The following is a 229,994-nucleotide window of genomic DNA, read 5'->3' on the forward strand; positions in this document are numbered from 1 at the left end:
TCGCCCACACGCAGGCCGAGCACATCGGTGAAGGTCGCCGAGTAAGTGTCGGTACTGCCACTCACGGTGCGCGCCAACGTGTTCCAGATGACCGCCGTCACCAGAATCGACACGATGGCGAAGAAGCTGAAGCCGATCAGCGCCCGGTAGTTCATGCGCGCTGAATCTAGGGGCATATCGCCGGGGTGAGCGATGACCGCGGCGATCGTCCGATTGACCGAACCGCTCACGCCTGCACGGTCGCGCCGAGCGGAACGCCGGGACAGGAGATACGCTGCGCCGCGTGGGCGAGCGCTGCTGATCGGGTGCTGACCGACCGGCGATCGGCACCGGTACGATGCCGACGGCGGCGATATCGACCGCGGGAGAGAAAGAATGACCAAGCTTCTACAATCGCAGTCCGAGGTAATCCTGGATGCGAGCCAGGAGACGGTTTTCGACGTCGTCACCGGGCCGATACTGTTGCCACGCACCAGTTCGAGCGACTGGGCTCGAATGGAATTCGGCCCGCCGACCGCGGCCAGGGCGACCTTCGTCGAAACGATCGAGCTCGCCGGCGAACCGATGCGATTCGCCTGCCGGGTCGATACCTGCCGGCGTCCGTTCCTCTGGATGGCGAGCACGCGTTCGATACTCCCGGCGCAGTTCGGCGGTGTGCATATGACGCTGACCGCCATTCACACCGTGGATCCCTGGGAATCCGGCCGCACCCGGTTCCGCCGCTCCATGATCGCCGCGGTCCGGTTCGAAACCGCTGTACCACAGCAGGTTATCGATCTGTTCGGCAACGACGCCGTGCACGAAGGGTTCATCGCCCAAGTGCAGAGCCGGATCGGACTCAGCGGTAACCCTGCGCGATCCAGGTAATCGGGTCGTCAAACCGATTTTCGACACATAATCATTTACTGACGAGAGGGGTTTTCGCAGGTAGATGCCTGTCAGTGGCCAATCCCACGGCGGATTATGGATATGCACCGTTAACGAGACGGTGATTGACTTGCCGGTGAAATTCGGGGTGATGCTGGATTGTCCGGACGATCGGTCGATTTCTTCTCGAATCGGGGCTCGCTCCGGCCTCCTGCTTCTGTCAGGATGGCGATAGGCCGGCCCGGGGGCAGGCCGCACCGGAGTTCACCGCGAATCGATCGGAGAACTATGAGTCACGATCGCGCAGGCCTGCGCAACCGGAGTTCGGAACGGCAGCTGGATACCGACGGCCGATACCGGCTACTGGTCGAGCAAGTCAGCGACGCAGTCATCACCGTCGCCGCCGACGGTTCCGTGACCGACTGGAATCCCGCCGCCCGGACAATCTACGGACGATCGGCCGAGGCCGCGATCGGCAGGCCGGTTGCCGAAATACTGGGCGCACCGATCGATCTCGCGCGGCTCACCGCAGACTGCGGCGGCATCCATGCCACGCATCGTCGCAGCGACGGTTCCACTGTCGCCGTACGGGTTTCCGCGGTAGCCGTGGATGGCGAATACGTTCTGGTATGCCGCACCGTCACAGCGTTGCTCGCCGCCGAAAGGCATTATGCGGCCGTGGTGGCCGGTCTCGAGGACGGCGTGATCGTCATCGGCCGGGACGGGACCATCATCTCGGCCAATCCGGCCGCGACACGGTTGCTGGGCCTGCCCGAAAACTCCCCACCCTCCCTGTCCTACCTGGACTTTTCGCTCTTCGACGCCGAGGGCAACCCGGTTCCCGCACAAGAACGTCCGATCACTCGGATATTGCGCACCGGTGCTCCCATGGCAGGAGAGGTGTACAGCGTCGAACGCGCCGACGGACAGCGGCTGTGGCTCACCGGAAGTTGCACTCTCCTCGACCCCGGCAATCCTCGCTCCCCCATCCTCGCCTCCTTTTCCGATATCACCGCGCAACGCGCTGCCGAACAACGCCTCGAGTACGAAGCCACGCACGATCCGCTCACCCACCTCCCCAACCGCACCATGGTGCTGACCCGCCTGCAAGCGGCACTGTGCGCCCCCGACCCCGAACCACTGGCGATCGCATTCATCGACCTCGACGGATTCAAGGCCATCAACGACTCGCTGGGCCACCACGTCGGCGATACCGTGCTCCATGTCGCGGCCCAGCGGCTGCAGCAGGTGGTGCACTGCAACGACCTGGTCGGGCGACTCGGCGGCGACGAGTTCGTCGCACTGCTACTCGACGGCGCCGAGCAACACGACCCCGACACCCTGATTCGACACCTGCGCCGGGCGCTGCGGGAACCGATCGTCGTCGACGGCTGCGGACTGCGGATCGATGCCAGTTTCGGCTTCATCACCGTCCCCGCAGCCGACAACCGGACCGCGGAGGACCTGCTCCGCGCCGCGGACCTCGCCATGTACCAAGCCAAGAAGGCCGATCCCGGCCACACCGAATTCTTCCGCACCGACGATGCGGGCCGAGCGATCAAGTGATATCGAAAACCCTCTGGTAACACCGGATCTCGGCACCAACCGGGTACCCGAGAACAACACCCGCCGGATTCTTACACGTTTTTGCCGTCGCTCTGCGAAGCCTTTGCCGCAGAACGGGAATCGTGGCCGCTACCAGATTCGTAGCGGAGAAGAGAGGCGGTTCCCGATGGAAACCACCATGCACGTACTCGAGTCGATCCCGGAGCGTCCGGCATTGCCGTTCATCGGTCATGCGCTGCGCATTCCCAGTGGTGCGGACGGTCTGGCGTACATGCTTTCCGAGGCGAAGGAGCTCGGGCCGATATTCAAGATCCGGTTCTTCGGCACTGAGCTCACCGTGGTTTCGGGTCTGGACTTGGTCACCGAACTGTCCGACGAGACCCGTTTCCGCAAGAATGTGCACACCGATCTCCTCGCGCTGCGCGATATCGTCGGGGACGGGTTGTTCACCGCCTTCCCCGACGAGCCGAATTGGCGCAAGGCGCACGACATCCTGCTGCCGGCCTTCTCATTAGGGGCGATGCGCGGCTACCACGCGACCATGTTGACAGTCGCCAAAAGCCTGCTGGCGAAATGGGATGAAGCAGTGGGCGGTCCGGTGGATGTGGCAGCCGATATGACCCGGTTGACCTTCGACACCATCGGATTGTGCGGATTCGGTTACGACTTCGAGTCGTTCCGCCGCGAACAGTCGCATCCGTTCATCGGGGCGCTGTCCCGCACGCTGAGTTACGCCCAGGCCCGAAGTGAGTCACTGCCCGGACTGCACCTTTTCCAGCGTGGGCGCGCCGAACGCTACCGCGCTGATGCCGGATACATGAAGGATCTGGTCGACGAGGTGATCCGGCGCCGGCGCGGCCAGGCCGAAGCGGAGGCCGACGATCTGCTGGGGCGCATGGTGCGCACCGCGGATCCGTCGACCGGCGAACTGCTCGATGACGTCAATATCCGCTACCAGGTGCTCACCTTCCTGATCGCCGGCCACGAAACCACCAGCGGGGCACTGTCTTTCGCACTGCACTATCTGACCAAACATCCCGAGGTGCTGGCCGCGGCCCGCGCCGAGGTGGACGCGCTGTGGGGTGATGACCCCGATCCGGAACCGACCTATGAGGACATCGGCAAGCTGACCTACCTGCGTCAGGTTCTGAACGAGTCGCTACGGCTGTGGCCGACCGCGCCCGCCTACGCCGTCGAACCCTTGACCGATACGGTGATCGGCGGCAAGTACGCGGTGCGCGCGGGTGAGTCGCTGCTGGTGAATACCCCTGCGCTGCACCGTGATCCGGCCTGGGGCGAAAACCTCGAACTGTTCGACCCCCAACGGTTCACCGCCGAGCGCGAGGCCACCCGCCCGGTACATCTGTTCAAGCCGTTCGGCAGTGGCGAGCGGGCCTGCATCGGCCGCCAGTTCGCGCTGCACGAGGCGACATTGGTGCTGGGCCTGCTCGTGCACCGCTACCGGCTGATCGACCACGCCGACTACCAGTTGAAGGTCAAGCAGACCCTCACCATCAAACCGGAGGGGTTCACCCTCCGACTTGCCAAGCGGGGCAACGAGGAACGACTGCTGCCCATTGTCCCTGCGGGCACAGCATCCGCGACGGCCGAGGCCACCGCCCGCAAGGCCGCGGGCACCGCGCTGACTGTCCTGTATGGATCGAACTTGGGCACGTGTGCCGGGATCGCCCGCGATCTCGCGGCCGAGGGAGCCGAGCACGGCTTCACCACAACGGTGATGGCGCTCGACGATGTGGTCGGCACCCTTCCCGGCAGCGACGACCCGGTCGTGATCATCACCGCCTCGTACAACGGCAAGCCCACCGACGATGCCGCGAAGTTCTACTCCTGGCTCGAAGGACTCGACCCCGGTGCGCTCACCCGGGTCCGCTACGCCCTGCTCGGTGTAGGTGACCGCAACTGGGCCGCCACCTACCAGCACATCCCCTCAACCATCGAGCAACGGCTGGCCGCGGCCGGAGCCGACGCGCTGCTCGAACGCGGCGTGGCCGACGCGTCCGGCGATTTCGCGGGCGCCGTGGACCGCTGGACCGGCCGGCTGTGGTCGGCGCTGCTCGACCGTTTCGGCGTACCGGTCGCAGGCGGCGACCGACCAACCGCCGGCCCGGGCGATCCGATGTACACGCTCGAGGAGGTCGGCGCGTCGGTCACCGACGAACTCACCCGGCGGCACGGACTGGCCGCCATGGAGGTGCTCGACAGCCGCGAACTGGTCGACATGGCGCACCCACTCGGCAGGTCCAAGCGTTTCGTGCGGTTGCGCCTGCCCGCCGGCGTCACCTACCGCACCGGCGACCATCTGGCTGTGCTGCCGCACAATCCGGCCGAACTCGTCGACCGAGTCGCCGACCGGTTCGCCCTCGACCTCGACCGCACCATCCGGCTGCATGCGCACCGCCGCGGCCGCAACGTGCTGCCCGTGGACCGGCCGCTCACCCTGCGCCGGCTGCTCACCGAGTTCGTCGAATTACAGGACCCCGCAACACGAGAACAGGTCGCCACACTCGCCGCGCATACCGCCTGCCCACCCGAACGCCGCCCGCTCGACAATTTGGCCTCGGCGCCAGAACGATTCGACCACGAGGTGAACGCACTGCGGCGAAGCGTGCTGGACCTGCTGTGCCAATACCGCTCCTGCGCACTGCCTTTCGAACTCTTCCTGGAAATGCTGCCGCCCCTGCGGCCGCGCCACTACTCCATCTCTTCCTCCGCCCTGGCCACACCGGACACGGTGGATCTGATGGTCTCGTTGCTCGCCGCGCCACACCGCGGCGGCGACGGCACGTTCCGCGGGATCGGTTCGCATTACCTGGGTTCGGTCCACACGGGTGACGTCGTGCAAGCCCGAGTGAACCCGTGCCGCGAGGTATTCCGGCTGCCGGACACGCCGGATGTCCCGGTGATCCTGGTCAGCGCGGGCACCGGCCTGGCGCCGTTCCGCGGCGCGATCCTCGACCGTCTGCACACCGGCGCCTCCGGCACACTGCTGTGCTACTTCGGCTGCGACCACCCCGAAGTCGACTACCTCCACCGCACCGAACTCGAAGCCGCACAGCACGCCGGCGCCATCAGCCTCCGTCCCGCCTTCACCCACGCACCCGAGAACAACGCCCGCTTCGTCCAGCATCGTATGACCGGCGACAGCCACGAGATATGGACAGCGCTGCAAGCCGGTGCACACATCTATGTCTGCGGCGACGGTGCCCGCATGGCACCTGGCGTGCGACAAGGCTTGAAAGACATCTACCGCGAGCAGACCGGCGCCGACTCCACCGAAGCCGACTCCTGGCTGGCGGCACTCACCGAGACCGGGCACTACGTCGAGGACGTGTGGCAGTGAAGGCGGGAGCCGAGAGCTCGCGGCGGCCGCGAGCACCGATATCTCCGGACGCTGGACGGCCGCGATCAGCGGCGCCGCAGCCCTGGGAACCGGCGCCGGACCACTCGCCGTCGGCGCCGTCTCCGACATCGCCGGAGCCGCCGCCCTGGGAACCGTGGTCGCGATCGCTTCGATCATCGCTTCCCTTCCGGTGCTGCAGATAACCAGTGCCCCTGCGCCGACTGATTCAGCCTCTAGCGGAAGTGCCGACGCTAGCCAAGCGTGACAGGCATTTCCGTCATCCGGCGGAAGAAAATGCCGCGCCGCCACGGCAGCTCATCCGGGTCGGCTGCCAGAGCGATATCGGGGAAACGGGCAAGCAGCCGGCTGACGCCGATACGGGTCACCGTGCGAGCGAGCTGGGCGCCCAGGCAGGTGTGCACGCCGTAACCGAAAGGCAAGGAACGCCGCGGCTTACGAGTGGAGTCGAAGGCATAGGGGCATGCGTTGGCGTCGGGATCGTAGTGGGCGGCGAGCAGGGAGATCCAAATCCATTCCCCGGCACGAATTTCCTGTCCGGCCAGCGTGAGCGGTTCGGCCGCCACCCGTAAAGTGGCCACCGGCTGCGGTGCATACATCCGCAGGGTTTCATCGATGATCGCATCGAGAGCCTTCGGGTCGGCCTTGGCCCGCACCATTTCGTCGGGATTGGTCAGCAAGGCATAGACGGTGTTCAACAGCAGCGGCGTAACCGCCTCGTGTGCGGCAAGAAGAATCAGCGAAGCGGTCGAAGTGGCTTCCTTGAAACTGATTTCACCGCGGCGATGCGCCGCCGCGATAGTGCTGAGCACGTCGTCACGGGGTGCGAATCGGCGCCGAATCAGGTTCGGCACGATCATCCTCGCGAATCCGACTACCCCGTCCCGCAATTCGGGCAGGCTGGAGAGCATGAAATCGCCGAGCTCCGCGGAGCATCGAGCGATGGCGTCGGCATGCCGGACCGGCACGCCCGTCACCTCGGCGGCAATCCGAACCGGCAGCGGCACACCGAAAGCGCCCAATAGCTCGACCGGGCCCGAGTGGTCCATCCGGTCGAGCAGCTGGTCGGCAACCTCCGTGATCCGAGACGCGCGCCCCGCGACCCCACGAGGTGTGAACGGTTCCGCAACCACCCGCCGCAATCGACCATGCTCCGGCCCATCGGAGCCGAGCATGTGGGTGAGAACATACGAATTCGCCCAGCGATTGAACCGCTGACGGCGACTCAACCCCGCCGTATCCAACAGATACGACCCGTTGTTGGTCTCCGGCGTCTTGATCACACGGCCATCGACAAACACCTCCTTGGCCAGCTCATAACTGGTGACCATCCAGCCACTGAGCCCCTGCGGCGCGCTGAACCGGTGAATCGGCCCGCTCGCGGCGACGTCATGCATGAAATCCGCTGGCGCCAAGAAATATTCGTCATCGAACGTAATGTGCCGAACCGGTGTCGTTGCCACTTCACGGTTCTACCACGCGGTTTCCTTTTCGGAAGTGTCGACGACGTCCGGGCTCAGGTGTAGGTCTGTGCGATAGCGACAAGGGGCGCAAAGATGATCGCCGGGGCCGAATTGTAGTGTGTGTCAGTTGAATCCCCACATCCGGGTGACCTGGTCGGGGTCGTCGTTCGGGTTGTGGTCCTCGGGGGCGGTGCGTGGTTGTCCCGCGGTGACCCGCCGGCGCGCCTTCTCCCGTGCGACACCGATGTCGATGCGGCGTTGCGCCATCGCCTCGGCGGCCGAGCCTCCGCTGGTCAGCGCTCGGGTCAGGGCCAGGGCGTCTTCGAGGGCTTCGCCGGCGCCGATGGCCGCGGCCGGGCTGACCGCATGATCGGCGTCGCCACACAGGGTGACCGGCCCTCGCGGGGCGAGGGCGTTGTTCAGCGGCACCGCGCGGCAGTTGGCGGCGTGCACGGTGTCGGTGGCGGCCAGGATCGCGTCGATCAGCTCGCTCGCGGCGGGATCGGCCGCACGCAGGGCCGCCGCCCACACGCTGACCGGGTGAGTACCGATGTCGTCCAGCGCGATCGCGGGCCGGGTCAGGCGGGCGAACCAGTACGTGCCGTCGGGAGTGCTCAAATGCCCGAAGCTCGCGACCGGCAACGGCCGACCCTCGACGAGGCGGCCGTGGAAGTGCAAGATGTCCGGCTCGACGAATGCCGAGATCCGGCGCACGGTGGTGCCGTAGAACACCACCTGACCTGCGTAGACGGCGGGGCGCCCCGGCTCGATGCGGGCACGCGCGAGGGAGTCGATGCCGTCGGCGGCGATCACCACACCGTCCTCGGGGTCCAGCACAGTGGTGCCGGCAGTCATGATGCCGGTGGTCGGCTCGATATCGGTCACGGCTACACCCCGGCGGATATCCGCGCCCGCATCGGCGGCGAAGGCATCGAGCACCCGCATCAGGCCCTCGCGCGGATAGAGACGGTGCCCGCGTGATGGCCCGCTGTTGCCGCCCTCGGGTCGGTAGTGGAACTTGAAGCCACCACTCATGGGATACGAAACCTTGTGCAAGGCATCGACATCCGCACCCAGCTCGACGAGGGCGCGCTCTGCGTTCCCGTCCAAGACCATGAATGCACCGGTCCCCGAATCGGGCCGGCGTTCGTAGACGACAGCGGGATGACCGCGGTGCGCGAGCGCGGCGCCCAGGGCAGTGCCGGCGATACCGCCGCCCAAGATGGTGACCACAAAGCCTCCTCGAGTTGGGAACAGCTACGAGCCAAACCCTCGGTCGGAAACGGGCTCTCGGTGACCAGCTTGTCATGACATTCCAGGCCAGTGTTCACTCTGGCGGTGTGGGCGCATCAGCAGCGGCACCGCTCGGGTTTCGCGCTCGCTCTCGGCGAGTTTGACGCAACTGCGGGTCGAGGCGCTCTCTCATCGCCGGGTCGGCGCGCGAGCCGGCCAAGAATGTCGTGTTGATCTCGGATAGACGGCGGCCTGTGCGCTCGTCGGCGAAGACCGGCACGATCTCTTCCCCGGTGTCCTGATCGAGCAGGACGACCTGGCCGCTGCCTGCGGCCGAATGCTTTACGCCCCAGGCGTATAGAGCGACGATGACCACGGCCAGATCCTTGCCTCGGTCGGTGGGCATGTACTCGAAGCGTTTCGGGGTCGTCGAGTATTGCTCGCGGGACACCAAACCCGTTTCGACCAGGCTTTGCAGTCGGCGGGTGAGCATGGTCGGGGCGATGCCGAGGTTGCGTTGCAGCTCGTCGAATCGGGTGAACCCGTCCAGCACGTCGCGCATGATCACCAGCGTCCACCAGTCGCCGACCAGTTCCAGTGCTCCCGCGACCGGGCAGCCCATCGGTTCGAAACTGGTACGTCGCATCGACAATCCTTCCGTCTTAAACCCATCAAGCTTGTTCCTTGCATGATAGTAGTTACTACTCGTAAGGTTTGGCCCACTACGCGGAAACCACGACATGAGGTGTTTCATGGCTACATCCACGACCCGCTCGAACCAACGGACCCTGGTACTCGGCGCCACTGGCCGACACGGGCGGACCGGCGCCCGACTCGTCGAACGCCTACTCGCCCACGGTCATCTGGTCCGGGTGCTGGCGCGCGGCGAAGGTCCCGGCGTCGAGGAGCTGCGGCAACGTGGGGTCGAGGTGGTGATCGGCGATCTGCTCGATCGGCGATCACTGTCGGGGGCGGTCGATGAGGTTGACGCGGTGTATTTCGCCTACCCGATCGCACCGGGCGTCGTGTCCGCCGCGGCGAACCTGGCTTCGGTGCTGCGTGCGGTCACCCCGTCGCCGCGACTGGTCGTGATGTCGATGGCCGTTTCGGCCGCTGACAGCCCCAGCGGCTTGGGACGGGCACAGTGGTCGGCGGAGGAGATCTTCACGTGGGCCGGACTCGAACCGACGGTCTTGCGGGTGGCCGCGTTGTTCTACGAGAACATCCTGGTCCTGCACGGCCAATCCATCCGCGCCACACGCGGTTTCGCCAACAGCTTCGGCGCCAGCCAGGCGCCCTGGATGAGTGGGCATGACGCCGCAGACCTCGCGGCTACAGCGCTGATTCACCCCGATCGATTCGCCGGTGGCACAGTCGCCTACCCGCCCGCGGCAGAACTGCTCAGCCACACCGACATCGCCGGAATCATCAGCGCCGAGATCGGCCACGACGTCCGCTACACCCCCATCTCACAGCAGCAATGGCAGGACGAACTCACCAACTCGTCGGGATCGGTAATCAACCCGGATATGGCACAACATATTTCGACCATCGGAGCCAGGATGGCTACTTCGACCACAGGACTGCCCGTCGCGCCCGACTCACACGCGCTCGCCGAACTGATCGGCCACCCGCCGATGCCCTTCACCGAGTTCGTCCGCGAACACCGAAGCGAGTTCCAACCACACTGAATCGCCGGCTGTCAGCTCCGAGCGATCAGGAACGCGTCGGCGCATGCCTTCAGCGGCGGTCGAATTCCCCATCATTCACACCACCAGTGAAGGCGTCCCACTCCCCCGGCGCGAAGACCAGCGCCGGGCCGGTGGGATTCTTCGAGTCGCGGACGCCGATCCCGCCGCCCTCGAGGAAAGCGACCTCGACGCAGTCGGATCCGCCCTGGCTGTAGCTGGATTTGAACCACCGAGCGTTGGTCAATTCAACGTTCACTCTCGTGCCTCCTTGCTATCTCTCGCACCATGTCTCGGCTCGAGCGCGTGTCCAGGCTAGCCTGCTCGAGCTTCCTGAATGCGTGGCGGAATGTCAGTACATCCGTTCGCTTCTCGAGGTATGCGCTGCCCGCGTAGCCCTCGCAGTAGACCTGGGAAGGTTCCAAGATCCGCTTACTGCGCGTGTCACGCCCAAAATCCATGATCGTGAACGGTGGTACCGCCGCCCCCAGGGGGAGCCCTGCGCGGAACGGCATCACGCGAATCTCGATATTGTCGCGGGTGCTCATATCGGCGACGTGCCGACACTGCGCCGCCATCACCCGACTGTCCCCCACCACAGTCCGCAACACGTTCTCGTGCAGCACTACTGCCGCCTTCGTCGGCTGGCGCGCGCGGGTAAGGATGCGCTGGCGCTGAACACGAATCTGAACGCGACGCTCGATTTCATCGGCCGTGTCGTCTGGGAAGTACGTCCTATCGACGGCCCGTGCGTAATCGGTCGTCTGGAGCAAGCCATGCATGATCAATGGCTGAAATATCGTCAAAGACGTTGCGCCGGACTCCAACCCGACATAGAGGTTCGCCCACGCGGGGATGAGGTCGCCGTAGGCATGCCACCACGACTTAGCGGGAGTTTGCTCGGCCAGCCCCTTCGCGACGGCAGTTGCCTCCCCGCTCAGGCCGTATGCCTCGCAGAGCGCCGAAACATCGTTGACCCTTACTTTTTCGGTCTCGCCTCGTTCGAGGCGGCTCAAAGTAGGTCTGCTCCACTGCACCAGCGCGGCAGCTTCGTCGAGATTCATGCCGGTGGCTGCGCGCGCGTCTCGCAGTAGCCGGCCGAGCTGCCGCCGCGGCAACGTGGTGCCAGTGTCCTCCGGCAAGGCGTCCGTCATCTGTCTGCCCTCTCACCAGGTCGAATCGTTCCTCTCATTTTGAGAGAACGTTATGCCTCTCATGAGAGGAGAACTGGCGATTCGCGCCAATTCCGCAGGGTCGCCACGCACACCGTCCAACCGCCAGAGCTTGATTCATCGTTTCCCCATGACCACGACTACTCGGCTCGATCAAGCGCAGGTCGCTGTGCTGGCGTCCCTCGTACCCGGCGGGATTCTCGATGTGGAGTCCATCGCGCGGTCGGCGCGGCTGACCATGTGGCGCACCCGCAATGCGGTGTCGGAACTGTCCTCGCGTGGGCTGATCGTGGGGCGGCAACGGGGCGGGCGCGGCACCTGGGAGATCACCGATCGCGGGCGGCGGACGCTCTCGACGCGTGGCCGCTACTACCGATAGGAGATCCGCGTGATGCTCGTTCAGTTCATCGTCGTCGCTCTGTCGGGTATCGGCGTCATAGCTGTTGCAGGATGGGGGATCTCCGAGGATCGGTCGCACGCATCGTCCGCCCTGGATGAACGGTTGCTGGTCGCGGACGGACGCGCATTCCATCGTGTGCCGGTTCGCAATCGCCAGCGCCTACATGGCCGACATCGCGCCTAGTACCGCAACGACATCCTTCGAATGCACCGAGGCCAAGGGCTGCCTGCTCGCGCTGTATCCGGCGTCGGGGCCTACCCGGCCCGCACCGACGGGCCCAATGACATTCCGTGCCGAGTTATCTCGCGTGCGCGCCAGATGCTCCGGCGACACGCTCGGAGCCTTGAGGTCTCGGGAGTTACTGAGGCTCAATGTATGTGATGCCAACTACATACAGGAGGGGTCATGGCGAGTGAGGTATCGGACGAGCTCGTTCGGGCCAAGGCGGGAGAACTGGCGGACACCTTGGGGAGGTGGAAACTCGACGGGTTCGCGCCGGCGGCGGGGTTGGATCTGGCCGCGGCCGCCCGGCTGACGGTCGGGCGTGAGCCCCGGCTGGACACGGACGGCACCCGGTTGATCATCGCCGGTGGAGCCGGGAGATCGGAGTTCACCTACGCTATTCATCTCAGTGCCACGGCGGTATCCATGATCGGGAGCGCTGATTTCAAGGACGCGTTGGGGGCCGCCCTGGCCGACCTACCCGATCTCGCGGGAATCGTGCAGCCACTGTTGTCGTTCATCACGCTCCATTCCGGCGAGATCACCGCGCAGACCGGTGACGGGCCGATTCGACTCGAGGGGACCGTGCCCTCGCCGTTCGTCACCCCGGTCGCCGAGGACTCCTGGTTCTGGGACAACGAGCGCAAACACGTCCAGCAAGATGCTCGAGCAGCCGCCGACCAAGCCACCGACGCCGCGCAGGCGGAGCGGGACGCCGAGGTCGAGCAGTGGCTGCAGGACCAGGACGACGACAACGGCAAGTGGGACGAGAACCAGAAGAAGTATCCGTGGGACCGCAAGCGCCAGGACGGGGGGCTCTGATCATGGTGAGCGAACAGCAAGTCCGCGACAAGATTTCGGAGTACGAGGCCACCATCGCACGCCACCGGCTCGACGGCCTGGACCTGACGCGCATGTTCGACCTGGACACCACCGCGCGGCGCGCATTGCAAACCTCGCGGAACTACGACGACGACCAGCTGGTCCGCGCCAACACCCACGGCTTCCTCAACATGAGATTCACCGTCCACCTCAGCGCACAAGCCGTCGGACTGTTCAACACCGCCGCGGACACGCTCTCCAGTGCGCTGCGCTCCGTGATCGGCGAGATCCCCGAACTCGCCATCATCTGTGTCCCCTTGCTGGCCTTCATCATGGGCGAGTCCGGCGCCATCAAATCGGTGGCAGCAGCCTCCGAAAGCGGCGCCGTCGCACTGGAAGGCGTATTCCCCTCCCCCGTCATCGTCCCGTTCCCCGAAGGCCGCGGCTTCTGGCCCGACAAACCACCACCAGACCCCGGAACCGGCCACTCCGGCAGCGGCGATTCGCCCGGCGGTTCGGGTAACACCGACTCCGGCGATGACGACAGCGACGACGGCTGGGATATCGACGATGACGGCAGACGCAAGGGACCCGGCGACATCTGGGACCCGGGTGACGTCTGATCCGAACCCGATTGCACCACATGGCCGATAGCCGGGAACAGTTTTGCCGTACTCTGCGGAATGAGCGTCACACCCTCCGCCTCGGCCGCATCCAGTGGCTCGGCAGAATTCGAAGTGAAACTGAATCTCGTCGCGGCGACTCTTGATTCGAGCGGGGCGCCGATCGCCGACATTCGCTCGGCCTTCGGACTCGGTGGCAGGCCGCGGGAATTGTCCTACGGATTCTTCGATACCGATTCTCTGGAGTTGAAGGCTGCCGGGTGGAGTGTGCGGTTGCGGCACAAAGGGGCCGGCAGGCTCGAGCTGAACTACAAGAAGCGCTTCCCTGTTCGCGACGGCGATATCTACGCCGCGCTCGCCGACGCCCGAAGACAGGGCTTCGACTCCCCCTTCGCGGCCCAGGTGGACTGGACCTACGACCGGCAGACGCTGAGCCTGGCTGTCACGGCTTCGGAATCGGCGAAAGGCTTTCCGGGAAGTGCACTTCCGAGAGAGTCAGAAGCACGCACCATGCTGATCGGCCGGGTCCCGGGGCTGCTCGCTGATTGGACGGCCCCCGACTGGGGTAAGAACAAACTCCGGGCCGCCGTCCCGCACGGACCTGTGACCGCCACGGAATGGAGGGGCCGTTGGCAGGGCGTCGATCCGAGCATCGAAGTGCTCCCCGTACGCGACGCCGCGCGCACCGGGACCGAGATCATCATCGAGCTGTCGTTCAAGACCCGGAGCATCGACTCGGCGAAATCCCTTCGCAGCACCGCGATTTCCACGCTGGAACAGCGGGGATGGCTCGCACCGGTCGACATCCTCAAGACAGATCTGATCCTGGCCCGGTATTGAGCCACCGAGCTCGTGGAGACCCTCGAATGGTCGAGTTGGATCACGATCCCGTCGGTCGTGCTCGCGGGCGCGGTGGCGTTGGCGCTCACGGTGCGTCGCATGCATCTGTCGCAGCGCGCACTGAAGGTGGACGACGTGGCCGGGTAACCGCCGAGGAGCCGGCGCACGTCGGTGCGCCGGCCCGAGGTCGATGCCGTACCACGCACGCGGAAAGCTAGCGCGAGGCCAAGCTCGAGTGTTCGTCCGCGTTGTAGGCCGACCGATCGAAGCGGCCCGCGGGCTGGAAACGGGCGAGCAGTTCGGCCGGATCCTGGCCGGTGATCTCGGCAACGAATGTGCCTGCGGCATCGAGGGAATCGACGCCGAGGAACGACTGGGGGCGGTGCAGCAGGCCGACCAGGGCCGAGGCGAAACGATCGTCGACCGCCGCGGTGGCGAAGAGCTGCCCGCCGATCTCGGCGAGCTCGGGGTCACCGAGGAACAGACGGGTGACCCAGTTGGCCGCGTCCCCACGGGCGGACAGGAACTCCGCGTAGCGGCGGTTGATCCACTCCGCGTCGAACGGGCCATCGTGGACCGCGGCGGCCGCGACCAGGCGTTGCGCCTGGATCAGGCCGCTCTGCGCACCCTGACCCGCGATCGGGTCATAGGCGGTCGCGGTGTCGCCGAGTGCCGCCACCGCATGGCCGCTTGCGGTGTGGCCCACGCCGGCGCGGACCACCGGGCGCACCGCGCCCTTCAGCCACGAGTGCGGATCCTCGGCAATCGTCCGGGTGGACAGCACCTCGGGCAGATCCCAGTCGATGTGGTCGCGGTACAGCTGCTGCACGATGCTGTGCGCCGATTCGGCGGAATCGGCTGCGGCGAAACGCTTTTCCCATTCGCTGCCCGGCCGGGCCCAGCCGAGGAAGGCCCAGCTCGGGCCCGCGTCCTTGTGCAGATACGGACCCCACCAGGCCTCGCCCTGCTCGGCGAAGATCGAGAAGCCGCTGTGCGCACCGCCTGCGCGGCTGCGGTGCGCGAAAACATCCGGGCCGAAGCCGAGACCGGTCACGGTGACGGTCAGCAGTGACCGCTGCGGGCGGGCGTATACGGTGCGGGCTTCGTCGATCGGGAACAGGTCGGACAGGCCGCCGCGGCCGGTGGCGACGAGGGTGAGATCGGTTGCGGCGGCGATGGTGTCGAGTCGCTCGGGGGTCACCGGCTCGACGGCGAAACGGCCGCCGCGTTCGAGGAATGCGGTCAATCGCTCGTCCGCCTTCAGGCGGGTGTCCACCGCGACGCCGGCGTATCCGTCGAAATGGCCGTCGAATCCGATCAATTCCTCGCCCGCGGGTCCGGCGATGCGCACGCTCAGGCCGGTGTGCCGGGGTGCGCGTCCGGTGAAAGTGTCGAGGCCGAGGGCGGATTCGGCCTGCTGGGTCTCGCCGAATTCGAGGGCGGTGCCGGTGGCGGGGACGTCATCGCGCAGTGCGCGCTGATCGCGGTCGCTGTAGAGGGTGACGTCGAAGCCGGCGTCCAGCAGGCCCAGTGCGGCGGTGACGCCGGTCTGGCCGGCGCCGATCACTGCTGCCGTACGGGTGGAGCGGAGCGCGGAACTCTGTGATGTCATGCGAGATCTCCTGTCCGATAAATGATTTCAGGGTAAGGAAGTGTGTTCGGTGGATTCAGTGGCCGAGGACGGCCGCGCCCGGCCGGGACTCGCTCTCGGGCAAGGCGGTCGACGCGGGACCGCCGAGGCGATAACTCGCGCCCCGATGCTCCGGCGGCAGCCGGTCCCCTGCCTCGAACAGGGCATTGCGCAGCGTGCCCTCGACGTAGTCCGTCGCATAGGCGCCACGCTCGACCAGCGCCGGAACGACATGGTGGACAATGTCTTCGAAGCTGCCCGGAGTGATGGCGTATGCCAGATTGAAGCCGTCCAGGTCGGTGTCCTCGACCCAGTCCTGCAGCTGATCGGCGACCGTCTGCCCGGACCCGACGAACACCGGGCCCATACCGCCGATCCCCGCCCAGCGGCCGATATCGCGGACCGTCCATTCGCGGCCGTCATCGTCGAATTCCTGGAAGGCTGCCACCGCGGATTGGATGGCATTGCTCTCGACATCGCCGATGGGATCGTCGAGGTCGTAGGTGGACAGGTCGATGCCCATCCAGCCGGACATGAAGACCAGCCCGCCCTCGACGCTGGCGTAGGACAGGTACTCCTCGTGCTTGGCGCGGGCGGCTTCATCGGTCGCGTCGGTGATGATGGTGGCCAGCGCGTAGATGCGGGCGGCGTAACGATCCCGCCCGGCCGCTTCGAGCGCATCGCGCACCCGGGAAACAGTCTGTGCCAGTACTCGTTTCGACGGTCCGGCGATGAAGATCGCCTCCGCGTTCTCGGCAGCGAACCGCACCCCGCGCGGTGAGGCGCCCGCCTGATAGATCACCGGTGTGCGCTGCGGAGAGGGCTCGGACAGATGGATGCCCGGCACCGTGAAATGCTTGCCGCGATGCCCGATATGGTGCACCTTCGCCGGGTCCACGTAGACGCCCGCGGCGGCGTCACGAACTACCGCGTCATCCTCCCAGGAGCCCTCCCAGAGCTTGTAGAGCACCTCGAGGTATTCGTCGGCCTGGTCGTAGCGATCATCGTGGCCGAGCTGATCGTCGGCGCCGAAATTCCTTGCGGCCGAGGGCAGATAACCGGTGACCACATTCCAGCCGAGCCTGCCGCCGGTGAGATGATCCAGCGTGGACAGCCGGCGCGCGAACGGGTACGGATGCTCGAATCCCGTGCCGGTGGTGATCCCGAATCCGAGATGCTCGGTGACCGCGGCCATGGCCGAGACCAGCAGCAGCGGGTCCGCGACCGGGATCTGCGCGCCCTGCCGTAGCGCGGCGATGTCGTTGCCGCCGTACACGTCGTAGGTGCCGAGCACGTCGGCGATGAAGATGCCGTCGAATCGCCCGCGCTCCAGCAGTTTCGCGAGCTCGGTCCAGTAGCTCAGCTCCTTGTAGCGGTGCGACTGGTCCTCGGGATGCCGCCACAGGCCGGGAGACTGGTGGGCGACACAGTTCATGTCGAAGGCATTGAAGCGGATCCGGCGGGTCATCGCTGCCCCGCCCCCGCCTGCGCGCGCTCGCCGGCACTCCACGCGAACGGCAATTCCGCGTCATTGAGCAGATGGTCACCGATCGCGCGCGCCTTCTGGATGGCGGGATTGTGCACCGAAATGGTGCGGGCATTGCGCCAATGCCGATCCAGTCGCAACTTCTCCGAAACCGCCGACGCACCACCGACTTCGAACAGCAGCGTGGTCGCGGGCAGCACCAGATCGATCACCGCCAGTTGCGCCTGCGCGGCCGCGAGTTCGACCGCCACCAGCTGATCCGGGTCGCCGGCCCCCGCATCCAGCACCTCGTCCAGGACGTCGGCGACCGCGAGCACACTGGCTTCGGCGGCGAACGCGGCGGCCGACAGCCGCCCGATCACCTGCTGCACCAGTGGATCCTGTCGAGGCAGGTCCGCGGCGGAGTGGGTGTAGCCGCGGGTGCGGGCCGAAACCCATTCCCGCGCATCGTGTTCAGCGCGGCGGGCGATACCGGCGAGCACCGACAATTGCACCAGCTGCAGGTACGCCGTCGCGTAGGTGCGTCCGGGCGCACCGTATCCGGGTCCGAGGATGTGCTCCTCGCTGACCTCCACATCGGTGAACACGGTGGTGCCGCTGGCGGTGAGGCGCTGCCCGAACCCGTCCCAATCGTCCTGCTGCCGCACCCCCTCTGCCTGTGCATCGACGAGCACTCCGACCCGCTCACCGTCGCGATCGGCCGCGGCCAGAATGTAATCCGCGTACAGCGACCCCGTGCTGTAGAACTTCTCGCCGTTCAGCAGCCAGCGATCGCCGTCCCGCGTCAGCCGGGTCCGATACCGATCCACCGCCCCCACGCCCGGCTCGGTGATCGCATTTCCGACCAGCGTGCCCGCCGCCACCGCCCGCAGCCACTGCTCGCGCTGCGGGCCCGGCGCGGCCAGCAACTGATCCTCGACGAAGGAGAAATGCACCCGCAAGGCTTGCGGCAGATTCGATTCCGCCGCCGCCAGTTCGATGAGCAGCCGGAACAACTGCCGCACCGTCACCCCGTACCCGCCGTATTCGACCGGCACCCGCAGCGCCCCGAACTCGGCCTCCCGCAACCACCCCAGTTCGGTGAAGGGCAGCCGCCGATCGATCTCTCGTTCGACCGCACCGGGCGCGATGCGTTCGAAGATCGGCCCGAAGATCGCGTCCAGCTCGGCATCGCTGGTGGACCCGGTGCGCTGGTCTCTGGATTTCACAATATGGTTCGCGGATTCAGCGGCGATGGAAGTCATCGCCCCACGATCGCCCGGACGCTGCCCGCACTCACCGGTTACGCGCAGCGCGATCGAAACTGCAGCTAGCGGTCCCGGGGCGTATCCGTGCGGGCCTTCTCGGCGATGGACTCCTGATAGATGTCGGCGTAGGTGCGTGAGTCTTTCACCAGGTCATCGCAGAAGGCCGCGACGTCGTTGCCGATGAGTTCCATGACGCCCTTGCCGGCTATTACCCCTTCCTCGAAGAAGTCGAGGAGCCCCGGGAGCAGTCCCCCGTCGAGCAGATCGACCGGTCCGACCTTGAAGAAGTACTTCTGAATCTCCTTGTAGACGATCTGGTAGTCGGGCGGCAGCGCCTTGACTCGCGCCATATGCGCCCGCCACTCTCGCTTACCTTCGATAATGTCGCGGATGCCCACTTTATCCTCCTAGCCGGCCGAGTTTCTTTGCAACGTTCTTGTTCAATTGATTACGCCACTTGTCCTGAAAACCCTTCGCGCCTTCTCCGCCGGCGATCGCCGCGCAGAAGCCTTTGATGTCGTCGCCCAGTGCGTCATGGACGCTCTGGCCATCCGATGCGGTTTCCTCCAGCAATCCCAGAGCACCGTCGAGGATCGGCATCAGGTTGCGACCCGAGAGGTTCCCATAGGGCATCAGATTTGTCTTGATCTGCGCCCATGCCGCCTGATAATCGGCCGGGAGAGCCGCGGCCCGAACATCGAACGCTTGGTATTCCCTGGTCAGGTCGCTGCCGGTGATCTTCTCCCAGAAATTCATTACTCACTTCCCTTGAGCTCATTGATGCGCGATGAGACGTAATCCCATTTCGTCCAGAATGTCGCCAGTTCTTTGCGCCCTGCATCGTTGAGTGCATAAAACTTACGCGGCGGGCCAACTTCGGAAGGCCTCTTCGATACATCGACCAGCCCGTTCTTCTCCAATCGCAGAAGGATGGCATAGATCGTTCCTTCGATAACGTCCGCAAAACCCAGTTCATTGAGCCGACGCGTGATGGCATACCCGTAGGTCTCCTCGGTGCCGATGATCTCGAGGACGCACCCTTCGAGCGTGCCTTTCAGCATCTCCGTCAAGTTGTCCGTAGCAGCCTCCTTCGATCGGAGCAGCACTACTCAGTGCTACTGAGTACCAGTAGACTGTATCGCAGAGTAGATGTCAAGGCTCTCGACACGGCCGAGGACCCGTCAGGTGTCCAACCGCTCGGCAGTGTCGACGTGCAGGGCGACGAGTTCGGCGATCGGGCAGCCACGGCGGCTGGTCGCCGCGATGTCGGCCCGGCCCTCGGCACTCCACAGGGGCGGATAGATCGACAGACCCGTATCCGCCGGGAGTCCTTCGACCTCCTCGGCCCAGCCCGGCCACCGCACATCGGCGTAGAAATCGGCCGGCCCACCACCGACCGCCCAGGCGATGAAGGCGGAATGCCCGCCACCGATCGGCTCCCATCGCAGCGTGTCGGACCCGAAGAAACAGATCTCCCCCAACTTGCCCGGCAACGCACCGCCATTGACAGCGAATTGCCCACCCAGCACGTCCACCGCCACCGTCAACATCCCGCGGCCCTCACCGGGTTCGCCGATCCCGTTCACCGCAGCCAGATCCGGCAACCCCCCGTACCCGCCACCGAGAATTCGAAGCCACCCCCGATCGACCAGCAGCCCACCGGTATTCAACGCCAGCGCACCGAGTGTCGAATAGGCGCTCACCTGCAACCGGAACAACACCTCCCGGGCCCGCACCGGATCGACCGGCAGCACATCCACCGAAACCGCTGCCCTCGTGAACATCTCACGCAGCGAAGGCCACGCAGGATCCTCGACCTCGATAAGTTCTTCAACCGGGCGAACCACAACCATGCCGCCCGATCTTTCCAGAAGCCCCGCGATCGCCCCTGCGGCGACCGCCTCGCCCCGGTCCGTAAGCCGAAGCGTCCCTGCAGACGTCAGAGCATCGTCTCCGATGATGTCTCGACCGGTGGCGAGGAGGTCATGCGCTGCGATCAGGCGGAGTGCGCGAGCTGATTGCTCCAGGCCGCCAGGCGGGTGCGGGCACGCGAATTACGTACCAGCGCTGCGGCGTTCGCGGGTTCGGTGCCTTCGTAGTAGCCGCCGTTCATGACGGGGGTGGCGGGTGTCGCCAGCTGGACGAGCAGGGCGGCAGCGTTGTCGAGGGGCGCGGTGCGGTGGCTACGGACGCGCGGGAGGTCGATCTCGAAGTCGGTCGGTTGCACGCTGATCGAGATCAGTCCGGCCGGTCCGGTTTCGGCCAGGGAACGACTGAACATGGTCAGCGCCAGCTTGGACTGGGCGTAGATGGCGAGCGGGGTGTAGATGCCGCGCCGGCGATCCAGATCCGTGTAGTCGAGGTTTCCGGCGGCGTGCAGTTTCGACGTGACGGTGACGACCCGGCCGCGGGCCGCTTCGAGCGCGGGGAGCAGTGCCGTGGTCAGGCGGTGCGGCGCGAGATAGTTGACCTGGAGGGTCAATTCGTGACCGTCCTCGGTGTGGGTGCGCGCATCGGGCGCGGCGATCGAGGCGACATTGATCAGGGCATCCAGGCGGGGGTATTCCGCGGCCAGCGCGCGGCCGAGTTCGTCGACCTCGGTCAGACGCGCGAAATCGGCGTGCACCACACGCACTCGGCCGGGTTTCGCCAGGGCCTGCAGGCGCTGCGTCGTCTCGTCGGCGTGATTCTTGTCCAGGATGTGCGCGATGACGGTGTCGCCGTCGGCGATCACCCGCTGCGCCGTCGCGAAACCGAGGCGCGTATCGGCCCCGGTCACGAGGACGGTGCGGGTGCTGGACGGGCTTACGGACATAGCTCTCCGATCATGAGTGATGTGCCCCGGAGCCGAAGCACACGAGAAGTTCGCGATGACACACGCGAAGAAGGTGGAACGTCGCACGAACAATGGCGACACCGCGACGCGGATACCCTGCGCGGCAAAGGGATAGGACGGATCGACTACCCCCGACTCGGGGGCTCGTCCTCACTCTGGAAACCGAACAACTCCAGCGCGGACGGCATACGCTCGATCCGATGACGTGCAATACCGGCGACAGCGCGCATGGCGCAGCGAGGGCCGGAGAATGCAATCACAGTAGGGATACCACCCCACCGGACAACCCCGGGCAAGATCTCCGGCCCCGCTTTGACGAATCCTTGACGGCCACACGATCCGCCCCGAAGGGTCGATGATCGTGCGGGAGTGACCTATTGGGCCCAGGGCGGGCTGACGGGATCGCCGCCGGGGGCCTGGGCGTATGCGCCGACCGGCAGGACGGCGACTGCTTCGAACGGTTCGTCACCCGGCACGGAGACTTTGAACAGCGTGTGCGCGGGGATCACCAGGGCGTCGCCGGCGCTGAAGTCGAAGGTCTCGCCACCGATGGTGGCGCGGGCGCTGCCGGAGAGGGCGATGAAGATCTCCTCGCGGGAGACCATGTGCTCGTGGCCCGGATTGCCCGGGTGCATGGTGAAGCGCCAGACGCTGTTCTCGGTGGATCCGCGGCTCGGGGCGGCCAGGCCGACGGCGGTCATGAGCGGGCCTTCGAAGGTGGGTGCGGCGGCGGATTCGATGAGTGTCATGGCGGTTCTCCCAATGCTCAACTAAGGTGTTCAACTACGGTGTTCAACTAGAGTTGAACATATTGGCGAGAGGAGAGTCAAGGATGGATTTCGGCGTGCTGCTCGGGCAGGCATATCAGGCATTCGTTCAGGAACTGCACGCACGGCTGGCCGAGCGCGGCCATCGCATGATGGGCGCGTCCTACGGCTACGTCTTGCGAACGCTGGCCGAGAACGCGCTCACCGCAAGCCAATTGGGCGAGCGACTCGGCATCACCGCACAGGGCGCGGCCAAGGTGGTGGACGAGATGGTCAAGTACGGCTACGTCGAGCGGCGGCCGGATCCGGCGGACAAGCGGGCCAAACTGCTGCAGTTGACCGACCGGGGCCGCGACATGCTCGAGACCGTGCGGGAATTCCACGCCGACTACGAACGCCGCCTCGTCGCGCGGGTGGGCACGGACCAGGTCGCCGCCATGCGGGCCGTGCTCGACGAAATCGTCAGCGCGACACCGGATTCCGATACGGACCGGGCTTTCCGTCCACTTTGAGGACGTCACTCTCATATATCGCTTGCGGCCATTCCCGGAGGTGCCGCACAATGGCGGCCGATGCCAGGACCTGCGGAGATCCAGAATGGGTGGTTCATGTTCGATGTGATCATCGCCGGCTGCGGGCCGACCGGTGCGATGCTGGCCGCCGAACTGCGGCTGCACAATGTGCGGGTCCTCGTGCTGGAGCAGGAACCCGAGCCCGGATCGCACGTCCGCATAGTCAGCCTGCATATGCGCAGCCTCGACTCGAAGAACATGCGATCGAACTGGGCGCGCAGGTCCGGCATGGTTGCGCGGTAACCGGTTTCGAGCAGGACGACGAGGGTGTGACGGTCGAACTGGGCGACGGGGAGCGGCTGCGGACGCGTTACCTCGTCGGCTGTGACGGCGCGCGCAGTGCCTTGCGCAAACTGCTCGGCGTCGCCTTCCCCGGCGAGCCTGCACGGCACGACACGCTGCACGGTGAGATGGAAGTCGGTGTACCGCGAGAGGAGCTCGCCGCCAAGGTGACTGAGCTCCGCGCGACCGACAACCGATTCATGCTCCGGCCCGTCGGTGAAAAGGTCTACAGCGTGGTGCTTCCCGCCGCGGGAGTCAGCGATCGCACGGAGCCGCCCACCCTCGATGATTTCAAGCAGCAATTACGTGCCATCGCCGGAACCGATTTCGGTGTGCATTCCCCGCGCAGGACCTGAACGAGCACCTCGCCCGCTGGTTCGGCGATCCGACCGACTGATCTCACCCGGGCATAGCGGGCCGCCGAGCTTCGAATGCGCTGGGGCGGAGCGGATTACACGTCGCGAATGCCGGAGGACAGCAGGTGCAGGGCCGCGTCGACCGTGGCGATAACGAGGGTGTCGTCGAGCGGTCCGGTGGCCGGGAGCATCGCGTGTAGCAGCAGCGGTCCGGTCAAGATGTCGGAGACGAGGGTGGGGTGGGTGAAGGGCGGTATTTCGCCGCGGTCGACGGCACGCTGGAACATCGCCTCGGTCGATCGGCGGCGGGGCGCCATGAATGCCTCGTGGAACAGCGCACTCCACTGAGGGTCGCTGCCGAGGTCGCCGAGCAGACCGGCAATGCCTGCCGCGACAACCGGAGTGCGGAAGAACTCGACCTGCCGGCGTTGCAGCTCGATCAGGTCGCCGCGCAGGCTGCCGGTATCGGGCGCCGGGTCGGTGCCGAAATGCGCGACTATCGCGCTGGTGAGCAATGCGACCCGCCCCGAGAAGCGGCGATACAGCGCGCTGCGGGTGGTCCCGGCCAGGGCGGCGACCCGGTCGCAGGTGACCGCGTTGTAGCCCTCGCTCAGCAGCAACTGCTCGACCGCCGCGGTGATGGCGGTATCCAGGGCCGCATTGCGGGGGCGGCCCATCCCGGTGGATTTACCCTTCTCAGACATACGCTACGGAGTGTAGCGGATCAACCCTTGCCAGACATACGCTACAGACCGTAGCGTATGTGCATGGCAGAAATCTGGATCGTCGGCGCGACCGGCCGCGCCGGGCAGAGCATCAGCGCCGAGTTACGTGCCGGCGGGCATCAGATCGTGCTGGTCGGCCGGAACGCGCAACGGCTGACCGAGGCCGCCGCGGCGATCGAGGCACTCGGCGGACCGACACCACGCACCTTGGTCACCGACGACCCGGTCGCGCAGATCGCGACCGACAGGCCCGATGTCGTGGTAAACACGGTCGGCCCGTTCGGCACGACGACCGTCCCGACCGCGCGGGCCTGCGTGACCGCGGGCAGTCACTACGTGGATCTGGCCAACGAATTCCAGCCCGTGCGTTCACTATCGGAGCTGGATTCGGCAGCGCGGGCCGCGGGTTCGACGCTGGTCACCGGTGCGGGATTCGGTGTCTTGGCGACCGAGGCCCTGGTGTACGAGCTGTGCGCAGGACGCCCATCCCCCACCCGGGTCCGCGTCGCCGCGATGCCCGTCGTGGACGGCCTCGGACCGGCGGTGCTGGCCAGCGTGATCGATGCGGCGGCGACCGGCGGGCTCATCTACCGAAACGGCCGGCTCGAACGGACCCGGCTCGGCGCCCACCCGCAACACACTCCCCTGCCCGACGGCACGACGCGCGCCACGGTGGCAGTACCCACCGGCGAGCTGGAAGCCGCCCTGCGCGCCTCCGGCGCCGGCACGATAATCGCGACCTCCAGCGAGGTGCCCACCGGCCGCGCGGCGCGGGCCGCACTACCGATCATCGGCGCGGTGCTGCGAGTAGATGCCTTGCGCCGCACCGCAATCCGTCTGGTGGACCGCTGGCGACTGACACCACCGAGCACACCGGGCGAGACCTCGTGGGCGTACGCGTGCGCGGAATGGGACGGCGGCGAAACCCACCAGGCCTGGTTGCAGACCGGCGAGGGTTATGGATTCACCAGCCGCGTCGCCGCCACGGTCGCGGCCCGGATTGCCGACGGTGACGCCCGCGCCGGCGCGTTCACCCCCGCCGCATTGTTCGGCGCCGATCTCGCCCGTTCGGCCGGCGCAACGATCACCATCGATTCCACCGCGAAGGACCCCCGATGACCGACATCACCCGCGAGCAGGTGCGTATCCCGGCAGGTGCGGACACCGAACTGGACTGCTGGCTCTACCTCCCGTCGACACCCGCGCCACACCCGACGGTCGTGATGGCCCACGGCATCGGCGGAATCAAAGCCGCCGGCCTCGCCCCGTTCGCAGAGTTCTTCGCCGCCAACGGATTTGCCGCCCTCGTATTCGACTACCGCCACTGGGGACAATCCGGCGGCACACCCCGCGAACTCCTCTCGATCCGCCGCCAGCGCGAGGACTACCGCACCGCGCTGGCCTGGGCACGCCGCCACGACTCCCTCGACAACGATCGCCTCTTCATCTGGGGAACATCCTTCGCCGGCATGCACATCCTCGATATCGCGGCCACCGATCCGGGCCTGGCCGGAGCCATCGCACAATGCCCCCTCGTGGACGGCCTGGCCGGGATGAGCAAGGTGCCCCCGGCTCGCTCGCTGCGCCTGACCGCCACCGCGGTCGCCGACCTGTTCGGCAGCGTCACCGGCAAACCGCCGAAATACCTGCCGGTCAGCGTCGCACCCGACAGCCTCGGCGTGATCGCCACCGACGACGCACTCACCGGACTGCGGCGACTCACCCCGGCCGACGGCGAGCCCTGGCCCAACCGCGTCACCGCACGATCACTGCTCGACATCACCGTCCATCGCCCCGCCCGAGCAGCCCGCCGGATCGAATGCCCCTTGCTGATGGTCGTCGCCGAAACCGACACAATGGCCCCCACCGGCCCTGCCACCCAGGTCGCGGCGCGAGCCCCCAGGGGCGAGCTCTACCGCAGCCGCGGCGGGCACTACGACGTCTACTCCGGCGGACTCGACCACTCCGACGTGCTCCGCGTAGAGCTGGAATTCCTCACCAGACACGCCACCCACCACGCCTGATCGAAACTGGGTGTCGACCGGTCGACGCTGTTTCGCTGCATCCATCCGATGTCCGCACACGGACGATCCCGTCACCACCGCATCACTGGATGATCATCATCGGCTCTATCGGGAATCATCGGCGACATTTCCGGGCCGTAACCCATTCTAGGCTGGTCTCAATCGCTTTCGACCGCACCACTATTGCCGCACAAGCAGCGGAATTGCTTGAGAGACAGCATGTCTCGTGGGCAACAGTGGGGTGGGCGACCCTACGACGGATTGGGACATCGAATGGAATTCCGCAGCACCACCGCGGCGGCCGCGCTGGTCGTCGGCGCGCTGAGCGCCGGCGCGGGGACCGCCTACGCCGAGCCTGCCGCCCCGGCCGATCCGGGGATCCGGTACTCGCTCAAGGTGATCGACAAGACCGTGGTCGCCACACTGCGGGGTGCGCGGTTCGAGCTGCGCGAGCAGGAGGGTGCGACGCCCGACGCCGCGAAGATCCCGGTGGCCGATATCAAGGACGAGAGCGGCGCGACGGTGGTGTCGATGCCGCTCGATTACCGGATCGGGGACGTTCCGGTTCCGGTGACGGCCATCGCGAAGAACGATGACACCGTTCTCGAGATCACGCCGACCAAGCCGGAAGGACTGCAGCTCCCCGCCCAGCCGGGCGCGCTGAAATCGATTGCCTCGCCGGAAGAGGATCAGAAGGCGATGAACGAGTTCAGCGGCAAGCTCTCGGTCGCCAGTCAGGTCGGCGCATTGGTCGGCGGGATCATCGGTTTCGCCGTCGGGTGCGTCACCACCATCGCGCTCGGCTGCATTCCGGGCGGTATTGCCGGGGCTCCGGCCGGCGGAATCATCGGTGGCCTGGTCGCGGGCGGGCCGACATTGATCGCCGCGGGCATCGACCTGATGAATACCTGGCAGGCCGCGCCGGGCACCTCCAAGTGGGCAGCTCCGCAGCCACAGCCCGCGCCGCAGAACTGACCCGCCGGGCGAACTCATAGAGTGATGCCCGTGAAGATGCCCGAAGACCTCGTCGAACTGCTGCACCGGCCCGCGCTCTGCTACCTGGCCACCACCATGCCCGACGGGTCGCCGCAGCTGACCCAGACCTGGGTGGACACCGATGGTGAGCACGTACTGATCAACAGCGTGCTCACCCACGTGAAAACGCGGAACATCCAGCGTGATCCACGGGTGGCGCTGACGGTCACCGATCCCGACCAGCAGCGGCGCTACTTCCAGGTGCGCGGGCGCGTACTCGAGGTGCGGACCGAAGGCGCCACCGAGCACATCGAGCAACTCGCCCAGCGCTACCTGGGCGGGCCATACCCGTGGTACGGCGGCCGCGACCAGGTCCGGGTCATCTTCGTCATCGAGCCGGACCGCATCAGCGGAATCTGAACACCGCCCGACGCTGAGTGATCATGTGGGCCCGGACGAACCACGCCACAAATCGAGCACGCTACCGGTAAGTGGTGCCTTGGTGCAGGGTGGCGTGGATACGGTCGCGCAGGACGTTTGCGGCCTGGTCCGTGAGGGTCTTGTCGAGGCGGCGGAGGGTTATTCGGATCAGCAGGTTCTTTTGGGCGGGGTGGGCTCCCAGCCGGTGGAGGGCTTGGAGTGGGAGGGCGGAACAGGGGGTTTCGGTGAGGATTTCGACGGATTCGATGTCGTCGGCCTGGGCGCCCAGGGCTTCGCGGATTCGGTCGCCGAGGTCTTCGGCGAGGTCGTTGGGGGCGACTGCGATGGAGAGGTCGCGGCGGATGGCGGGCATGGAGGAGATGGGGCGATAGGGGGAGAGATCCTCGAGCTGGGCGGCTATGGCGGGGGTAGGGGAACGGAGAATGCGGATGTCGGGGATTCCCTTGAGGAGCATCAGCATTCGGTCGAGGCCCAGGCCGATGGCCAGACCACCGTGGGAGCTGTCGAGGCCCGAACGCCGGAGGACTTCGGGGCCAGCCAGGCCGCATTCGGCTATTTCGATCCACTCACCGTGCCGGGCCACGTCCACCTGGTGGCCGTGCTCGGTGTAGGGGTGGGCTCGGGGGTCCAGGCGGTATTGCACGCCGGGTAGCAGTGCGTCGAGGACGACCGCGATCATTTCCGTCAGATCGGCGGTCGTCCTGTGGTGCTGTCCGCGAGTGATGCGCCACAGGTCCAGTTGGTGGGGTGTGCCGCTGTGGAGGCGGTCGATGCTGTCGCGGCGGTAGACGATTCCGGGACATACGAGCAGCACATCGTCGGCGGGGTCGGTGGAAAGTGCCCGTAGCGCAGCGGGAATCATTGCGCTGGAGTGGCTGCGGAGCATGCGGTGGTCGTCGACGTAGCGGGTGTAGCGGGCAGCGCGGGTGACATCGCCGGGGTCGTAGCCGAGGTTGTCGTAGTTGTCGGCGATGGTGACTATGCGGTCGCCGCGGTGCCATCGCACTTCGCATCCCCATTGCCGTGCCAAGGCGTCGACGATGCGGTCGACGATCAACTGCAGGGCGTGGGTGCCGGCGGTGGGGTCGGTGAGATCGCGGATCGTCAGATCATGGGCGAGTTGGTCATCGGAGAGATACGGCAGCATGGCGAGCTCCTGATAGGAGGGCGGTGTGCGGGATTGCGGAAACCCCCGAGCCCTCGAAACAGATGCTCCTGCAGGTCAGCTCGCCGAACGTGGCGAGATACGGCCCCGGCGGCACCTCGGGAGGGCGCGGGGGCCGAGAAATCGGTGCGTACGCACGACGATGGCCACACCATGGATGTTAGCGACGCTGTCGAACGCCCTCCACCGAATTGTCCTGGCGCCGGCCGGCGATCACCGCCGGAGTGCCGGTTGCGGTGAGGAGCTCGCCTACGGCTTCGGGATCGGCGAGGGTGGTGCGGCGCAGGATCAGTTCACGGCCCGCCGTCAGCGCTCGACGGGAAGCCGCGACCGGATCGGGGAGGGTGTCCAGATCCGACAGGTGGGCGAAACCGATTATGCGGCGGATGATTTCGGCGCCCGCGTAGCCGAGGGCATCCGACCAGACGCGGCGGAGAAACCGGTCGAGGTACGCATCATCGAAGAAGGTGTCCAGCCGGTCGGGCCACAGGCGGCGGAATTCCGATTCGAAGGCGTGCCAGCTTCGCGCGAGTTCCGCGCCCGGCTCGATGCTGCGGCCCAGTGCGTGCGCGCGCGCCTCGGCGGCGATCGTATTGCCCCAGTACAGGCCCAGATCGAAGCCGATCGGGCCGACGAAGGAGAACTCCGGGTCGAAGATGCGGATCACCTCGGCGCCGTCGCGGACGCCGACCATGATGCTGCCGGTGTGCAGGTCGCCGTGCAACAGCGCTTGGGCGCCGGCCATGAAAGTGTGGCGTAGGTCGGCGATTTCGGTGCGCAGGGCGGTGTCGGCGCGGTAGGCGGCGACCAGGTCGGCGACGCCCTCGTGCCAGTGATTGTGCTCGTGTTCGAGGTACGGTTCGGCGAGCACCAGGTCCTCGGTGATCTTGCACAGTTCCGGGTTGACCGATTCCGCGAGCAGCGCCTTGCGTTCCGCCGAGGAGAGGCCGAAATCACTGGTGGCGAAGGACAATCGGGCCACGAACACACCGACCGCGGTGGACGCGCCGCCATAGCCGCCGCCCTCGTTCAGCACCCCGCGCAGCACCCGCAGATCCGACAGATCCTCCATGATGAGGGCAAAGTTCTGGGCATCGTAATCGTGCAGGGCCGGAACGGTTTCCGGCGCGACCGCGGTCACCCGGCGGTAGGCGCGCGCCTCGGCGGCGGCCCGCGTGGGACTCATCGGCCAGGACGGACCGGCCACCCGCACCCACGGCAATGCCTGCTTGACCGCGACGCTGCGACCGTCATCCCGGCGGGTGGCGACGAATACGCGGTTCAGGTTGCCGTCGGACACCTCGGCCACATCGACCGCGCCGGTCCCCCAGTAGCCGCGCTCGCGCAGATGCGCCGCCACCTCGGCGGCTTCCAGGATCCGATACTCGTACGTCATGACCGCTTACCTCCGGAAAGTGTGAAACTGCAGACCAGCGCCAGAATGAGCACTACACCCTCGACCACGTCCTGGGTGTAGTACGGCAGTCCGGCGATGGTGAGGCCGGAGGAAATAATGCCGATCAGCACCGCACCCAGCGCGGTGCCCCACACATTCGGGCGGCCCCGGCCCAGCACCGAAGTGCCGACCAACGCTACCGCGACGGCCTCCAGCAGCTGCGAATTGCCCGCCGACACATCACCCTGCCCGATGCGCGCGGCCAGAATGAGCCCGCCCGTCGCGGCGAGCAGACCCGACAGCACATAGGCCAGGCTGCGATACAGACCGACCCGCACGCCGGCCAGCCGCGCGGCCTCCCGATTCGCTCCGACCGCGAAAAGCACTCTGCCCCAGCGGGTCCGGGCCAGGAAAACCCAGGCCAGCACCGTCAGCACGGCGAAGATCAGCACCGACACCGGGATACCGAGCACACTGCCGCGATCGATGGACAGGAAGCCCGAGGTGAACTTCCCGGGCGCGCTGGACCCGTCCGGCAAGGTCATGCCGGGCGAAATGGATTGCCCGCTCACCAATACCAGCTTCAGACCCGAGAGGGCGAACATGGTGCCGAGCGTGGCGAGCATATCGGGCACCCGCAGCAGCACGATCAGCGCCGCGTTCACCAGGCCCGCGAGCGCACCCACCGCGAGCACCACCAGCACCGCGATGGTCCCGATCTGGTTGTGCACCACCATCGTCTCCGCCGCCACCGACACCGCCAGCCCGGCAACGGCTCCCACCGACATGTCCAGGCCGCCGACGGCCATGGTCAGGGTCACGCCCAGCCCGAGGATGGCCGCCACCGACACGTAGCGCAGCACATCCAGCAGGTTCGAACCACTCCGGAACGCCGGCTCGCTCACGCTGAACCAGGCGAACAGCGCGGCGGTGACAATGAGGAAGCCGTACTTGACGACGAGATCACCGGCGCGCCACACCCGCCGCGCAACGGGCGGCGCAACGGGCCGCTCGGTCAGAGTCATCGGAAAACCTTCTGATAGGGGAAAAGTGAGCAGGGGCGCGGCCTCACACCGCGGCCAGCGTCTGCACTATGCGATCGGGATCCGGATCGTAGGTGTCCGTGCGGATTTCACCGTCCACGAGCACGAGCACGCGATCGGCAACTTCAAGCACCTCATCGATATCCGCGGACAGCAGCAACACCGCGCCACCATCGGCCGCCAGTGCGCGAGCCCGCCCGCCGATATCGCGGCGCGCACCCAGATCCACCCCGCGGAACGGCTCGTCGAGGATCAGCAGCCGGGGTGTCTCGGCCAACCAGCGACCGACCACCACCTTCTGCTGATTCCCGCCGGACAACTCCTCGACGAGGCTGTCCTCGTCGCGAGCCACCACACCGAGCTCGCCGAGCACCCGACGGCCGAGCGCGGCCGCCCGGCCCCGGCTCAGCCCGCCCGAGCGGCCGGAAATCGAACGCAGGAACGGCAGTGAGACGTTCTGCGCAATCGACCAACCGGGGATCAGGGCATCGACATGCCGGTCCTCGGGCACCAAGTGCACACCGCGCCGGATCGCATCGGCGGGGTGGCGGGGGCGGAAAGCCACGCCGTCGAGGACCATTTCGCCGCCTCGGAGCGGTTCCGCACCGAAGATGCCCCGCGCCAGTTCGGTCTTGCCCGCGCCGAGCAAGCCGACCACACCGGTCACCTCGCCGCCGCGCAGATCGAGATCCAGCGGCCGCCGGTCGCGGCGCAGCGGCACCGCCCGCAGCGACAGCACCGGATCCGCGTGGCGGGGACCGGCATCGGCGGGGCGGCGGGTCGCGGCGGACTGCGCGGTGGCCAGCATGGCCCGCAGCGCCGCGTCCCAGTCGAAGGGCCGCCGCTGCAGGGCGGTCAGCCTGCCGTCGCGCAGCACCACCAGATCCTCTGCCAGCGCATCGATTTCACCGAGACGATGCGAGACGTACAGGATCGCGATGCCCGCGGCGCGCAGCCGGCCGATGATGGCGAACAAACGCCCGGCCTCCGCCGACGACAGCGCCGAGGTGGGCTCGTCCAGAATCAGCAGCCTGGGCCGATCCGTGAGCGCGCGAGCCAGAATCAGCAATTGCTGATCGGAGATACCGAGTTCGGCGACATCGCGGCGCAGCACTCGGTCATCCCAGCCCAGATCGAGCACGGATTGAATCTCCCTGGCCCGAGCCAGTATTCGCCCATTGCCGACCAGCGGCCCGCCCTGCGCGGCGGCCAGCTCCTCGAACACGAGGTTCTCCGCCACCGACAACCCCGGCACGATCGAGTCGGCAATGTGCTGGTGCACGGTGCGGATCCCCGCCCGTCGCGCCGCCTGCGGCGAATGCAATTCGGCGGCAACGCCATCGATCGACACCCGCCCCCGATAGCCCGGATACACACCCGAGAGCACCTTGATGAGCGTGGATTTCCCGGCGCCGTTCGCACCCAGCAGCGCCGTCACCCGGCCGGGGGCCAGCTCCAGCGAGATCTCGTCGAGCACACTGCGCCCGCCGAAAGACATCCCGACCGCACGCAAGGCGACCACCGGGGCCTCCGCGCCCCGGCCGGTATCGGCGGGATCTCCGGAATCAGTGGGCGACAACGGGAATCCAGTCCGCCGCGCTGACCTGGTTCAACGCCAGCGCGGGCAGCGCCGCGCGCAGCTGGTCCAGATTCTGAATCTGCTTGCTCACCAGCAGATCCCGGGTGACGGCCACGGCCGGGAACTGCACGGTCGACTTACTCAGCTGACCGGCCAGCTGCAGCGCGGCGGTCCGCACCACGGCCGCCCCGACCGCGGACGGGTCCGTCCCGGCGGTCGCCACCCACGGGCTGTTCGCGGCGGTGATGGCCTGGATATCGGCATTGGAGATATCCGCGCCCACCACCTTCACCGAACCCTCGAGATGCTTGTTCTGCACCGCAAGCGTCGCGCCCTTGGCCAGTTCGTCGTAGGGCGCGAAAATGCCCTTCACCTCACCGTGCTGGGTCAGCGCGGCACTGATCAGCGGCACATTGTCGGTGGTGGTGGAGTCGGTGACCTTGCCGACCTTGAACGCCTGCGTCCAGCCATTGTCCCCGACAGCCTTCTGCCACACCGCATCCCGCCTGTCCAGCGGCGCGTATCCCGCGACATTCACATACCCGACGGGCGCGTTCTTCCCGATGGCCGCGGACAGCGCGCCGATGGCGGCGGTGGCGATATCGGCGTCGTCCTGTTCGGTGGTGATCACCTTCGGATTGGTGGTGTCGACGTCATAGGTCACCACCGTGATGCCCTTGGCCACGGCCTGATCGATGAGCGGCGCCACCGTGGCGGGGAAGCCGTGATCGACGATGATGGCCCGCGCACCGGAGTTGATGGCGGAGTTGAGATCGGTGGCCTGCTTGGCATTGTCGGCCTGCGCGTCATAGACGGCCAGATCGATGCCCAGCGCCTTGGCCTGCGCCTTCGCGCCATTGCCCCACTGCTCGAAGTAGTCGCCCGCCCCGCTCTGCCGCACCAGCGCCACCTTGACCGTGCCCTGGTCGAAGGGTGCGGGCCGCTTCCCGGTCGCCTGCGCTACCGTCGAAGTCGCCTGTGGCCCAGCCGAATTGGTGGTGGATTGGGAGCAGGCGGTCGCCAGCAGGGCGAGGGCGAGGGCGGGCACGGCGAGGACCGGGGTCAAGCGGGGCACAGAGAGCTCCAGGAGTCGGACGGAAAGACAAGTCCGGGAACTTACCGATCGGAATTGATCCGCACACGGGATTGGCTCGCCGCGATCGAAACCCTGTCCGGCTCAGTGTGCGCCGCTTCGGGACTACTGGCTGGGCTGCGGTAGCTTCACATCACAATCGGTGACCTTGGGATTCGCCCCGGTGTAGTTGAGCGGACCGGCCAGGATGGTGACCGCGATAGTGCCCGCACCGGCGCAATTGGTGGGCGCATTGTCGTAGTAGTGGCGTTGCCCGGCAGCGACGGCGCCGATGATGAGCCACACCACGAACAGCAACGTCACCAGACCGCCGATCCGCACGCCGCCTCCCCGTACCCTGCTGCCTCCATAGACCATGTCGTTCACTCCGCCTGTCGATTCCAGCGATTCGGGTCATCCGGATCTGCGGTGGCGATACCCGCCCCGACCCCGACCAAACGGTTCCGACAGCACTCCCGCACCGGCAGTTCGTGATTCAGACCTGGTTGTTCCACATGCGGAACATGGTGCACCCGGCCCGCTTGTCGAAGGTCACCGTCCAGAGATTCGCGAAGGTGCCCAACTCCGCGTAGCGGCCGATGCCCTCGATCGCCGCGGTATCGCCGTTGATGGTCAGGAGCTTCCATTCGAATTCCCAGCCGCCCTGCTGCCACTGCCGGCGTCCGCGCCATCCGTCGACGATCGCCTCGCGCCCGACCCAGTCGGTCTCATAAGGCCATTCGTGATATTCGGCCGCCGGGGTGAACAACGCGGCGATGTCCTTCTTGCTGTTGCTGGTCCAGGCCCGCACGTACCCGTCGACCCAGTCCCCCACCTGCTGTTCGGTCACCATCGACAATTCCGCCCTTCGGAGTCGGTCCGGCGGCCGCGTGGTGTGCCGCTCGGTACCGGCCAGGATGTCCCGTGGCGCACGCGGGTGGCAGGGCGCGTCTTCCTGGGTGCACGGTTCCTAGGACCGGATGGCAGGCGATTACCAATCGGTGGTGCGGCGGCGGATCACGCGGCTCCAGTCGCGATCCCAGGCGGCGGAGCGGCGGCGGGCCAGGAGCCACTCGGCGGCGCGGAAGAGTATGAGGGCGCCGGTGCAGATGGCGGCGAGGATCAGCATTCCGATCTCGATGCCGTGGGTGCGGGCGTCGTGCACCGAGCGTGGCGGCCAGGTCTGACGGCCGGAGGGATCGACCCAGATCCGCAGGGTGTCGTCCTTTTTCGCGCCCGTGGGCACATCGATGGTCGCGGTGTTGGGGTGGCCGTTCGCCGTCCAGGTGACGGTGGTCGCGGGCTGGACCACCGGCACCCGCTGATCGACCGGGAGCACGATCGGATCGGCGGCGATCGTCGCGGTGACGGCCGACTTCCCACTGTTCTGCGCGGCTATCCGGGCAGCCGCGTGCGCGGCCGCGGCGCTGCCGCAGCCCACTCCGATCGGGATCGCCGCGACCAGCACCAGCAGCACGAACAGGCGTATGACGCCCTCGATGCGATCGGATCGCCGCATCAGCCGGTTCCGGCTCCACGGCGCCGTGCGCAGCACTCGCCGCACCCTCGACGGATATCCTGCCATCTCGATCGCCTCCCGCTCCGGCGCGCCGACCATCCCCCACCGGCCTACCCGCCGGGGCGGCAGTGAAACAAGTTTCCTGCCAGTATGATTCAGTAGCGCGCCGAGCGGGCCCCGAATCAGGCGACGATCGGGTCCTTCACCACCGACCACTGCGTCACGGGCAATTGCGGGCGCCACGAGGTGAAGCCGCCGAGGGGTTCGGCGCGATAGACCTGGAAGCGGCGCAGCTCGCCACCATGGGTGGCAGCCAGCCGCAGCAGCAGCGATTCCGATTCGGCCGTCACCGCATTCGCCACCAGACGCCCACCCACCGGCAGCCGCTCCCAGCAGGCCTCGAACATGCCGTCCTGGGTCAGCCCGCCGCCGATGAACACCGCATCCGGCGCGGACAGCTCGCCGAAGCCGGCCGGGGCGGGACCGCGGACCTCGAGTTGCGGGACGCCCAGCGCCGCGGCGTTCGCGGTGATCTGTTTGCGGCGGCTCTCCAGGCGCTCGAAAGCGACTGCGCGACAGCCGGGGTGCGTGCGGCACCATTCGATGGCGATGGTGCCCGAACCGCCGCCCACATCCCAGAGCAGTTCGCCGGGCGCGGGCGCCAGGGTCGCCAGCGTCAGGGTGCGGATCTCGGATTTGGTCAGCTGACCGTCGCCGCCGTACACCGAGTCCGGGAGACCCGGGAGCCGGCTCAGGCGCGGGGCATCCGCGTTGCGGACGCATTCGATGGCGACGATATTCAGCGGATCACCCGGAGCCGCATCCCAGTTCGCCGCCTGCCCGGACACTACGTGTTCCGCCGGTCCGCCCAGCTGCTCCAGCACCGTCAGCCGCGAATCACCGAAACCGTTGCGCGACAGCAGATCCGCCAGCCGGGCCGGAGTGTGCTCATCAGGGCTCAACAGCAACATCCGGCGGCCGTCGGATAGCTCGGGCAGCACCGTCTCCAGTCGCCGCGCCACCGCGCTGACCACCGGCGTCTCGGGCAGCGCCCACCCCATCCGCGCACACGCCAGGGCAGCCGAGGACGGCTGCGGCAACACCCGCAACCGCTGCGCCCCAACGATTCCGGTGAGCGTCACGCCGATACCGAAGAACATCGGATCACCGCTGGCGAGGACGCACAGCCGCTGCCCCGCATACTGTTCCAGCAGACCCGGTAGAGCCGGCACCAGCGGCGAAGGCCACGCCACCCGCACCGCAGCGCTCTCCCCCGCCGGAACCAGCGCCAACTGCCGCTCCGAACCGAAAAGCACCGCCGCCCCGGCGATCTCGCGCCGAGCGGGCCCGCCGAGGCCGTCCCAGCCGTCCGCCCCGATCCCCACCACGGCGATCGGGGCACTCTCGCCGCGCGACGGCCCGCTCATCGCGGCGCCCGGCGCCAGAGCGACGGCGGCACCAGATGCATGGTCAGGAACACCAGCCGCAGCGCGCGCGGCACCACGGCGGTGCGGGCGCGGCGATACAGGCCCGCGACCACGGCGTCGGCGACCTGATCCGGGGTGCTGGACAGCGGAGCCGGTTCCATGCCCGCGGTCATGCGGCCGATGACGAAACCGGACTGCACCAGCAGCAGGTGAACCCCGCTGCCGTACAACGCATCCTGCAGTCCGCGCGCGAAACCGTCGAGCCCGGCCTTGGCCGAACCGTAGACATAGTTGGCGCGCCGCACCCGGATTCCCGCGATCGAGCTGAAGACCACAATCTGCCCGTCGCCCTGCTCACGCAGCAAGTTAGCCAGACTGGTCAGCACGTTCACCTGCGCCACGAAATCGGTGTGCACCACCGCCACCGCATGCGCCGGATCCTGTTCCGCGCGCGCCTGATCCCCGAGGACGCCGAATGCCAGCACCGCCACGCCGATGCGCCCGTGCTCGACGATCACCTTCTCCAGCAGCGGCTGATGACTGCTCAGATCGTCGGCGTCGAATTCCATGCAGTGCACGGCCTTCGCCTCCGAGGTCACCAGCTCGCGAACCTGCTCCTGTAACTGATCACTGCGCCGCGCGGCGAGGATCACCACCCGGCCGGGCGAAAGCCGCCGCGCCACCTCGAGTCCGATTTCACTGCGCCCGCCCAGCAGCAGTACGACGCCCTGGTCGACGTCCCGCGATCCGAATGCCATGGCCCACAGTTTGCCATCCGATCGGGTCGGATAGCGTCGGGATATGACCAGTACCGCCGCGCGCCCGCGACTGTCGCCCGCCGCCGAGGAATTCCTCGCCGAACGCCACCTCGCCACGGTGTCCACATTGCGTGCGAACGGCACCCCGCACATGGTCGCGGTCGGCTTCAGCTGGGACCCCGAGGCCGGGATCGCCCGCATCATTACCGACCGATCCACGGTCAAGGTCAAGAACGTGCGCCGCTCCGGATACGCCGCGGTCAGCCAGGTCGACGGGGCGCGCTGGCTCACCCTGGAGGGTCCGGCCACCATCCTGGAGGACGCCGACGCGGTCGCCGAGGCCGAAGCGCGCTACACCGGGCGCTACAAGACGCCGCGCGAGAACCCGACCCGGGTGGTCATCGCCATCACCGTGACCCGCGCGCTCGTCAGCCAACGGCTCGAGATCGCCGACTGAATCCCGGCTACGTCACCGAATTTCGCGGCGACCGATCAATTCCCGGCGCGAGCCCCGTCTACCTTCTCGAATTCACCTGATCAGAGAAAGGATTCGGCCATGGACGGGCTGGACGATGTCATCGGCAAACACATCACGAGCGGCGCGCTGCCGGGCGCGGTAGCGCTTGTCGCGCAAGGCGATCGCTACGAGGTCGCCGCGGCCGGCGTGGCACACGCGGGCAGTACCGTACCCATGACCCCCGATTCCATCTTCCGGCTGGCCTCGCTGACCAAGATCGCCACCGCGGCCGCGGTCATGATGCTGGTCGACGACGAGAAGGTCGGGCTGCACGATCCGGTCGCCCTGTGGCTGCCGGAACTGGCCCACCCCATGGTCGTGCGCACCCCGTTCAGCCCGATCGACGATGTGGTCCCGGCACACCGGCCCATCACCGTCTTCGATCTGCTCAGCTCGCAGGCCGGTTACGGATTCGCCTCCGACTTCACGCTGCCGGCCATGCAGGCCCTGTTCCCGGTCCAGCTCGACGGGCGCGAACCGCAGCGCTTCCTGCCCGCCGACGAATGGCTGGCGGCGCTGGCCCGCGTTCCCATGCTGTGCCAGCCCGGCACCGCCTGGCTCTACGACGTCTGCTCGATGTTGCAGGGCATCCTGGTCAACCGCGTGTCCGGGCAGTCCTTGCCGGATTTCCTGGAAGAACGCCTCTTCGCACCGCTCGGCATGCGCGATACCGGATTCGTCGCGCCCGCCGCCACCCGCGACCGATTCACCAGCTACTACCGGGTGACCGACACCGGACTCGAACTCGCCGACGCGCCCGACGGCCAGTGGGCCACCCCGTCCCCACAACCGATGGGCAACGGCGGACTGGTCGGCACCGCCGGTGACTGGCTGCGGTTCTGCCGCCTGCTGCTCGCCGACGGCGTCACCGCGGACGGCCGACGACTGTTGTCCGACAAGGCCGTCCGGCTCATGACCACCGACCACACCACCCCGCACACCCGCGAGTTCGCCGACCTGTTCCTCGAGGGCCAGGGCTGGGGCTTCGGCGGATCGGTGGACATCGCGCCGCTGCAACCGTGGAATATCCCCGGCCGGTACGGCTGGGTGGGCGGCACCGGTACCGCCGCCCACCTCACGCCGGCCACCGGCGCCATCGGCATCCTGCTCACCCAGGTCGGTCAGCACAGCCCCGTACCGGACCCCTGGATGGTCGACTTCTGGCGCTACACAGCGGAATTCGCCGCCTGACCTACAGCCGGGTGAGGCCGTGCGGGCGCGTGTTCATGGACTCGCAGCCGTCCTCGGTGACCACCACGATGTCCTCGATCCGCGCACCCCACTGCCCCGGGAAGTAGATGCCCGGCTCGATGCTGAACGCCATGCCCGGCTCCAGCACCAGGTCGTTGCCGGCCACGATGTAGGGCTCCTCGTGCACCGACAGGCCGATGCCGTGACCGGTGCGGTGCACGAAGTACTCGGCCAGCCCGGCCGCGGCGAGCACATCGCGCGCGGCGGCATCCACCGATTCCGCGGTCACCCCCGGCCGGGCCTGCGCCACGGCGGCGGCCTGCGCGCGTTCCAGCTCCGCGAACTGCGCCGCTACCTCCTCGCTCGGTTCGCCCAGCACATAGGTGCGGGTGGAGTCGGAGTAGTAGCCGGGCGCGACCGGGCCACCGATATCGATGACCACCACATCACCGGACTCGATCACCCGCGGCGACACCAGGTGATGCGGGTCCGCGCCGTGCGGGCCGCTGCCCACGATCACGAAATCGGCCTCCAGATGGCCTTCCGCCACGATGGCGGCGGCGATATCGGCGCCCACCTCGGCCTCGGTGCGGCCCGCGCGCAGGAACTCGCCCATGCGGGCGTGCACCCGGTCGACGGCCGCGCCGGCGCGCCGCAGGGCCTCGATCTCGCTGGGGTCCTTGGTCATTCGCAGCTGCCGCAGTACCGGGGTCGCCGAAACCGGCAGCGCGCCCAGCTGATCCGCGATCGGCAGCAGGTGCAGGGCGGGCATCACATCCGTAACGGCCACGCGTGCACCGGCATTCAGCACGCTCTTGACGATCCGATACGGATCCACGCCGTCCACCCAGTCCAGGACCTGCAGTCCCAGTTCGCCGGTGGCCGAATCCTTCAACTGGGCCAGTTCCATCTTCGGGATGACCACCGACGGCGTCTCGCCGCTCGCCGGGATCACCAGGCAGGTCAGCCGTTCGAAGGACTGCGCCCCCGATCCGAGGAGAAACCGCAGGTCCGGACCGGGAGTGATGAGCAGGGCATCCAGATGCGCATTCCGCGCCAGCTCCGCCGCCCGCTCCAACCGCGTCCCGTAGACCTGCGCCGGAAACCGTGACTCGTCATGAGAGCTCATGCCCATCGACGTTACCCGGTCGGAGGGAGACGGTAGGGTCGAGGTCCATGAGCACCCCTGCCGCCGGTCCGCTGCTGCTGCTCGATGGAGCCAGCCTGTGGTTCCGCGCCTTCTACGCCATCCCGGAGAAGATCACCGCACCCGACGGGCGGCCCGTCAACGCGCTGCGCGGATTCACCGATATGGTTGCGGCACTGGTCAAACAGCATGCGCCGAGCCGGCTGGTGGTGTGCCTGGACCTGGATTGGCGACCGCAATACCGGGTGGATCTCATTCCCTCGTACAAGGCGCACCGGCTGGCCGAAGGATCCGAGGGCGCCCCGGCCGGCGGCGTCGAGGCCGAAGAGGTACCCGACACGCTCACCCCGCAGGTCGACATGATCATGGCGGTACTCGAGGCCGCGGGCATCGCCACGGCGGGCGCCGAGGGACTGGAAGCCGACGATGTGATCGGCACACTGGCCACCCGCGAGAATCAGGACGCGGTGATCGTCGTCAGCGGCGACCGCGATCTGCTGCAGCTGGTGCGCGATACGCCCGAACCGCCGGTGCGCGTCTTCTACGTGGGCCGCGGCCTGGCCAAGGCCGAGCTGTGGGGGCCGGCCGAGGTCTCCGCCAAATACGGTGTGCCGGAAGAGAATGCGGGCCCGGCGTACGCCGATATGGCCACCCTGCGCGGGGACGCGTCCGACGGCCTGCCCGGCGTCGCGGGGATCGGCGACAAGTCCGCGGCACAACTCATCTCGCGCTTCGGTTCGGTGGAGGCGCTGCGCGCGGCGGTCGTCGATCCGGAATCGGATCTCGCCAAGGGTGTACGTGCGAAACTCGCTGCGGCGGACGACTATCTGAAGGCCGCCGCCCCGGTGGTCCGGGTGGTCCGGGACGCCGAGGTCGAGTACTCCGGGCCGGATCTGCTCCCCCGCACTCCCGCGGATCCGGATCGGCTGGCCGAGCTGGCCGTCACCTACAACGCCGAAAACCCGGTCAAGCGGCTCATTTCGGCGCTGGCCAAGCGCTGAGCTGCTTTCGCCGGCCGGGCGCTGATCAGTTGTTGCGCGGCGGATTGAGCGGCCAGGTCTCCGGCTTGCCGTCGGCGCCGGTGATCAGCGCCTCCGTGTAATAGCCGTTGGCGAGCTTGTCCAGCGTGATGTGCGTCGGCGCGTTCACCTCGTGCCCGCCCGCGCAGCTGGGCACGCAGACGATGCTGTACACGGTGCCGTCGCCCTGCGCGGTGTCGGAGCCCCAACTGCTCCAGGTGATGTCCTTGACGGTCACGCCGCCGTCGCCACAGGCCAGCAGCATCCGATTCGGCTGTACCACGGGCTGATTCTTGGTGCAGTCGTTCACGACCGGCGCCGAATCCGCCTCGGCGGCACCGAGACTCGGCTGGGCAATGCTCGCGACCGTCGCGGCCACGGCGACCGCGACGCCCCAACTGGCCAGGTGTGCAAGGTTTCTCATACTTCCCCCGTAATACGGCAATGGGCGTCCGGATGACCCGCTGGGTTATCCGAACGCCCCTCCGAGACGTTAACTGGGACGACCGACCTCATAGGTCCCGTCATCCTTGGTGATCTTGATAGTGACCTTCTTGGCCTCGCCACCCACCTTGAGGGTGCAGTCGAAGGTGTGGTCCACCTCGACCTTCTGGCCCGACGGGCAACTCACGTTCTGCACGTCATCGATGCCGTAGGAATCCTTGAGCACCTTCGTGACACCGGTCTGCACGGCCGAATTATCCAGCTTGTCCTTGGCGGTCAGCGCGAACACACCGACGACGACCGCGGCGATCACGACCACGACACCGACGCCCGCACCGACGAACAACCAGGTCTTCTTCTTGCCGCCACCCGAAGCCGGCGGCTGCGGCTGCGGCCACGGCTGCCCCGGACCCGGCTGGCTCAGCTGCGGATTCCAGCCTTCCTGGCCCGGCTGCTGCGGCCACTGCGGCTGACTCTGCTGCCAGGGCTGACCCGGAACCTGCTGCTGCGGCGCACTCTGCTGCCACTCCGGACCGGGTGCCGGCTGCTGCCACTGCGGCTGACTCTGCCCCCACGGCTGACCCGGAACCTGCTGCTGCGGCTGACCCGGAATCGGTTGCTGCGGCTGACTCTGCCCCCACGGCTGCTGCGGCGGCGGCTGCTGTCCACCCCACTGCGTGGTCGGTTCCGCCGGAGGCTGCGCACCCCACTGCGGAGCCTGCCCGGCGCCGGGCGCGGGCTGGCCGCTACCCCACTGCTGCGTCGGATCGTTGCGTCCCTCCCCTGTGCCAGGGGCGTCGTTCGGTCCATAAGGGCCGCTCATTGGCTTGCCTCCACTCGCATCCGTCCTCACACACGCTACCCCCCGAGCGGGCGCACGCTCGTGAACCCACCGCGGTCGGTGTCCCTGGAATCAAATCACAGTCCCATGTCTCGCGCCCACACCTACTACGCCGCGTCGACGGCCACCACACCACGGCGAATCGCCCGCACCGCCTTGGATGCCGTCGCCGCCACCTCCACATCGTCGGCGGTGTTGTGGATCTGATCCAGCAGGTCGATGACCTGACGGCACCACCGCACGAAATCGCCCGCGGAGAGCGAATTTCCACGATCACCACTGGCCAGCAGGGCATCGGCGAGATCATCGCCGCGCGCCCAGGTGTAGATGCCGGTGACGAAACCGAGGTCGGGTTCCCGGGTGGGCTGCAGGCGATGCCGCGCCTCGTCGGCGCGCAGCTTCGTCCACAACGCGATGGTCGCGTCCACCGCGCGCCGGATGGGCGCGGTCGGGCCGGACGCACCGAGGTAACCGCCCTCCTGCCGGGATTCGAACACCAGGATCGACACCACCGCCGCGAGTTCGGCCGGGCCGAGGCCACGCCAAATGCCTTGGCGCAGGCTCTCGGCCACCACCAGATCCGCTTCCGCGTAGATGCGGGCCAGGCGGCGGCCGTCCGCGGTCACCTCGCCGTCCTCGACATAACCGCGTTCGTCGAGCAGTCCGAGGATGCGGTCGAAGGTGCGGGCCAGCGAGTTCGTCGTGGCCGCGACCTGCTGGCGCATGGACTCGGTCTCACGCTGCACGCGGTTGTAGCGTTCGCCGATGCGCGCCAGTTGTTCCCGATCGGGCCGATCGTGCCCGGGGTGATTGCGCAGCGCGCGGCGCAGCGCCAGCAGCTCGTGATCGTCGGCGGCCTTGGACTTTCCGCCGTGCCGGCCCCGGCTCGGCGCGATCAGTCCGGTGCCGCGCAGCGCCGACGCCAGATCCCGGCGCACCCGCGCGGTGCGGTGATCCACATGCTTGGGCAGCCGCAGCCGGCCCAAGGTCTGTGCGGGCGTGGGGAAATCGGCGGCCGAGACCCGACCCGCCCACTTGTCCTCGGTGAGCACCAGCGGACGCGGATCACCCGGTGTCGCATCGGGTTCCAGGATCACCGCGAGACCCTGACGGCGGCCGGACGGAATCGCCACCACATCGCCGCGCCGCAGCGTGGTGAGCGCGGCGACGGCGGCCTGGCGGCGATCGGTGCGGCCCTGGCGTTCGATATCGCGTTCCCGGCTCCGAATGCGTTCGCGCAGTTGGATGTACTCCAGGAAATCGTCATCGCCGAGCTGGGAACGCAGTTTGCGCAGTTGTGACTCGTTGCGTTCGATGCCGCGGACCAGGCCCACGACCGACCGGTCGGCCTGGAACTGGGCGAAGGACCGCTCCAGCAGCGCCCGCGAGTCCGCCGCGCCCATCCGGTCGATCAGATTGATCGACATGTTGTAGCCCGGCCGGAACGAACTGCGCAGCGGATAGGTCCGAGTCGAGGCCAGACCGGCCACCGCACTGGTGTCCACCTCCGGCTGCCACATGACCACCGCATGCCCCTCGACATCGATGCCACGCCGCCCCGCACGACCCGTGAGCTGCGTGTACTCCCCCGGCGTCAACTCGGCGTGGCTCTCGCCGTTGAACTTCACCAGCCGCTCCAACACCACCGTGCGGGCGGGCATATTGATACCCAGAGCCAGTGTCTCCGTGGCGAATACGGCCCGGACGAGGCCGTGCACGAACAGCTCCTCGACGGTATGGCGGAAGGCGGGCAGCATACCGGCGTGATGCGCCGCGAAACCGCGGTGCAGCGCCTCGCGCCACTCCCAGAACCCCAGCACCTCGAGATCATTGCGCGGCAGGTCACCGGTGTGCTTCTCGATGATCTCGTCGACCCGCGCCCGCTCGTCCGGGCGTGAGAGATCCAGTCGGGAGCGCACGCACTGCGCCAGTGCGCCATCGCAACCCGCGCGGCTGAAAATGAACGTGATGGCCGGCAGCAGCCCTTCCTCGTCGAGACGGGCGATCACCTCCGGGCGCGGCATGGGCCGGAACGAGCGCCGCTGCCCACCCCGATGACCGGGCACCGCCCAGTTGTCCATGCGATCGGTGGCCTCGCGATGCTTGATGTAGCGCTGCAGATCCTGATCCACCATCACCTTGGCGTCACTGGACTTGGGATCGAACAGGTCGAACAGCCTGCGGCTCACCATGACGTGCTGCCACAGCGGGACCGGCCGGGTCTCGTCCACGATCACCGCGGTATCACCGCGCACGGTCTCCATCCACGCGCCGAACTCCTCGGCATTGCTCACCGTGGCAGACAGGCTGACCAGCCGCACCTCCGGCGGCAGGTGCAGGATGACCTCCTCCCACACCGCGCCGCGGAACCGGTCGGCCAGATAGTGCACCTCGTCCATCACCACATACGAGAGCCCGTGCAGCGCATCGGATTCCGCGTACAGCATATTGCGCAGCACCTCGGTGGTCATGACCACGACCGAGGCATCCGGGTTGATGGACTGGTCACCGGTGAGCAAGCCGACCGTCTCGCGGCCGTATCTTTCGGTGAGATCCGCGAACTTCTGATTCGACAGCGCCTTGATCGGCGTGGTGTAGAAACACTTTCCGCCGGAGGCCAGTGCCAGATGCACCGCGAACTCGCCGACCACGGTTTTACCGGCGCCGGTGGGCGCGCAGACGAGCACACTGTGCCCGCCCTCCAGCGCCACACACGACTGCCGTTGGAACGGATCGAGATCGAATTTCAGTTCGGCGGCGAATGCCGCCAGTTCGCCAGCAAGCGACCTTGATGTCACTTGTCAGAGAGTATCCGAGTAATCCGACACGCCTCGAGTGGTTTTCTCCGGCGGTGTCGTGGCGACCGGTTCGGGTGCCTCGACGGGACTCGGCGCATCCAGGCCACCGGGCTCGTACAACGGTGACGCCTCGTCATCGGACAGCTCCGCCCATTCGGCGTTGCGTGCCTTGCGCTTGTCGTTGAAGCGCGCGATCTGCACCGCCACCTCGAACAACAGCGTCAGCGCGAGCGCCAGCGCCAGCATGGAGATCGGGTCCTGCGGGGTCACGATGGCCGCGAACACGAACAGGCCGAAGATCAGGCCGCGCCGCCATTTGGTGAGCCGCTCGTAGGTGAGGACCCCGAGGAAGTTCAATCCGACTATGAGCAAAGGAGTTTCGAAGCTCACACCGAAGATCACCAGCAGTTTGATGATGAACCCGAAGTACTGCGAACCACTCAGCGCGGTGATCTGCACATTGCTGCCGATGCCCATCAGGAACCGCAGCGCGTGCGCGACCACCCAATAGGCCAGCACCGCGCCGGTCACGAACAGCAGCGCGCCCGAGGTCACGAAGGACAGCGCGTACTTGCGTTCCTTCGAGTACAGGCCGGGGGTGATGAACCCCCACAGCTGATACAGCCAGATCGGGCAGGCCAGCACGATGCCCGCGGTCAGGCCGACCTTGAACCGCAGCATGAACTGCTCGAACGGCGCGGTCGCCAGCAGCCGGCACTGGCCGTCGGGGCTCAGATTCGCGCGCAGATGCGACGGCAGATCACAGTAGGGACCGGTCAATACGTCACCGAGGCTCTTGATGCCGAACAGCGACGCGTCGTACCAGATGAATCCCACGATGGTGGTGAGCGCGATGGCCGCCAAGGCGATCAGCAATCGGCGCCGGAGCTCCTCGAGGTGCTCCACCAACGACATGGTGCCGTCGGGGTTCGTGCGGCGCTTGCTGCGCCGGGGATCGAACGGAATGCGCATGGTGTGTGTTTATGCCTCGCTGCGAGTGAACGCCCCGGACCCGGACAACGACACACCCGGGATGAGCACGGCTCATCCCGGGTGGTGCGAGGGCTCAGGCCTTGTGCTGGTCGTTCGGCTGCGGTGCGGCCGCGGGAGCGGCCGGCGGCTGAGCCGGAGGCAACTGCTGCGGCTGCACGGGCGGCTGCGCCTGCGCCTCCGGAGCGGCCTGGCCCGCGCTGCTGTTCTCGCCCGACATCTGGCTGACTTCCGACTTGAAGATCCGCATGGAGCGACCCAGGCTACGGGCCGCATCGGGCATGCGCTTCGAACCGAAGAACAGCAAGAAGATCAGCACGACGATCAGCAAGTGCCACGGGCTGATGGCGCCTGTCATTCCAATTACCTCCAAAGACTGTGGTGGGTTCGATGCTACCGGACCCGCATAAAGCGAACGTTCTTGTCAACCTCTGTTTGCCGCGCCGCCACGGGCCGCGGCGCGCAGCTCGGCCAGCAATTCCGCGCCTGACCAGGTGCGGCGGTCACCGTTCTCCGCAGCTGTCACGAGTTGGACGAGCCTGCGGTTCACCGGTGTGGGCACATCGACCAAGGTGCCCAAGGTCACGATTTCGCCACAGAGCCAAGCGATTTCGGTCTTGCGGCCCGCGGCCAGGTCATCGGCCATGGACGAACGGGCCACCGGATCGATGGCCAGCACCTTGCCGGCAACCCGCTGAAACATACCGTCTGGAACGGTCAGCAGTCGCGTCATGAGCTCGGGCGGGACGGGTGTCAACCGCGCCGGGCGAATCCGGGCGTGCGCCATCACCGTCAGCGCCTCACGCTGGGTCAGGGCCAGGCAGCGGCGGTAATCCCGGGTGCCCAGCTCCTCGCGCAGCGGGCGGCCGGACAGGGCATTGATGGGATTGTTCAGATTCAGCAGGAGTTTCGCCCACTGGATCGACAGCAGATCCGCCCGCCGGTCGAAACCCAGCCCCGACGCCTTGAACACCGGCGCGAAACGGTTCAGCACCGGATCATCGGCGATCTCCACGCTGCCCGTGGTGCCGCGATGAAAGTGACCGCCGCCGTGCTGCACGACATTGAACATGACCATGCCGGCCAGCACCACGCAGGTGGGCAGGATCTCCCGGATCACCGCGTCATTGCCGATGCCGTTCTGCAGACTGATCACCACGGTCCCGGGCTTCAGCACGCCGACGAGCTCCTCGGCCGCCGCGGCCGTACCCGCGGACTTCACGGCGATGAGCACCAGATCGGCGTCCCCGGAAGGTTCGGTGGCGGTATGGAATGCGGTGGGCTGGACCCGCACATCGTGCCCGTCCAGATCGGTCAGGCGCAGACCGTGCGCGGTGATCTCGTCCAGGATGCGCGGACGGCCCACGAACGTGACATCCGCACCCGCCGCGGCCAGCTTGCCCCCGACGAACACTCCGATACTGCCGGCGCCGAGCACCGTCACGCGAAAACTCAAGCGGGACCGACCTCCTCGAATCCCGGCGTCTGTAAGACGCCGTCCGCCGCCAGCTCCGCGTACGCCGCCAAGGCGGTCCCGGAACGATCCCGCACCGCGGCCACCAGCTCCGGCGGGCCGAGCACGGTGACACCCGCACCGAAACCGAGCAGCAGCCGCGCCATCCAGTCCAGGGTGGCGAACCGCATGGTGGCCTCCACGCTGCCGTCCGGATGCGTGGTCACCCGATGCATCGGGTACTGATCCACCACCCAGGCGTAGTCCGGTCGAATCAGCAAGCGCGCCAACGGGACCGCCGGGTCGTCCACGAACAGGTCCAGGGCCGCGCTCTCATCGGTGGCGTCGGCGGGCGGCCGGGCGGGCTCGTCGAGCTCGGTGGCCTCCTCGATGCGGTCCAGCCGGAACAGGCGCACGCCCTCGGCCTGGCGGCACCACGCCTGCAGGTAGCTGTTGTTGTCCACCAGCACGATTCGGATGGGGTCCACCACGCGTTCGGAGACTTCGTCGCGGCTGGCCGAGTAATAGACCAGGCGCAGCGCGTGCACGTTCTCCAGCGCCGAGCGCACGGTCGCCACCGACGGGGCCGCCACCGGCACCGGCTGGGTCGGGCCCTCGAATTTCCTTCCGGAGATGGCGGATTCGATCTTCGCGATGGCCGCGTGCGCCGCGCTCGGATCGACCATGCCCGGCAGGTCCGCGATGGAACGCAACGCCACCAGCAGGGCCGTCGCCTCCGGGGAGGTGAGCCGCAGCGGGCGATCGATACCCGCGGAGAAGGTGACCTCGATGCTCTCCTCGGAGAACGACAGATCGATGAGATCGCCGGGACCGTAACCCGGAAGTCCGCACATCCACAGCTGATTCAGGTCGGTCATCAGCTGTTTGGTGGTGACGCCGAGCTCCACGGCGGCCTCCGCGGCGCTGATGCCCGGATTCGCCTGGAAGTACGGCACCATGTTCAGCAGGCGCGCCAAGCGCACCGAGAGGCGGCTACCGGCCGCGGCGGCCGCGCGGTTCTTGGCGCCGTCCGAGGGGCGGGTGACCCGTATCGGCTCGCTCATCGGGAGACCTCCGTCCGCTCCAGCACCGACTCCAGCCGGGCAATCACGTTGTCGCGCAACTCACGTGGCGCGATCACCAGCGCATCGGCGCCCAGACCGGTGATGAGCCGGGCCAGCCAGTCACGGGACCGGATGGGCACCTCCACGATCGAGCCGGGGCGGCCGCCGATCACGCGCTCCTCCATGGTCGCGCCCATGCGCCGGATCTCCTGACCGCGGCCCTTGGCGACCCACACCGTGGCCGAACCGGTGATCGGGGTCTGCGCGGTCACCTCGGAGACGAGGGCGCGCAGGTCGATGTCCTCGGGCTTGTGCACCGCATTGGCCGGGCCGTACTCGGCCACGTCCTCACCGATGCGGGAGATGCGGAACACACGGGTGGCATCGCGGGCATTGTCGTGGCCGACCAGATACCAGCGCCCGCCGTGGGTGACCACACCCCAGGGCTGCACATCACGTTCCACGGGTTCGCAGTGCGACTGGCGATGCTGGAACTTGACCGACCGCCCGGCATCGATGGCGGTGAGCAGCTTGCCCAGCACCGGTTCCGAACCACGCGTGCGCGCCGGCACCGCGGGCACCGCCGCGACACCCGCATCGGGTTCCAGATGGATCCCGGCCGCGCGGAGCTTCAGCAGGCCACCCTCGGCGGCCGCCGCCAGCTCCGGCGACTCCCACAGTTGCACCGCCACCGCGACCGCGGCCGCTTCCGCACTGGTCAGATCGATATCGGGCAATTCGTACGCATCCCGGTTGATGCGGTACCCCTCGACGCTCGAATATCGGCTCACCGGACCGATTTCCAGCGGAATCCCCAGATCGCGCAGCTCGTTCTTGTCGCGCTCGAACATTCGGCTGAACGCCTCGTCGCTCGCGGACTCCTCGTACCCGGCGACGCTGTCCCGGATCCGCTCCGCGGTCAGGAACTGCCGGGTGGAAAGCAGCGCGATAACCAGATTCATCAGCCGCTCAACCTTGGATATCGCCACGGGATAGAGAGTAATGTGCCCGCCCGACCCATGTGCCGGGGCGGTGCCCATTTCCCACAGTGTTCCCCCAGGAGCCAACAGAACGGTCCCCCAGGAGCCAACAGAACGGGCCGCGAACCACTTTGGGTTCGCGGCCCGCTGCCTGCCTGATCACATGGATGCGATGAGGCGATCCACGCGCTCGTCGACCGAGCGGAACGGGTCCTTGCAGAGCACCGTGCGCTGGGCCTGGTCATTGAGCTTGAGGTGAACCCAGTCGACCGTGAAGTCACGGCCGGCCTCCTGCGCGGCGGTGATGAAATCGCCACGCAGCTTGGCCCGGGTGGTCTGCGGCGGGGTGGTGACCGCCGCGTCCACTGCCTCGTCCTCGGTGATCCGCTTGGCCAGACCCTTGCGCGCCAGCAGGTCGAAGACGCCGCGGCCACGCTTGATGTCGTGGTAGGCGAGATCGAGCTGGGCGATCTTCGGGTCGGACAATTCCATGTTGTAGCGGTCCTGATAGCGCTGGAACAGCTTGCGCTTGATGATCCAGTCGATCTCGGTGTCCACCTTGGCGAAGTCCTGCGCCTCGACCGCGTCGAGCGTGCGGCCCCACAGATCCACCACCGCGTCCACCTGCGGATCGCGGTCGCGGTTGCGCAGGTGCTCGACGGCGCGGGCGTAGTACTCGCGCTGGATGTCGAGCGCCGAGGCCTGCCGGCCACCCGCCAGACGCACTGGACGCCGGCCCGTGAGATCGTGCGAGACCTCGCGGATCGCGCGAATCGGGTTGTCCAGGGCGAAGTCCCGGAACGTCACACCCGCCTCGATCATCTCCAGGACGAGCGAGGCCGTGCCCACCTTCAGCATGGTGGTCGGCTCGGCCATATTGGAGTCGCCGACGATCACGTGCAAGCGCCGGTACTTCTCGGCGTCGGCATGCGGCTCGTCACGCGTATTGATGATCGGCCGGGACCGGGTGGTCGCCGACGAGACGCCCTCCCAGATGTGCTCCGCGCGCTGCGAGAGGCAGAACGTGGCGGCCTTGGGCGTCTGCAGCACCTTACCGGCGCCACAGATGAGCTGACGGGTCACCAGGAACGGCAGCAGCACATCCGAGATGCGGGAGAATTCGCCGGCCCGCACGACCAGGAAGTTCTCGTGACATCCGTAGGAGTTGCCCGCGGAATCCGTGTTGTTCTTGAACAGGTAGATATCGCCGCCGATACCTTCCTCTGCGAGTCGCTGCTCGGCATCTATGAGTAGATCCTCGAGCACCCGCTCACCGGCCCGGTCGTGGGTTACCAACTGCACCAGGCTGTCGCATTCGGCCGTCGCGTACTCCGGATGCGAACCGACATCGAGGTAGAGCCGGGCACCGTTGCGGAGGAACACGTTCGAGCTACGGCCCCAAGACACCACCCGGCGGAACAGATACCGGGCCACCTCGTCAGGGCTCAACCGACGGTGGCCGTGGAACGTACACGTCACACCGAATTCGGTCTCGATCCCCATAATTCGTCGCTGCACCCTATCGACATTACAGCGATGAGCAGCGTCGAGAGGGTGGTCGAGCAGACATGATGCAAACGTCTTGGCAACGATTTCGCACGGGATGCCATACCGCACCCGGTGTAGCCAGCGAAAAAGCAAGGCCCCTTTGCACTCTGCTAGGCAGAGTGCAAAGGGGCCTCATCCCGGATATCGGGATTCGCTTCGGGCCTAGGAGGGGTCGCCCGCTCCGGGCTTGTCGGCCTCGGCGGCAGCCTTGGCCGTGGCCTTCTTACCGGTGATCAATTCCTGCAGCGCCGCACCCTGCACCCGGCGGAACGACCGCCGCGGCCGGGACTGCTCCAGCGTCGCCACCTCGAGCGAGGACGATCCGACGGTGCGCTTTTCCTTGTCGCCCTCGGGAACGGCCTTCTGCAGCGCCTGCATGGCGACGGTGACCGCCGAATGCAGATCCATGCCCGCCTTGTAGGAAGCCTTGAGCGCCGTGACGATCGGCTCGGTATTGCCGCCCATCACCACGAATTCCCGTTCGTCGACAATGGATCCGTCGAAGTTGATCCGGTAGAGCACCGAGTTCGATTCCTGCTCCGGATAACCCACCTCCGCGACACAGATCTCCACCTCGAACGGCTTGAGCTGATCGGTGAAAATCGTGCCGAGGCTCTGCGCGTAGAGATTCGCCAGGAAGCGGCCGGTGACATCGCGCCGGTCGAACTGGTAGCCGCGCAGATCCGCCTGCAGAATGCCGCCGCGGCGCAGGCTTTCGAACTCGTTGTACTTGCCGACCGCGGCGAAACCCACCCGGTCGTACAACTCACTCACCTTGTGCAGTGTGGCCGAAGGGTTCTCGGCCACGAACACCACACCTTTGTCGTACACCAGCACCACGACACTGCGGCCGCGTGCGATGCCCTTGCGCGCAAGTTCGGTCTTGTCGCGCATTATCTGTTCGGCCGATGCGTAATACGGCAGTGTCATGATTCGCCGCCCCCTTCCGCGGCCAGCGCGGACCGATCGGCCACGACCGTCCGCGTGATCTCCGCCAGCCGATCCTCGGTAACCTCAACGGAGCCTTCGGAATCGATGACGATCGCCGTCGGGTAGATGCCCCGCAAGGTGTCGGGGCCGCCGGTGGCGGTGTCGTCATCGGCGGCGTCGAACAGCGACTCGACGGCGATACTCAGCGCCTGGTCCTGATCGATGCCACGACGGTAGGTCTTCTTCAGCGAGGACTTGGCGAACAGGGAACCCGACCCCACCGCGGTGTAGCCGAAGCGCTCTTCGCTGCGGCCGCCGACCACGTCGTAGGACACGATGCGGCCCTGCTTGTCCACGTCCAGCGCGTCCGGATCGAAACCGACCAGCAGCGGCACCACCGCGAGGCCCTGCAGGGCCGCGGGGAGGTTGTCGCGCACCATCTTCGACAGCTTGTTGGACTTGCCGTCGAAGGTGAGGGGAATGCCCTCGATCTTCTCGTAGTACTCGAGCTCCACCGCGAACAGGCGGATCATCTCGATGGCCATGCCCGCGGTGCCCGCGATGCCGGCCGCGGAGAAGGTGTCGGTGATGTACACCTTCTCGATATCGCGGCTGGCGAGCAGGTTGCCCTGGGTAGCCCGGCGATCGCCGGCGATCAGCACGCCGCCGCGGAAGGAGACCGCGACGATGGTGGTGCCGTGCGGGGCGATATCCGCCGGTACACCCGAGGGTGCACCGGCGGTACGGAAATCATTGCCCGGCAACAGTTCCGGGGCGTGCATCCGCAGGTATTCCGAGAAGGAGGATTGGGCGAACCCCGTCTGGAGCCGCAGGGGGTCACCTTGGGTCACTGGCCGCCCTTCTGCACGTAGGCGCGGACGAAGTCCTCCGCGTTCTCTTCGAGGACATCGTCGATCTCATCGAGCAGGTCGTCGGTTTCCTCGGCCAGTTTCTCGCGACGCTCCTGACCAGCAGCACCGTCCGGGCCCGGGCCCTCGTCCTCGTCGCCACCACCGGTGCGCTTGGTCTGCTCTTGTGCCATAGCAGCCGACCTCCTCTGTGATCATCGGCGAGCACCGGTGATTACCCGATGCCCGTCCCCCAACACTACCCATCAGCGGGGACAACATGCCGGATTAAACCCGAATGTGGCTCCGCCGCGATCTTCCGTACGCAGGCCCTAGTGCGTGAGTTGGCGCACCAATTCGGCCGCGGTGTGCACTCCGTCCAGGAGTTTGCCGACGTGGTTCTTGGTGCCGCGGCGCGGTTCCAGGGTTGGAATCCGCACGAGTGAATCCCCGCCCAGGTCGAAGATGACCGAGTCCCAGCTGGCCGCCGCGATATCGGCGCCGAAGCGGCGCAGGCATTCACCGCGGAAGTAGGCGCGGGTATCGGTGGGCGGGTTGGTCATCGCCTCGAGCACGTCCTGCTCGTTGACCAGGCGCTGCATGGAGCCGCGCGCGACCAGGCGGTTGTAGAGGCCCTTGTCCAGGCGCACATCCGAGTACTGCAGGTCCATCAGGTGCAGCTTCGGGGCCGCCCAGGTGAGGCCCTCACGATTGCGCATGCCTTCCAGCAGGCGCAGTTTCGCGGTCCAGTCCAGCAGATCGGCGGTTTCCAGCGGATCGCGCTCGAGCAGATCGAGTACGTGCGCCCACTTCTCGACCACGTCCTGCACGCGCGGATCGTCATTGCCGATGCGGTCCATGTACTTCTCGACGCGGTCGAGGTAGATGCGTTGCAGCGCAAGGCCGGTCAGCTCGCGGCCGTCCGACAGCGCGACGGTGGCGCGCAGCGTGGGATCGTGGCTGATGGTGTGCACGGCCGTGACCGGGCGGGCCAGCTGCAGATCCGAGAGATCCTCGCCCGCTTCGATGAGATCGAGCACCAGTGCGGTGGTGCCGACCTTCAGGTAGGTGGACCATTCCGCCAGGTTGGCGTCGCCGATGATGACGTGCAGCCGGCGGTACTTGTCCGCATCGGCGTGTGGTTCGTCACGTGTGTTGATGATGCCGCGCTTGAGCGTGGTCTCCAGGCCGACCTCGACCTCGATGTAGTCGGCGCGCTGCGAGAGCTGGAAGCCGGGCGTATCGCCGGACTGCCCGATGCCGACGCGGCCCGAACCACACACCACCTGACGCGAGGCGAAGAACGGCGTGAGCCCCAGAATGATCTGGTTGAACGGCGTTTCACGGCTCATCAGATAGTTCTCGTGGGTGCCGTAGGAGGCGCCCTTGCCGTCGACATTGTTCTTGTACAGCTGCATGCGCGGGGCGCCCGGCACGCTGGAGGCGTAGCGGGCGGCGGCCTCCATGACCCGCTCGCCGGCCTTGTCCCAGATGACCGCGTCGATCGGGTCGGTGACCTCGGGCGCGGAGTATTCGGGGTGGGCGTGGTCGACGTAGAGGCGGGCCCCGTTGGTGAGGATCATGTTCGCGGCGCCGACCTCGTCGGCGTCGATGACCGGCGCGGGCCCGTTGAGCCTGCCGAGATCGAATCCGCGCGCGTCGCGCAGCGGGGATTCCACCTCGTAGTCCCAGCGAGTGCGCTTGGCGCGCGGCACGCCCTCGGCCGCGGCGTAGGCGAGCACCGCCTGGGTGGACGTGAGAATCGGGTTGGCCGACGGCTCGGAAGGCGTCGAAATGCCGTACTCGACCTCGATTCCGATGATGCGCTGCATGGTGACGAGCCTAGGCGACGCCGGCGCGAATCGGGCGCGCCCGGGTCAGGGTTACCCCGGAATCCCCGATCATTCCGGAGAGGGATGCGGCGTCGTCCTCACGAGCGATCCGCCCGCACCCACCCGCGCGGCACAATTGCCCGCATGGCCGAACCGCTACCCCCGATTCCCTCAGGCGGTTCGGCCATCTCGGCGATCACCACATCGAATTCCGTTCCCGCCCAGCCTGGTTCGTCCCGCCTGCCCGCGCTCGACGTGCTGCGCGGCATCGCCATCCTGGGCACCTTGGGCACCAATATCTGGATCTTCACCGAGGTGGACGGACTGCTCGGCTATGTGCGGCACGGCGATGAACCCACCGGGGCCTGGCTGTGGGCCGAAAAGATCCTCGAACAGCTGGCGCAGGGCAAGTTCCTGGGGCTGCTGACCATCATGTTCGGCATCGGGCTGGCAATTCAGCAGCAATCCGCGGTGCGCGGCGGGCGGCGCTGGCCGGGCGGCTACCCGGTGCGGGCAGGGCTGCTGTTCCTCGACGGTCTGGTGAACTTCCTGTTCGTCGCCGAATTCGATGTGCTCATGGGCTATGCGGTGACGGGGCTGGTGGTGGCGTTCATCCTGGCGCGCAGCCCGCGGGTGCAGCGCCGCTGGCTGATCGTGGCGGCGAGCATTCACATCACCATCCTGACCCTCCTCGGAGTGGGGATGGCGCTTGCGCCCCAGCGGGATTCGGGTCCGCCGTCGCGGCTGGATCCGAATCCCTATGCGGACGGGTCGTTCTGGGATCTCGTGGTATTCCGCGTGCAGCACGCCCTGGTGTTCCGGCTGGAGCCGATCTTCATCTTCCCGATGTCGATCGCGTTGTTCCTGCTGGGCGCGTTCCTGTTCCGGGCCGGTGTGTTCGAGGCGCGGGGTGCGCGGATCCGGAAGCGGCTCATGATCATCGGCTTCGGCATCGCCGCGCCGATCGATCTGATCGCGGGCGTGCTGGGCGGCGATCTCATCCTGCTGACCCGCTACGGCACCGCGCCGTTCGTATCGCTGGGCATCCTGGGGCTGGTCGCGGAGTTCTACACGCATCGCCCGGGGCCGGGTGTGCTCGCACGGCGTTTCGCCGAGGTCGGCCGGATGGCGCTGAGCTGCTACATACTCCAGAACCTGGTGTCCGGATTCCTGTGCTACGGCTGGGGTCTCGGCCTGACCTCGCTGGTGTCGCCGAACGCGCGGGTATCGTTCACCGTCGGCATCTATCTGCTGGTCTGCGCTTTCATGCTGACGTTCGCGCACTGCTGGTTGCGCCGCTTCGAGCGCGGCCCGGTGGAGTGGCTCTGGAATCGCGGCTACACCGTACTGACCCGCTGATTCAGGCCCGGGCGACCTCGGCGCGGGCGATCACGTCGGCGAGCACCGTATCGCGGGTGAGCGGGACGTCCAGGCTGCGCGCATTGCCCTCCAGCAGGGCCAGCACCGATTCGGTGAGGATGCCTTCGACCTGTTCCGAGGTGAGGGTCGGAGCGGCGCGCCAGCTGTTGACGACGCCGTCGACGAACCCGACCATGCCGAAGGCCATGGGGCGGGCGCGATTGCGGTCGATGCCGAAGCGGTTCAGGGATTCGGCGAACAGGTCGGCGAGCTGACCGCCGATGCGGTCGCGGGCGCCGGCCAGCGCGCCGGAGGATTCGCTGTGCGGGTCGGCGGCGGTGAGGAAGCGGTGCAGGTGGGGGTGGCGTTCGATCCAGCCGACGTAGGTGCTGATGGCGCCGCGCACAGCGTCTTTCATGGTGCCGTCGGGGCTCAGTCGCGGAAGCAGTTCGGCGAGCAGGGATTCCAGGATGTGGCGGCGGATGGCCTCGTCGAGGTCGGCGCGGCCGTCGAAGTGGCGGTAGACGACCGGGCGCGGGACGCGCAGGCGATCGGCGATCTGCTGCACGGAGATCTCGGTGCCGTGCTCTTCGATGACGGTGACGGCGGCGTCCAGCATGTCGGCGCGGCGGCGGGCCTTGTGGCCGTTCCAGCGGGTGCTGCGGCCGTCGGCGGCGGGCGGCGTGGGTGAGCTGGTACCGGTCATTCGCCTCACGATACCCACCTGTTCATTGACCGCTACAGCATGTAGCACTAATGTGAGTGTAACAGCCTGTATCAGTAAACGAGTCAGGAGCCGTCATGGGCGACGACGTTGTCACCAAGGACGCAGCGATCTCCCGCGAGTCCTTCGCACAGCGCCTGCTGATCGGATCGGTGAAGAAGTCCTACGATCCCGTGGTCGACATGGATTGGGACGCACCACTGGACCCCGGCAAATTCTTCCTGCCACCCGAGGTGGTCTCGCTCTACGGCACCCCATTGTGGGAGGCCATGACCCCCGAGCAGCGCCGCGAACTCTCCCGCCAGGAACTGGCCAATGTGCTGTCGGTGGGGATCTGGTTCGAGAACCTGCTCAACCGCCTGCTGCTGCGCGAACTCATGTCCGGCGACCCCACCTCGCGGCACTCGCACTACACGCTCACCGAAATGGGCGACGAATGCCGGCACATGATGATGTTCGGCAAACTCATCGACCGCATCGACGCGCGGCCCTACTGGCCCAGGCCCGCAGGACGACTCGTGATCAGCTCACTACAGGTGTTCCTGCGCGGATCCATGGTGTGGGTGGGCGCACTGGTCGGCGAGGAGATCTTCGACGCCCTGCAACGGCGCACCCTCGACGATCCGGAGCTACAGCCACTCGTGGCGCGCGCCATGCGGATTCACGTCACCGAGGAGGCGCGGCACATCGGGTTCGCGCGAGATGCCCTGGCGCGCCGCGCACCCGAGCTGTCGCGCTCCGAAATCGCCTACACGCGACTGTGTGTCGCGGTGGCGGCGCCACTGTTCGTCTACCTGCTCACGAACCAGCACATGTACCGCCGGGCCGGTCTCGAGCATCCGCGCGCCGCGCGCCGGGTGGCACGGCACAATCCGGCGGCCAAGCGGGCCTTGGGCATCGGGGCCGCGAGCCTGGGCGCCTTCCTGGAGAAGCAGGGGCTCATGGGTTCGATCGGCAAGCGGATCTGGCAGCAGCAGGGGCTGCTGTGAGGTTCGGGCGGCGCCGCAGCCGCCACCAGGACACACCCGAGGCGCCCGAACCCGAACCGACGCCCGAGTATTCGGGCCCGGCGCTGTTGGACGCACCCGGTATCGAGGTGGCCGTGACCGTCAGCCTCAACGGCCACCTGGACCCGATAGACGGCGTATTCCATTGGTACGGGCGCATTTCGGCAGCCGAGGGCGTCGAAATGCCGGATCCCGGGCGCGGGCAGGTGTTTCTGACCGTGCCCGGCAGCGCCCCGGCGCGGGGTGTGCTGCAGGAGCGCGATCCCTGGGGCAATCTGCGCATCACCGGCGTGGGCACGCCACCATTTCCATTGGAGGCGGCCTAGTTCCGGCTGGGCGGGTTCAGGCGGGCAGGCCGATGAGGTCGGCCATGGTGTCGATGGCGTAGTCGAAGAACGGTCCGGCCGGGTCCATGCTGTTGTTCAGCTGGCCGATCAGTTCGAAGGTCACCACGCCGAACATCTGCGTCAGCGCCAGGAAGGTCCGCGCCACAGTCGATTCCGGTAGTCCGGGCCCGATCATCGCTGCGATCGCGGCGGATTGGGCGGACAGGTCGGGGGCCAGGGACTCCGGCGTGGTCGCCAGGACACCGTGCTGCCACGCGCGATACACGAGGCCGAGGATCGCGACCCCGGTCCGGGACGCGGGCCCGATGGTTTCCTGCGGCGCCTCGTAGCCGGGCACCGGCGAGCCGTAGATCAACGCGTACTCGTGTGGATGCGCATGTGCCCACGCACGCACGGCGACGGCCGCAGCGCGCCACTGCGCGCGCGGCGCGGCCGCGCTCGCGACGGCCTGCTCGACGTCCTCGCCGATCGCGTTGTACGCATCGATGATCAGCGTGGTCAGCAACTCGTCGCGGCTCGGGAAGTACCGGTACAGCGCGGACGAGACCATGCCCAGTTCGCGGGCGATGGCGCGCAGGGAGAGTGCGGCGGCGCCGGATTCGGCGAGCTGGCGGCGGGCGGCGTCGGTGATCTCGCGGGTGATCTCGGCTCGGGCCCGGGCGCGGGCGGTGCGGGGGACGCTCATTCGGACAGTGTGCCACGTTCCGGATCGGCGTCATATTTCGAGAGCACCGCTCTTGACAGTGCGGCCCGAGTGCGTGGACACTGCCCTTATTAGAGAGCACCGCTCTCCAATCGAGCAGAAGGAAAACATCATGGACGCCCACACCGCCGCCACCCGCTACCTCGGCCCCACCGGCCTGGACCCGATCATGAACCGGATCCTCAACCTGGTGCCCAAGCTCGGCATCAGCGTCGCCGGCTCCCGCCTGCTGGCCGTGCGCGGCCGCAAGACCGGCGAATGGCGGACCACCCTGGTCAACCTGCTGACCACTCCCGACGGCACCCGCTACCTGGTCGCCCCGCGCGGGCACACCCAGTGGGTGCGCAACCTGCGCGTCGCCGGCACCGGCGAACTGCGCCTGGGCCGCAAGAGCGAAACCTTCACCGCCGTCGAACTCGCCGACGCCGACAAGATCCCCGTCCTGCGCGCCTACCTGGAGCGCTGGGGCTGGGAGGTCGGCAAGTTCTTCGAAGGTGTCACCAAGGACGCCACCGACGCCGAATTGGCCGAAATCGCACCGGGTTTCCCGGTCTTCGCCCTCGCCTGAGGACGCGGTCAGCGCAGCGCGTCGAGCGATTTCTCGTCACGGGCCACGTAGGCGCGGCCGTCGGCGGTGATCACTATGGGGCGCTGGATGAGTCGGGGGTGAGTCGCCAGGGCTTCGATCCAGCGGTCGCGGTCGGCCGGGGCCTTGCCCCACTTGGCGAGGCCCAGCTCTTTGGCCTGGGCTTCAGCGGTGCGGGTGATATCCCAGGGTTCGAGGCCCAGTTTGCCGAGGACGCCGCGGATTTCGGCGGCGGTGGGGGGATTGTCGAGATAGCGGCGTTCGACGTAGTCGGCGCCGGTCTGCTCCAGCACCGCCTTCGCGGTGCGGCTCTTCGAGCACTGGGGGTTGTGCCAGATTTCTGTCGCTGCCATGGCTGCAGCCTAAGCGGACTCCGGTCAATACCAATCCACGACCCAGCGGTACGGGCGCATCCAGTACAGGCTGGCATCGGGCGGAATCGGCGTGCCCCACCGCTGTTCGGCGGCGACGAGCAGGCCCTGATACTCGGGCGGCGGTTCGCCCTCGTGGATCTCTTCCAGATGCCGCCGCCAGGTATTGATCATCAGCGGCACGGCCTGCTGATCGCTCTCGTAGGCCCACTCGACCGACTCGAACATGAGGGTGTCGACCGCGGCATTGCTGGCATTGCGGTCACCGGTGCTGAGCGAGTGCAGGAAAGCGGAGATGAGCTTGTAGGCGATCGCATCGTGACGGGAGGTCTGGCCGTTCTCGAGCGCCCAGATACCGCCGTAGGTCGGGCCCTGCTCATCGATCCAGACCGCATGCGCCTCGGCGAACCGATCATCGAAGATGAGCGCCGTCAGCAGACTCAGCACCGACTTCCCGAGAATCAGCATGTCCGGATTACCGGTCGAGACAGCTTCGTCGATCAGCGCGCGGAAGGCCGCCGCGGCCACCCCGGGCCGCCCCGCCTCCAGCAGCGCATCCGCGGTCTCACCACCCGCAACCTGGTCTGCGGGCGGCTGTTTCGACCCGGGAATGAGGCTCACTCCCCCGGTGGTCGGCAACAGCTGCGTCGCAGTCGTATCGGCCGGAGACGACACCCCGATCATCGACAGCGACGGCACACCGGTCAGCGGATCCTCCGAAATCAGCGGCCGCTCACTCCCCGGCTGCACCAGCGGCCGGACCTCGGCAAGCACGTCCTGCGAGTTCAGCATCGTGGTCTGCGCGTCGGCCGACGCCGCGAATTCCGACGGCGGATAAAGGGGATCCGGTCCACCGGCGAACGGATTGCCCCCACCCGCAACTCCCCCCGGACCTGGGCCACCGGCCGGCGGGATTGCCCGTCCCGCGGGGCCCGACCTCGGATCGCCCGCATTCGGCCCGCCTGCCAGCGGATTCCGTGCACCCGGCGGCTGTGCGAAAGAAGCGATCCCGGTTGCGGACGAATTCGCCGCACCCGGAAACCCGGACAGCGGATCGGCCGCGTTCGCCCCACCGGCGAAGGAACCTGCCGGACCCGCGAATTCGGACTGCGGGGCGGGAGCACTCACACCACCAGCGAACGAACCCGCCGGGCCCGCAAACTCGGGCCGCGGCTCACCAGCACTCGAACCACCTGTGAAGGAACCTGCCGGACCCGCGATTTCCGACGGCGGGCCACCAGCACTCACACCACCAGCGAACGAACCTGCCGGACCTGGGAACTCGACCTGCAGCTCACCAGCGGCGAACGAACCTGGTGCGCCTGCGAATCCGGGCTGCGGATCACCGGCATTCGAGCCATCGGCCGGCGAGTTCGTGAGGCCCGGAGTTCCCGGCAGTTGATCCGCGCCGCTCAGGCGGGCTGCCAGCGGGTTTGCCCGGTCCGCGATTCCCGGCGATGGATCGACCAGGCTCGGTTCGGCTGTCGAAAAGGGTGGCGGGGCGGGAGTTCCCGGCAGCGGGCCGCCGGCGTTCGGACCATCGGCGAACGAACCTGCCGCGCCTGCGAAACCGGACCGCGGATCACCGGCACCCGGGCCGCCGACCGGCGGGTAGGCCGGACCGGGAGCCCCTACGGGATCGGTGGCGTCCGGGCCGGCGAGCGGCGCGCCGGGCATTCCGGGTGGGGTGTCCCGCATGACCGGGGAGTTCTGCAGGTATTCCAGTGCCACGCGCGCGAATTCATTGTCGTGGCTGGTCAGCCAGTCGTGGCCGGCGCGGAGGAGGTTGATCTGGCGGGGGCCGCCGCCGTTTTCGATGGCTGCACAGAGGGCGTAGTAGCCGTACGCGCGAGGTTCGTCGCGGCCTTCGCCCTCGACGACCAGGAGTTCGGCGTATCTGCTTGCCAGGTCGTGTCTTTCGATATCGCCGAGCAGGGTGCAGGCGGTCATGGCGGCCATCAGCACTTCGTCGTGGTCGCCGTGCGCGCGGCGCAGATCGATGCAGCGGTCGGCCATGATGACGGCGCTATCGGGGCGGTCGAGCTGGGTGGCGGCCTCGATGGCCATGGAGTACATGGTGGCGAGGGTGGCGGGCGGGATATCGGCGGGGAAGCGGGCGGGGCCGTGTTCGGCCAGCTGCAGGGTCTGGGCGAAATCGCCCGCGGCGAAAGCGGACCGGAAGCGGTAGGAGATGATCCAGCCGTAATCCTTGGGATCGGGCGCGGCGAGTAAGGCGTCGTCGAATGCGGTCAGGTGAGCGAGGGCAGCATCGGCCTGCCCGGCATCCAGCATGCCGCTCGCCTCGTTCATCACTTCGACGAACGCACTTCGATCCATGGCCATGTCGCCTTCCCGCATACTTCAGCCCCGGATCGTATGGCGCACCGCACGACTCGCGGGCGCAGTGAGGGCAACGTCATAGTTTGAAATCGCCCCGCATGACCGGCCTTGCGCCCCAGTCACATTCGTCACCCTAACCCGCTCCCCCGACAGTGGAGCAAAGACGCAGGCACTGCCGGTGTTTCACAGTGCCGCGCCTCGCTGTCCGACTTCTCCAGGCTAGCTCAGGCCGGAACCTTGTCCAGGAAGCCCTGTACGCGGCCGATCCGGCCGTCCTCGAGGGTGATCACATCGAAGCCGATCACCAGCGGCTCGGCGGCCCCGGGCGCACCGAGCGTCCAGGTGAACCGGGCGATATCGTGATGCCCGTCGACCGGTCCGAGCCCGAATTCCAGTCCCGCGAACTGTTCCTGCGCGCCGGCCACCATGGCGTCGACGGCCTCGGTGCCGCGGATGTCCACCAGCGGATCGGTGAATTCCACGTCGACCGCGTACAACTCGTCGATCAGGGCGCGGCGCTTGCCCGCATCCTTTTCGTTCCAGGTGTCGATGTAGCGCTGTGCAATGTTGTCGTATTCGCTCATGCACCAAGCTTCTCGGACTCGGTGCATGGAGTCGATTACGTGTCAGGTAATGCCGTGGCCTGCCACGATGGCCTTCTATACGTCGTAGTAGAGCTCGAATTCGTAGGGGTGCGGACGGATATTGATCTCCGCGATCTCGGTGTCGCGCTTGATACGGATCCAGGTGTCGATGAGGTCCTCGGTGAACACGCCGCCCTGGGTGAGGTATTCGTGATCGGATTCCAGGCGATCGATGACCTCCGACAGACTGCCGGGCGTCTGGGTGACCTCGGCGCTCTCCTCGGGAGTGAGTTCGTAGAGGTCCTTGTCGACCGGTATAGGCGGCTCGATCTTGTTGGTGATGCCGTCCAGACCCGCCATCATCATGGCGGCGAACGACAGATACGGGTTGCCGGAGGAGTCGGGACAACGGAATTCGAGGCGTTTGGCGGCCGCGCTGGTGCCGGTCACCGGAATTCGGACGGCGGCCGAACGATTGCGCTGGCTGTACACCAGATTCACCGGCGCCTCGAAACCGGGCACGAGGCGCTTGTAGGAGTTCACGGTCGGATTGGTGAAGGCCAGCAGGGACGGCGCGTGATGCAGCAGTCCGCCGATGTAGTGCCGGGCCAGATCCGAGAGCCCCGCGTAGCCGGCCTCGTCGTAGAACAGCGGTGAGCCGTCCTTCCACAGGGATTGGTGGACGTGCATGCCGGAGCCGTTGTCGCCGAACAGCGGTTTGGGCATGAAGGTGACGGTCTTGCCGCCCGCCCAGGCGGTGTTCTTGATGATGTATTTGTAGAGCATGAGGTCATCGGCGGCGGCGAGCAGCGTGTTGAACCGGTAGTTGATCTCGGCCTGGCCGGCGGTGCCGACCTCGTGGTGGCCCTTCTCCAGTTCGAAGCCCGCGTGCATCAGGTTGGTGCACATTTCATCGCGCAGGTCCACGTCGGCGTCGTAGGGGGCGACCGGGAAGTAGCCGCCCTTGGGCCGCACCTTGTAGCCGCGGTTGGGGCTGCCGTCGGGGTTGAATTTGGCCCCGGTGTTCCAGTCCGCGGAGACGGAATCGACTTCGTAGAACGCGCCGTTCATGGTGGTGTCGTAGCGGACGGAGTCGAAGATGTAGAACTCGGCCTCGGGCCCGAAGAAGGCGGTGTCGGCGATGGCGGTGGAGCGCAGGTATTCCTCGGCCTTGCGCGCCACATTGCGGGGGTCGCGGCTGTAGGCCGCGCGGGTGTGCGGGTCGTGCACGAAGCAGTTGATATTGAGTGTCCTGGCGGCGCGGAACGAATCCAGTTGCGCGGTGCGCAGGTCCGGTAGCAGCAACATGTCGGATTCGTGGATGGCCTGGAATCCGCGGACGGAGGATCCGTCGAAGGCGATGCCGTTCTCGACCAGATCCTCGCCGAACATGCTCGCGGGTACGGAGAAGTGCTGTTGCACGCCGGGGACATCACAGAAGCGGATGTCGACGTATTCGACTTCCTCGGCGTTGATGAATTCCTGCACTCCGCTGGTAGTAGGGGTGATCACCGGTGGCTCCTCACGGCCGCACCGCTACCCGATCGGACGGCTCCCGGTGGGTATCCGGCGGTCCTCATAGTGCTAACACGATACGTCGATCACGGTGCCGTCCGGACTCGAATCCGACTGCGTAACAAGATCATTCGTTAATTCTGGGATACGTCACCCACACGCGCGGTATGGCGGCGGTAAACCTTCCCCATAGACTTGTGCATCATGCACAAACTGAAAAGCGCAGTTCTTGTCCATTGCCACTGGTTCCGGGCGCCCTTTGTGCGGTCTGCTGGATAGCATCCCGAGGGCGCGCCTGCCCTCGTCGACGCTCGAGCCCTGAGGTAGGTCGTGAATTCATCAACGGTTGCCGGCCCCGCCCCGCGCACGCTGTGCGAGGCGTTCCAAGCCAATGTGACCCGCTATCCGGACGCGGTCGCACTGCGCACCATGGGCGGCGGCACCACCGTCACCTGGAAGCAGTACGGCGACCGAGTGCGCGCCATCGCCACCGGACTCGCGGCCCGCGGCATCGGCCACGGCGACACCGTCGCCCTGATGCTGACCAACCGGCCCGAATTCCATCTCATCGACACCGCCGTCCTGCATACCGGCGCGACACCGTTCTCGGTGTACAACACCAATCCGGTGGATCTGCTCGTCTACCAGTTCGGCAATGCCGGCAACAAAGTCGTGGTATGTGAACGCCAGTTCGCCCCGCAGATTTTGCAGGCCGTGGAAAAAGCGGCGGCCCAAGGCATTAACGTAGAACTCGTGATCTGCGTGGACGAGGACGTGACGGGGACGGTCTCACTCGCCGCGATCGAGGCCACCGAGAACGACGGCTTCGATTTCGATGCCGCCTGGCGCGCAGTCGATCCCGAGGATCTGCTCACCATCGTCTACACCTCCGGCACCACCGGCCCGCCCAAGGGCGTGGAGCTGACCCACACCAACTTCCTGGAGAACGCCCGCGTCGTCGAGGAATTCGGCGGCGGGTCGACCGAGGATCGGGTGGTCTCCTATCTGCCGGACGCGCATGCCGCCAATCGCTGGTTCGCGCACTATCTTTCGATGATCACCGGCGGGCAGATCACCACCTGCCCCGACCTCAAGCAGGTCGCGGAGGCACTGATCGAGGTGCATCCGACAGTGTTCCTGGGCGTGCCCCGCGTATGGGTGAAGGTCAAAGCGGCGCTGGAGGATCGGTTCACCACCGAACCCAGCCCCGCCAAGCGCCTGCTGGTGGACTTCGCCATTCGCACCGGCCGCGCCCGCGCCCGCGCGATCTCCGAGGGTCGCAACCGGAACCTGGTGGAGAAAGCGCAATTCCAGCTCGCCGACCGCCTCGTCCTGTCCGCCATCCGGGAGCGGCTGGGCCTGGACAAGGTGCGCATCGCGGTCACCGGGTCCGCACCGATCCCCAAGGACACCCACGAGTTCTTCCTGGGCCTGGGCCTGCCGCTGTGCGAGGGCTACGGCATGACCGAATGCACCGCCGGCGCCACGGTCGGCCGCCCCGAGCGCATCAAGATCGGCACCGTCGGCACCGCACTGCCCGGCGCCGAGGTCCGCATCGCCGACGACGGCGAGGTTCTGGTGCGCGGCAAGATGGTCATGCGCGGCTACCGCAATGCGCCCGACAAGACCGCCGAGACCATCGACGCGGACGGCTGGCTGCACACCGGCGATATCGGCGAACTCGACGCCGAGGGCTACCTGTCGATCGTCGATCGCAAGAAGGAACTCATCATCAATGCGGCCGGCAAGAACATGTCGCCGACCAATATCGAGAACACTGTGACCGAATCCACACCGCTGGCGGGCACGGTGGTGGCCATCGGTGAGGGCCGCTCCTACAACACCGCGCTCATCCTGCTGGACCCGGAGCTGGCCGCCGCCTTCGCGGAGCGCCACCAGCTACCCGACCGCACCATAACCGCCCTGGCCACGGATCCGACCGTGCTGGCGAGCCTGCAGGAGGGCATCGACGCGGCCAACGCCAAGCTCTCCCGGGTGGAACAGATCAAGAAGTTCGCAGTCGTCCCCGAGGTGTGGACACCGGGCAACGACTGCCTCACGGCGACCGGAAAACTCAGGCGCAAACCCATAGCTACCGCTTACGCGGCTACTATCGAAGCGCTGTACGCGTAGTAGGAGAGTTATGCAGACGCGAACCCGGGATCGAGCGCTGGAAGAGCTGTATCGGCGAGCGGTCGCGGCCAGGGAAGAATTCCCGACCGCGCTGCCGCCGTACCGAACCCTGCCGCAACCACTGGTGGCCAGCGGTTTCGAGCGCGGGGCCAAGCTGAATGTCGATCTGTTCTTCGACTTCCTGCGCAGCGGCATCACCCCGACCGAGGACGACACCCGAGAAATCGTGGAGATCGCGGTCGGGCGGGTTCGCGACGGAGAACCCCTGGAAGAGGTGCTCGGCCGCTATCGCGCCGGGGCCGAGCACATTTGGCAACGCCTGCGCGACGCCGCCTCGACCACCGAACGCGAACTGCTCGCCGATGCCGCACTCCCCCTGCTGCACTACGTGACCGTGGTGACCACCCGCATCGCCACGGCCTACGTGCAGCGCGTCCACGATCCGCGCTGGGAGCTGCTGGAACGCCGCCGGACCATCGCCGATGCACTGCTGACCGGCCACGATCCCATCGAATGGGCCGACGAACCGGCCATCGCCGTACCCGACGCCTTCCTCGTCGCAGTCTTCCGCCTGAGCTCGGCCCGCATCGCCGATACCAGCGAACTGCGGCACCGCATCGAAGCCATTCCGGGGGTGTTCCTGCGGCTGGACAGCGGCGGCTGGACTGCCCTGCTTCCCCTGCAGCCGGGCGATGACGGGACCGCTACCGCGGGCTCCCTGGCTTCGCGCCTGCCCATGCTGCCGTCTGGGCAGACTGCACAAATCGTGTCCCGCGCGAACCCGCCCGCGCCGTTCTGGGTGGGCGTGTCCATGGCGCGTACTCGCGCCGAGGTTCCCGAGGTCTTCGCCGAGGCCCGCCTGCTCGCGGAACTGGGCCGGTGCCTGGATCGCCCGCAGGTGGTGTGCCGGCGCGCGGATCTGATGTTCGAATACACGGTCGCCGCAGGGGGTTCGGCGCGGGCCGGGCTGGCCGCCGTGCTCGCGCCCCTCGATACTCAGCCGCTGCTCGCGGAAACGCTGGAAGTGTTCGTGGACACCGGTTTCAACCAGCTGGCCACGGCACGGCTGCTCAATATCCATCGCAATACGGTCACCTACCGACTGGCTCGCGTCCACGAGCTCACCGGCCTCGATCCGCACCGGCCCACCGATGCCATGACGCTGTCCGCGGCCCGGATTGCCCGGCGCCTCGAATCGGCCTCGTTCGCACCGTAATTCGGGTGCCGGTCGTCAGTGCACGGTGACACGGTGCAATCGGGGTAGGGCACGCAGCAGAATCCAGCGCTGCACCGGATTCGTGGCTTGCAGTCGGCGCAGTTGCTTCGATGCGTCAGCGACCGCTTCGAACGCGTACGGCACCATTTCGTCCTGGTAGGCCGCCAGCGCTTGTTCGAGTGATTCACCGTGCGCAACGGCATCTTCCAGTTTGCTTGCCAGCAGGGCTGCATCACGCAAAGCGGTATTGCCGCCGTGCCCACCCGCCGGAGGCATCGCATGGACTGCGTCCCCCATCAACGTGACTCGCGACAATTGCCACGTGCGCGGTCGTTGCGCGGTCACGAGCGGCACTCTCATCGTGAATTCGGGCTGAGATTCAGCGATGAGTTCCCTTACCGCAGGATGGAATTCGCCGACCAGGGCGGTGGCGAACGCGTGCAGTTGCACCGACGTGGGCTGTGTATCGGTGAACGGCTCGTCGCCGCCGGCAAAGACCAGACCCCACATCACATAGTCATCGTCCACGGGCGCGGTGGTGCCGGGCGCAAGTCGCTCGAACGCTGCCGACGGCCGCTCGCGGAATCGCATGGAAGTGAAGAACACCGATCGTCCGGGCCGGTCGCCGATGGCCAGCACGCCGCTCGAGGTGAGCGCCGGCGGCATCATGCAGCGGCCTCCGACCTGTAGCGGAGTGCGGCCGTACAGGGCGCGCATGCCGGAATCGATCGGTTCACAATCGGGTAGCACGGCGGTCCGCACCGCCGAGCCGATGCCGTCGGCGCCGACGATCACCTCGGCGCGGGCCGAGGTGCCATCGGCGAAGCGCAGTACCGCGCCGTCACTGTCCTGCTCGACGCCGATCGCTCCCTTGCCGAAGTGCACCCGATCCTCGAGTCCGTGCAGCAGGATGGTGCGCAGTGTCTGGCGATCCATCTGGCCGACTTGGCCGGTTTCGTTCTCGTCGAAGTGCAGGGCGAAGGCGTCGCGCAGGTCCTTGTTGGTGAACCGGAAGTAGCCGCCGGGCGCACTGGAGAAGGCGGTGATCAGCTCGAACAGTGCGGCCGGAACGCATTGCCGCAGGGCCGCTCTGCCGTTCTCGTCGACGGTGATGCGGTAGCCCTGGCGTCGTACGAACGGGCCGGAGTCACGTTCGTAGACGTGCACGTCGATCCCTGCCCGGTGCAGGGACTGCGCCAGGCAGAGACCGGCCAGGCCGGCGCCCGCGATGGCGATCGAAGGTCGGGAGTTGCTGGTATCCATGGTCTTTCCGCCTCCACGTCAGATTCGGCTCCAGCCGAATCGATTCGGGTTGCGCGCCCCCGCGCGCTGCTGTTGGCTGGCGCCCGCCGTAGCCCAGGATTCGATCAAGCGGTCGAGCAGCCCGGTGAGGGTGACGACGTCCTCGGCGGTCCAGTCGGCGATGACCGCGGCGAATACCTGGTCCCCCACGTCCAGGAACTGCCGGAGTTCGGCCCGGCCGGCCTCGGTGGCCTCGACCAGGACCGCGCGCCGGTCGACCGGATCCGGCGCGGACGTGGCCAGGCCCGAATCCGACAGCGCACGAACATGTCTGGTCACCGAAGAAGGCAATGCGTCCAGCCGCTCGGCGATCTCACCGGCGCGAAGTGGCCCCGATTCGGCCGCGAGCTGCAGCACTCCGACCCGGACCGGGTCGTACGCCCGCGAGGTGCCCTGCCGCATCGCCTCGGCGAAACGGGAGGTCGTGCGCGCCAGCTCCGAGATCTGGTCTTTACTTGCTTCCATGAAACAAATTTATCATTTGTTTCATGGAAGCAAAAGCCTGCTTCGTCTTCTGACCGCGCGATTCCGGAATGCGTAGACTTTCCCGGGTGACGGATCTGGGCGAATTCGAACGGCTCATCGGCGACGACCACGGCCTCTGCGTCGTCTCGACCCTACGCGCCGACAACACAATTCAGTCCTCCCTGGTGAACGCCGGCGTCCTGAAACACCCCCTGACAGGCGAACCCGTAGTAGGCATGGTCCTGCGCGGCGGCACCCGCAAACTCACCAACCTCCGCGCCCGCCCCCGCATGACGGTGGTCGCCCGCTCCGGCTGGCAATGGGCCGCCGCCGAAGGCCCGGTCTGGATCACCGGCCCCGACGACCCCACCCCCGGTATCGACCCCGAACGCCTCCGCCTCCTCCTCCGCGAAGTCTTCACCGCCGCCGGCGGCACCCACGACAACTGGCCCGAATACGACCGAGTAATGGCCGCCGACCGCCGCGCCGTAGTCCTCATAACCCCCGACCGCATCTACAGCAACGGCTGACGCATCGGTCAGGGAATCACGGGATTCGATCAGGGTCGGCTGAACCGAGCGCGGGGCCGTCGCCAGGACCGCACTCCAGGCCCAGCCACTCCGGCGTAACTTCCTGCGATTCACGGATATCCAATGACGCCATGATCCGCTCGGTCACTGCGGCCACGTCATCGATGCCCATCCTGTCGAACGGGTTCGCCATTGCGGTGCTCCCATCACTCACGGACTACCACAGGTCACAATACTGATCGAGGGCCTCGCCCAGCCCTTTTCACCCGAGGTCTGCGGCGCAGGCGTCCAGGATGCGGCCGAAGACGTGGGTGATGACGGGTTTGGCCAGGTGGCGGGTGATGAGGGTGGCGGCGATGGGGAGGGCGGCTTCGGTGGTGGTGGTCCAGGTGACGTGGGTGCCGGTGGGGACTTCGGTGAAGATCATGCGGCCGCCCTCGTGGCGTGAGGGTGGGAAGCTGCGGTCGACTATGTAGTCGTAGGAGTGGGGGGCGTCGTAGGCGGTGATGCGTTCGTGGAATCGGCCGAGGAGCCAGGTGTGTTTGCGGATGGCGCCTACTCCCCAGGGTGCGTCTTCGCCGGGGTGGCTGAGGGTGTCGCGGAGGACCCATGGGCTGCGCTCGTAGTTCGTTGTGACGGCGCACCATTCGAAGACTTTGTCGATCGGGGCGGGGATGGTGCGTTCGACGGTGATCGTTTCCATGCCCTTCGGACACCGCACGTTCCGGGACTGTGACAGCTTTGTCGGATCAGATGTGTTGGCCTGCGCGGTCGAGGATGTGGGTCTTGTCGGCGTGCTGGAGTTTTTCCGGGTTGCGGACGGCGTAGAGGGCGGTGATTCGGGTGCCGTCGGTTTCGATCATGAGGATGGAGTCGAGGGCGCCGGTTTCGGGGGAACGGGCCAGCAGGGCGGGGAGGGCGTTGAAGGTGGCTGGTTCGTAGTGCATGCCGGACATGGCGTTTCGGGAGAGGGCCAGGAGGAATTTGGCTACCGGTTCGGCGCCGGTGATGGGGTGGCGGGCGGCGGTGACGAGGCCGCCGCCGTCGGAGATCTGGACTACGTCGGGGGCCAGGAGGTCCATCAAGGGTTGGACTTCGCCGGTGCGGGCGGTTTGCAGGAAGCGGGTTATGACGGCGCGGCTGGTGTCGGTGTCGGGGGTGAAGCGTTTGCGGCGGGATTGGATGTGGGTGCGGGCGCGGTGGGCTATCTGACGGACGGCGGGGGCGGATTTGCCGATCATGTCGGCGATTTCGGCGTGGGTGTGGCCGAAGACTTCCGAGAGGACGAAGACGGCGCGTTCGGTGGGGGCGAGGGTTTCCAGGACGAGGAGCATGGCCATGGAGACCGATTCCGCGAGCAGGACATCGTGACTGGCGTCGTGTTCGGTGCGGATGGGTTCGGGGAGCCAGCTGCCGATGTACTCCTCGCGACGACGGCGCAGGGTGCGCAGGCGGTTGAGGGCCTGTCGGGTCACGATTTTGATCAGGTAGGCGCGGGGGTGCTCGACCTCGGCCGGATCGATATCGCGCCAGCGCAGGTAGCTGTCCTGCAGGACGTCCTCGGCGTCGGCGGCGCTGCCGAGGAGTTCGTACGCGATGGTGAACAACAATGGCCGTAAGGTATCGAAGGTTTCCGGCTCGCCCACCCCATGCTCGCTCACCTTTCGGATCTTCGTCGAAATGCCGGGGCAGTGCAATGGTCTCGGTGACGTGTCGGCATTGGTCGGGTGCACAAACGGGTGGCGCAGGGTTCTGGGGATTGCCGGTAGCGGCGGGCAGTGACTGTGCGGTGTGCTGAATTTCGACGACGGGGTCATGCGGCGGCGCCTGCCTGCCCGGTGACCTCCCGACCTAATCGCAGAGGTAGATCGTTGAAGATCATTCCCGGGGCGCGGCTCTGCCGGTTGGCCCCTCTCGCCGTGGCGGGCCTGTCCGCGCTGGCGGTGACCATTACGTTCACCACGCCCGCCGGGGCGGTGCCGGTCTCCGGTCCGGTGCCGAGCGCGCCCGCGAATTTCGGCCTGCCCGCCGATTATCAGCCGTCGCCGGAGAAGTTCGGCGTGGGTTATGAACTGGGACACGTGGTTCCGCTCTCGGACGGCACCCAGCTACAGGCGGAGGTGCGGTACCCGACCGATCCGGCGACCGGGCAGCGGGCGACCGGCGATTTCCCGGTGGTCGTCAACTTCACCACCTACGGCGCGGTGACCAGTGCGCTGACCGCCGCGATCACCGGGGTCATCGACGATCTGCACATTCAGCTGCCCGATAACCTGAAAGACGCCCGGCGCGTGATCAATCAGGCCACCTCCGCGCAGGACATGCTGGTCAAGCACGGCTATATCGAGGTGATCGCGGATGTGCGCGGCACCGGCGGTTCCACCGGCGCCTGGAATCCGGCGTCCAAGCAGGACGGCCAGGACGGTGTGGAGCTGGTGGACTGGGCGGCGAAGCTGCCGGGTTCCAATGGCAAGGTCGGCATGTTCGGCTACTCGTTCCCGGCGCTGGACGCCATGCGCACCGCGGAGGCGGTCGGCCCGGACTCACCGCTGAAAGCCATTGTGCCGATTGCGATGCCGAACAATATCTTCAACGAGGTGCTCAATCACGACGGCATGATGAGCCCGCTGCTGCTGACGGCGATCTGCTTCATGGTGCCGTATCTGAGCCTGATCGGGCCGTTCCTGACGGCGGTGGTGTCGCCGCAGACGTTCCTCACCTCGCTGATCGATCATCTGAAGGCGGTCATCGCCAATGACAGCCCTATCAAGCTGCTGCTCGAGGGTTACGCGGGCGGCCCGCTGGCGTACGACACCTCGTGGTGGCAGGAGCGCCGCTTCGAAACCGATATGCACAATCTGACCGATCGCGGCATCGCCATGTACCAGATCGGCGGCTTCTGGGACCTCTATCAGGAGGGTCCGATGCGCAATTACTCGCAGTTGCAGAATCTTTCGGCCGGGCGCGACCAGTTCGCGCCCATGGCGCCGGATCAGAAGGCGGACGGCCGCTATCAATTGCTCATGGGCCCTTGGTATCACGTGGCCATCGGTATGGGCCCGGGTTCACGGCTGGATACCGATCAGATCACCCTGGCGTGGTTCGACCGGTGGCTCAAGGACATCGACAACGGCGTGGACAAGACCGACACTCCGTTGCATGTGATCGACGCCAATAACAATGTCGCCGACACCGCCCGCTACCCGTTCCAGCAGGCGGCGGTGACGCAGCGGTGGTTCGACGGCGATCGTCTGACGGACAGGCCGCCGACGGTGGCCGATGCCTCGGACAGGCTCGACTACACCGGCATCGACAATCTCTGCAATCGCCAGACCCTCGGCCAGTACACGGCCGGCCTGCTGGACTTCGTGTTCCGGGTCTTCAATGCGTTCAACCCGTGTACCGAATGGGTGCAGCAGCCGACGGCGGGCATGAAGTACACGATGGATCCGGTGACCGAGCCGACCGTGCTGGCGGGCCCGTCGAGCGTCACCCTGTACGCCTCGTCCACCGGCACCGATGCCGCGTTCCAGGTGTGGCTGGACGATGTGGCGCCCGATGGTTCGTCGGTGAACATCACCGGTGGTTCGCAATTGGCGAGCCAGCGCACGCTGAACGACGACAAGACCTGGCGCTCCCCCGACGGCCTGGTCTACGCGCCCGAGCACGTGATCACCAAGGAGAACGAGCAGCTGCTCACCCCGGGTGATGTGGTGCAGATGGAGATCAAGTTGCGCCCGACCTGGTACCGCCTGGAACCGGGTCATGCCCTGCGGGTGCGCATCAGCACCGGCACGTTCCCGTCCACGATTCCGATTCCGACGGATCTGCCGCGCCTGCTGGGCACTTCACAGCAGATTCAGCGCAATGCGGCGTTCCCGTCGAGTCTGGTGGTGCCGCTGGCGCCCGCGAGCACTTTCTCGCACTGATTGAATCAGATTGTCCCAGACACTCGTTGACACGGGTACCCGGGACGATTCAAGCTGAACTCCACAACTGTCCGAGACAGAGGGAGAGCAGCAGTGGCGCCGCGAACCGACACCAGAGCCGAGACAGCCGACACCGGGAAACCCGGCACCCCCAAGAGACCCGCACGGCGGACGAAACGCACTCAGCCGCAGGTACTCACCGAACCCCGGCAGCGCACCGTACACAACGGCGATATCGAACTCGCAGTCTTCGAGCAAGGCCTGCTGGACGGCCCGACCATCGTCCTGGTACACGGCTGGCCCGATTCACACCATTTGTGGGACAACGTCGTTCCGCATCTGGTGGACCGGTTCTATGTCGTCACCTACGATTCCCGCGGGCACGGGCAGTCCACGAATCCGCCCGATTACCAGGCATTTCGAATTCCGGAGCTGGCCACCGACTTCTTCGCCGTGCTCGATGCGGTGAGCCCGGACGCGCCGGCGCACGTCCTCGCCCACGACTGGGGGTCGGTAACAGTCTGGGATGCCGTATGCGAACCCGACGCCGAAACCCGCATCGCCTCGTTCACTTCCGTCTCGGGCCCCAATCTCGATCACGCCGGACGCTGGGCCCGGAAGCGTTTCGCCCGCCCCACCCCGTTCAATCTCGCCGGACCGCTGGCGCAATTGGCCTCGGTGGCCTACCAATTCGCCTTCATGGCCCCGGTGACACCCGCGCTGGTGCGTTTCGGCCTGCGCGAGCAGACCTTCCGCCTCGGCCTGCGATTGGCGCAGGGCACACCGTTCGAGCAGGTCACCCTGGGTGACAGCTTCACCGCGGACGCCGCCAACGGCCTGAAGATCTATCGCGCGAACCTGGTGGTGGGCAAGGTGTTCTCGGCGCGCGACCGGCATACCAAGGTGCCCGTGCAGCTGATCGTCCCCGCCTACGATCCGGCGGTGCGGCCCGCGGTCTACGCCGACGAATCCGAGTGGACCGACCAGCTGTGGCGACGTGACCTGAAAGCGGGCCACTGGGTGCCGTATTCGCATCCGCAGGTGCTCGCCCGCGCCGCGATCCAGCTCATCGACGCGGTATCGGGCGCCGAGCCGTCGCGTGAACTGCGCCGCGCCGAGGTGGGCCGGCCGCGACCCCGGCCCTTCGACGATCACCTGGTGGTGGTCACGGGCGCGGGTTCGGGCATCGGCCGCGAGACCGCCCTCGCCTTCGCCCGCGCGGGCGCGGAACTGGTCATCTCCGATATCGACGAGGCGGCCGTGCGCGAAACCGCCACCCTCATCGCCGAATTCGACGGCCTCGCCTACCCGTATCGCCTCGACGTCGCCGACGAGGCCGCGGTGCAGGCGCACGCCGACGAGGTGGCCGCGGTGCACGGCGTTCCGGATGTGGTCGTCAACAATGCCGGTATCGGCCAGGCCGCACCGTTCCTGCGCACGCCGAGCGAGAGTTTCAAGCGCGTCATGGACATCAACTTCTTCGGGGTCGTGCACGGTTCGCGCGCTTTCGGCCGCTTGATGGCCGACCGCGGGACGGGCGGTCACATCGTGAACGTGTCCAGCATGGCGGCCTACACCCCGCAGCAGGGTTTCAGCGCCTACTCGACCAGTAAGTCGGCGGTGTTCACCTTCTCCGACTGCCTGCGCGCGGAATTGGCCAAGGACGGCATCGGCGTGAGCACCGTCTGCCCCGGCATCGTGCACACCAATATCGTTCGTACCACCGAGTTCTCGGGCGTCGACAGCGAGAAGGAGCAGGCCCGGCAGCAATTGTTCGACACGCTGTACCGCTGGCGCAGCTATCCCCCGTCCAAGGTGGCGAAGGCTATCGTCCGTGCCGTGCAACGCAACAGCGCCGTCGTCCCGGTGACTCCCGAGGCGTGGGCCGCCTACTACGGCACCCGCCTGACTCCGCCGTCCCTGCTGCGTTTCGGCGCGGCCCGTGCCGCCCTGGCCCGCTGACGACCGGAGCTTCCCACCGGTGGTCCCGGATCTACCGCAGCGAGCTCGGTAGATCCAGGACCAGCCGGGCACCGGGCGCCGCGCGTGAGACGCAGATCAGCATGTCCCCCTGCGACCGCTGCGCGTCATTGAGCACGGTGTCCCGGTGATCGGCCGCCCCCATCAGCACCCGCACCTTGCATGTAGTGCAGAAGCCCTGGCGGCAGGAGTAGGCGACCGATGGTTCGGCCTCGGCGACCACGGACAGCAGGGTGCGGTCGGCGGGTACGTCGAGAATCTTTCCGCCCCAGCCCAATTGCACGGTGAAGGGTTGCCCGTCGTGGATTGGTGGCGGTGAGAAGCGTTCGTGGTGGAATTCGATGTGCGGGGTGGTCACCACGCGGGCGGCCACGGCGTCCAGCAATGGCGGCGGACCGCACACATACACAGCCTGTTTCGCGTCGAGGTCGGGGACCAGGTCCGCACCGGTGGGCAGGCCGTGCAGGTCATCGGTGCGCACGGTCGCCCGGCTGCCGTACCGCAGGATCTCGTCGAGGAACGGCAGCGAATCCCGATGCCGGCCGGTGTAGATCATCGACCAGTCGGCGCCCGCGCGTTCGGCTGCCCGCAGCATGCCGAGGATCGGGGTGATGCCGATACCGCCGGCGATGAACCGGATCCGGCGGGCGCCGAAGTCGTGCCCGGTGAGGGTGAGCGGAAAGGCGTTGCGCGGTCCGCGGATTCCGATCCGGACACCGGGCCACACCTGGTCGTGCAGTTCGATCGATCCGCTACCACCGGGTATGCGCCGCACCGCGATCCGATAGTGGAACGGATCGTCCGGGTCGCCGCACAGCGAGTATTGCCGCACCGAACCCGACGGCAGCACCACGTCGAGGTGGGCGCCGGGCCGCCACGAGCGCAGTACCGCGCCTTGTGGATGCGCGAACACGAAGCTCACCACATCCTGATCGGCGGCGACCACCTCGCGTTCCACGAGCACGAGCTGCCGGGTGTGAATACCCGCAGGGGAGGCGATGGGTGTGCCGTGCGGTGAGAGCCATGCCAGCACCCGCGCGCCGGGTGCGATGAGCTTGTCCGCCAGCCGCAGCAGCGGATCGTGCCGCAGCGGCGCCCAGAACGCGGGTGGCACACCGCGCGCACGCATTTCGGCGATGCGGCCCTCGATGGTCTGGAGTTCGGGTGCCCGGGTCATGAAGCGTGCGCCATTTTCGCCGCGGGCGACTTCGCCAGGTAAGCGACGGCCTGGGCGGTGTCGCCGGTGTCCTCCGGGTTGTAGTCTGCGCGGATGAAGGAGGCGAAGCCGTCCCCGATCAGCCGCCAGCGCGGCAGTACCCCGCGCCGCATGGCGCTGTTGATCTCGCGGAAGACCTTGACCGGCCCCATGTTCCGCATGGTCCGGTCCTGCCGGACCAGCCACCAGGCGACGGCGATGAGCCCGAGCGGCAGGCCCGCGCTCGCCCCGAGGTAGATGGTGACCAGCCGGGGCCGTCCGGCCCCGAAGTAGCGGGCGACATCGAAGGCGACGCTGCGGTGTTCGACCTCTTCTGCGCCGTGCCAGCGGAACAGGTCGGTGATCGCGGGATCGGCTTCGAGGCTTTCGAAGTCCTGGTTGAGAATCCAGTCGCCGCCGAGTGCGGTGAAGTGTTCCACCCCGGCGATGGCGGCCAGCATCTGCACGACGACGCGGTGCCGCAGCTGTTCGGGCAGGGTGTCCAGACGCTGGATGGCGCGGTCGAACAGGTATTCCGCCTCGGTCAGGATGGGTTCGGGATCGATGCCGTGGCGCTGCAGGACTTCCCAGATGGCGCGGTTGTGGGATTCGGCGTGCTGAGCCTCCTGTCCCATGAAGCCGATCATCTGTTCGCGCAGTTCGGGATCGGTGACGTAGGGCAGGGCGCGGCGGAACATCTCCACGAAGCCGCGCTCGCCGAGCGGAAGGATCAGGTTGAGGCCGGAGATGGCGTGGGAGGCAACGGGTTCGCCCGGTATCCAGTGCAGCGGCGAGTGCGAGAAGTCGAAGTGCACCTCGCGCGGGCGCAGCGCCACCGGGCCCACGTGCTCGTTCATGATCATCACCTTTCGACTCGGACAGTCCGGGCAGCCCCGTTGCCGCCCGCACCATCCGGTCACCCTCCACTGTAATTGTCTGAGACACATCAGGCCATGAGTTGAGGCTATCCGAATAGATCAGCCGCATGACACACTGAGACACTCGATCTCGGAGGTCATCGATGCCCGAACCGCGCCAGGGATTCCGAAGACTGCGCCGCCGCACCGTTTCCGACACCGTCGGACAACCCCCCACCCGCACCGCCGTACGCAATGCCAAGATCGTCGCGCTCCCCGTCGCCTATGCCGCGCGCCGCGCGGGCGGGCCGGTACAGCGGGCCCTCGGCAAATCCGCCCGTGAGGTCGAACTCGACATCCAGGCACGCACCGCCCAGCACATGTTCGAGGTGCTCGGTGAACTCAAGGGCTGCGCAGCCAAATTCGGCCAGATCCTGGCGCTCTACGAACTCGCACTGCCGCCCGCGCTCGGCGAACCCTATCGGGAGGCGCTGAGCAAGCTGCAGGATTCCGCACCCGCCATGCTGCCGGCCACGGTGAGCGCCGCCATGGCCGCGAGCCTGGGCCCGGACTGGCGGGACCGCTTCGAGGAGTTCGATCTACGCGCGAGTGCGGCCGCCTCGGTGGGGCAGGTGCACCGGGCGCGCTGGCACGACGGCCGCACGGTCGCCGTGAAACTCATGTATCCGGGCGCCCGCGAGGCCGTGCACTCCGATCTGGAACAGCTGCGCCGCCTGGCCCCGATCGGCACGGTCTTCGCACCGGGCATGGATATGCGCGCCGCGGCCGAGGCCTTCTCCGAATGCATCAGCGCCGAACTCGATTACACCGCGGAGGCCGCCAACCAGCGGGCCTTCCACACCGAGTACGCCGACGATCCGGATTTCTTCGTCCCCGAGCTGATTCACCAGCAGGGCGATGTGCTGATCAGCGAATGGGTGGACGGTATCCCACTGACCCGGGTGATCGAGTCGGGCGCTCAGGAAGAGCGGAACCGGGTCGGAATCCTGGTGCTGCGCTTCGTGATGTCGAGTTTCGCGCGCACCGGCCTGCTCTACACGGATCCGCATCCGGGCAACTTCCGGGTCATGCGCGACGGCCGCATCGGCGTCGTCGACTACGGCGCCTGCTCGGCGATCCCGCCCGAATTTCCCGCGGTGGTCGGCGATATCGGTGAGGCCGCGCTCAACGGCACCGACGCGGATCTCGAGAGCAGCCTGCGCCGGCACGGATTCGTCGCGCCGGAACGGGATTTCGATATCGCGGCGCTGGTGGAGCTGATCGATCCGATTCGCGAGCTGTTCCTGGAGCCGGTGGTGCACATAACCATGCGCTGGCTGCGCGCCCGGGTCCTGCACGCGACGCAGCCGACCTTGTCGAATGTGGGCCGCCAGCTGAAGTCGCCACCGGAGTACACGCCGATCGGCCGGACCATCCTGTCCACCGCGGGCGTGCTGTGCCAGCTGGGCGTGCAGGGCCGGTTGCGCGACGAATTGACCGCTCCCCTACCGGATCTGGCGGCCGCGGTGGAGCGCTATCAGCTCGGCGAGGGCCCCTCGACGGTGGTCATGCTGCACGATCGGCGCCGCCGGACCGCGGTCAGAGGTGCATCCAGTTCGGCCACACCTGCGCCCACGGCTTCTTCTGGCCCGTACATCTCCAGATAGTGACGTTCTGCGTATTGCCGGAGAAGCCGAGCCGTGAATCGACCTTCCCGACCGCGTCGACGTGGTCGAACTGGGTGCGCAGCACGGCCTCGTAGCCGCCGACGGCGAGCACCGCGGTGGCATCGTCGGGCGGGGTGCCGAAGTAGCCGAAACCGCGGCTGGGACTGTAGATCGGGGGCAACTGCTTGCGGCCCAGCTGGTCCAGAGCGCTTGCCTGCCAATAGGTGTCGGCGATGATCACGGCGTGCGCCCGCTCCGGCGGTGGCAACGCGTCGTAGTCGTGCACGACCTCGGCGGTGAGTTCGTGCCAGCCGAAGGAGCCGTAGGTGCCGATATTGATGGCCGCCTCGGCATCGTCCTTGGGCGGATGGACGTCACCGGCCGACCGCCACGGGGTGGCATACAGGACGAAAACCGTTGCGGCGAGCGACAGCACCGCCGTGCCCGCCACCAGCACCCGCCGCCACACCGGTTTCACCCGTTCCGCCGTGGCCACCACCGCCACCGCGCCCGCGCCGATCATGACCCAGCGCAACAGCGCCCACAGCCCCCAGAGCAGCAGCACCGAGCCGAGATAGCCCGCCAGCATGACGGCCATCGGCACGAACAACACCTTGCCGCCGATGATCCCCTGTTCCCCGGCGATGACGCGGCCCATCTCCAGCTGCGGCCAATCGTGCCGGTGCTGCCAGAGCAATTCCGGCACCGTCGCCGCCACCACGATCACCCCGCCCAGCCACAACAGCGGCCGCCGGACCAGCTCACGCGGCCCGAACACCGGACCGGTCGCGGCCACCGCGAGCCAGAAGAACGGAATCAGCCCGGGCCGGCGACGGCGAGAATCGCGCCCCGGGACAGCGGCGGCCGTGCCTCGGGCGCGGCATGCCTGCCGGACGAACCTGGTCGAGCCGGAAGATCAACCACGTCGGTCACCGGTGTGCTCCTGGAGCGGCGGATACTGCTCCGGACATCGGTGAATGTACCCGGTCGGGCCGGGGGTCCGGCCGACCGGCGCGTACCGACCTATACTCGATCGGTATCACGATGCCGTGCAACGCATTTCAGCCAAGGAGGCCGGCATGTCCGATCAGACCCCCGAATCCAACCCCTACGGCACCCCGTCGACCAGCGGGCCGCAGCCGATCCACTCGTATCAAGGCGCCCTCAACCGGGTCATCCGCGTACTGCTGCGGATTCCGGTGGTCGGTGAGCAGGTGGGCAAGCGCCTGCTGGTGCTGTACGTGGTCGGGCGCAAGTCCGGCAAGGTGTACGAGGTGCCGGTCGCCTATACCCGGCACGAGGGCGATCTGCTGGTGGGCACCGCCCTGCGTCCGTGGGTGAAGAACATCCGCAAGGACGTTCCGGTGCAGGTGTCGCTGGGTGGCTCGCGCCGGCGTGCCGCCGATGCCGAGGTGGTCAGCGACAGCGAGTCGGTGGTGCGGCTGTCGGAGGTGCTCGCCCGCGACAACAAGCAGTGGGCGGGCTTCAACGGCGTGGGCCTCGACGCGGCGGGTAATCCGAACAAGGCCGACGCGTATCAGAGCTGGCAGCAGGGCGCGGTGATCATCCGCCTGCACCTGCACTGAGGCTCAGTTCTCCGGGCGGGCCTGCAGGTAGTACTCGGCAGACAGTGCGATAAGCACCTGCCGCACGCCCGGCGGCGCCCAGGACGCGGAGGCGTCGTGCCCGAGGACCGGGTCGGTGAGGGTGACGACGCGTCCGCGCGTCTCGAAATCGAAGCTGCCCGCGGCCCGAATGTTCTTGAGCCAGTCCACCTTCGGCCCGTAGGTGAGCGCGATGCGGTAGCCGCCGTCGCGCCGGAACACCATGACCGGGGCGCGGTATTCGCGGCCGGACTTGCGCCCGTGATGGATGACGATGCCGAATCCGGGTGCGAAGCGCGCGAACACGCCCAGCACCGGGTTGGACACCCGCCGATTGATCTTGGCCAGGGTCTGCGGCAGCGGCATGGCCTCGTCCTCTCCGATGAAAACGGTTGCGTCCCAGAGGCTACGCCGCCGTCGCCGCGGGTGCGCCCGGGATGGTCGGCGGAAACCCCGCATCGTTAGGGTGCAGAGGAGACCGCCTGTCCGGGCGGCGGGCCGGAAGGAGCGCTCACCACCATGTCGGAGCTGATCGCGGTGTACGACGCCGCGGGCCGGGAGATCGGCGCGGAGGAGCGTGCGGTGGTGTACGCGCGGGGCATCTGGCATGCCAGTGCGGGCGTGCTGGTGCGTTCCCGCGACGGGGACCGCGTCTATGTGCACAAACGCACCGACACCAAGGCCGTGTTCGCGGGCATGCACGACTGCCTGGCCGGTGGTGTGGTGGGCCCGGGCGAGGATCCGGCCGTGGCCGCGTTGCGGGAGCTCGGCGAGGAGCTGGGTATCGAGGTCGGCCCGCAGGACGAGCCGCCGCTGCCGCTGGTCAGCGCGGCCTGGGACGGGATGTGGGCGGGCAAGCCGATGCGCTGTCATCTGTTCGCGTACGAGGTGCGCTACGACGGTCCGATCCGGCATCAGCCGGAGGAGATCGTGGACGGCTGGTGGTGGACCGACGACGAGTTGCGCGCGCATCTGGCGGATCCGGATTGGCCGTTCGTCCCCGATACCCGTGAGATGATCCCGGACCTGCTGCGCTGAGCGACCCGCCACAACGGTCGGCCCATCGAGTCCCGCGCGAACTCGATGGGCCGAACATCTGAAGCATGCATGATTCACAAAGCTCTCGGGGCCGTTTTCCCTGTGAATCCGGCCGAGAGTCCGTGAGTCCTTACTTGCCGCCCTCGGTGAGAGTCACGGTCTTCGGCGTGTACCCCGCGCCGGTCACGTCCACGCCCTGGGCCTTCAGCAGCACCAACGCCTTGACGACGTAGTCGTTGGTGTAGGCATCGGCATCGGGATCCTTGGTCAGCACGGTCTGACCCTCCTGATTACGGGTGGTCTTCGCGATCTGGACGGTGTGATCCCACGCGGCCCTGTTGATCGTGCCGACCCCGTCGGGTGCGGGCCAGATCAGCTTGTTCACCTCGTTGATCTGCCACTCCTGATGACTGGCCCCGAGCGTGGACCCGGCCGCGACCGTGATGTCCCGGCACTTTTCGAGATTGTCGCGGCAGAACGCCCAGCCCTCGAGCGAGGCCGCAATGAATTTCACCGTCTGATCGGCATACTTGGCATCCTTCAGTTTCGCCGAATTGGCCCAGATGGCGTCCTGCAGCATGCCCACGCCATCGGACTCCCAGTCGATGAGATTGAAATCGTCCGGGCTGTACAGCTTTCCGGTGGCCGGATTCTTCACCTCCAGCACCTGCGCGTACTCGTTGTAGGACATGGCCTGCGCGGCATCGATATCGTGGTTCAGGAAGGCGTTCATATCGAACTGCTGCTGCACCAGGGTCACATCCTTGGCAGGGTCGAGACCCGCCTTGGTCATACCGGCGAAGAGTTCGAATTCATTGCCGTAGCCCCAGTTTCCGACCTTCTTGCCCTTGAGCTCCGCAGCCGCGGTGATGTTCTGCGATTTGAACGAGATCTGCTTGGTACCCGAACGCTGATAGATCTGCGCCACATCGGTGATGCCGGCGCCGGATTCGCGCGAGGCCAGCGCCTTGGGCACCCAGGCGACCGCGTAATCCGACTGCCCTTGGGCGAGCACCGTCTGCGGCACGATATCCGTTCCGCCGTCCAGGATCTGGACGTCCAGGCCCTGCTCCTTGTAGAAGCCCTGATCCAGCGCGGCCAGATACCCCGCGAACTGGCCCTGTTTGAACCATTGCAGTTGCAGCTTCACCTTGGTGAGACCGTTGGCGGTGGTCGTCGAGGAATTGTCGGTGGTGCTGCATCCGGTGAGGGCGGCCAGGCCCAGGGCGGCCGCCGCGAGACAGGCCCGGAAGCGGTAACGGCGTGCGGTGGATCTCATTTCGTTCTCCGAGAGGTAGTGCGGGGACGACGGGTGAGCTGCTCGAGCAGCAGCACGACGGCCAGGAACAGCAGACCGAGCACCATGGCGGCGGTGACATAGGCCCAGGCCCTGGGGTAGGCGGTAGCGGCGGCGGCCGAGGTGATGCGACTGCCCAGCCCGTGCTGCAGCCCACCGAAGTACTCGGCGATGAGGGCCGCGATCACCGCACCGGGCGCGGCGATCCGCAGACCGGTGAACAGGTGCGGCAGCGCGGCGGGCAGCCGCACGGTACGGGTGACCTGCCAGCCGCTCGCCGCATAAGCGGGTCATGAGATCGGCGTGCACCTGCGGTACCTGACGCAATCCCCGTGTGGTGCTGACGAAGACGGGAAAGAACACCACGATGGTGGCCACCATCCGGCGCGGCAGATCGGTGGTGGTGGAGTACATGGAGTTGAGCAGCGGGGCCAGCGCCACGATCGGCACCGCCGCCGCGCCCATGGCCAGCGCGCCGAGCACACCGTCGACGACCCGGAACCGCACGGCCAGGATCGCCGCGGCGATACCCAGAACCGCGCCGACCAGCAGCCCGATGAGCGCGTTCACACCCGTGGCCTGCGCGGCCCGGGTGACCGCATCGAAGTTGTCGGACAATGCCTTCCAGATCGAGGACGGCGAGGGCAGCAGGAACGACGGCACCTTGCCCACCACCGTCACGAACTGCCACAGCGCGACCAGTACGATGCCGAAAACCACCGGCGGCAGCCAGGTGTGGAGCAGTCTTCTCATCGCACGTCCCGGCCTGCCACGGATTCGGCTGCGCTGCTTTTTCCCTCGGACAACACGCTGTCGTGCCCTTCATGAAGCGCCGCGCGGACCGCGGCGACCGAGGCGAAGAACTCGTCACTGGAACGGACATCGTCCTCGCTGTCCCGTCCCCGGTCACCGGTCCCGAGCACCGCGGTGATGCGGCCGGGACGCGGCGATACGACCACCACCCGGTCCGACAGGAACACCGCCTCGGGAATGGAGTGGGTCACGAAAAGCACTGCGGCGCCGGTCTCCCCGGCAATGCGCAGCAGTTCGCCCTGCATGCGTTCGCGGGTCATCTCGTCGAGCGCGCCGAAGGGCTCGTCCATGAGCAGCAGTGGCGGTTTGCGCGCCAGCGCGCGGGCGATGGCCACGCGCTGCTGCATGCCGCCGGACAGTTCGGCCGGGAAACGCTGGGCGAAGTCGGTGAGGCCGGTGATGCTCAGCAGTTCGGCACTGCGTTGCCGCCGTTCCTTTCTGCCGACGCCGTGCAGTTGCAGCGGCAGTTCCACGTTCTCCTGCACGGTTCGCCAATCCAGCAGCCCGGCCTGCTGGAAGGCGATGCCGTAGTCCTGGTCCAGGCGCGCCTGCCGGGCGGTCTTGCCGTGCACCACAACGGTTCCCGTGGTGGGCTGTTCCAGATCGGCGACGATGCGCAGCAGCGTGGATTTACCGCAGCCCGACGGTCCGATGAGGGAGACGAATTCCCCGGCCGCCACCGTGAGCGACACGTCCTGTAGCGCGGTGACCCGGCCCGCGGTGAATACCTTGCCCAGCTCGCGCAGTTCGACCGCGGGCGTCGAATCCGCTGCTGCCACACCGTCTCCGGCGCGCGATGTCTCGACGGTCAACGGGAACCTCCTGAGGAAACGCCGGCGGGCCGGCTGTACCGGCGCAGGGCCAGCTCGGCCAGTGACACCAGCGTGGTGAGCACCAGCCCGAGCAGTGCGGCCGTCAGCACAGCGGCATACAACCGCGCGGCATTACCGGTGGACTGCTGGGCAAAGACTATGATCTGGCGGCCGATACCGCCCGCGGTGCCGGTGGATATCTCCGCCACCACCGAGCCGACCACCGCGGCCGCCGCGCCCAGCCGCAGCGCGGGCAGCAGATGCGGGACCGCCGCGGGCAATCGCAGGTGCAGCAGTGTCGCCCACCAGCCGGCGGCGCAGCTGTGCAGCAGTTCCACCGAGGCCTGCGACGGCGCCTGCAGTCCGCGCAGCATGCCGATGGCCACCGGGAAGAACACCAGGTACGAGGCGATCACCACGATGGACATCCATGGCTGCCACGGCTGCCCCGCGATCACGATCCGCCCGCCCCACCCGGCCACCAGCGGGGCCAGCGCGATGAGCGGAACGGTCTGGGAGACGATCACATACGGCAGCAGCCCGCGTTCCACCCAGGCGAACCTTTGCATGAGCACGGCCAGCGCCACCCCGACCACGGTGCCCACGGCCAGCGCGAGCAGGGCCAATTCCAGTGTGAACCAACCGGTCCGGACCAGTGTGGCGCCGACGGTGGTACGGCCGTCGGACTCCCCCAGCACGGTGAGGACATTCCAGACGTGCGGGAGCGCGCCGTCATCGGTGCGCGGCAGCACCCGCTGCTGCCCGATGCTGACGCCGTTCGCGGGCACCAGCAACTTCACCAGTTCCCACACGACCAGCAGCAGTACCAGCGCAGCGATCGGGTAGATCAATCCGCTCGCCCGGCGACCGGTGGTGAATGCCCGGCGCACAAGAGAAGCCGGTTCCGGCACAAGAGATTCCACGCCCGGCCCGCCGTCGGGGACCGGGCGCTGTACTGCGGCGGTCATGTCGTGCTCGCCGCCTCGGTGGAATTCGTCCCGGCCACGGGAGCCGCCGTGTGTTCGGTCGCGGTGACCGGATGCGCCAGCCGCGGCAGCACGGATTCGCCGTAGGCCTCCAGCGTCGATGTCTTGGCGTCGTGCTGCAGGTACACGGCGAACTGGTCCACGCCGAGTTCCTCCAGCTCACGCAGCCGGGCCAGCTGTTCGTCCGGCGATCCGAGCAGGCAGAAGCGGTCCACGACGGCGTCCGGCACGAAGTCGGCGTGCGTATTGCCCGCCCGTCCATGCTGGTTGTAGTCGTAGCCCCGCCGGCCCGCGATGTACTCGGTCAGCGCGGCCGGAACCTCGCTGTCCGCACCGTATTTGGCGACGATATCGGCCACGTGATTGCCGACCATCCCGCCGAACCACCGGCACTGCTCCCGGGCGTGTTCCAGCGCCGCCGCACTGCCGTCGGTGACATAGGCGGGTGCGGCCACGCAGATCTTCACATCCCGGGGATCCCGCCCGGCGCGTTCCGCGGCGCCGCGCACCCGGGCGATGGTCCAGCGGGTGATGTCCGGGTCGGCGAGCTGCAGGATGAATCCGTCGGCCACCTCCCCGGTGAGATCCAGGACGCGCGGCCCGTAGCCGGCCGTCCACACCGGCAGTCGAGACGCCTGCGCCCACGGGAACCGGACGGTGGTGCCGCCGATCTCGGCGCTGCGGCCATTGCCGAGTTCCCTGATCACGCCGATGGATTCGCGCAGTTCCGCCACCGTCGCCGGACGGCCGCCGAGCGTGCGCACCGCCGAATCACCCCGGCCGATACCGCAGATGGTGCGGTTGCCGAACATATCGTTGAGGGTGGCGAAGGTGGAGGCGGTGACCGTCCAGTCGCGGGTGGACGGGTTGGTCACCATCGGACCCACCACCACCTTGCGGGTGGCGGCGAGGATCTGGCTGAAGATGACGTAGGGCTCCTGCCACAGCAGGTGCGAGTCGAACGTCCATACGTGCGAGAACCCGTGCGTCTCCGCGATTCTCGCCAACTCGATCACGCGGGACGCGGGCGGAGTGCATTGCAGCACTACACCGATATCCATGCGGCACACTCCGATCCATACATCAGATGAGGTTCTGCGACAGTTCGCGTTTCACGAACCGGCCGTGCCCGGCGCGGCCCAGATACTGCCCGCCGTCGATGATCACGCGACCGCGCGAGAGCACGGTGTCCACGTGGCCGTCGATCTCGTAGCCCTCGTAGGCCGAGTAGTCCATGTTCATGTGATGGGTCTTGCCCAGCCCGATGCTGGTGTGCCCGTTCGGGTCGTACACCACGATGTCGGCGTCCGCGCCGGGGCTGATGATGCCCTTGCGCGGGTACATGCCGAACATGCGGGCCGGCGTGGTGCAGCAGACGTCCACCCATCGTTCGAGCGAGAGCCGGCCGTCCTTGACGCCCTGGAACATGAGATCCATCCGGTGTTCGACGCCGCCGATGCCATTGGGGATCTTGCTGAAATCGCCGATGCCCATATCCTTCTGTCCCTTCATGCAGAAGGGACAGTGGTCGGTGGCCACGGAGGTGACGTCGCCGGTGCGGATGTAGCGCCACAGCTCGGACTGATGGCCTTCCTCGCGGGAGCGCAGCGGGGTCGAGCACACCCATTTCGCGCCCTCGAAACCCGGTGCGCCCAGCTGATCTTCGAGCGAGAGGTAGAGATACTGCGGGCAGGTTTCGCCGAAGACGTTCTGCCCCTTGCCCCGTGCGGTCGCGATCTGCTCGAGGGCCTGCTTCGCCGACACGTGCACGATATAGAGGGGTGCGCCCGTCACCTGCGCCAGCATGATCGCGCGATGGGTGGCCTCCTCCTCCAATTCCCAAGGGCGCGTGACGCCGTGGAAGTACGGAGAGGTGTCCCCACGCTGCACCGCCTGCTCGACCAGCACATCGATCGCGATGCCGTTCTCGGCATGCATCATGAGCAGCGCGCCCAGATCGGCGGCGGACTGCATCGCGCGCAGGATCTGCCCGTCGTCGGAGTAGAAGACGCCCGGGTAGGCCATGAACAGTTTGAAGCTGGTGACGCCCTCGGATACCAATTCGGCCATCCCTTTGAGGGATTCGGCGTTCACGTCCCCGACGATCTGGTGGAAGCCGTAGTCGATGGCGCAGTTGCCGCCGGCCTTGGCATGCCAGGCCGCCTGGCTGTCCTGCACACGTTCACCGGGTTTCTGCACCGCGAAGTCGACGATGGTCGTGGTGCCGCCCCAGGCCGCGGCGCGGGTGCCGGTCTCGAAGGTGTCGGAGGCCTCGGTGCCGCCGAAGGGCATCTGCATATGGGTATGCCCGTCCACGCCGCCCGGGATCACGTACTTACCGGTGGCGTCGATGACGGTCTCGGCCGCGCTCGCGAGATCCGCGCCCAGCGCGGTCGAACCCGGTTGCAGCACAGCGACTATGGTCTCGCCGTCGATCAGCACATCGAGGAGCTGTGAGCCGGTCGGCGACACCACCGTGCCGCCGTGGATGAAGACCCGATTGCTCACGGCTCCACCAGCTTTCCGTAGGCGTCCGGCCGCCGATCGCGATAGAAGGCCCAGCGGTCGCGCACCACCTCGATCAGGTCCAGGTCGAGGTCGCGGACGACCAGTTCGGGCGCGGTGTCGGAGGCGACCTCGCCGACGAACTTGCCCTCCGGATCGACGAAGTAGCTGGTGCCGTAGAAGTCGTCGTCGCCGTACTCCTCGATGCCGACCCGGTTGATGGCGCCGATGAAGTACTCGTTGGCCACCGCGGAGGCGGGCTGTTCCAGCTTCCACAGGTAGGCCGAGAGTCCCCGGGAGGTTGCCGAGGGGTTGAAAACGATCTGCGCGCCCGCCAGGCCCAGCGCCCGCCAGCCCTCGGGGAAGTGCCGGTCGTAGCAGATGTACACGCCGACCTTGCCCACCGCGGTATCGAAGACCGGCCAGCCCAGGTTCCCGGGCCGGAAGTAGAACTTCTCCCAGAAGCCCTGCACCTGCGGGATGTGGTGTTTGCGGTACTTGCCGAGGTAGCTGCCGTCGGCGTCGAGGACCGCCGCGGTGTTGTAGAGCAGGCCCGACTGCTCCTGCTCGTACACCGGCAGCACCATCACCAAGCCGAGTTCCCGGGCCAGGGCCTGGAAACGTTCGACGGTGGGGCCGGGCACGGACTCCGCGTATTTGTAGAACTTCGCATCCTGCACTTGGCAGAAATACGGCCCGTAGAACAACTCCTGGAAGCAGATCACCTTCGCGCCGGCCGCCGCGGCCTGCCGGGCGTAGTCCTCGTGCGCCTTGATCATGGATTCTTTGTCACCGGTCCAGTTCGTCTGAACCATCGCAGCTCGAACGATCGCCATGCTTTGTTATACTGCACTTCGAACCAATTCTGTTGTGTTACAAGGCAGCGGAAACAGTTTCGAAATAGTAAATCCTGGGGCCGGTGTCGTTTGCACGCCGGTCGCCAACGCAGAATTAACCCTGTGACAACGGAACTCGGGCCGCCCGACACGGGCCTCACCGGCACCCTGGACGACCGCTCCGCGGCCGGTATCGCCGCTGCCGTGAGCCGCCGAATCCGTTCCGGCGCACTGGCTCCCGGCACCCGGCTGCCCACCGTGCGGGAACTCGCCCGCGAACTCAAGGTCTCCCCCGCCACCGTCAACCAGGCTTGGCGGGCGCTCGCCGCCACCGGCGCCATCGTGGCCCGCGGCCGGGCCGGCACCTTCGTCGGCACGGCGGCGCAAGCCGCCCCGGTCGCGGGGCGATACCAGCGGCTACACTCCCAGTCCGACAACACCTTCCGCATCGACCTCTCCCGCGGCACCCCCGATCCGGCCCTCCTGCCCGATCTCACCGCCGCCCTGCGCGTCCTGGCCCGTGAGGACGCCATCGACGACCTCTCGGCCACCTATCTCGGCGAGGCGGTGCTGCCGGACCTCGAGACCACCGTGCGCGCCGACTGGCCGTTGCGCCCGGAACGCTTCACCGTGGTCGACGGCGCCCTCGACGCCGTCGATCGCCTGCTCAACGCGCACATCCGGCTGGGCGATGCGGTGCTGGTCGAAAATCCGTGCTTTCCGCCCTTTCTCGATCTGCTGTCCCGGATCGGCGCGCGGGCGGTCCCGGTCGGCATGGACGAATCCGGGCTGCTCCCCGAACAGGTGGCCGACGCGCTCACCCGGTACGGACCCGCCGCGCTGCTGCTGCAGCCACGCGCCCAGAACCCGACCGGCGCCTCCATGACCGCCCGCCGGGTCCGCGAACTCACCGACGCCCTCGCCGGCGCGCCGATCCTGATCATCGAAGACGATCACTCCGACGGCATCGCGCACACACCGGTCCGCTCACTCGGCAGCCGGCTGCCCACCCGGACCGTCCACATCCGCTCGTACTCCAAATCCCACGGCGCGGACCTGCGCCTGGCCGTGGTCGGCGGACCGGCCGCCTATCTGGACCCGGTCATCGAACGTCGCATGCTCGGGCCCGGCTGGTCCAGCCGCCTGCTGCAGCGGGTCCTGCTGCACATGCTCGCCGACGACACCGCCCGCGCCACCGTCGCCGACGCCCGCACCACCTACCGCGTCCGCGCCACCGCCCTGCGAAAAGCGCTCTCCCGCTTGGGGATTCATGTCTCACCCGGTGACGGCATCAATCTGTGGTTCCCCGTCGCCGACGAGAACGCGGCCATGATCTCCCTCGCGGCCGCGGGTATCAAGGCCGCACCCGGCGGGCCCTTCGAGGTCACCGACCACCACACCGATCACCTGCGTCTCACCGTCGCCGCCCTGCGCGATAGCGAGATCGCCGAAGTGGCAAACCGACTCGCCACCGCCGCCGCGGCCCTCCCCACCTACCGCCGCATCCGCCGCGCCTGACGAACCGCCGCGCCCGCGTCCTACTGCGTATGGTTTACCGTACCGACCGCCGTGGTACATGGCAGGATGCGCGACGACATCTACCCGACGCACGTGACTCGACGGAGGCTCCCACCAGTGAACAGCGGCCAGCACACGCAGCGACCCGGTACCGAATTACCTCAGGCGCACCATTCGGCACGTCGCGGACTTGCCGCGGCGGCAGCCGGACTCGCCCTCGCGGCCGCACTGACCGCCGGTCCCGCGACCGCCGCGCCCGCCCCGCTGCACACCGATGCGCCCGGCTGTATGCCCGCCGCGCCCGCGCAGACCAACATTCTGCAATGGGCCTCGGAACCGCCGATGACGATCGACACGAGCAAGCCCTACAACGCGAACCTCGGCACCAACTGCGGCACGATCACCGTCGCACTGAGCGCCGACAAGGCGCCGCACACGGTCAACTCGTTCGTCTTCCTCGCCGACCAGCACTACTTCGACAACACCAAGTGCCACCGCCTCACCACCCAGGGCATCTTCGTCCTGCAGTGCGGCGACCCCAAAGGCAACGGCACCGGCGGCCCCGGCTACCACATCGACGACGAGAACCTGTCCGGCGCAACCTATCCCGCCGGCACCGTGGCCATGGCCAACGCCGGGCCCAACACCAACGGCAGCCAATTCTTCCTCGTCTACGCCAACAGCCAGCTCCCCCCGAACTACACCCCCTTCGGCCGCATCACCACCGGTATGGACGTGCTCACCAATATCGCCGGCGCGGGCACCAAGGACGGCTCCGGCGACGGCGCACCGGCCTCCGATATCGTCCTGACCGCGGTGACCACCGCGCAGGGCTGAGCCGGGCTTCACAAGGGCGCGGAGTTCCACCAGCCGTCCACGAGATCCTGCCCGGTGCTGCCGCCCAGCACCATGATCCGGCAGAAATCCCGTGCCGCGTCGTCGAATACGACCTGCAGTATTCCGCCGCGCCCACCCTCCAACGCCGGTCCCGTGCCCCAGATGATGCGGCCGCGGCCGGTGGAACGCTGCCAGTCCCGCTGCCCGGTGACGGTCACACCGTCGTCCGAGCTCTGGTCGATCGGCTTGCGGGCCGGATCGCAGGATACGAAGAGCGCATCCACCAGCGTGCCGCCGCCGCGGCAGGTCATGCCGGCCGCCTGATCCGGTGACACGGTCAGCGTGGTGCTCTTGCCATCGGTATTGGTCGGAGTGCAGCGCAGGTCCTGCGCACCGCTCGCCACCGGCGTCGGCGGCAGGAACGACGGGAACGCATCGACGATGTACTGGAACGGACCCCATCCCACACCGGCTACCGTCGAGGTCGCCGCTGTGGAGGTCGTCCCGATCGAGGTGGTCGCGGGCATCGCGGAAGTGGTGACCGCGGGCCTCGAATCGTGCGGCCGGACAAGGAAAGCCGCGACGACGGCCGCCACGGCAGCCATGACCGTGGCGGCCAGCAGAGCCTGCGCGCGGCGGGACGGCCCCCGCCACCGGCCGGTGCGCCGCGCCACGCCCGCGTCGAAAGCCGCTGTCGCGCCTGTGTCGAAAGCCGCTGTCGCGCCTGTGTCGAAAGCCGCTGTCGCGGCGGCGGCGAGCGCACCACAGGACTCGTACCGCTGCGCCGGATCCTTGGCCAGCGCGCGGGCGATGACCGCATCGAGGGCCGCGGGCAGGCCCCGCACGTACTGCGCCGGCCGCGGGGGCGGCTCCGTCATATGTGCACGCACCTGCGCGGCGGCCCCGGTCCCGGCGAAAGGGACGGAACCGGTCAGCAATTCGAACAAGGTGCAGCCCAGCGCGTAGACATCGGCCCGATGATCGGCCGGCTGTCCCGCGAGCAGCTCCGGCGCGGCGAACGAAAGATTCCGCACGAGATCACCCGCGACGGTGAGCGTCCCGGCATCCGCGGCCGACCGGGCCAGCCCGAAATCGGAGACATACACCCGATCCGGTTCTCCCCCACGAGATTCGAGCAGTATGTTCGCCGGCTTGATATCCCGATGCAGCAGTCCGCGCCGATGCGCCTCGTCCAGGCCGCGCGCCGCCTCCCGCACGATGTGCAGCGCCCGCGCGGGCTCGACACCCGAAGGATGACGGCGGATCAGCTCGCCCGCGTCGATACCGTCGGCGAATCCCATGGCGAGCCAGAGACATCCGCGTTCCAGGCCGCGGTCGTACACCGCGACCACATTCGGGTGCTCGAGGGTCGCCACCAGCTCGGCCTCTCGCGCGAACCGGGCGCTGAACTCGAAATCCCCACTGTGCGAGGGCGACAGCACCTTCAACGCGTCGTGACGCGGCAGCCGGGGATGCGCCGCCAGATAGACGGTGCCCATCGAGCCGCGGCCCAGCACGCGCTCGATACGGTATCCGGCGAAGACAGTGCCCGGTTCCAAGATCTCCGACATCGCCTAACCCATTGTGATGAGCAGCCCGTACTCGGCTGCGGCCCGCTGCGCCAGGACCTTCGGATTCTGCCCCAGCATCATGGCGATGTAGCGGCCGTAGACGACGCGGCAGTCGTACTTGGCGTCGGTGCCCGCCGCCCGGTCGGTGTGATCCCCGCACATGGCGTCCGCTATCCCCGACGGCGCCCCGGCGACGTGAAAAGCGGAGTCCGCCATGATCTTCTGCGTCATCTCGGTGTAGCGCTGCCGCGCGGCCGCCGCGGTCGTGAATCGTTCCAGCTGGGTCATGCCGTTGACGGCCTCGAGATCGATCGGCTGGTTCTTCCCGCGCAGGTTCCACAGGTAGGCGGCTCGCGGCCCGAACACCACACCCTCGCTGCGGGCCACCGCATTCCACTCCGCGACGCCCACCGGCATATCCGTGACGATCGCAGGATACGGCCACCGCCGCGGCGCGGCCGGCACCATGCGCGCCAGCATGCCCTGCTGATCCAGCGGCAGCGCCGAGATCCGGTCCGCCGGGGTGGGCGCGAAGTCCCGCAAGCGGCGCAATTGCGCGTCGAACGCCTTCTGCGCCAATCCGGTCAGGGCAGTCGAATCGGTGGAGGTATGCCCGGTGAGCACGCTCACCACATAGACGCCGTCGGAGATCGTGGCGGCGAGGGTGGGCACCGACGGCCGCCAATGCGCATGCGCGGCAGCATATTGCGGAATCGGCACCGACACGTTCTGCGGATTCACGGCGGCATCGACGGAGTCGATCTCTTGCGCCGCACGCTGTGCCGCTGCCGCGTCCGGGAAGCGGAGTATCACCACCGACAGCAGCCTCGCCCGCCCGACCGTGGGCGTGTAATCGGGATTGTCGGTATCGGAACCGCCGACCGCACACCCGGCCAGCAGGCCCTCCCGCGCCAGCACCGCCCTTGCCGGTTGGGCCAGCAGCATCGACGCCTTCGCCGGAGTCGACAGCAGCATCACCCCGTCGGCGGCGATCGGAAACTTCAGTGCGGGATCGGCCTCGACCGGATCGATCAGCGCCTCGGCCAGGCGCGCGGACTCCAGGATCCCGCCGTACCCCTCATTGCCGTCGGCCGGCGCAGCGAGCGGCTGTACCCCGTACGCGCCGGCATCCAGCGACTTCGGATCCGGATACGCACCGGCCGGATGCCCCTGCACCACACAGCCACTCGCGCACAGCGCGACGACAACGGCCAGTGCGCTCAGCATCCGATTACAGCGGCGCATTCGGCCACCACCCCGCGCGCAGTTCCGCGCCCGTGGTCGATATGCCGAGCACCTCGATCCGGCAGAAGTTCCGTTTGGGGTCATCGAAATACAGATCCAGCACTCCCCGCGAACGACCGTCCAGCGTTGTTCCCGTACCCGATTCGGCGCCGTAACCCCAGAACAGATGCCCGGTCCCGGACGGCCGTGTCCACGGTTCGTCACCTTCCGGGCGCGCGATCTCGAGATTCGGCGAGATCCGTGACCGATCGGTATTGCACTGCAGGTTGACCGCATACGCGGGATCGGAGTTCCCCACGCACTCCAGCTCCGCGACCGGGCCGCTCACCGAGAAGCCGTGCAGTTCGATATCGCTGCCGATCGGATCACACGAGGTCAGCTCCTGATAGCCGGCGCCGAACGGCACCGGCGGCAACAGATCCGGGAACGCCTGCGGAATGAAACCGTAGACACCCCACTCGCCCGGCTCCGTGGTCCCGGTCTGCGGGCTGACATAGACGACCTGCCCGGCGGTGGACGCGGCGGGACGGAGCCCGTACATCACCGCGGCCGCCGCCACCGCCGCAACGAGCGCTATCACCGCGCCCGCCACCAGAATTCGCGTGCGCCGTCCGATCCTCGACGGCCGGGTCGTGGGAGAGTCCTGGCTGTTCTGCGGTATCCCGGGAGCCGTCAAGGCGGCGCGCGCAGCCGCGGCCAGCTCGCCACAGCTGAGGTAACGATCTCCCGGCGCCTTCGCCATGGCCTTGGCCACGACGGCGTCGAAGCCCGGCGGCACCAGGGGATTCGATTGCGACGGCCGCGGCGGCGCTTCGTGCATATGCGCGTAGATGACCGCGCCGGTACTGGTCCGCGGAAACGGCACCGATGCCGTCAGCATGTGAAAAAGCGTGCAGCCCAGCGCATACACATCGATCCGATGATCGAAGCGGCCCTCTTCGAACTGCTCCGGCGCGGCATAGGCGAGGGTGCCGGTGAAGCCGCCGTCGACGGCCAGCGTGGTGGAATCGTCAGCGGGACGGGCGATACCGAAGTCGGTGATCAGCACCTGATCCGGCCGATCCGGCTCTTCGGCAATGAGGATATTGCCGGGCTTCACATCGCGGTGCAGATGCCCGGACCGATGGATCTCGTCCAGACCCTGTGCGACCTCGGTCAGAATGTGCACCGCGCGAAAGGGATCCAGTCCGACCTCGGTCCGCCCGATCAGCTGCGACAGATCGACCCCGGCCACGTACTGCATGGCGATCCACAGCCGCCCGTCCTGTTCGCCCCGATCGCGCACCGCCACCAGATTCGGATGCCGCAGCCGCGCCGCCACTTCCGCCTCGCGCAGGAATCGCGCCCGGAACTCCGCACCCGCGGATCGCTCGGCCGACAACACCTTCAACGCGTCCTTGCGCGGCAGCCGCGGATGCCGCGCCAGATACACCGCGCCCATACCCCCGGACCCGAGTGTGCGTTCGATGCGATATCCCGCGAACACCGTCCCCTCGGCGAAATCCAACGGGGCCCCTCCCGAAACAAACTGTCTAGCAGTAGATCCGCACGGGAGCATAACAGCGATCTCCGAGGCGCGACGTGCCGTCGGCTATCGCTCGTGTGAGGCTCGGCACCCGAGCCGGGCTATGGTGAGCCAGATCACTCACAGGAACAAGACTGTTACACGCAGCGAACTCTCAGCGATGCACAGAACGATGCCGAACATCCATCGAAGTTCGAACGAGGGGAGACACCATATGAACACCCGGAGCGTAACCAGAATCGCCATTGCCACCGCCGCCACCGGCGCAGCCGTTGCCCTGGGCACGGGCACCGCGAGCGCCGACGACTGGCCCGTCCAGCAGCCCAACAGCCCGATCTCGGTCGACGAGGTGCAGGGATTCCTCACCCCGTCCGATCCGGACTACTGGAACCCGCTGGTCAATCGCATGCGCGTCACCTCGCCGTACGGCAACACCACGCGCGTGGTGTGCACCTCGTTCCACGGGGTGACCATGTCCTGCTTCCAGGCCGACCGGGACGGGAACGCGCATCAGCTGGTCCGCCTGCAGGCCAACTTCCCGAATGTCACCGGGTCGTCCGCACCGGGCGGCGGGGTCGGCCACTATGTGTTCCCGGGCTACATTCCGGGCATCGGCTGACCGGTAGCTATCATCGGGCAAGCGAAGGGGCTCGCTTCCGAAAGGAAGCGAGCCCCTTGCACTTTGCGATCTACGCCGCCGGCCTAGAGGTACTGGCCGGTGTTCGACTCGGTGTCGATGGCGCGGCTGGCGCTGGCGTTCTTGCCGGTGACCAGCGTGCGGATGTAGACGATCCGCTCGCCCTTCTTGCCCGAAATGCGGGCCCAGTCATCCGGATTCGTGGTGTTGGGCAGGTCCTCGTTCTCGGAGAACTCGTCCACGATCGAATCGTAGAGATGCTGGATGCGCAGGCCGGGGGTGCCGGTCTCGAGCACGGACTTGATGGCGTACTTCTTGGCCCGGTCCACGATGTTCTGGATCATGGCGCCGGAGTTGAAGTCCTTGAAGTACAGGACTTCCTTGTCACCGTTGGCGTAGGTGACCTCCAGGAAGCGGTTGTCATCGCTCTCGGCGTACATGCGGTCCACCACACGCTCGATGGTGGCCTGCACGCACTTGCCGCGATCCCCGTCGAACTCGGTCAGATCCTCCGAGTGCAGCGGCAGCGTCTCCGTGAGGTACTTGGAGAAGATGTCCTGCGCCGCTTCGGCATCCGGGCGCTCGATCTTGATCTTCACATCGAGGCGGCCGGGCCGCAGGATGGCCGGGTCGATCATGTCCTCGCGGTTGGAGGCGCCGATGACGATGACGTTCTCCAGGCCCTCGACACCGTCGATCTCCGACAGCAGCTGCGGGACCACGGTCGTCTCGACGTCGGACGAGACGCCCGAACCACGAGTACGGAAGATCGAGTCCATCTCGTCGAAGAACACGATCACCGGAGTGCCCTCGGACGCCTTCTCGCGAGCCCGCTGGAAGATGATCCGAATGTGCCGCTCGGTCTCGCCCACGAACTTGTTGAGCAGTTCGGGACCCTTGATATTGAGGAAGAAGGACTTGGCCTCCTTGGCATCCTCACCCCGCGCCTCGGCGATCTTCTTGGCCAGGGAATTGGCAACCGCCTTGGCGATCAACGTCTTACCGCAACCGGGAGGACCGTAGAGCAGCACACCCTTCGGGGGCCGCAGCGCGTACTCGCGGAACAGATCCTTGTGCAGGAACGGCAGTTCCACCGCATCGCGGATCTGCTCGATCTGGCGCGACAGACCACCGATGTCCTCGTAGTCCACGTCCGGCACTTCCTCCAGCACGAGGTCCTCGACCTCGGCCTTGGGGATGCGCTCGAACGCGAAACCCGCCTTGGTGTCGACGAGTAGCGAATCTCCCGGCCGCAGTTTGCGAATCGGGCGATCCGGATCTTCGAGATCATCGACGTCGACGAGCGAGGCCAAGGGCCCGGCCAGCCAGACCACCCGCTCCTCGTCGGCATGCCCGACCACGAGCGCACGCCGCCCGTCATCGAGAATCTCACGCAGCGTGCCGATTTCACCGATGGCCTCGAACACCCCGGCCTCGACGACGGTCAGTGCCTCGTTGAGACGCACGGTTTGACCGTAAGCAAGGGTGGTGGTGTCGATATTCGGCGAACACGTCAGCCGCATCTTGCGCCCGGAAGTGAACACATCGACCGTCTGATCGTCGTACACGCCGATGAGGACGCCGTAGCCGGAGGGTGGCTGGCCCAGGCGATCCACTTCCTCGCGGAGAGCGACCAGCTGCTGGCGCGCTTCCTTCAAGGTGTCCATCAGTTTGGTATTGCGAATCGTCAGCGAATCGACGCGCGCTTCCAATTCCCGTGTGCGATCCGGCGTGTCGGCGAGTTGCCTCCGGAGTGCAGCCGCCTCGGCACGTACCGCCTCGAGTTCCCTCCAGGCTGCCGAATCCGAATGTTCGATGGGGCTCATGATGCTGCTCCTCCCAGTCCCGGTCTATCAACGCTACCGGGCTCTAACCGTTCTCGCTTTCCGACATGGTTTCGTCGTGATCACATCTAGGCTGCGGCGCACTATTCAGGCCAGCATGTTAGCCTCCCCTAACGTGTGTCCGGCGAGTTAACAGCCGGCCGTAGCCCGAAAGAGTGCCGTCGATGCTCCTTCCCACCAGTCGTCCTACCGGTATGCGCAACGTCGCGCGGGTGCTTCGTGTTTCCGTAGCTACCGTTGCCGCGGCGCTAGCCGTTACCGCAACTTTGACCGGCTGTAGCTCCAACGACAAGAGTTCTTCGCAATCTGCTTCCAGTTCCTCCGCGCCGGCGCCCACCGCGGACCAGCTCCAGGGCGTCCTGACGGCCTTCACCGATCCCGCGAAATCGGCCGATGACAAGGCAAAACTCGTCATCGACGGCGACAAGCGGATCAGCAATATCAACACCATGAACCAGGGCCTGGCGAACTACCAGGTCGGTTACAAGGTCGGCGACATCAAGACGGACGGGACCAAGGCCGACGCCAAGGTCTCCATCACGTCCCCGCACGGCACCATGCCCGATGTCCCCATGAGCTTCCAGTACACCGACGGCAGCTGGAAGCTCTCCGACGCCGGCGCCTGCACCCTGCTCGGAGCAGCGCGCGCGGCCTGCCAGTAAGCCCACCACCCCGAAAGGCACGTAGCCCCGATGTTCGCCCGTTCCGCCCGACTATCCCTGGCCACCCTCGGCGCCACCGCCGCCCTCATCTCCGGCGCGGGCCTGGCCCACGCCGATACGCCCGCGCCCTCGGCCGACGATCTGCAGTCGACCCTGACCAAGTTCACCGACCCGGGCATCGCGGCCGGTGACAAGGCGCAGCTGATGGTGAACGGCGGTGCGCACACCGGCAATCTGGACAAGATGAACCAGGGCCTGGCCAACTACGGGACCATCGGCTGGAACGTGTCGAACGTGCAGGCCAACGGCGACAACGCGAATGCTTCGGTGGCCATCGTCTCCCCGCACGGCACCATGCCGGGCGTGCCGATGACCTGGCAGCACTCCGCCGCGGGCTGGCAGCTCTCCGAGGGCACCGCGTGCACGATCCTCGCCATGGGCAAGGCGCCCTGCTGAGGGATATATCTTGCGGCGCCGGTCTCCGGCGCACCGAACACGCCCTTCCGGCTCGGCCGGAGGGGCGTTTTTCGTTCCGCGCCCGCGTATTTCGACCCACCTCCCCATTAAGCAACATTGGTTGACTAGCGCTGGATTAGTCAACTAGAGTTGCTCGCATGCCCGATCTGGATATCCCCGATTCCACCGACCCCGCCGGTCGGCTCGCCGCCGTCGTGGCGCTGCGGCGCCTGGCCGATCGGCTCGAGGACGTCGCCGTCGAGGAGGCCATGCGCGCCGGCTGGAGCTGGCCGCAAGTGGCCGAGGCGCTCGGCGTCACGCGCCAGGCGGTGCACAAGAAACACATCCACCGGTTGATAGCCGCCGGTGTCGCGCTCAGGAGGCGTTGATCATGCCCGCAATCGACAAGAAGATCCTCGGCAAGTACTTCGAAGCGGTGCTGCTGCGCGCCGTGCAGGAGGCCCAGCAGGATGGCTCGGCCACCGTCGAAGCGCAGCACCTGCTGCTCGGCGTGGCCGCCCAGGACGGCACCGAACCGCAGCGCATCCTGCGGGCGGCCGGACTCGGCCACGATGACATCCGCGCGGCGCTGGATCGCGAATTCGAGGAGAGCCTCGCCGTCGCCGGCGTCACCGCCCGCGTGGCCGACCTGCCCCCGGTCCCTCGCTTCGACCGCAAGCCCGGCCTCGGCGCCACCGGCAAACTCGCGATCGAGCGCATGGCCACCTCGACCCCGAAACGCGAACTGCGCCCGGCACATCTCCTGCTCGGCATCCTGCTCGCCGAGGTAGGCACCGTCCCCCGCGCCCTCACCACCGCGGGCGCCGACCGTCTCGCACTGCTCGCCGACGTACGCGAATCCCTCGATACCACGAAATGAGTTGTCAGACATGCGATCCAAGCAACATCGCACCCACGTCCTCGCCGTCTCCGCCGTCACCGACAACACCGGATTCTGGAACGCGCTGAAGAAAGCCCACGGGCGACTGCCCGCGGGCGCGAAATGGACGTTCGCGGTGGCGAGTACGGACGGCGGTACCGCCGTCAACATCATCGCCCTCGACGCGGCGGACGCGGTCGCGCGGGTCTCGGCCTTCCTCGAGGAATACGCCGCGCCGCACGCGGCCACGACCTACCTCGAAGCCGACGCCGCCAATGCGGTCGGATTGGCGGGCTGAGGCCGATGACCGCCATGACCGACCCGGTCGCGCTGCGCGACCGGGTCGCGGAACTGCTTACGGAGTACCGGATCCCGAGCGCCGCGGTCGGCATCCTGCACCACGGCCGGGTCACCGGGTTCGCGACCGGCGTCACCGATGTGCGCACGGGTGCGCCCGCGACCGTGGAGACCGTCTACCAGTGCGGTTCCATGACGAAAACCTGGACCGCACTGGCCTTTCTGCGGATGGCCGACGAAGGAAGGGTGAGTCTGGACGAACCGGTTCGTACCTATCTGCCCGCGTTCCGCGTCGCCGATCCGTCGGTGAGCGCCGCGGTCACACCCAGGCATCTGCTGAATCACACCAACGGCATCGAGGAATCCTACGGCGACGCCGGCGAGGACGAGGACGTCTACGCGCGCATGGTCGCGGCCATCGCCGATGCGCCGCAGGTCTTCCCGCTCGGCCACACGCACGGCTACAGCGCCGCCCTCGGGTACGCGATCCTCGCCCGGATCATGGAGGTCGCCGACGGCGCACCCTGGCACGAGATCCTGCGGCGGCGGGTGTTCGAACCGCTCGGGCAGACCGGCACCGATTGCCTGCCCGCGGAGGCGGACGCTGATCGGGCGGCCACCGGGCATATCCTGCGGTCTTTCGACGAGGGGCCGATCGTTTCGCCCATTCCCTATCTGCCGCGCGCGTTCGGGCCCGGCGGCGCGGTGAGTTCCACGGTGCGGGACGTGCTCTCGATGGCGCATATCTTCCTCGCCGACGGTCGCGCGCCGGACGGCACCCGGATGCTCTCACCGCACATGCTGCGGGAGATGACCGATTCCCGTGTCCCGGTACCGGATCCGTACATGTTCGGACCGGAGTGGGCCCTGGGTCTCATCATCTGCGACTGGCACGGTGAGACCGTCTATGCCACGGACGGCACCACCATCGGGCAGAATGCGCGACTGCGCATACTGCCGGGGCACGATCTCGCGGTCGCGGTGCTGACCAATTGCGGGCCGCGAGAGTCCTTCGCCAGGAAGGTCTTCCAGACCATCCTGCCCGAGTTCGGTGCCCCGGCCCCGCCGGAGCTGCCCGCCCCCGATCCGCTGCTGCGCCTGGACCCCGGCCGGTACACGGGCGTGTACGGGCGTCCCGGCGGGCACTACGAGGTCAGCGCCGACGGCGAGCGGCTGCGGCTGGCATTCGTCACGGATCCGGAGCGCGCCGGGCTGCTGGGCACTCCGGACCGCATCGAATACGACCTGCTACCGGTCAGCGAGACGCATTTCCTGCTGCCCGCGCGAAATGCCCTGGAAGACACGCAGACTCTCGCCCTCTACGACTTCTCCGAGGGCAGGGCACGCTATCTGCACACCAACTGCCGGGTGAATCCTCGTATCGCGGATCGGGTTCCGGGCTAGCCCTTGGAGGGTCGGCGCTGCGGGCGCGGCGCGACCACGCCGTCGGCGAGGCGGCGGGCGCTCACCAGGAAGGCGGTGTGGCCCTGCATGCGGTGTTCAGGGCGCACGGCGAGGCCGACCACGTGCCAGCCGCGGACCATGGATTCCCAGGCGCGGGGTTCGGTCCAGCACTGCTGGCGGCGCAGCGCCTCGACCACCTCGGACAGCTGGGTGGTGGTGGCGACGTAGACCAGCAGCACGCCGCCGGGGATGAGCGATTTGGCGACCGCCTCCAGGGCGTCCCACGGCTTGAGCATGTCCAGGATGACCCGGTCCACCTGCTCGCCGGAGTACTCGGCGACGTCGCCGAGGGTGAGTTCCCAGTTCTCGGGCCGTTCGCCGAAGAAGCGCTCGACGTTCTTGACCGCGTGCTCGGCGTGGTCCTCGCGGATCTCCCAGGAGGTGACCTTGCCCTCGGGGCCGACCGCGCGCAGCAGCGAGCAGGTCAGCGCGCCGGAACCGGCGCCGGCTTCCAGGACCTTCGCACCGGGGAAGATATCGCCCTCGTGGACGATCTGGGCGGCGTCCTTGGGGTAGATGACCGCGGCACCGCGCGGCATGGACAGCACGTAATCGGTGAGCAGCGGGCGCAGGGCCAGGTACGGGGTGTTCTTCGCGGAGTTCACCACGCAGCCCTCGTCGGAGCCGATGAGGTCGTCGTGGTTGATGTGCCCGGCGTGGGTGTGGAATTCCTTACCCGCCTCCAGGATCACCGTGAACTTGCGCCCCTTGGCGTCGGTCAGCTGTACCCGGTCACCGATCTGGAAAGGCCCGGTCCGTCTGGCCGTCATGGATCTCCGTTCTGTGTAGATAGCGCATCATGCCGAGTGCAGTAGGTGCTGTGACATTGCCGCGTCGAATTCGTGCTCACCTTGTCGGTGCGTGCGTCTAGCCTGCCAGGTATGTCGGTACCCGCGATCACTACCCCGGAGACTGAGGGCTCGGCCCCACGGGGCCCAGCGCTTTCCCCTTCGCGGGCAATCGATTTCAAACAGTGTCCGTTGAAGTACCGGTTGCGGGCCATCGATCGGATTCCGGAGAAGCCCTCGCGGATCGCGGTGCGCGGCACGCTCGTGCACTCGGTGCTGGAGGCGTTGTTCGGGCTGCCCGCCGGTGAGCGCGATATGGCTCATGCGCTCACCCTCATCGCCCCGGCGTGGGAGCGACTGCGGGCCGGGCGGCCGGAGGTCGACGAGCTGATTGCCGCCGAGGACCTGCCCGCCTTCGTGGCCGAAGTACAGGAGCTGGTCGGGGTGTACTTCCGGCTGGAGGATCCGGCCGGTTTCGAACCGGACTCGTGCGAGACCTATATCGAAACCGAACTGGCCGACGGCACTCCGCTGCGCGGCATCGTGGACCGCATCGACCGGACCGACGGCGGCGCGCTGCGGGTCATCGACTACAAGACCGGCCGGGCGCCCGGCGTGGCCTACGAGACCAGGGCGCTGTTCCAGCTGAAGTTCTACGCCCTGGTGCTCATGCGCATGTTCGGGTCGGCGCCGGCCGAGCTACGCCTCATGTACCTCGCCGACGGCACCACCCTCACCTACGAGCCCGATGCCGAGGAGCTGGCCCGGTTCGAGCGGATCGTCTCCGCGCTCTGGGCGGCCATCACGACCGCCGCCGAGACCGGAGACTTCCCGCCCAACCGCAGCTGGATGTGCCAGTTCTGCGAATTCAAGGACCTGTGCCCCGAATTCGGTGGCACCCCACCGCCTTTCCCGTCCGGCGACACCGAATCCTAGAAGGCGCGGCAGGACCGGATGTCGGTGGCCAGGATGGCCTTGGCGCCGAGGTCGGCGAGCTGGTCCATGACCTCGTTGCCATTCTTGCGCGGCACCAGCGCGCGCACCGCCACCCAGCCGGGATCGGTGAGCGGGGACACCGTCGGCGACTCCAGGCCCGGGGTGATCTCGACGGCCGCGTCCAGCAGCTCCTTCGGGCAGTCGTAGTCCAGCATCAGGTACTGCTGGGCGAACACCACGCCCTGGATGCGCGCCACGAGCTGGTTGCGCGCCTTGTCGCGGTGATCGGAGCCCTTGGCCTCGATCAGCACACCTTCGGAGTCGCACAGCGTCTCGCCGAAGGCGACCAGGTTGTGCTGGCGCAGGGTGCGGCCCGAGCCCACCACATCGGCGATGGCGTCGGCCACGCCGAGCTGGATGGAGATCTCCACCGCGCCGTCGAGGCGGATGACCTCGGCCTCGATGCCGTGCCGCTGCAGGTCCCTGAGCACCAGGTTCGGGTAGGAGGTGGCGATGCGCTTGTCGTAGAGGTCCTCGACCTTCCAGTCGCGGCCCGCGGGCGCGGCATAGCGGAAGGTGGAGCGGCCGAAGCCGAGCGAGAGCCGTTCCTGCACGGGCGCACCGGAATCCAGCGCCAGATCGCGCCCGGTGATGCCGAGGTCGAGCTCGCCGGAGCCGACGTAGATGGCAATGTCCTTGGGCCGCAGGAAGTAGAACTCGACCTGGTTGACCGGATCGATGACGCTCAGGTCCCGCGAGTCGGACCGCTTGCGGTAGCCCGCCTCGGACAGGATGGCGACGGCGGATTCGGACAGGGCGCCTTTATTGGGGACGGCGACGCGAAGCATGGGGTGTCCTTTCGGGACGGATGGGAGGACGTGAATGACAGGGACGTTCGGAGTCGGGCCGTACCGGGGGTACGGCGAGTCGTCGCGTCACAGATGTCGGTAGACGTCCTCGAGCCGCAGTCCGCGACCCACCATCAGCACCTGCGTCCAGTAGAGGAGCTGGGAGATCTCCTCGGCAAGTTCCTCATCGCTCTGGTACTCGGCGGCGATCCAGACCTCGCCGGCCTCCTCGAGCACCTTCTTGCCCTGCGCATGCACGCCGGCGTCCAAGGCGGCGACGGTGCCGGACCCCTCGGGGCGGTTGGCGGCACGATCCTGCAGCTCGGCGAACAGGGCTTCGAAAGATTTCACGGTGAGCCATTCTCGCAGACGGCCGCATACGGCCCGCAATTCGCCCGGTGTGTACCTATCGGCCGGGTGCCGTGATGCGGGCGCCCGGCCCGCATCACGGTGGTTCACGCGGTCATTTCACACGGTCAGCAGGTCGGCCAGCTCGGCGACGGCCGCGCGCAGGTGCTCGGCGAACTTGTGCATCTCCCCCGCCACCGACTTGGGTGTGGCGAGGTAGAGGTTCCAGCGGTCGGGCAGCAGCACGTAGGCGATGCCGATGCACTTCGGGCTGGTCGATCCGAAACCGAAGAAGCGGATATTGACCGACGGCGCCGAGCTGGTGCTCAGGTAGTCGTCGCGGGCGATGATCCAGCCGGGGCTGGCGTAGAAGGCCATCGGGGCGGTGGCGCCGAGCTTGTCCCCGCGGCGGCGCTGGATCCATTCCAGCTCCCACAGATGCTGTTCCGGCGCGTCACCGCGCTGGCATTCCTGCGCGCGCCGCACATGCGCCTCGGCGGCCGTGCGCAGCGCCACCAGTTTGCGGTCCCGGTCGATCTCCGGGTCCTCCATGGCCGCAACGAAATCCAGGATCTCGGGGGTGACCACGCGCATGGCCTCGGTGCGGCCGTTGCGGAACTGGCGGGTGGCGATGGATTCGTAGGTGGCCCCGATCAGCCCCTTGCTGCGCTGATGCGCGAGCTGATAACTCAACTGCGCGAAGGCATCCGGGGAGACGCCGAGCTTCTTGATGTGCCCGGTGCCGAAGTCGAACGACACCGTGGTGGTCGCGTTCTCGGCCGCGTACTGGGCGAACGAGGCTGCGGCCGAGGCGATCTCGGTGCGGCTCTCGGGGCCGAGGGTGAATTCGACCGGTTCGGTGGCGGGCAGCCCCTGCGGCTGTGCGCCGGCCTGCGCGGCGTGGTCGGCGACGCTCTGCTCGAGCAGGGTGTCGACGAAGGACAGGATGGTGGTGCCGTCGAGCCCGCAGTGCTCGACATTGATGCCGGCCTGCCCGTCGGAGAACACGATGAACGAGACCGACTTGTCGAACCAGCGGTTACCGCTGTCGCCGTGCAGCAGCTGGTCGCAGGCGTGCAGTTCGTTGCGCGGGGCGAAGTCTTCCAGGTTGATGCAGAACAGGGCCGTCTCGATGGTGTCGAAGGCCTCGGCATTGAGCGGACGCAGCGCGGCGTAGACGGGCGCCCATTCGGCGCGCGCCAGGCTGGTGAGGTGCCCGGGTGAAGCATTGGTGGCCGCGCGCCGCGCGCCGGCCTTCATCACCCCGCGCAGTCCGGCGGCGAGGTCTTCGGGGGTGTAGGGGATGCCGCTGGGCCCGACGACATCCATGCGGAACATATTGCCGCGGTAGAACACGATGATGTGCCGGGCCTCGGAGTGCCCGGGCCATTCCGGGCTGTAGGGCACGCGCACGGTGTCCTGCGGCGCGCCTGGAATCCGGGTCTCGGAGAACAGGAACTTGTTCTGCGCCATATTGAGTCGCTGCCCGCGCTGGGTGGCCGGCGGTATCTCTTCGCGGTCCAGGCGCAGCTTGTAGTTGACGGCGGCGGCGGTCAGGGCGGCGGCGCGCTCGGCTTGGTCGGCGGTGGTGGAGCCGGCCAGCACGGTGTCGTCGCGGAAGAGGAAGAAGAAGTTGGCGTTCAACGCGATTCGATCGCGGCGGCCCAGGTAGCGGGAGGGCCAGAACTCGTCGAGCCAGCTGCCCACGCCGGGTTCGGCGTCGTAGCGTTGCAGGTCGGCGTGCAGGGTGCGGGCCGGACTGTCCGGGCGCAGTAGGTCTTCGACGGTGGCAGCGGTGGCGGCGTATTGGTCCCCGCTCAGCAGTGGCGCGCACCAGTGCAGGAACCGGGTGCAGCTCTCCTCCAGGGTTGGCAGCGGCACGCGGGGCAGCTGCTCGTCATAGGCGAAGGTGCTGTCGCTCAAGGAATGTCCTCGTGGTCGATGGATGGGTCCGGGGCAGCCCGCTCGTGCGCATGTGTGTCCGCCCCCCGGTCACAGTCACAACGCACCATTCTGGTCATCGAACCGCCCGGCGCGCCAGGATTCGCGGGAATCCGACACGCCGGGCGGGAGAAAGCTGTTTTACTGCGCCACAACAGTTTCGGTGCGAGTGGCCCGAACCCTCGATCAGGCCGACTGATCGAGCGCCTTCAGCAGCAGCGGCACCTCGTCCACGGCCAGGTAGCAGCCGGTCTGCTCGAAACCGCCGATGGTGTGGGTGCCGTAGTCGCCGTAGCCGATCCGCAGGAAGTCGTCGCCGCTCAGGCCGTGCACGGTCCAGTCGAAGGCGACCCGGGCGCGGGCGACGAAGGTCCGCAAGGCCATGAGGTGGTAACCGCGGGCCACGAATTGCGCTGGGATGCCGCGCAATCCGATCTTCAGCGGGCGGGCGAGCGCGTCCTTGCCGCCGAGGTCGACCACCATGCCCAGGTCCGGATGCTTGTACGGCTCGAGTTCCTGGCCGCGCAGCGTGGCCGCGAGGTTCTTGCCCAGATGCCGTCCCTGGCGCATGGCGTGCTGTGCGGTGGGCGCGCAGATCTTGCCCTCGCCCTCGGCGAGATCGGGCACCGCCGCCGCGTCGCCGCACGCCCAGACGCCCGGCTGGCTCGGCACGCTGAGTTCGGCGCAGGCCACGATGCGGCCGTGATCGGTGTCCGCGCCCAGGTGCCCGGCCAGCGGGCTGGGCGCCACGCCGGTGGTCCACAGCACCGTGCGGGTCGGGATGAAGCGCCCGTTGGTGAGGGTGACGCCGTGCGCGGTGACCTCTTTGGCGGAGGCGCCGGAGATCAGTTCGATGCCGCGTTCGGCGAGGATCTGCTTGCAGTTCGCGCCGAGCCGCTCGCCGAGTTCGGGCATGATCCGGTCGCCGTGAGTGACCAGATGCCACTTCACCATGCTCGATTCGAGCTTCGGGAAGTAGCGGCGGGCCGCGGCCTGGGTGACCTTGTTGAGCACGGCGGTGGTCTCGGTGCCGGCGTAGCCCGCGCCGATGGTGACGAAGTTGAGCCGCTCCCGGTCCTCGTCCTCCTCGCCGCGCACGGCGGCCACATCCAGCTGCCGCAGTACGTGGTCGCGCAGGAACATGGCCTCGGGCAAGGTTTTCATGCCGAAACCGTGCTCGTGCAGGCCGGGCACGTCGAAGGTCTTGGTGATGGATCCGGCGGCCAGCACCAGGTGGTCGTATTCGAGGGCGAGTTCACCGCCCGAGGGCCGGCGCACGATGCACTGCCGGGTCTCGGGATCGACACCGATGGCCATGCCCGGCACCACCTCGGTGCGGCGCAGCACGCGGCGCAGCGAGACCGAGATCGAGCGTGGGTTGAGCACTCCCGACGCGACCTGCGGCAGCAGCGGCAGGTAGAGCAATCCGGCGTCGGGCGTGACGAGTTGGACGAATGCCTCTTCGGGTCGCAGATGGCGTTCCAGGTAGCGGGCGCACTCGACACCCGCGAAGCCTCCGCCGACGATTACGATCTTCGCTGGTACCACCGTTTCACCGTAACCTTCGTCGAAGCATTTCAGGGGAAACCCAGGTGTGGTTCCCGATACGTCTGTGTAGACGATGCCCTATCGGTATGTATCCCGCAGTGTTCATCGGTGCGGCGACGCCCAATGTTTACCGTGCGCCGTGTTTACCGTGTACCGCTCAGTGTTCGGTGGCGACGCTGAATTTCGGCCGCGACAGATACAGCTGGGCGTAGAGCCAGCCGTCGGATTCGTGGCCTTCGGGGTCGATCCCGTTGGCGGCCAAGGTGTCCAGCACGCGCTGTTGTTCGTCGGCGGAGGCGAAGCGGCGCTGCCGGTGCAGGCCGGGTACGTGTTCGGTGCGGTAGCCCAGCGCGGCCAGGTGCGCGGAGATGGGTTCGAAGTTGTACATGCGCAGCACGAAATGGGCCATCCAGGGCAGTTTTCCGCCGTGTGCGCGGGCGACGCGCAGCAGGGTGCGCTCGGTGATGTAGCCGACGCAGCCGGTGGAGATGACCAGGTCCGCGCGCGCCAGAATGCGGCGTTGCGCCTCGGTGGGGTCGGCGGCTTCCAGGTCGGCGTGCACGGTGCCGTGCAGGAAGCCCGCGGCGCGACCGTAATCCAGGGCCGGGCTGGAGGCGTCCATGCCGAGGAACCGCACGCCCGGCAATCGATCCCGGGCGGCCAGCAACTCACGATCGTGGGCGATGAGGTCCGCGGTGCGGGCGTCCGGCTCGCTGAATTCGCGATAGTGCTCGGCCAGCTCCGCCATGGTCAGATCCAGGCGTAGCAGGGCCGCGTTCACACCGTAGGAGCAGCCGATATCGAGCACGGTGGGTGCGGCGATGCCGGTGGCGACACGATGGTCGGCGATGAACCGCTCGAAATGGGGTTTGGCCAATTCCGGTATCCGGTAGTCCAATTCGGACATACGGGCGTAGTAGGCGCGGGGGTCCGGCCGCTCGTAGATATCGTCGAACGAGGCTTTTCCGGTGGTGGTGTGTAACGAAACCGGCACGTGTTGGTTCCCTCTCAGTCGAGCAGTCGATCGCCGCGGACGCCGCCCGCGGCCAGATGGTCCGGTAGGACCCGGCCGAACAACTGCCGGGAGCGTTCGGCACTGCCGATCACGCCCCGGATATCGCTGTAGGCGAAGATCGCCGAATGTCGTTGCACGGTCCCGCCGACCGGGGCCACCCGGTGCAGGGAGAAGCGGCCCTGGAACAACTGCAGGTCACCCGGGCGTAGCTCGAGCCGGCGGATGAGGTGGTCGCCGTGGCCGGTGAGCACGGCGTGCACGTCGCCGAGATTCTCAGCCGTGCGCGAGCGAATATTGGGGCAATACTCGAACACCCCACCGCATTCCGGTTCCTGGGTGAGCATGCTGACGGTGAACTCGTTGGTGTCGAAATGCCAGGGATGCGACATGCCGGGCGCGACCACATTGAGGCAGAGTCCCGCCAACGGGTCGGTGTACTCGTGCAATTCGCTCAATCCGAAGCAATCGGCCACGAAGCGCTGGAATCGCGCATCGGTATAAAGGCGCTGGATGAGTGCCTGGCGTGGGATGAGGTCGCGTGCCACGAAGGCGTTTCCGCGGCGCAGCACGATGCGGCCGGGATGGTCGGGCGGTAGTTCGGTGTCGAGGGGGATGTTGTACGCATTCACCTGCTGCACCGTGTAATACGCGTGCGGGGCCAGTTCCACGCCTTCGCCGCGCAGCGTCGCCAGCTCGTCCGGGCGGATGAAACCGCGTAGGACACAACAGCCGTCGGCCGCCAGTTCGACCCGCGCCGCTCGCACGGCAGCCTGCCACCGCTCGCTACCCGGTGCGTCGAGCGGATAGCGCGCGATATCGACTCCCGGCACGGAAGCTTCCACTCCCCTGTCGTTCGTATCGCACGCGTCGGCCCGACCCCCTGTCCCAACCATGCGGCTCATTCTGTCCACAAAACCGGCCGACACGCCCGGGAAGCTCTCCGATTGTGGATTTTCACAATTCCTGCTAGCGGCAGTTTTCATGCGGGTGCGGACTATTAGCTGTACCCGTTCCCGACCGGCATAAACATACATATAACCATCCGGTTACGAATACGGTCGAAGTCCGAATATTTCCTTGCCGAGCGGTTGGCCCGGTGCCAGAGTGGGTGACGTTTGGCTCAATTCAACCTCAACGACGAGGAGTTTTGAAATGAGTTACCGAATTTCGGACAAGGCATCCATAGCGAACGCTCTGAATTTGCTGAGTCCGCGTTCCGCCGATTCTACCCAGGCGGGATCGAATATCGAGGAGAATCGTTCTCTTCATATCGCGCTGGTAGCTCCGCCGTACTTCGATATCCCGCCCGCCGGCTACGGCGGCGTCGAGGCGGTCGTCGCGCACCTGGCCGATGAGCTGGTGGATCAGGGGCATCGGGTCACGCTGCTCGGTGCAGGTCGCCCGGGCACCCGCGCGCGATTCATCCCGGTATGGGACGAGACGCTCACCCATCGGCTGGGCGAGCCCTACCCCGAGATCGTCAACGCGATGAAAGCCTGGCGGATCATCGAGGAATTGCACGCCACCGACCCGATCGACATCGTGCACGACCATACCTTTGCCGGACCGGGCAATGCGGCAGCCTATCGAATGCTGGGAATCCCGACCGTGGTGACAGTGCACGGCCCGGTAGATGCCGAAATGGACAATTACTACCGATCGCTCGACCGGAGCGTACAACTGGTCGCAATCAGCGACCGGCAGCGCCGATTGGCGCCGGATCTGAATTGGATCGGCCGCGTGCACAACGCGATTCGCCCCGAAGAATGGCCATTCCGCACGGAAAAGCTCGATTACGCATTGTTCCTGGGCCGCTATGCCGCCTACAAGGGCCCACACCTCGCCCTGGAGGCCGCGCACACGGCCGGGCTGCGGCTGATCCTGGCCGGCAAGTGCAACGAGCCGCCGGAGAAGGCCTTCTTCGAGGAGGCCGTCCGCCCGCTGCTCACCGACACCGACGACGTGTTCGGCGAGGCCGATGCGGTGGCCAAGCGCCAACTGCTCGCGGGCGCACGGTGTCTGCTGTTCCCGATTCGATGGGAGGAACCCTTCGGCATCGTCATGATCGAGGCGATGGTCTGCGGCACCCCGGTGATCGCACTGCGCGGCGGCGCGGTCGAGGAAGTGGTGGAACACGGTGTGACAGGCTGGATCTGCGATCGCCCCGAGGAGCTGCCGGACGCCATCGCCCGCGCCGGTGAGATCGATCCGTACGCCTGCCGCAAACGGGTCGAGGAACTGTTCTCCACCGGTAGCTTCGGCCGCGGCTATGCGGCGGCCTACCGCCGGGTGATCGCGAAGGCCGATGCGCGCGTGCGCCCCGCGACGGCGGTCATCCGGACGGATCGACTCCCGGGTCCGGACGGCATGCGCCGCAGCGGCACCCAGTTGCGGAGCGGCCGTCGATGACCGTCTTCAACGCCGGCCCGCCGACGCCGATCGACGGCGGGACCGGCGTTGTCACACTGGTCGAATCGAGCACCTTCTGCCTGTCCGATCAGCTGGGCGATATTCATCCGGGCACCGCGCAGGGTCTGTTCTACCGCGATGCCCGGATGCTCACCCGCTGGGAACTGCGCCTGGACGGTCAACCGCCGGAACAGCTTTCGGTGGTGTCGCGGGATCCGTTCCGGGCGCGGTTCGTGGCGCGCAAGCCGCCGCCGCACGGCGTCGCCGACGCCACGGTCCTGGTGCAGCGGCGGCGCATGATCGGCGAGGGCATGCGCGAGATCGTCACCGTCCAGAATCTCGGTGACGAGGACACCGCCATGACGGTCACCCTGGAGGTCGACGCCGATTTCGCGGATCTGTTCGCGGTCAAGGAGGGCCGGGTGAGCGGCCACGGCTGCGAACTCACCGCCACGGCGGACACCCTCCGGCTGACCGACCGCACCGATCCGGGACGCGAGGTGGCCATTCAGGCCGACGGCGAGCCGGTCATCCAACCGGGCACACTGCTGTGGCACATCGTGATTCCGCGGCGGGGCTGCTGGCATACGGTGATCCAGTGCCGGCCCGCCATCGGGCATCGGGCCGCGCCCATGAGTTTCGACGAGCGCGACGAGGACAGTCCGGCGTACAAGATCCGCCGGTGGCGCGCCACCACGACCAGCCTCACCGCCAGCGGCGCGGGATTGAACGCCATTCTGCAGCGCACCGAAAGCGATCTGGGCGCCCTGCGGCTGGACGATCCGGCCGACGGCACCTCCTATGTCGCCGCGGGTGCGCCGTGGTTCATGGCGCTGTTCGGCCGCGACAGCCTGCTCACCTCGTGGATGGCGCTGCTGCTGGACTCCGACCTGGCCCTGGGGACGCTGCGGCAGCTGGCGAAACTGCAAGGTACACAGGAGAATCCGGTGACCGAGGAGGAGCCGGGCCGGATCATGCACGAGCGCCGGTACGGTCCGGGCAGCGATCGGGTGCTCGGCGGTTCGGTCTACTACGGCACCGTGGACGCCACTCCGCTGTTCGTCATGCTGCTGGCCGAATGCCGGCGCTGGGGCGTGGACGCCGCGGCGCTCACGGCCCTGCTGCCCGCCGCCGATGCCGCGCTCGCCTGGATCGACCGGTACGGCGACAGCGACGGTGACGGGTTCGTCGAGTACCGCCGCAAAACCGATCGCGGACTTGCCAATCAGGGCTGGAAGGACAGCTGGGACGCGATCGCATTCGCCGACGGGCGCCTGGCCGAACCGCCGATCGCGCTGTGCGAGGTGCAGGGGTATGTCCATGCGGCGCGGCTGGGGCGAGCCGAGCTGGCGGAGTCGGCGGGCGATAGCGCGACCGCGGCGCGACTGCGGGCGCAGGCCGAGGCGCTCAGAGCGCGTTTCGACGAGGCGTTCTGGATGCCCCGGCACGGCTGTTACGCGCTCGCCCTGGACGGGTCGAAGCGGCAGGTCGATGCCGTGGCCAGCAATAACGGCCACTGCCTGTGGACCGGTATCGTCCCGGACGAGCGTGCCGAGGAACTCATCGCCCGGCTCGGCGCCGCCGATCTCGACAGCGGATTCGGCTTGCGCACCCTGTCCTCCACGGTGCGGCGGTTCAATCCGATGGGCTATCACACCGGTTCGGTGTGGCCGCACGATACGGCGATCACGGTCGCGGGACTGCTGCGGTACAGCCATGTTCCGGGGGCCACGGAGCTGGCGGAGCGGCTGGCCGGTGGACTGCTGGAGGCGATTCTCGAATTCGGGGCGCGCCCACCGGAGTTGTTCTGTGGTTTCGCCCGCGCCGATCTCCATATGCCGGTGCCGTATCCGACGTCGTGCTCGCCGCAGGCCTGGGCGAGCGCGGCGCCGCTGCTGCTCATGCGGTCCTTCCTCGGCCTGCTGCCGGATGTGCCGGCGCGCACGCTCACCGTCGCGCCGCGGCTGCCGGCGCGCGCGGGCACGGTCCGGCTCACCGACCTGCGGCTGGGTCCGGCGACCGTCACCATCGAAGCGAGCGGGAGCGAGGCCTCGATCCAGGGACTGCCTTCGGATTGGCGGCTGATCCGGCTGTGAACCGCCGGGTGGTGTGCGATCGTTCGCACGCACGTCGGTAAACACGTTCGCACGGACGTTGATAACCATTGCGCCACAGGGTCATTCACCGTGGTTGACACCTCTCTCGATCCGGGTACACCGGTAGTGAGAGGACCGCAGCATGGGGACCAACGGATCCTGGGACACCATCACCGGCGCATTGCATCGCGTTTCCGGGCCGGGAAAGCGCGGCGGCGACTGGATGACCTTCCTGTGCCCGGTGCACGAGGCGGACGGCCGACGTCATCATCCGTCCCTGGGCGTGGTCTACAACCGGCAGCGCCAGCGCACCATCGTCAAATGCTTCGCCGGCTGCTCGGACGAGGAGGTCCTCGAACGCCTCGGCCTGCAGGTGCGGGACCTGTTCGACGGCCCCCCGCCGGATCGCAGCGGACCGCGCCGAGCCGGGCCATCGCCCGAACTCGCACTGGCCGATCGTGCTCTGCTGGCCGCGGGATTGCCCTTGTCGGTGCACAAACCCGATCCGGGACCGCAACTGGGCCGATCGCGCCGCGTCGCCGCCTACATCTACCGGTTCGCCGACGGCACGCCCGCGGGGCGGGTCATCCGAGGCCGTACGCTGCATCGGCGCGGCCACGTGAAATCCTTCTGGCAGCAGCGCCGGACCGAATCCGGGTGGGAGGCGGGTGGTTTCGCGCCGCTGCCGTTCCAGCTGCCCGAGGTGATCGCCGCGGTGCGCGCCGGGCGCGACATCTACATCTGCGAGGGCGAATCCGATGTCCTCACCGCCACCCGGGCCGGCCTGACCGCCACCTGCAATGCGGGCGGCGCACAGGGCTGGCGCCGCGAGCACGCGGACTGGCTCGACGGCGCTCATCGCGTCCGGATCGTCGCCGACCGGGATGCTCCGGGCTATCGGCACGCCGCCAAAGTCGCTGCGACGCTGCGTGATCGGGTCGGCGAGATCCGGATCGTGCAGGCCCGCGACGGCAAGGACCTCACCGATCACTGCAATGCGGGCCACGATATCTCCGACCTGGAACCCGTCCCGGTACTCGACGATCACTTCCGGAGCGGCCGAGCGGCGCCCGCCTAATTGGCGCCGGGCACCACCGTGCCGGATTCGTAGGCGAAGACGACGAGCTGGGCACGGTCGCGGGCCTCGAGTTTGGTGAGCAGGCGGCCCACGTGGGTCTTGACCGTGGCGATGCTGACGTAGAGCACGGCGGCGATCTCGGCATTGGAGCGGCCGGCGGCTATGTGGCCGAGTACTTCTCGTTCCCGATCGGTGAGGGTGGTGAGGGCGTCCGCGCGCGGGGCGGGGGCGGCGGGGCGGCGGGCGAAGGCGCTGATCATGCGGCGGGTGATGCTCGGGGTCAGCAGGGCATCACCATCGGCGACGACCCGGATCGCATGCAGGAGTTGTTCGGGCGGTGAGTCTTTGAGAATGAATCCGCCCGCGCCGTTGCGCAGCGCGCGGAAGACGTGCTCGTCCTGATCGAAGGTGGTCACGATCAGTACATGCGGTCCACCGCCGGGCATCGTGGCGCCTCCGGAGGCGGTCTTGTTGCTGTCGGAGGCTATGTGCTGCATGGCTTCCAGGCCGTCCATGACCGGCATGCGAATATCCATCAGCACCACATCGGGGCGCAGCTGCCGGGTGAGCCGCACCGCTTCACCGCCGGTGCCGGCCTCGCCGACGACGGTGAGATCGGGTGCGGAGTCGACCAGGATGCGGAATCCGGCCCGCACCAGCGCTTCATCGTCGGCGATCAGGACGCGGATCGGATCGGCGTGGTCAGGCATGGTGCTCCTCGGTGAGGGGGAAGCTCGCGGTCACGGCGAATCCACCGGTGCCGCGCGGTCCGGCCGTGAACCGGCCGCCGAACAACGACACTCGCTCCCGCATGCCCGCCAAGCCGAGACCCGAACCGCCGGAATCGATCTCGGCGGGCGTACCGTCCGGGGATCCGTCGTCGGTGATGACGGCGGTCAATTCCGCCGGCGCATATCGGATCTCGACGCGGGCACGGTCGGTGTGCGCATGTTTGACGACATTGGTCAGGGCCTCCTGCACGATGCGGTACACCGTGGTCTGCAGCAGCGCCGGATACTCCGCCGGCGCCCCGAGCACCTGATACTCCACCACCAGTCCATCGTGCCGCAGTCCGTCGACGAGCCCGGCCACCTCGGCCAGCCCCGGCTCGGCGAGTTCGTCGTTCCACCCCGGTTCCCGGAATTGCGTCAGCACGCCGCGCAGTTCCCGCAGCGCCGCGCGGCTGGCCGTCTCGATGGTGGTCAGCGCCCGGTGTGCTTCCTCCGGGTTCTCGTCGATCAGCAGCCGGGCCACCCCGGATCGCACGGCCACCATGCTGAGCGTGTGCGAGATCAGATCGTGCACATCGCGCGACACCCGTAACCGTTCCTCCGCCCGGATGCGCCGCTCGGTCTCGGCCGCATGCTGCCGCTCCTGCGCGGCCAAACTCCGCTGATACTCGCGCCGCGTCCGGAACATATCCCCCAGCAGCCAGGCCGGCACCGCGATCAGCGGCTGCACGAAATCCTGATCCTGATCCGAATACGCATGGAACGCAAACGATCCCGCGATACACAACGCCATGAGCGCAACTCCCGTGGCGATCAGCGATTCCCTCCTCGGCCGCCGATCCGCCAGCGTGAGCACCGCGACCCCGAGCACCGGCCCGGTATTGCTCACCCACGGCGTGAACCGCACATCCGCCAGGAAAGCCGCACACAGCACCACCGTCACCGTGATGAGCACCGCCAACGGCCACCGCCGCCGCACGAGCAGCGGCACTGCCGCCGCGACCCCGAAGCCCGCGATCTCCGCCGTGGACCCGATCCCGTGCGTCATCCCGACCAGCAGCGGCCCGGTGAAAAGCACGAAGCAGCCGGCCGCGATCGCGATATCGATCGCGTCCGGCCCGGCCGCACCCGCCCGATGCCGGACCATCCACCGCTCATGCCACGGCGGCTCCGGCCGCGCGGCGGCGGCCCACCCGTCCGAGGCGGCCGAGAGTACTGAGGTAGACGACATACGCCGACCGTAACCGCCGCTGCGCCGGCCGCGCATCGGCCCACGGGCCAGCCCCCGCGTCATCCCCAGGTCTGACCCGGCCCGAGGCTCCGACCAGAGGCGATGCTCGGTTCCCGGCCCCGGGATGACGACTCGAGGGTCACCCGACAGCGATGGTTGACGCCATGAATCCACAAGGCGCCGAACACACCTCGCCCGATCCTCGCCCCGCCCGGGGACCGAATAGCGGCGGCGAACGCGCGGCCGCTCCTGCCTACCGGCCCGGCACCGGAATGAACTCCACACGCCCCGAGCCCTTCTCACCCACCCACCGGCACACCACGGTCCGATCGCGGCTGTCCCGCCCACTGACCGCCCTCGCCGCGTTCTCCGTCACCGCGGGCGTCGTCTCCGGTGGCATCTCCTATGCCATGCGTTCCTCGCAGCGGGAAGCGCATGTCGCGGGCACCGCCGCCTGGTGGCAGCATCTCATCGTGTTACTGCTCGCGGTCGTGATCATCGTCGTGCTCGCCCGCCGCGGATTCCGCCCGGCCGACCTGCTGGCCCCGCTGACTTCCCATGCCGCGCAACGACTCCGCGCCACGGCCAAGGCCGCCGCGCATCACCCCGGCGCCGCACTCCGGCTGCTGCTGGGCCTCCTGCCGCTGGTGATCCTGGTCTACATGCCCTGGCGCATCGGTGAGCAGGTGCTCGGTGGACTCGACCCGAATTTCATCGCCAATGCCTGGGGCGGGCCGGGCTATTTCGGTGCGATGGCGTGCCACTACATGGATTGCGTGTTGTTGATGGGCGTATCGGCCGGGTTGCTGCATGTACTGCTGCTGCCGGCCGGCTCCCCCACCGCGCGCCGATAGCGGGCGATGAGCGTGTGCAGGGCCGCCACCAGTTCCGGGGCGTCGACGATTTCGAAGTCGGCGTCCAGGAGACCGAGGTAGAGGGCGAGCATGCGGGGGTCGTCGGAGCCGGGTTCGAAGGCGCAGCGGTCGTCGGACAAGGGTTCCACGTCGACCGAGATGGGAATCTTGCCGCGCACGTGGTCCGCGCCGGCGTGCACGATGATTCGAGCCCGGAACCGCCAGGTGGCCTCGCCCACACCGCGTTCCACCCGGGTCGCGATATCGGCGTCGGGCGGTAGCGGGCGGGGCGTGAAGCGGGGGCCGGTCGGGGTGCGCGGGTCCATGCGGTCGACCCGGAAGGTGCGCCAGTCCTCGCGGTCGAGGTCCCAGGCCAGGAGGTACCAGCGCTGGCCGTGGCTGACCAGGCGGTACGGCTCGACGGATCGGCGAGCGGCGGAACCGGCGTGGGTCCGGTAGTCGAAGCGGAGGCGTTCGTGGTCGCGGCAGGCGGCGCCGATGGCGGTGAGCACATCGGGGTCGACGCGGGGTCCGCGGGCCGGGATGGGCATGGCGTGCTGGAAAGCGGTTACCCGATGCCGCAGGCGCGACGGCAGGATCTGCTGGAGTTTGGTCAGGGCCCGCACCGCGGTTTCCTCGATGCCGGCGACCGAACCGCTTGCGGCCGTGCGTAATCCGATGGCCACGGCGACGGCCTCGTCATCGTCGAGCAGCAGTGGGGGCAGGGCGCCGCCGGCGCCGAGCCGGTAGCCGCCGTCCACACCCGGTCGCGCTTCGACCGGGTAGCCGAGCTCGCGCAGTCGTTCCACGTCATTGCGGATGGTGCGGGTGGTCACGTGCAGCCGGGCGGCGAGTTCGGGGCCGGTCCAGTCCCGCCGGGACTGCATCAGGGACAGCAGGCGCAGCAGCCGCGCGGAGGTTTCCAACATTTCTCGATCCTAGTTCGCAATCGCGGAACGACCCTTTCCGCAATGCTTCCTAACCTTGGATTCATGAGCAACGAGATTCGCCCCTTCCGCATCGACATCCCGCAGGCCGACCTGGATTACCTGCACGATCGCCTGGCCCATGCCCGCTGGGCCGCCCAGATCCCCGGCACCGGCGCGGAGCGCGGTATCACCGCCGCGCGGCTGCGGGAGCTGGCCGAGTACTGGCGCACCGAATACGATTGGCGCGCACAGGAAGCCGCGCTCAATGCCTTCCCGCAGTTCACCACCGAGATCGACGGTCAGACCATCCATTTCCTGCATGTGCGTTCCGAGCGTCCGGACGCGCAGCCGCTGCTGCTGACCCACGGTTTCCCGAGTTCGGTGGCCGAATTCAGCAATCTCATCCCGATGCTCACCGATCCGACCGAGGGTCCGGCCTTCCACATCATCGCGCCGTCACTCCCCGGGTACGCCTTCTCGACCCCGTTGAGTGCGACCGACTGGTCGATGGGCCGGACCGCGCGGGCCTGGATCGAGCTCATGGCCCGGCTCGGCTACGACCGCTACGGCGTGCACGGCGGCGATGTGGGCAGCGGGGTATCGGGCATGGTGGCGGGCCTGGACGGGGCGCATGTCACGGGTGTGCACGTGGTGACCGATCCGGCGACCGCCGCGAATGTGGCCACCTTCCTGCCCGGCATGGCCGACAGCCTGGACCCGAATGATCCGGTGGACAAGCTGATTCTGACCCGCATGGACGAATTCCGCCGCGACGGTTCGGGTTACCTCGCCATCCAGAACAGCCGCCCGCAGACCATCGGCTACGGTCTGACCGATTCGCCGCTACTGCAATTGGCGTGGATCGCGGAGAAATTCGAGACCTGGACCGATCTGCCCATCGATCTCGATCAGCTGCTCACCACGGTGTCGCTGTTCTGGTTCACCGGCGCCGGGGCCAGCGCCGCGCACACGCTCTACGAGCAGGCGCATTCCACGGATTGGGGCGCACCCGCCGCTGTTCCGCAGGGTTTCGCCGTCTTCGGCGCGGATGAGACCGTGCGCCGGGTGGTTCCGGCTCCGGCGGATGCGCATTGGACGGAATTCCCGCGCGGCCGGCACTTCCCGGCGATGGAGGATCCGGTCAATCTGGCCGGGGATCTGCGCGCCTTCTTCGGGCCGTTGCGTTAGCCGCGCGTCCCGGACCGCCGCCCGGCGCCCGTCTCCCGCTCCGGCGGGCGCCGGGCGTCGACAGCGGATCACCCATGGTTCGCAGGCTGGTCCGCGTCGGAGGTGCGGGCTCGGACGAATGGGAAGGGTCAGCTCGCGCGCGCCGCGCGCAGACCCGATAGCTCGGCGTGGGTCAGGCCGATGAGGCTGTCGCGGAAGACCCGGCCCGGACCGTCGGGCACCGCGATCTCGCACGGCACCACCAGCAGGGTGCAGCCGGCGGCCTCCGCGGCCAGCGACCCGGTGGGCGAATCCTCGATGGCCACCGCGTGTTCGGGTGCGACGCCGAGCAGTTCGGCGGCACGCAGGTAGAGATCGGGCGCGGGTTTGCCGTGTTCGACCTCGTCGGCGCAGACCGTGGCGTGGAAGTTGTCGCGGCCCAAGGTATTCAGCGCCAACTCGGTCAGCGACCGCTTGGTATTGGTGACGAGTGCCATCGGCACCCCGGCCGCACGCAGGGCCGCCAGCACATCCTGTGCGCCCGGCCTCCACGGAATCGGACCGTGGAACAGCTCGGTGACCCGCTCCTCGATCCAGTCCGCGGCCTCGGTGGTGGCCTGCGGGGTCGCCTCGACACCGAGCCCCGCGAACAGGATTCGCATGGCATCGGGTCCCGACGCCCCGATCAGCGCGTGCCGGATGGCATCGGTCAGCTCATGCCCCATCTCGGACGCGAGCTCCCGCAATGCCATATCCCAGAGCTTCTCCGAGTCGAGCAGCGTGCCGTCCATGTCCCACAACACCGCATCCAACCGCGCCACCGCGCCGCAACTCCTTCCACACCCCGACAACCGGGGCCATACCCAGCGAGAACTGCCGCCCAGCCTATCGGTGCCCACCGACACCGCCGGAGGCCGGGCAGCAGCAGCCCGCCGCGGGTCAGTGCCGGACGGCCGCGTGCAGAGCGTCGAGTTCGTCGAGCGCCCGGGGCGCACCGGTCGAGGAGGCGGGACTGCCGAAGTGCCGCACCAGCGGCGCCGCGGTCTCGTACCGAGCCCAGCCGGGATCACCGTGCTCCGCGAAATCGACCCAGGCCCGGTGCATTTCGCCGGCCAGCGGCTGCGGCGGGTTGGGACCGGTCAGTGTCGTCCCGAGGGCGAGATTGTCGAAGACGAACGGAAGCTCGAGCGCATGGCAGGAGCCGATGCCGTCGACGCCACTGGGCCAGCCGAATTCGTAGACATGGCAGGCGGCGCCCGCCGAGGCGACGATATCGGCGATCCGCATGGTGTCGGTCCGGAAGGCCACATCGGTGATGATCGCGCTGTACACATCCCCCGGTGTGGCGTCCGGCCGCGCGGCGAAGTAGACCTTCGCCACATCCGGATCGATCCCGCTGCGCGCCAGCAAGGCCGAGAGCGCATTCGCATCCAGGGCGGCGGCCAGTCCCGCGGGGACGGTGAAGAACCGGAATTCCTCGGAGGTATTGCCGATCAGCAGTGGCCGGATGCGTTCCGGCCGTTCGGCCAGCACCTTCGCCTGCGGACCGGGCAGCACATCCCCGTCGGCCACCGGGAACAGGCTCATGACGCCGAGCCCGCTGCCGAGCACCGACGCGCCCCACCGTTGCGGATCGGGTTCGAGGGTCAGTGCCAGGCCGATCGCGTCCTGTGCGGATTGCAGCCGATCCGGCGCCACCGCCGCGAATTCCGCTGCGGTCGCACCGATCCCGAGGAACTCCGCCATGGCGGCGGTCACCCGGGCGGCGTCCGCCGGATCGGCCACCGCGGAGCCGTTGCCGCTCTGCATGATCGCGCGCTCGAACAGTCCGGCCGAACGCGGCGACGCCAGCAGGCTCGCCACGCTCATGGCGCCCGCGGATTCACCGAAGACGGTGACCCGGCCCGGATCTCCGCCGAAGGCGGCGATATTGTCCTGCACCCACCGCAGCGCCAGCAGCTGATCGTGCAGGCCACGGTTCATGGGCGCGTCGGGCAGCACCGCGAATCCCGAGATGCCGAGCCGATAGTTGATCGATACCAGCACCACCCCGTCGCGGGCGAAGGCGCTGCCGTCGTACAGGGGCAGCGAATTCGCGCCCCGGGTGAACGCGCCGCCATGGATCCACACCATGACCGGCAGCCCGGATCCACCCGGATCCGGTGTCCACACATTGAGATTCAGGTAATCGTCACCGATGACCGGCGACTCGCCGAGCAGCGCCCGGATCGGACCCGGATACGGCGATTGGAGACAGGCGGGCCCGAGCTGCTGCGCCGGCCGCACCCCGTCCCAGCTCGGCGCGGGCCGGGGCAGTTCGAATCGCGCCGCGCCGACGGCGGGTGCCGCATAAGGGATTCCGAGAAAGGCACTGACTCCCGCTGCGGTGCGCCCGCGAATCCTGCCGCCGCGCACGGTCACTTCCGGTTCCGTATCACTCACCACGCCACCACCGCACGCATCATCGGCCTGCTCTCCTCTCCCCGCCGATCGATCAGCGGGTCGTGATCAGACTCACAGGCGGGGCGGCCGGTCGTCAACCGGCTGCCCCGCCCGGTGTGCGGTCAGACTCCGGAGGCGGCGATCAGCAGGCGACCGGTCGAGGAGTCCAGCTGCACCCATCGGCTTTCGCTGGTCGTCTGGCCGTTCTTGAGCACATAGGTCAGGTTCACCACGGCACGGTTGTTGCCCTGGGTGGTGACCCCGCCGACACTGACCGAGGCGATCCCGCCCCAGAACTGGGAGTAGGCACTGTAACCGCCGGTGGAGCTCTGATAGCCGGACGACAGCTCCGACCACGCGCCACTCACATTGCCGGGCAGCATGCCGTAGTAGCCCTGCACGAAGGAGCTGACCGACTGCACCGAGGCCGGGCCGTACGGGGTGGTCGTCACCGGGGGTGTCGTGGTCGGCGGCAGCGTCGTGGTCGGCGGCACGGGAGCGTTGCTCGGCAAGGGCGCTCCCGGCAGCGCACCGGATGTCGGCGCGGGCACGGTGGTCGGCGCGGCCGCGGAGGCCGGCGGATTCGAGGAGCGGGTCGCCTGCCCGGCGGTGCCGCCCGATTGCGGCTGGGCATTGCCGCCGCCGTCCGCCGGTGCGCCGCCCTGCGGCGAGGAGGCCACCGCCGTGGTCGGATTCACCGGCGCGGTGACCGGGCTGGTGCCATTGGCCGCGGGTGCGCCGCCGCTGTCGCGGTTCATCGCGACCGCGACCACGCCCGCGATGATCAGCGCGCCCACGATGCCGGCGGCCACCAGTGCGAGCAAGCGCCGATTGCGGTCCATCCCACCGTTTTTCGAGCCCGGCGGGCCCGGCGGCACCGGCGTCTCGGGCGCGGTGCCCGACCCGCCGGACCGCGAGGAGCCCATATCCACGTGCACGGTGGGGTCGGTGGCATTGGCCGTCGACGCGCGTGCGGCGGAGGTGGCCAGCACCGTGGTGGCGCCCGAAGCATCCACTGCCGCAGCGGCCTTCGCCGTCGGCAGCACCTTGGTGAGAGGCAGCGGCGCGGGGGCACGGCCCTCGGCCACGGCCTGCAGCTGCTCGGCGGCCTGGACCATGGTGGGCCGGTCCGCCATCTCGGCGGCCAGCAGTTCCATGAGCACCGGCGCGAGCGCCCCGGCGCGCTTCGGCTCCGGCACGGTGGCGCGCGCCACCGAATGTAGGACCGCCAGCGGGTTGTCGCCCTCACCGAACGGGGGCGAGCCCTCCACGGCCGCGTAAAGCGTTGAGCCCAGCGCGAATACGTCGGAGGCGGGTTCCGGGTTCTCGCCGCGCGCGACCTCCGGGGACAGGTAGGCGGGCGTGCCGGCCAGGAAGCCGGTGGAGGTGACGGTGACATCGCCGATGGCGCGGGAGATGCCGAAGTCGGTGATCTTCACCGTGCCGTCGTCGGCCACCAGGATATTGGCGGGCTTCACATCCCGGTGCACGATGCCGGCCTTGTGCGCCGCGGCGAGCGCCTCGGCGACCTTGGCCCCGATGCGGGCGACCTCGGCCGGATCGAGATGCCCCTTCTCCCGCATGAGCGCCGCCAGGCTGACGGCGTCGACGTATTCCATGACCAGCCAGGGCTGGCCGTCCTCCTCCGCCACGTCGAAGACCGTGACGGCATTGGGGTGGTGCAGGCGTGCGGCGATGCGCCCCTCGCGCATCGCCCGCATCCTGGCTTCGACGGCCTGGGACCGGGTCAGCCCCGGTGTCAGCAGCAACTGCTTGACCGCGACCGTGCGGCGCAGCCGAACATCGGTCGCGCGCCACACGACCCCCATCGCACCGGTGCCGATCGGATCCGTAAGTCGGTACCGCCCCGAGATCAGCCGGTCTGCGCTCATGTGGTTGTGCCCCTCCTGCTGGCTTTCGCGCCGAGCCACCCTGCACCGTTGCGCGAAAAGCCCGGAAACCTCTTGGAAATTCTAAGCGTTGAAGTACTTGGCTTCCGGGTGCAGCAGCACGAACGCATCCGTCGACTGCTCCGGATGCAGTTGCAACTCCTCGGACAGTGTCACTCCGATCCGGCCGGCGTCCAGCAGGTCGACGAGTTTGGCGCGATCCTCCAGATCTGGGCAGGCGCCGTAGCCGAACGAGTACCGTGCGCCACGGTATCCCAGTTTGAAGTATTCCTGCACATCGGCGGGGTCCTCGTCGGCGACCGAATGTCCTTCCAGCGTCAGTTCTTCCCGGACGCGCCGATGCCAGAACTCGGCGAGCGCCTCGGTGAGCTGCACGCCGATGCCGTGCACCTCGAGGTAGTCGCGGTAGTTGTTCTCGGCGAACAGCACATTGGCGAAATCGGCAATGGGCTGCCCCATGGTGACCAGCTGGAACGGCAGCACATCCACCTGACCGGTCTGTACTGCGTGTTCGCGCGAGCGAATGAAATCCGCGATGCAGAGGAACCGGTCGCGTTGCTGACGCGGGAAAGTGAACCGATACCGTTCCGGCGCATCGGGTTTCGGCTCCGTGAGAACAATCACATCGTCGCCCTCGGAGACCGCCGGGAAGTAGCCGTACACCAGCGCGGCATGCTGCAGCACGCCTTCGGCGATCAGCCGATCCAGCCAATACCGCAGCCGCGGACGGCCTTCGGTCTCCACCAGCTCCTCATAGGAAGGCCCCTCACCGCCGCGCTGGCCGCGCAGCCCCCACTGGCCCAGGAACAGCGCCCGTTCGTCGAGCAGGCCCGAGTACTCGTTGACCGAGAGACCCTTCACGATGCGAGTGCCCCAGAACGGCGGCGTCGGCACCGGCAGGCCGGCGGCCACATCCGAACGCGCCGGCACCTCGATCGGCACCTCCACCGCCTTGCGCTGCTCGGCGATCCGCTTGGAGCGTTCGTGGCGCGCCTTGCGTTCGGCGGCCTTCTCGCGCTCGGCGATGGCCTCGGGCGAGTCCGGGTCCAGACCGCCGCCGCGCTTGCGGGTCATGATCTGGTCCATCAGGTTGAGGCCCTCGAAGGCGTCGCGCGCGTAGTGCACATCGCCCTGGTAGACCTCGGTGAGATCGTTCTCGACATAGCCGCGGGTGAGCGCCGCACCACCGAGGAGCACCGGGAACTGCTCCGCGACGCCGCGGGTGTTCATCTCCTGGAGGTTCTCCTTCATGACCACGGTGGACTTCACCAGCAGTCCGGACATGCCGATCACATCGGCGCGCTTGTCCACGGCGGCCTCGAGGATGGTCGAAATCGGTTGCTTGATACCGAGATTCACGACCTCGTAGCCATTGTTGGACAGGATGATGTCCACCAGGTTCTTGCCGATATCGTGCACGTCGCCCTTGACGGTGGCCAGCACGATGCGGCCCTTGCCGGAGTCGTCGGTGGACTCCATATGCGGTTCCAGGTGCGCGACAGCGGTTTTCATGACCTCGGCCGACTGCAGCACGAAGGGCAGCTGCATCTGGCCCGAGCCGAACAGCTCACCGACGGTCTTCATGCCCGACAGCAGCGTCTCGTTGATGATCTGCAGCGGCGGCACCTCCTGCATGGCGGCGTCCAGATCGGCTTCCATGCCGGCCTTCTCGCCGTCCACGATGCGTCGCTCCAGCCGCTCGAACAGCGGCAGCGCCGCCAGTTCCTCGGCGCGGGAAGCCTTGGAGGAGGCCGTCGACACGCCCTCGAACAGCGCCATCAGCTTCTGCAGCGGGTCGTAGTCCTCGGTGCGGCGGTCGTAGACCAGATCCAGGGCGACCTCGCGCTGCTCCTCCGGAATCCGGGACATGGGCAGGATCTTGGAGGCGTGCACGATGGCCGAGTCCAGACCGGCCTCCACGCATTCGTGCATGAACACCGAATTCAGCACCTGCCGCGCGGCGGGATTGAGGCCGAAGGAGATGTTCGACAGACCCAGTGTGGTCTGCACTTTCGGGTGCAGCCGCTTGAGTTCGCGGATGGCCTCGATGGTTTCGATGCCGTCGCGGCGCGACTCCTCCTGGCCGGTGCCCAGGGTGAAGGTCAGGGTGTCGATGATGATGTCGGACTCGTCGAGCCCCCAGTTGCCGGTGATATCGGCGATGAGCCGCTCGGCGATCTCCACCTTGTGCGCGGCGGTGCGGGCCTGACCCGCCTCGTCGATGGTCAGCGCCACCACGGCCGCACCGTGTTCAGCGACCAGCGCCATGGTCTGCTGGTAGCGCGACTCCGGTCCGTCGCCGTCCTCGAAGTTGACCGAGTTGACCGCGCAGCGACCGCCCAGATGCTCCAGACCGGCCTGCAGCACCGGGGTTTCGGTGGAGTCCAGCATGATCGGCAGGGTCGACGCGGTGGCCAGGCGCGAGGCCAGTTCGGCCATATCGCGGCTGCCGTCCCGGCCCACATAGTCGACGCACAGGTCCAGCATGTGGGCGCCGTCGCGGGTCTGGTCCTTGGCGATGTCGAGGCACTTCTGCCAGTCGCCGGCCAGCATGGCGTCGCGGAAGGCCTTGGAGCCGTTGGCATTGGTGCGTTCACCGATCATCATGATCGAGGCGTCCTGCTCGAACGGCACCGCGGTGTAGATGGAGGACACGCTCGGCTCGTGCGCCGGGGTGCGGCGGGCCTGCTCGACCTCGCGCACCGCCGTGGCCACCTGCCGGATGTGCTCGGGGGTGGTGCCGCAGCAGCCGCCGACCAGCGAGAGCCCGAACTCGGACACGAACTGGCTCAGGGCGATCGCCAATTCCTCGGCGCTGAGCGGGTATTCGGCGCCATTGGCGCCCAGGATGGGCAGACCGGCGTTCGGCATGACCGATACGGGCAGCTGCGCATGCTTGGACAGATGCCGCAGGTGCTCGCTCATCTCGTCCGGACCGGTGGCGCAGTTGAGGCCGATCATGTCGATGCCGAGCTTTTCGAGCGCGGTCAGCGCCGCGCCGATCTCGGAGCCGACGAGCATGGTGCCGGTGGTCTCCACGGTCACGTGCGTGATGATCGGAATCCGGCGGCCCGCCCGCAGCATGGCATTGTGGCTGCCGGTGATCGCGGACTTGACCTGCAGCAGGTCCTGGCAGGTCTCGATGAGGATGGCGTCGGCGCCGCCGTCGAGCATGCCGAGCGCGGCCTCGGTGTAGGCATCGCGCAGAGAGACATAAGGAGCGTGACCCAGGGTCGGCAGTTTGGTGCCGGGGCCCATGGAACCCAGTACGTAGCGCGGGGTGCCGTCGGCGGAGGGGCCCATCTCGTCGGCGACCTCGCGGGCCAGCCGGGTGCCGCGCTCCGACAGATCGCGGATGCGATCGGCGATGTCGTAGTCGGCGAGGTTGGGCAGGTTGCAGCCGAAGGTATTGGTCTCGACCGCGTCGGCGCCGGCCTCGAAGTACGCGCGGTGAATGTGTCGCAGCACGTCAGGGCGGGTTTCATTGAGGATCTCATTGCAACCCTCGAGGCCACGGAAATCGTCGAGCGTGAGATCCGCGGCCTGCAGCATCGTCCCCATCGCACCGTCCCCGATCACAACACGTTTACTGAGCGTGTCGAGTAGGGTGGTGTCGAATTCGGCGCGGCTGCGTACTGACATGTACTCAAGAGTAGTGGGACGCGCAGACAACCTGCATCCGACGGGGCTCGTGCTGCTCTCCGGCACGGGCGTGCCGAGTTCGGGCGCGGACCGCGTGCCGCACGATTGCGCGTCGTTTATACGCACGTGCACGGCACACCGTAGGCTGACCGGGTGAACGCCAGTGAATCCCCGGTGCCACCGGAATCGGACCTTCCCACCCTGCGGGATCCGGTGCTCGTCGCGGCCTTCGAAGGCTGGAACGACGCGGCCGACGCCGCCAGCGGTGCGGTCGAGCACCTGGAATTGATCTGGGATGCGCAGCCGCTGGCTGAGCTCGATTCCGAGGACTACTACGACTATCAGGTGAACCGTCCCACCGTGCGTCAGGTGGACGGCGTGACGCGGGAGATCCAGTGGCCGTCGACCATGCTGTCGGTGTGCTCGCCGCCGGGCAGTGATCGCGATGTGGTGCTGCTGCGCGGTGTGGAACCGAATATGCGGTGGCGGTCCTTCTGCAGTGATCTGCTCGAATTCGTGGAACAGCTGGGTGTGTCGACGGTGGTGATCCTGGGCGCGCTGCTGGCCGATACCCCGCACACCCGCCCGGTGCCGGTCACCGGAACCGCGTACAACAAGGAAGCGGCCGAGCGTTTCAATCTGGAGCAGACCCGCTACGAGGGGCCGACCGGTATCACCGGCGTCCTGCAGGATGCCTGTGTGCGCGCGGGTGTTCCGGCCATTTCCTTCTGGGCTGCGGTGCCGCACTACGTTTCTCAGCCGCCGAATCCGAAAGCCGTGATCGCGCTGCTGCATCGGGTCGAGGACGTCCTCGATGTCGAGGTGCCGATGGGCGGGCTGCCCGAGCAGGCCGAGGAGTGGGAGGCCGCGGTCAACGAAATGACCGCGGGCGATGAGGAAATCGCGGAGTACGTGCGCTCGCTCGAGGAGCGTGGCGATGCCGAGGTGGATCTGTCGGAGGCCATGGCCAAGATCGACGGTGACGCCATCGCAGCCGAATTCGAGAAGTACCTGCGCCGGCGCGGGCGCGGCGGCTTCGGGCTCTAGCGGTTCCGAGCTCCAGCGAGCATGGCCGGTAGCAAGCTCTGCCGCAAACTACGAGTTACCATTCGCCAACCACCCAGTCGGTACTGAAATCCGGTCCCAGCACCGGATTTCAGTACCCGCTGTTCGGTTTTGTGAGCTTTCGTACCCGGCGGTTCGCGCGCTCAGTGCTCGACGGTCCACACCTGCGCGGAGGCCTCGTGGGCCAGCTTCGCGATCAGCAGGTCGCGTGGAATCGTCTGACCGGCAAGGTGATCGAGCGACGGCACCACCACATGGTGCGCGTCGGCACGCTTGAGCTCCGCGGTCAGCTCCGCGAACGCGGTGCCGTCACCCGAGGTCGACTCATGGAACGTGGCGGCGAAGCACAGCCCGGCCGACTCGGCCAGCCCGTACATGGCGTCCTCCAGCTCATCGCTGCGGCCATCAGCCAGGTCGTCACGCACGTACCCATAGATCAACGCTTCCACCCGAACCTCCGTTGGATTGGGGATCGCTGTTCTTTAGTGTGCCCGTAATCAGCTTGGCGTACGCGAAGATGCAATTGCAGATGTCAACCCACTGACATTCGCGTGCCCTATCCGGGTCCATCCGGCGTTAACTGGTGAGATACTACAGAGCGTGTCCGCAGGTGACGATCGACCCGTCTGGGCTGTCCGAATGCGCGCCGAACGCGATGCTCGGGGGTGGTCTCAAGCGGATGCCGTCCGCGCGGTGCGCGCCAAATCCCCCCACAATCTGCCAACCGACAGCACACTGTTGCGCAATTGGCGGCGTTGGGAATCGGGCGAATCGCGCCCCGACGACTTCTACGCGCCTATCATCGCTGCCGCCTTCGATACCGTGACCGCGGCTTTCTTCCCCAAGGCCCGCCCGAATCGCGACGATGAGCTGTTGTCGGCCACGGGGATGGACACGCTCGAGTTCATCGGCCGGCTGCGCATGTCGGACGTGTCGTCAGCAACCTTGGACGCCATACGGATTACGGCCGACCGGTTGTGTTCGGAGTATCCGTGCGCCGATCCGCACGAGCTGCACTCCGAGGGGACGGCGTGGTTGCGGAGGATTACCTCCCTACTGGACGGTCGCCTTACTCTCGCGCAGCACCGCGAAGTCCTGGTGCTCGCGGGTTGGGTTGCCCTACTGGTCGGTTGCGTTGATTACGACCTCGGCTGGCGCACCGCCGCCGAGGCCACCCGCCGGGCCGCGCTCTCGCTCGGACAGGAAGCCGAGCATGCCGAAATCATCGGCTGGGGTGCAGAAATGGCCGCTTGGTTCGCGCTGACCCAGGCGAACTACCGGGGCGCCGTCGAAGCGGCCGAGGCCGCGCATTCCGACACCATGAATCTGGGTGTGGGCGTACAGCTCGCGGCCCAGCGGGCCAAGGCCTGGGCGCGGCTGGGTGATCGGCGCGAGGTGGAAAACGCGCTCGCCCAGGGCCGTTCGATTCTGGACAAACTCGAACATCCGCCCAATCTGGACAATCACTTCGTGGTGGATCCGCAGAAGTTCGACTTCTACGCCATGGATTGCTGCCGGGTGTCGGGCGATGACCGGCTCGCGGAAAACTATGCCCGCCAGGTGATTCTGAGCAGTACCCGCCCCGACGGCAGCATCCGCAAACCCATGCGGGTGGCCGAGGCGCATCTCACCCTGGCGGTCGTCGCGGTGCGCGATCGCAATCTGGAGCTCGCCCTGGACGAGGGCCTGCGCGCCTTCACCGGCAAGCGCCGCTCGCTGCCCTCGCTCATGTGGATCGCCGGGGAAACGGCCCGTGAACTGATCGAGCGCTATCCCGGCGACCCGCGCACCCATACTTATCTCGATCAACTGCGGGCCCTGGCGGCAGGCTGAACGATCTCCGGTTAGGCTCCCGCCCATGGACTTCAGTCTGTGGACCTGCGCTGCCCGAGGGCACGAGACCTACGCCCCCACCGAGCCCGAGCTCGCGGCACGCCTCCATGTGGCCACCCCGGCCGGCGAGTCCTGGCGCTGCCTGCGCTGTGGCACCTTCGTGCCGGGCGAGCCGCGGGGCAGCGGCCCGGCCGACGACGCACCCGAGGTGCCGCGCGGGCGGCTGCTGCGGGACAAGTTCATCATGCGACTGCTGGCCGTCGAGCGGATCATCCGCTGCGTCGTGTTCATCCTGCTGGGCGCGGGCGTGCTCAAACTGCGCGGCTCCCAGCAACATTGGAAGAGCAACTGGGACAACGACATGCCGATGGTCCGGCAGCTCGCCGACCAGATCGGCTGGAATCCGGATCATTCCAAGATCATCCGCAGTATCGACAAGGCTTTCACCCTCTCCCCGCACGTCCTGGTGTGGATCGCGGTGGGGCTGTTCGTCTATGCGCTCATCGAACTGATCGAGGCCGTCGGGCTATGGCTCGGCCAGCGCTGGGGTGAGTACTTCGCCGTCATCGCCACCGGTATCTTCCTGCCGCTCGAGGTCTACGAGCTGACCGAGAAGGTCACCGTGCTGCGCGCCGGGGCGTTCATCATCAATGTGGCCGCGGTGGTCTGGCTGCTGTGGTCGAAGCGGCTGTTCGGTCTCAATGGCGGCGGCAAGGCGTACTACGCCGAGCACCACGACGAGAGCCTGCTGACCGTCGAGCGCTCGGCGGTCGCCACCCATACCGCCTGAGCCTCGGCGTGCCCGTTCAGGCGGGCAGCCCGAGGCCCTGCGCCAGCACCGGCCACGACTTGGGGAGCTGGTCGTGCCAGTAGCCCCAAGAATGGGTGCCGGTCGGTTCGAAGTCGTAGGTGGCGGGGATGTTCAGACTGTTCAGCTTGTTCGCCAGATTGTGCGAGCAATAGTTGACGGCCGCCTCGATGACGCCGCCGACCACCAGCTGATTGGCCAGGCCGCCCGTGCCGGGCAGGGTGTACGGCCCATCGAGAGTGTCGTGAGCCCCGGGTAGCCCGGAGCCGCTGGAGATATAGAGGCCCACGCCACGCAGCTTGTCCGCGTTGACATACGGATCGTTCTCGACCCACAGCGGATCATTGTCGGGGCCGTACATGTTCTCGACATCGCCGCCGCCCTTGCCGACCACGACGTGCACGAATTGCTGGCCCAGATAGTCACTGGTCTGAGCGCAGCCGCTGTAGGCGGCCACCGCGCCGTACAGCTCCGGCTTCGCGATGGCGAGGTTGAGCACCGAGGTGCCCGAGGTCGACAGTCCGGCAATGGCATTGCGCCCATTGGTGCCGAGACCCGCGTCGACCAGCGGCGGGATCTCCTCGGTGAAGAAGGTCTTCCACTTGTTCACGCCGAGCACGGGATCGGGTGCGCGCCAATCGGTGTAATAGCTCCAGGCGCCGCCGATGATCTGGACGACATTGACGTCCTTGTCCGCCAGCCACTTCAGCGTGTCGGGTGACTTGTCCTCCCAGTTCGCGGTTCCCACACCGCCGTCGGCACCATTGATCAGATACAGGACGGGCCGGGGCTGCGAGGTGTCGGCCGGGCGCTGCACGTCCACGCGGACGTTCTTGTCCATGGCCGCCGAATACACCTCGAGGGTGAGGTGGCGATCGTCGATCGGCTTGACGCTCACGATCTTCGAACCGTCCGGAGCGACCGGATCGGCGAGCAGCGTGCCGGATCGGATGATCGGATCGGCCGAGTCATCGGCATGGGCGGCGACCGGCGTCGCTGCCAGGGCGGCGATACATCCTGCAATGACGGCACTTCTGATCCTGCGGTTCACGATCACCCTGCTCCCAGCCGTGACGATTGCGGACAATTGACCAGTTCGTCGGGGTCCGCCGGGGGACCGTTACAGAGCCGACCTCCCCCGCGGGTGGCCTCGATCACCGAGGATCCGCATGAACAGGACATTCCCGGAGGTGCGGGCGCGCCGACACTCAGCGCAATGGCGAACCGGTCGGTGGGCCGTATTAACCTCACTCCGATGACCGAGTCCGCTGACGGATTGCTGACCGACCCGACGGGGGGCGGTGCCGAGGAGTTTCCACACGCCGAGCGGCTGCGGCTGTTCTCCTTCGCGACGGCCGAGAAGCGGGCGGACTACCTGTGGGTGTTGCGGGCCTTCGATACGGCCCGGGCCGCGTATGTGGTGTTGCTGCACGCCTCCGATGTGGCGGAGACGCTCGTGCGTTGCCCGGGTGCGCCCGCATTGACGCCGACCGAGGTCGGGCCGCTGCTCGAGCAGTTGCATCAGTGGGGCGTGCTGGAACGCAGCTATGACGGCACGCGGGCGGCGACGCTGGCCGAGTATCGGAACCGGCATTTCGTGTATCAGTTCTCCCAGGCCGGGTATCAGGCGTATCGCGCGGTGTCGGATGTGCTGGCCGCGCGGCTCGACGAGGCGGCGCTGTCGCGGCTGGTGCTGCCGGAGTTGCTGGCCGATCTGCACACGCTCGCCGAGGCGAATCGCGGCGGGGACGCGCCGCGGGTGTATCGGCTGTTGAACCGGCTGGACCGGGCGCTGTCGGATCTGGCCGAGCGGGCCGCGCATTTCTATCTGACGCTGGGCGATCTGGTGCGCACCACCGAGGCGACGCCCGAGGCGTTCCTCGCGCACAAGGACGCGCTGCTGGCCCATATGCGCGAATTCTCCATGGACCTGGCACGATTCGCGCCGCGGCTGGCCACCGCCATCCTCGAGGTGGAGGAGACCGGGGTGGACGACCTCATCGAGCGGGCCGCCCGCGTCGATGAGCGCGTATTGCTGAATGCGTCCGACCGGGAGGCGGATTGGCGTGCCCGCTGGCAGGGTATGCGCGACTGGTTCGTGGCCGACGGGGAGAGCGGGCTCACCGAATGCGAGCGCATGCGCGAGGCCACCATGAGCGCCATCGCGGCCGTGCTCTCACTGCTGCGCCGGGTCACCGAGACCCGTAAGGGCGGTGTATCCCGTGAATCGGCGCTGCGCCATCTGGCGGGCTGGTTCACCGCCACACCCACCGCCGATGCCGCCCACGCCCTCTATGACGCGGTCTTCGGTCTCGGCCGCCCCCGCCACCTGGCCATGCAGCATCCCGATGCCGACATCATCCCGGCCATCCGATCCTGGTGGGACGCACCGCCGCTGGAGATCGCCCGCACCCTGGCCGAGACCGGCCGCCCCCCGACGCCCGGCGCTCCCGCCCGCCTGCAACGCAATGACGCCGGCATCCGCCGCCTGCGTCAGGCCCAGCTCGATGCCCAGCGCGCCCGCGCGGAGGCGGCCCGATCCCTGGCCGCGGCCGATGTGCACGATCGCGAACTCGACGAGGGCGAAACCGAGGTCCTGCTCCGCCTGCTCGACGCCGCCTCCACGGCTTGGGTCCCGGTGAGCGGCCGCGTCTCCAGCACCGGCTCCGACAGCGGCGTCACCCTCACCGTCTCCGAATACGAGGGCTCCACCGTCGTCCGCACCGCCCGCGGCCTGCTGCACCTCAACGGCCGCCAACTCCAGGTCCGCGAGACCTCGACGCTCCGCAAGACGAAAACTCCTGCAGCACAGCAGAAACGCGCGACCACGAAGCGGCCGGCCGCCGAGGCGGGCGTGCACGAGCCGCCCATCGGTGGCCAGGACACCGGTGCGGCCGAGCAGACCGTCGCGGACGCTGCTGCCGGAAAGGAGGTGGGCTGATGCATGCGCGGTCCATCGACTCGCTGGCGCTGGACAGTTATCAGCGGGCGGCTCGGGTGATGCTGGCCAATCATCTGGTTACCCGGACCTATCCGGATCGGATTGCGCTGCCGTTGATCCGGCGGTGGGCCACCGAGTTGCGGGAGGATCTGGCCGAGCTGTTCGGGTATCGGCTGGAGGTCACCGAGACGACCGCGCGGCTGTTCCCGGTACTGGATCGGCTGGACGCGGGGCGGCCGGCGCGCACCACCGGGGAGCGGCTGTTCGATCGGCGGCGGTATGCGTACCTGGCGTTGTCGCTGGCGGCGCTGGGGCGCGCCGGGGATCAGATCACGTTGTCCGAGTTGGCCAATCAGGTGGCCGCCTATACCGAGCGGGTGGACGGGCTGGAGCTGGCCCCGGATCGCGCCGCGGATCGGGATGCGTTCGTGGATGCCGTCGGCTGGCTGGCCGCGCGCGGCGCGGTGACGCTCGCGGATGGCGATGCGGGCGGCTGGGCGACCGATCCCGAAGCGGGCGAGGCGCTCTACGACATCGACCGGGCGGTGGTGTTCGCCCTGTTCCGGCCGCCGCGCGCGTTGCAGCATCTGCAGAGCGTCACCGGGCTGCTCGGCGAGGAGGCGGGCGGTTCCGAAATGCGTTCCGCCACCGCGGCTTCGGCGGCGCGCAAGGTGCGCCGGGCGCTGGTGGAGCAGCCGGTGGTCTATGCCGATGAGCTGGACCTGACCGAGCGGGCGCTGCTGGGGCAGGAGAAGCTGGTCACCGAGGTCGAGCAGGTGACCGGCCTGCGCGCCGAACGCCGCGCCGAGGGTGTGGCGCTCATCGACAGTTCCGGCCGGCTCTCCGATGTGCGGTTCCCGGGTACGGGCACGCTCGCGCAGGTGGCGTTGCTGCTGGCGGGCGAGATCGCGGATCTGGTGCTGGATCTCGACAATCCGGTCGAACGCCGGCTGCGGCCGGAGCGGCCGTTCACCGATCTGGCGGAGCAGCTGGATTCCGCGATTCCCACGACCACCGTGTTCGCGCCGCTGGCGGATGCGGTGGATATCTTCGGGTTCGACGAGGAGTCGAATGAGCCGGAGGAACCGGAGATTCCGGACTATCCCTTCGTGGAGTCCTCGTGGATCCGCGACACCGTGCAGATGCTGTCGGCCCGCTACGGTAATACCTTCGCCGCGCAGTGGCAGGCGGATGTGCCGGGTCTGATGGCGGAGGTCGTCTCGCTGCTGGAGCGGTTGCGCCTGGTCGAGCTGGTGGACGGCGGATTGCTGATCCTGCCCGTGCTGGCGCGCTATCGCGGCGCGATCGTCACCATCCGCACCCGTGCGGAGACCGAATTGTTCATTTCCGCAACGCAAGTGGGCGAGCAGGAGTCTGCCGCGAGCTCCACAGAGAAGGGATCCGGGAACCGATGACCGACCTCATTCACGGTGGCATCCGCTTCGTCCCCACCCGCGCGGGCATCGTCAACCTGTGGGACTACCGGGACCAGGAGTTCTGCTTCGCCGACGGCCGTCTGGTGTTGCGCGGGCCGAACGGTTCGGGCAAGACCAAGGGCCTGGAGGTCCTCTACCCCTTCGTGCTGGACGGTCGCATCGAGCCGCGGCGGCTCAACCCGTTCGCGGGTGAAGAGCGCACCATGAAGTCGAACCTGCTGTACCGCAAGCAGGAATCGGCGTACTCGTACGTGTGGATGGAGTTCGCGCGCGGCGAATGGGACGAGCCGGAGGTCGTCACCATCGGTATCGGCATGCGCGCCACCCGCTCCTCGGACAAGGTGACGCGCTGGTACTTCGTCGCGGACGGCCGTGTCGGCGTGGACTTCTCGCTGCTCGGCCCCGACGATCGCCCGCTGACCCGCAAGCAGCTGGCCGAGCAGATCGGCTCCGACGCCATCGTGGACCGGCCGGTCGAATACCGGGCCGCCATCGACGCCCGCATGTTCGGTCTCGGGCAGCAGCGCTACGACCAGCTGATCAATCTGATTCTGACGCTGCGCCGTCCGCAGCTGGCCAAGAACCTGGACCCGCGCGGCCTGTCACAGGCGCTCACCGATGGTCTGCGCCCGCTCGACGAGCAGCTCATCCTGGACGCGGCACGCTCCTTCAGCGATATGGAGGAGGTCGGCCGCACCCTGGAGGGCCTGATCCAGGCCGACACCGCCACCCGCACCTTCGTCGACGTCTACCGCAAATACCTTGCGGTGCAGGCGAAGACGGATATCGACCAGGTCCGCACGCGGCTCGACGCCGTCACCCACGCGAGCACCGCCCTGCACGCCGCCGCCGCCCTGCGCAAGCGCCGCGATACCGACCGCGCCGCCGCCGAGACCCGCGCCGAAGACGCCGACCGCGCCTACGAACAGGCCCTGTCCGATCGCGAAACCCTGCAGCGCTCCAGCGCTTACGAGGGCAAACAGCAGCTCGACGATCTCGCCGACGCCGTCAAACGCCTGGAGACCTCGGCCGCCGTCCACACCGACAAGTCGCTGAAGGCCCGCCAGACCGTCGATCAGCGCAACGAGGAATCCGAGCGCGCCCGTTCCGCCGTCCAGCACGCCGCCTCTGCCCTGTCCCGCGGGGAGGACGAACTCCGTTCCGCCGCGGAGGAAGCCGGCATCCCCTGGACCGACCTGCCCGAACAGGCCCGCGCCGATCACCTCACCACCACCGTCCGCTCGCACGCCGAGGAACGCGACGCCGACGTCCGCGCCGTCCGCCGCGCCCTCACCCTGGTGGACGCCGCCGTCACCGAACGCACCCGCGCCGAACGAGCCGCCCAGCGCGCCACCGAACTCCGCGACTCCGCCGCCGCCGAACTCGCCGAAACCGAAGCGGCAGTGGCCCTCGCCCGCTCCAATACGGCCGCCTCCCTGCGCGAATGGTGGGATGCCCACCGCGAGGTCTACTCCCCCATCCGTGACGGCCTCTTCGAAGCCGTCAACGACGCGCTCGCCACCGCGGGCACGGAACACTCCGCACAGGCCGCCACCCCGGTCGGCGGCAAACGCGGCGGCCGGAAGGCCGGAAAGTCCCGCGCCACAACCGAAGCTGCGATCGCCGGCGCCCAACGCACTGCGGTCGCCGGGGCGGACGCTGCGACGGCCGAAGCTCGCGACACCGCGAACACCGATGACGAAAGCGCAGCGGCGGACAATGGCGCGGCGACCGCACTGGCCGACCGGATCGCAACTTCGGCCGGGGCTACCACAGCCGCGCGAGCAATCGCCATCGCGGACGCGGACACCGCCGCGCCCTCGACGCCCGCCGAGGTGCTGGCGGAGCGGACCGAACCGCTGACCGAAGAGGTCCGCGGCCGCCGCCAAGAGGCCCGGGCGCGAGCCGCGCAGGCCAAGGCTCGCGCCGCCGAGCTGCGGACCGAACGGGAGCAGGTCGCGGCCGAACGGGACGATGCGCCACCGGTTTTCGCCGCCCGGACCGATGTACGCGGTGACGTACCGGGCGCGCCGCTCTGGCGGTTGGTCCGGTTCGCCGACAAGGTCACGCCGGAAGCCGCCGCCGGTATGGAAGCGGCGCTGCAGGCCTCGAACCTGCTGGACGCCTGGGTATGCGCCGACTCCGAGTTGCCGCCGCATGCGTCGGAGCAATTCCTGGTTCCGCTGCCGCCGGCAGAGCGACCGTCGGGACGCACACTCGCCGATGTTCTTGTCGTAGAGGATGACTCGGACAAGCTCACCGTGCCGCGACAGACCGTGGCCGATGTGCTGGCATCGATCGCATTGCATGAAACCGGCGCGCCCTCGAAGAAGGATGGTTCGGCGAGGGTGTCCGGCGCAGCGGCGCAGCCTGTCGATGGCTCGCTCGCCATTGCGACCGACGGCCGGTTCCGTCAGGGCGTACAGGTCGGCCGACATTTCAAGGCCGATGCCGAGTTCATCGGTGCTACGGCGCGGGCGCGACGTCGTGAACTGCGGTTGGCTGAGCTGGCCGCCACCATCGAGGCCGCCGAAACCGAGGTCGCGACAGCACAAGCCGAAGAGCAGGCTGCCACAGACGAATTGGCGCGGATTTCGGCTGCGGCCAAGTCGCTTCCGCGTACCACCGCGGTGACCGCCGCCTTGCGTGCAGTATCCGAGGCGGCCGGCATGTTGCGGTCACGATCCGAGGCCGCGGGGCAGGCCGAACGGGACCTGGATCAGGCCGTGGCCGAGTATTCGGCGGCGGACAAGAAGGTTCGCGCCATTGCCGCGGACCACAAGGCGCCGCGGGATCCGGCCGAGCTGGATGCGCTCGCGGCGTCGGTGCGGCACTTCGAGAATGCGGGCACCGCACTGCTGCGGTTGCGTGGCGACCATCAGCGTGAGCATGAGCGGGCGCGCGAGGCCTCGGACCGGCTCGATGAATCGAAGGATCTCGCCGAGGCGTTCGCCGAGGAGGCGGAGGCCGCGCGCGGCGGGTACGAGGAGCAGCTGCGCAAGCTGGAGACGCTGCGAGAAGCCTTGGGCGCCGGGGCCGCCGATATCGATCGGGAGCTGGAACTGGCGCGCGAACGCATCGACGCGGCGCGCGCCGAGCAGAAGGCGGCTCGCAAGGCGGCGCACGAAGCCATCGAGGGCGTCGGTACCGCGGAGGGCGCGCATCGCGCCGCGCACGACACCCTCGGTACCGCGCTGACCGAATTGCTCGCCGATGTCCGGCATCTGGCCCCGTATGCCCGTCCGGACCTGCTGAGCCTGCTGGGCGCGCCTCCCGAGAGTCGCTGGCCGAGCAGCGATGCGGCCTGGTCGACCCCCGAACAGCTGCTGTACCGGATCGAGAACGGCGATCCCGAGCAGGAGCCGAAGGTGCTGCCGGACGAGGTGGCCGAACTGTTCGAGAATCTGGCCACCGCAACATCTTCGGTCCGAGCCGGTGAGGCGGCCCGCAAGTCGACCCGCAGCAATGTGACCACCGCCCTGCAGGAGTTCGATGCGGCCCTGGCGGCGGCCCGGCAGGATTACCGCCTGCACTGGGATGCCGCCGACGGTCTCACCGTGGTGCAGGTGCACGACGATCACGGCCTGTCCGCGCTGGCCGATTTCGCGGGCCGCATCGGGTCCGCGCGCCGCGATCAGGAGCTGCTGCTCACCGATGCCGAGCGCCGCATCCTCGAGGACGCACTACTGACCGGTCTGGCCCAGCAGATTCACGAACGCACCAGCGACGCCCGCGATCTCATCTCCCGCATGGGCATGGAGATGAAGCAGCGCCGCATGTCCTCGGGCAATACCATCGGCGTGCACTGGGTGCTGGCCGACAATCTGTCCGAGCCGGCCCGCGCGGTATGCAAGCTGCTGGATCGTGATTCCTCGGAGCTGACTCCCGAGGATTTGTCGACTATCCGTGCGTATTTCGCCGCCGAGATCCGCACGGCCCGGGCCGCGCATCCGGAGCGTTCCTTCCCGGAGATCCTGGCCGCCACCCTGGATTACCGCACTTGGCGGGTGTTCTCCTTCACAATCATCACCGCCGACGGCACCGAGGACCGCCTCACCGTGGCTCGCCACAGCGCGCTGTCAGGTGGCGAACAGTCGGTCTCCCTGCATCTTCCGCTGTTCGCCGCCGCCCATGTCATGCTCGATTCCGCCGACCCGCAGGCCCCGCGCCTGCTGGCCCTGGACGAGGCGTTCGCCGGTGTCGACGACAACGGCCGCAGCGAACTCCTCGGCCTGAGCGTCCAATTCGATCTGGACCTGTTCATGACCGGCTACGACCTCTGGATCACCTACCCGCACGTCCCCGCCTGCGCCCACTACGACCTGGCCCATTCGGCGGCCGAGAACACCGTCAGCGCAACCCTGCTGGTCTGGGATTCCGCCGACCTGCTCGCCGAACACGACGGCACCGACCTCACCGCCGCCCTCGGCTCCCCCAACCGCCGCCGCCTCCCGCACGGCCTGGAGGGCGCGATACCCATGGACGAGGAACTCGAACTGACCTCCTGACCCGCACAACCATCCGGTCCGGAAAACTGCTGATCGCCTCGACCAGCGGCTTTCCCGATCGCAGGACATTCTCGCCACTGCCGTGCAAGATCGGTGGTTAGCGTCGGCACCGTTCGTATCGCGGTGAGATGCACGAGGGGATGTCATGGGGGCGAGTGAGTCACGCTGGCAGGAGACGCCACGCGTCGCCTTCGCACGACGGTTCGCGGAACTGTATGAGGCGGCGGGCAATCCGAAGCTGAAACGGGTCGAGTCGGCGGCCAAGGCCCGGATGGCGGCGGCGCAGCCGCGCGGCCCCGTCGCCTCGGCGCAGCGGATCAGCGATTGGCGGACCGGGCGCAATGTGCCGGCGAAGTTCGACTTCTTCCTGCCGGTGCTGCTCACCCTCATCGACGAGGCGCGCAAGGCCACCGACCCGGTGCCGCAACTGCTGTTGTCGGTGCGCGAATGGGAGCAGTTGTGGCGCACCGCGGATGGCTGGAATCCGGATGCGGCGGATGCGCCCAGCCCGTACCTGGGTCTGGAACCCTTCGGCCGCGCGGATACCGAGGTGTTCTTCGGCCGCACCCGGCCGACCGAGGAAGTGACCGAACTGATTCGGCGCGTCACCGCCGCGGACGGCAGCGGCGGGATCGTCATGCTTGTCGGGGCGTCCGGGGCGGGCAAGTCGTCCTTGCTGGCCGCAGGAGTGATCCCGGCCCTGACCGCCGGCGACGCTGGCATGCGTACGGGCACGAGCACGGGGGCTGACGCTGACTCAGGCGCAGACACAGACGCGGGTGCTGGTGCTGATTCAGCTGCTGGTGCTGGTGCTGGTGCAGTCGAGGAGAGCGTCGCAGGTCAGAGCTGGGCTGTCGCGACGCTCACTCCCGGCGCTGATCCGCTGGCCGCCTTGACTTCCGCGCTCGGCGGCACAGACCCGCAGCACTGGGCGACGGATCGGCCACGCCTGGTCGTGGTCGACCAACTGGAGGAACTCTTCACCCTCGGCGCCGACGACCAGCAGTGCGACGAATTCCTGTCCGCACTACAGGAATTGGCCCTACCCCGCCCCGCCGACCGGTCGGTCGTGATCCTGGCGATCCGCGCCGACTTCTACGGCCGCTGCCTCGACCACCCCATCCTCGAAGAGTCGCTGAAGCACCGCAGCTACCTGCTGGGCCCGATGCGCCTGAACGAACTGGCCGCCGCCATCACCCGCCCCGCCGAACTGGCCGGCTACCGCCTCGAACCCGGCCTCGAAGAACTCGTCATCACCGAATTGTGCGGCGCGAGCGGCCGAGCCGACCGCCGTGGCTACGACCCGGGCGCACTCCCCCTGCTCTCCCACGTGATGCGAGCGACCTGGCAACGCCGCGACGGCGGCCGCCTCACCATCGACGGATACCGCGCCGCCGGTGGCGTTCTCGGTTCGGTCGCCGCCACAGCCGAGCACGCCTGGGAAGGTCTCTCCGAATTCCAGCAGTCCGCCGGCAAGCAATTACTCCTGGAACTGATTGCCATCGGCCAGGACTCGAAGGACACCCGACGCCGAGTCCCCCGCGCCGACCTCCTCGGCCTCGCCGTCCAAACCGCCGAAGCGGCCCTCGAGGCCCTCACCCGAGCCCGCCTCATCACCGTCGACGCCGACTTCGCCTACCTCACACACGAAATCGTCCTCGACGCCTGGCCCCGCCTGCGCGGCTGGATAGACCAGGACCGCCTCGGCTACCTCGAACGCCAACGCCTGCAAACGGATGCGGCGGACTGGCTGGCCGCCGCCCGCGACCCCTCCCGCCTCTACCGCGGCGCCCGTCTCGACGCCCTCGCCGACCTCGGCGACGACGACCCGATCGGCTCGGTCGCCCGAGACTTCCTGGCCGCCTCCCGAACTGCCCACACCCGCGCCCGCCGCCGCTCCCACACCATCAAGGCGATCTTCGGCCTCCTCGGCGTGATTGTCACGGTGCTGGCGGCGGTGGCCTTCATCCAACGCGATTCCATGTCGTCCCAGCGCAGGGACGCGATCGTCGCCGCCGTACTGGCCAATGCGGACCGGCTACAGGACACCGACCCGTCGATCAGCGCGCAACTCGATCTGGTGGCGAACAACCTGCGGCCCAACGACCCCGCGATCCGCGCGCGCATGCTCAGCACCCAATTGCTGCCGCTGGGAACGCCGCTCCCCGGAGCTTCGGCCCAGGACGACTATGTGGTGCCGGCGGCATTCCGCCCCGACGGGCGCTTCATGGCCACGACCGACGGCAAACGCATCAGCCTGTGGGACGTCGGGGACCCCCATCACCCGAGAGCAGCGGGTGCCATCGATCTACACCGGCCCATCCTCATCTCCGAGCTGGCGTTCAGTGGTGACGGAAACGTGCTGATCTCGGCGGACCCGAGCGCCGGAGCAACCCTGTGGGACGTCCATGATCCGCAACGTCCGGTGGCGGTCGGTTCGCCTATACCGGCGAGACCGGTGGACATCACCGCATACGGGTTCGCGGTGAGCGGATCGACGCTGGCGGTGACGACGGCCGCGAACACGGTGCAGCTCTGGGACATCCGACATCCGGCCGCCCCGGTGCTGCTCCACACGTTGTCCGGCATTCATCGGGGAAATGTCTCCGCGATCGCGTTCGCTGCGGACGGCACTCGATTGGCCACCGCGAGCACCGATGACCTCGTCGTACGGCTCTGGGATACAACGAATCCGACAGCGCCGGTCGCGCTCGGGACCTCCACGCTGACCGGAATGAAGCAGCCGAACGCGATCGCCTTCAGTCCGGACGGGCATCTGGTGGCCGTGGCGGGCGACGGCCCGAGCGTACCGCTGTGGAATATCGAGGACCCACGAAACCCGCGCTCCGTCGGTACGATTCAATCCGGGCACACCGGCCAGATCATTTCGCTGCAGTTCGCGCCCGACAATCGGACAATGTTAACCGCCGCGGTGGACGGCGTCGCGAAACTGTGGAAGCTCGACGACCTCACCCAGCCACGCCCTTGGGGCACACCCCTGCAGACGGCCGAGCACAATACGTTCGCGGCAACCTTCGGCCCCGACGGCCGCACCGTCGTCACCAATGGCACCGACGGCACTGTCCGGCTGTGGTCGCCGGCGGACGAACTGCTCGCCGGTCTTTCGGAAGGGCTGCTGGGGATGGCATTCAGCCCCGACGGCAACCTCCTCGCGGTGTCCTGGGACGACGGCGAGATCCAGCTCTGGGATACGCACGACCCACGACACCCGCGTCGACTCGCCCGGCGCGAGCACGGCGACTGGGCCGGCAGCCTCACCATCAGCCCGGACGGACGGACGCTCGTCGGTTCCGAAGGGGAATTCACGTCGCTCTACGACATCGCCGATCCGACGGTGATCCGGCCGCTCGCCAGGTGGCAGTCGCTGCCCAATCCGGCGGGCAATCCGATCAACAGTGTCCAGTACGCCTTCTCCCCCGACTCGAAAACCCTTGTCACGATGGGTGACAACTTCACCGGCCCGGATGCCACCGAGCACGGATACCTGCAGGTCTGGGATGTCTTCCAGCGCGACAAGCCCACTGCGCTGCAGTCTCCCACCGAGCTGGGCGATGTCGTGCGGGGCGCCGATCGTGCCGGCACGATCTGGGCGACGACGCTGGGCGCTCACACCATTCAGCTGTGGCGGCTCGCGAACGGTGGCGCGCCCGGCAAGATCGGGTCCCCCATCATCGAACCGGACGCGGACGGTCTGGTCCCGGCGCTGAGTCCGGACGGAAAGTTCCTGGCCGCCATCGTGAACGGAACGATCAAAGTCTGGGATATCAGTGATCCTGTCAACCCTCGAACGATCGTATCCACCGCGCACGACCCGGAGCTGAAGAGTTTCGAGATCATGTTCAGCCCGGACGGAAACACCCTCGCCACCGTCGGAAACCCGGACGGGGCACGCCAAGCGACGCTCGTGCTCTGGGATTTCGCCGACCACCGGCGCCTCGTCCCGGCGCCGCAGACCCTCATGCCCGCAACGAACTACGGCAATGTGGTCTTCAGTCCCGCGCCCGGAACTCTCGCCGGGCAATGGTCCGGCGGCATCCAGTTGCTCGATCTCGATCCGCGACACGCCGAAGACCGCATCTGTTCGGTTACGAGGGATGTTCTCACTCCGGACAATTGGAGCAAGTATGTCCCGCAACTGCCCTTCCGCCGCCCGTGCGGGGCCTGAAGTGATCGCTTCCGAGCAACCGGCAACCCCACTGGACGCAGGGTCCGAACGACCCCCCGTCCTGCCCCGATCATCGATAGCTCTCAGCGTGTCGCATAGCGGCGCGCCGTAACGATTGGACCTTCGGCAAATCAACAGTTTCGCCGATGGGCATTTATCGACTAGAAATGTTAGCCGTGCCGATCCTCCGTACCGGAAACACCTGTCAGCCATCGCAACTCCCTGGACGGGGGTCCAAATGACGATCGAACATCCCCATGAGGACGACGTCTCGCAGCTGGCCCGGCGGGTCGAGAAGGCCCGTGGTCGGCTTGCCTACCAATACGATCCAGCGCTCACCGATGCGCTGTCGGAAAACGAACTCGTCGCCGAGCGGGACCTAGCCGAGCGCATTCGCGAGCAGGAGCGTGCGCAACGCTGGAAACATGCCGAGGCGGCCGCGGGCGCGGCCGACCGTGCCCGGCAGACCACCGAAGAGATTGAGAAGGCCGACATTCGAGACCTTTTGATGGCTCGTAAGGCCATCGCCGCCCAGCGGCGCGAATCGAGCCCGCACGCAAAACTGGCCTCCCTGTACAAGCACCGGGCGTGGTCGCAGCGCGCGCTCGCCGGTGTGGTGGCCGCCGGAATGCTCTGGTCCGCGGTCAATGTGCAGCACAACATCGCACCGGGTGGTGCGAGCGATCCGCTGTACTGGTTCAGCTATCTGCTCGAAGGCATGATCAGCGTCTGCCTCGTGATCATCATGATCGGCACCAACAAGGTCGCCGAGTGGGGTGTGATCGACAGCCGCCGGCAGGTCATCGTCGCCGAATTCGCGCTGCTGGCACTGACTGTCACGCTGAACACCTACCCGTATCTGAAGACGGGCAGCTGGTACGACGTGGCGGTGCACGCCATCGCACCGGTCATGATCGGTGTGGCGCTGCTGATCCACAATTCGGCCGCCGCCCGCTACGGTCTCGCCATCGTGCGCGCCACCGACCAGATCCGGGATCTACCCGATCCCGGTGAACAGATCCGGCGCGCCATGCCCACCGTCGTCGCCTGGCCGCAGCAGCGCCAGTCCAGCCAGAGCATGCCGCCCGCCACTCCGGCCCTGACGGCCGCGCCCGAGGCCGAAACCGTCGAAGCCGCAACGGTCGTGGAGAGCACCCCTACCAAGGCCGAGCCCGTCGCTGAGGCGCCGAAGCCGGCCGAGAAGGAACGCCGCACCTCCGCCACCGCCAAACCGCGCAAGGAAGCCGAAGAGGAGGAGCGTTCGCCGCTGGCGGACGTCGCCGACCCGGTGCCCCCGCTGAATGTCTACGACACCGGCCAGTTCCGCATTGCCGAGACCCTCGAGCAGGAACTCGCCGAACTCCAGGCGGCCCGCCGCCGCGCCCGCGCCGCCTCGCGCTCGCGCAACGGCGCTTCGGCCAACGCCGAGTAAGCGCACCCCGGCACCGTCGAGATTGCCCGCAGGACAACGGTCCTGCGGGCAATCCGCTGTTCCCGGCAATCGGAATGCTTGCGGCGCAGCCCGGGACCCTCGGTCCGAGCGAATCATCAAGCCCCAGAGGCTTGTCCTGACGCCGTACCGGGCCGAAAGCGGCCCGGAGTACTCCCGCGGCCGTCTCATGCCCTAGGGACCGCGTAGGGCGGTCGCAATGGCCATGACCACCCACGGCCATGCACACGAGTCGCACCACAGGACCCGCGAGGCGCACCGCGATGACCACGAGGGGCACCCTCCTACCCGCGAGGGGCACCGCCGTCGATGCCGGCACGCGGAAAAATCTCGGGCGCAACCTGGTCGGCTCGGCCGACAGCCGGCTGGCGGAGCAGCTCCAGGATCGGCAACGCCCCCGGCCTATGTACAGACCGGGGGCGTTGGACAAGAGATCGGGCCCCGATGCAGGGCTGATGCTGCGCCGCAGCGGGTTTCAGTGCCCCCGCGCCACCTGGTCGGCGGGGATGACGACGGCGGGCCGAGGCTGCGTGGGGGTGCCGCCGTGCTGGGCGTAACCGAGCCAGCCGGTGCCGACGAAGATGGCGAGCAGAACGGCGGTGGGGAGTTCGAAGGCGAGCCAGCCGGGGGTGAAGACGACTTCGCGGACCTGGCGACCGGGGCGGCGGGGAGTCGATTGGACGGGCGGGCGTTGGTTTCGCAGCGTGCCGTGGGTCGAACCGCCGTGCCTGCCTTGCCTGGCCACCCAAATGCCTCCGTAGCTAAAAATGTGCTGCACCCCCAGCATGCCGAAACGCGGGCGCGTGCACAGCGGCGAATGACCGGACAACAGGATGTCCGGTCGACTCTCGTATTGCTCGCAAAAGTATGCACAAGATCAGGCGGGATTCGGGGAACATTCACCGGACATACCGGTACGACACGACATTCCGCGGCGGGTCGGGCGCGGCACGCGGGATGATCATGATCCGCGGGGTTGCCCGGTAGTTGTCACCCCCGCGCTGTCAGCGCTCCGCGCGCGCCGGCGTGAGACCCGAGAAATCGCGCCGGACAACGTGATTGCGGTCCCGGCAGCTGCCCAGCGCGTGATCGGGATGCAGACCCAGATACTGACTGCGGGTGCGGGTGCTCCAGCAGCGGGCGGCCTCCGCGCGCGTCTTGTGGAAGTTCACCATGTAGCCGCCCTCGTAGATCCGCAGCAGCGCATACCCGCCCGGATACTCCTTCATCGCCGCCACCTCGAGGAATTCCACACCCATCCCGGAATCCGCGCGGTTCAACCGATTCCGGTGCGTGTGGCCGCTGTGGTGCAGGAAGACGCCGGGCGCCCGGTGGTAGAGCGCGTGCAGGGCGCCGGCGGTGAACCGGTCCAGCACGAAGCCCGGACCGCCCGGATTGCTCACGGCCGCATGCCGGGTCACGGGGTGGTGGCCGAAAACCAGTGTGGGCCGGTCCGGATCGGCGTAGAGCAGATCGCGCAGCTGCTCGAGCTGCTCACGAGTCAGGGTGCCGCCGGCGCCCTTCGGCCGGGTGGTGTCCAGCCCGACGATCCGCAGTCCGCCCGCGAAGTACTCGACGAGCCGGCCGCGCGGATGGAAGACCGCACCCCAATGGTCTTCACCCGATCTGGCAGGCATGTCGTGATTTCCGCGGCATACGAAGTAGTCCCGGCCGAGTTCACCCCAGCTGTCCAGCGCGGCACGCACCGCGCGCGACTCCTCGGCGGTTCCCGAACTCGTCAGATCTCCCGCCGCGACGAGATGATCCGCACCCCGATCGGGACCACGCAGCTCGTCCAGCGCCGAGCGCAGCATGACTTCGGGATAGTGCTCGGTATCGAGTTTCAGCCCATCGCCGAACCCGCCCCATACGATGCCGCTGCCGAGCTCGCCGTAGTGCAGATCATTGGCCAGCGCGATGGTGCGGAGCAGCCGGCCGGGCGGCGGTGTCAGGGTGGTGAAAATGCCGGTGGATTCCGGGGTTCCGGCCCGCCGCGTCACCAGGGTGCGGGCGGGCACGGCGCGGCGGCCGTCCGAGTACGCCTCGAACCGATAAGCGCGTCCCGGTTCCAGGCCGGTGAGTTCGGCATAGTGGAAGGCCGTGCGCCGGCCCTCGTAGTAGGCGGTGCGCGTCGGCCCGCCGTCCGCGGGCGCGATCCGCACCTCGGTGTCCGCGACCACCGGCCACAGCCGGCCGGCGCGACCGCGGGTGCGGGAGGTCCAGGTCAGGATGGCCGAGGTATCGGTGACGGTCACCACCTCGAGATCCGAGGCCACCACCGGATTCCGCTCGGCCCGTGCGGATTCCATGGCGAAGACCGGTCGCGGCGCGCGTACCGCGACGGCCGCCGCCCCGGTCGCCGCATTGGCCAGCCAGATGGTTCGAAGTCGCGGGTCCAACATGGGATCTCCGTCCGCCGAGCCAGGCGCCGTCCCGGCGACCTGCCGCCCATTGCTACAGGTCGAACGGTACGGTTCGCAGTTGAACGCCCCGCCGACCTTGTATGACGGCTCAGCTGCGGTAATCAGACAATTCCCGTGCCCGATCCACCGCCCCGTCACCCCGAATTCGCCCCCGGCACACCTCCGTGCCGAATTCGATATCCGGCCCGCCACACAACCCGGCCGCGACACATATTCGGGCTCAGCGCACGACCGGCTTCACCGCATACTCGCATCGGGCGACCGGCCCGGGCAAGGCCGCAATGCGTCAGCGCATGCTGGCGTCGGGCAGGCGGGCGGGGCAGGCGAAGCCCGGGAGGGTGGCGACTTCGAAGTGCCACCACTCGTTGTCGTACATGCGGCAGAGGCCCCAGCGGTTGCCGTTGGCTTCCAGCCAGGCCGCGCCCTCGCGGGGGCCGACATCGATGGCCTGGCCGGTGACGTGCGTGGATTCGTTCGGGGGCAGCACCCAGTGCTTTGCGGCGTCCGGGCTGCCGTAGGTGCGGATGCCGTCCTCCCACAAGCCTTCCTGCTCTGCGGGAGTGCGGTAGCCGGAGACGATCCACAGCGGAACACCCTGGGCGTGGGCCTCGTTCGAGGCGAGGTTGTAGGCGAAGGCCAGCATCGGTTGCAGGCCGTCGGTTCCGGTGGGCGATGGCCCAAGGGAATCCACCTGGCGCACAGGCGGTTCCGGGGCGATCGAGGCGGGGGCCGCCGGGCCGGCGGCCGCGCTGGGCAGGGCGCCGCAGACAGCGGCCGCCGCCGTCAGCGCGACTACGGCGGCTGTGCGTACTGCGGCGCGACTATCCCGCATCGACCGTCCTCCTCGGGTTAGACGCGCTCCTTGGAGCGCTCGCGCACGCGCAGTGCGATGGGCTTGGTGGTTTCGGCGAAGAAGTCGTTGCCCTTGTCGTCGACGACGATGAAGGCGGGGAAGTCCTCGACCTCGATCTTCCAGACGGCTTCCATGCCGAGCTCAGGGTATTCGAGCACCTCGACGGACTTGATGCAGTCCAGGGCGAGTCGCGCGGCGGGTCCGCCGATCGAGCCGAGGTAGAAGCCGCCGTGTTCCTTGCACGCCTTGGTGACCTGCGCGGAACGATTGCCCTTGGCCAGCATGACGAAGGAGCCGCCCGCGGCCTGGAACTGGTCGACGTAGGAATCCATGCGCCCGGCGGTGGTGGGGCCGAAGGAGCCGGAGGCGTAGCCGTCGGGCGTCTTGGCCGGGCCGGCGTAGTAGACGGCCATATCGCGCAGGTACTCGGGCATGGGGTTGCCCGCGTCGAGCAGCTCCTTGATCTTGGCGTGCGCGATATCGCGCGCCACCACCAGCGGCCCGGTCAGCGACAGCCGGGTCTTCACCGGGTATTTCGACAGTTCCGCGCGGATCTCGTCCATCGGCCGGTTCAGGTCGATCTTCACCACGTCGCCGCCGAGGATGGAGTCGGTCTGCTCCGGAAGGTAGTGCGCCGGTTCGCGTTCCAGCTGCTCCAGGAACACGCCCTCGGGCGTGATCTTGGCCAGCGCCTGCCGGTCCGCGGAACACGACACCGCGATGGCGACCGGGCAGCTCGCCCCGTGCCGCGGCAGGCGGATGACCCGCACATCATGGCAGAAGTACTTGCCGCCGAACTGCGCGCCGATGCCGAAGGACTGGGTCAGCTTGAAGACCTGCTCCTCCAGCTCCAGATCCCGGAAGCCGTGCGCGGCCATCGAGCCCTCGGTCGGCATATTGTCCAGGTAGTGCGCGGAGGCGTATTTGGCTGTCTTCAAAGCGAATTCGGCCGACGTGCCGCCGATGACGACCGCCAGGTGGTACGGCGGGCAGGCCGCGGTGCCCAGCGAGCGGATCTTCTCGTCCAGGAACTCGAGCATGCGATCCGGGTTCAGGATGGCCTTGGTCTCCTGGTACAGGAACGACTTGTTGGCCGAGCCGCCACCCTTGGCCATGTACAGGAACTTGTACGACGGCTGCGCGGGATCGCCCGGCTGCGAGTACAACTCGATCTGCGCGGGCAGATTGTTGCCGGTGTTCTTCTCGTCCCACATGGTGATCGGCGCGAGCTGCGAGTACCGCAGGTTCAGCTTGGTGTAGGCGTCGAACACGCCCCGCGAAATCCATTCCGCGTCATCGACTCCGGTGAGCACGCCCTCGGATTTCTTGCCCATCACGATGGCGGTACCGGTGTCCTGGCACATGGGCAGGATCCCACCGGCGGAGATGTTCACGTTCTTCAGCAGATCCAACGCCACGAACCGGTCGTTGCCGCTGGACTCCGGATCGTCGATGATCTTCCGGAGCTGCGCCAGATGCGCGGGCCGCAGGTAATGGCTGATGTCGTGCATCGCCTCCGCGGTCAGCATCCGCAATACCTCGGGATCGACCTGCAGGAAGGTCCGCCCGCCCGCCTCGAACGTGCTGACACCTTCGGTGGTGAGCAATCGGTAAGGCGTCTCGTCCTTACCGATGGGCAGCAGATCCGAATACAGGAAATCAGGCGCGGTCACGAATCGCACTCCTCGAGCAGGGCTGGGGCTGGTCAGCCAACGGTTCAAGCAGACCGACTCTATCGACCGCCCCCGCTTCCCCTGCCGTTAGGGAAGGCTTACCACCCGCTCGGCCACAGGTTGCACCTTCAACCCGGGCGGTGTTACCTGTCCATGATGCGCTTGTCGTCGGGGGGAAGGACTTAGCATGGCAGCAGAGACCGGGAGTGGAACTGTGACCGAACCCCGTTGGCTCGACGAAGTCGAGACGCGTGCGTGGCTGGGGTTCGTGTTCACTCGTGATCTGATCGCCGCTGCCGTGGGACGGGATTCCCTACGCGAGGCCAATCTCACCTACGTCGAATACACCGTGCTGGCCCGGCTGGCCGACGCGCCCGATCATCGGCGCAGTTTCGCGGAATTGGCTGCGGTGCTGGAGTGGTCGCAGAGCCGACTCTCGCATCAGATCACACGGATGGAGAAGCGGGGGCTGGTCGCGCGGGAGTCGATTCCCGATGATGCGCGGCGCACCGCGGCGGTCCTCACCGACAAGGGCGCACAAGTGCTGGACGGTGCGGCGCCCGCGCACGTGGACAGTGTGCGGCGTCACATGATCGACGTCCTGGACCGCGGCCAACTCACCGCACTCGCCGACATCTACGACACTTTGCTGGACCATCATCGAAGACCCGAGGCCCGGGACGGTCATCATTCTCGATAATCAACCTGCCGACCACTGTTTGGTTTGGCACCCATTGGGTACTGGGTAAGACTAGGCTCGGCACCGGCTTCCGACGGCGGTCGGCACCGAGCGCACGGCCGGCAAACCGCACTCCGGTTCCGCCGACCGAGAAGTGAGCACCCGACCTGGCCTTACGAAAGGGGCAGGAGTTTCCATGTCCGACGTGTCCATCGGCCTCTCGCCGGACTCGCTGCCGGCGGGTTCCGTCGACAACCTGCTTCCGCAGCTGGTCGAGCACCTGCGGCAGAACCGAACCGAACTGCGCGAGGAGTGGGCCCGTCGTATTACCGATGCCCAGTTGCTCACCGCCATGACCCCGGAGGAGATCTTCTCCGAAGCCACCTCGGTTTACGACAACTACGTCGAGGTACTCGAAACCGGTAGCGTCGAAGCGCTGCAGGCCTATGCGCGCGACCTGTCCGAACGCATCATCCCCCGAGGCGTCGAAACCGACGAGGTCCTCGGCATCGTGCTGCTGCTGCGAGATGTGCTGGCCCGCTCGCTGTTCGAGAAGTACCAGGCCGATTTCGAACTCCTGAACAAGGTGCTCGACGCCTACGAGCCCGCCGCCAACCGCATCGCCAATACCGTGGGCGTGTCCTTCGTTCAGGAGCGCGAGCGCGTTATCCGCCAGCAGCAGGAGGCGATTCGAGAACTCTCGACTCCTGTGCTCCAGGTGCGCGAGCAGTTGCTCATTCTTCCCATCATCGGCGTGCTGGATTCCCAGCGCGCGCGGCAGCTCACCGAACAGCTGCTACGCGCGATTCGCGCCAACCGCGCCAAGGTCGTCGTCATCGATATCACGGGTGTGCCCGCGATCGACTCGACCGTGGCCAACCACCTGGTACAGACCGTCGACGCATCGGGCCTGATGGGCGCGAGCGTCATCATCACCGGTCTGTCGTCGGAGATCGCGCTCACACTGGTCACCATCGGCCTGGACCTGTCCAAGATGAACGCCGTCGGTGACCTGCAGGGTGGCATCGAGGAGGCGGAGCGGCTGCTCGGCTACGAGGTGTCCCGTGTGACCGATCGCGACGGACGGTAACCCGGGGCGGGCCAGATGCCGGTACCCATTCTGAAGCAGGGCACTTATCTCATCGCGTCGGTGCAAGCGGCACTCACCGACGCGGATACCGAACGCTTGCAAGACGATTTGATGAAGTACGTCAGCAGGTATCGGGCGCAGGGGATCATCGTCGATGTCACCGCAATCGACGTAATGGATTCCTTCGCAGCGAGATCGCTGCGTACCATCGCCCACATGACCAAGCTCCGAGGCGCGGAAACGGTCATCGTGGGCCTGCAGCCCGAGGTCGCGTTCGCCATGGTTCAACTGGGTCTCACCTTCGAGGACATGCACACCGCACTCGATCTCGAGGAGGGGCTGGCCTGGCTGAATCGTCAAGTGCCCAACCGCCGACGAGACGGTCGTGACCGTGGCCGCTGAAAATGTGGTGATCCAGGTCAAGGTGTCGAACGACATTGTGACCGCACGGCAAGCGGGGCTCGAGATGGCAAGCAAACTCGGGTTCTCGCTTTCGGATCGCACCATGATCGCCACGGCCATCTCGGAGGTGGCACGCAATATCACCAGCTACGCCGGTAGCGGAGAGATCCGACTGAAAGTGCAGGACCGCGAGGGCCGCAGATCCATGGTGGTGCAGGCCCAGGATCAAGGCCCCGGCATTCTGGACATCGACCGTGCCATGGAGGACGGCTATTCCACGGGACGCGGTCTGGGACTGGGTCTTCCGGGTGCGCGCCGCCTCATGGACGGCATGATCATCAACTCGAAACCCGGGCAGGGCACGCTCGTGGAGATGTGGAAGTGGGTGCCCGCCAGTGCGTGAGGACGGTTTCATCGGCGCGATCGAATGGGCCGTCGCCGGCCGCGCGCTACCGGGACAACGGGTTTCGGGAGATCGCTGCGTGGTACTCGATGCGGGTGGGGGTTCCGCGCTTTTCGCCGTACTGGATGGTCTGGGCCATGGGGCCGCCGCGGCCGACGCCTCCGACCGCGCGGCACAGGTGCTGTCCGAGAACCGGGCCGAACCCTTGGACGTGCTGATGCTGTTGTGCCATCGGGCCATGTCCGATACCCGCGGCGCGGCGGTGTCGCTGGCGCTCTTCGATTCCGCGGACCGGCTGCACTGGCTGGGTGTGGGGAATGTGGATTCCCGGGTGGTCGCCGCGGCGCCGGGCAAACCGGCCGTGCGCGCGGCCGCCTTGCTGGTGGGCGGCATCGTCGGCTATCTGCTGCCGCCGACCCTGGTGTCGCAGACCGTCTCCGTGCGGCCGGGTGATCTGCTGCTCATGTCGACCGACGGCATTACCAGCGATTTCGCCGACGGAATCGACCTGGCCAAGCCGACTTCCGAGATCACCGCCGATATTCTGGCCAAGCACGCCAAGGACACCGACGACGCGCTGGTATTGGCGGCCCGGCATCGAGGGCATACGCACACTCATCATCCGCCGGTGGGTACGCCGAAATGAGTGCCGTGCTGGCAGCTTTCCGCGAGGCGTATGCCGCCGCGCTCCGGCTGCATCTGCGCGCGCCCAATCAGAACAGTCTCGCCGAGGGCTACGAGCTGGGGCGGCGCGCGCTCGTCGAGGGCGTGAGCATTCTCGATCTGACCGAGCATCACTTCCGGATTCTGGAAGATGAAGGGCTGGTGCCGCTGCCGGACGGCACCGACCGGTCGGAAGCGGCGCTGGAGTTCCTACTGCAGACCATGGCCGCGCTGGATGTCGCGACTCGCGGCTTCCTCGACGGTACCCGGCGCTACGAGCAACAGCGTTCCCGCGCGGACGATCTCGCCGGGCGCGATGCCTTCCGCACGGCACTCGTCGAATCGCTGCAGGACGGGTTCTTCGTCGTCGACTCGCAGGGCACCCTGATCGAGGTCAACTCCTCCTTCGGCGCGCTCACCGGCTACGGGCCCGACGGCGTTCCCTACGCCCTCCCCTACCCGTGGGCCTTCCCCGAAGGCCCGCGCTATCCCGATCTGGGCACCGATGCGGCCCGCTTCGTCATGCCCATCCAGCATCGCGACGGCCGCCGCCTGTGGCTCGCGGTGAGCACCAGTTCGCTGGTGAAACCCGAGAACGGCGAACGGATCTTCGTCGGCACCATCCGCGATGTCACCGCCGAACACGATGCGCAGGCCCGCGATCAGGCCGTCTCCCGCCTGGCTACCGCCGTGGGCGCGGCCACCAGCGTCGTCGAGGTGCTCACCGTCGGCCTGGAGGAATTGCGCCGCACCGTCGGCGCCGAGACCGCGGTGGTGTCGGTCTGGCCGAATCGGCATACCGGGCCGGAACTCTATGTCTCCGAAGGCAACACGGACACCCCACCCGCCGAGCTTCGATCCCACAACACAAGTCGCGGTAGCAGCCCGGCACGCAATGGCGATCACCCCGCCCCGGCGGACGGCAGCGAGACCCGGCAGGTGCTCGACGCGCGAGCGCGAGCGCTGCTCGATCGGGCCCGATTGCGGCCCGGCCGCACCATGTTCGCCATTCCGGAGGGCGCGTCCAGCTCGGAGGGCATTGTCGCGCCGCTGGGTGAAGCCGCCGATTCGGCGCTGTGGCTGCGCTTCGCCGCGCCGCGGGTCATCACACCCGGCGACTGGGCCTTGTTCTCGCTGCTGGTCGGGCATTTGAGCCTCGCGGTCCAGCGGGCGCGGAACTTCGACCAGGCCCGATCCACCTCGCTCACGCTGCAGCGAGCCATGCTCGGCCCGATCGAACTGCCGCCGCGGTTCTCGGTGCATTACGAACCGGCGCTGCCGCCGTTGGAGATCGGCGGCGACTGGTACGACGTGGTACGGCTGGAGGACGGCACCATCGGCCTGGTGGTCGGCGACTGCGTGGGCCGTGGCCTCTCCGCGGCCGTAGTGATGGGCCAATTGCGCACGGCGGCACGGGCGCTGCTGCTGCGCGGTGCGGGCCCGGCGCAGCTGCTGGCCGAACTCGACACCGTCGCCGCCCGCATACCCGGCGCCATGTGCACGACGGTGTGTGCCGCCATCCTGGATCCGGTGCGCGGACTGATCCGCTACTCCAGCGCCGGGCATATGCCGCCGGTGCTCGCCGAACCCGGTACGCGCGGAAGACTTCTCGAAGGCGGGCGGGCCGTGCCGCTGGCCACCTTCGATCCGCCGCGCCGCCCCGAGGCCACCACCCCCATGACGCCCGGCTCCACCCTGGTGCTGTTCACCGACGGACTGGTCGAGCAACGCGGCGTGGATATCGACGAGCGGTTCGTGGAGCTCGCCGACGAATTGACCGGCGCCGCGACCCAACTGCCGCGCGAGGTCGCCGATGCGGTGCTGTCGCGGCTGCGTCCCGGCGGCGGCTACGACGATGACATCGCCATGGTGGTCTACCGGCAGCCGCCGGCACCGCTGCGGCTGGACGTGCCCGCGGACGCGAGCCAGTTGTCCGTCATGCGGCGGGCGCTGAAGTCCTGGCTCGCGGCGGCCGCCATCCCGCACGATCTGGCCGGTGACCTGATCTCGGCCGCGAACGAGGCGTGTAGCAACAGCATCGAGCACGCCTATCGGGACGGCAGTCCGGGGCGGGTGGCGCTCACCGCCGAATCCGGGCTGGACACAGTCACTCTCGTGGTGACCGATACCGGCACCTGGAGACCGTTGCCCGCTGATCCGGGCGATCGCGGGCGCGGCATAGCCATGATGCGGGCACTCACCGATCAATTGGACATCGATCACACGCCCGGTCCCGGCACACTGGTACGGATGACGGTGCGGTTGCCGGCGGTATCGTTCTCCGCCGGACGGGTATGACACACCAACGGCACAAAAGCGCCATCCAAACGCTGTCAACACCGAAATGATGCGGTAACTAGGCTTTTCACATGTTGTGTCAGCTACCGCCGCGATGCCAATGTGGAAGACGATGCAACACGAACGGACGGATCATGGCAGATTGTTCTAACGTGACCAACACTTCCGGAGACGCTCCTTTCGGCGACGCGATGACCACCTCGGTCACCGTGCAAGACGATGCGACGGTGCTGACCGTGGCCGGTGAGGTCGACCTCGCGACAGCGCCCGCGCTGGAGAACGCCATCGACAGCACCCTGGCCGGCAAACCCGGCGCACTCGTCATCGACCTGTCCGAGGTGAGCTTCCTCGCCTCCGCGGGCATGGCAGCCCTCGTGGCCGCCCACAAACGCGCCGGCGGCACCCGCATAGCGGTCGTCGCCGACGGCCCCGCCACCAGCCGCCAACTCAAAATGACCAACCTCGACCAGGTCTTCGCCCTCCACCCCACCCTCGACGAAGCCCTCGGCGCCCTGCGCCAGAACTGAACACGCGGGGGCTCACGCCCCCGCACCCCCGAAGCGGGAATTGGGGGCCTGGCCCCCAAACCCCCGATGTAGCGCTGATCGGTAGGACCAGACGCAAACGCCCCGACCACCAGTGGTGGTCGGGGCGTTCTTGTTTGAACCGGAGTCAGTCGCAGATGGCGCGGAGTTGTTCGACCAGCTTGACGCGGTCGGCCGGGGTAGCGGCCAGGGGGACGACGTTGAGGGCGGTGACGCCGGCCTCACGGAAGGCGGCGACTCGTTCCTTGACGAAGCCGGGGGTGCCGATGAGGGAGATGTCGCGGACCAGGTCGTCGGGGACCACCTTGGCGGCTTCGTCCTTCTTGCCGGCGAGGTAGAGCTCCTGGATGCGGTCGGCCTCGGCGCCGTAGCCGTACTTGGTGGCCAGGGTGTGATAAAAGTTCTTGCCCTTGGCGCCCATGCCGCCGATGTAGAGGGCCAGGTGCGGTTTCACGAATTCGCGCAGGGGCTCGACGTTCTCGCCGATGGCGAGGGCGGGGCCGGCGAAGACGTCCAGGTCGCCGAGGGCCGGATCGCGCTTGGCCTTACCGGCTTTCAGGGAGTCGCCCCAGATGGCGCCGGCCTGCTCGGGCAGGAAGAAGATGGGCTGCCAGCCTTCGGCCATTTCGGCGGCGAGCTCGACGTTCTTGGGGCCGAGCGCGGCGAGCAGCACCGGAATGCGTTCGCGCACAGGGTGATTGATCAGCTTGAGCGGCTTGCCCAGCCCGGTGCCCTTACCCTCGGGCAGCGGGACGGTGTAGTACTTGCCCTGGTATTCCAGGCGTTCGCGCTTCCACACCTTGCGGCAGATCTCCAGCACCTCGCGGGTGCGGCCGATGGGCGCGTCGTAGGGCACGCCGTGGAAGCCCTCGATCACCTGCGGGCCGGAAGCGCCCAGGCCGAGGATGTAGCGGCCGTCGGAGACATAGTCCAGGCCCGCCGCGGTCATGGCGGTCAGCGTGGGCGTGCGGGTGTAGAGCTGCAGGATGCCCGAGGCCAGCTGCACCCGTTCGGTCTTCGCGGCCAGGTAGCCGAGCGCGCTCACCGCGTCGAACGAATACGCCTCCGGCACGAACACGATGTCGAGGCCCGCTCGTTCGAGGTCGGCGACCTCCGCGGCCACCTCTTTGAAGCCGTCGGTGTAATTGATCGACAATCCGATACGCATGATTCGGACCTTACCGGCAACCGGTCAACAACCTCGCGGCGGCCGGGTGTCGCCCTGCGCGGGCCCGCCGCGCCCGAGCCGGTACGGTAGTCGCGGACATCGCACCAATTCGCCGCAATCCCAAGGGAGGCCACCCCTCATGACTCAGGACGCCACGCAGGCCACCACCTTCGGTGACTCGACCCTGCGGGGATACCTGGATCAGCTGGCCGCCAAGGTGCCCGCGCCGGGCGGCGGGGCCGTGGCCGCGCTGCACGCCGCGCAGGGCGCCGCGCTGGTCGCCATGGTCGCGCGCTACACCACCCGCGCCAAGGATGCCGAGAACCGCCCGGTCATCGACCGCATCATCGAGGCCGCCGACACCGCCCGCGAGCGCTCGCTGGCCCTGGCCGACGCCGATGCCGCCGCCTTCACCGCCGTCGGCAAGGCCTACAAGCTGCCCAAGGACACCGACGAGCAGCTGGCCGCCCGCAAGCAGGCCATCACCGAGTCGCTGCTGAACGCCGCCCGCGTACCCGCCGCCGTGGTCGCCGAGGCCGACGAAATCATCTCTCTCGCAAACGAACTGCTGCCCATCGGCAATCCGAACGTGGTCACCGATATCGGCGCGGCCGCCGATGCCGCCCGCTCGGCCGCGGCCAGCTCGCAGCTGAACATCGCCATCAATGTGGCCTCCCTCGATGCGGGCGCGGGCGCCGAGTTCGCTCCCGTCCTGAAGCAGATCGAGGAGATCATGGCCCGCGCCGACGCCCTGCACACCGACGTCGTCTCGGCCATCACCACCGCCTAGGAACCGCGGGAATCCGCCCGGGCGCCGACCCGGCCGGACGCGCCTCGGTGACTGTGCCCCGTTCCGTTACGGAACGGGGCACAGTCGTTTCCGCCCCACTACCGGGCGACACGAGCTTCACAAAGCCTCCACGCCGGGACATAGGTCACGAAGCGGGCACATTTCCGGATGGGAACGATCATCAGGCCATAGTCTGAGAAATCCAGGCCCACACCCTCTCGAAGGGATGGAACATGCGGAAAGCGCTGCGCTACCTGTTCGTCGCTAGTTTTGTCGCGGCGGCAGCCGCATTCGGTTCCGGGGCCGCGGGCGCGGCCATGGCAACCCCCGACCTCCCAGCCGTGCAATCGTTTTCATTGAGCCCAGGGCAGGTGGTGGGCATCGCGGCCCCGGTCACCATGCGTTTCGCCGCCCCGATCACCGATCGGGCCCGCGCCGAACGCGCCGTCGACGTCCGTGCCGACACCTCGCTGGCCGGCACCTTCACCTGGCAGGACAACCAGCAGGTCACCTGGACCCCGACCCACTACCTGCCCGCGTCCTCCCCGATCACGGTGTCGGCGGGCCGTAGCCATATCCGGTTCGAAACCAATGGCGGCACCACCGCGGACGCCGATATGTCCGCGCACACCTTCACGGTGTTCATCGGTGGCGCCCCGGTCCGGACCATGCCCGCGTCCATGGGTAAGCCCGGCCGCGAAACCCCGGTCGGCACCTTCCCGGTGTTGTCCCGTGAGCGCACAGTCATTTTCGACTCGCGCACCATCGGCATCCCGCTCAACGACCCGGAGGGCTATTACCTCACAGGCGAATTCGCGGAACGCCTGACCTGGGGCGGTGTCTACGTACACTCCGCGCCCTGGTCGGTGGACTCCCAGGGCAACGCCAATGTCAGCCACGGCTGCATCAATCTCGCTCCCGCGGACGCGGAGTGGTACTACGACAATGTGGGCATCGGCGATCCGGTGACCACCCACTGGTAGAAAGCTGCCGCGCTGCTCTCAGCGTGCTGATTCTGCGGCCTGGACCACGTGACGCAGGAGCAGCGCGGTGGTGACCTGACCGACGCCGCCCGGCACGGGTGTCAGGGCCGAGGCCTTGCCGGTGACCGAGGCGGCATCCACATCGCCGACGAGATTCCCGTTCTCGTCCTCATTCGTGCCGACGTCGATGACGACCGCGCCCTGGCGGATGTGCTCGGCGGTAACGAGTCCCGCGCGGCCGACGGCGGCGACCACCACATCGGCCGTCGAGGTGACGGCAGGCAGGTCGGTTGTCCGCGAGTGCGCGACGGTGACCGTGGCGTTCTCGGCCAGCAACAGTTGAGCCAGCGGCTTGCCGACCACATTCGAGCGGCCGATCACCGTGACATTGCGGCCCGACAGCGGAACGGCATGGAACTTGGCCAGCTCCACCACGGCCTCCGAGGTGGCGGGCGGGAATCCCGGCAGGCCGGAGGCCAGCAACCCCAGGGACAGCGGGCTGACGCCGTCCACATCCTTGGCCGCGGCGATCGCCGAACCCACATCCTCGAGGCTCACGCCCTTGGGCAGCGGTGTTTGCAGCATGATGCCGTCCACCGAGGCGTCCCCGGAAAGTTCGGTAAGCTTGCTGCGGATCTGCTCGGCGGTGGCGTCGACACCCAGATCGACGTTCTCGCAGGCAATTCCATTACGTTCCGCGGCACGGTTGAGTGACTTCACGTACCACGTGCTGGCCGGATCGTCATTGGCGATCACCAGCGCCAACCGGGGCGCCCGGCCTGCTTCGGTGAGCGCGGCGGCCCGTTGCTTGGTGTCGGCGTTGATGGCGGCGGCGAGTTCCTTGCCGGGGAGCGAAGTCGTATCCACGGAATCACACCCTATCGCGACGCAAAATCACAATGACAAATCACCGACATCCACGGCGCACAGTCGTATCGTGTCCCCATTCGGTACCGAGTCAACAACCAGCAAAGCATGTAGGTAGCCAGCAACACCGTGTGTAGATAGCCAGCAAGAAAGCAATGCGTGACCCGACGAAAGGTCCAAGCAGTGCAGATCGCCCGGCGTTTCCCCACCCTCCTGGCGGCCACCGCCGCCGCTCTGGCCCTCTTCGGAACCGGTGCCGCGCAAGCGGACCCCGGACAGCTCTACAACTCCGCACAGGACAACTTCACCGACGGCAACGAGCAGGCAGGCCTGTCCGATCTGCGGCAGTTGCTCAATGAATCTCCCGATGACGCGCAGGCGCTGTCATTGCAGGCCATCTGGTCCGACTACACCGGTGACCTGGTCACCCGCGAGGTGGCGCTCAACCGGCTCAACGGGCTCAACCCCGGCCTGGCCGACGGCACCCGCAATGTCTTCCACGCCATCGGCGCGGCCGTGGGCACGCTACCGAATCCGATTCCGGCCATTGCGGGTCCGCAGACCGGTATCGCGGTCATGGGTTACGGCCTGCTGCCCGACGGATCCATGCGGCCCGAACTCGTGAACCGGCTGCAGGCGGCCTGGTTGCAGGCCATCGTCTCGCCGTTGTCGCCGATCCTGGTGACGGGCGGGAACCCGCAGAACGGGATCACCGAGGCGGCGGCCATGCAGGGCTGGCTGATCGGACACGGGATTCCGGCGAGCCGGATTCTGGCCGACCACCGCGCGGGCTCGACCGTGCAGAACGCCCTGTTCGGCGTGGGCATGCTGCGCGACGCGGGCGCCACCAGCGCCATCGTGGTCACCTCCCCCAACCACATTCGCCGGGCCGTCGGCGATTTCATCGTGGCGGGCATGCCGGTGGTGGGCGCGACCACCTCGCTCGAGCAGCTGGTCTCGCAGCTGCCGCCGCCGTCTCGCAGCGGTCAGCGCGGCATCTACCTCGACGCCACCCGCACCCTGCGGCTGCCCACCGAACGCTAGCCGGGCCCGCCCGGACGATCGGGGCCACACCCCGGTCGACCCGGTCGAATGTCCGAGTGTGCACAATGACTCGGTGAGCGCTCCCGACACCGACACCCTCGTAGCCCGGCTGCGGGCCGCCGGATGCGTGTTCGCGGAGGACGAGGCGGCGCTGCTGCTCGGCGCGGCCACCGATGCCGCGCACCTGGAATCGCTTGTCGTGCAGCGCATTGCCGGCTACCCCCTGGAACATCTGCTGGGCTGGGCCGAATTTCGCGGGCTGCGAGTCGGGGTCGCGGCCGGAGTGTTCGTGCCCAGGCAGCGGACCGGATTCCTGGTGGAGCAGGCGGTGGCGCTGGGCCGCGCCGGGACCGCGGCCGATCGCACGCTGGTGGCGCTCGATCTCTGTTGTGGCTGCGGTGCGCTGGGATTGGCATTCGCCACCGAGGCCGCGGTCGCGGGCCTTCGTGTGGAGCTGACCGCCGCCGATATCGAACCGGCGGCCGTGGCGTGCGCTCGCACGAACCTCGCCGCACTGGGCGCGTCCGTGTACGAAGGTGATCTGTTCGACGCGATTCCCGTGGATCTGGCCGGGCGCGTGGACATTCTGCTCGCGAACACGCCCTATGTCCCCTCGGCCGAAATCGCCCGGATGCCGCCGGAGGCCCGCGATCACGAGCCGCGGGTGGCACTCGACGGCGGTGCGGACGGGCTGGACATTCTGCGGCGCATCGCGGCCGTCGCGCCGGAGTGGCTGGCGCCGGGCGGGCAGCTGCTCGTGGAGGAGAGCGAAGAGCAGGCGAGCGCGGCGGCCGAGATCATGCGGCGGCACGGCCTCGTCGCGCGCATCGCCGAGGATGAGGAACTGGGTGCCACCGTTGTGATCGGAACCCGCCCATGACGATTCGCGGCATTCTCTTCGATGTCGACGACACGCTCATCGACTATGCGGGCACGGCCCGCAACGGCATCCTGCAGCATCTGGCCGCCGAAGGGCTGCTCGACCGGTTCAGCGCGCCGGACGAGGCGGTCCGGCTGTGGCGGGCACTCGAAGAGGAGGAGTACCCGCGTTATCTCGCGGGCGACCTCACCTTCACCGGTCAGCAGCAGTCGCGCACTCGGCGGTTCCTCTCGCATATCGGCGTCACGTCCGACGATCCGGTGGCTTGGTTCGCCCGCTATGTCGCGCTGCGCGACACCGAATGGCTTGTCTTCCCTGACGTCCCGCCCACCCTGCGCGAGCTGACCACCCGCCTGCGCTTGGGTGTGGTTTCCAACTCCTCGCGCAACCACCAGCGCATGAAGCTGGGCGCGGTGGGCCTGCTCGACCATTTCGGTGACGCCGTCCTCTGCTCCAGCGAATTCGGCACGCCCAAGCCGGACCCCAGCATCTTCCACGCCGGCTGCGCCATGCTCGGCCTGCCACCCGAGCACGTCGCCTACGTCGGCGACCGCTACGACGTCGACGGCATCGGCGCCAGAGACGCAGGCCTGCAAGCCTATTGGCTGGATCGCACCGAGCTCGGCGTCACCGGCGGCGACGGAATCACCGTCATCCACTCGCTCGCAGCCCTGGGTCCGTTCTCACCGTAGGCTCGGCGACTTCGCGGAAAGTGTGCAAGACGAGCCAGGTGAACACTGCCTGACCTCCGCGTCGAAAAGTGCCGTGGAAGCCGGATCCGAACGAGCAGAACACTCTTCCGTGACGAGGTTTCCTAGCATTCCGCCAGTTTCACGACCAAAGTGCATGACATGTCTCGTAAATCGTGTCCCGGACAGACAATCAACGATCAGGTTTCACATTTAGCTATTTTCTAGCAATCACATTGGGCGACAACGGATGCGGATCACTGCATGAATCGTCGGTGAACAGTCCCACGTAGGTCTAGACCGCACGTGGGGGTGCTTGGCACGGTCTAGACCATGGAACTTCCAAACAGAACTGTCCTGAACTCCCTGGCTATCACCCTCTTTGCCGCATTGCCGGCACTCGCAGGGGTTGCGGCGGCCGCACCCGCAACCGCCGACGCCACCGTCAACAAGGTGGTCGTCATCGGGCTCGACGGCACGATGTACAAGAAGGTTCAGGAAGCCAAGGCGCCCAATCTGCTGAAACTGGCGAGTGAGGGCACTCTCGGGCAAACCTCCATCGCACCCCATACCACCATCTCCGGGCCCTCCTGGGCCACCGTCCTGACCGGCGTATGGGACACCAAGCACGGCATCTACGACAACAATGTCACCACAGCGCCTTTCGCGAAGTACCCGACCGTCTTCACCCAGCTGGAGAAGGCCAAGCCCAACCTGAAGACCGAATCCATCGCCACCTGGCACACCATCGGCATCATGGCGGGGTCCGGCGATCCGCACGCCGACGTGAACATCGGCACCCCCGACCAACCCGATGACCCGACCGAAGCCAAGATCGACGCGGTCACCGCCGATACCAGCGCGGCGGCCATCGCCAATGACGCCCCCGACTTCCTGTTCACGCACCTCGATCAGGTCGACGAGGCCGGCCACGGTCACGGCGGCGCCTCCCCGGAATACCTCGACGCGGTCAAGCGCGTGGACGCCGAAGTCGGCAAGATCGTCGCCGCCGTCGACGCCCGCGCCAAGTCGCACCCCAACGAGAAGTGGAACATCCTGGTCACCTGCGACCACGGCCACAAGCCCGGCGGCGGCCACGGTGGCCAATCCGCCGACGAGACAGCCAATTTCCTCATCGCCCGCGGCCCCGCCTTCCAGGCCGGTGTCACCAACTCGACGAACTCGCTCGTCGACATCACCCCGACCGCGGTGGCACTGCTGGGCGTGCAGCCCAGCCCCGATTTCGACGGCAAGTCGATCGCCGGCAGCAACCCGACGCGCCCGGATACCGGCTCGTTCGGCTCCGGCTCGGCCAATGGATCCATCAGCGAGGGAATCGAATCCGAACCCCTCGAGATTCCCGCCGACCAGAACTGACCCGGACGCCGGCCCTGCCACCTCCACGCGGATCGGGCCGGCCTCCGGTTGCTCCCACGGTGAACCTGAACCCACCAGCGAAAGACACCACCATGAAACCACAGCTCTCCGCCCGCGCCCTGCTCGTCAAGTCCCTCGCCCTCGCGGCCCTCGCCACCGCCCCGGTCGCGGCCGTAACCGCCACCGCCGCACCGGCATCGGCCGCCCCGAGCCCGGCCGTCACCAAGGCCGGCATCACCACCGGCTCGGCCGACCCCGTCGACAACTTCAATCAGATCCTGACCGGCTCGTCGAACTCCCTCGGCGGCCTGAGCCGCCTGCTGGGCGGATCCGGTTCGAGCTCGGGCGGTTCCAGCGGCACCGGCTACAACAACCACTGACCCGTACAGTCCGAATCCCCGGCCGCATCCCGCGGCCGGGGATTCCGGTCGTTATCGGGAGTTCTAGCGGTGCCGTGTGATCACCACGGGTTTGATCTCGGTGGGCAGGCTCGCGAAGGCCGACTCGGGGACGCCGAAGGCCGCGGCCAGGACGCTGCGGGGCATCGCATTGAGGGAGGCGACTATGCCTATGTCGTCGTTGGGTTCCTTGGCGCTGGTGTTGAAGATGACCAGAACCTCGAGCGGGTCGGTGGGGCTGGCGTTCTCGAAATAGTGGAAGTGCCCTTGCGGGGCGAACACCAGATCGCCCTGACCGGCTTCGAAGACATCGTTGCGGTAGCCGCCTTCGGGGTGGGTGCCGAGGATGGTCCAGCGGGCCTTGCCGGAGATGATGTAGTTCAGTTCCCAGGCACTGGGGTGCCAGTGGGGTTCGCGGAGGCCGCCCACTTCGAGGTGGACGAAGTAGACCGAGCCCTGTTGGCCGCGCAGGATGGGGAAGGTGTCCTCGTTGGCGCCTTGGAGGTAGCCGCCGTCGTAGTTGTCGCGTTCGGCGGCAGTCAGTTCGAACAGGTGCGATGCCTGGTTGAGATTGGTGTCGATTTCACCCTGGGTGCCCGATGGTGAGGAGGCGGGTGGACTCGCCGCCGCGCCGACCAGGCCGCCGCCCACCGCGGCCGCTGCCACCGCGCCCGCGCCCAGTACGAATCGGCGATCCATGCCGCGATGCCCGTTGTTCTGCTTTGCGTTCGACTCTTCCGACATGCCGATAATCCCCTCTCGTACCCGGTGATTCGAATACGTCTGCGCTGGTCACAGCGCTGACGCCGACCTATTCGAATCGTAGGCCGCTTATCGCGAATTTCGTGAGATCGGTTGGTGAAAACGAATTTCGCGATGAATCGGGGCGGAGGGGTAGCGGCTAGCTCGCTTCCAGGGATTTGCGGATCTGGGCCTGGATGTCGAGTTGGGTGCGGACACTGGAGAGGCCCGCTTGGAGCTCGGCGGTGGCGCTCGTCGTGGAGGCCGAAACATACTGGGCCACACCGTCTTCGATGGATTGCACGGCTTGGGCGGCAGCCTCGCGCTGCTGCTCGCGATGGGGTGCGGGCAGAGCGGCGATGGCCACCAGGCGGTCGTCCCAGGCCAGGGCCGCCTGTTCGAGTTCGGCGCGCAGGACGATGGTGGTGCCGTCGTCGAGGGCATTGGCGGTGCGCAAGGTGGTCATGGCGTCACGCAGGCGGCGGTGCAGGCGGGGTTCCGGATCGTGCGAGCCTGCCCAGGAGGCGGGGGCACGCGTGGGCGTGCCCGGCACCACCTGGTTGGCGGCCGATACCGACTGTTTCTGCTTGGACGACACCACCATGACCGCGGCCACCACCGCGGCGATGACGATCAGCAGTATCAGGACCAGCGTCAACACCATTGCGAACACACCTCTCTCAGCGGTCAGTTGTGATGCTTGGGCGTGGGCGCCACATGGGTAGCCGGCGGATGTCCCGACCCGTGGTGCATATGCGAGTACACGAGTATGACGATCGCGATCACCGCCAGCACGGCCAGGATCGCGGAGATGATCTTGACCTTGCTCCACGGCCGGTCGCCCGACACCTGACCCGTCAAGCCGTTGATGTACACCTGATAGGTCTTGTCCATGTAGACGACCGTGAGCAGCCAGATCGGCAGCAGCAGATGCTTGTACGCCAGCCAGTTCCACGAGGTCTGCAGCTGATGGATGCGCTGCTGATCGCCGCCGATATCGTGACGCACCGTCGATTCGATGGCCTGCTCCATGCGCTGCTGCGCCTCGGGCAGCGCCTCCTCGGCGTCGTGATCGTAGGTGCGGCACAGATGCCCGGCCACGAACTCCGGTGAATAGGACCGCGCCTGCTCCACCGGCCACGGCTCCAGCGCGCGAATGCGATTGCGGCTCAGATTGTCATTGGCCAGCACCGGCAGATCCGCGAACTCATTGCCCACCTGACCCTGCACCGGATACCACCGAGTCCGGGTCTCGTAGATCGGATCCCCGTCCGAATCCGTGCCGACCCGCACCTCGTAATTGTCGCCGCGCTCACCCGTGTACCACGATTCGGTATCCGCGTCATAGGTGAAATACGCGGTATACAGGCTCGAAAACGCCCCGATCCGACGGTATTTCCGGAAGTTCGACGGCGCGAACCAGCGGCCCGACACCCACTTCTCGACGAGTTCGTGCGCCTGCTTCTCACCGATATGGAACGGCACCACGCCGTCGACCGGCAACCGGGCGGGCGCATTGTGCACATCGTCGCGCTGGATCGGCGTCGCGCAGTACGGGCAGCGGGTGGCGGTGAGGCTGCCGTTGAATCCCGTGGTCCCACCACAGTTCTGGCATTTCACCTCCCACTCCCCCGTCACCTGCGGGCCGGCCGCCTGCGACTGCCGCGCCCGCAGATCCGCAATGGCAGGCCCCAATTCCCGAGGCTGCACAGGCGTATTCGCCGCCTGGATCGGCGACCGATTCCCGCAGCTCGGGCACAGCAGATCCTGCCCGACCGGATCGAACACCAACTGCGCACCACACGCACTGCACGGATAGGTCCGAGTCAGCTCCGTACTGTGCAACATCGCCCGATCCGGCGCATGCGGAACCTCTTGCGGCACACCCTGTCCCATAGGGGGCTGCTGCACCTCGGGCACCGGCATCACGAACACCGGCTGCGCGGTCAACCCACCCGACTGCTGCGGCACCCCACCTGGCACCGGTGGCATTCCCCCCGGCAAAGGCGGCGGACCTGTGGGCCGCGGCATGGTGGGCAGCGGCGGCGGACCCGACGGTCCCGGCCCCGCCTGCTGCGGCACACCCGGTATAGGCGGCGGCACAGGTATTCCCGGACGGGCCCCAGCCGGGAGCGGCGGCGGCACCGGGCGCCCCGGAACGGTCCCCTGTGGAAGTGGTGGCGGCACCGGACTGCCCGGGCCGGCACCTGGTGGAAGCGGTGGCGGCACCTGGCCACCGGGGGTGGGCTGCCCGGGCACGGGCGGCGTCCAGGGCTGGGGTTCGCGCGTTTGCGGCAGTGGGGGTGGGCCGGGTTGCTGCGGCGGCTGATTGTCGTTCACTGTGGCTCACTCGATACGGCGGATACGACGATCACGCCTGTGCTGCTGGGGAATTCGGGGCGGCCGGGTGGGGTATTCGGATCCCACCCGGCCGGCGCGTCGTACGGCGGCGAAGGCGAGCCGATGTGCCGGAGGGCAGGCGCTACTGCGGGGGCAGCGGCGGCGGGGTGCCCGGCAGCGGCGGCGGGGCGGCGAAGAGGGTCTGCAGCGCCGGGACCGTGGCGGCGGGGGCCCAGCCGGGCATGCCTTCGGTCCAGACATTGGTGTCGCGGGTCAGCTGCCCACTCGCGACGAACTGGCGTAGCTGATCGACCGGGTACGGCCCCGCGGCCTGACCGCCATTGTCGAAGTGGAACGGCTGCTGCCCCGGAAGCGGCGGCGGCGCAACGGGTTGCGGAGCCTGCGGGGCCGGAGCCTGCTGCTGCGGCTGGGCATAGCTGCCCTGCATGGCGCCCGCCATCTGCCCGCCCAGCACCACACCCATGCCGGCCTGCATGGCGGCGCCCATCCCGCCACCGGGATTCTGGGCGGCGGCGAGCATGGCGTCGGCGGCCTGCATCTGCTGATACCGGTTGAGATCCACATTGTTCATGAACCCGCCGGCCTCCACGCCGCGGGCGACGCCGCGGGTCATGGCCTGCTGGATTTCCTCGGGCAGCGAGATGGTCATGGTGACCTGCTCGACGCCGACACCGAACGGCGCGAGCCGCTGACCCACGAATTCCTGCAGCTTGCCGGAGAGTTCGACCTGCCGGCCCTGCAGATCGATGGCGCCCAGACCGCTGGCCAGCACCATGTCCGAGAAGGACAGCGAAACATTGTTGCGCAGCATCTCGCTCAGCACATCGGCGTCGACCTCGCCATTGGTGCCGATCATCTGGCGCAGGAACACCTCGATATCGGTGACCCGCACATTGGCGGTGCCGTTGGCGCGGATCTGCACCATGCGGAAGTCGGGGTCGCGGACCGTGACCGGTTGCGGTGTCCCCCAGCGCATATCCGTCACCGCGCGGGTGTTGATGAAGTACACCTCGGACCGGAACGGCGAGTTGAAGCCGTGCTTCCACCCCTGCAGGGTGGACATGATCGGCATGTTCTCGGTGGTCAGCGTGTAGTGGCCGGGCCCGTACTTGTCCGCCAGCTGCCCGCGGTAGACGAAGACGGCCTGCTGCCCCTCGCGGACGATCAGCTCGGCGCCGTTCTTGATCTCGTTGTCGTAGCGGGGAAATCGCCACGCCAGCGTCGTGCGCGTATCGTCCAGCCATTCGATGATGTCGACGAATTCGCCACGGATCATGTCGAACAAGCCCATTGAGTCTCTCTTCCTCCCTCGGGCGCAGCACGCCCCGCAGCGCGAGTATTGCATAACGACATGCGGTGCCCGCCCCCGTCATCTCAGTATCCGATGACACCACACCGAGTGTTAACGAATCATGAAGCCGGCCCGCGCTTCCGCACGGGCCGGCTGCGACGATCTGGGATGGCTGCCTATTTGCGGCCGGTGAACTCGTCCATCGAGTGGTAGACGCCCACGGTGTTCAGGTAGAAATCGCGCACCCGTACCGGCAGCAGGCCGGAGATGGCGCGGTTCAGCCGGGAGGTCCACGGCATGACGACCAGCGCCGACCCCTTCTTCATCTCTTCCCAGGAGGTGTTGACGACCTCCTCCTGTTCCAGGATCGGGGTGAACCAGAAGCCCTTGGCGCCGTCGAACATTCCGGTGTTGATGTAGGTCGGGCAGACCGTGGTGAACTTCACGTGCTCGTTGCCGGACTGCTCCAGTTCCAGCCGCACCGAATCCGACCAGCCCAGCGCCGCCCACTTGGACGCCGCGTACACGCTCATGCGCGGGTTGGCGACCAGACCGGCCGAGGAGGCGATGGTCATCACCCGCGACTCCTGGCCGTTCTTCACCATGGCGGGCAGGAATTCCAGCGTGATGTACATGGGCGCAAGGGAATTGATCGCCATGGTCTTGTCGATGTCGGCGCGGTTCGCGGTCTCCCAGAAGTACCCGTTGCCGCGCACGATGCCCGCATTGTTGATCAGCACATCGATACCGCCGACCTCGGCGCGCACCGCGGCCCCGGCCTCGGCGATGGCGTCCCGATCGGACACGTCGACCACATAGTGGTGGATCTTGCTGACGCCCTGCGCGGCCAGTTCGGCCGCGGTGTCGCGCAGCGCCTGCTCGTTGATGTCCCACAGCACCACATCACTGGCCTGCTCGCTGACCGCCCGCTGCGCAAAGGTTTTGCCCAGACCCATGGCGGCGCCGGTGACCAGGACCTTCTTGCCCGCTGCCGTCTTCATTTCCCGCTGTTCCCCTGTCTCGTGTGTGCGGATCACTTCTGCCGCAAGGTCTTCATGACGCCCAGGTAGAGGGTCATGGTCTTGGCCCACAGTTGCTCGGACATGCCCGGCAGTGGCGCGATGGGCAGGACGCGCTGCACCGCGATGGTCTGGGTGTCGATGTATTTCAGCAGGCCCTCGGGTCCGTGCCGGCGGCCGGTGCCCGAAATACCCAGGCCGCCCGAGGGTGCGGCCACCGAACCCCAGGCGGCGATGAAGCCTTCGTTCACGTTCACCGAGCCGGCGTTCACGCGCGCGGCGACCTCGCGGCCGCGGTCGATATCGCGGCTCCACACACTGGCGTTCAATCCGTAGGCGGTGTCATTGGCCTGCGCGATGGCTTCCTCGTCGCCGCGCACGCGGTACACGGAGACGACCGGGCCGAAGGTCTCCTCGCGGAAGACGGTCATGCCCTCGCGCACGCCGGCGAGAATCGTGGGCTCGTAGAAGTACGGGCCGAGATCCGGGCGCGCCTTGCCGCCGGCGAGCACGGTCGCGCCCTTGGCCACCGCGTCGTCGACGTGTTTGCCGACCGTGTCGATCTGCCGGGGGAAGGTCAGCGAGCCGATCTCGTAGCCGTAGTCGAGGGTCTTGCCGAGCGTGAGTTTCTTCGTGTTCTCGACGAATTCGGCGACGAACTCGTCGTACACGCTGTCGTCCACGTAGATTCGCTCGATCGATTCACACAGCTGGCCCGCCGAGGCGAAGCAGGCGCGCACCGCGATCTTGGCGGCCGCGGACACGTCGGCGTCGGCGAGCACGAGCAGCGGGTTCTTACCGCCCAATTCGAGCGAGTAGCCGATGAGCCGCTCCCCCGCCTGCTGCGCGATGGTGCGGCCGGTGGCGCTGGATCCGGTGTAGTCGACATAGTCGGCGCGCGCGATGACCTCGGTGCCGACCACCGCGCCGCGCCCGAGTACGGCCTGCCACAAGCCCTTCGGCAGTCCCGCGCGTTCGGCGATATCGATGGCCCACAGCAGGGTCAGCGCGGTCTGATTGTCCGGGCGCCCGATGACGGCATTGCCGGCGAGAAGTGCGGGCAGCGCATCGGAGGCGCCCAGCGCGAGCGGATAGTTCCACGGCGAGATGACCGCGACCACGCCCTTGGGCCGATTGCGCACCTCCACCTGGGTGAGCACGGGCATGACGCCGCGCGGTTTGCGGTGCGCCAGAATGCGTTTGCCCTCGGCCGCGTAGAAGCGGGTGTTCACCGCGACATCGGAGACCTCGTCGAAGGCGTGCACGCGGGACTTGCCGGTCTCGATCTGCACGATGTCGAGGATGGTGTCCTGCTCGGTCAGCACCAGATCGTGGATGCGGCGCAGCAGGGCGGCGCGCTCCTCCACGGGGACCTGGGCCCACTCCTTCTGCGCTTTGCGTGCGGTGGCGAAGGCCGCCTCGATATCGGCGACCGAGGACTGCGGCAGGTCGGCGATCTTGCGTCCGGTGGCGGGTGCGAACACCTCGACCGAGGGCGCACCGCCCGCGCGGGCGTGGCTCAGCAGGCGCTGCACCAGATCGAAGGGGAGCGCATCGGCCGCGGCGAGCTGCGGGGCTGTCGTCATTGGTCGCCCTCTCGAGAGTCCGGCCCGAGTTCGAGCCCTCTATTTATTGAACACCAGTGTTACGTGAACACCAGTGTTAGATTAATAGGCGTGACGCACCTCATGTCAAGCCGTCGCGGCCGGCCACCGCAGACCGAAAAACAGGCCGACCAGGTGCGTGCCCGCATAGTCCTGGCCACCGCCGAGGTGTTTGCCGCGCACGGCTCCCGCGGGCTGAACGTGGCCCGCATCATCGAGCAGGCCGGCCTGGCCCGGCCCACCTTCTACCGGTACTTCGCCAATGCGGTGGAACCCCTGCACGCGGTGCTCGAGGTCTCCAACGAGGACCTGGTCGGCGGCATCCGCTCGGCGCTGGAACGGACCCAGGAGCCGGTGCAGCTCGGCATCAACATGATCGACGCCTACCTGTACTGGGCCAGCGGTCACGGGCCGATGCTGGCCCCGCTCTTCGCGGAACTGCACGATCCGGGCTCGCCCGTGTCCACCTATCGCGAGCAGGCCCTCGACGACATCCGCGCGCTGATCCGCGTCAAGTTCGCCGAACTCGGCCGGCCCGTACCCACCGATCTGGATCTGGATACCTCGCTACAGATCTGCGAGTACGTCGTCTTCCGCATCTCGGCCGCGGCCCCGCACGCCGAACCCGATCCGGAAACCATTGCCGCAGCACGCGTCACGATGATCCGCGGCGTGCTGGCCATGCTGGGCCGTCGCGAGGATGTCGAGTACGCACTCACCATCGACGGTATATTCGATTCGGGCACTTCGTAATTCGGCCTCTACGATGGCGATCATGTCCGAGACTTCCGAACAACAGCTACCCGCCGCCGTCACCCGCACCGTCGTGCTCGACGTGGACGTGACCCCCGCCAAGCCGACCGATCGCATCCAGGCGCGCCGCATCTCCATGGCCGCGGGCACCGCCGCCGGTCTGCACGTGCACAACGGTCCCGTGGTGGGCAATATCGTCTCGGGCTCGGTCGCCTACCGCGTCGAGGGCGAGCAGGAGGTCGTGCTGCGGCCGGGAGATGTGTTCTTCGAACCCGAGGGCGCCCGCATCGCGCAATTCGACGCCCTCGACGAAGACGTCGTCTTCTTCGGCTACTTCCTGCTGTCCGCCGATCAGGAACCCACCCTCGAGCTCCTGGAGAGCTAGACCTCGTATCGACGAACCCCGATTCGTCGGTAAGCTGGGCGTATGACCCCCAGTGAGGAACCGGATCCCGAGATGGTGCGAGCGCTGCGCGCGCTCGCCAATCCGGTTCGGCTACAACTCCTCTCCTGGCTCCGCGACCCCGAGCGCCACTTCGACCTCACCGGCGCCACCATCGACCCCCACGAACACGGCGTCTGCGTCAGCCACATCCAAGCCAAGGTCGGCCTCGCCCAATCCACCGTCTCCGCCTACATGGCCGAACTGGAACGCGCCGGCCTCGTCCGCTCCACCCGAATCGGCAAGTGGACCCACTACAAGCGCGACGAACTCCGGATCTCGCAACTGGTCACAACCCTCGGCCGGTCCCTCTGAACATCACCCCGTAGCGGCCAGCGATCCGAGCAGGGCGAGAGCTTCGCGGCTCGGCGAGCCGGGTTCGGCGTGGTAGACGATGAGCGTCTGGCCGAGGCTGGAACGGACGTCGAACGCTTGCATCGTGAGAGTCAGCGGGCCGACATCACGGTGATCGAAGCGCTTACGCTCCAACGCCTTCCCTCGCGCGTCGTGAGTGGTCCACAGCTGCGCGAATTCCGGACTGCGATCGAGCAATTCGGCGAGCACCTGCCGGGTTCGCGGATCGTCGGGAGCCTCGCCGTAACCGAGCCGGAAGCCGGCCACCGAATTGCGGGCGACCTCATGCCAGTCCATATAGAACGTCCGGGCAGCGGGATCGGTGAACACGATGCGCATCAGGTTCCGCGAGTGGGTCCAATCGAGAAACAACGCATCACCGATCGCATTGGCCGCAAGCACGTCATAGGCGCGGTTGAAGACGACGGTCGGATTATCGGGCCAAGCATCCATGAGCTGTCGCAAACTCGGGTCGACGCGGTCCGGCACGGCAGCCGCGCGAGCCCGCGGACTGAGCCCCGCCAGCCGGAACAGATGCCCGCGGCCGTCCTCGTCCAGTCGGAGCGCCGCAGCCAGCGCATCGATCACCTGCGCCGACGGCCCGCGCTCCCGCCCCTGCTCGAGCCGCACGTAATAGTCGACGCTCAACCCCGCCAGCAGCGCGACCTCTTCGCGCCGCAGACCAGGTACCCGCCGGTACCCGCTGCTCGGGAGATTCACCTGATCCGGCCGCACCTGCGCGCGGCGGCCCCGCAGATAGTCGCCGAGTTCGGTTGGTGCCATACCGGCATCGTAGGTCGGCCCGGCATCGACATCCTGGGTGCACTACTCCCACGAAAACGCACGACTGATCGACGAGCGAATTCCTCTCATCATGCGGCTCGCGGCGGTCCCGGTTTCCTTCTCCACCGGTTATCTCACGGTGGTGGTATCACCGGAATCGCTGATGTGCCCGACAGGATGGGCCGGCGCCGTAACCCTGGGGAACTCAGCGATCATCACCGCACCCGATCCCGCTGCGGCAGAGAAGATCCGAACCGCCGGCGCCCGAATCTCGATCCCGCAGTTCGTCATCACAGAGCGTCTCGGCACCGTCTTGGATATCGCAGAGGTACGCGGCCCTGCGGCCCTGGCCTACACCAACGACAAACTCTTCCGCCCTGCACCAGTGCGCGCGAGCACGACCAAGCAGGTTCCCGCCCGAGATCCGGCACTGAATGAACTCCTGAAATCGTCTACAGCAGCCGACAGAGACGAGAGCGGTGCACTCAGCCGAATCGATCGTTTCAGCTGCCGGATACCAACTTTGGCCGAACCACACCGCACATATCTCGATATTCACCGCGCCCGATCAACGCGGCACCCAACTCAGCTTCCGATTGCAGCCTGACCATGAGGCGACCACCCGAGCGCTGTGATCAAATACCCGCCGATACCCAATACCCTGGTAGCAGTAGGTTTGTCATCTCAAGCCGAGCGCGGCCAGCGCACGGGCGCGTATCAGATCTTCATCGCCGACCGCATCGATCTCGGTTGCCCGATCGCCGTAGTGCTCGAATACCGAGTCGGCATTGTGCTGGTGGTGGCGATATTCGCTACGGACGCCCGCCTTGTCGGACATGACCGACACAGGCCACTGCTGCAGGATCACTTCCACGGGCACCACGAAGCGCAACACTCGGTCGAGGCGAGCACCCAGCTTGCTCAGCACAGCGTCCAGGTCGCGGGCGCACTGGGCGGTGTAGGGATAGCCGGAGAGGACGAAGCCGGTCGCGACGTCGGGCTCGCCCAATCGGTCGGCCACGACTCGGGCGGCCAGTGGGATGGGTGTTCGGGCAGCGGGCCCGCTTATCAGATATTCGTCGACTTCACGCCCCAGCGGCGTCCGCTTCATCCCGCACGCACGCACCATCTCTTCGAACGAAAAGCCCGGTACCCCAAGCCTTTCAGCCAGCATGTCACGTCGCTCCAGATGCATGAACCCTTCGCAGAACGGCGTCTTCAGCAAACCGATCCTCACCCGAACAACCGTAACCCCGCTCCACCGCGAGAGCTACGCACCGCCCCTTTCTGGGATTCCATCTGCCGGAGTGCGCTGTGTAGCTTCTGGATTCCGGTCTCGATGTGGTCGGCCACGATGACTTGACCGATCCGAAGGTTCTGTTCAGCAGCCCGCTGCCTAGCGTAAAACTCCGCCCAGTCGAGCCGCGCCTTCGTCGCCACCAGCGGCCTGTAGAGGAAGATGACCGCCTTGGCCGGCGGCCCCTGTGGAGTGTCGGTCATATCCGCCCTCTCGTCGTCGGTAGAGCCGTTTGGAGCAGCGAACTGCACCAGCCCCGCACCCCTGGCATAGACGCTAGGGACAGGCACAGAGCCCTCATGCTTCTGCGCTTCCTCGGAGTAGACACTCGTAACGGCGGTTCGCCGACGCTGTACGCCTCGGATCGAGAGACGTACGGACTGCCGACGCCGAGCATTCCATCTGGAAGTCCAAGACAGCTACGCGGTGGAGGACGAGGCCGAAGCATTGGCCAAGTTCCTCGAAACCGGCGAGTTCGTATACGACCGCGAGTGGCAGCACTGGGATGACCTCATGCGGGAGTTCGCCGAGTCCGGGCGCCTCGTGCAACGCGTGCGCGTGGTGACCGAACCCCATACCGACTACATCCGATTCCTGTATGCCACAACGGGAAGCAACATCGAATCGGGCGAGGACATACGCTGGCTCCCCCGTCATAGGATCGCCCCCGCGGAGCTGACTACAGACGATTGGTGGCTCTTCGACGACGACGCGGTAGCGTTCACGACCTTCAGGCCGGACGAAACCCTGGGAGGGTTCGCGGTCACCCGTGACCCGAGGATCGTCGAGTACTGCCGAACCGTCCGAGATCGCGTGTGGCCTTTGGCGATCCCGCACGCGGAATACCGCATCAAGCAGTGAGCAGCGTCCAGCAAGCACGGGAAACAAACCCCTTCCGAACAAGACATCCACGCCTGGTGTGCACTGACCAACGCGCCCCTGCACGTGGCCGACCTGATCGCCGCCATCGAAGCCCGTATGGAACGTCAGCAGGTCTTCCGGAAAGGAACCCGGCGCTTCCACTTTCTGATCGCCGAACAAGCGTTATACACGACGGTCGGATCGGACGAGATCATGATCCACCAGCTCGAACGCCTTGCCGCCCACGTTCGTTCGTCACGCGTCGCGATAGGGGTGATCCCGAGGACTGCAAGGTTCCGGGTACCAGTGACCAACTTCCTGATGTACGACGTTCGACAGGTCCACGTCGAGACCGTCAGCGCCGAACTCACGATCACTCAGCCCCGCGAAGTAGCGCTCTACGACCGAGCATTTCAAATGCTGGTCCAACAGGCCGCCAAAGGCGAATTGGCCCAGAACCTGATCAAAACAGCCCTCGAAATACGATCCGGATAACCCACAGGGGATACCCGGGTTTTCACCTACCTCGCTGGTCATACTCCCGCCGCGCGGGCCGCGACCTGAGGATGACGCTAGGCGGGACTTCAGGGCGATGCCGGGGAAGGGTCGAATGCCGAGGATCGAAGGGGTAGATCATCGAATGAGAGGACATGTTGTGAGCATCAATGACATCAGTGCACCCGCGGGTTCGCGGGCGAACGCCATGATCGTCAGCACCATGAACGATCTGCCCGGCTATCAGGTGGTCGAGGTGCTCGGGGACGTTTTCGGGTTGACGGTGCGCAGCCGCCACCTCGGTTCGCAGATCGGCGCGGGCCTCAAGTCGATGTTCGGCGGCGAACTCAAGGGTATGACGAAGATGCTGTACGACAGCCGAATCGAGGCCCAGCAGCGAATGATCGAACTCGCCCAGGAGAAGGGCGCACAGGCCATCCTCGCAATGCGCTTCGACGCCAACGACTTCGGCGACAGTGGCCAGGAGATCTGCGCCTACGGCACCGCAGTCAAAGTCCGTAAGCTGTAGTCGACGCCACGGGCCCCGATCCCCGGTCAGAACCGATGTCGGCGGCCCCGACGGTCCGCTCACCATCAGCATCCCCGATCTGGTCGCCACCCCGGATGCCCACCACGGCCATCCGGGGTTGCAGTATCTCGACTACCTGGGCAAGACCGTCGCCTGGTAGACGGCCCGCAACAGACCGGAAAGCGGCCCCAACAAGCCCTTTTTCGCCCACCTGGCAATCGTATCGAGAATCTGCGATACTTCGATTTATCGGTACGACACGTTCGAAGGAGACCAATGAGCGGCATCGACGGGATGGATCTGGGGAAGTTCGGCGTGTGGACGTTCGACTTCGAGGAGCAGCCGGCGGCACTCATCCGGGAATCGGCGCAGGAGCTCGAGGGACTCGGGTGGCGGGCGCTGTGGATCCCTGAAACCGTTGTGCGGGAGGCGTTCACGCATGCGGGGTTGCTGCTCGCGGCTACCGAGCGGATGCATGTCGTCAATGGCATCGCTCAGATCGCCTCGCGGGAGGCGCGGCGGACATTCGGGGCGGCGGCGCTGTTCGCCGATGCCTACCCGGACCGGCATGTGCTCGGCCTGGGTTACGGCGGTAAGCGGCCGGATGTCAGTCCGCTCACCGCCGTGAACAACTACCTCGATGAACTGGATGAGCTCGAGGCGGAGAACACCCTGCCGCCGCAGCCGATCCGGCGCATCCTCGCCGCCTACGGGCCGAAGATGCTGGAGCTGGCGCGGGATCGGTCGGCGGGTGCGCATACCTATCACGTGAATGTCGCGCATACCGCGCAGGCGCGCGAAATCCTCGGCCCCGGAGCGTTTCTCGGCGTCGAGCACGCGGTAGTGTTCGAAACGGATCCGGATCGGGCCCGCGAGATCGCGCGCACGCATTTGGCCGGATACCTCCAGAGCCCTTACAACCTGGCCAAGTTCCGCCGCCTCGGCTACAGCGAAGCCGATCTCGCCGACGGCGGGAGTGACCGTTTCGTCGATGACCTCGCGTTCTGGGGCGACCTCGACCACATCGTGGGCAAGCTGAACGAGCACGTCGAGGCGGGTGCGGACCATGTCGGCATCCAGGTCCTCGGCACGCGACCCGGCCGCACCGCCATGCCCTACTGGCGGCTGCTCGCCGAGGCGCTGGTCTCCCCCGCCGGTTCGAACACCATCGCCGAGTCGGTCACCGCGCCGTAGCGCAGTTTCGGCAGATCACGCAGGTAGTTCATGCGTAGCCGCCACGGCGTACGGTCGCCCTGTTTGGGCAGGATGTCCAGGGAGCGCAGCACATACCCGGGCTCGAAATCCAGGAACGGGGCGGTGCCGACGGACGGGTCCCGCACAGGAGTGGCCTTGGCGTAACCGTGCGCATCCATATGGCGCAGCAGGCGAACGACGTACTCGCACACCAGATCCGCCTTCAAGGTCCACGAGGCATTGGTGTAGCCGATGATGTAGGCGAAATTCGGCACATCGGACAGCATCATCGCCTTGTAGGCCATGGTGTCGGGCATATTCACCTTGTCGCCGTCCACCTCGAGATCGACGCCGCCGAACGGGATCAGGTTCAAACCCGTTGCCGTGATGATGATGTCGGCCTCGAGGTCCCGACCCGAACCCAGGTGCAAGCCGGTCTCGGTGAAGGTGTCCACGGTGTCGGTGACCATCTCCAGCTTGCCGTGGCGGATGGCGCGGAACAGATCACCGTTGGGCACCAGGCACAGTCGCTGATCCCACGGGTTGTAGCTGGGATTGAAATGGGTGTCGATGTCGTAGCCCTTGGGCAGCCAACGCTGCTGCAGGCCATGGATCCAGGCGCGCATGCGCTTCGGATAGCGTTGCGACAGTTGATACATCGCGGTGCTGAGCAGCACATTCTTGGCGCGAGCAACACCGTACGCGGCTTTCGCGGGCAGGAAGCGCCGCGCCTGGATCGCGAAACCGTCGCGCGCAGGCAGGGAGATGATGTACGACGGCGACCGCTGCAACATCGTCACCTGCGCGCCCTGCTCGACCAGCGCGGGACCCAGCGTCACCGCGGTCGCACCGGAACCGATGATGACCACCCGCTTACCGTCCACGTCCACCCGCTCCGGCCAATGCTGCGGATGGATGATCGGTCCCGGGAAGCGTTCGGTGCCACGGAAATCCGGTGTGTACCCCTGGTCGTAGCGGTAGTAGCCGGAGCAGCTGAACAGGAAGTTCGCGGTAATGGTGACCGGCTCTCCCGCATGGTCGGCCGTGACCGTCCATCGATCGTCCGCCGACGACCATTCCGCCCGCACCACCCGGTGCCGGTAGCGGATGTGCCGGTCGATGCCGTTCTCGGCGGCGGTCCCGCGCACATACGCGAGAATGTCATCGCCGTCGGCAATCGCCTTGTCCCCCAGCCACGGCCGGAACCGGTAGCCGAGGGTGAACATATCCGAATCCGAGCGGATGCCCGGATACCGGAACAGATCCCAGGTTCCGCCGAGCGCCTCGCGCATCTCGAAAATGGCGTAGGTCCGCCACGGGAAGGCCTGCTGCAGATGGTAGGCCGCATCGATACCGGACAGACCGGCTCCGACAATGAGCACATCGACGTGCTCGGGCACGCTCGTCATGCCTTCCATACTCGCGCACCGAGGCCCACGCTCGCGAAGAAAAGACTACGAACGGGCCAAGAAATCACCGATCACGCCCGCGACCCGCGGCGGATCCCCTTTGTCGAGGCCGAAATGATCCAGCCCGGGCAAGGTGCGAACGTCACTTTCCGGGATAACCCCGGCCAGCCGTGCATGATTGGCGCCGGTAGTGGGCCGGCGATCCTTGTCACCGTCGAGGATCAGCACGTCAGCGGTGATCTCGGCATAGTTCGAGTAGCTATTGTCCAAGCGCTCGAGCTCCCGATGCTCGCGCAGATTTTCTGCCAGCTGACCGACCACCGTATCCCTTTCGGGAGCTTTCATGAACATCGGCATCATGCGGCGGAACATCCAGCGCGGCATCCGGCGCACGGCATCCGGGCCGTTCGACCGGACGAATTCGACGAACGCATCGAATGGCTTGCCCTGATTCAAGAACATTTCATAGGCCGGCATCCAGTCGGTGGGTATCGAACCATCGATGGACACCCCAGGCTCATAGACCGCCAGCTTGCTGATCCCCGGATTCTTCCGAGCGGCCTCGAGTGCGACCGCGCCACCGTAACTATGGCCGACGACCAGGCCCGCACCGGTCTTGTCGAGCAGCGCCCGCAGATCCGCGACATCGATCCCGATGCGATAGTCCGGCGGCTGCGGCGCACTGTCCCCGTGCCCGCGCCGCTCGAGGGTGTGCACGGTGAACCGCTCACCCAGCGCCACCGCGAAGCGACCGTATCCGCTCGCCACCGACAGCGCGCCCGGCACCACGACCACGGCCGGACCCTGCCCGACGGTGAGATACGGAATCCGGGCGCCGTCCGCGGCGATCAGGCTGTCGTGCGCCTGCTCGGGTACTGCTTCGGCCATGAGAATCCCCTCCGGCCAGGACTTTACGCTCGCAGACCGCTCGCCCGCAGCACCCTGCGCCCGATCGCGGCGCGGATGGACTCCTCGGTGCCGAGCACCCGGACATGCCTGCGGGCGCGAGTAATGGCCGTATACAGCAGCTCCCGCGTCAGCAACGTCGACTCCGGTCCGGGCAGCACCACCGACACGTCGTCGTATTGGCTGCCCTGACTGCGGTGAATGGTCATGGCGTACACCGTCGTCACACCCGGGAACTGGGTGGGATGCACCAGATACGGTTCGGTGCCGCGCTGCAGGGCCGCGCGCAGGGTGCCATCCGGGATGCGGACGATGACGCCGGTATCGCCGTTGTAGATCCGCGCCTCGTGATCGTTCGCGGTGACCAGCAGCGGCTGCCCCGGATACCAGTGTCCCGCACCGGAATCCGTATTGATCCCGGCCGCGGCCACCCACCCGGCGGCCATCCGATCCCAGCGCTCCACGCCGTAGGGCCCCTGCCGGTGCGCGCACAGCAGCCGATGCGATTCGAGCGCGGTCAGCGCCGCGATCGCATCCCCGGCCATGGCCGCCTCGGTGGCGGCCCGCGACGCACGCAGCACATCCGCGCGCACCTCGGTGATGTCGTCCGGCATGTGCAGCGACAACTCGGTGCCGCCGGCCGCCAGCAACTCCAGCGCCGTATCCGCATCCCCGGCCCGCACCGCGACCGCCAGCTCGGCAATCCGCCCACCGAACCGCCGCCCCCGGGTGAGCCGGACAATCCCGCCGCGCAGCCTTTCTCGCTCCCGCGGGGTCAGCGTATCCGGATGCAGCGCGACCTGCCCCGACTCACCGCCGGGTACGTCACTGCGCCCGCGAACAGCGGCCCCTCCTGCCGCATCCGTTGCCACGGCACCGAATTCAGCTCCCAGCACCTGCTCCAGTGCTGGATTGGGTTGTCCCAGTACGGGTCCCGCGACCAGGTCCGCGAGCACCGCGCCCGCGTCGACCGACGCCAGCTGGTCGGGGTCGCCCACCAGGATCAGCCGGGCGTCCGGTCGGACCGCGGGCAGCAGGCGGCTCATCATGGTCAGCGACACCATGGAGGTTTCGTCCACCACGATCACGTCATACGGCAACCGGTTGAATTCGTTGTGCCGGAAGCGGCCCGCACCGCCACGCTGCCAGCCCAGCAGCCGGTGCAGGGTGGCGGCGGTGAGGTCCGGCAGGCCGATATCGCCCGCTTGCTCGCGCACGGATTCCTGGAGCCGGGCGGCGGCCTTGCCGGTGGGCGCGCCGAGCGCGATGCGCAGTGCGGGAGCGCCCGGGATGGCTTCCTGGTGGGCGACGAGCAAAGCGAGCACCCGGGCAATGGTGTGCGTCTTGCCCGTACCCGGGCCGCCGGCGACCACTGTCGTCCACTGGGTAGTCGCCAGTGCTGCGGCCAGTCGCTGCCGGTCCGGCGGCTCGTCCGGCCCGCCCTGCTCGGGGAAGAGCCGATCCAGTTCGCGGCGAATCAATCCCGCGTCGACCATCGGATAACTGGCGGCCCGCTCCGTCAGCACCCGGCGGATCGTCTCCTCCTGCCGGTAGTACCGGTCCAGGTAGAGCAGCGGCCCACTGTCCGCGCCACCGGCCGGATCGATGAGCCGCAGCGGCCGCAACGGACCCGCCGGACTCCCGCACACCAGCGGGCTCGCCCGCAATGCCGCGATCACCTGCTCGACATCCGGCCACGGCAGGGTCGCCGGATCGATCGACGTCTCCTCGGTCCCCTCCGCATCCACGCCGATCTCGTGCATGCGCCGCACTTCCAGGCACACCGACCCGGATCGCACGGCCCGCACCGCCAGCGCGGTCGCGAAGACCGCCGCCTCCGACTGCTCGCGCCCCAGCCGCGCCAGCCGCAGCGCCACATGCACATCCGCCGCCGACAGCACGCCCGCCGCATTGAACACCTGCAACAGTCCGGTCCCGCGCTGCGCCAATTGAATAGCCGTCACCCAGCCACCTCCACAATCGACTGCGCACACAACCAGGCCCGGGCCGCCACCGGCAGGGTGCGCCCGTACCGAGTCGGCGACCGGAAGCCGCGGCGCCCGCAATCCCTCCGCGCCGAGTCGCTTTCGCCGTACGCGATCATCGGCTCACCCCTGTCGTCTCGCCGGCCAGCAGCGCGGACAGTGCGATAACCAGCTCGGCGGGCGGATACCAGTCGAATACGCCTGCGCCGCCCGGCGTTTCGGGACCGACCATGCCGCGCACGAACAGGTACCGGATGCCGCCGAGGTGGCGGGCCGGGTCGTAGCCCGGCAGCCGCCAGCGCAGATACCGGTGCAGCGCAACGGAATACAGCATGGCCTGCAACGGATAGTGCGAGCGGATCATCTCGGCCGCCATCCGCTCGTGCGTGTAGTGGGCGACAGTGAGATCGCCCGTACCGAGGCGGTTCGTCTTGTAGTCGACCACCACGAAACGCGGTCCGTCGATACGCAGCACGGCATCGATACTGCCGGTGAGGAACCCGCGCAGCGGAGTGTCGTCGAGGGCGGCCAGATGGTCGGCATACGGCGCGAACACATCATCGGCCGGCAGGTGGCGGCGCAGCAGATCGGCCAGGCGCGGCACCGTCACCCGGGCCGCCGCGGGTGAATCCCCGCCCGCCAGCGGCAGTTCGAAGTCGAGTTCGCTGAGCCGGTCCTTGGTGGGAATGCTCGCCAGGGTGCCGAAACCGATGGGCGTGTGCATGACCGCCAGCAGCGCCGAGGACAACACCTCCGGATCGGCGTCGAACATCTGCTCGGCCACCGCGTGATTGCACCGGTCGCGGATCTCGGCGGCCAGATCCGCGGCATCGGTGTCGACATACTCCAGCACCTCGTGCACGAGCGTGCCGAACTCCGCACCGTAGGGCAGCGAATTCATCAGCGAGGGCGCCGCATTCGCGAGCACCGCCAGTTCGTCGGCGAGCACGGACGGCGCCGTCGGCTCGTCGGACACGCCACCGCCCTCGGGCGCATCGGTCGCGGGCATGGCCTCGTGCGCTCCGGCGGTCAGCGCCGAATACGAGGTGCGCCGCCAATCCTGGTCCAGCGCCCGGTCGAACCGCGCCACCGCCAACCGCTCGCCCGTGCCCGCTGTCGCATCCCGGTGCAAACGGGCCCGGGTGATCTGCCGGACCGGCTCGATCGAGATCAGGTCCGGCTCCACGGTGGAGGCCGCCCAGGCCGAGAACCGTTCCAGCACCACCGAATCAGCGGGCACCGCGGCCTTGTCGGCCACGATGGGGCTGCCCGGCTCACGGCCCAGGATCATGCGATGCAACGGCGCGGTCTGGGTGTCGAAGGCCGGCGCCCACCAGGCCACCACCTGCGCACCCGCACGCGTCAGCGCCACATACAACAGGCGCAGTTCCTCGGCCGCCTCCTCGGATTCGGCGCGCATGCGGCGCGCCGTATAGCCGGGAGCATCCGCACCGCCGACATCGAGCACCCGGCGGCCCTGCTCGTCGTGGAACAACTGGGTCGGCGGATTGCGCAGTTTGGCGGCGTCCCACGCGAAAGGCAGATAGACAACAGGGAATTCGAGGCCCTTACTGGCGTGCACGGTGGCGATCTGCACCGCCGCCGCATCCCGGTCCAGGCGGCGACTGCGGTCGGCCACACTGCCCGACGCCGGATCCCGCACCCGATCCGCCAGCCAGCGAGTCAGCGCCGACAGGCCCAGACCCTCCCGCAATGCGGCATCGTCGAGCAACTGGGCGATCTGCCGCAGGTCGGTGAGCTGCCGCTCACCGCCCTCCAGGCCGAGCAGGCGCGGCGCCAATTTCGTTTCCGCACTCATCTTCTCGAAGACCGCCGCGAACCCGGCACGCGCGAACAGGCGGGCCGAATCCCGCAGCTCCGCGCTCAGGCGACCGACCAGGTCCGCACCGCCCGCCCCGATCTCCTCGGCGCTCAGTCCCAGCAGCGCGGTCCCCGCCGCCAATCGCACCCGGTCACCGCGATGCGGCTGCTCCAGCGCGTGCAACACCCACAGCCACTGCATGGCCGCCGGGGTGCCGAACACACTCGCACCGCCCGCCAGCACCGAGGCCACCCCGGCCAGTTCGAGTTCCTTGCGCACCAGGTCGAGCTGATTGCGATTGCGCACCAGCACCGCGATATCGCCGGGGCCCAGCGGCCTTTCGTCGGGTGTGCCGGCATTGATCGTCGTCCCCGACTCCAGCAGGCCCACGATATCGGCGGCCACATCCGCGGCCACGCGCTCCCGCTGCCGGCCCACCGTCGGGTAGCCGGACTTGTTGAGCGGGCCCGCACCGGAACGCGGAAAACACCGCAGCCGCAAGGGAACCAGCCGCTCCGATGGCCCGTCGAGCCGGGAGAACGGGCGCGTCGCGGCCACCCGGTGCACGGTGATCTCCTTGTGCCCCAGCGCCGCACCGCCCTGCAGATGCTCCAGCGCCGCCAGCAGCCCGGCATCGCTGCGCCGGTTGGTGGTCAGCTCACGGCGGCTGTCGGCATGCGCGACCGCGTCCAGATAACTGAGCACCTCCGCGCCACGGAACGCATAGATCGCCTGTTTGGGATCGCCGACCAGTACCAGGGTGGAATGCCCGTGGAAGGCGCGGCGCAGGATATCCCACTGCAGCGGATCGGTGTCCTGGAATTCGTCGACCAGCGCCACCCGGTAGCGGTCGCGGATGCGACGGCAGGCCCGCTCACCGTGCTCGGCATCGGCCAGCACCTCGTGCAGCAGCACCAGCAGATCGTCGAAGTCGCGCAGACTCGAAAGCCGTTTGCGCCGTGCGGTTTCCACCCGCGCTTCTGCGGCGAAGGCCACCCGTTCCCCGGCCGGATCATCGTCGCCCTCGGCCTCCGGCACCAGCACCGCATGCCGGTCGTTGACCGCCGCGGTGGCCAGACGCTGCGCCTCGGCGGGACCGAACGGCGCGGGCGTGCGGGCATAGCGGCTCAGATACAGATCGTCGGCCACCGTGGACACCACGTCCTCGATGCTCTCGACCTGCCGCACACCGGGATCCTGCTCCCCCGCCAGTCCCAGCTCGTCGAGCATGCGCTGGCAGAAACTGTGGGTGGTGGCAATGGTGCCCGCATCGAAATCCGACAGCGCGGCCAGCAATCGCTCCCGCCGCTCGGCCACCTCACCCAGATTCCCCTGGGCCAGATGGCGGATCAGCTCGTCCGGCGCGTTCCGGGCGCGCTCCGGATCCATCAGCGCCGCAGCCACTCCGACGAACCGATCGCGGGTCCGTTCCCGCAATTCCTGGGTCGCCGCCCGGCTGAACGTCACGAGCAGCAATTCCGAGATATCCACGCCCATCTCGGCCACGAACCGCACCGCCAGACCGACGATGGCATACGTTTTGCCGGTTCCCGCGCTGGCCTCGAGCACCGTGGTGCCCACCGGCAACGGACCGGTCAGGGCGAAACCGTTTCCCGAATCCGCTTCACCCGCAGCCATCTCACCCCCGGCTGTATCGACCGCGGTCACCTCGAGACCCAGGTCCGCGCCGAGGTCGAAAAGGTCCGTGTCCTGCGTGGGTTCGGGCTCGGCCGGGACCGGCTCGACGGCGGCGGAGTCGACGCGGCGGCGCGAGCGGGTCCGCGTCGGGGCGGGTGCGAGCTCGGCGTCGGTAAGAGAGAACAGATCGTCTGTCATCGCGTGTTCTCCCTCTCGGTGCCCGGCAAACCAAGACATATGAAAGCCCGTGAGCAAGCCGTGTGGTGGACGAGCCGGCATCTCCTGGCGGTCGTCACGGCTGACTCTGATTCTCGTTGGTGAGCAACGGATTCCAGAGGCGGCACGCCAAGGCGCCGAAACGGGTCGGTTCCCCGGCGTCGGCGGACGCTTCGGTGAGCTGATGGAAACGCGGGGCGGGACCCAGGACATAGCGCAGATACCGGTCGGTGTGTTCACCGAAGCGACCCGGACCGTCCTTGCCACCGTCGAATTCATGCTCCGCGGCGAGCAGCGCATCCTCGGGCGTGGCACCGGACAGGCGGCGTTCGGCGTAAGCGGCCGAGGCCGCCGGTGAGATCGGCAGCGCCTCGGACAATCCGAGATCGCGCAGATCCACCAGATCCCGCAACAGGGTACGGGCCATCGGCGCATTCGGGGACTTCAGCGTGGATTGCCAGGCGGGCCGGTTCATCTTGCCGCGCCCGATGGTGATGGCCCGCCAGCTCTGATGATCGCCGGTGGCGGCCAGCGCCAGCAGCCGGACCCAGGCCGCCACCCGATGCTTGGGCGCCAGCCGGGAGTAGGTGGTGCGCAGCAAGGCATCGTCGTGCACGTCCGGCACCGTGCCGGTGAGGCGGCGGCCGTCACCCAGATCCACCGCGATATCGATCGTGCGGGCCGGGATTTCGTGCATCGGCTGAGCCACCCGGACCAGCCGGTCCACCGTGGACTCCACTTCCTCGAGCACCGCCGCGCCCAGACCGAACGGCGGCAGCGTGCCGCGTCGCCATTCCGCCGCACGCAGCACATTCGGGTCGACGCCGGTGAGCCGCGCACCGAGCATGCGCTCACCCATATTCCATTTGGTGAGCCCGTCGAGTTCGATGGGCAGCCGGTCGGCGATCTCCTCCTCTTCCTCGGGCACCCGAATGCCCAAGCGCTGCCACAGGAATGCGCGCACCGGATGCTCGGCGAAGGCGACGAGATCGGACAGTTCCACATCGCCGCGCTCGATGGCGGGCAGCGGCGTGGGCAGGAAGGCCGGTCGCGGTTCGGGCGTGCGCGCGGCGGCCAGCGCGCCCGCCAGTGCGACACTGTCGAAACTGAACGGCTGCTCGGCATCGAAATTGCGGCGATCGAAAGGCTGCAACGGATGTCGTGTGATCACGCGGTCCATGGCGTCCGCACCGATATGCGCGCGCACCGTGTCGAGCACCTCCGCCAGCGGAATGGCGGGCGGCCGATGCGCACCGCTGACCGGATCGGATCCGGTGTGCAGCAATACCAATCGCTCCCCGGTCGCCATGATGGCATCGAGGAGCAGCTGCCGATCCTCGCTGCGCGGATCCCGATCGCCCGGGCAGCGATGGCGCGCCAGCACATCGTCACCGTCCACGCCGCCGGCGCGCGGGAACACCTCGTCGTCGAGGCCGAGCAGCACCACCACCCGGTGCGGCACCGACCGCATCGGCACCATGGTGCACACGGTCAGCTCGCCGGTGCGGAAGTTGGCGCGCGAGGCCCGCCCCGACAGGCGCGCCGACAGCAGGGCCGCAATATCGCTGAGCCGCAAGGGCGTCTGCCCCGAGAACTCCAGCGCCGCCGCCAGTTCCCGCCGCGCCTGCACGCCCATCCAGCCCTGTGTCACGGGCACGTCGGTGAGCAGGTCGAGGGCGCGCCCCAGCACTGCCGCCCACTCCTGCGCGGGTCGTGCGGTGCCCGCCGGTTCGTCGAGGGTGGGTCCGCGCAGATCACGCAGGCACACCGCGAGCCGGTCCACGAATTCCGCGAAACGCCCGGCCACATCGATGTCATTGCTGTCCACATCGTCGAGCGGCAGTACCAGATCCAGCCAGTCCTCACTGGATTCGCCGGCGGCCACCCCGAGCAGAATGCGATCCACCGCGGCATTCAGCGTGTTCTGCGCGAAGTCGCCGAGCCCGAACGCCTGCCGCTGCCGCTGCCCGATCCCCCAGCGCGCACCGGTCTCGGCGGCCCAGTCGCGCAGCCGCTCGATATCGTCGTCGTCGAATCCGCAGCGCAGCCGAACCGGTTCGGACGCACAGAGATCCAGCACTTCGGTGACGGTCACCCGGCCGTCCGCCAGTTCCAGCAGTGTCGCGATCACATCGAGCAGCGGGTTCACCGCGCGCTGCGCGCGGTCGGCCAGTCGCACCCGCAACCCATGCGCGGGATGTCCGGGTTCGGCGCCGTCGAGGGACCACTGCCCGAAGGCGGCCCGCACCAGCGGCGCGTACCGCTCCACATCCGGGCACATGACCACGACATCGCGCGGTTCCAGGGTCGGGTCGGCGGCGAAGATCGCGAGCAGGCTGTCGCGCAGCACCTCGACCTGCCGCGCCGGACCGTGGCAGGAGTGCACGGTGATACTGCCGTCCGCCAGCACCGATTCCGGCATGAGCGACCATCGGTCCTGCCGGATGGCCGCCTGCAACTCCGACAGCAGGGTGCGCGGGGCGACCGTATCCGGGCGTGGATGATAGGTGTCGATGTGGTCGTAGCCCGACAGCCGCTGCTGCAGTTCCCGCCCGTCCCGGCCCAGCGCGGCCAGCAGTGGATGCCGCACGCGCACACCGGAATTCGGGATCACCTCGGCATCGGCCAGCTTGGTCCACAGGGCGGGGCTGGGATGCACCAGCCACAGGTGCACCTGCCGGCCGACGGACAGCGCCGACAGCACTTCCAACTGGTCGGTCGTCAATCGTGTGACACCGAACAGCGAAATACGCTCGGGCAGCGCCACTGCCGCGGGCTCGTCCCGCAGCCGCGCGCACGCGGCGGTCAGTCGTTCGGCCGGGCTCGCCACGCCGACGGCCGCGCGCAGCCGCCGCCACAGCAGCGGCTGCCAGCGCAGATCCTCGGGCAGTTCGCGTCCCGCACCGTCGGTGTCATTACCGGCCGCCCAGTCCGTGATCATGGCCGGGCGTTGCGCACCGTAACTGTCGAACAACGACGCAATCCGGGCAGCCGTCGCATACCGCCGGCCGACCCGATAGCCGCGCGGATCACCGTTCCCGAGATGCCTTGCCAGCACCCCGCTCCACGACTCGCCGAGCACCGAATCCAGCACCGGCAGCAGCGTCCACACCGAACGCTCGGGCGCCCACGGATCCTGCTCCGGATCGATCCCGGTCGCCTCCGCCAGCACCGCCGACACCAGTACCGCGGGATCCGCGAAATCGATATTGGCGGAAACCCCGTCACCCTGCGCCCCCGCACCGAGCACCGAGGCCAGCCGCTGATTCAGCCACCGCTCGATTCCCTTGGCCGGAACCGCGACCACTTCCGGAGTGAACGGATCACCGAGCGGGTCGGCGAGCAGCTCGGCCAGCGCGGCGGCGAGCGTGTCCGCTCGCTCGGCCCGGTGAATGTGCACGAGCTGTGTTTATACAGTTGGCGAACGACATGCAAACACCGAGCACTTCGGCTCGCCGGGTGACGCCCGCCACACGCCAGCGATTTGCTAGGGCGCGTCACTCTGAAATTCGCATGTGGTATGCGACAGTGCTTTTCGCGGGGCTCGCTTGTTGCTAGGAAAGGCTGGTTTGGGGTCCATGTCTGCGTCGGTGCTTCCCATGGTGCCCAGAGGCGGTTTCACCGTCCGCCGGGTCGGAGACCGGTGGGAGCTCGTCAACTCACGGCACTACGGCCGCGCGGTGGTGCTCAAGTCCTGGCCACGCGATCGGCACACCGAAGCATTCGAACATTGCTATCGCCTCAACGGGCGCAGTATCGAGGAACTACGGGCCGCGTTCCGCTGAATCCGGGGGGCTGCGAATCCCGCTGGGACAGTGTCGATTCGATAACACACGACCACGCCGACCTCAAGACGTGCATATCGGGCACTGTCCTGTCTATTGTGATCCCTCGTGCGTTCCTCGATGGCCCGGCGCGTGGCCACCTCCGCAAGTGTCCTTGCCGCCACGGCACTGATTCCCGCCGCTCCGGCCTTCGTCCCGATCGCCGGCGCCTTTCCGGTGCATACCCAGAGCACCATCGCCGGATTCGATGCCGACCTGAGCAATCGCATTGCGGCGGTCGACAACTATATCGCCGGCCGGCCCGGTACAACCGGTTATGTTGTGCGTGACCGCGTCACCGGCGGAATGTATCGAAATGCGAACGCCGACACCACGTTCTGGACCGCGTCCACCATCAAACTGGCAATCGCGGAGGATCTGCTGAACCGCGCCCGCATCGGAGCCATTCAATTGGGCCCCGACGACCGCGGGCTCATGGAGTCCATGCTGGCAACCTCCAACGACGACGCCGCCGACGCGCTCTGGAACAAGTACTCCGGCCTGGACCGCATGGCATTCGAGAACGCCTTCCACGCCAACGGCATGACCGGGCTGACCCCGTACCCGCCCACCACTTCCGTCGAACAGATGAAACTGTTCCCGGACTGGGGTTTCCAGAAGTGCGCCCCGGCCGACCTGGACCGGCTGATGGACAACGTCCTCAATCACATGCACCCCGACGACAAGGCCTACCTGCTCGACCGCATGCGCAAGGTCGACACCAACCAGCACTGGGGCGTCTGGGGCGCGGGCGCCTCGATGAGCCCCGGCCTGAAGAACGGCTGGTCCGACGAACAGGGCGGCTGGGTCGTCAACTCGGTCGGCTTCGCCGGACCGGGCGAGCGCTACACCCTCGCGATCATGACCGACCAGGGCCCGAACGGCGGCTACACCGACGGCGAGGAGACCACCACCAAGGTCGCCCAGATGCTGTTCGCCGGCCGCTGATTCCGGCACATCGGACAGGGCGGCCGCGCCGATCCCCGCTGCGTGGCCGCCCATATTGTATTTTCGAAGAAACAACTGAACGTTCGGTCTCCGATTGGTCCTGATTGGTCGTCTCGCCGCGCGTCCAACTACGCTTGGGCGTGATGTGCCGATATTCCCACCGTCTGGCTAGGAGCAGGGACTAGATGAACGCCGATAATTCCGTCGCACAACGCCACCGCGTAGTGGTGATCGGGTCCGGGTTCGGTGGCCTGTTCGCCTGCAAGCACCTGCGCAAGGCCGATGTGGACATCACCCTCATCTCCAAGACCTCCACGCACCTGTTCCAGCCACTGCTGTACCAGGTCGCCACCGGCATCCTCTCCGTCGGCGAGATCGCGCCCGCCACCCGCATCGTGCTGCGCAAGCAGAAGAACGTGCGGGTCATCATGGGCGAGGTCACCGATATCGACGTCGAGAACGGCACCGTCACCTCCCGCCTGCTCAACCAGGACTACTACACCCCGTTCGACAGCCTCATCGTGGCCGCGGGCGCGCAGCAGTCGTACTTCGGCAACGACCACTTCGCCACCTACGCCCCCGGTATGAAGACCATCGACGACGCGCTCGAACTACGCGCGCGCATCCTCGGTTCCTTCGAAGAGGCCGAACTGGCCACCGATCCCGAGACCCGCGACCGGTTCATGACCTTCGTGGTCGTGGGCGCGGGCCCCACCGGCGTCGAATTAGCCGGGCAGATCGCCGAACTCGCCGACCGCACCCTGGACGGCAGCTTCCGCAATATCGACACCCGCGACGCACGCGTCATTCTCGTCGAGGGCGCGGGCGCGGTGCTGGCCCCCATGGGTCCCAAGCTCGGCACCAAGGCCAAGCAGCGGCTGGAGAAGATGGGCGTCGAGATCCAGCTCAACGCCATCGTCACCAATGTGGACGCGCGCGGCGTCACCATCAAGGACGCCAAGGACGGTTCCGAGCGGCGCATCGAATCCGCCTGCAAGGTCTGGTCGGCCGGTGTGCAGGCCAGCGAGCTCGGCAAGATCCTGTCCGAGAAGTCCAAGGGCACCGAGACCGACCGCGCAGGCCGCGTCATCGTCGAGCAGGACCTGACCATCAAGGGCTACCCGAACGTCTTCGTGGTCGGCGACCTCATGTCGGTGCCGGGCGTGCCCGGGCAGGCGCAGGGCGCGATCCAGGGCGGCACCTACGCCGCCAAGGCCATCAAGGACGGCATCGCCGGGCACAAGCCCGAGGAACGCAAGCCGTTCAAGTACTTCGACAAGGGCTCGATGGCCACGGTCTCCCGCTTCAATGCGGTGTGCCAGGTCGGCAAGCTCGAGTTCAGCGGATTCATCGCCTGGCTGGCGTGGCTGGGCCTGCACCTGTGGTACCTGGTCGGGTTCCGCTCTCGCTTCGTCACCGTGCTGGAGTGGTTCGTGTCCTTCCTGGGCCGGCACCGCGGGCAGATGGCCGCCACCGAGCAGTGGGTGTTCGCCCGGCTCGCGCTGGAGGCGCTGGACGATCCGGACGAAGCGCGCCAGCTCGCCAAGCAGATCGGCACCGAATCCTCTTCGGGGAATGGCAAATCCGTGGCGAACGACAAACCGGGCAGTTCCACCGAACAGCGCGCAGGCTGACCCGCACCGATCCCCTAACGGCACCCATGCTCTGACCCCGGTCCGGTCCAACCGCTGACCCGACCAATCCGGCACACCGACCGGATCCGAATGCTCGACATCCGTTGACATTCGAGAGAAAGGTCATTCATGGGCAAATGCCAACCGGTCGATCGGTTTTCGCCCCGGCGGCGCATCGGGTCCCTCGCGGTCGCCGGTGCACTGCCGTTGGTCGCAGCGCTCGCCAGTGCGGGAACCGCTGCCGCGGAACCGGTCACCAGCGATGACGGCCAGCAGCAACCGCAGCCGGCCGTCGTCGAGAACCAGCCCGGACAGAATCAGCCCGGGATGGTCGTGCAGACTCCCTTCGGCGACCTGAACGTGCCCGTCCCGCCGGAAATGACGAACGGCGTGAAAACCTACCTCGGCGCCACCGCCGCCGATGCGACCCCCACGGCCGACACCACCGATGTGAGCACCGTGCAGGTGCCGCTCACCCATGTCGCCCGCAACTCGACCGTCGGCGTGCGCGATATTCCGAGCGCGCCACTCGCCCCGGTCGATGTGAAGGCGCTGCACGCGCCCGACCCGATGTCGGTCCCGGACGTGGCGCCCATCGCCGCACCCGAGGGCAAGCTGCGCTTCGGCGACACCCAGGTCGACATCCCGAATTTCCTTACCCCCGATCAGGCTTCGAAGGTCAACGCGCTCTCCGCGGGCGCCGAGGCCCAGGTCGCCCGGACCCTCGACTCGGCGGGCTTCCAGCCGAGCCGTTCGGACCGCATCGCCGCGACCACCATCGGCACCGCGGCCCAGGGCGCGGCCATCGGCGTCGGGGCGGCGGCCCCGCTCGAGGTGGCCGGTGTGCTCATGGGTGGCTTCGTCGGCGCGATGGCGGGCACGCCGTTCGCACCGGCCGGCTGGGTCTTCGGGCCCGCCGTCGGCGCCAGCGCGGCCGTCGGGCTCATCGGCGGCACCGCGGGCGCCATCGGCGCCGGCATCGGGGCGGCGGTGGGCGCGGCGAACGGAGTCATGGCTCCGGCCACTCCGGGCGCACCCGCCGAGGGCGTCGCGCCTGCCGGAGCGGCCACCGCCGGCTGATCCGGCAGGCAGCTACGGCTGGGTGATTCGCGATCTGCCGGGGCCGGGACTCCTCACCAGGGGTTCCGGCCTCGACTGTTTCCCGAGAAGATCACGAGGCTAATCTTCGGCAATTTCAACGTAATTCGGTCTTCCAGGACAGGACCCATCCAGCTGACCGACGGGTCCGAATGTCGGGCGTCTACTGTTCCCCGGAAGAAAGGTCCTGCATGGCCGCAGGTAAGCATCGAGCCCTCAACCCACATCGCAACAAAGTCGGCAATGTGGTTGCGGCGGGCGCCGTTCCGCTAGTCTTGGCGATCATCGGACAAGGCACCGCCAATGCCGCTCCGGCAGAAGCGAATCCGGTGACGCAGCACGACGACGCACCCCAGCAGCAGTGGCCCGCTGCCGGTGCACCCAATGTGGATCCCTACGAGGGCCTGCACATTCCGGGCAACACCGACAGTTCCATCCAATGGTCGCGTCCCGCCCCGGACAAGAAGTACCTGGCACCCGTCGGTGCGCTGCATGCGCCGATCCCGGTGCCGGCCGTGCCCCCGATCGCCCCGCCGCCCGGCCAGTTCCGGTTCGGCGATGTGACGGTCCCGGCACCGGACTGGATCAACAAGGAACAGGCGATCCAGATCAATGACAATTCCGCTCAGGTCGAGGCGAATCTCGCCACCTTCCTCGACTCGGTCGGAATGGAGCGCAGCCGGTCCGACCGCATCGCGGGTCAGACCATCGGCACCGCGGCCATGGGCGCGGTCGCCGGCGCCGCCACGGCAGCCCCGATCGAGCTCACCTCTGCCGCCGTCGGCGGCATCCTGGGCCTGGTCGTCGGCGCCGGATTCGTGCCGGTCGGACTGGTCGCCGGTCCGGCACTGGGAGCCGCCATGGGTGCGGGGGTCATCGCGGTCCCCGCCGCCATCGCCGGAGCCGCGGTCGGTGCGGCCGTCGGTGCGGTGAACGCCTTCAACGCGCCACCGCGCGTCGTCGGCGACTGATAAACCGCTGCACAGCAGCAGTTTTCGCTGAAAGTTCGGCGAGTGACGGGAACCGGGGGTGAGAGCCGGTTCCCGTCACTCGAGCGGCTTGCGGCCCGATATCGGACCCCACACGCCGATCAGCGCCACCATCACCAGCAACGCCACGGTGATCACCGCGAACACCGCACCCGAACCGTGCCGGTTCAGCAACGGCAGCAACAGGAACGGCTGCACGGCCGTACTCAGCTTCGACATCGCGTAGGTCGCACCCGATGCGGTACCGCGCACGCTCGCCGGGAACGACTCCGGCAGATACGTGTGGATCGCATTGGAGAACACATTGCTGGCCATCGTGAACAGGCCGCCGGAGATCAGGATGAGCGGCACCGAGCTCGCCACCCCGAATACCAAGCCGAACAAGGCCATCAGCGCCGCGCTGCCCATCACCAGATACTTGCGCTCGACACGTTCCATGAGCGGCACCGCCAGCACCGAGCCGATCGGATAACCCAGATACGTGACGGCCAGATAGCTCAGCGAATTCACCACCGTGAACCCCTTGCTCTGCAACACCAGCACGGCCAGCGTGCCGAAACCGTAGTAGCCGAACACCTGCAGGATCATCACCACGGAGAACAGGGTGGTGCGACCACGGAAGGGCCGCCGCAGGATCGCCGCGAACGGCACCCGCTCCGGCCGCCGCTCCCGATGCGCCAGCCACTGCTCCGATTCCGGCATCTGCCGCCGCGCCACCACCACCAGCGCCGCACCCAGACCGCCGAGCACGAACAGCCACCGCCAGCCCGTCACCCCGAACGGATGCAACGGCACCAGCCAGCGCGCCAGGAAGCCGACCGCCGGCACCGCGAGGAACCCGATCGTGTACGCGATGGCGATCATCCGGCCGCGCACCTTGGCGGGCATCGTCTCCGACAGATAGGTATCGGACAGCGTCATCTCCGCGCCGATACCCAGACCGGCCAGGAATCGCGTCGCCATCAGGAACCAGACATTCGGGCTGAACGCGCCCAAGAGCGTGAACCCCGCGTACACAGCGATATTCACCATGTACATCCGCCGGCGCCCGTACACATCCGACAGCCGGCCCAGCACCAGCGCGCCCAGGAACTGGCCCACGAACGCCGAGGCGAGAATGCCGCTGAGCTCGTAGGTGGACAGATGCAACTGCTGCTTGAGCACGCCCGTGATCGTCCCGGCCAGGAACAACTCGTACAGGTCGAAGAACAACCCCATACCGACCAGCGCGACGAGCCGGTAGTGCGTCCGGCCCAGCGGTTGTTCGTGCAGCGGTATCGCCGCGGCGGGGCCTGTCCCCCGCACCTCACCATGCATCGACATCGACGGCAATTCCTTCACTCACTCATGACACCAACCACCCGGTTACGAAACCGTAAGACCTGCACCGGCTATTCCGCCTTATTTCCCATACCGTGGAATCGGCACACGCCATCGACGACCGACGAACCCCGCGTCGAAATCCCTGCCGGCCGACGAGGCCGACAGGGATACCGGTGGCACCTGTGGAGGATCGAATCAGACGCGCAGCAGGCTCGCGGTGCGGGTGAACAGCGACCCGCCGGCTGCCAGCGGCAACAGGGCCGCATCCATCCCCTGCGTCGCGGCGGGGCGATCATCGGGGTAGGTCAGAATGCTCTCCAGCGCACGGGGAGCGGTCAGGGCGTCGTCGGTGATCGCCTCGCCGCCGAGTTCCAGGCGGTGCCGGAGCAAGGGGGTGTCGCCGATATCGGCGGTCAGCTCGCCGGTCCAGAAGCCGTGGTCCTCACCGGTCCGGCCGATCTGGATTCGTTCGCGCACACGCAGTTTCGCGCCCTCCGCCAGCCGGGCCGTGGTGAGCGTCTCGTGCTCCGCACCACCCGCGACCACGGTCGGCTCCGGATCGAAATCCAGTTCGCCGCCCGCGGCCACGTCGAAATGCCAGTGCGCGAACGACTTCGGCGTACCGCGGCCGGGCAGGGCGATGGTGGCGGCCACCGAACGCACCCGCAGGCGCGCGCCGGGACCCACCGTGATCACGATATCGAGCACGTCGCCGCCCAATGGGGTGGCGGCCGTGCCGATGAAATGCACCGTGTCGATCCCGGTGCGGCGCGCCGACAGGCCGCCGACCGCGTGAATCCGCGGCAGCGACCCGGCGACGGCGTCGATCCGAACCTCAGTGCGCATTCACTGCCTCGGTGCGCATTTCACTGCCTCAGTGCGCAATGCCCGCGGCCGCATCGTGTTCGGCGGCATGCCGCAGCTGCTCGCGCACCCAGGTCAACACCGGCGACGCGGCCGGATCCTCGGTGAGCGAGGTGAACACGAAGGGACGGCCGTCCCGCACCTTCGTCGAATCCCGGTCCATCACCGACAGATCCGCGCCGACCATGGGCGCGAGATCGGTCTTGTTGATGACCAGCAGATCCGAATAGGTGACGCCGGGTCCGCCCTTGCGCGGCACCTTGTCGCCGCCGGCCACGTCCACCACGAAGATCTGCGCGTCGATCAGGCCGGAGGAGAAGGTGGCGGTCAGATTGTCGCCGCCGGACTCCACCAGGATCAGATCCAGTGGCGGGTTCGCCTCGATCAGGTCGTCGATGGCGTCCAGGTTCGCGGTGATGTCATCGCGGATGGCGGTGTGCGGGCAGCCGCCGGTCTGGACCGCGGTGATGCGCTCGTCCGGCAGGACGGCGTGGCGGCGCAGGAAGTCGGCGTCCTCGGTGGTGTAGATGTCGTTGGTCAGCACGGCCAGCGACAGCTCATCGCGCAGTTGCCGGCACAGGGCGGCCACCAGCGCGGTCTTACCCGACCCGACCGGTCCGCCGACGCCGATGCGCACCGGCTCTCCTGGGGTACGTTCCCGCTTCGGACGGTCATGGCTGTGATCGTGCGGTTCCCCGTCGATCAGGTGTGGTGGCATGTTCGCTCCTTTCGGTAACCATCCTTACCCACTTACGTAAACCGGGTGTTACCTGGTCGGCATACTTGTCAGGGCACCGGCCACGACCGTGGCGACGATGCCGCTCACTTCTTCGGGGGTGGGCGTGTGCGTGCGGTCGGCGAACAACAGGTGCCCGGAGCCGATGAGCGTGAGCGCGAGTGCGTCGATATCGGAATCGGCGGTGAGCCGGCCGAATCCGCGTTCGTCCTCCAGGTAGGTGGCGATCATGACCGTGGCCTCGGACAACAGCGGGACCCCCTGCGGCCAGGCCTGCCGCAGTCGCGCGCGTAGTTCGTCGCGGAAGGTGACGAGGCTGACCACCGCCACGGCCACGGTCTCGAAGATCGCGGTCAGCCCCACGGCGAGATTGCCGACCACCGTGCCGGTTCCGGCGGTCGCGCGTAATGCGGGTACCTGTCCTTCGATCCGCGCGGCCCGATCCAGCACCAGCTCGGCGAGGAAGTCGTCGAAATCGGCGAAGTGCCGGTGCAGTACGCCTTTCGCACACCCCGCCTCGGCGGTGACCCCGCGACTGGTCAAGGCACTCGGCCCGTCCCGCAACAGGATCCGCTCGGCGGCGGCGAACAACTGCTGGCGTGGATCGCGAATGGCTACCCCGGTCGGCACGCACGACTCCTTCTCGATCGGTCGCCCACCCTTGCCGAGTGGGCGCACGCCCACTTAAAGTGGGCACATGGTCACTCTACCTCTGGAGCCCGCCCGCCCCGACACCCCCGAACCCCATCGCTACCGGCAGATGGCCGAATCCTTCGGCGTCGACTCCGCCCGCTACGACCGCACCCGCCAGCCCTACCCCGAGGCCCTCGTGCAGCGCATCATCGCCGCGAGCCCCGGCCCCGAAATCCTCGACGTCGGCTGCGGCACCGGCATCGCCGCCCGCCAGTTCCGGGCCGAAGGCTGCACCATCCTGGGCGTCGAACCCGACGCGCGCATGGCCGATTTCGCCCGGCACCACGGAATCCCCGTCGAGACAGCCACTTTCGAGACCTGGGACCCCGACGGCCGCACCTTCGACGCCGTCATCGCCGGAACCGCCTGGCACTGGGTCGATCCCGAATTGGGCATCCCCAAACTCGCGCACGTCCTGCGCCCCAACGGCCGCTTCGCCGCCTTCTGGCACGTCTTCGAACCCCCCGCCGAGATCCAGGACTTAATGACCGCCGCCTTCCGCCGCGTCCTCGCCGACCAGACCCCACCCGACGCGACCGCCGTCCTCCGCGGCGCCGGATCAGCCCGCCACGCCTACGACATCTTCGTCACCAGGGTCGCCGACCAACTCCGAGCCACCGGCGCCTTCACCGACCCCGAAGAATGGCGCTACACCTGGCAACGCCCCTACACCCGCGCCGAATACCTCGACCAGGTCCCCACCATGGGCGCCTTCACCCGCCTGGCCCCGGACCAACTCCAGCAACTCCTCGACGCCGCCGGCACCGCAATCGACCAACTCGGCGGCACCTTCACCATGGACTACACAACCCTCGCCATCACCGCCGCGCGCAACCATCGGTAATGCTTGAAGCATTACTGATATGCTCGCAGGCATGGCCGAGAACAAGACCACGATCACTACTCGTCCTGCCACCAGGGATGAGCTACAGACACTCGCCAAGCCCAACGAGTCTCTCGATGCGGTGATCAACCGTCTCATCGGCCATTACAAGTCGTCCCAGAGCCGCAACCGGCTGGCGTGGGAGAACCGCATCGCTGCCGACCGCCAGAACGCGAACGCGGTCGCGTGGGCAGAGCGCCAGGCCGACCGGCTCGAGGAACGACTCGCGCAGCGACGGGCGGCACAGGAGTGAGCGCCGGATATGTGCTCGACGACACCGTCATTCACGCCTACGCCTTCGGCGATCCGAACGTCTCCAACCTGATCGCAGTTCTCGACAGCCGCGACATTCGGATCGCCGTCCCCGCGCTGGCACTCGCGAGCAGTCTGGTCGGGCTCTCCGACGATCAGCGGGCCCAGGTCAACGGCCTGGTCGACAATCTCGATGCCATCCAGATCGCAGCGCTGGCCAGCACCGATGATGCCAACGAACTGGCCGATGTAGCAGCCTCGGGCAGCGAGGTCCCCGATCTGCCCGCCGCCCACACTGTGGCAGTGGCCCGCTACCTCGACTGGGAGATCATCACGATCGATCGATCGCGATGGACGGAGATCGAGCAACGACTGCCGTTCCGCGTGAGCATCGTCGAATTCACCGACGATTGACCGTCGCTCCCTGCCGCGGTTCGCGGGATCGTAGCGCCGATCAGGAGGCGAAGAGGGGCATCTCTCGGTCGAGGTGGCGTTCGGCCAGGACATCCTGGAGTGGATCCGAGAGTGCGGCAAGGCCTTTCGTTGCTCGGCGTGCAGTATGGTCGCACACCTCTGCCAAGCGGATGGTGCATGTGGCCACTGCTGCCGGGTCCAGGGCCAGCAGACGCTGCGCCGCTGTCGCAGCGCCGGTCATCGTCGTGTACACGACCACTCCGGCGATGTCTTCCGGTGAGACTCCGGCCGCGATGCCGACCATGCCGAAGACGGTGGACAGATGCGGGCGGGGGCCGATCTCGGCCCAGTGCGCGTGCGGCCAGACCTGTTTGGCCAGGCGCAGCAGGCCCCGGCCTTGAGCACGGGAGGCGGTCCGGGCCGCGGGTGCGGGGGTGCGGGCATCGGCTTCGAGGTCGGCGCGGGCGGGATCGAGGGTGCCGGCGCAGACGGCGGCGGCCAGGGAGGCGGCGACCGCGCCCGAGGTGCGGATGCGGCGGCGCAGGTAGAGCTCCACGCTCGCCACGTCCCGGACGAGGCCGGACCTCACGGCTTCCTCGACGCCGCCGGAGTGCACATGGCCGCCGATGGGCAGGCGGGAGTCCGCCAGGGTGAGCAGGGTGGCGAGGCTCATCGCCGAATGTCCGGGTAGTGCATCGGACGATCCTATGCGCCGCCTCGAACACCCGTGCAGCACCCCGAGCAGTCGCTTGACCTGAACTAAGGTCGAGGTTGCAAGCTGAACTCCGAGCAGTGATCGAGATCAGGAGACACCTTGCACGCCATCCGCCTTCACGAGTTCGGCCCGGCCGAAAACCTCCGCTACGACACCGTCCCCGACCCGCAGCCCGGCCCCGGACAGGTCCGCATCCGCGTGGCCGCAGCCGGCGTCCACCTGATCGACACCGTCCAACGCCAGGGGCGTACGGAAGGTCCCATGGTCCTTCCGGCCCTGCCGTCCATTCCCGGCCGTGAGGTCGCGGGCACCGTGGACCGCGTCGGCCCCGGTATCGATGAATCCTGGCTCGGCCGGGCGGTAGTCGCCCATATCGGTATGGCCCCCGGCGGCTACGCCGAACTCACCGTCACCGAAGCCGAACGCCTGCACCGCATTCCGGCCGGCCTCGATCCCGCCGCGGCCGTGGCCATGATCGGCACGGGCCGCACCACCCTGGGCATCCTCGGCTTCGCCGAAATCACCACCGCTACAGTCGCCCTGGTCACTTCGGCCGCCGGCGGCATCGGCACCCTCCTGGTGCAATACCTGAAATCCGCCGGCGCCACGGTAATCGGCCTCTCCGGCGGCCCGGACAAGGCCGCCCAGGTCGCCCGCAACGGCGCCGATCTCTCCCTCGACTACCACGCCGCCGACTGGCCCGGCCAGGTCCGCGCGACCTACGGTGACCGCCCCGCCACCATCCTGTTCGACGGTGTGGGCGGCAAAACCGCCCGCACGGCGTTCGACCTGCTCGCCCCGGGCGGCGTCCGCCTGATCTACGGCTGGTCCGACTCCCCGATCGAAATCACCGAAACGGAGCATGCCGAACGCAACATCACCTCGCAGGTGGTGCTCGGCCCCAAGATGCTCGAACTGGGCGGCGGCCTGCGCACGCTGGAAACCCGAGCCCTCGCCGAAGCCGCATCGGGCCGCCTCCGCCCGGCCCTGCAGCCCTTCCCGCTTTCCAATGCGGCCGCCGCCCATCGAGCCCTCGAATCCGGTGCTACCACAGGCAAAGTCGTCCTGATCCCCTGACAACCATCGCCCGCCCGCCGAGACCGTTCGTCCCGGGTCAGCGGCCGAAGCCGCGTTCCATGAAGCGCTGGGCGGCGCCCCGGGTGAGGTCGGTCCAGGCCTGGACGGGGCCCGTCCACCAGGGCGAGATTTCACGCGGGCGCGAGACGACGGCGTGACAGACCAGGTCGGCGGCCTCATCGGCGGTGAGGCCGGGGACGCCGGAGAAGTCGGTGGGTGCGCTCATGCGGGTGTGGACCAGCGGCATGTAGATGGAGGTGGTGGTGACACTGTCGGCGGCGATTTCGGTTGCGACGGTGCGCAACCAGATATCGAAGGCGCCCTTGGAGGCGCCGTAGGCCGACCAGCGGGGGGCGGGCGGCATGCGCAGGCCCCAGGTGGAGATGTTGACTATGTGGCCCTGACGGCGTTCGCGCATATCAGGCAGCAGGCTCAGCAGGAGGCGGACGGGGCCCAGGTAGTTGACGTCGATGGTGCGGGTGAAATCGTGGAAACGATCATAGGATTCATCGAGAGGGCGGCGAATCGAGCGGCCCGCGTTATTGATCACCACATCGATGTGACCGTGTTCGACGAGCAGGCTGCGGGCCAATTCATCGACGGCCTCGAAATCGGTGATGTCGGAGCGGTACACGTGCGCCCGGCCGCCCTCCGCACGGATGTCGGCGGCGACCTGTTCCAGGTCCTCGGCCGAGCGGGCGACCAGCAGTACGGTCGCGCCGGCGGCGGCCAGTTTCTTCGCCGCGGCCTTGCCGATGCCGTGCGAGGCCCCGGTCACCAGGATGATCTTGCCGGTGACGGTGTCGCGCAACGACTTCTCGCGCGGCCGGGAGGTCGGGTAGAAGATCCTGGTCGCTACGCGCTCGGCGAACGGACGGCCGTTCGAGCCGGTCGAGTTGTCGCTGTTCGGCGCCGAATTGTCAGCCACGACTCCGACTGTAACCGCACCAACCGGACACGATCGAGAGCTGAGTGGAAATACCCGGTGCGCGAGGCATTTTCACACGCGCGCCGAACCCGCCCGTGCCGAAGAATCGACGACGGAACACGGGGAAGGACGGGGAATCATGACGGCACAGGCTCCGGAACAGCGCACACCGGACCGGGTCTCACCCGGGGGCTGGATCATCCGAGGCCTCGCCCTGGCGATATTCCTGCCACCACGGCTGCTGTGGGAAGCGATCAAGTTCAGTTCGCGAACGATCGCATCGGCCTGGGCATTCTTCCTCGACCATCTGCTCGAGCCCACCGCGAAACTGCTCCGCGATTGGGTGATCCGCCCCGGCTGGAAATTCGTCAGGAACTACCTGTGGCACTGGCTCATCCAGCACGTGCTGTGGAGTCTGGTACTCACACCCCTCGGCGCGCTGCTGGTCCAGTTCGTCCTGCAGCCCTTCCGGCACGTCATTGAGCAATGGTTGTGGCGACTGCTGCTGCGCCCAGGCCTGATCCTGCTGTTCCGGATAATGGAGTTCACTCTCACCCGGCTCATCGTCCGACCGGCCGGATTCCTGTGGCAGCGCCTGCTCCGGCCGGGATTCACCTGGCTGACAGCCGAAGTGCTCGACCCCGCCCTGCACGCCCTCGGCCACGGCCTCGGATTCTGCTACCGCTGGTTCCTGCGGTGGCCCGCGCGCATGTGCCGGCACTGGATCCTGCGCCCGCTGATCTACGCGTTCGCGGTATCCGTGCTCTTCGGCTGGCAGACCGCGACCACCGTGACCCGCGTCCTGCTGATCACGCCCTGCCGCTACCTGTATCGGACTGTGCTGCAACCACTTGCCGCGGCCACCGCCCGGCTCTGGCGCGAGCACGTCGCCCGCCCGGCCCGCTGGACCTACCGCACGATCATCCAGCCGATGAGCAAGCGGGCGAACGAAATGTGGACCCTCGTCCTCGGTAAGTAGCCCGGTTACGCGCCGAAGAACCGTTCCATCATCGGCACATCGGAGATGTGCGTATCGATGGTCGCGATGCGTCCGTCACGGCAGGTGAACACGATGGCCAGCCATTCGTCGAGCTCCGCATCGGGACGGCTCGCCGTGTTGTGCACGGTGACCGCGACGCTGCGATAGCCGTCGTGCAGATGCCGGGGATCGAACCTGATGCCCGCCGCGGTGATCGCTCGGGACCTCATGGTGTCGCTACGGCTCGACGATCTGGCCGATCGCTTCCCGGGCCTGATGGATGCCGTCGTGGCACAACAGGATCCGGACGACTGAGATTCATCGGAACTTACACCGGGTCCGGCGCGTGCTCACCGTCGTGTGAGCGCGCGCCGTCCTTGGCGAAGAACGCGATCACGGCCATGCCCGCGAGCAGTACCGCGCCCGTCGTGGTGGCGATATGCATGCCGTTCACGAAGGATTCGCGCGCGGAGTCGATCAGGGCGGTGTTGCCGCCCGCATCGGTGACGGTTTCTCCCAGTGTCGGTTTGAAGTCGCCGCCGGATCGGAAGACCAGTGCCGCAAGCGAACCCAGCAGCGCCAGCCCGAGGCCGTTGCCGAGTTCGAAGCTGGTCTCGGAGATGCCGACGGCCGATCCGGCGCGTTCGGCGGGGACCGAGGACACGGCCACTTCGGAGACCAGGGTGAAGGCGGTGCCGAAGCCCATGCCCGCCACCACGGAACCGGCCACGTACCAGCCGATCCCGCCGTCCACGCCGACGCCGAGCAGCATGAGGTTGCCGGTCGCGGCCATGCTCAAGGCCAGTACGAAGGCGGTTTTGGTGCCGAGCGCGCGCCCGACGCGCGCCCCGCTCATGGAGCATACGAACACCACCACGGCCATGGGAATCCCGAGCAGCGCGGCCTGCAGCGCGTCGCGTCCGGTGACCGTCTGCAGGTACATGCCGGTCAGGTAGCTCATACCGGCGAGCGCCAGCATGCCGACGGTGCTGGAGCCGACGGCGACCGAGAACAGTCCGCGCCGGAACAGGCTCAGGTCGAGTAGCGGTTCGGTGAGGGTGCGCTGGCGGCGGATGAACAGCACCAGCAGCAACAGGCCCACGACGCCGATGCCGATGGCGGGTGCGTCGACTCCTTCGGCGGCGCAATGCTTCACGGCGTAGACGAGGGGCAGGATGCCGCCGATGGACAGGGCCACGCTGGGCAGATCCAGCGGCCCGCGGCCCGCGGACTTGTGTTCGGGCAGCAGCAGCGGCCCGAAGACCAGCAGCACGAGCAGCACCGGGATATTGATCAGGAAGACGGAACCCCACCAGAAGTGGTGCAGCAGTACGCCGCCGATGATCGGCCCGACGGCCGAGCCGCCCGCGAAGAAGGCCGTCCACACGCCGATGGCGGTGGCTCGTGCCCGCGCCTCGGGGAACAGGGTCGAGATGAGCGCCAGGCTGGAAGGCAGCAGGGTCGCGCCGCCCATGCCCATGAGGGCGCGCGCCGCGATGAGAACGCCGGCGCTGGGCGCGAATGCGGCCAGGATGGAAGCCAGTCCGAAGATGCTCGCCCCGGCCAGCAGGATATTGCGCCGCCCGATACGGTCGCCGAGATTGCCCATGGTGATGAGCAGGCCGGCGATCATGAAGCCGTAGATGTCCAGGATCCAGAGCTGCTGGGCGGCCGAGGGATCGAGGGAGTCGGTGAGAGTGGGCATGGCGAGGTAGAGCACCGACATGTCCATCGATACCAGGAGCACGGGCAGCAGGAGCACTGCCAGGCCCAGCCAGGCGCGGCGCGTCGTCTTCGCGTCGGGACGCGCGAGAGTACTGGTCATCACCTATCCTTCGGGCTGATTTCGGGCTGCTGAGTGAAAAGCGCGCGTACGCCGTACGCGCGGTCCGGAGTACAGTGTACGCATGCCTGGTACTGGAAGGAAAGAATTCGTCCGATGACCGAGGCCAAGCTCACCCGGGCCGCCATTGTCGACACCGCCATCGGCCTGGCCGACGAGTCCGGACTCGACGCCCTCTCCATGCGCCGCATCGCCGAGCGGATGAGCGCGGGCGCCATGTCGCTGTACCGCCACATCCCCAACAAGGACACCCTCCTGGCCGCCATGACCGATGAGGTCTCGCGGCGCAATACCTATCCGGACGCCACCGGTCAGGCCTGGACCTGGCGTGACCGCGTGCGCATTGCCGCCGAGGTGGATTGGCAGCTGTACCAGCAACATCCGTGGGTCCTGTTCACCTTCGCGGTGCCGCGCTACAACTTCGGCGCCCACAGCCTGGTCGTTCTGAGCTGGCTGGTGGAGGGTTTCCGCGAACTCGGGGTCGACGCCCGCGAGGCCACCCGCATGTCCCTGGCGGTGTGGAGCTACATCGCCGGCGTCGCTCTACAAGAGGTCAGCGCGAAACTGTTGCAGGCCAGGGACAGTGAACCGGGCGAACGCTCCGGTCTCACCGCCCTGCTGGAGGGCACGCCGTTGTGGGCCACCCCGCCCGCCCTCGCGGAGCTGCACGGCCTCGGCGATACCGCTCTGCTCGATCCGGCGCATCTGCTCGAGACGGGTCTCGAGGCACTCTGCGACGGCTTCGAGGCCCGGGCGAAAGCCTGATCGCCGCCGGGGCTTTCCCGATTTCGTGGCGGGCTCGGACCGGCCGGCGTCAGTGCTCGATATCGCCGTCGAGATAGACCCAGGCGCCGTGGTCGCGGCGGAAACGGCTGTTCTCGTGCAGTTCGCCCGCCGCGCCGCGCGCCCGGTAGTGGGCACGGAATTCGACCGTGCCCTCGGTGTGGAACGGCCCGCCGCCGGTGCTGCCCACGATGTCGAGACGCTCCCAGTGCATGCCCGGATCGAAATCCACGTCGGCGGGCCGGGTTTCGGGGTCCCAGCTGCGCAGCAGGTAGGACTCGTCGTGGACGGCGAAGGCGCTGAAGCGCGAGCGCATCAACTGTTCGGCGGTGGTGGCCTGTGCCGCGCCGCTGTGCAGCCGCCCGCAGCAGTCCGCGTATGTCGCGGACTGCCCGCACGGGCACTCCTCGGGCATCGGGCGGGCTTTGCGGCGCTTGGACATGCGGACGATTCTGTCAGTTCGCGGCGTAGAAGCTGCGTCCGCCCGGGCCGCCGGATACCGACCAGACCTCCACGATGAGGCCGTTCTCCGCGCGCAGGATGTCGGTGCCGTGCAGTACGCGTTCGCCGCCGTCCCCGTCGGTCATGGTCGCCCGGTAGGGCCGGGCCACGATTCCGGTTCGGCTGTCGTTCATTTCGACGACCGGCACTCCGTCGGACGAGAACCGCACGCCGGGCACCTGCCCGTGGAATGCCGCGACCTGCGTGGCGAGCGCCTTGCGGTCGTGGATGTCGTCGTAGACGTCCGCACCGGGCTGGGCGTAGCGCAGGGTGAATTCCGGGGCCATGATCTGCTCGACCCGGTCCAGATTCAGGTTCCACATATCGGTCCACAGCTCGAACAGTTCGATGCCGAAGTCACGCATGCCCACTCCTTGTTAGTATCATTGATACGGTCTCGATGGAATGAACATATAGTCTCACTGATATGATGTCAACAGGGCACCACGAAAGGGGCTGCAGGATGGCCGAACTCGGTCCGCAGGACCACATCGTGCTGGGTCTCATCGCCCGGCACGGACCGCTCACCCCGTACGAACTCAAGGCCCGGCTCGAGGAGAGCGTCGACTACTTCTGGCCCATCCCCCACGCTCAGCTCTATCGCGTTCCGCCGCGCCTGGCCGAACAGGGACTTTTGCGCGAGGAAGCCGAGGAGGGCGGCCGCCGGCGGCGCGTCTTCCACCTCACCGACGCCGGGCAGGCGGAACTGACCCGCTGGCTGGCCGATCCGAGCTCACCGCCCCCGGAGACGCGCGATCCCGCGCAGCTCAAACTGTTCTTCGCCGATCTCGGCGCACAGGGTGATGTGGTGGGACTGGCCCGCGCCCAGGTCGCGGAACACCGCCGCTGGCTGGACCTCTACCGCAAGCTACGCGCCGAGATCGATCCCGAGGACAATGTGGGCGCGGTGTCCCGCGCCCGCATCCTGCAACTCGGCATCGGGCACGAGCAGGCGTATGTGGAATTCTGGGAGGAACTGGCGGCGCACCCGGATGGTCGCGCCGCCGGCTCCTGAAAACACCGTTCCAGCGGTGGGTTATTCGTCGCCCAGCACGACGGCGTAGGCGAAACCGTCCCAGCCCTTGCTGCCGACGGTCTGCAGCACGGTGGCCTCCAGACGCGGTTCGGCGCCGAGCAATTCGATGACATCGCGGCTCGCCCGCACCGCGGCATCGGAGGAATCCGCCTGTGCGATACCGCCATTGCGCACCACATTGTCGACGATGATCACCGAGCCCGGCCGGGTCAGCTTCAACGCCCACTGCACATAGTTCGAGTTGTTGACCTTGTCGGCATCGATGAACACCAGATCGAACGGCTCGGGCTGCTCGGCGGCCAGCACCGGCAGCGAGTCCAGCGCGGCGCCCACCCGGATCTCGACCCGCTCACCCACGCCCGCGCGGTCCAGATTCTCGCGCGCCACCTCGGCGTGCTTGGGCTCGTATTCGAGGGTCACCACCTGACCGGCCTTACCGACCGCCCGCGCCAGCCAGGTGGTGCTGTACCCGCCGAGGGTGCCGATCTCCAGCACCCGGCGGGCACGCACGGACAGCGCGATCAGGTAGAGGAACTTGCCCTGCGCGGGCGAGACGTCGATATGCGGCAGCCCGGCCGCATCGTTCGCCCGCAGCGTTTCCGAATCCTCGTCGCCCACCAGGGTATTCACGAGGTAGTGATCAACTTCGGCCCATTCCGAATTCGTCATGGGCCCGAGTCTGCCACCTCAGAACAGGAAATAGCGCTGTGCCATCGGCAACTCCGCAGCCGGTTGCTCGTCCCACACTTCGCCGTCGATGCGCACGGTGAAGGTGTCGGGTTCCACCTCGATGCGCGGCATGGCGTCATTGCGTGGCATGTGGGCCTTGGTGCGCTTGCGGACATTGGCCACCGGCACCAGCTTCCGGTTCACCCGCAGGCGATCGGCGAGCCCGTCCTCGATGGCCGCCTCGGAGACGAAGCTCAGCGAGGTGCCCGCCGCCACGATCGGCGAGGCGCCGAACATGGGCCGCGGCAGCACCGGCTGCGGCGTGGGGATCGAGGCATTGGCGTCGCCCATGGCGGCCCAGGCGATCATGCCGCCCTTGAGCACGGCGTGCGGCCGGACGCCGAAGAACGCGGGCTCCCACAGCACCAGGTCGGCCAGCTTGCCCACCTCGATCGACCCGATCTCGTGATCGAGACCGTGTGCGACGGCCGGGCAGATGGTGTACTTCGCGACGTAGCGCTGCACCCGATTGTTGTCGGCCGCACCGTCACCCGCGAGCGCGCCGCGGCGGCGCTTCATGACGTGCGCGGTCTGCCAGGTGCGCAGCACCACCTCGCCGATGCGGCCCATGGCCTGCGCGTCACTGCCGATCATGGAGATCGCGCCCATATCGTGCAGCAGATCCTCGGCGGCAATGGTGGAGGGCCGGATGCGGCTCTCCGCGAAGGCCAGATCCTCCGGGATCTTGGGGCTCAGGTGGTGGCACACCATGAGCATGTCCAGGTGCTCGTCGAGGGTGTTGACCGTATGTGGCCGGGTCGGGTTGGTGGAGCTCGGCAGCACATTGAGATGCGAAGCGACGGTGATGATGTCGGGCGCGTGCCCGCCGCCCGCTCCCTCGGTGTGATACGAGTGGATGGCCCGGCCGCGGATCGCCGCGAGGGTGTCCTCCACGAAGCCGGCCTCGTTCAAGGTGTCCGAGTGCAGCGCGACCTGCACGCCCGACGCGTCCGCCACGGTGAGGCAGGCGTCGATGGCCGCGGGTGTGGTGCCCCAGTCCTCGTGCAGTTTGAATCCGGCCACGCCGCCGCGCAATTGCTCCCACAGCGCCTCGGGCCGCACCGTATTGCCCTTGCCGAGCAGCACGATGTTCACCGGCCAGCCGTCGGTGGCCTCCAGCATGCGGCCCACGTGCCAGGCGCCCGGCGTGACCGTGGTGGCCTTGGAGCCCTCGGCGGGTCCGGTGCCGCCGCCGATCAGGGTGGTGATGCCGCCGCCGAGGGCCTCGTCCAGGATCTGCGGGCAGATGAAATGCACATGGCAGTCGATGGCGCCCGCGGTGACGATGCGGCCGTTGCCCGCGATGATCTCGGTCGAGGGCCCGACGACCAGGTCCGGGTGTACCCCCGTCATGGTGTCCGGATTGCCCGCCTTGCCGATGGCGCTGATCCGCCCGTCGCGAATGCCGATGTCGGCCTTGATGATTCCCCAGTGATCGATGATGACCACACCGGTGATGACCGTGTCGGGGGTGCCCTCGGCGCGGGTGGCGCGGGCCTGGCCCATGGATTCGCGCAGTACCTTGCCGCCGCCGAAGACCGCTTCGTCACCGGCGCGACCCGGGCCGCCGCTGCGGTCCTCGGTGATCTCGATGAGCAGGTCGGTGTCGGCCAGGCGGATGCGGTCGCCGGTGGTGGGGCCGAACAGTTCGGCGTAGCGGGCGCGGGAGAGTTCGGCCATCAGGCGTCCAGCTTTCCGGGTGGGGTGAGGCTGATTCCGTACACTTCGCGGGTGCCGCCCAGCGGGACCAGCGAAACCCGCTGTCCCAGACCGGGTTCGAAGCGGACCGCGGTGCCGGCGGGAATGTCGAGGCGGCGGCCGTGCGCGGCCGTGCGATCGAAGTCCAGCGCCGTATTGGCCTGCGGGAAGTGCACGTGGCTGCCGACCTGAACGGGCCGGTCACCGGTGTTCACCACATCGAGTTCGATGCGGTCGGCGCCGGGATTGAGCTCGATAGTGCCCTCGGCACAGAGATATTCGCCAGGGATCACTGGATCAGCCGATCGGGTTGTGGACGGTGACGAGCTTGGTGCCGTCCGGGAAAGTGGCCTCGATCTGGACATCGTGGATCATCTCCGGGATGCCGTCCATGACGTCGTCGCGGGTGAGCACGGTGCGCCCCGAGGCCATGAGCTCGGCCACCGAACGTCCGTCACGCGCGCCCTCGAGGACATGGTCGGAGATGATGGCGACCACCTCGGGGTGATTGAGCTTCAGTCCGCGTGCCTGCCGCCGCCTGGCCAGCTCGGCCGCATAACTCAGGAGCAGGCGTTCCTGCTCGTGCGGCGACAGTCGCATGGGGACTCCTCGTCGGATCTTCGTTCGGGTCGACGGCAATTTTGGCACGAGCCGGGTTACCGGCTTGTTTCACAATGTCTATGCTTTTCCCGCCGCGCAGGATCAGTTCTGCGGGTACAGATTCTGCAGTCGCACCTGGCCGCGGGCGACGGTCCGGCCCTGCTCATCGGTGATGACGACGACCCACAGCTGCTGGGAGCGGCCGCGGTGCACGGGGGTGGCCTCACCGCGCAGCACGCCCTCGCGGACGGCCCGCAGGAAGTCGGTGTTGTTGTTGACGCCCACCACGGTCCCGCGGTCGCCGAGCCAGGCGCCGCCCGCCACGCTGGCGAGGGTCTCGATGATCGTGCAGTAGACGCCGCCGTTGACGATGCCGGCCGGCTGGTAGAGCTGCGGGGTGACCACCCATTCCCCGGCCACGCGGTCACCGGTGAGCTCGGTGAACTTCAGTCCGATGAGATCGCTGAAGGTGCCCGCGCTGAACTTGTTCATCAGCTCGGGAGTCACATCGGCCATGGACTTGATCGATGAGGTGTCTTCGGTCATATGCACACATTTGCACAGCACTCGCACGCGAAGATTGCGGGCTCCCCGGCGCGGGCGCGGGCCGCGATAACGAACACTTGCAAGTTAGGTAAGCCTGACCTACACTGAGTCCGGCGTCAGGATCGAGCGAGGCCCCGAGGGCTGCGGCGGCCCCGATCCCCTGCCGGCGGTGGGTTCCAGGACATGAATTTCCCTGGAGCCCACCGCCTTCTCATCGAGTGGAACTATCCGCGCGGCGAGGCCGCCGCCAACTCCGGGTAGTAACCGGCGAAAACGCCTACCGCGGTCGCCCGGCCGAACTCCGGGTGATCGGTCATCTCGCGAAGCGCGTCGAGCGCCCTGCGCCCGTAATAACCTCCGGTGTCCGGCGACTGCGGGCGGGCTGTCACCCGTTGCGCGGCAATGTCTTCCAAATTCCGCTCGAAGAGCTGAGTGCAGGCGCGCAGACCGGCGATCATGACATCCTGGAAGGTGTCACCCGGCCCGATGTCGAACGCCTCGACATCGATGACCGCGCCCGTGTCGATCCCCGCGTCGATCTCGTGGAGCGTGGCGCCATACGTGCTGTCGCCATTGAGGATCGCGTGCGCGATGGCGGCCTCGGGCAGACCCCGGTGCCGCGGCAACAGGCCGTTGTGAATGTTGTAGACGCGGAAACCACCGTCCAGCAGCGGGTCTCGCAGGATGGTCACATTGTTGATCGAGAACACGATGCCGTCGGTGCTCGCCACCCGCAGTTCGGCGGCGGCGGTATTGACGTCATCGACACACAGGATCGGCAACTCGCGCTGGCCCGCGGCGGACTCCTGTCCGGCGGGCAGCACCACGAGATCGATGAGATGGCCTGCGGCGGCGGCGAAATCGACCGCACGCCACAGCAGCGAACCGCTCCCGAGGAAGATCATGCGGTCACCCCGGCAGCCGCGGTGACCGCGTCGGATACCCGTTCCACCGTCAGGTGATGCATGAGCCCTTCTACCTGGGCCACGAACGCCTGTTCGCCCGCCGGGCCGACGAGTTCACGCGAGACCCGGGCCAGCATTTCGACCGTGGCCAGCGAGTCACCGCCGAGCACGAAGAAGTCGGAATCGGGGCCGATATCGGCGGCGTCGCAGCGCAATACGGCGGCCCAGATCGCGGCGATCCGGCCCGGCAGGTCGTCGTCCGCCGCCTCGGTGACGGCCGCCACCGGCCCGGCCGGTGCGCTCACCAGTGCGGCGAGACCGGTGCGGTCCAGCTTCCCATTGCTGGTCAACGGCAGTTCCGCGAGTGAGTGGAAGGCGCTGGGGATCATGTAGACCGGGAGCCGCTCGGCCAGGAAGTCACGCAGCGCACCGTGATCCGGCGCCTGCGGCCCGGTGACGAGGAACGCCTCCAGGACGTCGTCGCTGTGCTCGTCGCGCCGTCGGCTGATCACCGCCGCCGCGGTGATCTCGGGGTGCGATTCCAGGTGATAGCGGATCTCGTCGGGTTCCACCCGGTTACCGCGGATCTTCACCTGATGGTCGACGCGGCCCGCGAACTCCAGCATCCCGCCGGCCGCACGCCGCACCAGGTCTCCGGTCCGGTACGCGCGCTCACCGTCGATGGTGACGAATCGCTCGGCCGTGAGTTCGGGCCGATTCAGGTAGCCGGCGGCGACCTGCGGTCCGCCCAAATACAATTCGCCCGGTTCGCCATCGCGCACGGGTAGCCCGTCGGCATCCAGGACATGCTCGGTCGTGCCGGGCGCCGGGGAGCCGATCGGCACCGCTGATCCCGTCTTGACCTGTACCGGCAGCACATACGAGTGGGACACCAGGCTGACTTCGGTCGGGCCGTAGCTGTTGACCAGCCGGACTTCGGGCCCGAAGAATTCGCGCGCCCGGCGGGCGAGATCGGCGGTGAGCTGCTCACCGGCCAGCACCACGGTATTCATCCGCTGCGCCTGAATGCCCTGGCGCACCACCACTTCCGCGAGGCTCGGGGTGAGCAGTACGGTGTTCGCGCCGTCCTCCCCCAGCAGTTGCGACAGGGTCACATGGTTCACGTCGCCCGGTGCGAGCACCACGACCCCGCCCGCGTAGGCGGCGGAAACCATGGCCATGCAGGCCATATCGGCTGCGGGCGTGTGGTAGTGGCCGTAGCGGGTGCCGGCATCGAGCCGGTACCAGTCGGTCGCGGCGCGCAGGTAGTGCAGCACGCCGTCATGTGTGACGCACACGCCCTTGGGCTTCCCGGTGGACCCGGAGGTGTAGGTGACGTAGGCGGTGTCGCCGGGCTCGACCGCGACGTCGGGCCGCTGTGGACCGGATTCGGGCAGGTCCTCCAGGACGAGCACCGGCACCGTATCGCCGACGATGTCGGCGTAGCGCCTCTCGATCAGGCACAGCCGCACCCCGGAGTCCTGCAACGTCTGCCGGATCCGTTCCTGCGGATGCTTGGGATCCAGCGGCAGGAAGGCCGCGCCGGCCTCGAGGATGCCCCACTGCCCCGCCATGGCCCGCAATGTCCGGCCTGCGAGAATGGCGACGATATCGTGGCGGCGAACGCCCTTGTCCGCCAGCGTCGCAGCGACCGCGGCCGATCGGGCGCCGAGGTCCGCGTAGGTGAGCGAACCGTCGGGTCCGGTGACCGCCGTCGCGTCCGGTCGCCGGGCCACGTGCTCGCGCAGCACATCCACCAAGGTCGCCGCACCACCGTGGACCGGGGTCGCGGCTGAATTCTCCTGCTCTACAGCAGCTTCCGGAGCGTCCTCGGTATTCGACAGCGCACGCTCGATCGAGTCCAGCAGGTGCTCGAGCCGCTCGGCAATGCCCCGGCCATTGCGGCACGAGACCAGGATCTCGGTGGTCGAATCCGATTCGACGATCGCGAAGGAGATCGGCGCGAGCCCGGTATGCGCGGGAATGGTCACCACCGCGCCGGCCGTGAAATCCGGGGTGGTGAAGTCCGCGGTCGGCATCTTGCCGGCGTGCGAGATGATGGCCGAGCAGAGGTTTCGCCCGGTCGCGGCGCCGATGCCGTCGACGGTGCGGACCGTCGCGCGGGCCACCGCCGCCGGAATGCGGGCCAGCCCGCGGCTGCCCATCTGATCGAGTTCGGCGCGGCGCACCAGCCCGGACATCATGCGGCCGTTGAGCTGACGCCAGTCCTCTCCCGGCACGCAATCCAGGAACAGCGGCAGGGTCAGGTTCGCCGTGGACGCGAGTTCCGGCGCATGCCTGCGCAGGTCGACCGGGATCATGATGCGCGACCGCGGGCCCGAGGCCGCGACCACCGTTTCGGCGACGCGGGCCACCAGCGCGGAACTCACGGCGGGCACGCTGCGCCGCCGCAGCAGGAACGGCGGCTCCCCCGCGACCCGGCGGCCGTGCCCGATCGGCGAGCGGAACGCCATGCGCATCGGCACGGCTTTTCCGGTGGCGCCCAATCGTTTCACCAGGTCGTGGTCGGCGGTGGCGTCCGCGGAGCCCACCGGTTCCGCGCCGCGCAGGGCGCGGAAGACATCCGCGGCCCACAGTTGCAGGCCCTTGGCGTCCATGATGCCGTGGAAGGCCCGGAAGACCACCGTGACGGGATCACCCGTCAGCAGCAGCACCTCGCACATCGGCTCCGGCCCGGACGTCCGCGCGATGGGGCTGCCGATCACCGAATCCGTTTCCAGCCGTTCGTAATCGATCCGCGCACCCTCCAGCACCCGGACCTGCGGCGCCTCCGGCACGGCGACCCATTCCCGCCCGTTGCGCCGCAATCGCGCGCCCGGGCAGGTCCGCGCCGCGAGTTCGACGGCAGCCCGCAACCGTTCCGGGTCGATGCCGCCCTCACCTGCGACGGCGATCTGTATCAGGAAGGGCGGATGCACGTCTCGCGCCGATAGATACATCTGCTCCGTAGGAGAGATGGGCCGACGGAACACACTGGTCAAGATCGACTCCTCGAAAATCGGCGATCCACGATATCGCCGTATAGCTGAGATCACGCACAGCGGCGACAGTGCCGCGGATCACGTGGCCGAGAATGCATGCTCGCCGAGAATGGTTGCGCTGAACAAACTCTCGCGCGACGACAACATCCTTCCGATGCATGCGGCCAATGGACGATCACATGCTAGCCATCGGCGGTGACGGAAGGAATTCGGCCGCCTGGAAGGCGCGGACATAGGTATCGAGCACAACGTCGTCGATCGGTGGGCAGGCGATTCCACAACCGGCGAGCGCCTTGCGCGCATTGGTGTCGTCCAGCACGATATCGCCGCCGCCACCGAAATTGCCGCTGACCAGGGCGGCACGCACCAGTGAATCGTCGCCTGCCGCCGCACGGGTGCGCGACTCCTCGGCGAATCGGAGCTGGATCGTCTCTACTGACTCGGTCCTGATGGGAAGTCCATGCCGGGCGAGAGATTCGAAGACCTCACGTACCGCGACCGGTTTCTCGTTCACCAGGTGGTATTCGATATCGGTCGCCGTGCCGAGGGAGATCGCGACGATTGCGCTCGCGACGTAGGTCACCGGCACCAAATCCATTGTCGCCGCACCGATATCGGGTGCGGCGCCGAGGATTACCGCGGCCCGGATCATGTTCCAGAACGAATCGTCGGGACTGTTCCTGCCGATTCGCAGATCGCCGGAGATCAGCCCGGGACGATAGATGCGGACGGGTACACCACGTTCCCCGGCCTGCAGGATCAGTTGTTCGGCCACCCATTTGCTTGCTGTGTAACCCTGTTCGGGTAGCTCGGCCGCGCCGATCCTGGTGCCCTCGCGGATGAGCTGCTGGCCACTCGTCGTGGAGATGACGGTGTTGGCGCTGGAGACGAAGTGGACCGCCTTGACCTGCCGGGTGGTGGCCAGGCGCAGTACTTCCCGGGTTCCCTCGACATTGGCGGCGCGCAGCCGGGAGTACGGTTCGAGGTGATTGACCCGCGCGCCATTGTGGTAGATCGCGTCGATGCGGTCGGCGAGCCGCGCGTATTCGGCCTCGGTCAGCCCGAACGCCGGTTCGGCGAGATCGCCCGGCACAGGGACGATCCGGGCCTCGAAGGTCTCGTCCCACAGCTCATAGGACCGCAGGGCGTCACGAATCCGATCGCGCCCGCGGCCCACGCTGTCGGCGCGAACCAGGCACCACACCAGAGCATCGGTGCGATCGAGGAGTTCCCGCAGCAGGTAGGCGCCCACGAATCCGGTGGCGCCGGTGAGCAGTACATCACGCATCGGCCGAGGTCCCGGGCCGGTGATCTCCGGTTCGAGCACCGCATCGGCGAGGAGCGGGGCCGGGCCCGACGCCGGCGCGTCCGCACCGGTCGCGAGGGCCGCGAGCCCGCGCACGGTGGAGGTCCGGAACAGCACCGCCACCGGCAGTTCGATGCCGAGCCGATCCGCGAGCGCCTGTTGCAGGGGGAAGGTCAGCAGCGAGGTGCCGCCCAGCGCGAAGAAATCATCGTCGGCGCCCACCCGTTCGCGGCCGAGGACCTGCGCGAAGACCTCCGCCACCAGGTGTTCCGCCGGCGTGGACGGCGCCCGGAAGGTCGCGGCCTCGAACACCGGCTCCGGCAAGGCCTTACGATCCAGCTTCCCGACCGGCGTCAACGGGATCTCGTCGAGCACCACCACCGCGGCCGGCACCATATGTCGAGGCAGCACGCGCGCCGCGTGCTCGCGGAGCTGATCCGGATCGAGCGTGTATCCCACCGCCGCACGCACATACGACACCAATACCGTAGCGCCGTCGGCGGTTTCACGACCCAGCGTGGTCACGAAGTCGACGCCGTCGTGGCCGCCGAGCACCGCATCGATCTCGCCCAGTTCGATGCGGAAGCCGTGGATCTTCACCTGGAAGTCCGTGCGCCCGAGGTATTCCAGCTCCAGGCCGTCCGTCCCGGTCACCCAGCGCACCAGGTCGCCGGTGCGGTACATTCGCGCACCGGCCACACCCCACGGGCAGGCCACGAACCGCTCCGAGGTGAGCCCGGCGCGATCGTGATAGCCGCGCGCCATGGCCGCACCGGCCAGATACAGCTCACCGGCCACACCCGGCGCTACCGGCCGCAGTCGCGAGTCCAGGACCAGTGCGGACCGGCCCGGCACCGGGCGGCCGATGGTAATGCGCTGTCCCGCAACCAGCGTCGTGTAGGTCGCGCCGATCGTCATCTCGGTTGGGCCGTAGCCGTTGCAGTAGCGGCGGCCCGGCTGCCACCCGGCCAGCAGTTCCGGTGTCGTGACATCGCCACCGGCCGAGACCAATTCGAGCGCGCCGGGTCCGGTGGGATCGAGGGTGCCGAGCAGTCCGGGCGTGAGGACCGTATGCGTCACCCCTTCGCACCGCAACAGGCTGTCGAGTTCCGCTCCGCCCAGCACCTCGGGCGCCGCGATCACCAGGGTGGCTCCGGTGTAGAAGGCGCACAGCCATTCCTCGATCGATTGGTCGAAGCTCGGCGAGCAGATGTGCAGCATCCGATGGTGCGGTTCCAACCGATACGCATCGATCACGTAGCCGACGAGCCCACCGAGTCCGGCGTGTGTGACGGTGACGCCCTTGGGCCTGCCGGTCGACCCCGAGGTGTAGATCACGTACGCCGGATGCCGCGAATCGAGGGGTGCGAGCCGGTCGGCATCGGTCACCGGCGCCGTGGACCATGCCGCGCGCCTGCGCTCCGTCGCAGGGTCATCGAGGACGAGCCAGTCCACCTCGCCGGGTAGTTGTGCGCGATGTGCGGCGGCGGTGAGGCCGAGCGCGACGCCCGCATCGGTGACCATGTGCCGCAATCGATCCTGCGGGTAGGCCGGGTCCATCGGCACATACGCGGCGCCGCTCTTCGCCACCGCCAGCACGGCGGCGACCATTTCATAGGACCTCGGAAAGGCCAGCGCCACCGGGCTTTCCGGGCCGATGCCGCGGTCGATGAGGAGCCGCGCCAGGCGGGAGGAGTATTCGTCGAGCTCCCGGTAGGTGATCGAACGATCCCGGTAGCGCACCGCGATCCGCTCCGGAGCCTTCCGCGCACCCCGGGTGAGCAGATCGGGAAGCAACTCGCCGGTCGTCGACCCGTCCACCTCGGTCAGCTGTGCGTATTCGGCCGTATCGAGCAGCGGCAGGTCCCCGACCGGGGTGTCCGGTGCGGCGGTGATCGCCGCCAGCAGCCGGGTGAATCGATCGGCGAAATCGCGCACCGTCGCCTCGTCGAACAGGTCCCGGGCGAAGGTGAACAGCGCGTCCATCCCGCCGGCCTCGTCACCGGCTTCGCTGAGGGTCAGCGAGAGATCGAACTGTTCGGTATCGATCGCGAAATCGACCGCGCCGACCCGCAATCCGGGCAACTCGAAGCTGCTCTCCGGCAGATTCTGCAATGTCAGCGAGACCTGGAACAGTGGATTCCGGGCCGTCGAACGCTCCGGCTCCAGCAGTTCCACCAGCCGTTCGAACGGCATGTCGGCATGCGCGTACGCCTGCAGATCGGTCTCCCGGACCCGGGCCAGCAGCTCGGTGAAGGTCAGTGCGGGCGGTATCTCGGTGCGCAGCACCAGGGTATTGACCAGCATGCCGATCAGGCCGTCGAGCGCGGGATCGTCCCGCACCGCCGCCGGGGCGCCGATGACGATGTCATCGCTGCCGGACAGCCGGGCCAGCAGTACCGCGAAGGCGGTGTGCACCACCATGAACAGGGTCGCGTTCTGCTCGCGCGCGATCTCGCCCAGCCCGCGCCGCACCTCGCCGCCGATCGAGAACGGCACCCGCCCGCCGCGGAACGAGGCCACGGCCGGGCGGCTGCGATCGGCGGGCAGGCCGAGCTCGGCGGGCGCACCGGCCAGCGCGCTGCGCCAATACCCGGCCTGCTGCGATATCGGGCTGTCCGGGTCCGCGTCCGAACCGAGCACATCCCGCTGCCAGACACTGAAATCCGCGTACTGCACGGGCAGCGGCGCCCACTCCGGCGCGGCGCCCGCCGCACGACTCGCGTACGCCACCATCACATCCCGGGTCAGCGGGCCCATCGACCAGCCGTCGCAGCAGATGTGATGTGCCACGAAAATCAGTACGTGCTCGGTGGTTTCGGTGCCGGTGAGGCGGAGCAGCTCGGCTCGCACGGGGACTTCGGTGGTCACATCGAATCCGGCGGAGACGAGCCCGGCGATGCGCGGCAGTAAGGAATCCGCCGTCACCGGCTGCGGTGTGAGGTCCGGGACGGCCTGCCCGGCGGGCAGGATCACCTGCCGGGCGCTGCCGTCGCGCTGCGGGTACAGCGTGCGCAGTGTCTCGTGCCGCGCGATCAGATCGGCGACGGCGCACTGCAATGCGGCCACATCCAGTTCACCGGTCAATCGCACGGCAACGGGAACGTTGTAGGCCGCCGATGCGGTATCGAACCGGTTGACGAACCACATCCGCTGCTGCGCCATCGACAGCGGGACGGGATCCGGTCGCGGACCCGCTTCCAGCGCGGGCCGCGCGCCCGTGCCCGTCTGCCGCATTGCGGCGGCGGCGAGGGCGGCCACCGTCGACTCCTCGAACACCAGCCGTCCCGGTATCCGCGTCCCCAAGGCCGTGCTCAGCCGGGACGCCACCCGCGTGGCCAGTAGCGAGTTGCCGCCGAGCGCGAAGAAGTTGTCGTCCAATCCGATTCGCTCGACGCCGAGCACCTCGGCGAACGCCCCGGCCACCAGCTGCTGCACGGGATGCGTCGGCGCGCGGAAGGCGGCCGTATCGGCCACCGGCGCCGGCAGCGCCCGGCGATCGAGCTTGCCGTGCGCGGTCAGCGGAATCGCGTCGAGTACGACGAAAGCCGACGGCACCATGAATTCGGGCAAGGTCCGCGCCAGTTCGGAGCGCAGCGCCGCACAATCGGGCCGCCCCACCAGATACGCGACGATGCGCCGATCCCCCGGCAGGTCCTCGCGCACGATGACCGCCGCATTGCGCACCGATTCCACGGCGAGCAGCGCGGTTTCGATCTCGCCCAGCTCGATACGGAAGCCGCGCACCTTCACCTGATCGTCGGCGCGCCCCAGGTATTCGAGATTTCCGGCGGTATCCCATTTGGCCAGGTCACCGGAGCGGTACAGGCGGGATCCGTTCGCATCGAACGGGTTCGCCACGAAGCGTCCGGCGGTCAGCGCGGCGCGCCCGAGGTAGCCGCGGGCCAATTGCGCCCCCGCGACATAGATTTCGCCGGGCACGCCCGCCGGGACCGGTTTCAACCGTTCGTCGAGAAGCTGGATGTGCAGTCCGGGAATGGCGGAGCCGATGCCGGTGCGCCCGGTCGCGGTGATCCAATGGTGCGTGGTGTGCACGGTCGTCTCGGTGATGCCGTACATGTTCACCAGTTCCGCGCCGCCCTCGCCGTACCGGGCCCGCCACTCCGCGAGCCGGCCGATATCGAGCGCCTCGCCACCGAACACGATGTACAGCAAGGACAATGGCGTCCGGCCCGGAATCTCCGCGGCCCTGCGGTCGGCCTCGGCCAGCTGGTAGAACGCCGAGGGCGTCTGGTTGAGCACGGTGACCCGCTCGGTGCGCAGCAACTCCAGGAACTGCTCGGGCGATCGGGACGTCTCGTGATCGACGACGATCACCGTGCCGCCGTGCAGCAGCGCGCCCCACAGCTCCCATACCGAGAAGTCGAACGCATAGGAGTGGAACATCGTCCACACGTCGCGGTGATCGAAGCCGAACTGCCGCTGTGTATTCGCCAGCAGGGTCACGACATTGCGATGCGGGATCTGCACCCCCTTGGGGCGGCCCGTCGAACCTGAGGTGTAGATGACATACGCCAGATTGTTCGGCAGCAGCGGGGCCGACCGGTCCGCGTCGGTGACGGGCGAACCGTCGAGCGCGGCGAGATCGGCATCGTGCACGTCGACCGTGGGCGCCGCGATCGGCAGGACGGTTCCCGAATCCGTGATGGCACACGCCGGTTCGGCGTCGGCGAGCAGATAGGCGATCCGCTCGGCGGGGTAGGCCGGGTCCACCGGCAGATATCCACTGCCGGCCTTCACGGTGGCGAGCAAGGCGACCACCAGTTCCAGGGATCGCGGCAAGGCCACGGCCACCAGCGTCTCGGGCCGCGCGCCCAGCGCGATCAGCTTGCGCGCCAGCCGATTCGACAGGATGTCGAGTTCACGGTAGGTCAGCCCCCGGTCGCCGAATCGGACCGCGGTGGCGTCCGGCAGCGCCCGCGCCACGCGGTCGAACAGTTCGGCCAGTGTCGTGTGCGGTCCGAGATATGCGGTGAAGGGGAATACGGTGCGCAGGAACTCGGCGATCGATTCGGGCAGTGTGCGTGCGGCCCGCCGGACACCCTGCGCCGCGACCTCGGCCTGCGTCACGATCACGCCCGCCGGGCCGTGGACATAGGCGATGTCCTCGGGTTCTATCGGACGCAGCCGATCCTCGTAGGTCACCGGCTCGTCGGAGAATTCGGCGAGCTCGTCGCGGAAGTCCGGGCCGTCCATGCGCAACCACGAACCCGGCCCGCTCGGCGCCGATCCGGCTACCAGGCCCAGGACGGTCTGCACCGTGTCCTGTTGCACCGCAACCAGGTTCGAGTCGTCGACGACGAACCCGGCGCCGGTCTTCGCCACCGCCCACATCGCCGTCACGGATTCGATGGACGGACCGCCGGAAATCGCGACGAGATCCCCCGGGCCGATGGCGCGCCGAATCAGCAAGCGCGCCAATCGCGATGAGTCGCCATCGAGTTCCCGATACCGCAGCACCGCTCCCCGCAGTGCCACCGCGATACCGTCGGGATCGTTCTCCGCCGCCAGCGCCAGCAGGCGCGGCAGCTTGGTCACCCGTGCCCGGCGCGTCCGCGAGGACCGTCTACGAACTCGCCCCTCCATCGTCCGATCCGCGACGGACGCGTCCTTCTGCACTCTTCATCTCTCCATGGGCACCGTTTCGACTGGAACACTTCCATCCTGAACGATCGACCAGAAAATTTCTCTGAACGGTTACCGAACAATTGGTCCAGACCGTCAATCGACCAGTGAAGCGACCCCGTTACCGACCGACCAATCGACGGGACCGTTCTCGGTCAGCGTGATGACCACGTCCTCGCGGCGGACTCCGGCCTTCTCCTCGAGGTTGGCGACGATCCGCCGGTAGAGGTCCTTTTTGCGTTCGTCGGTGCGGCCCGCGACCAGGGTGATCCGGATGAACACGACATCGTGTCGCTCGATGCCCAGATAGGTGGGATCGAAGATCAATTCGCCCGCACCGCGGGCGCCGACGATCTGGAATCGATCGCCCGGCGGGATTCCGATGGCGGCCACGAGGGCGTCGTGCACCCCGTCGGCAATGGCTCGCAGTACTGCGGCCGACCGGTTCGGACCTGCGTCGATGGTTACGAGAGGCATGGGTGGATCCTTTCCAACATGTTCGATCAGTGGCGAACATACACCCATGTTCGCCTATTGTCGAACATGTAGAGTGGAGCAATGGCAAGCCGAACCGCCGTCCCGCTCACCCACCCCGACCGCGATGCCCTCTCACTGATCGACGTCCTCTCGGCACTGAGCGATCCACTGCGGCTGGCCATCGTCGCCAATCTCGCCGACGGGTCCGAAATGCCCTGCACCGCCTTCGAATTGCCGGTCAGCAAATCGACCCAGAGCTGGCACTTCCGCACCCTGCGCGAAGCCGGCGTCATCCGTCAGCGCGACGACGGCACCCGCCGCCTGAACTCCCTGCGCCGCACCGATATCGACGCCCGCTTCCCCGGCCTGCTCGACCTCGCCATCCGCGAAGCCGCCACCCTCTGCCCACCGGTCCTGGCCGAACGCCGGACCTCCACCCGCCCCTGACCTCCGGCCCGCGCGAGCCGGGCGGGTGTCATCCCGCCCGGCCGCCGCGCAGCCGGTCCCCCGCCCCGGTTCCGGGGTAGGCCGGCGCTATCTGACAAAACAGGTCCGCCGCACGGGCAGACCACGATCCTCCAGCGCGGCCAGCATGGCCTGCCCGCGCCGCGCGCCCGCCGCCGAGGAGGTGCCCGACAGGGCCGGCACGTAAGTCGCCGCGCCCACAACCGATTCCGCGACCAGCGCCCAGAAGCGCCGCGCACCCAGTCCCGCGCACCGGGACAAGGCTTCCTGAACCAGCGACAGGGCCGGTTCCCAGCGGGCGGCCAGCCAGACATACAGGGCCGGTTCACACGGCAGCGCGACGACACCCGGTTCGCCGGTGAGATCGTCACCGTCCAGTACGCGAATCGTGGTGTCCGCCAGTCCCGCCCAGTCGATGCCACCGTCATTGTCGGTGTGGATCCACAGGTTCTCCAGGCCCGGATCCCAGGCGCGGCCCTCGGCCACCACCATGGCCATCACACGTCCCACCACGGCGTGGATCAGGGCCGTGGCCACCACCTCGGCGGCGATATCGGCATTGCTCATCTCGGCGGCGTGCCGCCGGTACATGAGCTCGATGCGGCCTTCGCGAATCCCGTCGGCCAGCCGCCACCACCGGCGCTTACCTTGTTCGGACATGGCCGCGACGGCATAGACACGCGGGTGGTCGGGTTGCAGGGCGCGCAGTCGATTACAGGCACGGCCGAAGGCGATCCGGGAATCGCGCGGCGGGCACATGGTTACGGGCTCGAGCATCGAACCTCCTCTAATCATCAACTATTCCTGCCTCTGGGTTTCCAACAAGAACGGAAAGATAGGTTAGGCTTACCAGACTTGTCGAGCAATGAATGTGTCAGGAGTAGTTCGTCACCGTGCCCGCCGTAGTCACCACCAGACGGCGACGTCTGTTCGGACTCCTCGTCCTGGCCCTACTGCTGCTGTGCGCAGTGGCCGCGAGCATCAGCCTCGGATCGCGGCTGTTGCCCCTGCACACGGTGTGGGACGCCCTCACCTGCCCGGGCGGACTACCCCTGTCCTGCCCCGCCGACGGCACGGCCGAACAGATCGTGCGCGAATTGCGGCTCCCCCGAACCGGACTCGCGCTGATCACCGGCCTCGCCCTCGGCATGGCAGGCGCGCTCATTCAGGGGTATACCCGAAATCCGCTGGCCGACGCAGGTTTGCTCGGTATCAATGCGGGCGCAGCATTCCTCGCGGCGCTCAGCATTCATCTGCTCGCGCTGACCTCACCCGCACAGTTCATCTGGTTCGCCTTCGCCGGAGCGCTGCTCGCCGGAGCGGTCGTGTTCGGGGTGTCCTCGCTGGGCGGCGGTAAGGCCAGTCCACTCAGCCTGGTGCTGGCAGGCGCCGCGGTGACCGCGTTCCTGCAGGCCATGACGAATGTCGTAGTGCTGCTGGACAGCAGCGCACTGGACGCCTACCGCTTCTGGGTGGTCGGCGACGTCGCGGGACATGACGGCTCGGTTTTCCGGCAGGTACTGCCCTTTCTCATCGCGGGCGCGATCCTGGCGGTCATCGCCGGTCCCGGCCTGAATCTGCTGCAACTCGGTGACGATGTCGCCCTCGGACTCGGGGTCGATCTCGGCCGCACCCGCGCGCTGGGTCTCACGGCCGTCGTGCTGCTCGCCGGCGGCGCGACGGCCGCCGTCGGGCCGATCGCTTTCCTGGGCCTGATAGTCCCGCATCTGGCCCGCGGCATCACCGGCCCGGATTACCGCTGGCTGCTGCCCTATTCGGGCCTGATCGGCGCAATCACGCTGCTCATCGCGGATACCGCCGGGCGCGTGATCGCCCCGCCGGGTGAGATCCAGGCCGGGGTCATGCTGGCCGCCATCGGCGCGCCGTTCTTCATCCTGCTCGTCCGCCGCCGAAAGCTGGTGAGTCTGTGACCCTCTCGACCGTGCGCCCGGCGGTACGCGTCGGCGGCTTCTCCACCGTGCTGCGAATCCGCGCGGTACTCACCGTGATCGCGCTGGCCGTGCTGTTGATCGGCCTGTTCGCCTGGGATATGTCGGTGGGTGACTTCCGGATTCCGATCGGGAAGGTGTTGGAGGTGCTCGGCGGCGGGGGCACCCGCGCACAGCGCTTCGTGATCATGGATTCGCGGCTGCCCCGGGCCTGCGCGGCGGTCGTGGTCGGCGCGGCACTGGGCTTGGCGGGCGCGGTGACGCAGTCGATCCTGCGGAATCCGCTGGCCAGCCCCGATATTCTCGGCATCACCTCCGGCGCGAGTGTCGGTGCGGTGGCCGTCCTGATCGGAGTGGGCGGCACGGGCACCGGAATCGCCGCGGCACTGGGCGTTTCCGTCGCGGCGCTACTGGGTGGACTGCTGACCGCGGTGCTCATCTACCTGCTCGCCTGGGGCCGCACCACCACCGGGGACAGCGGGGTCATGGGATTTCGCCTGGTGCTCATCGGCATCGGCGTGAACGCGGCGCTGCTGGCGGTGGTGAGCTGGCTGCTGACCCGGGCGACGCTCACCGATGCGGCGCACGCGCAGCTGTGGCTGACCGGATCGCTGAACTCGGCCGATTGGTCGACGCTGGTTCCGGCGACGATCGGATTGGGCATCGCGGTGCTCGTGTGCGTCGCCTCGACCCGGACCTTGGCCGCCATGCGATTCGGGCCCGACACCACCCGCATTCTCGGCGTCCGCATGCAGACCCAGCAGGCCGTGCTGATCGCCGCCGCCGTGGTCTGCGCCGCGCTGGCCACCGCCGCGGTCGGACCGCTCGGCTTCGTGGGCCTGGCCGCACCGCAGACCGCGCGCCGGCTGCTCCGCACGCCCGGTGAGCCGATCATCGCCTCGGCGCTGGTCGGCGGCATCGCCGTGGTGGGCGCGGATCTGCTCGCGCGCACGGTCTTTCCCGTCGCGGTACCGGTCGGCGTGGTCACCGCGGCGGTCGGCGGACCGTTCCTGCTCTACTTGCTCGTACGTACCAATCGGAAGGCCACGCTATGACACTCGCCGCGGAGCATCTCACCCTCGGCTACGGCGACCGGGTCATCGTGGACGGACTCTCGGTCGATATCGCACCCGGGGTGATCACCACGGTCATCGGGCCGAACGGCTGCGGGAAGTCGACGCTGCTGCGTTCGCTGGGCCGGCTGCTGCGGCCCAAGTCGGGCCGGGTCCTGTTGGACGGCAAGGCCATTTCGACCATGAAGACCAAGGATGTGGCGCGGCTCATCGGCATGCTGCCGCAGACGCCGGTGGCGCCGGAGGGGCTCACCGTCGCGGATCTGGTTGCGCGCGGGCGGCATCCGCATCAGTCGTGGCTGCGCCAGTGGTCCTCCGATGACGAGGCCGAGGTGGCGACCGCGCTCGAACAGACCGGCATCGCGGAACTGGCGAGCCGCACCCTCGACGAACTCTCGGGCGGACAGCGGCAGCGCGCGTGGATCTCCATGGCGCTCGCGCAGGGCACCGACATCCTGCTGCTGGACGAGCCGACCACCTATCTGGATCTGGCACATTCCCTGGAGGTGCTGGATCTGGTGGACCGGCTGCACGACGATTTCGGGCGGACCGTGGTCATGGTGCTGCACGATCTGAATCTGGCCATCCGGTACAGCGATCGGCTGATCGTCATGCACGACGGCCGGATCGTCGCGCAGGGCACGCCCGGCGACATCATCGAGGCCGAGCTGCTGCACGAGGTTTTCGGGCTGCGCGCCGAGGTGCTCGAGGACCCGGTTTCGGGCCGCCCGATGATCGTTCCGATCGGAACCCGGCACGTCCGGGGCGCCGATCACCTGGCCCCACACCGCTGATCACGCGCGTCGCAATGATGCCGGTCACACGGCCGCGCCGGGTAATGCCCCGGTCCGGGCCGCTATGACCAATACCACACCAGCTACCGACCGGTTACGACGACCTGTAGTACGCATTCATGTCGGAGTCTCCGTAAACTTGTGGGATGGCAGGTCTTGGTGAACTCGAGAAAGCGGTCATGGACCAGTTGTGGTCGGCCGACGAACCACAAACGGTCCGGCAGGTCCATGAAGCTCTCGCCGCGCGCCGCGAACTCGCGTACACCACGGTGATGACCGTTCTGCAGCGCCTGGCGAAGAAGAATCTGGTGGTACAGCAGCGCGACGACCGCGCCCACCGCTACGCCCCCGTCCACACCCGCGACGAACTCGTCGCCTCCCTCATGGTCGATGCACTGCAGCAGGCCGACGAAGTGGGCAGCCGCCGCGCGGCTCTGGTTCACTTCGTGGAACAGGTCGGTGCGGACGAGGCTGCCGCATTGCGCGACGCACTCGCTAAGCTCGAAGCCACCGAGGCGGCCCGCAAGGAGTCAGGAGACCCCAAGCAGCCCTGATGCCTCGGCCCCGAGCCCCACAATGCAGTGAGCTGAGGAATGGACGTAACTGCGCCGGTTTTCGCCGGTCTCGCCTTACTTCTGGCGGGACCGGTCCCGGCGCTGCTCAGCCGAAGCAAGTGGCCGTACCGGAGTCCGCGTGCCGCACTGGTGCTTTGGCAGGCCATCGCCCTGGCCGCCGTGCTCTCGGCGTTCGGATCGGGCCTGGCCATCGCGAGCCGGCTGCTGGTCCCCGGTGACGATGGCCGGCCCACCACCACCCCGAGCGCCGAGATCGATGCGGTCGGACTGCCGTTCTGGCTGGCCTACGTCGCCGTTTTCGCGCTCACCCTGCTGATCGGCGCCCGCCTCATCTGGTCGGTGATCCGGGTCGGCATCCACACGCGCAGGCGGCGCGCGCACCACCGTATGCTGGTGGATCTGCTCGATCAGAGCGGCGTGCAACGCAAGTCGGCCGATATCCGCGTGCTGGCCGCCACCGAACCCATTGCCTATTGCCTGCCGGGGCTGCGCCGCCGCGTCGTCCTCAGTCAAGGCACCGTCACCAATCTTTCCGATGAGGAGCTCACCGCCATCGTCAGCCACGAGCGTTCGCACCTGCGTGCCCGCCACGACCTCGTACTCGAGGCCTTCACGGCCGCGCACGAGGCCTTCCCGCGGGTGGTCCGCTCCAAATCCGCACTGGATTCGGTGAAATTGCTCATCGAACTGCTGGCCGACGATTCCGCGGTCAAGGTCACCGGGCCGACGCCATTGGCCCGCGCTCTGGTGGCCTGCTCGAATTCGACTGCGCCGCAGGGCGCCATGGCGGTCGGCGGCCCGACCACCCTGATCCGCATCCAGCGCCTGGC

At 67.6% G+C, this 229,994-nt stretch carries 213 protein-coding genes and 2 pseudogenes (1 of these 215 running past the window's edge); 93 read left to right on the forward strand and 122 right to left on the reverse strand.

The features are described 5' to 3' along the window. Positions 1–155: pseudogene (locus ACIP5Y_RS26525) on the reverse strand (mammalian cell entry protein); the annotation flags it as partial. Positions 156–375: 220 nt separating this feature from the next. On the opposite strand from ACIP5Y_RS26525, the gene ACIP5Y_RS26530 reads away from it, so the two are divergent. From ACIP5Y_RS26530 to ACIP5Y_RS26540, 3 genes are all read left to right on the forward strand, one after another. Further along, positions 376–867, forward strand: a complete 492-nt coding sequence (locus tag ACIP5Y_RS26530) for an SRPBCC family protein (RefSeq protein ID WP_400353926.1) — start codon at positions 376–378, stop codon at positions 865–867. A 288-nt stretch (positions 868–1,155) separates the two neighbouring features. Further along, on the forward strand, positions 1,156–2,433 hold the full coding sequence (locus tag ACIP5Y_RS26535) for a diguanylate cyclase domain-containing protein (protein ID WP_400353928.1): 1,278 nt from the start codon (positions 1,156–1,158) through the stop codon (positions 2,431–2,433). Positions 2,434–2,599: 166 nt separating this feature from the next. Then, a complete protein-coding gene (locus tag ACIP5Y_RS26540; RefSeq protein WP_400353930.1) occupies positions 2,600–5,794 on the forward strand; it encodes a bifunctional cytochrome P450/NADPH--P450 reductase in 3,195 nt (1,064 codons plus the stop codon). A gap of 251 nt (positions 5,795–6,045) precedes the next feature. Here the strand turns inward: ACIP5Y_RS26540 and ACIP5Y_RS26545 are convergent, their stop codons facing one another. From ACIP5Y_RS26545 to ACIP5Y_RS26555, 3 genes are all read right to left on the reverse strand, one after another. Then, entirely contained in the window at positions 6,046–7,275 is a 1,230-nt protein-coding gene (locus tag ACIP5Y_RS26545) for a cytochrome P450 (protein ID WP_400353931.1), read from the reverse strand. Between the two features lie 123 nt (positions 7,276–7,398). Next, positions 7,399–8,508 (reverse strand): FAD-dependent monooxygenase, encoded by a 1,110-nt coding sequence (locus ACIP5Y_RS26550; RefSeq protein WP_400353933.1) that lies wholly within the window; start codon positions 8,506–8,508, stop codon positions 7,399–7,401. A 94-nt stretch (positions 8,509–8,602) separates the two neighbouring features. Beyond that, on the reverse strand, positions 8,603–9,262 hold the full coding sequence (locus tag ACIP5Y_RS26555) for a winged helix-turn-helix transcriptional regulator (RefSeq protein WP_400353935.1): 660 nt from the start codon (positions 9,260–9,262) through the stop codon (positions 8,603–8,605). Here ACIP5Y_RS26555 and ACIP5Y_RS26560 point away from each other — a divergent pair. Further along, a complete protein-coding gene (locus ACIP5Y_RS26560) occupies positions 9,261–10,199 on the forward strand; it encodes an NmrA family NAD(P)-binding protein (protein WP_400353937.1) in 939 nt (312 codons plus the stop codon). The two genes, ACIP5Y_RS26555 and ACIP5Y_RS26560, sit on opposite strands and share 2 nt — an antisense overlap. Positions 10,200–10,248: 49 nt before the next feature. Here ACIP5Y_RS26560 and ACIP5Y_RS26565 read toward each other — a convergent pair whose 3' ends face one another. Both ACIP5Y_RS26565 and ACIP5Y_RS26570 read right to left on the reverse strand, forming a co-directional pair. Beyond that, positions 10,249–10,455 carry a DUF397 domain-containing protein gene (locus ACIP5Y_RS26565; RefSeq protein WP_400353939.1) on the reverse strand — a complete coding sequence of 69 codons (207 nt, stop codon included), beginning with the start codon at positions 10,453–10,455 and terminating at the stop codon, positions 10,249–10,251. Further along, complete coding sequence (locus tag ACIP5Y_RS26570; protein WP_400353940.1) at positions 10,445–11,350, reverse strand: helix-turn-helix domain-containing protein; 906 nt, start codon at positions 11,348–11,350, stop codon at positions 10,445–10,447. The genes ACIP5Y_RS26565 and ACIP5Y_RS26570 overlap by 11 nt, the downstream gene beginning before the upstream one ends. Positions 11,351–11,498: 148 nt before the next feature. Here ACIP5Y_RS26570 and ACIP5Y_RS26575 point away from each other — a divergent pair, with 148 nt between their 5' ends. The 5 genes from ACIP5Y_RS26575 (at position 11,499) to ACIP5Y_RS26595 (ending at position 14,422) form a co-directional block, all read left to right on the forward strand. Then, on the forward strand, positions 11,499–11,747 hold the full coding sequence (locus ACIP5Y_RS26575; protein WP_400353941.1) for a hypothetical protein: 249 nt from the start codon (positions 11,499–11,501) through the stop codon (positions 11,745–11,747). A gap of 426 nt (positions 11,748–12,173) precedes the next feature. Further along, on the forward strand, positions 12,174–12,812 hold the full coding sequence (locus ACIP5Y_RS26580; RefSeq protein ID WP_400353943.1) for a hypothetical protein: 639 nt from the start codon (positions 12,174–12,176) through the stop codon (positions 12,810–12,812). Positions 12,813–12,814: 2 nt separating this feature from the next. Then, the gene (locus ACIP5Y_RS26585) at positions 12,815–13,435 is read left to right on the forward strand and encodes a hypothetical protein (protein ID WP_400353945.1); all 621 of its coding nucleotides are present in this window, start codon (positions 12,815–12,817) and stop codon (positions 13,433–13,435) included. A gap of 60 nt (positions 13,436–13,495) precedes the next feature. Further along, positions 13,496–14,275, forward strand: a complete 780-nt coding sequence (locus tag ACIP5Y_RS26590; protein WP_400353947.1) for a hypothetical protein — start codon at positions 13,496–13,498, stop codon at positions 14,273–14,275. Between the two features lie 12 nt (positions 14,276–14,287). Continuing rightward, a complete protein-coding gene (locus ACIP5Y_RS26595; protein ID WP_400353949.1) occupies positions 14,288–14,422 on the forward strand; it encodes a hypothetical protein in 135 nt (44 codons plus the stop codon). Positions 14,423–14,489: 67 nt separating this feature from the next. Here the strand turns inward: ACIP5Y_RS26595 and ACIP5Y_RS26600 are convergent, their stop codons facing one another. The 9 genes from ACIP5Y_RS26600 to ACIP5Y_RS26640 form a co-directional block, all read right to left on the reverse strand. After that, positions 14,490–15,887 carry a styrene monooxygenase/indole monooxygenase family protein gene (locus ACIP5Y_RS26600; RefSeq protein WP_400353951.1) on the reverse strand — a complete coding sequence of 466 codons (1,398 nt, stop codon included), beginning with the start codon at positions 15,885–15,887 and terminating at the stop codon, positions 14,490–14,492. Between the two features lie 55 nt (positions 15,888–15,942). Further along, positions 15,943–17,373 (reverse strand): LLM class flavin-dependent oxidoreductase, encoded by a 1,431-nt coding sequence (locus ACIP5Y_RS26605; RefSeq protein ID WP_400353953.1) that lies wholly within the window; start codon positions 17,371–17,373, stop codon positions 15,943–15,945. After that, positions 17,370–18,635 (reverse strand): acyl-CoA dehydrogenase family protein, encoded by a 1,266-nt coding sequence (locus ACIP5Y_RS26610; RefSeq protein ID WP_400353955.1) that lies wholly within the window; start codon positions 18,633–18,635, stop codon positions 17,370–17,372. Before ACIP5Y_RS26610 ends, ACIP5Y_RS26605 begins: the two co-directional genes overlap by 4 nt. Positions 18,636–18,700: 65 nt before the next feature. Continuing rightward, a complete protein-coding gene (locus ACIP5Y_RS26615; protein ID WP_400353957.1) occupies positions 18,701–19,036 on the reverse strand; it encodes a DUF1048 domain-containing protein in 336 nt (111 codons plus the stop codon). Between the two features lies 1 nt (position 19,037). Next, positions 19,038–19,394, reverse strand: a complete 357-nt coding sequence (locus tag ACIP5Y_RS26620) for a DUF1048 domain-containing protein (protein ID WP_400353959.1) — start codon at positions 19,392–19,394, stop codon at positions 19,038–19,040. Then, positions 19,394–19,699: a PadR family transcriptional regulator gene (locus ACIP5Y_RS26625; RefSeq protein ID WP_400353960.1), complete on the reverse strand. Its 306-nt coding sequence runs from the start codon at positions 19,697–19,699 to the stop codon at positions 19,394–19,396. The genes ACIP5Y_RS26620 and ACIP5Y_RS26625 overlap by 1 nt, the downstream gene beginning before the upstream one ends. 120 nt (positions 19,700–19,819) lie before the next feature. Further along, on the reverse strand, positions 19,820–20,491 hold the full coding sequence (locus ACIP5Y_RS26630) for a DUF2625 family protein (RefSeq protein WP_400353961.1): 672 nt from the start codon (positions 20,489–20,491) through the stop codon (positions 19,820–19,822). A gap of 143 nt (positions 20,492–20,634) precedes the next feature. Then, positions 20,635–21,453, reverse strand: a complete 819-nt coding sequence (locus ACIP5Y_RS26635; RefSeq protein ID WP_400353962.1) for an SDR family NAD(P)-dependent oxidoreductase — start codon at positions 21,451–21,453, stop codon at positions 20,635–20,637. 395 nt (positions 21,454–21,848) lie between these two features. Next, positions 21,849–22,223: a cupin domain-containing protein gene (locus ACIP5Y_RS26640; protein ID WP_400353964.1), complete on the reverse strand. Its 375-nt coding sequence runs from the start codon at positions 22,221–22,223 to the stop codon at positions 21,849–21,851. A gap of 83 nt (positions 22,224–22,306) precedes the next feature. Here ACIP5Y_RS26640 and ACIP5Y_RS26645 point away from each other — a divergent pair, with 83 nt between their 5' ends. Both ACIP5Y_RS26645 and ACIP5Y_RS26650 read left to right on the forward strand, forming a co-directional pair. Further along, positions 22,307–22,753 carry a MarR family winged helix-turn-helix transcriptional regulator gene (locus ACIP5Y_RS26645; protein WP_400353966.1) on the forward strand — a complete coding sequence of 149 codons (447 nt, stop codon included), beginning with the start codon at positions 22,307–22,309 and terminating at the stop codon, positions 22,751–22,753. A 96-nt stretch (positions 22,754–22,849) separates the two neighbouring features. Continuing rightward, positions 22,850–23,442 (forward strand): annotated as a pseudogene (locus tag ACIP5Y_RS26650) (FAD-dependent monooxygenase); the annotation flags it as partial. Positions 23,443–23,546: 104 nt separating this feature from the next. Here the strand turns inward: ACIP5Y_RS26650 and ACIP5Y_RS26655 are convergent. Then, positions 23,547–24,155 (reverse strand): TetR/AcrR family transcriptional regulator, encoded by a 609-nt coding sequence (locus ACIP5Y_RS26655; RefSeq protein ID WP_400353968.1) that lies wholly within the window; start codon positions 24,153–24,155, stop codon positions 23,547–23,549. A gap of 63 nt (positions 24,156–24,218) precedes the next feature. Here ACIP5Y_RS26655 and ACIP5Y_RS26660 point away from each other — a divergent pair, with 63 nt between their 5' ends. The 4 genes from ACIP5Y_RS26660 (at position 24,219) to ACIP5Y_RS26675 (ending at position 27,595) form a co-directional block, all read left to right on the forward strand. Further along, positions 24,219–25,295, forward strand: coding sequence for a saccharopine dehydrogenase NADP-binding domain-containing protein (locus ACIP5Y_RS26660; RefSeq protein WP_400353970.1), 1,077 nt, complete (start codon positions 24,219–24,221; stop codon positions 25,293–25,295). Then, positions 25,292–26,200 (forward strand): alpha/beta hydrolase, encoded by a 909-nt coding sequence (locus tag ACIP5Y_RS26665; RefSeq protein WP_400353972.1) that lies wholly within the window; start codon positions 25,292–25,294, stop codon positions 26,198–26,200. The genes ACIP5Y_RS26660 and ACIP5Y_RS26665 overlap by 4 nt, the downstream gene beginning before the upstream one ends. Before the next feature lie 273 nt (positions 26,201–26,473). Continuing rightward, positions 26,474–27,175, forward strand: coding sequence for a hypothetical protein (locus tag ACIP5Y_RS26670; RefSeq protein ID WP_400353974.1), 702 nt, complete (start codon positions 26,474–26,476; stop codon positions 27,173–27,175). Positions 27,176–27,211: 36 nt separating this feature from the next. Next, positions 27,212–27,595: a PPOX class F420-dependent oxidoreductase gene (locus tag ACIP5Y_RS26675; RefSeq protein WP_400355819.1), complete on the forward strand. Its 384-nt coding sequence runs from the start codon at positions 27,212–27,214 to the stop codon at positions 27,593–27,595. A gap of 61 nt (positions 27,596–27,656) precedes the next feature. Here ACIP5Y_RS26675 and ACIP5Y_RS26680 read toward each other — a convergent pair whose 3' ends face one another. The 10 genes from ACIP5Y_RS26680 to ACIP5Y_RS26725 form a co-directional block, all read right to left on the reverse strand. Further along, entirely contained in the window at positions 27,657–28,763 is a 1,107-nt protein-coding gene (locus ACIP5Y_RS26680; protein WP_400353975.1) for a hypothetical protein, read from the reverse strand. A gap of 178 nt (positions 28,764–28,941) precedes the next feature. Continuing rightward, complete coding sequence (mtnK, locus tag ACIP5Y_RS26685; RefSeq protein ID WP_400353977.1) at positions 28,942–30,177, reverse strand: S-methyl-5-thioribose kinase; 1,236 nt, start codon at positions 30,175–30,177, stop codon at positions 28,942–28,944. After that, positions 30,174–31,202, reverse strand: a complete 1,029-nt coding sequence (locus tag ACIP5Y_RS26690) for an ABC transporter permease (protein WP_400353979.1) — start codon at positions 31,200–31,202, stop codon at positions 30,174–30,176. The genes mtnK and ACIP5Y_RS26690 overlap by 4 nt, the downstream gene beginning before the upstream one ends. A 43-nt stretch (positions 31,203–31,245) precedes the next feature. Further along, entirely contained in the window at positions 31,246–32,799 is a 1,554-nt protein-coding gene (locus ACIP5Y_RS26695) for a sugar ABC transporter ATP-binding protein (protein WP_400353981.1), read from the reverse strand. Further along, positions 32,786–33,874 carry a substrate-binding domain-containing protein gene (locus ACIP5Y_RS26700; RefSeq protein ID WP_400353983.1) on the reverse strand — a complete coding sequence of 363 codons (1,089 nt, stop codon included), beginning with the start codon at positions 33,872–33,874 and terminating at the stop codon, positions 32,786–32,788. The genes ACIP5Y_RS26695 and ACIP5Y_RS26700 overlap by 14 nt, the downstream gene beginning before the upstream one ends. A gap of 123 nt (positions 33,875–33,997) precedes the next feature. Next, the gene (locus ACIP5Y_RS26705) at positions 33,998–34,213 is read right to left on the reverse strand and encodes a hypothetical protein (RefSeq protein ID WP_400353985.1); all 216 of its coding nucleotides are present in this window, start codon (positions 34,211–34,213) and stop codon (positions 33,998–34,000) included. Between the two features lie 154 nt (positions 34,214–34,367). Beyond that, positions 34,368–34,724, reverse strand: coding sequence for a nuclear transport factor 2 family protein (locus ACIP5Y_RS26710; RefSeq protein WP_400353986.1), 357 nt, complete (start codon positions 34,722–34,724; stop codon positions 34,368–34,370). A gap of 138 nt (positions 34,725–34,862) precedes the next feature. Further along, positions 34,863–35,456, reverse strand: a complete 594-nt coding sequence (locus tag ACIP5Y_RS26715; protein WP_400353988.1) for a hypothetical protein — start codon at positions 35,454–35,456, stop codon at positions 34,863–34,865. Positions 35,457–35,572: 116 nt separating this feature from the next. Then, entirely contained in the window at positions 35,573–36,817 is a 1,245-nt protein-coding gene (gene cbiE / locus ACIP5Y_RS26720; RefSeq protein ID WP_400353990.1) for a precorrin-6y C5,15-methyltransferase (decarboxylating) subunit CbiE, read from the reverse strand. Next, positions 36,814–37,575: an SDR family NAD(P)-dependent oxidoreductase gene (locus ACIP5Y_RS26725; RefSeq protein WP_400353992.1), complete on the reverse strand. Its 762-nt coding sequence runs from the start codon at positions 37,573–37,575 to the stop codon at positions 36,814–36,816. Before ACIP5Y_RS26725 ends, cbiE begins: the two co-directional genes overlap by 4 nt. 43 nt (positions 37,576–37,618) lie before the next feature. Here ACIP5Y_RS26725 and ACIP5Y_RS26730 point away from each other — a divergent pair, with 43 nt between their 5' ends. Both ACIP5Y_RS26730 and ACIP5Y_RS26735 read left to right on the forward strand, forming a co-directional pair. Beyond that, positions 37,619–38,032 (forward strand): TIGR03618 family F420-dependent PPOX class oxidoreductase, encoded by a 414-nt coding sequence (locus ACIP5Y_RS26730; RefSeq protein WP_400353994.1) that lies wholly within the window; start codon positions 37,619–37,621, stop codon positions 38,030–38,032. Positions 38,033–38,131: 99 nt separating this feature from the next. Beyond that, positions 38,132–39,283 (forward strand): serine hydrolase domain-containing protein, encoded by a 1,152-nt coding sequence (locus ACIP5Y_RS26735; RefSeq protein ID WP_400353995.1) that lies wholly within the window; start codon positions 38,132–38,134, stop codon positions 39,281–39,283. Position 39,284: 1 nt separating this feature from the next. Here the strand turns inward: ACIP5Y_RS26735 and ACIP5Y_RS26740 are convergent, their stop codons facing one another. Then, complete coding sequence (locus ACIP5Y_RS26740) at positions 39,285–40,412, reverse strand: M24 family metallopeptidase (RefSeq protein ID WP_400353997.1); 1,128 nt, start codon at positions 40,410–40,412, stop codon at positions 39,285–39,287. Positions 40,413–40,459: 47 nt separating this feature from the next. Here ACIP5Y_RS26740 and ACIP5Y_RS26745 point away from each other — a divergent pair, with 47 nt between their 5' ends. Next, positions 40,460–41,431, forward strand: a complete 972-nt coding sequence (locus ACIP5Y_RS26745; RefSeq protein ID WP_400353999.1) for a 5'-3' exonuclease H3TH domain-containing protein — start codon at positions 40,460–40,462, stop codon at positions 41,429–41,431. Positions 41,432–41,456: 25 nt separating this feature from the next. Here ACIP5Y_RS26745 and ACIP5Y_RS26750 read toward each other — a convergent pair whose 3' ends face one another. From ACIP5Y_RS26750 to dop, 13 genes are all read right to left on the reverse strand, one after another. After that, positions 41,457–41,873 carry a hypothetical protein gene (locus ACIP5Y_RS26750; protein ID WP_400354001.1) on the reverse strand — a complete coding sequence of 139 codons (417 nt, stop codon included), beginning with the start codon at positions 41,871–41,873 and terminating at the stop codon, positions 41,457–41,459. 69 nt (positions 41,874–41,942) lie between these two features. Further along, complete coding sequence (locus ACIP5Y_RS26755; RefSeq protein WP_400354003.1) at positions 41,943–42,716, reverse strand: DUF4333 domain-containing protein; 774 nt, start codon at positions 42,714–42,716, stop codon at positions 41,943–41,945. 125 nt (positions 42,717–42,841) lie between these two features. Further along, the gene (locus ACIP5Y_RS26760) at positions 42,842–45,532 is read right to left on the reverse strand and encodes a DEAD/DEAH box helicase (RefSeq protein ID WP_400354005.1); all 2,691 of its coding nucleotides are present in this window, start codon (positions 45,530–45,532) and stop codon (positions 42,842–42,844) included. Positions 45,533–45,535: 3 nt separating this feature from the next. Next, entirely contained in the window at positions 45,536–46,504 is a 969-nt protein-coding gene (gene tatC, locus ACIP5Y_RS26765; protein WP_400354006.1) for a twin-arginine translocase subunit TatC, read from the reverse strand. A 94-nt stretch (positions 46,505–46,598) separates the two neighbouring features. Further along, complete coding sequence (gene tatA, locus ACIP5Y_RS26770) at positions 46,599–46,880, reverse strand: Sec-independent protein translocase subunit TatA (RefSeq protein WP_400354008.1); 282 nt, start codon at positions 46,878–46,880, stop codon at positions 46,599–46,601. Positions 46,881–46,946: 66 nt separating this feature from the next. After that, positions 46,947–47,978 carry a 2-dehydropantoate 2-reductase gene (locus ACIP5Y_RS26775; protein ID WP_400354010.1) on the reverse strand — a complete coding sequence of 344 codons (1,032 nt, stop codon included), beginning with the start codon at positions 47,976–47,978 and terminating at the stop codon, positions 46,947–46,949. After that, complete coding sequence (locus ACIP5Y_RS26780; protein WP_400355821.1) at positions 47,975–48,934, reverse strand: helix-turn-helix transcriptional regulator; 960 nt, start codon at positions 48,932–48,934, stop codon at positions 47,975–47,977. The genes ACIP5Y_RS26775 and ACIP5Y_RS26780 overlap by 4 nt, the downstream gene beginning before the upstream one ends. Before the next feature lie 101 nt (positions 48,935–49,035). Continuing rightward, complete coding sequence (locus ACIP5Y_RS26785; protein ID WP_400354012.1) at positions 49,036–50,028, reverse strand: helix-turn-helix transcriptional regulator; 993 nt, start codon at positions 50,026–50,028, stop codon at positions 49,036–49,038. A 150-nt stretch (positions 50,029–50,178) separates the two neighbouring features. Next, entirely contained in the window at positions 50,179–51,537 is a 1,359-nt protein-coding gene (pafA, locus tag ACIP5Y_RS26790; RefSeq protein WP_400354014.1) for a Pup--protein ligase, read from the reverse strand. A gap of 192 nt (positions 51,538–51,729) precedes the next feature. Then, positions 51,730–52,497, reverse strand: a complete 768-nt coding sequence (prcA, locus tag ACIP5Y_RS26795) for a proteasome subunit alpha (RefSeq protein ID WP_400354016.1) — start codon at positions 52,495–52,497, stop codon at positions 51,730–51,732. Next, positions 52,494–53,348, reverse strand: a complete 855-nt coding sequence (prcB, locus tag ACIP5Y_RS26800) for a proteasome subunit beta (RefSeq protein ID WP_400354018.1) — start codon at positions 53,346–53,348, stop codon at positions 52,494–52,496. The genes prcA and prcB overlap by 4 nt, the downstream gene beginning before the upstream one ends. Next, on the reverse strand, positions 53,345–53,539 hold the full coding sequence (locus ACIP5Y_RS26805; RefSeq protein ID WP_400354019.1) for a ubiquitin-like protein Pup: 195 nt from the start codon (positions 53,537–53,539) through the stop codon (positions 53,345–53,347). Before ACIP5Y_RS26805 ends, prcB begins: the two co-directional genes overlap by 4 nt. A 138-nt stretch (positions 53,540–53,677) precedes the next feature. After that, complete coding sequence (dop, locus tag ACIP5Y_RS26810) at positions 53,678–55,177, reverse strand: depupylase/deamidase Dop (protein WP_397011973.1); 1,500 nt, start codon at positions 55,175–55,177, stop codon at positions 53,678–53,680. Between the two features lie 144 nt (positions 55,178–55,321). Here dop and ACIP5Y_RS26815 point away from each other — a divergent pair, with 144 nt between their 5' ends. After that, positions 55,322–56,536: a DUF418 domain-containing protein gene (locus tag ACIP5Y_RS26815; protein ID WP_400354021.1), complete on the forward strand. Its 1,215-nt coding sequence runs from the start codon at positions 55,322–55,324 to the stop codon at positions 56,534–56,536. Between the two features lies 1 nt (position 56,537). On the opposite strand, the gene ACIP5Y_RS26820 is transcribed toward ACIP5Y_RS26815, so the two are convergent. After that, positions 56,538–57,242, reverse strand: a complete 705-nt coding sequence (locus tag ACIP5Y_RS26820; RefSeq protein WP_400354023.1) for a TetR/AcrR family transcriptional regulator — start codon at positions 57,240–57,242, stop codon at positions 56,538–56,540. 95 nt (positions 57,243–57,337) lie between these two features. Here ACIP5Y_RS26820 and ACIP5Y_RS26825 point away from each other — a divergent pair, with 95 nt between their 5' ends. Beyond that, entirely contained in the window at positions 57,338–58,249 is a 912-nt protein-coding gene (locus ACIP5Y_RS26825) for a diiron oxygenase (protein ID WP_400354025.1), read from the forward strand. Beyond that, a complete protein-coding gene (locus ACIP5Y_RS26830) occupies positions 58,246–58,593 on the forward strand; it encodes a DUF4873 domain-containing protein (RefSeq protein WP_400354027.1) in 348 nt (115 codons plus the stop codon). The genes ACIP5Y_RS26825 and ACIP5Y_RS26830 overlap by 4 nt, the downstream gene beginning before the upstream one ends. 16 nt (positions 58,594–58,609) lie before the next feature. On the opposite strand, the gene ACIP5Y_RS26835 is transcribed toward ACIP5Y_RS26830, so the two are convergent. Beyond that, positions 58,610–59,299, reverse strand: a complete 690-nt coding sequence (locus ACIP5Y_RS26835; RefSeq protein WP_400354029.1) for a TetR/AcrR family transcriptional regulator — start codon at positions 59,297–59,299, stop codon at positions 58,610–58,612. 130 nt (positions 59,300–59,429) lie between these two features. Here ACIP5Y_RS26835 and ACIP5Y_RS26840 point away from each other — a divergent pair, with 130 nt between their 5' ends. After that, positions 59,430–59,885, forward strand: a complete 456-nt coding sequence (locus ACIP5Y_RS26840; protein WP_400354032.1) for a nitroreductase/quinone reductase family protein — start codon at positions 59,430–59,432, stop codon at positions 59,883–59,885. Between the two features lie 8 nt (positions 59,886–59,893). Here ACIP5Y_RS26840 and ACIP5Y_RS26845 read toward each other — a convergent pair whose 3' ends face one another. The 4 genes from ACIP5Y_RS26845 to glnA form a co-directional block, all read right to left on the reverse strand. After that, positions 59,894–60,256 (reverse strand): arsenate reductase family protein, encoded by a 363-nt coding sequence (locus ACIP5Y_RS26845; RefSeq protein WP_400354035.1) that lies wholly within the window; start codon positions 60,254–60,256, stop codon positions 59,894–59,896. 24 nt (positions 60,257–60,280) lie between these two features. Continuing rightward, positions 60,281–62,617: a hypothetical protein gene (locus tag ACIP5Y_RS26850; RefSeq protein ID WP_400354037.1), complete on the reverse strand. Its 2,337-nt coding sequence runs from the start codon at positions 62,615–62,617 to the stop codon at positions 60,281–60,283. Between the two features lie 221 nt (positions 62,618–62,838). After that, the gene (locus ACIP5Y_RS26855; protein ID WP_400354039.1) at positions 62,839–63,198 is read right to left on the reverse strand and encodes a nuclear transport factor 2 family protein; all 360 of its coding nucleotides are present in this window, start codon (positions 63,196–63,198) and stop codon (positions 62,839–62,841) included. 75 nt (positions 63,199–63,273) lie between these two features. After that, the gene (glnA, locus tag ACIP5Y_RS26860; protein ID WP_400354040.1) at positions 63,274–64,710 is read right to left on the reverse strand and encodes a type I glutamate--ammonia ligase; all 1,437 of its coding nucleotides are present in this window, start codon (positions 64,708–64,710) and stop codon (positions 63,274–63,276) included. A 333-nt stretch (positions 64,711–65,043) separates the two neighbouring features. Here glnA and ACIP5Y_RS26865 point away from each other — a divergent pair, with 333 nt between their 5' ends. Then, complete coding sequence (locus ACIP5Y_RS26865) at positions 65,044–66,846, forward strand: AMP-dependent synthetase/ligase (protein WP_400354042.1); 1,803 nt, start codon at positions 65,044–65,046, stop codon at positions 66,844–66,846. A 10-nt stretch (positions 66,847–66,856) separates the two neighbouring features. Continuing rightward, complete coding sequence (locus tag ACIP5Y_RS26870) at positions 66,857–68,062, forward strand: PucR family transcriptional regulator (RefSeq protein WP_400354044.1); 1,206 nt, start codon at positions 66,857–66,859, stop codon at positions 68,060–68,062. A gap of 15 nt (positions 68,063–68,077) precedes the next feature. On the opposite strand, the gene ACIP5Y_RS26875 is transcribed toward ACIP5Y_RS26870, so the two are convergent. After that, on the reverse strand, positions 68,078–69,325 hold the full coding sequence (locus ACIP5Y_RS26875; RefSeq protein ID WP_400354045.1) for an FAD-dependent oxidoreductase: 1,248 nt from the start codon (positions 69,323–69,325) through the stop codon (positions 68,078–68,080). An 18-nt stretch (positions 69,326–69,343) separates the two neighbouring features. Then, on the reverse strand, positions 69,344–69,829 hold the full coding sequence (locus ACIP5Y_RS26880; RefSeq protein ID WP_400354047.1) for a MarR family winged helix-turn-helix transcriptional regulator: 486 nt from the start codon (positions 69,827–69,829) through the stop codon (positions 69,344–69,346). Between the two features lie 86 nt (positions 69,830–69,915). Between ACIP5Y_RS26880 and ACIP5Y_RS26885 the strand changes: the two genes are divergently transcribed. Further along, complete coding sequence (locus ACIP5Y_RS26885) at positions 69,916–70,359, forward strand: pyridoxamine 5'-phosphate oxidase (protein WP_400354049.1); 444 nt, start codon at positions 69,916–69,918, stop codon at positions 70,357–70,359. Between the two features lie 16 nt (positions 70,360–70,375). On the opposite strand, the gene ACIP5Y_RS26890 is transcribed toward ACIP5Y_RS26885, so the two are convergent. The 3 genes from ACIP5Y_RS26890 to ACIP5Y_RS26900 all read right to left on the reverse strand — a co-directional run bounded on the left by ACIP5Y_RS26890 (position 70,376) and on the right by ACIP5Y_RS26900 (position 72,020). After that, positions 70,376–70,552, reverse strand: coding sequence for a hypothetical protein (locus tag ACIP5Y_RS26890; RefSeq protein WP_400354053.1), 177 nt, complete (start codon positions 70,550–70,552; stop codon positions 70,376–70,378). 69 nt (positions 70,553–70,621) lie between these two features. Next, positions 70,622–71,062 (reverse strand): SRPBCC family protein, encoded by a 441-nt coding sequence (locus tag ACIP5Y_RS26895; RefSeq protein ID WP_400354054.1) that lies wholly within the window; start codon positions 71,060–71,062, stop codon positions 70,622–70,624. 46 nt (positions 71,063–71,108) lie between these two features. Next, positions 71,109–72,020, reverse strand: a complete 912-nt coding sequence (locus ACIP5Y_RS26900; RefSeq protein WP_400354055.1) for an RNA polymerase sigma-70 factor — start codon at positions 72,018–72,020, stop codon at positions 71,109–71,111. Positions 72,021–72,230: 210 nt separating this feature from the next. Here ACIP5Y_RS26900 and ACIP5Y_RS26905 point away from each other — a divergent pair, with 210 nt between their 5' ends. Together ACIP5Y_RS26905 and ACIP5Y_RS26910 are read left to right on the forward strand one after the other, a co-directional pair. Further along, positions 72,231–74,288 (forward strand): CocE/NonD family hydrolase, encoded by a 2,058-nt coding sequence (locus tag ACIP5Y_RS26905; RefSeq protein ID WP_400354056.1) that lies wholly within the window; start codon positions 72,231–72,233, stop codon positions 74,286–74,288. 93 nt (positions 74,289–74,381) lie between these two features. After that, the gene (locus ACIP5Y_RS26910; protein ID WP_400354058.1) at positions 74,382–76,250 is read left to right on the forward strand and encodes an SDR family oxidoreductase; all 1,869 of its coding nucleotides are present in this window, start codon (positions 74,382–74,384) and stop codon (positions 76,248–76,250) included. 31 nt (positions 76,251–76,281) lie between these two features. On the opposite strand, the gene ACIP5Y_RS26915 is transcribed toward ACIP5Y_RS26910, so the two are convergent. Further along, on the reverse strand, positions 76,282–77,397 hold the full coding sequence (locus ACIP5Y_RS26915) for a PDR/VanB family oxidoreductase (RefSeq protein WP_400355823.1): 1,116 nt from the start codon (positions 77,395–77,397) through the stop codon (positions 76,282–76,284). A 44-nt stretch (positions 77,398–77,441) separates the two neighbouring features. After that, positions 77,442–78,320: a metal-dependent hydrolase gene (locus ACIP5Y_RS26920; RefSeq protein WP_400354059.1), complete on the reverse strand. Its 879-nt coding sequence runs from the start codon at positions 78,318–78,320 to the stop codon at positions 77,442–77,444. A gap of 164 nt (positions 78,321–78,484) precedes the next feature. Between ACIP5Y_RS26920 and ACIP5Y_RS26925 the strand changes: the two genes are divergently transcribed. Further along, positions 78,485–79,987, forward strand: coding sequence for an ABC1 kinase family protein (locus tag ACIP5Y_RS26925; protein ID WP_400354061.1), 1,503 nt, complete (start codon positions 78,485–78,487; stop codon positions 79,985–79,987). Here ACIP5Y_RS26925 and ACIP5Y_RS26930 read toward each other — a convergent pair. Beyond that, complete coding sequence (locus ACIP5Y_RS26930) at positions 79,920–80,783, reverse strand: hypothetical protein (RefSeq protein ID WP_400354063.1); 864 nt, start codon at positions 80,781–80,783, stop codon at positions 79,920–79,922. The two genes, ACIP5Y_RS26925 and ACIP5Y_RS26930, sit on opposite strands and share 68 nt — an antisense overlap. A 283-nt stretch (positions 80,784–81,066) precedes the next feature. Between ACIP5Y_RS26930 and ACIP5Y_RS26935 the strand changes: the two genes are divergently transcribed. Beyond that, positions 81,067–81,573 (forward strand): nitroreductase family deazaflavin-dependent oxidoreductase, encoded by a 507-nt coding sequence (locus ACIP5Y_RS26935; RefSeq protein WP_400354064.1) that lies wholly within the window; start codon positions 81,067–81,069, stop codon positions 81,571–81,573. Between the two features lie 3 nt (positions 81,574–81,576). On the opposite strand, the gene ACIP5Y_RS26940 is transcribed toward ACIP5Y_RS26935, so the two are convergent. Beyond that, the gene (locus tag ACIP5Y_RS26940) at positions 81,577–81,957 is read right to left on the reverse strand and encodes a nitroreductase family deazaflavin-dependent oxidoreductase (protein ID WP_400354066.1); all 381 of its coding nucleotides are present in this window, start codon (positions 81,955–81,957) and stop codon (positions 81,577–81,579) included. A 153-nt stretch (positions 81,958–82,110) separates the two neighbouring features. Between ACIP5Y_RS26940 and ACIP5Y_RS26945 the strand changes: the two genes are divergently transcribed. Beyond that, a complete protein-coding gene (locus ACIP5Y_RS26945) occupies positions 82,111–82,629 on the forward strand; it encodes an NUDIX domain-containing protein (protein WP_400354068.1) in 519 nt (172 codons plus the stop codon). Between the two features lie 130 nt (positions 82,630–82,759). Here the strand turns inward: ACIP5Y_RS26945 and ACIP5Y_RS26950 are convergent, their stop codons facing one another. The 7 genes from ACIP5Y_RS26950 to ACIP5Y_RS26980 form a co-directional block, all read right to left on the reverse strand. After that, positions 82,760–83,908: an ABC transporter substrate-binding protein gene (locus tag ACIP5Y_RS26950; protein ID WP_400354069.1), complete on the reverse strand. Its 1,149-nt coding sequence runs from the start codon at positions 83,906–83,908 to the stop codon at positions 82,760–82,762. Continuing rightward, positions 83,905–84,177, reverse strand: a complete 273-nt coding sequence (locus tag ACIP5Y_RS26955) for an ABC transporter permease subunit (RefSeq protein ID WP_400354071.1) — start codon at positions 84,175–84,177, stop codon at positions 83,905–83,907. Before ACIP5Y_RS26955 ends, ACIP5Y_RS26950 begins: the two co-directional genes overlap by 4 nt. Positions 84,178–84,675: 498 nt before the next feature. Next, positions 84,676–85,551 carry an ABC transporter ATP-binding protein gene (locus ACIP5Y_RS26960; RefSeq protein ID WP_400354073.1) on the reverse strand — a complete coding sequence of 292 codons (876 nt, stop codon included), beginning with the start codon at positions 85,549–85,551 and terminating at the stop codon, positions 84,676–84,678. Then, entirely contained in the window at positions 85,548–86,519 is a 972-nt protein-coding gene (locus ACIP5Y_RS26965; RefSeq protein WP_400354075.1) for an ABC transporter permease, read from the reverse strand. The genes ACIP5Y_RS26960 and ACIP5Y_RS26965 overlap by 4 nt, the downstream gene beginning before the upstream one ends. After that, entirely contained in the window at positions 86,516–87,598 is a 1,083-nt protein-coding gene (locus ACIP5Y_RS26970) for a TIGR03842 family LLM class F420-dependent oxidoreductase (RefSeq protein WP_400354077.1), read from the reverse strand. The genes ACIP5Y_RS26965 and ACIP5Y_RS26970 overlap by 4 nt, the downstream gene beginning before the upstream one ends. Before the next feature lie 22 nt (positions 87,599–87,620). Then, on the reverse strand, positions 87,621–89,045 hold the full coding sequence (gene hydA / locus ACIP5Y_RS26975) for a dihydropyrimidinase (protein WP_400354079.1): 1,425 nt from the start codon (positions 89,043–89,045) through the stop codon (positions 87,621–87,623). Continuing rightward, positions 89,042–89,878, reverse strand: coding sequence for a nitrilase-related carbon-nitrogen hydrolase (locus ACIP5Y_RS26980; protein WP_400354081.1), 837 nt, complete (start codon positions 89,876–89,878; stop codon positions 89,042–89,044). The genes hydA and ACIP5Y_RS26980 overlap by 4 nt, the downstream gene beginning before the upstream one ends. Positions 89,879–90,001: 123 nt before the next feature. Between ACIP5Y_RS26980 and ACIP5Y_RS26985 the strand changes: the two genes are divergently transcribed. Both ACIP5Y_RS26985 and ACIP5Y_RS26990 read left to right on the forward strand, forming a co-directional pair. Beyond that, positions 90,002–91,396: a PLP-dependent aminotransferase family protein gene (locus ACIP5Y_RS26985; RefSeq protein ID WP_400354083.1), complete on the forward strand. Its 1,395-nt coding sequence runs from the start codon at positions 90,002–90,004 to the stop codon at positions 91,394–91,396. Positions 91,397–91,513: 117 nt separating this feature from the next. Then, entirely contained in the window at positions 91,514–92,233 is a 720-nt protein-coding gene (locus ACIP5Y_RS26990; protein ID WP_400354085.1) for a peptidylprolyl isomerase, read from the forward strand. Between the two features lie 8 nt (positions 92,234–92,241). On the opposite strand, the gene ACIP5Y_RS26995 is transcribed toward ACIP5Y_RS26990, so the two are convergent. From ACIP5Y_RS26995 to ACIP5Y_RS27005, 3 genes are read right to left on the reverse strand one after another with little or no spacing between them, the layout of a single operon-like run. Then, the gene (locus tag ACIP5Y_RS26995) at positions 92,242–93,804 is read right to left on the reverse strand and encodes a serine/threonine-protein kinase (RefSeq protein WP_400354087.1); all 1,563 of its coding nucleotides are present in this window, start codon (positions 93,802–93,804) and stop codon (positions 92,242–92,244) included. A 3-nt stretch (positions 93,805–93,807) separates the two neighbouring features. Next, on the reverse strand, positions 93,808–95,049 hold the full coding sequence (locus ACIP5Y_RS27000) for a hypothetical protein (protein ID WP_400354089.1): 1,242 nt from the start codon (positions 95,047–95,049) through the stop codon (positions 93,808–93,810). Next, positions 95,036–96,556 carry a serine/threonine-protein kinase gene (locus tag ACIP5Y_RS27005; protein WP_400354091.1) on the reverse strand — a complete coding sequence of 507 codons (1,521 nt, stop codon included), beginning with the start codon at positions 96,554–96,556 and terminating at the stop codon, positions 95,036–95,038. The genes ACIP5Y_RS27000 and ACIP5Y_RS27005 overlap by 14 nt, the downstream gene beginning before the upstream one ends. 232 nt (positions 96,557–96,788) lie before the next feature. On the opposite strand from ACIP5Y_RS27005, the gene ACIP5Y_RS27010 reads away from it, so the two are divergent. Further along, positions 96,789–97,193 carry a hypothetical protein gene (locus ACIP5Y_RS27010; protein WP_400354093.1) on the forward strand — a complete coding sequence of 135 codons (405 nt, stop codon included), beginning with the start codon at positions 96,789–96,791 and terminating at the stop codon, positions 97,191–97,193. A gap of 83 nt (positions 97,194–97,276) precedes the next feature. Here ACIP5Y_RS27010 and arc read toward each other — a convergent pair whose 3' ends face one another. After that, positions 97,277–99,037, reverse strand: coding sequence for a proteasome ATPase (gene arc, locus ACIP5Y_RS27015; protein ID WP_397011895.1), 1,761 nt, complete (start codon positions 99,035–99,037; stop codon positions 97,277–97,279). 182 nt (positions 99,038–99,219) lie between these two features. Here arc and ACIP5Y_RS27020 point away from each other — a divergent pair, with 182 nt between their 5' ends. From ACIP5Y_RS27020 to ACIP5Y_RS27045, 6 genes are all read left to right on the forward strand, one after another. After that, the gene (locus ACIP5Y_RS27020) at positions 99,220–99,717 is read left to right on the forward strand and encodes a hypothetical protein (RefSeq protein WP_400354095.1); all 498 of its coding nucleotides are present in this window, start codon (positions 99,220–99,222) and stop codon (positions 99,715–99,717) included. Between the two features lie 30 nt (positions 99,718–99,747). Beyond that, positions 99,748–100,173 carry a hypothetical protein gene (locus tag ACIP5Y_RS27025; protein WP_400354097.1) on the forward strand — a complete coding sequence of 142 codons (426 nt, stop codon included), beginning with the start codon at positions 99,748–99,750 and terminating at the stop codon, positions 100,171–100,173. A gap of 158 nt (positions 100,174–100,331) precedes the next feature. Further along, complete coding sequence (locus tag ACIP5Y_RS27030) at positions 100,332–100,562, forward strand: helix-turn-helix domain-containing protein (protein ID WP_400354098.1); 231 nt, start codon at positions 100,332–100,334, stop codon at positions 100,560–100,562. Between the two features lie 2 nt (positions 100,563–100,564). Continuing rightward, entirely contained in the window at positions 100,565–101,053 is a 489-nt protein-coding gene (locus tag ACIP5Y_RS27035; RefSeq protein WP_400354100.1) for a Clp protease N-terminal domain-containing protein, read from the forward strand. 10 nt (positions 101,054–101,063) lie between these two features. Then, positions 101,064–101,351 (forward strand): hypothetical protein, encoded by a 288-nt coding sequence (locus tag ACIP5Y_RS27040; RefSeq protein ID WP_400354102.1) that lies wholly within the window; start codon positions 101,064–101,066, stop codon positions 101,349–101,351. A 5-nt stretch (positions 101,352–101,356) separates the two neighbouring features. Continuing rightward, positions 101,357–102,754 (forward strand): serine hydrolase domain-containing protein, encoded by a 1,398-nt coding sequence (locus ACIP5Y_RS27045; RefSeq protein WP_400354104.1) that lies wholly within the window; start codon positions 101,357–101,359, stop codon positions 102,752–102,754. Here ACIP5Y_RS27045 and ACIP5Y_RS27050 read toward each other — a convergent pair. Continuing rightward, positions 102,751–103,584 (reverse strand): tRNA (adenine-N1)-methyltransferase, encoded by an 834-nt coding sequence (locus tag ACIP5Y_RS27050; protein WP_400354105.1) that lies wholly within the window; start codon positions 103,582–103,584, stop codon positions 102,751–102,753. The genes ACIP5Y_RS27045 and ACIP5Y_RS27050 overlap by 4 nt on opposite strands. A 111-nt stretch (positions 103,585–103,695) precedes the next feature. Here ACIP5Y_RS27050 and ACIP5Y_RS27055 point away from each other — a divergent pair, with 111 nt between their 5' ends. Beyond that, entirely contained in the window at positions 103,696–104,538 is an 843-nt protein-coding gene (locus ACIP5Y_RS27055; RefSeq protein WP_400354107.1) for a RecB family exonuclease, read from the forward strand. On the opposite strand, the gene hisG is transcribed toward ACIP5Y_RS27055, so the two are convergent. The 6 genes from hisG to ACIP5Y_RS27085 all read right to left on the reverse strand — a co-directional run bounded on the left by hisG (position 104,535) and on the right by ACIP5Y_RS27085 (position 111,080). Next, positions 104,535–105,386, reverse strand: a complete 852-nt coding sequence (gene hisG, locus ACIP5Y_RS27060) for an ATP phosphoribosyltransferase (RefSeq protein WP_400354108.1) — start codon at positions 105,384–105,386, stop codon at positions 104,535–104,537. The two genes, ACIP5Y_RS27055 and hisG, sit on opposite strands and share 4 nt — an antisense overlap. Before the next feature lie 87 nt (positions 105,387–105,473). Beyond that, positions 105,474–105,737, reverse strand: coding sequence for a phosphoribosyl-ATP diphosphatase (locus tag ACIP5Y_RS27065; RefSeq protein ID WP_397011877.1), 264 nt, complete (start codon positions 105,735–105,737; stop codon positions 105,474–105,476). A 117-nt stretch (positions 105,738–105,854) separates the two neighbouring features. After that, positions 105,855–107,657 (reverse strand): choline/carnitine O-acyltransferase, encoded by a 1,803-nt coding sequence (locus tag ACIP5Y_RS27070; protein ID WP_400354110.1) that lies wholly within the window; start codon positions 107,655–107,657, stop codon positions 105,855–105,857. A gap of 204 nt (positions 107,658–107,861) precedes the next feature. Further along, positions 107,862–109,223 carry an NAD(P)/FAD-dependent oxidoreductase gene (locus tag ACIP5Y_RS27075; protein ID WP_400354112.1) on the reverse strand — a complete coding sequence of 454 codons (1,362 nt, stop codon included), beginning with the start codon at positions 109,221–109,223 and terminating at the stop codon, positions 107,862–107,864. Positions 109,224–109,380: 157 nt separating this feature from the next. Continuing rightward, positions 109,381–110,217, reverse strand: coding sequence for a class I SAM-dependent methyltransferase (locus ACIP5Y_RS27080; RefSeq protein WP_400354113.1), 837 nt, complete (start codon positions 110,215–110,217; stop codon positions 109,381–109,383). A 14-nt stretch (positions 110,218–110,231) separates the two neighbouring features. Continuing rightward, positions 110,232–111,080, reverse strand: coding sequence for an arpA protein (locus ACIP5Y_RS27085; RefSeq protein WP_400354115.1), 849 nt, complete (start codon positions 111,078–111,080; stop codon positions 110,232–110,234). A 310-nt stretch (positions 111,081–111,390) separates the two neighbouring features. Here ACIP5Y_RS27085 and ACIP5Y_RS27090 point away from each other — a divergent pair, with 310 nt between their 5' ends. The 3 genes from ACIP5Y_RS27090 to ACIP5Y_RS27100 all read left to right on the forward strand — a co-directional run bounded on the left by ACIP5Y_RS27090 (position 111,391) and on the right by ACIP5Y_RS27100 (position 115,821). After that, positions 111,391–112,647, forward strand: a complete 1,257-nt coding sequence (locus ACIP5Y_RS27090; RefSeq protein WP_400354117.1) for a glycosyltransferase family 4 protein — start codon at positions 111,391–111,393, stop codon at positions 112,645–112,647. Beyond that, positions 112,644–114,743: a glycogen debranching N-terminal domain-containing protein gene (locus ACIP5Y_RS27095; protein ID WP_400354119.1), complete on the forward strand. Its 2,100-nt coding sequence runs from the start codon at positions 112,644–112,646 to the stop codon at positions 114,741–114,743. The genes ACIP5Y_RS27090 and ACIP5Y_RS27095 overlap by 4 nt, the downstream gene beginning before the upstream one ends. Positions 114,744–114,885: 142 nt before the next feature. After that, a complete protein-coding gene (locus ACIP5Y_RS27100; protein ID WP_400354120.1) occupies positions 114,886–115,821 on the forward strand; it encodes a toprim domain-containing protein in 936 nt (311 codons plus the stop codon). Here ACIP5Y_RS27100 and ACIP5Y_RS27105 read toward each other — a convergent pair. Both ACIP5Y_RS27105 and ACIP5Y_RS27110 read right to left on the reverse strand, forming a co-directional pair. Next, positions 115,818–116,531, reverse strand: coding sequence for a response regulator (locus tag ACIP5Y_RS27105; protein ID WP_400354122.1), 714 nt, complete (start codon positions 116,529–116,531; stop codon positions 115,818–115,820). The genes ACIP5Y_RS27100 and ACIP5Y_RS27105 overlap by 4 nt on opposite strands. Beyond that, on the reverse strand, positions 116,524–117,783 hold the full coding sequence (locus ACIP5Y_RS27110; protein ID WP_400354124.1) for a sensor histidine kinase: 1,260 nt from the start codon (positions 117,781–117,783) through the stop codon (positions 116,524–116,526). Before ACIP5Y_RS27110 ends, ACIP5Y_RS27105 begins: the two co-directional genes overlap by 8 nt. A gap of 164 nt (positions 117,784–117,947) precedes the next feature. On the opposite strand from ACIP5Y_RS27110, the gene ACIP5Y_RS27115 reads away from it, so the two are divergent. Next, positions 117,948–118,637: a hypothetical protein gene (locus ACIP5Y_RS27115; protein WP_400354125.1), complete on the forward strand. Its 690-nt coding sequence runs from the start codon at positions 117,948–117,950 to the stop codon at positions 118,635–118,637. Here the strand turns inward: ACIP5Y_RS27115 and ACIP5Y_RS27120 are convergent. Beyond that, positions 118,547–119,566 (reverse strand): helix-turn-helix transcriptional regulator, encoded by a 1,020-nt coding sequence (locus tag ACIP5Y_RS27120; RefSeq protein ID WP_400354127.1) that lies wholly within the window; start codon positions 119,564–119,566, stop codon positions 118,547–118,549. The two genes, ACIP5Y_RS27115 and ACIP5Y_RS27120, sit on opposite strands and share 91 nt — an antisense overlap. Before the next feature lie 63 nt (positions 119,567–119,629). Here ACIP5Y_RS27120 and ACIP5Y_RS27125 point away from each other — a divergent pair, with 63 nt between their 5' ends. After that, positions 119,630–120,754: an epoxide hydrolase family protein gene (locus ACIP5Y_RS27125; RefSeq protein ID WP_400354129.1), complete on the forward strand. Its 1,125-nt coding sequence runs from the start codon at positions 119,630–119,632 to the stop codon at positions 120,752–120,754. Positions 120,755–120,882: 128 nt separating this feature from the next. On the opposite strand, the gene ACIP5Y_RS27130 is transcribed toward ACIP5Y_RS27125, so the two are convergent. The 4 genes from ACIP5Y_RS27130 to metH all read right to left on the reverse strand — a co-directional run bounded on the left by ACIP5Y_RS27130 (position 120,883) and on the right by metH (position 128,727). Continuing rightward, the gene (locus tag ACIP5Y_RS27130; protein ID WP_400354131.1) at positions 120,883–121,554 is read right to left on the reverse strand and encodes an HAD family hydrolase; all 672 of its coding nucleotides are present in this window, start codon (positions 121,552–121,554) and stop codon (positions 120,883–120,885) included. Positions 121,555–121,672: 118 nt separating this feature from the next. After that, positions 121,673–123,175 (reverse strand): carboxylesterase/lipase family protein, encoded by a 1,503-nt coding sequence (locus tag ACIP5Y_RS27135; protein WP_400354133.1) that lies wholly within the window; start codon positions 123,173–123,175, stop codon positions 121,673–121,675. 122 nt (positions 123,176–123,297) lie between these two features. After that, positions 123,298–125,067, reverse strand: a complete 1,770-nt coding sequence (locus tag ACIP5Y_RS27140) for a protein kinase (protein ID WP_400354135.1) — start codon at positions 125,065–125,067, stop codon at positions 123,298–123,300. Positions 125,068–125,148: 81 nt separating this feature from the next. Beyond that, the gene (metH, locus tag ACIP5Y_RS27145) at positions 125,149–128,727 is read right to left on the reverse strand and encodes a methionine synthase (RefSeq protein ID WP_400354137.1); all 3,579 of its coding nucleotides are present in this window, start codon (positions 128,725–128,727) and stop codon (positions 125,149–125,151) included. 153 nt (positions 128,728–128,880) lie between these two features. On the opposite strand from metH, the gene ACIP5Y_RS27150 reads away from it, so the two are divergent. Then, positions 128,881–129,774 carry a PAC2 family protein gene (locus tag ACIP5Y_RS27150; RefSeq protein ID WP_400354139.1) on the forward strand — a complete coding sequence of 298 codons (894 nt, stop codon included), beginning with the start codon at positions 128,881–128,883 and terminating at the stop codon, positions 129,772–129,774. A 161-nt stretch (positions 129,775–129,935) separates the two neighbouring features. On the opposite strand, the gene ACIP5Y_RS27155 is transcribed toward ACIP5Y_RS27150, so the two are convergent. Beyond that, the gene (locus ACIP5Y_RS27155; protein ID WP_400354141.1) at positions 129,936–130,241 is read right to left on the reverse strand and encodes a hypothetical protein; all 306 of its coding nucleotides are present in this window, start codon (positions 130,239–130,241) and stop codon (positions 129,936–129,938) included. A gap of 151 nt (positions 130,242–130,392) precedes the next feature. Between ACIP5Y_RS27155 and ACIP5Y_RS27160 the strand changes: the two genes are divergently transcribed. Together ACIP5Y_RS27160 and ACIP5Y_RS27165 are read left to right on the forward strand one after the other, a co-directional pair. Continuing rightward, positions 130,393–131,625 (forward strand): XRE family transcriptional regulator, encoded by a 1,233-nt coding sequence (locus ACIP5Y_RS27160; protein WP_400354143.1) that lies wholly within the window; start codon positions 130,393–130,395, stop codon positions 131,623–131,625. A 25-nt stretch (positions 131,626–131,650) separates the two neighbouring features. Continuing rightward, positions 131,651–132,415 (forward strand): DUF2127 domain-containing protein, encoded by a 765-nt coding sequence (locus ACIP5Y_RS27165; RefSeq protein ID WP_400354145.1) that lies wholly within the window; start codon positions 131,651–131,653, stop codon positions 132,413–132,415. A gap of 16 nt (positions 132,416–132,431) precedes the next feature. Here the strand turns inward: ACIP5Y_RS27165 and ACIP5Y_RS27170 are convergent, their stop codons facing one another. Further along, positions 132,432–133,484: an alpha/beta hydrolase gene (locus ACIP5Y_RS27170; RefSeq protein WP_400354146.1), complete on the reverse strand. Its 1,053-nt coding sequence runs from the start codon at positions 133,482–133,484 to the stop codon at positions 132,432–132,434. Between the two features lie 279 nt (positions 133,485–133,763). Here ACIP5Y_RS27170 and ACIP5Y_RS27175 point away from each other — a divergent pair, with 279 nt between their 5' ends. From ACIP5Y_RS27175 to ACIP5Y_RS27195, 5 genes are all read left to right on the forward strand, one after another. Next, on the forward strand, positions 133,764–135,374 hold the full coding sequence (locus tag ACIP5Y_RS27175; RefSeq protein ID WP_400355825.1) for a TIGR02677 family protein: 1,611 nt from the start codon (positions 133,764–133,766) through the stop codon (positions 135,372–135,374). Beyond that, positions 135,374–136,789, forward strand: coding sequence for a TIGR02678 family protein (locus ACIP5Y_RS27180; protein ID WP_400354148.1), 1,416 nt, complete (start codon positions 135,374–135,376; stop codon positions 136,787–136,789). Before ACIP5Y_RS27175 ends, ACIP5Y_RS27180 begins: the two co-directional genes overlap by 1 nt. Further along, on the forward strand, positions 136,786–141,318 hold the full coding sequence (locus ACIP5Y_RS27185; RefSeq protein ID WP_400354150.1) for an SbcC/MukB-like Walker B domain-containing protein: 4,533 nt from the start codon (positions 136,786–136,788) through the stop codon (positions 141,316–141,318). The genes ACIP5Y_RS27180 and ACIP5Y_RS27185 overlap by 4 nt, the downstream gene beginning before the upstream one ends. Positions 141,319–141,463: 145 nt before the next feature. After that, positions 141,464–145,504: a hypothetical protein gene (locus ACIP5Y_RS27190; RefSeq protein ID WP_400354152.1), complete on the forward strand. Its 4,041-nt coding sequence runs from the start codon at positions 141,464–141,466 to the stop codon at positions 145,502–145,504. A gap of 238 nt (positions 145,505–145,742) precedes the next feature. Next, complete coding sequence (locus ACIP5Y_RS27195) at positions 145,743–146,936, forward strand: hypothetical protein (protein ID WP_400354154.1); 1,194 nt, start codon at positions 145,743–145,745, stop codon at positions 146,934–146,936. A 493-nt stretch (positions 146,937–147,429) separates the two neighbouring features. Here the strand turns inward: ACIP5Y_RS27195 and ACIP5Y_RS27200 are convergent, their stop codons facing one another. The 4 genes from ACIP5Y_RS27200 to ACIP5Y_RS27215 all read right to left on the reverse strand — a co-directional run bounded on the left by ACIP5Y_RS27200 (position 147,430) and on the right by ACIP5Y_RS27215 (position 151,903). Next, entirely contained in the window at positions 147,430–147,699 is a 270-nt protein-coding gene (locus ACIP5Y_RS27200; protein WP_400354156.1) for a hypothetical protein, read from the reverse strand. Between the two features lie 259 nt (positions 147,700–147,958). Further along, positions 147,959–149,356, reverse strand: coding sequence for a metallophosphoesterase (locus ACIP5Y_RS27205; protein ID WP_400354158.1), 1,398 nt, complete (start codon positions 149,354–149,356; stop codon positions 147,959–147,961). 307 nt (positions 149,357–149,663) lie between these two features. After that, positions 149,664–150,209, reverse strand: a complete 546-nt coding sequence (locus tag ACIP5Y_RS27210; RefSeq protein WP_400354160.1) for a M15 family metallopeptidase — start codon at positions 150,207–150,209, stop codon at positions 149,664–149,666. Between the two features lie 17 nt (positions 150,210–150,226). After that, positions 150,227–151,903, reverse strand: coding sequence for a fumarate hydratase (locus ACIP5Y_RS27215; RefSeq protein ID WP_400354162.1), 1,677 nt, complete (start codon positions 151,901–151,903; stop codon positions 150,227–150,229). A gap of 214 nt (positions 151,904–152,117) precedes the next feature. Here ACIP5Y_RS27215 and ACIP5Y_RS27220 point away from each other — a divergent pair, with 214 nt between their 5' ends. The 7 genes from ACIP5Y_RS27220 (at position 152,118) to ACIP5Y_RS27250 (ending at position 157,965) form a co-directional block, all read left to right on the forward strand. Further along, positions 152,118–152,603, forward strand: coding sequence for a MarR family winged helix-turn-helix transcriptional regulator (locus ACIP5Y_RS27220; RefSeq protein ID WP_400354164.1), 486 nt, complete (start codon positions 152,118–152,120; stop codon positions 152,601–152,603). Positions 152,604–152,778: 175 nt separating this feature from the next. After that, positions 152,779–153,672, forward strand: a complete 894-nt coding sequence (locus ACIP5Y_RS27225; RefSeq protein ID WP_397011805.1) for an STAS domain-containing protein — start codon at positions 152,779–152,781, stop codon at positions 153,670–153,672. A gap of 15 nt (positions 153,673–153,687) precedes the next feature. Continuing rightward, positions 153,688–154,074 carry an STAS domain-containing protein gene (locus ACIP5Y_RS27230; protein WP_397011803.1) on the forward strand — a complete coding sequence of 129 codons (387 nt, stop codon included), beginning with the start codon at positions 153,688–153,690 and terminating at the stop codon, positions 154,072–154,074. Continuing rightward, positions 154,064–154,477: an anti-sigma regulatory factor gene (locus ACIP5Y_RS27235; protein ID WP_400354166.1), complete on the forward strand. Its 414-nt coding sequence runs from the start codon at positions 154,064–154,066 to the stop codon at positions 154,475–154,477. The genes ACIP5Y_RS27230 and ACIP5Y_RS27235 overlap by 11 nt, the downstream gene beginning before the upstream one ends. Next, the gene (locus ACIP5Y_RS27240) at positions 154,470–155,123 is read left to right on the forward strand and encodes a SpoIIE family protein phosphatase (protein ID WP_400354168.1); all 654 of its coding nucleotides are present in this window, start codon (positions 154,470–154,472) and stop codon (positions 155,121–155,123) included. The genes ACIP5Y_RS27235 and ACIP5Y_RS27240 overlap by 8 nt, the downstream gene beginning before the upstream one ends. Beyond that, positions 155,120–157,438 (forward strand): SpoIIE family protein phosphatase, encoded by a 2,319-nt coding sequence (locus ACIP5Y_RS27245; RefSeq protein ID WP_400354170.1) that lies wholly within the window; start codon positions 155,120–155,122, stop codon positions 157,436–157,438. Before ACIP5Y_RS27240 ends, ACIP5Y_RS27245 begins: the two co-directional genes overlap by 4 nt. Positions 157,439–157,629: 191 nt before the next feature. Then, positions 157,630–157,965, forward strand: a complete 336-nt coding sequence (locus tag ACIP5Y_RS27250) for an STAS domain-containing protein (protein ID WP_400355826.1) — start codon at positions 157,630–157,632, stop codon at positions 157,963–157,965. Between the two features lie 145 nt (positions 157,966–158,110). Here ACIP5Y_RS27250 and ACIP5Y_RS27255 read toward each other — a convergent pair whose 3' ends face one another. Next, a complete protein-coding gene (locus tag ACIP5Y_RS27255) occupies positions 158,111–159,151 on the reverse strand; it encodes an LLM class F420-dependent oxidoreductase (RefSeq protein WP_400354172.1) in 1,041 nt (346 codons plus the stop codon). 139 nt (positions 159,152–159,290) lie between these two features. Between ACIP5Y_RS27255 and ACIP5Y_RS27260 the strand changes: the two genes are divergently transcribed. Both ACIP5Y_RS27260 and ACIP5Y_RS27265 read left to right on the forward strand, forming a co-directional pair. Then, a complete protein-coding gene (locus ACIP5Y_RS27260; protein WP_400354174.1) occupies positions 159,291–159,941 on the forward strand; it encodes a cyclodeaminase/cyclohydrolase family protein in 651 nt (216 codons plus the stop codon). 233 nt (positions 159,942–160,174) lie between these two features. Next, complete coding sequence (locus ACIP5Y_RS27265) at positions 160,175–160,924, forward strand: L,D-transpeptidase family protein (protein ID WP_400354175.1); 750 nt, start codon at positions 160,175–160,177, stop codon at positions 160,922–160,924. An 18-nt stretch (positions 160,925–160,942) separates the two neighbouring features. Here the strand turns inward: ACIP5Y_RS27265 and ACIP5Y_RS27270 are convergent, their stop codons facing one another. After that, positions 160,943–161,791 carry a bifunctional 5,10-methylenetetrahydrofolate dehydrogenase/5,10-methenyltetrahydrofolate cyclohydrolase gene (locus ACIP5Y_RS27270; protein WP_400354177.1) on the reverse strand — a complete coding sequence of 283 codons (849 nt, stop codon included), beginning with the start codon at positions 161,789–161,791 and terminating at the stop codon, positions 160,943–160,945. 159 nt (positions 161,792–161,950) lie between these two features. On the opposite strand from ACIP5Y_RS27270, the gene ACIP5Y_RS27275 reads away from it, so the two are divergent. From ACIP5Y_RS27275 to ACIP5Y_RS27295, 5 genes are all read left to right on the forward strand, one after another. Then, entirely contained in the window at positions 161,951–162,835 is an 885-nt protein-coding gene (locus tag ACIP5Y_RS27275) for a YdcF family protein (RefSeq protein WP_400354179.1), read from the forward strand. A 73-nt stretch (positions 162,836–162,908) separates the two neighbouring features. Beyond that, positions 162,909–163,715 (forward strand): putative protein N(5)-glutamine methyltransferase, encoded by an 807-nt coding sequence (locus ACIP5Y_RS27280; RefSeq protein ID WP_400354181.1) that lies wholly within the window; start codon positions 162,909–162,911, stop codon positions 163,713–163,715. Beyond that, the gene (locus ACIP5Y_RS27285; RefSeq protein WP_400354183.1) at positions 163,712–164,407 is read left to right on the forward strand and encodes an HAD family hydrolase; all 696 of its coding nucleotides are present in this window, start codon (positions 163,712–163,714) and stop codon (positions 164,405–164,407) included. Before ACIP5Y_RS27280 ends, ACIP5Y_RS27285 begins: the two co-directional genes overlap by 4 nt. A gap of 330 nt (positions 164,408–164,737) precedes the next feature. Continuing rightward, entirely contained in the window at positions 164,738–165,781 is a 1,044-nt protein-coding gene (locus tag ACIP5Y_RS27290) for an alkaline phosphatase family protein (RefSeq protein WP_400354184.1), read from the forward strand. Positions 165,782–165,873: 92 nt separating this feature from the next. Continuing rightward, positions 165,874–166,161, forward strand: a complete 288-nt coding sequence (locus ACIP5Y_RS27295) for a hypothetical protein (protein WP_400354186.1) — start codon at positions 165,874–165,876, stop codon at positions 166,159–166,161. Positions 166,162–166,224: 63 nt separating this feature from the next. Here ACIP5Y_RS27295 and ACIP5Y_RS27300 read toward each other — a convergent pair whose 3' ends face one another. The 6 genes from ACIP5Y_RS27300 to ACIP5Y_RS27325 form a co-directional block, all read right to left on the reverse strand. Next, positions 166,225–166,923: a cupin domain-containing protein gene (locus ACIP5Y_RS27300; protein WP_400354188.1), complete on the reverse strand. Its 699-nt coding sequence runs from the start codon at positions 166,921–166,923 to the stop codon at positions 166,225–166,227. A 157-nt stretch (positions 166,924–167,080) separates the two neighbouring features. Then, a complete protein-coding gene (locus ACIP5Y_RS27305; protein ID WP_400354190.1) occupies positions 167,081–167,584 on the reverse strand; it encodes a hypothetical protein in 504 nt (167 codons plus the stop codon). A 23-nt stretch (positions 167,585–167,607) separates the two neighbouring features. Continuing rightward, a complete protein-coding gene (locus tag ACIP5Y_RS27310) occupies positions 167,608–168,912 on the reverse strand; it encodes a hypothetical protein (protein ID WP_400354192.1) in 1,305 nt (434 codons plus the stop codon). Between the two features lie 490 nt (positions 168,913–169,402). Then, entirely contained in the window at positions 169,403–170,572 is a 1,170-nt protein-coding gene (locus ACIP5Y_RS27315) for an SPFH domain-containing protein (RefSeq protein WP_400354194.1), read from the reverse strand. Positions 170,573–170,748: 176 nt separating this feature from the next. Beyond that, a complete protein-coding gene (locus ACIP5Y_RS27320; RefSeq protein WP_400354196.1) occupies positions 170,749–171,573 on the reverse strand; it encodes an SDR family NAD(P)-dependent oxidoreductase in 825 nt (274 codons plus the stop codon). Between the two features lie 32 nt (positions 171,574–171,605). After that, entirely contained in the window at positions 171,606–173,177 is a 1,572-nt protein-coding gene (locus ACIP5Y_RS27325; RefSeq protein WP_400354197.1) for a succinic semialdehyde dehydrogenase, read from the reverse strand. Positions 173,178–173,267: 90 nt separating this feature from the next. On the opposite strand from ACIP5Y_RS27325, the gene ACIP5Y_RS27330 reads away from it, so the two are divergent. The 3 genes from ACIP5Y_RS27330 to ACIP5Y_RS27340 are packed head-to-tail and all read left to right on the forward strand — an operon-like array spanning position 173,268 to position 174,705. Next, on the forward strand, positions 173,268–173,948 hold the full coding sequence (locus ACIP5Y_RS27330; protein ID WP_400354199.1) for a TetR/AcrR family transcriptional regulator: 681 nt from the start codon (positions 173,268–173,270) through the stop codon (positions 173,946–173,948). 22 nt (positions 173,949–173,970) lie between these two features. Beyond that, positions 173,971–174,333, forward strand: coding sequence for a cupin domain-containing protein (locus ACIP5Y_RS27335; protein WP_400354201.1), 363 nt, complete (start codon positions 173,971–173,973; stop codon positions 174,331–174,333). Between the two features lie 42 nt (positions 174,334–174,375). Beyond that, positions 174,376–174,705: an ArsR/SmtB family transcription factor gene (locus tag ACIP5Y_RS27340; RefSeq protein ID WP_400354203.1), complete on the forward strand. Its 330-nt coding sequence runs from the start codon at positions 174,376–174,378 to the stop codon at positions 174,703–174,705. Between the two features lie 3 nt (positions 174,706–174,708). On the opposite strand, the gene ACIP5Y_RS27345 is transcribed toward ACIP5Y_RS27340, so the two are convergent. Then, a complete protein-coding gene (locus ACIP5Y_RS27345) occupies positions 174,709–175,527 on the reverse strand; it encodes a helix-turn-helix domain-containing protein (RefSeq protein WP_400354205.1) in 819 nt (272 codons plus the stop codon). A gap of 37 nt (positions 175,528–175,564) precedes the next feature. On the opposite strand from ACIP5Y_RS27345, the gene ACIP5Y_RS27350 reads away from it, so the two are divergent. Continuing rightward, positions 175,565–176,134, forward strand: coding sequence for a hypothetical protein (locus tag ACIP5Y_RS27350; protein ID WP_400354207.1), 570 nt, complete (start codon positions 175,565–175,567; stop codon positions 176,132–176,134). A 72-nt stretch (positions 176,135–176,206) separates the two neighbouring features. Here the strand turns inward: ACIP5Y_RS27350 and ACIP5Y_RS27355 are convergent, their stop codons facing one another. Both ACIP5Y_RS27355 and ACIP5Y_RS27360 read right to left on the reverse strand, forming a co-directional pair. Beyond that, on the reverse strand, positions 176,207–176,764 hold the full coding sequence (locus tag ACIP5Y_RS27355) for a nucleoside monophosphate kinase (protein ID WP_400354209.1): 558 nt from the start codon (positions 176,762–176,764) through the stop codon (positions 176,207–176,209). Then, the gene (locus tag ACIP5Y_RS27360; RefSeq protein ID WP_400354211.1) at positions 176,761–177,027 is read right to left on the reverse strand and encodes a hypothetical protein; all 267 of its coding nucleotides are present in this window, start codon (positions 177,025–177,027) and stop codon (positions 176,761–176,763) included. The genes ACIP5Y_RS27355 and ACIP5Y_RS27360 overlap by 4 nt, the downstream gene beginning before the upstream one ends. 160 nt (positions 177,028–177,187) lie before the next feature. On the opposite strand from ACIP5Y_RS27360, the gene ACIP5Y_RS27365 reads away from it, so the two are divergent. The 4 genes from ACIP5Y_RS27365 (at position 177,188) to ACIP5Y_RS27380 (ending at position 179,903) form a co-directional block, all read left to right on the forward strand. Next, positions 177,188–177,685 carry a DUF6879 family protein gene (locus ACIP5Y_RS27365; RefSeq protein ID WP_400355827.1) on the forward strand — a complete coding sequence of 166 codons (498 nt, stop codon included), beginning with the start codon at positions 177,188–177,190 and terminating at the stop codon, positions 177,683–177,685. Positions 177,686–177,748: 63 nt separating this feature from the next. After that, positions 177,749–178,180, forward strand: a complete 432-nt coding sequence (locus tag ACIP5Y_RS27370) for a Scr1 family TA system antitoxin-like transcriptional regulator (protein WP_400355829.1) — start codon at positions 177,749–177,751, stop codon at positions 178,178–178,180. 160 nt (positions 178,181–178,340) lie between these two features. After that, entirely contained in the window at positions 178,341–178,709 is a 369-nt protein-coding gene (locus ACIP5Y_RS27375) for a YbjQ family protein (RefSeq protein WP_400354213.1), read from the forward strand. Positions 178,710–178,985: 276 nt separating this feature from the next. Beyond that, a complete protein-coding gene (locus ACIP5Y_RS27380) occupies positions 178,986–179,903 on the forward strand; it encodes a TIGR03620 family F420-dependent LLM class oxidoreductase (protein ID WP_400354215.1) in 918 nt (305 codons plus the stop codon). Here the strand turns inward: ACIP5Y_RS27380 and ACIP5Y_RS27385 are convergent. The 5 genes from ACIP5Y_RS27385 to recC all read right to left on the reverse strand — a co-directional run bounded on the left by ACIP5Y_RS27385 (position 179,825) and on the right by recC (position 191,279). Further along, the gene (locus ACIP5Y_RS27385) at positions 179,825–181,312 is read right to left on the reverse strand and encodes a flavin-containing monooxygenase (protein WP_400354217.1); all 1,488 of its coding nucleotides are present in this window, start codon (positions 181,310–181,312) and stop codon (positions 179,825–179,827) included. The two genes, ACIP5Y_RS27380 and ACIP5Y_RS27385, sit on opposite strands and share 79 nt — an antisense overlap. Positions 181,313–181,357: 45 nt before the next feature. Further along, positions 181,358–182,200, reverse strand: coding sequence for an alpha/beta fold hydrolase (locus ACIP5Y_RS27390; RefSeq protein ID WP_400354219.1), 843 nt, complete (start codon positions 182,198–182,200; stop codon positions 181,358–181,360). 23 nt (positions 182,201–182,223) lie between these two features. Beyond that, positions 182,224–184,182: an exodeoxyribonuclease V subunit alpha gene (gene recD / locus ACIP5Y_RS27395; RefSeq protein ID WP_400354221.1), complete on the reverse strand. Its 1,959-nt coding sequence runs from the start codon at positions 184,180–184,182 to the stop codon at positions 182,224–182,226. A 136-nt stretch (positions 184,183–184,318) separates the two neighbouring features. Next, positions 184,319–187,663: a UvrD-helicase domain-containing protein gene (locus ACIP5Y_RS27400; RefSeq protein ID WP_400355831.1), complete on the reverse strand. Its 3,345-nt coding sequence runs from the start codon at positions 187,661–187,663 to the stop codon at positions 184,319–184,321. 292 nt (positions 187,664–187,955) lie between these two features. Further along, entirely contained in the window at positions 187,956–191,279 is a 3,324-nt protein-coding gene (gene recC, locus ACIP5Y_RS27405) for an exodeoxyribonuclease V subunit gamma (protein WP_400354223.1), read from the reverse strand. Positions 191,280–191,478: 199 nt separating this feature from the next. On the opposite strand from recC, the gene ACIP5Y_RS27410 reads away from it, so the two are divergent. From ACIP5Y_RS27410 to ACIP5Y_RS27430, 5 genes are all read left to right on the forward strand, one after another. Beyond that, a complete protein-coding gene (locus ACIP5Y_RS27410) occupies positions 191,479–191,664 on the forward strand; it encodes a hypothetical protein (RefSeq protein WP_397011721.1) in 186 nt (61 codons plus the stop codon). Between the two features lie 120 nt (positions 191,665–191,784). Continuing rightward, complete coding sequence (locus ACIP5Y_RS27415) at positions 191,785–192,651, forward strand: tat pathway signal sequence (protein ID WP_400355833.1); 867 nt, start codon at positions 191,785–191,787, stop codon at positions 192,649–192,651. Positions 192,652–192,836: 185 nt separating this feature from the next. Continuing rightward, complete coding sequence (locus tag ACIP5Y_RS27420) at positions 192,837–194,285, forward strand: NAD(P)/FAD-dependent oxidoreductase (RefSeq protein WP_400354225.1); 1,449 nt, start codon at positions 192,837–192,839, stop codon at positions 194,283–194,285. A 129-nt stretch (positions 194,286–194,414) separates the two neighbouring features. Further along, on the forward strand, positions 194,415–195,365 hold the full coding sequence (locus tag ACIP5Y_RS27425; RefSeq protein WP_400354227.1) for a hypothetical protein: 951 nt from the start codon (positions 194,415–194,417) through the stop codon (positions 195,363–195,365). A gap of 209 nt (positions 195,366–195,574) precedes the next feature. After that, complete coding sequence (locus tag ACIP5Y_RS27430) at positions 195,575–196,354, forward strand: hypothetical protein (RefSeq protein ID WP_400354229.1); 780 nt, start codon at positions 195,575–195,577, stop codon at positions 196,352–196,354. A gap of 75 nt (positions 196,355–196,429) precedes the next feature. Here ACIP5Y_RS27430 and ACIP5Y_RS27435 read toward each other — a convergent pair whose 3' ends face one another. The 4 genes from ACIP5Y_RS27435 to ACIP5Y_RS27450 all read right to left on the reverse strand — a co-directional run bounded on the left by ACIP5Y_RS27435 (position 196,430) and on the right by ACIP5Y_RS27450 (position 199,925). Next, positions 196,430–197,695 (reverse strand): MFS transporter, encoded by a 1,266-nt coding sequence (locus ACIP5Y_RS27435; RefSeq protein ID WP_400354231.1) that lies wholly within the window; start codon positions 197,693–197,695, stop codon positions 196,430–196,432. A 195-nt stretch (positions 197,696–197,890) separates the two neighbouring features. Next, positions 197,891–198,541 (reverse strand): urease accessory protein UreD, encoded by a 651-nt coding sequence (locus tag ACIP5Y_RS27440; RefSeq protein ID WP_400354233.1) that lies wholly within the window; start codon positions 198,539–198,541, stop codon positions 197,891–197,893. A 28-nt stretch (positions 198,542–198,569) separates the two neighbouring features. Further along, complete coding sequence (ureG, locus tag ACIP5Y_RS27445; protein ID WP_400354235.1) at positions 198,570–199,277, reverse strand: urease accessory protein UreG; 708 nt, start codon at positions 199,275–199,277, stop codon at positions 198,570–198,572. A gap of 48 nt (positions 199,278–199,325) precedes the next feature. Next, positions 199,326–199,925 carry a TetR/AcrR family transcriptional regulator gene (locus ACIP5Y_RS27450; RefSeq protein WP_400354237.1) on the reverse strand — a complete coding sequence of 200 codons (600 nt, stop codon included), beginning with the start codon at positions 199,923–199,925 and terminating at the stop codon, positions 199,326–199,328. Between the two features lie 67 nt (positions 199,926–199,992). Here ACIP5Y_RS27450 and ACIP5Y_RS27455 point away from each other — a divergent pair, with 67 nt between their 5' ends. The 3 genes from ACIP5Y_RS27455 to ACIP5Y_RS27465 are packed head-to-tail and all read left to right on the forward strand — an operon-like array spanning position 199,993 to position 201,537. Next, positions 199,993–200,832: a class I SAM-dependent methyltransferase gene (locus tag ACIP5Y_RS27455; protein ID WP_400354239.1), complete on the forward strand. Its 840-nt coding sequence runs from the start codon at positions 199,993–199,995 to the stop codon at positions 200,830–200,832. A gap of 31 nt (positions 200,833–200,863) precedes the next feature. Beyond that, positions 200,864–201,124: a hypothetical protein gene (locus ACIP5Y_RS27460; protein ID WP_400354241.1), complete on the forward strand. Its 261-nt coding sequence runs from the start codon at positions 200,864–200,866 to the stop codon at positions 201,122–201,124. After that, complete coding sequence (locus ACIP5Y_RS27465) at positions 201,121–201,537, forward strand: hypothetical protein (protein WP_400354242.1); 417 nt, start codon at positions 201,121–201,123, stop codon at positions 201,535–201,537. The genes ACIP5Y_RS27460 and ACIP5Y_RS27465 overlap by 4 nt, the downstream gene beginning before the upstream one ends. Positions 201,538–201,577: 40 nt before the next feature. Here the strand turns inward: ACIP5Y_RS27465 and ACIP5Y_RS27470 are convergent, their stop codons facing one another. After that, complete coding sequence (locus tag ACIP5Y_RS27470; RefSeq protein ID WP_400354244.1) at positions 201,578–202,210, reverse strand: urease accessory protein UreF; 633 nt, start codon at positions 202,208–202,210, stop codon at positions 201,578–201,580. Positions 202,211–202,351: 141 nt separating this feature from the next. On the opposite strand from ACIP5Y_RS27470, the gene ACIP5Y_RS27475 reads away from it, so the two are divergent. After that, a complete protein-coding gene (locus ACIP5Y_RS27475) occupies positions 202,352–203,329 on the forward strand; it encodes a zinc-binding dehydrogenase (RefSeq protein ID WP_400354246.1) in 978 nt (325 codons plus the stop codon). A 37-nt stretch (positions 203,330–203,366) separates the two neighbouring features. On the opposite strand, the gene ACIP5Y_RS27480 is transcribed toward ACIP5Y_RS27475, so the two are convergent. Further along, positions 203,367–204,257 (reverse strand): SDR family NAD(P)-dependent oxidoreductase, encoded by an 891-nt coding sequence (locus ACIP5Y_RS27480; protein WP_400354248.1) that lies wholly within the window; start codon positions 204,255–204,257, stop codon positions 203,367–203,369. A 139-nt stretch (positions 204,258–204,396) separates the two neighbouring features. On the opposite strand from ACIP5Y_RS27480, the gene ACIP5Y_RS27485 reads away from it, so the two are divergent. Beyond that, positions 204,397–205,236: a hypothetical protein gene (locus ACIP5Y_RS27485; protein ID WP_400354250.1), complete on the forward strand. Its 840-nt coding sequence runs from the start codon at positions 204,397–204,399 to the stop codon at positions 205,234–205,236. Positions 205,237–205,241: 5 nt separating this feature from the next. Here the strand turns inward: ACIP5Y_RS27485 and ACIP5Y_RS27490 are convergent, their stop codons facing one another. Next, a complete protein-coding gene (locus ACIP5Y_RS27490; RefSeq protein ID WP_400354251.1) occupies positions 205,242–205,466 on the reverse strand; it encodes a hypothetical protein in 225 nt (74 codons plus the stop codon). 98 nt (positions 205,467–205,564) lie between these two features. Next, positions 205,565–207,061: an MFS transporter gene (locus tag ACIP5Y_RS27495; RefSeq protein WP_400354253.1), complete on the reverse strand. Its 1,497-nt coding sequence runs from the start codon at positions 207,059–207,061 to the stop codon at positions 205,565–205,567. Positions 207,062–207,175: 114 nt separating this feature from the next. Here ACIP5Y_RS27495 and ACIP5Y_RS27500 point away from each other — a divergent pair, with 114 nt between their 5' ends. After that, complete coding sequence (locus ACIP5Y_RS27500) at positions 207,176–207,844, forward strand: TetR/AcrR family transcriptional regulator (protein ID WP_400354255.1); 669 nt, start codon at positions 207,176–207,178, stop codon at positions 207,842–207,844. 49 nt (positions 207,845–207,893) lie between these two features. Here ACIP5Y_RS27500 and ACIP5Y_RS27505 read toward each other — a convergent pair whose 3' ends face one another. Beyond that, entirely contained in the window at positions 207,894–208,304 is a 411-nt protein-coding gene (locus ACIP5Y_RS27505; RefSeq protein ID WP_400354257.1) for a YchJ family protein, read from the reverse strand. A 13-nt stretch (positions 208,305–208,317) separates the two neighbouring features. Continuing rightward, on the reverse strand, positions 208,318–208,728 hold the full coding sequence (locus tag ACIP5Y_RS27510) for a nuclear transport factor 2 family protein (RefSeq protein ID WP_400354259.1): 411 nt from the start codon (positions 208,726–208,728) through the stop codon (positions 208,318–208,320). A gap of 98 nt (positions 208,729–208,826) precedes the next feature. On the opposite strand from ACIP5Y_RS27510, the gene ACIP5Y_RS27515 reads away from it, so the two are divergent. Further along, positions 208,827–209,378, forward strand: a complete 552-nt coding sequence (locus ACIP5Y_RS27515; protein WP_400354260.1) for a PadR family transcriptional regulator — start codon at positions 208,827–208,829, stop codon at positions 209,376–209,378. A 21-nt stretch (positions 209,379–209,399) separates the two neighbouring features. Here ACIP5Y_RS27515 and ACIP5Y_RS27520 read toward each other — a convergent pair whose 3' ends face one another. The 9 genes from ACIP5Y_RS27520 to ACIP5Y_RS27560 form a co-directional block, all read right to left on the reverse strand. Then, positions 209,400–210,068, reverse strand: coding sequence for an O-methyltransferase (locus ACIP5Y_RS27520; RefSeq protein WP_400354262.1), 669 nt, complete (start codon positions 210,066–210,068; stop codon positions 209,400–209,402). Between the two features lie 18 nt (positions 210,069–210,086). After that, positions 210,087–211,808: an urease subunit alpha gene (locus ACIP5Y_RS27525; protein WP_400354263.1), complete on the reverse strand. Its 1,722-nt coding sequence runs from the start codon at positions 211,806–211,808 to the stop codon at positions 210,087–210,089. Beyond that, positions 211,808–212,119 carry an urease subunit beta gene (locus ACIP5Y_RS27530; protein ID WP_400354265.1) on the reverse strand — a complete coding sequence of 104 codons (312 nt, stop codon included), beginning with the start codon at positions 212,117–212,119 and terminating at the stop codon, positions 211,808–211,810. Before ACIP5Y_RS27530 ends, ACIP5Y_RS27525 begins: the two co-directional genes overlap by 1 nt. Positions 212,120–212,123: 4 nt before the next feature. Further along, positions 212,124–212,426 carry an urease subunit gamma gene (locus ACIP5Y_RS27535; RefSeq protein WP_400354267.1) on the reverse strand — a complete coding sequence of 101 codons (303 nt, stop codon included), beginning with the start codon at positions 212,424–212,426 and terminating at the stop codon, positions 212,124–212,126. 102 nt (positions 212,427–212,528) lie between these two features. After that, the gene (locus tag ACIP5Y_RS27540; RefSeq protein ID WP_400355835.1) at positions 212,529–212,918 is read right to left on the reverse strand and encodes a PaaI family thioesterase; all 390 of its coding nucleotides are present in this window, start codon (positions 212,916–212,918) and stop codon (positions 212,529–212,531) included. A 278-nt stretch (positions 212,919–213,196) separates the two neighbouring features. Next, complete coding sequence (locus ACIP5Y_RS27545; RefSeq protein ID WP_400354268.1) at positions 213,197–213,877, reverse strand: formyltransferase family protein; 681 nt, start codon at positions 213,875–213,877, stop codon at positions 213,197–213,199. Next, positions 213,874–216,870: a non-ribosomal peptide synthetase gene (locus tag ACIP5Y_RS27550; RefSeq protein WP_400355837.1), complete on the reverse strand. Its 2,997-nt coding sequence runs from the start codon at positions 216,868–216,870 to the stop codon at positions 213,874–213,876. Before ACIP5Y_RS27550 ends, ACIP5Y_RS27545 begins: the two co-directional genes overlap by 4 nt. A gap of 184 nt (positions 216,871–217,054) precedes the next feature. After that, positions 217,055–223,825, reverse strand: coding sequence for an amino acid adenylation domain-containing protein (locus ACIP5Y_RS27555; protein ID WP_400354270.1), 6,771 nt, complete (start codon positions 223,823–223,825; stop codon positions 217,055–217,057). A 102-nt stretch (positions 223,826–223,927) separates the two neighbouring features. Beyond that, positions 223,928–224,308, reverse strand: coding sequence for a tautomerase family protein (locus ACIP5Y_RS27560; RefSeq protein ID WP_400354271.1), 381 nt, complete (start codon positions 224,306–224,308; stop codon positions 223,928–223,930). A gap of 81 nt (positions 224,309–224,389) precedes the next feature. Between ACIP5Y_RS27560 and ACIP5Y_RS27565 the strand changes: the two genes are divergently transcribed. Beyond that, the gene (locus tag ACIP5Y_RS27565; protein WP_400354273.1) at positions 224,390–224,755 is read left to right on the forward strand and encodes an ArsR/SmtB family transcription factor; all 366 of its coding nucleotides are present in this window, start codon (positions 224,390–224,392) and stop codon (positions 224,753–224,755) included. A gap of 87 nt (positions 224,756–224,842) precedes the next feature. Here ACIP5Y_RS27565 and ACIP5Y_RS27570 read toward each other — a convergent pair whose 3' ends face one another. After that, complete coding sequence (locus tag ACIP5Y_RS27570; RefSeq protein WP_400354274.1) at positions 224,843–225,550, reverse strand: hypothetical protein; 708 nt, start codon at positions 225,548–225,550, stop codon at positions 224,843–224,845. A gap of 116 nt (positions 225,551–225,666) precedes the next feature. Here ACIP5Y_RS27570 and ACIP5Y_RS27575 point away from each other — a divergent pair, with 116 nt between their 5' ends. The 5 genes from ACIP5Y_RS27575 to ACIP5Y_RS27595 form a co-directional block, all read left to right on the forward strand. Continuing rightward, positions 225,667–226,704, forward strand: coding sequence for a FecCD family ABC transporter permease (locus tag ACIP5Y_RS27575; RefSeq protein ID WP_400354275.1), 1,038 nt, complete (start codon positions 225,667–225,669; stop codon positions 226,702–226,704). Next, entirely contained in the window at positions 226,701–227,777 is a 1,077-nt protein-coding gene (locus tag ACIP5Y_RS27580; RefSeq protein ID WP_400354277.1) for a FecCD family ABC transporter permease, read from the forward strand. Before ACIP5Y_RS27575 ends, ACIP5Y_RS27580 begins: the two co-directional genes overlap by 4 nt. Beyond that, complete coding sequence (locus ACIP5Y_RS27585) at positions 227,774–228,589, forward strand: ABC transporter ATP-binding protein (RefSeq protein ID WP_400354281.1); 816 nt, start codon at positions 227,774–227,776, stop codon at positions 228,587–228,589. The genes ACIP5Y_RS27580 and ACIP5Y_RS27585 overlap by 4 nt, the downstream gene beginning before the upstream one ends. A 146-nt stretch (positions 228,590–228,735) precedes the next feature. After that, positions 228,736–229,143 (forward strand): BlaI/MecI/CopY family transcriptional regulator, encoded by a 408-nt coding sequence (locus ACIP5Y_RS27590; protein WP_397011638.1) that lies wholly within the window; start codon positions 228,736–228,738, stop codon positions 229,141–229,143. Between the two features lie 39 nt (positions 229,144–229,182). Next, positions 229,183–229,994 carry the 5' portion of a M48 family metalloprotease gene (locus ACIP5Y_RS27595; protein ID WP_400354283.1) on the forward strand. It continues 130 nt past the right edge of the window, so only the first 812 of its 942 coding nucleotides appear in the window; the start codon lies at positions 229,183–229,185; the stop codon falls past the right edge of the window.

The sequence above is a fragment of the Nocardia sp. NPDC088792 genome (assembly GCF_044750615.1).
Taxonomy (GTDB): Bacteria; Actinomycetota; Actinomycetes; order Mycobacteriales; family Mycobacteriaceae; genus Nocardia.

Coding starts and splice junctions, on each gene's coding strand:
- ACIP5Y_RS26530 (WP_400353926.1), top strand. CDS start 376: ATGACCAAGCTTCTACAATCGCAGTCCGAGGTAATCCTGGATGCGAGC.
- ACIP5Y_RS26535 (WP_400353928.1), top strand. CDS start 1,156: ATGAGTCACGATCGCGCAGGCCTGCGCAACCGGAGTTCGGAACGGCAG.
- ACIP5Y_RS26540 (WP_400353930.1), top strand. CDS start 2,600: ATGGAAACCACCATGCACGTACTCGAGTCGATCCCGGAGCGTCCGGCA.
- ACIP5Y_RS26560 (WP_400353937.1), top strand. CDS start 9,261: ATGGCTACATCCACGACCCGCTCGAACCAACGGACCCTGGTACTCGGC.
- ACIP5Y_RS26555 (WP_400353935.1), bottom strand. CDS start 9,262: ATGAAACACCTCATGTCGTGGTTTCCGCGTAGTGGGCCAAACCTTACG.
- ACIP5Y_RS26570 (WP_400353940.1), bottom strand. CDS start 11,350: ATGACGGACGCCTTGCCGGAGGACACTGGCACCACGTTGCCGCGGCGG.
- ACIP5Y_RS26575 (WP_400353941.1), top strand. CDS start 11,499: ATGACCACGACTACTCGGCTCGATCAAGCGCAGGTCGCTGTGCTGGCG.
- ACIP5Y_RS26580 (WP_400353943.1), top strand. CDS start 12,174: ATGGCGAGTGAGGTATCGGACGAGCTCGTTCGGGCCAAGGCGGGAGAA.
- ACIP5Y_RS26585 (WP_400353945.1), top strand. CDS start 12,815: ATGGTGAGCGAACAGCAAGTCCGCGACAAGATTTCGGAGTACGAGGCC.
- ACIP5Y_RS26590 (WP_400353947.1), top strand. CDS start 13,496: ATGAGCGTCACACCCTCCGCCTCGGCCGCATCCAGTGGCTCGGCAGAA.
- ACIP5Y_RS26600 (WP_400353951.1), bottom strand. CDS start 15,887: ATGACATCACAGAGTTCCGCGCTCCGCTCCACCCGTACGGCAGCAGTG.
- ACIP5Y_RS26605 (WP_400353953.1), bottom strand. CDS start 17,373: ATGACCCGCCGGATCCGCTTCAATGCCTTCGACATGAACTGTGTCGCC.
- ACIP5Y_RS26610 (WP_400353955.1), bottom strand. CDS start 18,635: ATGACTTCCATCGCCGCTGAATCCGCGAACCATATTGTGAAATCCAGA.
- ACIP5Y_RS26620 (WP_400353959.1), bottom strand. CDS start 19,394: ATGAATTTCTGGGAGAAGATCACCGGCAGCGACCTGACCAGGGAATAC.
- ACIP5Y_RS26625 (WP_400353960.1), bottom strand. CDS start 19,699: ATGCTGAAAGGCACGCTCGAAGGGTGCGTCCTCGAGATCATCGGCACC.
- ACIP5Y_RS26630 (WP_400353961.1), bottom strand. CDS start 20,491: ATGGTTGTGGTTCGCCCGGTTGAAGAACTTATCGAGGTCGAGGATCCT.
- ACIP5Y_RS26635 (WP_400353962.1), bottom strand. CDS start 21,453: ATGTCCGTAAGCCCGTCCAGCACCCGCACCGTCCTCGTGACCGGGGCC.
- ACIP5Y_RS26640 (WP_400353964.1), bottom strand. CDS start 22,223: ATGACACTCATCGAATCCGCCGCCGCACCCACCTTCGAAGGCCCGCTC.
- ACIP5Y_RS26645 (WP_400353966.1), top strand. CDS start 22,307: ATGGATTTCGGCGTGCTGCTCGGGCAGGCATATCAGGCATTCGTTCAG.
- ACIP5Y_RS26655 (WP_400353968.1), bottom strand. CDS start 24,155: ATGTCTGAGAAGGGTAAATCCACCGGGATGGGCCGCCCCCGCAATGCG.
- ACIP5Y_RS26660 (WP_400353970.1), top strand. CDS start 24,219: ATGGCAGAAATCTGGATCGTCGGCGCGACCGGCCGCGCCGGGCAGAGC.
- ACIP5Y_RS26665 (WP_400353972.1), top strand. CDS start 25,292: ATGACCGACATCACCCGCGAGCAGGTGCGTATCCCGGCAGGTGCGGAC.
- ACIP5Y_RS26670 (WP_400353974.1), top strand. CDS start 26,474: ATGGAATTCCGCAGCACCACCGCGGCGGCCGCGCTGGTCGTCGGCGCG.
- ACIP5Y_RS26675 (WP_400355819.1), top strand. CDS start 27,212: ATGCCCGAAGACCTCGTCGAACTGCTGCACCGGCCCGCGCTCTGCTAC.
- ACIP5Y_RS26680 (WP_400353975.1), bottom strand. CDS start 28,763: ATGCTGCCGTATCTCTCCGATGACCAACTCGCCCATGATCTGACGATC.
- mtnK (WP_400353977.1), bottom strand. CDS start 30,177: ATGACGTACGAGTATCGGATCCTGGAAGCCGCCGAGGTGGCGGCGCAT.
- ACIP5Y_RS26690 (WP_400353979.1), bottom strand. CDS start 31,202: ATGACTCTGACCGAGCGGCCCGTTGCGCCGCCCGTTGCGCGGCGGGTG.
- ACIP5Y_RS26710 (WP_400353986.1), bottom strand. CDS start 34,724: ATGGTGACCGAACAGCAGGTGGGGGACTGGGTCGACGGGTACGTGCGG.
- ACIP5Y_RS26715 (WP_400353988.1), bottom strand. CDS start 35,456: ATGGCAGGATATCCGTCGAGGGTGCGGCGAGTGCTGCGCACGGCGCCG.
- cbiE (WP_400353990.1), bottom strand. CDS start 36,817: ATGAGCGGGCCGTCGCGCGGCGAGAGTGCCCCGATCGCCGTGGTGGGG.
- ACIP5Y_RS26725 (WP_400353992.1), bottom strand. CDS start 37,575: ATGGCATTCGGATCGCGGGACGTCGACCAGGGCGTCGTACTGCTGCTG.
- ACIP5Y_RS26730 (WP_400353994.1), top strand. CDS start 37,619: ATGACCAGTACCGCCGCGCGCCCGCGACTGTCGCCCGCCGCCGAGGAA.
- ACIP5Y_RS26735 (WP_400353995.1), top strand. CDS start 38,132: ATGGACGGGCTGGACGATGTCATCGGCAAACACATCACGAGCGGCGCG.
- ACIP5Y_RS26740 (WP_400353997.1), bottom strand. CDS start 40,412: ATGAGCTCTCATGACGAGTCACGGTTTCCGGCGCAGGTCTACGGGACG.
- ACIP5Y_RS26745 (WP_400353999.1), top strand. CDS start 40,460: ATGAGCACCCCTGCCGCCGGTCCGCTGCTGCTGCTCGATGGAGCCAGC.
- ACIP5Y_RS26750 (WP_400354001.1), bottom strand. CDS start 41,873: ATGAGAAACCTTGCACACCTGGCCAGTTGGGGCGTCGCGGTCGCCGTG.
- ACIP5Y_RS26755 (WP_400354003.1), bottom strand. CDS start 42,716: ATGAGCGGCCCTTATGGACCGAACGACGCCCCTGGCACAGGGGAGGGA.
- tatC (WP_400354006.1), bottom strand. CDS start 46,504: ATGCGCATTCCGTTCGATCCCCGGCGCAGCAAGCGCCGCACGAACCCC.
- tatA (WP_400354008.1), bottom strand. CDS start 46,880: ATGACAGGCGCCATCAGCCCGTGGCACTTGCTGATCGTCGTGCTGATC.
- ACIP5Y_RS26780 (WP_400355821.1), bottom strand. CDS start 48,934: ATGGTGCCGTACTTCCAGGCGAATCCGGGCATCAGCGCCGCGGAGGCC.
- prcA (WP_400354016.1), bottom strand. CDS start 52,497: ATGACACTGCCGTATTACGCATCGGCCGAACAGATAATGCGCGACAAG.
- ACIP5Y_RS26805 (WP_400354019.1), bottom strand. CDS start 53,539: ATGGCACAAGAGCAGACCAAGCGCACCGGTGGTGGCGACGAGGACGAG.
- dop (WP_397011973.1), bottom strand. CDS start 55,177: ATGCAGCGCATCATCGGAATCGAGGTCGAGTACGGCATTTCGACGCCT.
- ACIP5Y_RS26815 (WP_400354021.1), top strand. CDS start 55,322: ATGGCCGAACCGCTACCCCCGATTCCCTCAGGCGGTTCGGCCATCTCG.
- ACIP5Y_RS26820 (WP_400354023.1), bottom strand. CDS start 57,242: ATGACCGGTACCAGCTCACCCACGCCGCCCGCCGCCGACGGCCGCAGC.
- ACIP5Y_RS26825 (WP_400354025.1), top strand. CDS start 57,338: ATGGGCGACGACGTTGTCACCAAGGACGCAGCGATCTCCCGCGAGTCC.
- ACIP5Y_RS26835 (WP_400354029.1), bottom strand. CDS start 59,299: ATGAGCGTCCCCCGCACCGCCCGCGCCCGGGCCCGAGCCGAGATCACC.
- ACIP5Y_RS26840 (WP_400354032.1), top strand. CDS start 59,430: ATGGACGCCCACACCGCCGCCACCCGCTACCTCGGCCCCACCGGCCTG.
- ACIP5Y_RS26845 (WP_400354035.1), bottom strand. CDS start 60,256: ATGGCAGCGACAGAAATCTGGCACAACCCCCAGTGCTCGAAGAGCCGC.
- ACIP5Y_RS26850 (WP_400354037.1), bottom strand. CDS start 62,617: ATGGCCATGGATCGAAGTGCGTTCGTCGAAGTGATGAACGAGGCGAGC.
- ACIP5Y_RS26855 (WP_400354039.1), bottom strand. CDS start 63,198: ATGAGCGAATACGACAACATTGCACAGCGCTACATCGACACCTGGAAC.
- ACIP5Y_RS26870 (WP_400354044.1), top strand. CDS start 66,857: ATGCAGACGCGAACCCGGGATCGAGCGCTGGAAGAGCTGTATCGGCGA.
- ACIP5Y_RS26875 (WP_400354045.1), bottom strand. CDS start 69,325: ATGGATACCAGCAACTCCCGACCTTCGATCGCCATCGCGGGCGCCGGC.
- ACIP5Y_RS26880 (WP_400354047.1), bottom strand. CDS start 69,829: ATGGAAGCAAGTAAAGACCAGATCTCGGAGCTGGCGCGCACGACCTCC.
- ACIP5Y_RS26890 (WP_400354053.1), bottom strand. CDS start 70,552: ATGGCGAACCCGTTCGACAGGATGGGCATCGATGACGTGGCCGCAGTG.
- ACIP5Y_RS26895 (WP_400354054.1), bottom strand. CDS start 71,062: ATGGAAACGATCACCGTCGAACGCACCATCCCCGCCCCGATCGACAAA.
- ACIP5Y_RS26915 (WP_400355823.1), bottom strand. CDS start 77,397: ATGCGTGCGCGCGGTGTGCCACCCGCGTTCTGGGCGCCGCTGCGGCAC.
- ACIP5Y_RS26920 (WP_400354059.1), bottom strand. CDS start 78,320: ATGAACGAGCACGTGGGCCCGGTGGCGCTGCGCCCGCGCGAGGTGCAC.
- ACIP5Y_RS26925 (WP_400354061.1), top strand. CDS start 78,485: ATGCCCGAACCGCGCCAGGGATTCCGAAGACTGCGCCGCCGCACCGTT.
- ACIP5Y_RS26935 (WP_400354064.1), top strand. CDS start 81,067: ATGTCCGATCAGACCCCCGAATCCAACCCCTACGGCACCCCGTCGACC.
- ACIP5Y_RS26940 (WP_400354066.1), bottom strand. CDS start 81,957: ATGCCGCTGCCGCAGACCCTGGCCAAGATCAATCGGCGGGTGTCCAAC.
- ACIP5Y_RS26945 (WP_400354068.1), top strand. CDS start 82,111: ATGTCGGAGCTGATCGCGGTGTACGACGCCGCGGGCCGGGAGATCGGC.
- ACIP5Y_RS26950 (WP_400354069.1), bottom strand. CDS start 83,908: ATGAGATCCACCGCACGCCGTTACCGCTTCCGGGCCTGTCTCGCGGCG.
- ACIP5Y_RS26965 (WP_400354075.1), bottom strand. CDS start 86,519: ATGACCGCCGCAGTACAGCGCCCGGTCCCCGACGGCGGGCCGGGCGTG.
- ACIP5Y_RS26970 (WP_400354077.1), bottom strand. CDS start 87,598: ATGGATATCGGTGTAGTGCTGCAATGCACTCCGCCCGCGTCCCGCGTG.
- ACIP5Y_RS26980 (WP_400354081.1), bottom strand. CDS start 89,878: ATGGCGATCGTTCGAGCTGCGATGGTTCAGACGAACTGGACCGGTGAC.
- ACIP5Y_RS26995 (WP_400354087.1), bottom strand. CDS start 93,804: ATGTCGGAGATCTTGGAACCGGGCACTGTCTTCGCCGGATACCGTATC.
- ACIP5Y_RS27000 (WP_400354089.1), bottom strand. CDS start 95,049: ATGCGCCGCTGTAATCGGATGCTGAGCGCACTGGCCGTTGTCGTCGCG.
- ACIP5Y_RS27010 (WP_400354093.1), top strand. CDS start 96,789: ATGAACACCCGGAGCGTAACCAGAATCGCCATTGCCACCGCCGCCACC.
- arc (WP_397011895.1), bottom strand. CDS start 99,037: ATGAGCCCCATCGAACATTCGGATTCGGCAGCCTGGAGGGAACTCGAG.
- ACIP5Y_RS27020 (WP_400354095.1), top strand. CDS start 99,220: ATGCTCCTTCCCACCAGTCGTCCTACCGGTATGCGCAACGTCGCGCGG.
- ACIP5Y_RS27025 (WP_400354097.1), top strand. CDS start 99,748: ATGTTCGCCCGTTCCGCCCGACTATCCCTGGCCACCCTCGGCGCCACC.
- ACIP5Y_RS27030 (WP_400354098.1), top strand. CDS start 100,332: ATGCCCGATCTGGATATCCCCGATTCCACCGACCCCGCCGGTCGGCTC.
- ACIP5Y_RS27035 (WP_400354100.1), top strand. CDS start 100,565: ATGCCCGCAATCGACAAGAAGATCCTCGGCAAGTACTTCGAAGCGGTG.
- ACIP5Y_RS27040 (WP_400354102.1), top strand. CDS start 101,064: ATGCGATCCAAGCAACATCGCACCCACGTCCTCGCCGTCTCCGCCGTC.
- ACIP5Y_RS27045 (WP_400354104.1), top strand. CDS start 101,357: ATGACCGCCATGACCGACCCGGTCGCGCTGCGCGACCGGGTCGCGGAA.
- ACIP5Y_RS27050 (WP_400354105.1), bottom strand. CDS start 103,584: ATGACGGCCAGACGGACCGGGCCTTTCCAGATCGGTGACCGGGTACAG.
- ACIP5Y_RS27055 (WP_400354107.1), top strand. CDS start 103,696: ATGTCGGTACCCGCGATCACTACCCCGGAGACTGAGGGCTCGGCCCCA.
- hisG (WP_400354108.1), bottom strand. CDS start 105,386: ATGCTTCGCGTCGCCGTCCCCAATAAAGGCGCCCTGTCCGAATCCGCC.
- ACIP5Y_RS27090 (WP_400354117.1), top strand. CDS start 111,391: ATGAGTTACCGAATTTCGGACAAGGCATCCATAGCGAACGCTCTGAAT.
- ACIP5Y_RS27095 (WP_400354119.1), top strand. CDS start 112,644: ATGACCGTCTTCAACGCCGGCCCGCCGACGCCGATCGACGGCGGGACC.
- ACIP5Y_RS27100 (WP_400354120.1), top strand. CDS start 114,886: ATGGGGACCAACGGATCCTGGGACACCATCACCGGCGCATTGCATCGC.
- ACIP5Y_RS27105 (WP_400354122.1), bottom strand. CDS start 116,531: ATGCCTGACCACGCCGATCCGATCCGCGTCCTGATCGCCGACGATGAA.
- ACIP5Y_RS27110 (WP_400354124.1), bottom strand. CDS start 117,783: ATGTCGTCTACCTCAGTACTCTCGGCCGCCTCGGACGGGTGGGCCGCC.
- ACIP5Y_RS27115 (WP_400354125.1), top strand. CDS start 117,948: ATGAATCCACAAGGCGCCGAACACACCTCGCCCGATCCTCGCCCCGCC.
- ACIP5Y_RS27120 (WP_400354127.1), bottom strand. CDS start 119,566: ATGTTGGAAACCTCCGCGCGGCTGCTGCGCCTGCTGTCCCTGATGCAG.
- ACIP5Y_RS27125 (WP_400354129.1), top strand. CDS start 119,630: ATGAGCAACGAGATTCGCCCCTTCCGCATCGACATCCCGCAGGCCGAC.
- ACIP5Y_RS27140 (WP_400354135.1), bottom strand. CDS start 125,067: ATGAGCGCAGACCGGCTGATCTCGGGGCGGTACCGACTTACGGATCCG.
- metH (WP_400354137.1), bottom strand. CDS start 128,727: ATGTCAGTACGCAGCCGCGCCGAATTCGACACCACCCTACTCGACACG.
- ACIP5Y_RS27165 (WP_400354145.1), top strand. CDS start 131,651: ATGGACTTCAGTCTGTGGACCTGCGCTGCCCGAGGGCACGAGACCTAC.
- ACIP5Y_RS27180 (WP_400354148.1), top strand. CDS start 135,374: ATGCATGCGCGGTCCATCGACTCGCTGGCGCTGGACAGTTATCAGCGG.
- ACIP5Y_RS27185 (WP_400354150.1), top strand. CDS start 136,786: ATGACCGACCTCATTCACGGTGGCATCCGCTTCGTCCCCACCCGCGCG.
- ACIP5Y_RS27190 (WP_400354152.1), top strand. CDS start 141,464: ATGGGGGCGAGTGAGTCACGCTGGCAGGAGACGCCACGCGTCGCCTTC.
- ACIP5Y_RS27195 (WP_400354154.1), top strand. CDS start 145,743: ATGACGATCGAACATCCCCATGAGGACGACGTCTCGCAGCTGGCCCGG.
- ACIP5Y_RS27205 (WP_400354158.1), bottom strand. CDS start 149,356: ATGTTGGACCCGCGACTTCGAACCATCTGGCTGGCCAATGCGGCGACC.
- ACIP5Y_RS27210 (WP_400354160.1), bottom strand. CDS start 150,209: ATGCGGGATAGTCGCGCCGCAGTACGCACAGCCGCCGTAGTCGCGCTG.
- ACIP5Y_RS27225 (WP_397011805.1), top strand. CDS start 152,779: ATGTCCGACGTGTCCATCGGCCTCTCGCCGGACTCGCTGCCGGCGGGT.
- ACIP5Y_RS27230 (WP_397011803.1), top strand. CDS start 153,688: ATGCCGGTACCCATTCTGAAGCAGGGCACTTATCTCATCGCGTCGGTG.
- ACIP5Y_RS27245 (WP_400354170.1), top strand. CDS start 155,120: ATGAGTGCCGTGCTGGCAGCTTTCCGCGAGGCGTATGCCGCCGCGCTC.
- ACIP5Y_RS27250 (WP_400355826.1), top strand. CDS start 157,630: ATGACCACCTCGGTCACCGTGCAAGACGATGCGACGGTGCTGACCGTG.
- ACIP5Y_RS27255 (WP_400354172.1), bottom strand. CDS start 159,151: ATGCGTATCGGATTGTCGATCAATTACACCGACGGCTTCAAAGAGGTG.
- ACIP5Y_RS27260 (WP_400354174.1), top strand. CDS start 159,291: ATGACTCAGGACGCCACGCAGGCCACCACCTTCGGTGACTCGACCCTG.
- ACIP5Y_RS27265 (WP_400354175.1), top strand. CDS start 160,175: ATGCGGAAAGCGCTGCGCTACCTGTTCGTCGCTAGTTTTGTCGCGGCG.
- ACIP5Y_RS27285 (WP_400354183.1), top strand. CDS start 163,712: ATGACGATTCGCGGCATTCTCTTCGATGTCGACGACACGCTCATCGAC.
- ACIP5Y_RS27290 (WP_400354184.1), top strand. CDS start 164,738: ATGGAACTTCCAAACAGAACTGTCCTGAACTCCCTGGCTATCACCCTC.
- ACIP5Y_RS27295 (WP_400354186.1), top strand. CDS start 165,874: ATGAAACCACAGCTCTCCGCCCGCGCCCTGCTCGTCAAGTCCCTCGCC.
- ACIP5Y_RS27300 (WP_400354188.1), bottom strand. CDS start 166,923: ATGTCGGAAGAGTCGAACGCAAAGCAGAACAACGGGCATCGCGGCATG.
- ACIP5Y_RS27305 (WP_400354190.1), bottom strand. CDS start 167,584: ATGGTGTTGACGCTGGTCCTGATACTGCTGATCGTCATCGCCGCGGTG.
- ACIP5Y_RS27310 (WP_400354192.1), bottom strand. CDS start 168,912: ATGCCACCGGTGCCAGGTGGGGTGCCGCAGCAGTCGGGTGGGTTGACC.
- ACIP5Y_RS27315 (WP_400354194.1), bottom strand. CDS start 170,572: ATGGGCTTGTTCGACATGATCCGTGGCGAATTCGTCGACATCATCGAA.
- ACIP5Y_RS27320 (WP_400354196.1), bottom strand. CDS start 171,573: ATGAAGACGGCAGCGGGCAAGAAGGTCCTGGTCACCGGCGCCGCCATG.
- ACIP5Y_RS27325 (WP_400354197.1), bottom strand. CDS start 173,177: ATGACGACAGCCCCGCAGCTCGCCGCGGCCGATGCGCTCCCCTTCGAT.
- ACIP5Y_RS27335 (WP_400354201.1), top strand. CDS start 173,971: ATGTCCGAGACTTCCGAACAACAGCTACCCGCCGCCGTCACCCGCACC.
- ACIP5Y_RS27340 (WP_400354203.1), top strand. CDS start 174,376: ATGACCCCCAGTGAGGAACCGGATCCCGAGATGGTGCGAGCGCTGCGC.
- ACIP5Y_RS27345 (WP_400354205.1), bottom strand. CDS start 175,527: ATGGCACCAACCGAACTCGGCGACTATCTGCGGGGCCGCCGCGCGCAG.
- ACIP5Y_RS27360 (WP_400354211.1), bottom strand. CDS start 177,027: ATGACCGACACTCCACAGGGGCCGCCGGCCAAGGCGGTCATCTTCCTC.
- ACIP5Y_RS27380 (WP_400354215.1), top strand. CDS start 178,986: ATGAGCGGCATCGACGGGATGGATCTGGGGAAGTTCGGCGTGTGGACG.
- ACIP5Y_RS27385 (WP_400354217.1), bottom strand. CDS start 181,312: ATGACGAGCGTGCCCGAGCACGTCGATGTGCTCATTGTCGGAGCCGGT.
- ACIP5Y_RS27390 (WP_400354219.1), bottom strand. CDS start 182,200: ATGGCCGAAGCAGTACCCGAGCAGGCGCACGACAGCCTGATCGCCGCG.
- ACIP5Y_RS27400 (WP_400355831.1), bottom strand. CDS start 187,663: ATGGCTGCGGGTGAAGCGGATTCGGGAAACGGTTTCGCCCTGACCGGT.
- ACIP5Y_RS27410 (WP_397011721.1), top strand. CDS start 191,479: ATGGTGCCCAGAGGCGGTTTCACCGTCCGCCGGGTCGGAGACCGGTGG.
- ACIP5Y_RS27415 (WP_400355833.1), top strand. CDS start 191,785: ATGGCCCGGCGCGTGGCCACCTCCGCAAGTGTCCTTGCCGCCACGGCA.
- ACIP5Y_RS27420 (WP_400354225.1), top strand. CDS start 192,837: ATGAACGCCGATAATTCCGTCGCACAACGCCACCGCGTAGTGGTGATC.
- ACIP5Y_RS27425 (WP_400354227.1), top strand. CDS start 194,415: ATGGGCAAATGCCAACCGGTCGATCGGTTTTCGCCCCGGCGGCGCATC.
- ACIP5Y_RS27430 (WP_400354229.1), top strand. CDS start 195,575: ATGGCCGCAGGTAAGCATCGAGCCCTCAACCCACATCGCAACAAAGTC.
- ACIP5Y_RS27435 (WP_400354231.1), bottom strand. CDS start 197,695: ATGTCGATGCATGGTGAGGTGCGGGGGACAGGCCCCGCCGCGGCGATA.
- ACIP5Y_RS27440 (WP_400354233.1), bottom strand. CDS start 198,541: ATGCGCACTGAGGTTCGGATCGACGCCGTCGCCGGGTCGCTGCCGCGG.
- ureG (WP_400354235.1), bottom strand. CDS start 199,277: ATGCCACCACACCTGATCGACGGGGAACCGCACGATCACAGCCATGAC.
- ACIP5Y_RS27455 (WP_400354239.1), top strand. CDS start 199,993: ATGGTCACTCTACCTCTGGAGCCCGCCCGCCCCGACACCCCCGAACCC.
- ACIP5Y_RS27460 (WP_400354241.1), top strand. CDS start 200,864: ATGGCCGAGAACAAGACCACGATCACTACTCGTCCTGCCACCAGGGAT.
- ACIP5Y_RS27470 (WP_400354244.1), bottom strand. CDS start 202,210: ATGAGCCTCGCCACCCTGCTCACCCTGGCGGACTCCCGCCTGCCCATC.
- ACIP5Y_RS27485 (WP_400354250.1), top strand. CDS start 204,397: ATGACGGCACAGGCTCCGGAACAGCGCACACCGGACCGGGTCTCACCC.
- ACIP5Y_RS27490 (WP_400354251.1), bottom strand. CDS start 205,466: ATGAGGTCCCGAGCGATCACCGCGGCGGGCATCAGGTTCGATCCCCGG.
- ACIP5Y_RS27495 (WP_400354253.1), bottom strand. CDS start 207,061: ATGACCAGTACTCTCGCGCGTCCCGACGCGAAGACGACGCGCCGCGCC.
- ACIP5Y_RS27500 (WP_400354255.1), top strand. CDS start 207,176: ATGACCGAGGCCAAGCTCACCCGGGCCGCCATTGTCGACACCGCCATC.
- ACIP5Y_RS27505 (WP_400354257.1), bottom strand. CDS start 208,304: ATGTCCAAGCGCCGCAAAGCCCGCCCGATGCCCGAGGAGTGCCCGTGC.
- ACIP5Y_RS27510 (WP_400354259.1), bottom strand. CDS start 208,728: ATGCGTGACTTCGGCATCGAACTGTTCGAGCTGTGGACCGATATGTGG.
- ACIP5Y_RS27515 (WP_400354260.1), top strand. CDS start 208,827: ATGGCCGAACTCGGTCCGCAGGACCACATCGTGCTGGGTCTCATCGCC.
- ACIP5Y_RS27520 (WP_400354262.1), bottom strand. CDS start 210,068: ATGACGAATTCGGAATGGGCCGAAGTTGATCACTACCTCGTGAATACC.
- ACIP5Y_RS27525 (WP_400354263.1), bottom strand. CDS start 211,808: ATGGCCGAACTCTCCCGCGCCCGCTACGCCGAACTGTTCGGCCCCACC.
- ACIP5Y_RS27535 (WP_400354267.1), bottom strand. CDS start 212,426: ATGCGACTGTCGCCGCACGAGCAGGAACGCCTGCTCCTGAGTTATGCG.
- ACIP5Y_RS27540 (WP_400355835.1), bottom strand. CDS start 212,918: ATGAACAAGTTCAGCGCGGGCACCTTCAGCGATCTCATCGGACTGAAG.
- ACIP5Y_RS27545 (WP_400354268.1), bottom strand. CDS start 213,877: ATGATCTTCCTCGGGAGCGGTTCGCTGCTGTGGCGTGCGGTCGATTTC.
- ACIP5Y_RS27560 (WP_400354271.1), bottom strand. CDS start 224,308: ATGCCTCTCGTAACCATCGACGCAGGTCCGAACCGGTCGGCCGCAGTA.
- ACIP5Y_RS27565 (WP_400354273.1), top strand. CDS start 224,390: ATGGCAAGCCGAACCGCCGTCCCGCTCACCCACCCCGACCGCGATGCC.
- ACIP5Y_RS27570 (WP_400354274.1), bottom strand. CDS start 225,550: ATGCTCGAGCCCGTAACCATGTGCCCGCCGCGCGATTCCCGGATCGCC.
- ACIP5Y_RS27585 (WP_400354281.1), top strand. CDS start 227,774: ATGACACTCGCCGCGGAGCATCTCACCCTCGGCTACGGCGACCGGGTC.
- ACIP5Y_RS27590 (WP_397011638.1), top strand. CDS start 228,736: ATGGCAGGTCTTGGTGAACTCGAGAAAGCGGTCATGGACCAGTTGTGG.